Annotated in this window: 210 protein-coding genes, 2 tRNA genes and 1 pseudogene (2 of these 213 only partly in view); 144 read left to right on the top strand and 69 right to left on the bottom strand. The window is 62.8% G+C overall.

Annotated features, from left to right (window positions below):
* The 8 genes from mtnA to rpsA all read left to right on the top strand — a co-directional run.
* Window positions 1-163: the final stretch of an S-methyl-5-thioribose-1-phosphate isomerase gene (gene mtnA, locus ACSZPK_RS09890; protein ID WP_437881282.1), read on the top strand. Its footprint begins 905 nt before the window's first position; the window shows 163 of its 1,068 coding nt (coding positions 906-1,068); its start codon lies off the left edge, out of view; its stop codon occupies window positions 161-163.
* Between the two features lie 296 nt (window positions 164-459).
* Window positions 460-3,270 (top strand): DNA gyrase subunit A, encoded by a 2,811-nt coding sequence (gene gyrA, locus ACSZPK_RS09885; protein WP_437881281.1) that lies wholly within the window; start codon window positions 460-462, stop codon window positions 3,268-3,270.
* 4 nt (window positions 3,271-3,274) lie between these two features.
* On the top strand, window positions 3,275-4,360 hold the full coding sequence (gene serC / locus ACSZPK_RS09880; RefSeq protein WP_437881280.1) for a 3-phosphoserine/phosphohydroxythreonine transaminase: 1,086 nt from the start codon (window positions 3,275-3,277) through the stop codon (window positions 4,358-4,360).
* A complete protein-coding gene (gene pheA, locus ACSZPK_RS09875; protein WP_437881279.1) occupies window positions 4,360-5,457 on the top strand; it encodes a prephenate dehydratase in 1,098 nt (365 codons plus the stop codon). Before serC ends, pheA begins: the two co-directional genes overlap by 1 nt.
* Before the next feature lie 87 nt (window positions 5,458-5,544).
* Window positions 5,545-6,657, top strand: a complete 1,113-nt coding sequence (hisC, locus tag ACSZPK_RS09870; protein WP_437881278.1) for a histidinol-phosphate transaminase — start codon at window positions 5,545-5,547, stop codon at window positions 6,655-6,657.
* Window positions 6,650-8,881 carry a bifunctional prephenate dehydrogenase/3-phosphoshikimate 1-carboxyvinyltransferase gene (locus ACSZPK_RS09865; RefSeq protein WP_437881277.1) on the top strand — a complete coding sequence of 744 codons (2,232 nt, stop codon included), beginning with the start codon at window positions 6,650-6,652 and terminating at the stop codon, window positions 8,879-8,881. The genes hisC and ACSZPK_RS09865 overlap by 8 nt, the downstream gene beginning before the upstream one ends.
* Entirely contained in the window at window positions 8,878-9,567 is a 690-nt protein-coding gene (cmk, locus tag ACSZPK_RS09860; RefSeq protein ID WP_437881276.1) for a (d)CMP kinase, read from the top strand. The genes ACSZPK_RS09865 and cmk overlap by 4 nt, the downstream gene beginning before the upstream one ends.
* 135 nt (window positions 9,568-9,702) lie before the next feature.
* Window positions 9,703-11,382, top strand: a complete 1,680-nt coding sequence (gene rpsA, locus ACSZPK_RS09855; RefSeq protein ID WP_437881275.1) for a 30S ribosomal protein S1 — start codon at window positions 9,703-9,705, stop codon at window positions 11,380-11,382.
* A 107-nt stretch (window positions 11,383-11,489) separates the two neighbouring features.
* Here the strand turns inward: rpsA and ACSZPK_RS09850 are convergent, their stop codons facing one another.
* A complete protein-coding gene (locus tag ACSZPK_RS09850) occupies window positions 11,490-15,158 on the bottom strand; it encodes a PAS domain S-box protein (protein ID WP_437881274.1) in 3,669 nt (1,222 codons plus the stop codon).
* 91 nt (window positions 15,159-15,249) lie between these two features.
* The gene (locus tag ACSZPK_RS09845; RefSeq protein WP_437881273.1) at window positions 15,250-16,131 is read right to left on the bottom strand and encodes a LysR family transcriptional regulator; all 882 of its coding nucleotides are present in this window, start codon (window positions 16,129-16,131) and stop codon (window positions 15,250-15,252) included.
* A 133-nt stretch (window positions 16,132-16,264) separates the two neighbouring features.
* Between ACSZPK_RS09845 and leuC the strand changes: the two genes are divergently transcribed.
* The 15 genes from leuC to ACSZPK_RS09770 all read left to right on the top strand — a co-directional run bounded on the left by leuC (window position 16,265) and on the right by ACSZPK_RS09770 (window position 33,672).
* Window positions 16,265-17,692: a 3-isopropylmalate dehydratase large subunit gene (leuC, locus tag ACSZPK_RS09840; RefSeq protein WP_437881272.1), complete on the top strand. Its 1,428-nt coding sequence runs from the start codon at window positions 16,265-16,267 to the stop codon at window positions 17,690-17,692.
* Between the two features lie 11 nt (window positions 17,693-17,703).
* Window positions 17,704-18,351 (top strand): 3-isopropylmalate dehydratase small subunit, encoded by a 648-nt coding sequence (gene leuD / locus ACSZPK_RS09835; protein WP_437881271.1) that lies wholly within the window; start codon window positions 17,704-17,706, stop codon window positions 18,349-18,351.
* A gap of 19 nt (window positions 18,352-18,370) precedes the next feature.
* On the top strand, window positions 18,371-19,135 hold the full coding sequence (locus ACSZPK_RS09830) for a class I SAM-dependent methyltransferase (RefSeq protein ID WP_437881270.1): 765 nt from the start codon (window positions 18,371-18,373) through the stop codon (window positions 19,133-19,135).
* A gap of 55 nt (window positions 19,136-19,190) precedes the next feature.
* Entirely contained in the window at window positions 19,191-20,273 is a 1,083-nt protein-coding gene (gene leuB / locus ACSZPK_RS09825; RefSeq protein WP_437881269.1) for a 3-isopropylmalate dehydrogenase, read from the top strand.
* 207 nt (window positions 20,274-20,480) lie between these two features.
* On the top strand, window positions 20,481-21,593 hold the full coding sequence (gene asd / locus ACSZPK_RS09820; RefSeq protein ID WP_437881268.1) for an aspartate-semialdehyde dehydrogenase: 1,113 nt from the start codon (window positions 20,481-20,483) through the stop codon (window positions 21,591-21,593).
* A 103-nt stretch (window positions 21,594-21,696) separates the two neighbouring features.
* Complete coding sequence (locus tag ACSZPK_RS09815) at window positions 21,697-22,704, top strand: aspartate-semialdehyde dehydrogenase (RefSeq protein WP_437881267.1); 1,008 nt, start codon at window positions 21,697-21,699, stop codon at window positions 22,702-22,704.
* Between the two features lie 144 nt (window positions 22,705-22,848).
* Window positions 22,849-25,530 carry a FimV/HubP family polar landmark protein gene (locus ACSZPK_RS09810; protein WP_437881266.1) on the top strand — a complete coding sequence of 894 codons (2,682 nt, stop codon included), beginning with the start codon at window positions 22,849-22,851 and terminating at the stop codon, window positions 25,528-25,530.
* 153 nt (window positions 25,531-25,683) lie between these two features.
* Window positions 25,684-26,574, top strand: coding sequence for a tRNA pseudouridine(38-40) synthase TruA (gene truA / locus ACSZPK_RS09805; protein WP_437881265.1), 891 nt, complete (start codon window positions 25,684-25,686; stop codon window positions 26,572-26,574).
* 31 nt (window positions 26,575-26,605) lie between these two features.
* Window positions 26,606-27,268 (top strand): phosphoribosylanthranilate isomerase, encoded by a 663-nt coding sequence (locus ACSZPK_RS09800; protein ID WP_437881264.1) that lies wholly within the window; start codon window positions 26,606-26,608, stop codon window positions 27,266-27,268.
* Window positions 27,269-27,361: 93 nt separating this feature from the next.
* A complete protein-coding gene (accD, locus tag ACSZPK_RS09795) occupies window positions 27,362-28,252 on the top strand; it encodes an acetyl-CoA carboxylase, carboxyltransferase subunit beta (RefSeq protein ID WP_437881263.1) in 891 nt (296 codons plus the stop codon).
* On the top strand, window positions 28,249-29,550 hold the full coding sequence (gene folC / locus ACSZPK_RS09790) for a bifunctional tetrahydrofolate synthase/dihydrofolate synthase (RefSeq protein WP_437881262.1): 1,302 nt from the start codon (window positions 28,249-28,251) through the stop codon (window positions 29,548-29,550). The genes accD and folC overlap by 4 nt, the downstream gene beginning before the upstream one ends.
* Complete coding sequence (locus tag ACSZPK_RS09785; protein WP_437881261.1) at window positions 29,534-30,178, top strand: SPOR domain-containing protein; 645 nt, start codon at window positions 29,534-29,536, stop codon at window positions 30,176-30,178. Before folC ends, ACSZPK_RS09785 begins: the two co-directional genes overlap by 17 nt.
* A gap of 162 nt (window positions 30,179-30,340) precedes the next feature.
* Window positions 30,341-30,898 (top strand): CvpA family protein, encoded by a 558-nt coding sequence (locus ACSZPK_RS09780; protein ID WP_437881260.1) that lies wholly within the window; start codon window positions 30,341-30,343, stop codon window positions 30,896-30,898.
* Between the two features lie 46 nt (window positions 30,899-30,944).
* Entirely contained in the window at window positions 30,945-32,450 is a 1,506-nt protein-coding gene (gene purF / locus ACSZPK_RS09775) for an amidophosphoribosyltransferase (protein ID WP_437881259.1), read from the top strand.
* Between the two features lie 10 nt (window positions 32,451-32,460).
* Window positions 32,461-33,672, top strand: a complete 1,212-nt coding sequence (locus tag ACSZPK_RS09770) for an O-succinylhomoserine sulfhydrylase (protein WP_437881258.1) — start codon at window positions 32,461-32,463, stop codon at window positions 33,670-33,672.
* 81 nt (window positions 33,673-33,753) lie between these two features.
* On the opposite strand, the gene gspD is transcribed toward ACSZPK_RS09770, so the two are convergent.
* Together gspD and ACSZPK_RS09760 are read right to left on the bottom strand one after the other, a co-directional pair.
* Entirely contained in the window at window positions 33,754-35,715 is a 1,962-nt protein-coding gene (gene gspD / locus ACSZPK_RS09765) for a type II secretion system secretin GspD (RefSeq protein ID WP_437881257.1), read from the bottom strand.
* Window positions 35,716-35,729: 14 nt separating this feature from the next.
* Window positions 35,730-36,332 (bottom strand): type II secretion system protein N, encoded by a 603-nt coding sequence (locus tag ACSZPK_RS09760; protein ID WP_437881256.1) that lies wholly within the window; start codon window positions 36,330-36,332, stop codon window positions 35,730-35,732.
* Window positions 36,333-36,758: 426 nt separating this feature from the next.
* Between ACSZPK_RS09760 and gspE the strand changes: the two genes are divergently transcribed.
* The 17 genes from gspE (at window position 36,759) to argE (ending at window position 51,069) form a co-directional block, all read left to right on the top strand.
* Window positions 36,759-38,258 carry a type II secretion system ATPase GspE gene (gene gspE / locus ACSZPK_RS09755; RefSeq protein WP_437881255.1) on the top strand — a complete coding sequence of 500 codons (1,500 nt, stop codon included), beginning with the start codon at window positions 36,759-36,761 and terminating at the stop codon, window positions 38,256-38,258.
* A gap of 14 nt (window positions 38,259-38,272) precedes the next feature.
* Window positions 38,273-39,487 carry a GspF family T2SS innner membrane protein variant XcpS gene (gene xcpS / locus ACSZPK_RS09750; protein ID WP_437881254.1) on the top strand — a complete coding sequence of 405 codons (1,215 nt, stop codon included), beginning with the start codon at window positions 38,273-38,275 and terminating at the stop codon, window positions 39,485-39,487.
* A gap of 3 nt (window positions 39,488-39,490) precedes the next feature.
* Entirely contained in the window at window positions 39,491-39,925 is a 435-nt protein-coding gene (gspG, locus tag ACSZPK_RS09745) for a type II secretion system major pseudopilin GspG (protein ID WP_437881253.1), read from the top strand.
* A gap of 6 nt (window positions 39,926-39,931) precedes the next feature.
* The gene (gene gspH, locus ACSZPK_RS09740) at window positions 39,932-40,510 is read left to right on the top strand and encodes a type II secretion system minor pseudopilin GspH (RefSeq protein WP_437881252.1); all 579 of its coding nucleotides are present in this window, start codon (window positions 39,932-39,934) and stop codon (window positions 40,508-40,510) included.
* Window positions 40,507-40,899, top strand: coding sequence for a type II secretion system minor pseudopilin GspI (gene gspI, locus ACSZPK_RS09735; protein WP_437881251.1), 393 nt, complete (start codon window positions 40,507-40,509; stop codon window positions 40,897-40,899). The genes gspH and gspI overlap by 4 nt, the downstream gene beginning before the upstream one ends.
* A complete protein-coding gene (gene gspJ / locus ACSZPK_RS09730; protein WP_437881250.1) occupies window positions 40,896-41,576 on the top strand; it encodes a type II secretion system minor pseudopilin GspJ in 681 nt (226 codons plus the stop codon). Before gspI ends, gspJ begins: the two co-directional genes overlap by 4 nt.
* Entirely contained in the window at window positions 41,573-42,541 is a 969-nt protein-coding gene (gene gspK / locus ACSZPK_RS09725) for a type II secretion system minor pseudopilin GspK (RefSeq protein WP_437881249.1), read from the top strand. Before gspJ ends, gspK begins: the two co-directional genes overlap by 4 nt.
* Window positions 42,538-43,680, top strand: coding sequence for a type II secretion system protein GspL (gspL, locus tag ACSZPK_RS09720; RefSeq protein ID WP_437881248.1), 1,143 nt, complete (start codon window positions 42,538-42,540; stop codon window positions 43,678-43,680). The genes gspK and gspL overlap by 4 nt, the downstream gene beginning before the upstream one ends.
* Window positions 43,677-44,189, top strand: coding sequence for a type II secretion system protein M (locus tag ACSZPK_RS09715; protein ID WP_437881247.1), 513 nt, complete (start codon window positions 43,677-43,679; stop codon window positions 44,187-44,189). The genes gspL and ACSZPK_RS09715 overlap by 4 nt, the downstream gene beginning before the upstream one ends.
* Window positions 44,190-44,356: 167 nt before the next feature.
* A tRNA-Val gene (locus tag ACSZPK_RS09710) sits at window positions 44,357-44,432 on the top strand.
* A 33-nt stretch (window positions 44,433-44,465) separates the two neighbouring features.
* Window positions 44,466-44,542: transfer RNA gene (locus ACSZPK_RS09705), tRNA-Asp, on the top strand.
* Window positions 44,543-44,839: 297 nt separating this feature from the next.
* Entirely contained in the window at window positions 44,840-45,763 is a 924-nt protein-coding gene (locus ACSZPK_RS09700; protein ID WP_437881246.1) for a hypothetical protein, read from the top strand.
* Window positions 45,764-46,114: 351 nt separating this feature from the next.
* Entirely contained in the window at window positions 46,115-47,266 is a 1,152-nt protein-coding gene (locus ACSZPK_RS09695; RefSeq protein WP_437881245.1) for an acyl-CoA dehydrogenase family protein, read from the top strand.
* Between the two features lie 178 nt (window positions 47,267-47,444).
* A complete protein-coding gene (locus ACSZPK_RS09690; protein ID WP_437881244.1) occupies window positions 47,445-48,761 on the top strand; it encodes a flavin-containing monooxygenase in 1,317 nt (438 codons plus the stop codon).
* Between the two features lie 27 nt (window positions 48,762-48,788).
* A complete protein-coding gene (locus ACSZPK_RS09685) occupies window positions 48,789-49,223 on the top strand; it encodes a RidA family protein (protein ID WP_437881243.1) in 435 nt (144 codons plus the stop codon).
* Window positions 49,220-49,894 carry a DUF1028 domain-containing protein gene (locus ACSZPK_RS09680; RefSeq protein ID WP_437881242.1) on the top strand — a complete coding sequence of 225 codons (675 nt, stop codon included), beginning with the start codon at window positions 49,220-49,222 and terminating at the stop codon, window positions 49,892-49,894. Before ACSZPK_RS09685 ends, ACSZPK_RS09680 begins: the two co-directional genes overlap by 4 nt.
* A gap of 20 nt (window positions 49,895-49,914) precedes the next feature.
* Entirely contained in the window at window positions 49,915-51,069 is a 1,155-nt protein-coding gene (gene argE / locus ACSZPK_RS09675; protein ID WP_437881241.1) for an acetylornithine deacetylase, read from the top strand.
* A 153-nt stretch (window positions 51,070-51,222) separates the two neighbouring features.
* On the opposite strand, the gene ACSZPK_RS09670 is transcribed toward argE, so the two are convergent.
* Window positions 51,223-51,516 carry a GIY-YIG nuclease family protein gene (locus ACSZPK_RS09670; protein WP_437881240.1) on the bottom strand — a complete coding sequence of 98 codons (294 nt, stop codon included), beginning with the start codon at window positions 51,514-51,516 and terminating at the stop codon, window positions 51,223-51,225.
* A gap of 665 nt (window positions 51,517-52,181) precedes the next feature.
* Complete coding sequence (locus tag ACSZPK_RS09665) at window positions 52,182-53,099, bottom strand: LysR family transcriptional regulator (RefSeq protein WP_437881239.1); 918 nt, start codon at window positions 53,097-53,099, stop codon at window positions 52,182-52,184.
* A gap of 465 nt (window positions 53,100-53,564) precedes the next feature.
* On the opposite strand from ACSZPK_RS09665, the gene ACSZPK_RS09660 reads away from it, so the two are divergent.
* The 18 genes and pseudogenes from ACSZPK_RS09660 to ACSZPK_RS09575 all read left to right on the top strand — a co-directional run bounded on the left by ACSZPK_RS09660 (window position 53,565) and on the right by ACSZPK_RS09575 (window position 70,864).
* A complete protein-coding gene (locus tag ACSZPK_RS09660) occupies window positions 53,565-55,055 on the top strand; it encodes an aldehyde dehydrogenase (protein ID WP_437881238.1) in 1,491 nt (496 codons plus the stop codon).
* Window positions 55,056-55,094: 39 nt separating this feature from the next.
* Window positions 55,095-56,468 carry an aspartate aminotransferase family protein gene (locus ACSZPK_RS09655; protein WP_437881237.1) on the top strand — a complete coding sequence of 458 codons (1,374 nt, stop codon included), beginning with the start codon at window positions 55,095-55,097 and terminating at the stop codon, window positions 56,466-56,468.
* Between the two features lie 140 nt (window positions 56,469-56,608).
* Window positions 56,609-57,595, top strand: coding sequence for an ABC transporter substrate-binding protein (locus tag ACSZPK_RS09650; RefSeq protein WP_437881236.1), 987 nt, complete (start codon window positions 56,609-56,611; stop codon window positions 57,593-57,595).
* A 69-nt stretch (window positions 57,596-57,664) separates the two neighbouring features.
* Window positions 57,665-58,468 carry an ABC transporter permease gene (locus ACSZPK_RS09645; RefSeq protein WP_437881235.1) on the top strand — a complete coding sequence of 268 codons (804 nt, stop codon included), beginning with the start codon at window positions 57,665-57,667 and terminating at the stop codon, window positions 58,466-58,468.
* Window positions 58,456-59,289, top strand: a complete 834-nt coding sequence (locus tag ACSZPK_RS09640) for an ABC transporter ATP-binding protein (RefSeq protein ID WP_437881234.1) — start codon at window positions 58,456-58,458, stop codon at window positions 59,287-59,289. Before ACSZPK_RS09645 ends, ACSZPK_RS09640 begins: the two co-directional genes overlap by 13 nt.
* Window position 59,290: 1 nt before the next feature.
* Window positions 59,291-60,889, top strand: a complete 1,599-nt coding sequence (locus tag ACSZPK_RS09635) for a GMC family oxidoreductase (protein ID WP_437881233.1) — start codon at window positions 59,291-59,293, stop codon at window positions 60,887-60,889.
* Window positions 60,890-61,106: 217 nt separating this feature from the next.
* On the top strand, window positions 61,107-61,508 hold the full coding sequence (locus ACSZPK_RS09630; protein ID WP_437881232.1) for a transcriptional repressor: 402 nt from the start codon (window positions 61,107-61,109) through the stop codon (window positions 61,506-61,508).
* Window positions 61,509-61,553: 45 nt separating this feature from the next.
* Window positions 61,554-61,826 (top strand): GTP-binding protein, encoded by a 273-nt coding sequence (locus ACSZPK_RS09625; RefSeq protein WP_437881231.1) that lies wholly within the window; start codon window positions 61,554-61,556, stop codon window positions 61,824-61,826.
* Complete coding sequence (gene folE2 / locus ACSZPK_RS09620) at window positions 61,823-62,734, top strand: GTP cyclohydrolase FolE2 (protein ID WP_437881230.1); 912 nt, start codon at window positions 61,823-61,825, stop codon at window positions 62,732-62,734. Before ACSZPK_RS09625 ends, folE2 begins: the two co-directional genes overlap by 4 nt.
* 48 nt (window positions 62,735-62,782) lie before the next feature.
* Entirely contained in the window at window positions 62,783-63,955 is a 1,173-nt protein-coding gene (locus ACSZPK_RS09615; RefSeq protein ID WP_437881229.1) for an NAD(P)/FAD-dependent oxidoreductase, read from the top strand.
* Window positions 63,949-64,950, top strand: a complete 1,002-nt coding sequence (locus ACSZPK_RS09610; RefSeq protein ID WP_437881228.1) for an arsenic resistance protein — start codon at window positions 63,949-63,951, stop codon at window positions 64,948-64,950. Before ACSZPK_RS09615 ends, ACSZPK_RS09610 begins: the two co-directional genes overlap by 7 nt.
* Window positions 64,947-65,141: pseudogene (locus ACSZPK_RS09605) on the top strand (hypothetical protein); the annotation flags it as partial. The gene ACSZPK_RS09610 and the pseudogene ACSZPK_RS09605, both read left to right, overlap by 4 nt.
* A 14-nt stretch (window positions 65,142-65,155) precedes the next feature.
* Window positions 65,156-67,156: a threonine--tRNA ligase gene (gene thrS / locus ACSZPK_RS09600; RefSeq protein WP_437881570.1), complete on the top strand. Its 2,001-nt coding sequence runs from the start codon at window positions 65,156-65,158 to the stop codon at window positions 67,154-67,156.
* Window positions 67,153-68,499, top strand: coding sequence for a dihydroorotase (locus tag ACSZPK_RS09595; protein ID WP_437881227.1), 1,347 nt, complete (start codon window positions 67,153-67,155; stop codon window positions 68,497-68,499). The genes thrS and ACSZPK_RS09595 overlap by 4 nt, the downstream gene beginning before the upstream one ends.
* Before the next feature lie 21 nt (window positions 68,500-68,520).
* Window positions 68,521-69,024 carry a phosphoribosyl-AMP cyclohydrolase gene (gene hisI / locus ACSZPK_RS09590; RefSeq protein WP_437881226.1) on the top strand — a complete coding sequence of 168 codons (504 nt, stop codon included), beginning with the start codon at window positions 68,521-68,523 and terminating at the stop codon, window positions 69,022-69,024.
* Window positions 69,025-69,225: 201 nt separating this feature from the next.
* Entirely contained in the window at window positions 69,226-69,612 is a 387-nt protein-coding gene (locus tag ACSZPK_RS09585) for a DUF2946 domain-containing protein (protein ID WP_437881225.1), read from the top strand.
* A 249-nt stretch (window positions 69,613-69,861) separates the two neighbouring features.
* The gene (locus ACSZPK_RS09580; protein WP_437881224.1) at window positions 69,862-70,236 is read left to right on the top strand and encodes a DUF2946 domain-containing protein; all 375 of its coding nucleotides are present in this window, start codon (window positions 69,862-69,864) and stop codon (window positions 70,234-70,236) included.
* A gap of 37 nt (window positions 70,237-70,273) precedes the next feature.
* Window positions 70,274-70,864 (top strand): putative natural product biosynthesis protein, encoded by a 591-nt coding sequence (locus tag ACSZPK_RS09575; RefSeq protein WP_437881223.1) that lies wholly within the window; start codon window positions 70,274-70,276, stop codon window positions 70,862-70,864.
* A 38-nt stretch (window positions 70,865-70,902) separates the two neighbouring features.
* Here the strand turns inward: ACSZPK_RS09575 and ACSZPK_RS09570 are convergent, their stop codons facing one another.
* The 3 genes from ACSZPK_RS09570 to ACSZPK_RS09560 form a co-directional block, all read right to left on the bottom strand.
* Window positions 70,903-71,526 carry an SCO family protein gene (locus ACSZPK_RS09570; RefSeq protein ID WP_437881222.1) on the bottom strand — a complete coding sequence of 208 codons (624 nt, stop codon included), beginning with the start codon at window positions 71,524-71,526 and terminating at the stop codon, window positions 70,903-70,905.
* Window positions 71,526-71,825 carry a c-type cytochrome gene (locus tag ACSZPK_RS09565; RefSeq protein WP_437881569.1) on the bottom strand — a complete coding sequence of 100 codons (300 nt, stop codon included), beginning with the start codon at window positions 71,823-71,825 and terminating at the stop codon, window positions 71,526-71,528. Before ACSZPK_RS09565 ends, ACSZPK_RS09570 begins: the two co-directional genes overlap by 1 nt.
* A gap of 274 nt (window positions 71,826-72,099) precedes the next feature.
* Window positions 72,100-74,229 carry a TonB-dependent siderophore receptor gene (locus ACSZPK_RS09560; protein WP_437881221.1) on the bottom strand — a complete coding sequence of 710 codons (2,130 nt, stop codon included), beginning with the start codon at window positions 74,227-74,229 and terminating at the stop codon, window positions 72,100-72,102.
* Window positions 74,230-74,568: 339 nt separating this feature from the next.
* Between ACSZPK_RS09560 and ACSZPK_RS09555 the strand changes: the two genes are divergently transcribed.
* The 4 genes from ACSZPK_RS09555 to ACSZPK_RS09540 all read left to right on the top strand — a co-directional run bounded on the left by ACSZPK_RS09555 (window position 74,569) and on the right by ACSZPK_RS09540 (window position 79,907).
* The gene (locus ACSZPK_RS09555; protein ID WP_437881220.1) at window positions 74,569-75,450 is read left to right on the top strand and encodes an MbnP family copper-binding protein; all 882 of its coding nucleotides are present in this window, start codon (window positions 74,569-74,571) and stop codon (window positions 75,448-75,450) included.
* A gap of 35 nt (window positions 75,451-75,485) precedes the next feature.
* Window positions 75,486-76,595: an MbnH family di-heme enzyme gene (locus ACSZPK_RS09550; RefSeq protein ID WP_437881568.1), complete on the top strand. Its 1,110-nt coding sequence runs from the start codon at window positions 75,486-75,488 to the stop codon at window positions 76,593-76,595.
* Window positions 76,596-76,888: 293 nt separating this feature from the next.
* Complete coding sequence (locus ACSZPK_RS09545; protein ID WP_437881219.1) at window positions 76,889-79,066, top strand: TonB-dependent siderophore receptor; 2,178 nt, start codon at window positions 76,889-76,891, stop codon at window positions 79,064-79,066.
* Between the two features lie 10 nt (window positions 79,067-79,076).
* Window positions 79,077-79,907: a DJ-1/PfpI family protein gene (locus ACSZPK_RS09540; protein ID WP_437881218.1), complete on the top strand. Its 831-nt coding sequence runs from the start codon at window positions 79,077-79,079 to the stop codon at window positions 79,905-79,907.
* A 43-nt stretch (window positions 79,908-79,950) separates the two neighbouring features.
* Here ACSZPK_RS09540 and ACSZPK_RS09535 read toward each other — a convergent pair whose 3' ends face one another.
* Genes ACSZPK_RS09535 through ACSZPK_RS09525 form a run of 3 tightly spaced genes read right to left on the bottom strand, consistent with a single transcriptional unit; the run spans window position 79,951 to window position 82,219 of the window.
* The gene (locus ACSZPK_RS09535; protein ID WP_437881217.1) at window positions 79,951-80,706 is read right to left on the bottom strand and encodes an ABC transporter ATP-binding protein; all 756 of its coding nucleotides are present in this window, start codon (window positions 80,704-80,706) and stop codon (window positions 79,951-79,953) included.
* Window positions 80,703-81,677 (bottom strand): FecCD family ABC transporter permease, encoded by a 975-nt coding sequence (locus tag ACSZPK_RS09530; protein ID WP_437881216.1) that lies wholly within the window; start codon window positions 81,675-81,677, stop codon window positions 80,703-80,705. The genes ACSZPK_RS09535 and ACSZPK_RS09530 overlap by 4 nt, the downstream gene beginning before the upstream one ends.
* Complete coding sequence (locus ACSZPK_RS09525; RefSeq protein WP_437881567.1) at window positions 81,674-82,219, bottom strand: ABC transporter substrate-binding protein; 546 nt, start codon at window positions 82,217-82,219, stop codon at window positions 81,674-81,676. Before ACSZPK_RS09525 ends, ACSZPK_RS09530 begins: the two co-directional genes overlap by 4 nt.
* Window positions 82,220-82,574: 355 nt before the next feature.
* Between ACSZPK_RS09525 and ACSZPK_RS09520 the strand changes: the two genes are divergently transcribed.
* Window positions 82,575-83,390 carry a class I SAM-dependent methyltransferase gene (locus ACSZPK_RS09520; RefSeq protein WP_437881215.1) on the top strand — a complete coding sequence of 272 codons (816 nt, stop codon included), beginning with the start codon at window positions 82,575-82,577 and terminating at the stop codon, window positions 83,388-83,390.
* Between the two features lie 410 nt (window positions 83,391-83,800).
* On the opposite strand, the gene ACSZPK_RS09515 is transcribed toward ACSZPK_RS09520, so the two are convergent.
* Entirely contained in the window at window positions 83,801-84,538 is a 738-nt protein-coding gene (locus ACSZPK_RS09515) for a CHAD domain-containing protein (RefSeq protein WP_437881214.1), read from the bottom strand.
* 217 nt (window positions 84,539-84,755) lie between these two features.
* Here ACSZPK_RS09515 and ACSZPK_RS09510 point away from each other — a divergent pair, with 217 nt between their 5' ends.
* The 5 genes from ACSZPK_RS09510 (at window position 84,756) to ACSZPK_RS09490 (ending at window position 89,646) form a co-directional block, all read left to right on the top strand.
* Entirely contained in the window at window positions 84,756-85,670 is a 915-nt protein-coding gene (locus ACSZPK_RS09510; protein WP_437881213.1) for a hydroxymethylglutaryl-CoA lyase, read from the top strand.
* Window positions 85,671-85,852: 182 nt separating this feature from the next.
* Window positions 85,853-86,743: a TauD/TfdA dioxygenase family protein gene (locus ACSZPK_RS09505; RefSeq protein WP_437881212.1), complete on the top strand. Its 891-nt coding sequence runs from the start codon at window positions 85,853-85,855 to the stop codon at window positions 86,741-86,743.
* Between the two features lie 59 nt (window positions 86,744-86,802).
* On the top strand, window positions 86,803-87,657 hold the full coding sequence (locus ACSZPK_RS09500) for an ABC transporter ATP-binding protein (protein ID WP_437881211.1): 855 nt from the start codon (window positions 86,803-86,805) through the stop codon (window positions 87,655-87,657).
* Window positions 87,658-87,672: 15 nt separating this feature from the next.
* A complete protein-coding gene (locus ACSZPK_RS09495; RefSeq protein WP_437881210.1) occupies window positions 87,673-88,542 on the top strand; it encodes an ABC transporter permease in 870 nt (289 codons plus the stop codon).
* Window positions 88,543-88,650: 108 nt separating this feature from the next.
* On the top strand, window positions 88,651-89,646 hold the full coding sequence (locus ACSZPK_RS09490; protein ID WP_437881209.1) for an ABC transporter substrate-binding protein: 996 nt from the start codon (window positions 88,651-88,653) through the stop codon (window positions 89,644-89,646).
* A 57-nt stretch (window positions 89,647-89,703) separates the two neighbouring features.
* Here the strand turns inward: ACSZPK_RS09490 and ACSZPK_RS09485 are convergent, their stop codons facing one another.
* The 8 genes from ACSZPK_RS09485 to ribBA all read right to left on the bottom strand — a co-directional run bounded on the left by ACSZPK_RS09485 (window position 89,704) and on the right by ribBA (window position 98,244).
* Window positions 89,704-89,931 carry a hypothetical protein gene (locus ACSZPK_RS09485; protein ID WP_437881208.1) on the bottom strand — a complete coding sequence of 76 codons (228 nt, stop codon included), beginning with the start codon at window positions 89,929-89,931 and terminating at the stop codon, window positions 89,704-89,706.
* Window positions 89,932-90,113: 182 nt separating this feature from the next.
* The gene (locus ACSZPK_RS09480) at window positions 90,114-91,157 is read right to left on the bottom strand and encodes an LLM class flavin-dependent oxidoreductase (RefSeq protein ID WP_437881207.1); all 1,044 of its coding nucleotides are present in this window, start codon (window positions 91,155-91,157) and stop codon (window positions 90,114-90,116) included.
* Window positions 91,158-91,625: 468 nt separating this feature from the next.
* Window positions 91,626-92,639 carry an ABC transporter substrate-binding protein gene (locus ACSZPK_RS09475; protein ID WP_437881206.1) on the bottom strand — a complete coding sequence of 338 codons (1,014 nt, stop codon included), beginning with the start codon at window positions 92,637-92,639 and terminating at the stop codon, window positions 91,626-91,628.
* A gap of 287 nt (window positions 92,640-92,926) precedes the next feature.
* Window positions 92,927-94,066, bottom strand: a complete 1,140-nt coding sequence (locus ACSZPK_RS09470; RefSeq protein ID WP_437881205.1) for an ABC transporter ATP-binding protein — start codon at window positions 94,064-94,066, stop codon at window positions 92,927-92,929.
* Between the two features lie 19 nt (window positions 94,067-94,085).
* Window positions 94,086-94,895 carry an ABC transporter permease gene (locus ACSZPK_RS09465; protein WP_437881204.1) on the bottom strand — a complete coding sequence of 270 codons (810 nt, stop codon included), beginning with the start codon at window positions 94,893-94,895 and terminating at the stop codon, window positions 94,086-94,088.
* A gap of 6 nt (window positions 94,896-94,901) precedes the next feature.
* A complete protein-coding gene (locus ACSZPK_RS09460; RefSeq protein WP_437881203.1) occupies window positions 94,902-95,825 on the bottom strand; it encodes an ABC transporter permease in 924 nt (307 codons plus the stop codon).
* A complete protein-coding gene (locus ACSZPK_RS09455; protein WP_437881202.1) occupies window positions 95,825-96,850 on the bottom strand; it encodes an ABC transporter substrate-binding protein in 1,026 nt (341 codons plus the stop codon). The genes ACSZPK_RS09460 and ACSZPK_RS09455 overlap by 1 nt, the downstream gene beginning before the upstream one ends.
* 284 nt (window positions 96,851-97,134) lie before the next feature.
* Complete coding sequence (gene ribBA, locus ACSZPK_RS09450) at window positions 97,135-98,244, bottom strand: bifunctional 3,4-dihydroxy-2-butanone-4-phosphate synthase/GTP cyclohydrolase II (protein WP_437881201.1); 1,110 nt, start codon at window positions 98,242-98,244, stop codon at window positions 97,135-97,137.
* A 73-nt stretch (window positions 98,245-98,317) separates the two neighbouring features.
* On the opposite strand from ribBA, the gene ACSZPK_RS09445 reads away from it, so the two are divergent.
* Window positions 98,318-98,605, top strand: a complete 288-nt coding sequence (locus ACSZPK_RS09445; protein WP_437881200.1) for a DUF1330 domain-containing protein — start codon at window positions 98,318-98,320, stop codon at window positions 98,603-98,605.
* A 148-nt stretch (window positions 98,606-98,753) separates the two neighbouring features.
* Here ACSZPK_RS09445 and feaR read toward each other — a convergent pair whose 3' ends face one another.
* Window positions 98,754-99,695: a transcriptional regulator FeaR gene (gene feaR / locus ACSZPK_RS09440; RefSeq protein WP_437881199.1), complete on the bottom strand. Its 942-nt coding sequence runs from the start codon at window positions 99,693-99,695 to the stop codon at window positions 98,754-98,756.
* 300 nt (window positions 99,696-99,995) lie between these two features.
* Here feaR and ACSZPK_RS09435 point away from each other — a divergent pair, with 300 nt between their 5' ends.
* From ACSZPK_RS09435 to ACSZPK_RS09420, 4 genes are read left to right on the top strand one after another with little or no spacing between them, the layout of a single operon-like run.
* Window positions 99,996-101,414 (top strand): APC family permease, encoded by a 1,419-nt coding sequence (locus tag ACSZPK_RS09435; protein WP_437881198.1) that lies wholly within the window; start codon window positions 99,996-99,998, stop codon window positions 101,412-101,414.
* 33 nt (window positions 101,415-101,447) lie between these two features.
* A complete protein-coding gene (locus tag ACSZPK_RS09430) occupies window positions 101,448-102,749 on the top strand; it encodes an NAD(P)/FAD-dependent oxidoreductase (RefSeq protein WP_437881197.1) in 1,302 nt (433 codons plus the stop codon).
* A 51-nt stretch (window positions 102,750-102,800) separates the two neighbouring features.
* Window positions 102,801-103,190 (top strand): nuclear transport factor 2 family protein, encoded by a 390-nt coding sequence (locus ACSZPK_RS09425; protein WP_437881196.1) that lies wholly within the window; start codon window positions 102,801-102,803, stop codon window positions 103,188-103,190.
* A 34-nt stretch (window positions 103,191-103,224) separates the two neighbouring features.
* Window positions 103,225-104,544: a hypothetical protein gene (locus ACSZPK_RS09420; RefSeq protein ID WP_437881195.1), complete on the top strand. Its 1,320-nt coding sequence runs from the start codon at window positions 103,225-103,227 to the stop codon at window positions 104,542-104,544.
* A 41-nt stretch (window positions 104,545-104,585) separates the two neighbouring features.
* Here ACSZPK_RS09420 and ACSZPK_RS09415 read toward each other — a convergent pair whose 3' ends face one another.
* The 9 genes from ACSZPK_RS09415 to ACSZPK_RS09375 form a co-directional block, all read right to left on the bottom strand.
* The gene (locus ACSZPK_RS09415; protein WP_437881194.1) at window positions 104,586-105,527 is read right to left on the bottom strand and encodes a choline ABC transporter substrate-binding protein; all 942 of its coding nucleotides are present in this window, start codon (window positions 105,525-105,527) and stop codon (window positions 104,586-104,588) included.
* Between the two features lie 80 nt (window positions 105,528-105,607).
* Window positions 105,608-106,093, bottom strand: coding sequence for a thioesterase family protein (locus ACSZPK_RS09410; RefSeq protein ID WP_437881193.1), 486 nt, complete (start codon window positions 106,091-106,093; stop codon window positions 105,608-105,610).
* Window positions 106,093-107,043 carry a PDR/VanB family oxidoreductase gene (locus tag ACSZPK_RS09405; RefSeq protein ID WP_437881192.1) on the bottom strand — a complete coding sequence of 317 codons (951 nt, stop codon included), beginning with the start codon at window positions 107,041-107,043 and terminating at the stop codon, window positions 106,093-106,095. Before ACSZPK_RS09405 ends, ACSZPK_RS09410 begins: the two co-directional genes overlap by 1 nt.
* A 58-nt stretch (window positions 107,044-107,101) precedes the next feature.
* Window positions 107,102-108,037: a 3-hydroxyacyl-CoA dehydrogenase NAD-binding domain-containing protein gene (locus ACSZPK_RS09400; protein WP_437881191.1), complete on the bottom strand. Its 936-nt coding sequence runs from the start codon at window positions 108,035-108,037 to the stop codon at window positions 107,102-107,104.
* 112 nt (window positions 108,038-108,149) lie between these two features.
* Window positions 108,150-109,571: an aminobutyraldehyde dehydrogenase gene (locus ACSZPK_RS09395; protein WP_437881190.1), complete on the bottom strand. Its 1,422-nt coding sequence runs from the start codon at window positions 109,569-109,571 to the stop codon at window positions 108,150-108,152.
* Between the two features lie 14 nt (window positions 109,572-109,585).
* Window positions 109,586-110,515, bottom strand: a complete 930-nt coding sequence (locus ACSZPK_RS09390; protein WP_437881189.1) for a 3-keto-5-aminohexanoate cleavage protein — start codon at window positions 110,513-110,515, stop codon at window positions 109,586-109,588.
* A gap of 66 nt (window positions 110,516-110,581) precedes the next feature.
* Window positions 110,582-111,721, bottom strand: a complete 1,140-nt coding sequence (locus tag ACSZPK_RS09385; protein WP_437881188.1) for an aromatic ring-hydroxylating oxygenase subunit alpha — start codon at window positions 111,719-111,721, stop codon at window positions 110,582-110,584.
* 244 nt (window positions 111,722-111,965) lie between these two features.
* The gene (locus tag ACSZPK_RS09380) at window positions 111,966-112,214 is read right to left on the bottom strand and encodes a hypothetical protein (RefSeq protein WP_437881187.1); all 249 of its coding nucleotides are present in this window, start codon (window positions 112,212-112,214) and stop codon (window positions 111,966-111,968) included.
* A 63-nt stretch (window positions 112,215-112,277) separates the two neighbouring features.
* Window positions 112,278-114,206 carry a transglycosylase SLT domain-containing protein gene (locus ACSZPK_RS09375; protein ID WP_437881186.1) on the bottom strand — a complete coding sequence of 643 codons (1,929 nt, stop codon included), beginning with the start codon at window positions 114,204-114,206 and terminating at the stop codon, window positions 112,278-112,280.
* Between the two features lie 138 nt (window positions 114,207-114,344).
* Between ACSZPK_RS09375 and ACSZPK_RS09370 the strand changes: the two genes are divergently transcribed.
* Window positions 114,345-116,273 (top strand): ATP-binding cassette domain-containing protein, encoded by a 1,929-nt coding sequence (locus ACSZPK_RS09370; RefSeq protein ID WP_437881185.1) that lies wholly within the window; start codon window positions 114,345-114,347, stop codon window positions 116,271-116,273.
* A gap of 242 nt (window positions 116,274-116,515) precedes the next feature.
* A complete protein-coding gene (locus ACSZPK_RS09365; RefSeq protein ID WP_437881184.1) occupies window positions 116,516-117,205 on the top strand; it encodes a DUF6901 family protein in 690 nt (229 codons plus the stop codon).
* A 1-nt stretch (window position 117,206) separates the two neighbouring features.
* On the opposite strand, the gene ACSZPK_RS09360 is transcribed toward ACSZPK_RS09365, so the two are convergent.
* Window positions 117,207-117,647 carry a universal stress protein gene (locus ACSZPK_RS09360; protein ID WP_437881183.1) on the bottom strand — a complete coding sequence of 147 codons (441 nt, stop codon included), beginning with the start codon at window positions 117,645-117,647 and terminating at the stop codon, window positions 117,207-117,209.
* 116 nt (window positions 117,648-117,763) lie between these two features.
* Between ACSZPK_RS09360 and ACSZPK_RS09355 the strand changes: the two genes are divergently transcribed.
* The 7 genes from ACSZPK_RS09355 (at window position 117,764) to ACSZPK_RS09325 (ending at window position 125,757) form a co-directional block, all read left to right on the top strand.
* Complete coding sequence (locus tag ACSZPK_RS09355) at window positions 117,764-118,201, top strand: hypothetical protein (protein ID WP_437881182.1); 438 nt, start codon at window positions 117,764-117,766, stop codon at window positions 118,199-118,201.
* Window positions 118,202-118,568: 367 nt separating this feature from the next.
* The gene (fadB, locus tag ACSZPK_RS09350) at window positions 118,569-120,716 is read left to right on the top strand and encodes a fatty acid oxidation complex subunit alpha FadB (RefSeq protein ID WP_437881181.1); all 2,148 of its coding nucleotides are present in this window, start codon (window positions 118,569-118,571) and stop codon (window positions 120,714-120,716) included.
* Between the two features lie 30 nt (window positions 120,717-120,746).
* Window positions 120,747-121,922: an acetyl-CoA C-acyltransferase FadA gene (gene fadA, locus ACSZPK_RS09345; protein WP_437881180.1), complete on the top strand. Its 1,176-nt coding sequence runs from the start codon at window positions 120,747-120,749 to the stop codon at window positions 121,920-121,922.
* Window positions 121,923-121,985: 63 nt separating this feature from the next.
* On the top strand, window positions 121,986-122,222 hold the full coding sequence (locus tag ACSZPK_RS09340; protein ID WP_437881179.1) for a DUF1653 domain-containing protein: 237 nt from the start codon (window positions 121,986-121,988) through the stop codon (window positions 122,220-122,222).
* A 106-nt stretch (window positions 122,223-122,328) separates the two neighbouring features.
* Window positions 122,329-124,929, top strand: a complete 2,601-nt coding sequence (gene topA / locus ACSZPK_RS09335) for a type I DNA topoisomerase (protein WP_437881178.1) — start codon at window positions 122,329-122,331, stop codon at window positions 124,927-124,929.
* A gap of 21 nt (window positions 124,930-124,950) precedes the next feature.
* Window positions 124,951-125,451, top strand: a complete 501-nt coding sequence (locus ACSZPK_RS09330) for a DUF6586 family protein (RefSeq protein ID WP_437881177.1) — start codon at window positions 124,951-124,953, stop codon at window positions 125,449-125,451.
* A 69-nt stretch (window positions 125,452-125,520) separates the two neighbouring features.
* The gene (locus tag ACSZPK_RS09325; protein WP_437881176.1) at window positions 125,521-125,757 is read left to right on the top strand and encodes a hypothetical protein; all 237 of its coding nucleotides are present in this window, start codon (window positions 125,521-125,523) and stop codon (window positions 125,755-125,757) included.
* 137 nt (window positions 125,758-125,894) lie between these two features.
* Here ACSZPK_RS09325 and sulA read toward each other — a convergent pair whose 3' ends face one another.
* Window positions 125,895-126,365, bottom strand: a complete 471-nt coding sequence (sulA, locus tag ACSZPK_RS09320) for an SOS-induced cell division inhibitor SulA (RefSeq protein ID WP_437881175.1) — start codon at window positions 126,363-126,365, stop codon at window positions 125,895-125,897.
* A gap of 17 nt (window positions 126,366-126,382) precedes the next feature.
* A complete protein-coding gene (gene lexA, locus ACSZPK_RS09315) occupies window positions 126,383-126,994 on the bottom strand; it encodes a transcriptional repressor LexA (RefSeq protein WP_437881174.1) in 612 nt (203 codons plus the stop codon).
* Between the two features lie 202 nt (window positions 126,995-127,196).
* On the opposite strand from lexA, the gene ACSZPK_RS09310 reads away from it, so the two are divergent.
* Together ACSZPK_RS09310 and nagZ are read left to right on the top strand one after the other, a co-directional pair.
* A complete protein-coding gene (locus ACSZPK_RS09310; protein ID WP_437881566.1) occupies window positions 127,197-127,889 on the top strand; it encodes a TetR/AcrR family transcriptional regulator in 693 nt (230 codons plus the stop codon).
* Between the two features lie 147 nt (window positions 127,890-128,036).
* Window positions 128,037-129,047, top strand: coding sequence for a beta-N-acetylhexosaminidase (gene nagZ / locus ACSZPK_RS09305; RefSeq protein WP_437881173.1), 1,011 nt, complete (start codon window positions 128,037-128,039; stop codon window positions 129,045-129,047).
* Window positions 129,048-129,102: 55 nt separating this feature from the next.
* Here nagZ and mfd read toward each other — a convergent pair whose 3' ends face one another.
* Window positions 129,103-132,540, bottom strand: coding sequence for a transcription-repair coupling factor (gene mfd / locus ACSZPK_RS09300; RefSeq protein ID WP_437881172.1), 3,438 nt, complete (start codon window positions 132,538-132,540; stop codon window positions 129,103-129,105).
* 133 nt (window positions 132,541-132,673) lie between these two features.
* Here mfd and ACSZPK_RS09295 point away from each other — a divergent pair, with 133 nt between their 5' ends.
* On the top strand, window positions 132,674-134,140 hold the full coding sequence (locus ACSZPK_RS09295; protein ID WP_437881565.1) for a glyceraldehyde-3-phosphate dehydrogenase: 1,467 nt from the start codon (window positions 132,674-132,676) through the stop codon (window positions 134,138-134,140).
* 240 nt (window positions 134,141-134,380) lie between these two features.
* A complete protein-coding gene (sthA, locus tag ACSZPK_RS09290) occupies window positions 134,381-135,775 on the top strand; it encodes a Si-specific NAD(P)(+) transhydrogenase (RefSeq protein ID WP_437881171.1) in 1,395 nt (464 codons plus the stop codon).
* A gap of 198 nt (window positions 135,776-135,973) precedes the next feature.
* On the opposite strand, the gene ACSZPK_RS09285 is transcribed toward sthA, so the two are convergent.
* From ACSZPK_RS09285 to ACSZPK_RS09275, 3 genes are read right to left on the bottom strand one after another with little or no spacing between them, the layout of a single operon-like run.
* A complete protein-coding gene (locus ACSZPK_RS09285; RefSeq protein WP_437881170.1) occupies window positions 135,974-136,693 on the bottom strand; it encodes a glycerophosphodiester phosphodiesterase in 720 nt (239 codons plus the stop codon).
* Window positions 136,690-136,989, bottom strand: coding sequence for a phosphodiesterase (locus ACSZPK_RS09280; protein WP_437881169.1), 300 nt, complete (start codon window positions 136,987-136,989; stop codon window positions 136,690-136,692). Before ACSZPK_RS09280 ends, ACSZPK_RS09285 begins: the two co-directional genes overlap by 4 nt.
* Entirely contained in the window at window positions 136,986-137,561 is a 576-nt protein-coding gene (locus ACSZPK_RS09275) for a PilZ domain-containing protein (protein ID WP_437881168.1), read from the bottom strand. Before ACSZPK_RS09275 ends, ACSZPK_RS09280 begins: the two co-directional genes overlap by 4 nt.
* Window positions 137,562-137,657: 96 nt before the next feature.
* Here ACSZPK_RS09275 and ACSZPK_RS09270 point away from each other — a divergent pair, with 96 nt between their 5' ends.
* The 11 genes from ACSZPK_RS09270 (at window position 137,658) to murB (ending at window position 147,718) form a co-directional block, all read left to right on the top strand.
* On the top strand, window positions 137,658-138,920 hold the full coding sequence (locus ACSZPK_RS09270; protein ID WP_437881167.1) for a lipoprotein-releasing ABC transporter permease subunit: 1,263 nt from the start codon (window positions 137,658-137,660) through the stop codon (window positions 138,918-138,920).
* Window positions 138,913-139,602 (top strand): lipoprotein-releasing ABC transporter ATP-binding protein LolD, encoded by a 690-nt coding sequence (gene lolD / locus ACSZPK_RS09265; RefSeq protein ID WP_437881166.1) that lies wholly within the window; start codon window positions 138,913-138,915, stop codon window positions 139,600-139,602. Before ACSZPK_RS09270 ends, lolD begins: the two co-directional genes overlap by 8 nt.
* 1 nt (window position 139,603) lies before the next feature.
* The gene (locus tag ACSZPK_RS09260; RefSeq protein ID WP_437881165.1) at window positions 139,604-140,848 is read left to right on the top strand and encodes a lipoprotein-releasing ABC transporter permease subunit; all 1,245 of its coding nucleotides are present in this window, start codon (window positions 139,604-139,606) and stop codon (window positions 140,846-140,848) included.
* 43 nt (window positions 140,849-140,891) lie between these two features.
* On the top strand, window positions 140,892-143,117 hold the full coding sequence (locus ACSZPK_RS09255) for a DNA internalization-related competence protein ComEC/Rec2 (protein ID WP_437881164.1): 2,226 nt from the start codon (window positions 140,892-140,894) through the stop codon (window positions 143,115-143,117).
* A gap of 71 nt (window positions 143,118-143,188) precedes the next feature.
* A complete protein-coding gene (locus tag ACSZPK_RS09250; protein ID WP_437881163.1) occupies window positions 143,189-143,824 on the top strand; it encodes a MotA/TolQ/ExbB proton channel family protein in 636 nt (211 codons plus the stop codon).
* Complete coding sequence (locus ACSZPK_RS09245) at window positions 143,821-144,258, top strand: ExbD/TolR family protein (RefSeq protein WP_437881162.1); 438 nt, start codon at window positions 143,821-143,823, stop codon at window positions 144,256-144,258. The genes ACSZPK_RS09250 and ACSZPK_RS09245 overlap by 4 nt, the downstream gene beginning before the upstream one ends.
* On the top strand, window positions 144,258-145,262 hold the full coding sequence (gene lpxK, locus ACSZPK_RS09240) for a tetraacyldisaccharide 4'-kinase (RefSeq protein ID WP_437881161.1): 1,005 nt from the start codon (window positions 144,258-144,260) through the stop codon (window positions 145,260-145,262). Before ACSZPK_RS09245 ends, lpxK begins: the two co-directional genes overlap by 1 nt.
* 29 nt (window positions 145,263-145,291) lie before the next feature.
* The gene (locus ACSZPK_RS09235) at window positions 145,292-145,477 is read left to right on the top strand and encodes a Trm112 family protein (RefSeq protein ID WP_437881160.1); all 186 of its coding nucleotides are present in this window, start codon (window positions 145,292-145,294) and stop codon (window positions 145,475-145,477) included.
* Window positions 145,474-146,238, top strand: coding sequence for a 3-deoxy-manno-octulosonate cytidylyltransferase (gene kdsB, locus ACSZPK_RS09230; RefSeq protein ID WP_437881159.1), 765 nt, complete (start codon window positions 145,474-145,476; stop codon window positions 146,236-146,238). The genes ACSZPK_RS09235 and kdsB overlap by 4 nt, the downstream gene beginning before the upstream one ends.
* Window positions 146,238-146,702 carry a low molecular weight protein-tyrosine-phosphatase gene (locus tag ACSZPK_RS09225; RefSeq protein WP_437881158.1) on the top strand — a complete coding sequence of 155 codons (465 nt, stop codon included), beginning with the start codon at window positions 146,238-146,240 and terminating at the stop codon, window positions 146,700-146,702. The genes kdsB and ACSZPK_RS09225 overlap by 1 nt, the downstream gene beginning before the upstream one ends.
* Window positions 146,699-147,718 (top strand): UDP-N-acetylmuramate dehydrogenase, encoded by a 1,020-nt coding sequence (gene murB, locus ACSZPK_RS09220; protein WP_437881157.1) that lies wholly within the window; start codon window positions 146,699-146,701, stop codon window positions 147,716-147,718. The genes ACSZPK_RS09225 and murB overlap by 4 nt, the downstream gene beginning before the upstream one ends.
* Before the next feature lie 129 nt (window positions 147,719-147,847).
* Here murB and rne read toward each other — a convergent pair whose 3' ends face one another.
* A complete protein-coding gene (gene rne / locus ACSZPK_RS09215) occupies window positions 147,848-150,928 on the bottom strand; it encodes a ribonuclease E (RefSeq protein ID WP_437881156.1) in 3,081 nt (1,026 codons plus the stop codon).
* Between the two features lie 668 nt (window positions 150,929-151,596).
* Here rne and rluC point away from each other — a divergent pair.
* The 3 genes from rluC to ACSZPK_RS09200 are packed head-to-tail and all read left to right on the top strand — an operon-like array spanning window position 151,597 to window position 154,193.
* Window positions 151,597-152,556, top strand: coding sequence for a 23S rRNA pseudouridine(955/2504/2580) synthase RluC (gene rluC / locus ACSZPK_RS09210; RefSeq protein ID WP_437881155.1), 960 nt, complete (start codon window positions 151,597-151,599; stop codon window positions 152,554-152,556).
* The gene (locus ACSZPK_RS09205) at window positions 152,549-153,238 is read left to right on the top strand and encodes an HAD-IA family hydrolase (protein ID WP_437881154.1); all 690 of its coding nucleotides are present in this window, start codon (window positions 152,549-152,551) and stop codon (window positions 153,236-153,238) included. The genes rluC and ACSZPK_RS09205 overlap by 8 nt, the downstream gene beginning before the upstream one ends.
* The gene (locus ACSZPK_RS09200; RefSeq protein WP_437881153.1) at window positions 153,231-154,193 is read left to right on the top strand and encodes a S49 family peptidase; all 963 of its coding nucleotides are present in this window, start codon (window positions 153,231-153,233) and stop codon (window positions 154,191-154,193) included. The genes ACSZPK_RS09205 and ACSZPK_RS09200 overlap by 8 nt, the downstream gene beginning before the upstream one ends.
* 55 nt (window positions 154,194-154,248) lie before the next feature.
* Here ACSZPK_RS09200 and ACSZPK_RS09195 read toward each other — a convergent pair whose 3' ends face one another.
* Entirely contained in the window at window positions 154,249-154,827 is a 579-nt protein-coding gene (locus tag ACSZPK_RS09195) for a Maf family protein (RefSeq protein WP_437881152.1), read from the bottom strand.
* A 104-nt stretch (window positions 154,828-154,931) separates the two neighbouring features.
* Here ACSZPK_RS09195 and ACSZPK_RS09190 point away from each other — a divergent pair, with 104 nt between their 5' ends.
* From ACSZPK_RS09190 to ACSZPK_RS09130, 13 genes are all read left to right on the top strand, one after another.
* Window positions 154,932-155,459, top strand: a complete 528-nt coding sequence (locus ACSZPK_RS09190; RefSeq protein WP_437881151.1) for a YceD family protein — start codon at window positions 154,932-154,934, stop codon at window positions 155,457-155,459.
* A gap of 12 nt (window positions 155,460-155,471) precedes the next feature.
* Window positions 155,472-155,654: a 50S ribosomal protein L32 gene (gene rpmF / locus ACSZPK_RS09185; RefSeq protein WP_037048542.1), complete on the top strand. Its 183-nt coding sequence runs from the start codon at window positions 155,472-155,474 to the stop codon at window positions 155,652-155,654.
* A gap of 3 nt (window positions 155,655-155,657) precedes the next feature.
* Window positions 155,658-156,668, top strand: a complete 1,011-nt coding sequence (plsX, locus tag ACSZPK_RS09180; protein ID WP_437881150.1) for a phosphate acyltransferase PlsX — start codon at window positions 155,658-155,660, stop codon at window positions 156,666-156,668.
* Between the two features lie 121 nt (window positions 156,669-156,789).
* Window positions 156,790-157,728: an ACP S-malonyltransferase gene (gene fabD / locus ACSZPK_RS09175; RefSeq protein WP_437881149.1), complete on the top strand. Its 939-nt coding sequence runs from the start codon at window positions 156,790-156,792 to the stop codon at window positions 157,726-157,728.
* 18 nt (window positions 157,729-157,746) lie between these two features.
* On the top strand, window positions 157,747-158,487 hold the full coding sequence (fabG, locus tag ACSZPK_RS09170; protein ID WP_437881148.1) for a 3-oxoacyl-ACP reductase FabG: 741 nt from the start codon (window positions 157,747-157,749) through the stop codon (window positions 158,485-158,487).
* 226 nt (window positions 158,488-158,713) lie between these two features.
* Window positions 158,714-158,947 (top strand): acyl carrier protein, encoded by a 234-nt coding sequence (gene acpP, locus ACSZPK_RS09165; protein ID WP_437881147.1) that lies wholly within the window; start codon window positions 158,714-158,716, stop codon window positions 158,945-158,947.
* 155 nt (window positions 158,948-159,102) lie between these two features.
* Window positions 159,103-160,347, top strand: a complete 1,245-nt coding sequence (gene fabF / locus ACSZPK_RS09160) for a beta-ketoacyl-ACP synthase II (RefSeq protein ID WP_437881146.1) — start codon at window positions 159,103-159,105, stop codon at window positions 160,345-160,347.
* The gene (pabC, locus tag ACSZPK_RS09155) at window positions 160,347-161,159 is read left to right on the top strand and encodes an aminodeoxychorismate lyase (protein ID WP_437881145.1); all 813 of its coding nucleotides are present in this window, start codon (window positions 160,347-160,349) and stop codon (window positions 161,157-161,159) included. Before fabF ends, pabC begins: the two co-directional genes overlap by 1 nt.
* 3 nt (window positions 161,160-161,162) lie before the next feature.
* Window positions 161,163-162,224, top strand: a complete 1,062-nt coding sequence (mltG, locus tag ACSZPK_RS09150; RefSeq protein ID WP_437881144.1) for an endolytic transglycosylase MltG — start codon at window positions 161,163-161,165, stop codon at window positions 162,222-162,224.
* Window positions 162,221-162,853 carry a dTMP kinase gene (gene tmk, locus ACSZPK_RS09145; RefSeq protein ID WP_437881143.1) on the top strand — a complete coding sequence of 211 codons (633 nt, stop codon included), beginning with the start codon at window positions 162,221-162,223 and terminating at the stop codon, window positions 162,851-162,853. The genes mltG and tmk overlap by 4 nt, the downstream gene beginning before the upstream one ends.
* Window positions 162,846-163,835: a DNA polymerase III subunit delta' gene (locus ACSZPK_RS09140; protein WP_437881142.1), complete on the top strand. Its 990-nt coding sequence runs from the start codon at window positions 162,846-162,848 to the stop codon at window positions 163,833-163,835. Before tmk ends, ACSZPK_RS09140 begins: the two co-directional genes overlap by 8 nt.
* A 42-nt stretch (window positions 163,836-163,877) precedes the next feature.
* Window positions 163,878-164,234, top strand: coding sequence for a PilZ domain-containing protein (locus ACSZPK_RS09135; RefSeq protein ID WP_068826636.1), 357 nt, complete (start codon window positions 163,878-163,880; stop codon window positions 164,232-164,234).
* Window positions 164,235-164,291: 57 nt separating this feature from the next.
* Window positions 164,292-165,077, top strand: a complete 786-nt coding sequence (locus ACSZPK_RS09130) for a TatD family hydrolase (protein WP_437881141.1) — start codon at window positions 164,292-164,294, stop codon at window positions 165,075-165,077.
* Between the two features lie 268 nt (window positions 165,078-165,345).
* Here ACSZPK_RS09130 and ACSZPK_RS09125 read toward each other — a convergent pair whose 3' ends face one another.
* Window positions 165,346-166,479 carry an aminotransferase class V-fold PLP-dependent enzyme gene (locus tag ACSZPK_RS09125; protein ID WP_437881140.1) on the bottom strand — a complete coding sequence of 378 codons (1,134 nt, stop codon included), beginning with the start codon at window positions 166,477-166,479 and terminating at the stop codon, window positions 165,346-165,348.
* Window positions 166,480-166,556: 77 nt separating this feature from the next.
* On the opposite strand from ACSZPK_RS09125, the gene ACSZPK_RS09120 reads away from it, so the two are divergent.
* From ACSZPK_RS09120 to ACSZPK_RS09105, 4 genes are all read left to right on the top strand, one after another.
* The gene (locus tag ACSZPK_RS09120) at window positions 166,557-167,195 is read left to right on the top strand and encodes a TetR/AcrR family transcriptional regulator (protein ID WP_437881139.1); all 639 of its coding nucleotides are present in this window, start codon (window positions 166,557-166,559) and stop codon (window positions 167,193-167,195) included.
* A gap of 81 nt (window positions 167,196-167,276) precedes the next feature.
* Entirely contained in the window at window positions 167,277-168,245 is a 969-nt protein-coding gene (locus ACSZPK_RS09115; protein ID WP_437881138.1) for a GTP 3',8-cyclase MoaA, read from the top strand.
* Window positions 168,246-168,311: 66 nt separating this feature from the next.
* Window positions 168,312-168,923, top strand: a complete 612-nt coding sequence (locus tag ACSZPK_RS09110; RefSeq protein ID WP_437881137.1) for a DUF4823 domain-containing protein — start codon at window positions 168,312-168,314, stop codon at window positions 168,921-168,923.
* 40 nt (window positions 168,924-168,963) lie between these two features.
* Window positions 168,964-169,515, top strand: a complete 552-nt coding sequence (locus tag ACSZPK_RS09105) for a DUF1285 domain-containing protein (RefSeq protein ID WP_437881136.1) — start codon at window positions 168,964-168,966, stop codon at window positions 169,513-169,515.
* Between the two features lie 44 nt (window positions 169,516-169,559).
* Here the strand turns inward: ACSZPK_RS09105 and ACSZPK_RS09100 are convergent, their stop codons facing one another.
* A complete protein-coding gene (locus ACSZPK_RS09100; protein ID WP_437881135.1) occupies window positions 169,560-169,925 on the bottom strand; it encodes a VOC family protein in 366 nt (121 codons plus the stop codon).
* A 150-nt stretch (window positions 169,926-170,075) separates the two neighbouring features.
* Between ACSZPK_RS09100 and ACSZPK_RS09095 the strand changes: the two genes are divergently transcribed.
* From ACSZPK_RS09095 to ACSZPK_RS09085, 3 genes are all read left to right on the top strand, one after another.
* A complete protein-coding gene (locus ACSZPK_RS09095; RefSeq protein WP_437881134.1) occupies window positions 170,076-170,582 on the top strand; it encodes a sigma-70 family RNA polymerase sigma factor in 507 nt (168 codons plus the stop codon).
* Window positions 170,579-171,553 (top strand): FecR domain-containing protein, encoded by a 975-nt coding sequence (locus ACSZPK_RS09090; protein ID WP_437881133.1) that lies wholly within the window; start codon window positions 170,579-170,581, stop codon window positions 171,551-171,553. Before ACSZPK_RS09095 ends, ACSZPK_RS09090 begins: the two co-directional genes overlap by 4 nt.
* Before the next feature lie 64 nt (window positions 171,554-171,617).
* The gene (locus ACSZPK_RS09085; protein WP_437881132.1) at window positions 171,618-174,002 is read left to right on the top strand and encodes a TonB-dependent siderophore receptor; all 2,385 of its coding nucleotides are present in this window, start codon (window positions 171,618-171,620) and stop codon (window positions 174,000-174,002) included.
* A 280-nt stretch (window positions 174,003-174,282) separates the two neighbouring features.
* On the opposite strand, the gene ACSZPK_RS09080 is transcribed toward ACSZPK_RS09085, so the two are convergent.
* From ACSZPK_RS09080 to ACSZPK_RS09055, 6 genes are read right to left on the bottom strand one after another with little or no spacing between them, the layout of a single operon-like run.
* Entirely contained in the window at window positions 174,283-175,923 is a 1,641-nt protein-coding gene (locus ACSZPK_RS09080) for a BatD family protein (protein WP_437881131.1), read from the bottom strand.
* Window positions 175,920-177,701 carry a VWA domain-containing protein gene (locus tag ACSZPK_RS09075; RefSeq protein WP_437881130.1) on the bottom strand — a complete coding sequence of 594 codons (1,782 nt, stop codon included), beginning with the start codon at window positions 177,699-177,701 and terminating at the stop codon, window positions 175,920-175,922. The genes ACSZPK_RS09080 and ACSZPK_RS09075 overlap by 4 nt, the downstream gene beginning before the upstream one ends.
* Window positions 177,692-178,720: a vWA domain-containing protein gene (locus ACSZPK_RS09070; RefSeq protein WP_437881129.1), complete on the bottom strand. Its 1,029-nt coding sequence runs from the start codon at window positions 178,718-178,720 to the stop codon at window positions 177,692-177,694. Before ACSZPK_RS09070 ends, ACSZPK_RS09075 begins: the two co-directional genes overlap by 10 nt.
* Complete coding sequence (locus ACSZPK_RS09065) at window positions 178,713-179,207, bottom strand: DUF4381 domain-containing protein (protein WP_437881128.1); 495 nt, start codon at window positions 179,205-179,207, stop codon at window positions 178,713-178,715. The genes ACSZPK_RS09070 and ACSZPK_RS09065 overlap by 8 nt, the downstream gene beginning before the upstream one ends.
* Complete coding sequence (locus ACSZPK_RS09060) at window positions 179,204-180,136, bottom strand: DUF58 domain-containing protein (RefSeq protein WP_437881127.1); 933 nt, start codon at window positions 180,134-180,136, stop codon at window positions 179,204-179,206. Before ACSZPK_RS09060 ends, ACSZPK_RS09065 begins: the two co-directional genes overlap by 4 nt.
* 16 nt (window positions 180,137-180,152) lie before the next feature.
* Window positions 180,153-181,112 (bottom strand): AAA family ATPase, encoded by a 960-nt coding sequence (locus ACSZPK_RS09055; RefSeq protein WP_437881126.1) that lies wholly within the window; start codon window positions 181,110-181,112, stop codon window positions 180,153-180,155.
* Window positions 181,113-181,387: 275 nt separating this feature from the next.
* On the opposite strand from ACSZPK_RS09055, the gene ACSZPK_RS09050 reads away from it, so the two are divergent.
* A complete protein-coding gene (locus tag ACSZPK_RS09050) occupies window positions 181,388-182,161 on the top strand; it encodes a class I SAM-dependent methyltransferase (protein ID WP_437881125.1) in 774 nt (257 codons plus the stop codon).
* 229 nt (window positions 182,162-182,390) lie between these two features.
* On the opposite strand, the gene ACSZPK_RS09045 is transcribed toward ACSZPK_RS09050, so the two are convergent.
* Window positions 182,391-183,068 carry a DUF4197 domain-containing protein gene (locus ACSZPK_RS09045; protein WP_437881124.1) on the bottom strand — a complete coding sequence of 226 codons (678 nt, stop codon included), beginning with the start codon at window positions 183,066-183,068 and terminating at the stop codon, window positions 182,391-182,393.
* Between the two features lie 212 nt (window positions 183,069-183,280).
* On the opposite strand from ACSZPK_RS09045, the gene ACSZPK_RS09040 reads away from it, so the two are divergent.
* From ACSZPK_RS09040 to ACSZPK_RS09025, 4 genes are all read left to right on the top strand, one after another.
* Window positions 183,281-185,521: an ATP-binding protein gene (locus tag ACSZPK_RS09040; protein ID WP_437881564.1), complete on the top strand. Its 2,241-nt coding sequence runs from the start codon at window positions 183,281-183,283 to the stop codon at window positions 185,519-185,521.
* A 14-nt stretch (window positions 185,522-185,535) separates the two neighbouring features.
* A complete protein-coding gene (locus tag ACSZPK_RS09035; protein ID WP_437881123.1) occupies window positions 185,536-185,997 on the top strand; it encodes a response regulator in 462 nt (153 codons plus the stop codon).
* 48 nt (window positions 185,998-186,045) lie between these two features.
* Entirely contained in the window at window positions 186,046-188,439 is a 2,394-nt protein-coding gene (locus ACSZPK_RS09030) for a response regulator (protein ID WP_437881122.1), read from the top strand.
* 169 nt (window positions 188,440-188,608) lie between these two features.
* On the top strand, window positions 188,609-189,322 hold the full coding sequence (locus tag ACSZPK_RS09025) for a lipoate--protein ligase family protein (protein ID WP_437881121.1): 714 nt from the start codon (window positions 188,609-188,611) through the stop codon (window positions 189,320-189,322).
* Between the two features lie 3 nt (window positions 189,323-189,325).
* On the opposite strand, the gene plsB is transcribed toward ACSZPK_RS09025, so the two are convergent.
* Complete coding sequence (gene plsB, locus ACSZPK_RS09020) at window positions 189,326-191,809, bottom strand: glycerol-3-phosphate 1-O-acyltransferase PlsB (protein WP_437881120.1); 2,484 nt, start codon at window positions 191,807-191,809, stop codon at window positions 189,326-189,328.
* Window positions 191,810-192,130: 321 nt separating this feature from the next.
* On the opposite strand from plsB, the gene ACSZPK_RS09015 reads away from it, so the two are divergent.
* The gene (locus ACSZPK_RS09015; protein WP_437881119.1) at window positions 192,131-192,340 is read left to right on the top strand and encodes a cold-shock protein; all 210 of its coding nucleotides are present in this window, start codon (window positions 192,131-192,133) and stop codon (window positions 192,338-192,340) included.
* A 98-nt stretch (window positions 192,341-192,438) separates the two neighbouring features.
* Here ACSZPK_RS09015 and ahpF read toward each other — a convergent pair whose 3' ends face one another.
* The 3 genes from ahpF to ACSZPK_RS09000 form a co-directional block, all read right to left on the bottom strand.
* Window positions 192,439-193,995: an alkyl hydroperoxide reductase subunit F gene (ahpF, locus tag ACSZPK_RS09010; protein ID WP_437881118.1), complete on the bottom strand. Its 1,557-nt coding sequence runs from the start codon at window positions 193,993-193,995 to the stop codon at window positions 192,439-192,441.
* 128 nt (window positions 193,996-194,123) lie between these two features.
* Entirely contained in the window at window positions 194,124-194,687 is a 564-nt protein-coding gene (gene ahpC, locus ACSZPK_RS09005) for an alkyl hydroperoxide reductase subunit C (RefSeq protein ID WP_437881117.1), read from the bottom strand.
* 244 nt (window positions 194,688-194,931) lie between these two features.
* Window positions 194,932-195,537, bottom strand: a complete 606-nt coding sequence (locus ACSZPK_RS09000; protein WP_437881116.1) for a hypothetical protein — start codon at window positions 195,535-195,537, stop codon at window positions 194,932-194,934.
* A 241-nt stretch (window positions 195,538-195,778) separates the two neighbouring features.
* On the opposite strand from ACSZPK_RS09000, the gene ACSZPK_RS08995 reads away from it, so the two are divergent.
* A complete protein-coding gene (locus ACSZPK_RS08995; RefSeq protein WP_437881115.1) occupies window positions 195,779-196,237 on the top strand; it encodes a flavodoxin in 459 nt (152 codons plus the stop codon).
* Here ACSZPK_RS08995 and ACSZPK_RS08990 read toward each other — a convergent pair whose 3' ends face one another.
* Window positions 196,238-197,131 carry a LysR family transcriptional regulator gene (locus ACSZPK_RS08990; protein ID WP_437881114.1) on the bottom strand — a complete coding sequence of 298 codons (894 nt, stop codon included), beginning with the start codon at window positions 197,129-197,131 and terminating at the stop codon, window positions 196,238-196,240.
* An 86-nt stretch (window positions 197,132-197,217) separates the two neighbouring features.
* Here ACSZPK_RS08990 and ACSZPK_RS08985 point away from each other — a divergent pair, with 86 nt between their 5' ends.
* The 3 genes from ACSZPK_RS08985 (at window position 197,218) to ACSZPK_RS08975 (ending at window position 199,008) form a co-directional block, all read left to right on the top strand.
* Window positions 197,218-197,604: a CidA/LrgA family protein gene (locus ACSZPK_RS08985; protein ID WP_437881113.1), complete on the top strand. Its 387-nt coding sequence runs from the start codon at window positions 197,218-197,220 to the stop codon at window positions 197,602-197,604.
* The gene (locus ACSZPK_RS08980) at window positions 197,594-198,280 is read left to right on the top strand and encodes an LrgB family protein (RefSeq protein ID WP_437881112.1); all 687 of its coding nucleotides are present in this window, start codon (window positions 197,594-197,596) and stop codon (window positions 198,278-198,280) included. The genes ACSZPK_RS08985 and ACSZPK_RS08980 overlap by 11 nt, the downstream gene beginning before the upstream one ends.
* Window positions 198,281-198,387: 107 nt before the next feature.
* The gene (locus ACSZPK_RS08975; RefSeq protein WP_437881111.1) at window positions 198,388-199,008 is read left to right on the top strand and encodes a tyrosine-protein phosphatase; all 621 of its coding nucleotides are present in this window, start codon (window positions 198,388-198,390) and stop codon (window positions 199,006-199,008) included.
* Here the strand turns inward: ACSZPK_RS08975 and ACSZPK_RS08970 are convergent.
* On the bottom strand, window positions 198,994-199,803 hold the full coding sequence (locus tag ACSZPK_RS08970; protein WP_437881110.1) for a SirB1 family protein: 810 nt from the start codon (window positions 199,801-199,803) through the stop codon (window positions 198,994-198,996). The genes ACSZPK_RS08975 and ACSZPK_RS08970 overlap by 15 nt on opposite strands.
* 243 nt (window positions 199,804-200,046) lie before the next feature.
* Here ACSZPK_RS08970 and ACSZPK_RS08965 point away from each other — a divergent pair, with 243 nt between their 5' ends.
* A complete protein-coding gene (locus tag ACSZPK_RS08965) occupies window positions 200,047-200,874 on the top strand; it encodes an ATPase (RefSeq protein WP_437881109.1) in 828 nt (275 codons plus the stop codon).
* 304 nt (window positions 200,875-201,178) lie between these two features.
* Here ACSZPK_RS08965 and cysZ read toward each other — a convergent pair whose 3' ends face one another.
* From cysZ to ACSZPK_RS08935, 6 genes are all read right to left on the bottom strand, one after another.
* Entirely contained in the window at window positions 201,179-201,934 is a 756-nt protein-coding gene (gene cysZ, locus ACSZPK_RS08960; RefSeq protein ID WP_437881108.1) for a sulfate transporter CysZ, read from the bottom strand.
* Between the two features lie 204 nt (window positions 201,935-202,138).
* Window positions 202,139-202,477 (bottom strand): HopJ type III effector protein, encoded by a 339-nt coding sequence (locus ACSZPK_RS08955; RefSeq protein WP_437881107.1) that lies wholly within the window; start codon window positions 202,475-202,477, stop codon window positions 202,139-202,141.
* Window positions 202,477-202,767 carry a DUF1244 domain-containing protein gene (locus ACSZPK_RS08950; protein WP_437881106.1) on the bottom strand — a complete coding sequence of 97 codons (291 nt, stop codon included), beginning with the start codon at window positions 202,765-202,767 and terminating at the stop codon, window positions 202,477-202,479. The genes ACSZPK_RS08955 and ACSZPK_RS08950 overlap by 1 nt, the downstream gene beginning before the upstream one ends.
* A gap of 123 nt (window positions 202,768-202,890) precedes the next feature.
* Window positions 202,891-203,262, bottom strand: coding sequence for a dihydroneopterin triphosphate 2'-epimerase (gene folX, locus ACSZPK_RS08945; protein ID WP_437881105.1), 372 nt, complete (start codon window positions 203,260-203,262; stop codon window positions 202,891-202,893).
* Between the two features lie 63 nt (window positions 203,263-203,325).
* Window positions 203,326-204,030: a dihydromonapterin reductase gene (gene folM / locus ACSZPK_RS08940; protein ID WP_437881104.1), complete on the bottom strand. Its 705-nt coding sequence runs from the start codon at window positions 204,028-204,030 to the stop codon at window positions 203,326-203,328.
* 166 nt (window positions 204,031-204,196) lie between these two features.
* Entirely contained in the window at window positions 204,197-205,024 is an 828-nt protein-coding gene (locus tag ACSZPK_RS08935; RefSeq protein ID WP_437881103.1) for a cupin domain-containing protein, read from the bottom strand.
* Window positions 205,025-205,148: 124 nt separating this feature from the next.
* On the opposite strand from ACSZPK_RS08935, the gene ACSZPK_RS08930 reads away from it, so the two are divergent.
* Both ACSZPK_RS08930 and ACSZPK_RS08925 read left to right on the top strand, forming a co-directional pair.
* Window positions 205,149-205,577, top strand: a complete 429-nt coding sequence (locus ACSZPK_RS08930) for an organic hydroperoxide resistance protein (protein WP_437881102.1) — start codon at window positions 205,149-205,151, stop codon at window positions 205,575-205,577.
* Window positions 205,578-205,616: 39 nt separating this feature from the next.
* Window positions 205,617-206,570 carry an alpha/beta fold hydrolase gene (locus ACSZPK_RS08925; protein WP_437881101.1) on the top strand — a complete coding sequence of 318 codons (954 nt, stop codon included), beginning with the start codon at window positions 205,617-205,619 and terminating at the stop codon, window positions 206,568-206,570.
* A gap of 457 nt (window positions 206,571-207,027) precedes the next feature.
* Here the strand turns inward: ACSZPK_RS08925 and ACSZPK_RS08920 are convergent, their stop codons facing one another.
* Window positions 207,028-208,551, bottom strand: a complete 1,524-nt coding sequence (locus ACSZPK_RS08920) for a fumarate hydratase (RefSeq protein WP_437881100.1) — start codon at window positions 208,549-208,551, stop codon at window positions 207,028-207,030.
* A gap of 268 nt (window positions 208,552-208,819) precedes the next feature.
* Here ACSZPK_RS08920 and ACSZPK_RS08915 point away from each other — a divergent pair, with 268 nt between their 5' ends.
* Both ACSZPK_RS08915 and ACSZPK_RS08910 read left to right on the top strand, forming a co-directional pair.
* Window positions 208,820-209,947: a diguanylate cyclase domain-containing protein gene (locus ACSZPK_RS08915; protein ID WP_437881099.1), complete on the top strand. Its 1,128-nt coding sequence runs from the start codon at window positions 208,820-208,822 to the stop codon at window positions 209,945-209,947.
* Window positions 209,940-210,848 (top strand): iron-sulfur-binding ferredoxin reductase, encoded by a 909-nt coding sequence (locus ACSZPK_RS08910; protein WP_437881098.1) that lies wholly within the window; start codon window positions 209,940-209,942, stop codon window positions 210,846-210,848. The genes ACSZPK_RS08915 and ACSZPK_RS08910 overlap by 8 nt, the downstream gene beginning before the upstream one ends.
* 85 nt (window positions 210,849-210,933) lie before the next feature.
* On the opposite strand, the gene ACSZPK_RS08905 is transcribed toward ACSZPK_RS08910, so the two are convergent.
* On the bottom strand, window positions 210,934-212,214 hold the full coding sequence (locus ACSZPK_RS08905; protein ID WP_437881097.1) for an OprD family outer membrane porin: 1,281 nt from the start codon (window positions 212,212-212,214) through the stop codon (window positions 210,934-210,936).
* A gap of 607 nt (window positions 212,215-212,821) precedes the next feature.
* On the opposite strand from ACSZPK_RS08905, the gene ACSZPK_RS08900 reads away from it, so the two are divergent.
* Together ACSZPK_RS08900 and ACSZPK_RS08895 are read left to right on the top strand one after the other, a co-directional pair.
* Entirely contained in the window at window positions 212,822-213,253 is a 432-nt protein-coding gene (locus ACSZPK_RS08900; RefSeq protein WP_437881096.1) for an HIT family protein, read from the top strand.
* On the top strand, window positions 213,250-213,456 hold the full coding sequence (locus ACSZPK_RS08895) for a SlyX family protein (RefSeq protein ID WP_437881095.1): 207 nt from the start codon (window positions 213,250-213,252) through the stop codon (window positions 213,454-213,456). The genes ACSZPK_RS08900 and ACSZPK_RS08895 overlap by 4 nt, the downstream gene beginning before the upstream one ends.
* A gap of 65 nt (window positions 213,457-213,521) precedes the next feature.
* On the opposite strand, the gene ACSZPK_RS08890 is transcribed toward ACSZPK_RS08895, so the two are convergent.
* From ACSZPK_RS08890 to ACSZPK_RS08880, 3 genes are all read right to left on the bottom strand, one after another.
* Window positions 213,522-214,571, bottom strand: coding sequence for an alkene reductase (locus ACSZPK_RS08890; RefSeq protein ID WP_437881094.1), 1,050 nt, complete (start codon window positions 214,569-214,571; stop codon window positions 213,522-213,524).
* 21 nt (window positions 214,572-214,592) lie between these two features.
* On the bottom strand, window positions 214,593-215,762 hold the full coding sequence (locus tag ACSZPK_RS08885) for an MFS transporter (RefSeq protein WP_437881093.1): 1,170 nt from the start codon (window positions 215,760-215,762) through the stop codon (window positions 214,593-214,595).
* A gap of 125 nt (window positions 215,763-215,887) precedes the next feature.
* Window positions 215,888-216,187 (bottom strand): ArsR/SmtB family transcription factor, encoded by a 300-nt coding sequence (locus ACSZPK_RS08880; protein WP_437881092.1) that lies wholly within the window; start codon window positions 216,185-216,187, stop codon window positions 215,888-215,890.
* A 123-nt stretch (window positions 216,188-216,310) separates the two neighbouring features.
* Here ACSZPK_RS08880 and ACSZPK_RS08875 point away from each other — a divergent pair, with 123 nt between their 5' ends.
* Window positions 216,311-216,880 (top strand): ACP phosphodiesterase, encoded by a 570-nt coding sequence (locus tag ACSZPK_RS08875; protein WP_437881091.1) that lies wholly within the window; start codon window positions 216,311-216,313, stop codon window positions 216,878-216,880.
* A 19-nt stretch (window positions 216,881-216,899) separates the two neighbouring features.
* Here ACSZPK_RS08875 and ACSZPK_RS08870 read toward each other — a convergent pair whose 3' ends face one another.
* Window positions 216,900-217,676: a lysophospholipid acyltransferase family protein gene (locus ACSZPK_RS08870; protein ID WP_437881090.1), complete on the bottom strand. Its 777-nt coding sequence runs from the start codon at window positions 217,674-217,676 to the stop codon at window positions 216,900-216,902.
* Entirely contained in the window at window positions 217,676-218,431 is a 756-nt protein-coding gene (gene olsB / locus ACSZPK_RS08865; RefSeq protein WP_437881089.1) for an L-ornithine N(alpha)-acyltransferase, read from the bottom strand. Before olsB ends, ACSZPK_RS08870 begins: the two co-directional genes overlap by 1 nt.
* A 190-nt stretch (window positions 218,432-218,621) precedes the next feature.
* On the opposite strand from olsB, the gene ACSZPK_RS08860 reads away from it, so the two are divergent.
* The 4 genes from ACSZPK_RS08860 to ACSZPK_RS08845 all read left to right on the top strand — a co-directional run bounded on the left by ACSZPK_RS08860 (window position 218,622) and on the right by ACSZPK_RS08845 (window position 222,142).
* Window positions 218,622-219,407 carry an MBL fold metallo-hydrolase gene (locus ACSZPK_RS08860; RefSeq protein WP_437881088.1) on the top strand — a complete coding sequence of 262 codons (786 nt, stop codon included), beginning with the start codon at window positions 218,622-218,624 and terminating at the stop codon, window positions 219,405-219,407.
* Window positions 219,408-219,534: 127 nt separating this feature from the next.
* On the top strand, window positions 219,535-220,650 hold the full coding sequence (locus tag ACSZPK_RS08855) for a serine hydrolase domain-containing protein (protein ID WP_437881087.1): 1,116 nt from the start codon (window positions 219,535-219,537) through the stop codon (window positions 220,648-220,650).
* A complete protein-coding gene (locus ACSZPK_RS08850; RefSeq protein ID WP_437881086.1) occupies window positions 220,647-220,964 on the top strand; it encodes an amidase in 318 nt (105 codons plus the stop codon). The genes ACSZPK_RS08855 and ACSZPK_RS08850 overlap by 4 nt, the downstream gene beginning before the upstream one ends.
* A gap of 131 nt (window positions 220,965-221,095) precedes the next feature.
* Window positions 221,096-222,142, top strand: coding sequence for an alpha/beta fold hydrolase (locus tag ACSZPK_RS08845; RefSeq protein ID WP_437881085.1), 1,047 nt, complete (start codon window positions 221,096-221,098; stop codon window positions 222,140-222,142).
* A 10-nt stretch (window positions 222,143-222,152) separates the two neighbouring features.
* On the opposite strand, the gene glpD is transcribed toward ACSZPK_RS08845, so the two are convergent.
* Window positions 222,153-223,679: a glycerol-3-phosphate dehydrogenase gene (glpD, locus tag ACSZPK_RS08840; RefSeq protein ID WP_437881084.1), complete on the bottom strand. Its 1,527-nt coding sequence runs from the start codon at window positions 223,677-223,679 to the stop codon at window positions 222,153-222,155.
* 128 nt (window positions 223,680-223,807) lie between these two features.
* On the opposite strand from glpD, the gene ybaK reads away from it, so the two are divergent.
* Both ybaK and glpK read left to right on the top strand, forming a co-directional pair.
* The gene (gene ybaK, locus ACSZPK_RS08835; protein WP_437881083.1) at window positions 223,808-224,278 is read left to right on the top strand and encodes a Cys-tRNA(Pro) deacylase; all 471 of its coding nucleotides are present in this window, start codon (window positions 223,808-223,810) and stop codon (window positions 224,276-224,278) included.
* A gap of 33 nt (window positions 224,279-224,311) precedes the next feature.
* Window positions 224,312-225,667: the 5' portion of a glycerol kinase GlpK gene (gene glpK, locus ACSZPK_RS08830; RefSeq protein ID WP_437881082.1), read on the top strand. Its footprint extends 132 nt past the window's final position; only the first 1,356 of its 1,488 coding nucleotides appear in the window; the start codon lies at window positions 224,312-224,314; its stop codon lies beyond the right edge, outside the window.

The following is a 225,667-nucleotide window of genomic DNA, read 5'->3' as shown; positions in this document are numbered from 1 at the left end:
GGTCGTGGGGCATCGTGTCGCGGCGGGCGTGCCGGTGTTCAATCCGGCGTTTGACGTGACCCCGGCGGACCTGATCGACGTGATCGTCACCGAAAAGGGCGTAGTCGAGCGACCCGATGCGGCGAAGCTGGAGCAGCTCATGAGTCGCAAGCGCCTGCACTGAGCAAGCCCCAAGCCACAAGTGAAAGCATGGCCCGGGGCTGGGATCGTCCTGCCTTCAACCTGTGGCCTGGAGCTTGCGGCTTGCCGCTACTAAATTACAGCCCCTAGGTCCACGCGCCCGGTTGTGGTAATCTCCGGCAGTTTTCCAGGTGGCTCCGGAAGAGCTGCCGTCTGTCACGAATTACCAACATAACTCGTTGATTTGCATGCGTCGCCGCCGAGCAGGGGCGACCAGCAGACTCCGCGGCCGCAGGATGCAGGCGCGGGGTTTCACCAGAAAAAGGAACCAGGCTTCTCATGGGTGAACTGGCCAAAGAAATCCTCCCGGTCAATATCGAAGACGAGCTGAAGCAGTCCTACCTCGACTACGCCATGAGCGTAATCGTCGGTCGCGCGCTGCCCGATGCGCGTGATGGCCTAAAGCCGGTGCACCGTCGCGTGCTCTATGCGATGAGCGAGCTGGGCAACGACTGGAACAAGCCCTACAAGAAATCCGCCCGTGTGGTCGGTGACGTCATCGGTAAATACCACCCGCACGGCGATACGGCTGTCTATGACACCATCGTGCGCATGGCCCAGCCGTTCTCGCTGCGCTACATGCTGGTCGACGGCCAGGGCAACTTCGGTTCGGTGGACGGCGACAACGCCGCGGCCATGCGATACACCGAAGTGCGCATGGCCAAGCTGGCCCACGAGTTGCTGGCCGACCTGGAGAAGGAAACCGTCGACTGGGTGCCCAACTACGACGGCACCGAGCAGATCCCGGCGGTCATGCCGACCAAGATCCCCAACCTGCTGGTCAACGGCTCCAGCGGTATCGCCGTGGGCATGGCGACCAACATCCCGCCGCACAACCTGGGCGAGGTCATCGACGGCTGCCTGGCGCTGATCGAGAACCCGGAACTGACGGTCGACGACCTGATGCGCTACATCCCCGGTCCGGACTTCCCGACCGCGGGCATCATCAACGGTCGCGCGGGCATCATCGAGGCTTACCGCACCGGCCGTGGACGCATCTATATCCGCGCTCGAGCCGATGTCGAGGATATCGACAAGGTTGGCGGTCGCCAGCAGATCGTCATCACCGAGCTGCCGTACCAGTTGAACAAGGCGCGGCTGATCGAGAAGATCGCCGAGCTGGTCAAGGAGAAGAAGCTCGAAGGCATCACCGAACTGCGCGACGAGTCCGACAAGGACGGCATGCGCGTGGTCATCGAGTTGCGTCGCGGAGAAGTGCCAGAGGTCGTGCTCAACAACCTCTATGCCCAGACCCAGTTGCAGAGCGTATTCGGTATCAACGTCGTGGCCCTGGTCGATGGCCAGCCGCGTCTGCTGAACCTCAAGGACATGCTCGAAGTGTTCGTTCGTCACCGCCGCGAAGTGGTGACCCGGCGGACCGTCTACGAGCTGCGCAAGGCCCGCGAGCGCGGCCACATCCTCGAAGGCCAGGCGGTCGCGCTGTCGAACATCGACCCGGTGATCGAGCTGATCAAGACCTCGCCGACCCCGGCCGAGGCCAAGGAGCGCCTGATCGCGCAAGCCTGGGAGTCCTCCGCGGTGGAGGCGATGGTCGAACGTGCCGGCGCCGACTCCTGCCGCCCGGAAAACCTCGACCCGCAATATGGCCTGCGCGACGGCAAGTATTTCCTGTCGCCCGAGCAGGCCCAGGCCATCCTTGAGCTGCGCCTGCACCGCCTGACCGGCCTGGAACACGAGAAGCTGTTGTCCGAGTACCAGGAAATCCTGGTCCAGATCGGCGAGTTGCTGCGCATCCTCAACAGCCCCGAGCGCCTGATGGAAGTCATCCGCGAGGAGCTGGAGAAGGTCAAGGCCGAGTTCGGCGACGCCCGCCGTACCGAGATCGTCGCGTCCCAGGTCGACCTGACCATCGCCGACCTGATCACCGAAGAAGACCGCGTGGTGACCATCTCCCACGGCGGCTACGCCAAGTCGCAACCGCTGGCCGCGTACCAGGCCCAGCGCCGTGGTGGCCGTGGCAAGTCGGCGACGGGCGTGAAGGACGAGGACTACATCGAACACCTGCTGGTCGCCAACAGCCACGCCACGCTGCTGCTGTTCTCCAGCAAGGGCAAGGTCTACTGGTTGCGCACCTTCGAGATTCCGGAAGCCTCGCGTACCGCTCGCGGTCGTCCGCTGATCAACCTGCTGCCGTTGGACGAAGGCGAGCGCATCACCGCGATGCTGCAGATCGACCTGGAAGCCCTGCAACAGCAGAATGGCGGTGCCGACGAAGACCTGGATGACGCCGAGGATGGCGTGATCGAAGGCGAAGTGCTCGAGGCCGAAGAGGTTGTCGAGGCTGCCGAGGTCGAGGAAGTCGAAGGCGAGACCGCCGAACTGGTGGCCGAGCCGACTGGCGCCTACATTTTCATGGCCACCGCGCTTGGCACCGTGAAGAAGACTCCGCTGGTGCAGTTCAGCCGTCCCCGTTCCAACGGCCTGATCGCTCTGAAACTCAAGGAAGGCGACACCCTGATCGCCGCCGCGATCACCGACGGCGCCAAGGAGGTCATGCTGTTCTCCAGCGCCGGCAAGGTCATCCGCTTCGCCGAAAGCGTGGTGCGCGTGATGGGCCGTGGCGCCCGTGGTATCCGTGGCATGCGCCTGAGTAAGGAGCAGCAACTGATTTCCATGCTGATCCCCGAGTCGGGCGCGCAGATTCTCACCGCCTCCGAGCGTGGCTTCGGCAAGCGCACCGCGCTGAGCAAGTTCCCACGCCGTGGGCGTGGTGGCCAGGGGGTGATCGCCATGGTCACCAAGGAGCGTAATGGTCCGCTGATCGGTGCGATCCAGGTCCAGGATGGCGAAGAGATCATGTTGATCTCCGACCAGGGCACCCTGGTGCGTACCCGTGTCGACGAAGTTTCCAGCTCCGGACGTAATACCCAGGGCGTGACCCTGATCAAGCTGGCCAAGGATGAAACCCTGGTTGGCCTGGAGCGCGTCCAGGAGCCGTCCGTGGACGAGGAGTTGGACGCTGTCGAGGGATCGTTGGAAGAGGGCGTGGCCGAGAGCAATGACGAGCCTAATGCTGAAAACCTGGACGGTGCGGCAGCCGATGCCGGCCCGGCTGATGACGAAGAGTGAGTAAATGAGCAAGCGAGCCCATAACTTCTGCGCCGGCCCAGCCGCGCTGCCCACCGCCGTACTGGAGCGTGCCCAGGCGGAAATGCTCGACTGGAACGGCCTTGGCGTTTCCGTCATGGAAATGAGCCATCGTAGTGACGAGTATGTCGCTATTGCTGAAAAAGCCGAACGCGACTTCCGCGATTTGCTGAGCGTGCCATCCGATTACAAGGTGCTGTTCCTGCAGGGCGGGGCCAGCCAGCAGTTCGCCGAGGTCGCGCTGAACCTGCTGCCCGAAGACGGTGTTGCCGACTACATCGACACCGGTATCTGGTCGCGCAAGGCCATCGATGAGGCACGTCGCTATGGTGCGGTCAACGTCGCCGCCAGCGCCAAACCCTACGATTACTTCGCGATTCCGGGGCAGAACGAGTGGAAACTGTCGGCCAATGCCGCCTACGTCCACTACGCCAGCAACGAAACCATCGGCGGCCTGCAGTTCGACTGGGTGCCGCAGACGGGGGATGTGCCGCTGGTGGTGGACATGTCCTCGGACATCCTGTCGCGTCCGGTCGACGTGTCGCAGTACGGCCTGATCTATGCCGGCGCGCAGAAGAACATCGGCCCGAGCGGGCTGGTGGTCGTGGCGATCCGCGAAGACCTGCTCGGCCGTGCCCGCAGCGTTTGCCCGACCATGCTCAACTACAAGACCTCGGCCGATAACGGTTCGATGTACAACACCCCGGCGACCTATTCCTGGTACCTGTCCGGCCTGGTCTTCGAGTGGTTGAAGGAGCAGGGCGGCGTCGAGGCGATGGAAAAGCGCAACCGCGCGAAGAAGGACCTGCTGTACAAGGCCATCGACGCCAGCGACTTCTACACCAACCCGATCCAGCTGGCCAATCGTTCCTGGATGAACATCCCGTTCCGTCTTGCCGACGAGAAGCTGGACAAGGCCTTCCTGGCCGGTGCCGATGCGCGCGGCTTGCTCAACCTCAAAGGGCATCGTTCGGTTGGCGGCATGCGGGCGTCGATCTACAACGCCACCGGCCTGGATGCCGTCGAGGCATTGATCGCCTACATGGCTGAATTCGAGAAGGAACACGCCTGATGAGTGAAGCCGATCAGCTCAGGGCGCTGCGGGTCCGCATCGACAGCCTCGACGAGAAGATTCTCGAGCTGATCAGCGAGCGCGCACGCTGTGCCCAGGATGTGGCGCGGGTGAAGATGCAGTCCCTGCCGGCTGGCGAGACGCCGATCTTCTACCGTCCCGAGCGCGAAGCCTGGGTGCTCAAGCACATTATGGAGCTGAACAAGGGGCCGCTCGGTAACGAGGAAGTTGCCCGCTTGTTCCGCGAAATCATGTCGTCCTGCCTAGCCTTGGAGCAGCCGCTCAAGGTCGCCTACCTGGGCCCGGAAGGCACCTTTTCCCAGGCGGCGGCGATCAAGCACTTCGGTAACGCGGTGATCAGCGCGCCGATGGCGGCTATCGATGAGGTGTTCCGCGAGGTCGTGGCCGGCGCGGTGAATTTCGGCGTGGTGCCGGTGGAAAACTCCACCGAGGGTGCGGTCAACCACACCCTGGACAGTTTCCTCGAGCACGACCTGGTGATCTGTGGCGAAGTGGAGCTGCGTATCCACCACCATCTGCTGGTGGGCGATACCACCAAGACCGACAGGATTACCCGCATCTATTCCCATGCCCAATCGCTGGCCCAATGCCGCAAGTGGTTGGACGCGCACTACCCGAACGTCGAGCGCGTGCCGGTTTCGAGTAATGCCGAGGCGGCCCGGCGCGTCAAGAGTGAATGGAATTCCGCGGCTATCGCCGGGGACATGGCTGCCAGCTTGTACGGGCTGGAAAAGCTGTTCGACAAGATCGAGGACCGCCCGGACAACTCCACGCGTTTCCTCATCATCGGTAACCAGGAAGTGCCGCCGACCGGCGACGACAAGACATCGATCATCGTCTCCACGCGCAACAAGCCGGGTGCCTTGCACGAACTGCTGCTTCCGTTCCATACCAATGGCATCGACCTGACTCGGATCGAGACCCGGCCGTCGCGCAGTGGCAAGTGGACCTACGTGTTCTTCATCGACTTCGTCGGCCATCACCGCGACCCGCTGATCAGGGACGTGCTGGAGAAGATCCAGCACGATTCCGTGGCGGTGAAGGTGCTGGGGTCGTATCCGAAGGCGGTACTTTAAACGCTAGCGGCAAGCTGTAAGCCACAAGCTGCAAGTTGAGCGGCGTCTGGTTTCCGACTTGCGGCTTGTAGCTTGAGGCTTGTAACTATGTCTTGCGATTTCCTCGCCCAGGCGGTGCCGGGCGTTCAGAAGCTTTCCCCCTATGTGCCTGGCAAGCCGGTCGACGAACTGGCGCGTGAGCTCGGTCTCGATCCGGCCGGCATCGTCAAGCTGGCCAGTAATGAAAACCCGCTCGGCCCCAGCCCCAAGGCTTTGCAAGCCATCCGCGACGAACTGGCCGAGCTGACCCGTTATCCCGATGGCAATGGCTTCAACCTCAAGCAGAAGCTGGCCGAGCGCTGCGGCGTCGAGATCGCCCAGGTTACCCTGGGTAATGGCTCCAACGACATTCTCGACCTGGTGGCGCGGGCCTGGCTGGCGCCGGGCGTCAATGCCGTATTCAGCGAGCACGCCTTCGCCGTCTACCCTATCGCCACCCAGGCGGTCGGTGCCAAGGGCAAGGTGGTGCCGGCCAAGGACTATGGCCACGACCTCGATGCCATGCTGGCGGCCATCGATGCCGATACGCGCGTGGTGTTCATCGCCAACCCGAACAACCCCACGGGCACCTGGTTCGATGCCGAGGCACTGGAGCGTTTCCTGGCGGCAGTGCCGGAGCGCGTGCTGGTGGTGCTGGACGAAGCCTATATCGAATATGCGGAAGGCGATGATCTGCCCGATGGCCTGAGCTATCTGGCGCGCTATCCGAACCTGCTGGTTTCGCGCACCTTTTCCAAAGCCTATGGGCTGGCCTCGCTGCGCGTTGGTTATGCGCTGTCGTCGCCGCAGGTCGCCGATGTGCTCAACCGCGTGCGCCAGCCGTTCAACGTCAACAGCTTTGCCCTGGCGGCGGCCTGCGCCGCGCTGGATGACGCCGAGTACCTGGCCGAAAGCCGCCGCGCGAACCTGGCTGGCATGCGTCAGCTCGAAGAGGGTTTCGCCGCTCTGGGCCTGAAATGGATACCGTCGCGCTGCAACTTCATTGCCGTCGACTTCGCTCGCGATGCCGCGCCGATCAACCAGGCGCTACTGCGTGAGGGGGTGATCGTGCGTCCGGTCGGGGGCTACGGCATGCCGACTTTCCTGCGCGTGTCGATTGGCACCGAACAGGAGAACGCGCGCTTCTTGGCCGTGCTCGGCAAGGTGCTGGCGGGTGACTGAGGTGGTCAATAGCCAGCCGCTGGAGCGGCTGGTAGTGGTCGGCCTGGGCCTGATCGGCGGTTCGTTCGCCAAGGGTATTCGCGAGAAAGGCCTGTTTCGCGAAGTCGTCGGCGTCGACCTGGATGCCGAGTCGCGCCGTCAGGCCGTGGTCCTTGGCGTGGTCGACCGCTGCGAGACGGACCTGCGTGCCGCCTGCGAGGGGGCGACGGTGATCCAGCTCGCGGTGCCGATTCTGGCCATGGAAAAAGTGCTGGCACAATTGGCGAGCTTTTCCCTGGGCGATGCGGTGCTGACCGATGTCGGCAGCGCCAAGGGCAATGTGGTACGTGCCGCGCGCGCTGCTTTCGGCCTGGGCGCCGTGCGTTTCGTCCCGGGGCATCCGATTGCCGGCTCGGAGCAGAGTGGTGTCGAGGCTTCCAATGCCAAGCTGTTCCGCCGCCACAAGGTGATCCTGACGCCATCGCCAGACACCGACTCCCAGGCGCTGGAGTTGGTCGACCGCCTCTGGCGCGCCCTGGGGGCCGATGTCGAGCATATGCAGGTCGAGCATCACGATCAGGTGCTCGCGGCTACCAGCCATCTGCCGCACCTGCTGGCGTTCGGCCTGGTCGACTCATTGGCCAAGCGCAGCGAGAACCTGGAAATCTTCCGCTATGCGGCCGGTGGTTTCCGCGACTTCACGCGCATCGCCGGTAGCGATCCAGTGATGTGGCATGACATCTTCCTCGCCAATCGTGAGGCGGTGTTGCGTACGCTCGATGCGTTTCGTGATGATCTCGATGCGCTACGCGACGCCATCGATGGTAGCGATGGCCGTCAGTTGCTGGGCGTGTTCACCCGTGCGCGTATGGCGCGCGAGCATTTCGGCAAGATCCTGGCGCGGCGTGCCTACGTCGAGTCGGTGCAGGCGCGGGATAGGGTGTTCGAGGCTCGTCCCGGTGGTGTGCTGAGCGGTAGTATCCGCGTGCCGGGCGACAAATCCATTTCCCATCGCTCGATCATGCTCGGCTCGTTGGCTGAAGGCACCACCGAGGTCGAAGGCTTCCTCGAGGGCGAGGATGCCTTGGCGACATTGCAGGCGTTCCGTGACATGGGCGTGGTCATCGAAGGGCCGCACCATGGCCGCCTGACCATCCATGGGGTCGGTCTGCATGGGCTGAAAGCACCGCCAGGCCCGCTCTACCTGGGCAATTCCGGGACATCCATGCGCCTGCTCAGTGGCCTGCTCGCCGCCCAGCCTTTCGATACCACGCTGATAGGCGATGCCTCCTTGTCCAAGCGGCCAATGGAACGTGTCGCCAGGCCACTGCGTGCCATGGGCGCCAGTATCGAAACCAGTGCTGGGGGCTTGCCACCCATCTCGATCAAAGGCGGACAGCGCTTGCGCGGCAATCACTACGACATGCCGATGGCCAGTGCCCAGGTCAAGTCCAGCCTGCTGCTCGCCGGGCTTTATGCCAGTGGGGAAACCTCGGTCAGCGAGCCTGCTTCGACCCGTGACCATACCGAGCGGATGCTGCAGGGCTTCGGTTACCCGGTTGCCCTTGGCGACAAGCGCACGGCCCTGGTCGGTGGTGGCAAATTGAATGCGACGCACATCGAAGTGCCGGCAGATATATCCTCGGCGGCATTCTTTCTGGTTGCTGCCAGCATCGCCGAAGGCTCCGACCTGCTTCTCCAGCATGTAGGCGTCAACCCTACGCGCACGGGCGTTATCGATATCCTGAGTTTGATGGGGGCCGATATCGCCCTGGAAAACCCGCGTCATGCCGGCGGCGAGCCGGTGGCTGACATCCGTGTACGGGCAGCGCAATTGCAAGGCATCGACATTCCACTGGAACTGGTGCCTTTGGCCATCGACGAGTTCCCGGTGTTGTTCATTGCCGCCGCCTGTGCCAAGGGGCGCACCGTTCTGCATGGGGCCGAAGAGTTACGGCTCAAGGAGTCTGACCGCATCCAGGTCATGGCCGACGGTCTGGCTGCCCTGGGTATTCAGGCCGAGCCGACCCATGACGGCATCATCATCGAAGGTGGCGAGATCGGTGGTGGCGAAGTCTGGAGCCATGGCGACCACCGAATCGCCATGGCCTTCAGCGTGGCAGCACTCAGGGCCTCGGCGACGATTCGCGTGCATGACTGCGCCAGCGTTGCCACATCCTTCCCCAATTTTATCGACCTGGCGGCCCAGGCCGGCATGCAAGTAGTGCAAGAGGCGAAATCATGACCAGTTTGACTCCCGTCATCACCATCGACGGCCCGAGCGGTTCCGGAAAGGGGACTGTTGCAGGCCTGTTGGCTCAGCGCCTGGGCTGGAACCTGCTGGATTCCGGTGCGCTCTACCGCTTGCTGGCCTTTGCCGCCGGCAATCATGGCGTCGACCTGACCAACGAAGAAGCGCTCAAGGTTCTTGCCGCCCATCTCGACGTGCAGTTCATCGCAGCCACCGATGGCAAGGGCCAGCGGATCATCCTCGAAGGTGAGGAGGTGACCGATGCCATCCGCAACGAACAGATCGGCGCGGGGGCGTCCATGGTCGCGTCACTGTCGGCAGTACGCGACGCGCTGCTGCAGCGTCAGCGTGCGTTCCTTGACGCGCCAGGCTTGATTGCCGATGGGCGTGACATGGGGACCGTGGTCTTCCCGGCGGCGCCGCTGAAGATATTCCTTACGGCCAGTGCCGAGGAGCGTGCGCGTCGCCGTTATCTGCAGTTGAAAGGCAAGGTCGAAGGTGTTAGCCTGCCGAGTCTCCTAGACGAGATTCGCGCTCGTGACGAACGAGACATGCAGCGCGCAGTCGCTCCACTGAAACCGGCAGCCGATGCCATTCAACTGGATTCGACCGAACTCTCTATCGAGCAGGTGTTGGAAAAGATTCTCAGCGAGGTCGCCAGTCGCGATCTCGCGGGCTAAGACTGCAATAAGGCGGTCGACAAGGAGGCATACGGGATACCAGTCATCGCCCGTAGGCCTTCTTTTAATTGAACGAACCCGCATTGTCTGGAATGCGGAGCAGGGCGAATCCCCGCCCGATCTACAGGAATCAACATGAGCGAAAGCTTTGCAGAACTGTTTGAAGAAAGCCTGAAATCCCTCGACATGCAACCGGGTGCCATCATCACTGGCATCGTGGTCGACATCGATGGTGACTGGGTTACCGTCCACGCCGGCCTGAAATCCGAAGGCGTCATCCCGCTCGACCAGTTCTTCAACGAACAAGGCGAGCTGACCATCAAGGTCGGTGATGAAGTCCACGTTGCGCTGGACGCGGTTGAAGATGGCTTCGGTGAAACCAAGCTGTCCCGCGAGAAAGCCAAGCGCGCCGAGTGCTGGATCGTTCTGGAAGCTGCTTTCGCTGCAGAAGAAGTGGTCAAGGGCGTCATCAACGGCAAGGTCAAGGGCGGTTTCACCGTCGACGTCAACGGCATCCGCGCGTTCCTGCCGGGTTCGCTGGTCGACGTGCGTCCGGTTCGCGACACCACCCACCTCGAAGGCAAGGAACTCGAGTTCAAGGTCATCAAGCTGGACCAGAAGCGCAACAACGTTGTCGTTTCCCGCCGCAGCGTCCTGGAAGCCGAGAACAGCGCCGAGCGCGAAGCCCTGCTGGAATCCCTGCAGGAAGGCCAGCAAGTCAAAGGTATCGTCAAGAACCTCACCGACTACGGTGCGTTCGTTGACCTGGGCGGCGTAGATGGTCTGCTGCACATCACCGACATGGCCTGGAAGCGCATCAAGCATCCGTCCGAGATCGTCAACGTTGGCGACGAGATCGACGTCAAGGTCCTGAAATACGACCGCGAGCGCAACCGCGTATCCCTGGGCCTGAAGCAACTGGGCGAAGACCCATGGGTTGCCATCAAAGCCCGTTACCCGGAAGGCACCCGTGTTACCGCACGCGTCACCAACCTCACCGACTACGGCTGCTTCGCCGAGCTGGAAGAGGGTGTGGAAGGCCTGGTACACGTTTCCGAAATGGACTGGACCAACAAGAACATCCATCCGTCGAAAGTCGTTCAGGTTGGCGACGAAGTGGAAGTTCAGGTTCTGGACATCGACGAAGAGCGTCGTCGGATCTCCCTGGGCATCAAACAGTGCAAGTCCAACCCATGGGAAGACTTCTCTGGCCAGTTCAACAAGGGCGACAAGATCTCCGGCACCATCAAGTCGATCACCGATTTCGGGATCTTCATCGGTCTGGACGGCGGCATCGACGGTCTGGTTCACCTGTCGGACATCTCCTGGAACGAAGTCGGCGAAGAAGCCGTACGTCGCTTCAAGAAGGGCGACGAGCTGGAAACCGTCATCCTGTCGGTCGATCCGGAGCGCGAGCGTATCTCCCTGGGCATCAAGCAACTGGAAGACGATCCGTTCTCCAACTACGCCTCGCTCAACGAGAAGGGCACCATCGTTCGCGGCACCGTGAAAGAAGTTGACGCCAAAGGCGCCATCATCGATCTGGGCAACGAAATCGAAGCGACCCTGAAAGCCTCCGAAATCAGCCGTGACCGCGTTGAAGACGCGCGCAACGTCCTGAAGGAAGGCGACGAAGTCGAAGCCAAGATCATCAGCATCGACCGTAAGAGCCGCGTAATCAGCCTCTCCATCAAGTCCAAAGACGTCGAAGACGAAAAAGACGCGATGAAAGAGCTGCGTAGCAAGCAAGAAGCTGAAAGCACTGGTCCGACCACCATCGGTGATTTGATCCGCGCGCAGATGAACCAGAACTAAGTTCCGGTGATTCTGGAAAAGGGCGACTTCGGTCGCCCTTTTTCGTTTTTGTATCCTTTGAGCGATCAGCCCCACGCAGTCGAAAAAGGCCTGGCCTGGCGGCGGGCCTACAGGTGGGCGTGGTTCTCTTCCGCCAGCATCTGACGAAACTCTTCCAGCGCTACGGGTTTGCTGAACAGATAGCCCTGATAGATGTGGCAGCCCTGCTGTTGCAGGAACTCCAGTTGTTCAGTCTGCTCGACGCCTTCGGCGACCATGTTCAAATTGAGGCTGCGTGCCATGGCGACGATGGCGCGAATGATCTCGGCGTCGTTGGGGTCGCTGGTGGCATCGCGGACGAAGGACTGGTCGATTTTCAACACGTCCACTGGAAGTCGCTTGAGATAGGTCAGCGATGAGTAGCCGGTGCCGAAGTCGTCCATGGCGAAGGAGATGCCGCTTCTTTTCAGGCGCTGCATCTTGGCAATGGTGTCGTCCAGGTTATGGATGACGATGCTTTCGGTGATTTCCAGTTCCAGCAGGTTTGCCGGCAGATCGCTGTCCAGCACGCAGCGCTCGACGATGTCGACGAAGATGTTCTGCCGGAACTGCCGTGGGCTGATGTTCACGCATACGCGTAGGCCGCCTGGTGCGAGCCCGTCGCGAATCAATTGCGCAACGGCATGGCAGGCCTCGCCCAGTACCCAGGCGCCAACCTCCAGAATCAATCCGCTCTCTTCAAGGATGCTGATGAATTCGGCAGGCGACTGCATGCCCAGGGTCGGGTGGCGCCAGCGCAGTAATGCCTCGGTGCCGATGATGCGGTTGGTCCGGGCATCGACCTGCGGCTGGAAGAACAGTTCGAACTCGCCGCGAGCCATGGCCAGGCGCAGATCGCTTTCCAGGCGTAGCCGTTCACTGGCGGCGGCCTGCATGGTGGTCTGGAAGATCTGGATGGCGTTGCGCCCGGAGTCCTTGGCTCGATAGAGGGCAATGTCGGCACGCTTGAGCAGATCGGCCGGCGTTTCTCCGTGGTCGGGAATCAGGGCGATGCCGATACTGGGGGTGACCTGCAGGCGATGGCCGTTGTGTAGCATGGGTTCGGCCAGTAACTGACGCAGTTTTTCCGCGAGCTGGCGGACCTGGCGGGTGATCTCCGAGCGTTTGCCCGTCAGGCCGGTGACCAGTACCACGAATTCGTCGCCACCCAGGCGCGCTACCGTGTCTTCCTGGCGCACGCTGGCCTCCAGGCGAGCGGTGATCATCTTCAGCACGACGTCGCCTACCGGGTGGCCCAGGGAATCGTTGATGTGCTTGAAGTGGTCAAGATCGAGAAACAGCAGTGCGCCATGCAGGCCGTGACGCTTGAACAGGGTGATCTGCTGGGTCAGGCGATCCATCAACAGGGCACGGTTCGGCAGGTTGGTCAGAGGATCGTGGTAGGCCAGGTGCTGCACCTGTGCCTGGGCTTCTTTCAGTTCGCTGATGTCGCGGGCGGTGAGTAGCAGGCAGGGTTTTCCATCGAGGTCGATGGGCTCGATGGAAACCTCGAACGTGCGCAGGCTGCCATCCCGATGTCGACCTCTCATTTCCATGTGCACCACCCTGCCTTCGTGTTGCAGGTGCAGGCGCATGGCCATGAACTGGTCGGGGTCTGCCCAGATGTTGAATTCATCCGCGGTCCGGCCTATGACCTCATCGGCCGTGTAGCCGGTGAGTCGGGTGAAGCCTTCGTTGACTTCGATGTAGCGACCGCCCTTGGCGTCGTTGATGGTGATCGCGTCGGGGCTGGAGTGGAAGGCCTTGGCGAACTTCTCCTGGCTGGCCTTGAGCGCGGCTTCGGCGCGTTGGCGTTCGGTGATGTCGCGGATCGAGGTGACGATGCATAGCTGGCGGTCCAGATGGATGAAGCGCGCGGACAGTACGCAGGTGAGCTGTCGTCCGTCGGCGGTTCGCAAGTGGGCCATCTCGTTGTTGAGCGTGTGTTCGGCAACCATCTTCTCGACGACCCGGTCGAGCGGATCGCCATCCCAGACATCCAGTTCACGTGCGAACTTGCCGACGATTGCAGACGGCGGCCAGCCGAACAGTTCGGTGAAACTCGGATTGATCTCGATGATCACGCCGTCGCGAACGCGCACGACGCAGACCGGTTCGGGGATCGCCTGGAACAGGTTGACGAAGCGCTCTTCCGACGAGGCTAGTTTTTGCTCGCGCTGAATGCGCTCAGTGATGTCCTTCAGCGCGCCGGAAATGCGCAGCGGTGCCTTCAGGCTGTCGCGATACAGTTTGGCGGTGCTCTCCAGGTAGCGGCATTCGCCGCTGTCGAGCTGGACCCGGTAGGTGACCTGAATATCCTTGCGCTTGCCGTTGATCAAGTCGTCGTAGTGGCTGTAGAGCAACTGGCGGTCGATACGGGGAATGCGCCGGTTGAACTCCTGCGCGGTGCCAAGAAAGGGCTTGGCTGGGAGCTCGTGCAGGCTGGCGGCGCGTGGTGAGGTGTGCAGCACGCCGCTCGGGATATGCCAGTCCCACGTGCCAAGGTTGGCCGAATCCAGGGCCAGGCTCAGGCGTTCCCTGCTTTCGCGCAGGGCCAGTTCCTGGGCGCGCTGTTGGGAAATGTCGCGAATGGTCAGGACCATGGAGCGCAGGCCGTTGGTTTTTGTTTCGCCGCCGAACAGCAGGTTACTGCTGTGCCGACCGTCCCGGCTCGCCAGTTCTACTTCCAGGTTCTGGCACCTGCCTTCGCGTTTGATGGTTTCGATCAGGTGAGTGCGATCCCCGCTATTTACCCATATGCCAAGATCAAGGGATGAGCGGCCGAGGGCCTCTTGTTTGCTCCAGCCGAATTGCCGTTCGAAGGCCGGGTTCATCTCCAGGATGCGGCCGCTTTCCAGCTCGGAAATGACCATGGCGTCCGGGGTGTGGTTGAAGGCGTTGGAAAATTTTTCCTCGCTGGCTCGCAAGGTCGCCTCGGCACGTTGGCGCTCAGTGGTGTCGACAAAGGTGCAGAGCAGGAAGCGCTGGGCGTCGAAGTCCACGGACTGGCTGCTGAGAATGCCGTCGAGGATATCGCCGTCGCGTGTACGCAGCTTGACCTGCTGGATGACCGGGCCCTCCTGCTCGAGTGCTTGGCGCTTTATCGCATCCCGCTGGCTCGGATCGACCCAGAGCCCGAGTTCTTGGGCCTTGTGTTCGCGAATCTGATCCAGGCGCCAACCGAACTGGGTTTCGAAGTGTTGGTTGACTTCGATCACCACGTCGTCGGCGTAGCGCACCAGTACGACCACTGCCGGGCTCATGTGGAACAGGCTGGAAAACCGCCGCTCTGACTTGGCCAACTGTTCCTCGCGATCACGTTGGTTGGTGAGGTCGCGGATCACGCCGAACACGCGTGGCTTGCCGTCGACATCATGCTGCAGGCTGCCACTTATCTCCAGCCAGTGGAGACTGCCGTCAGGCCAGCGAATCCGGTGCTGCAAGGGGCGACCTGGCGGGTTTCCGGCCAGCACGTCGCGAAACAGCTTGAGTACTTGGGGGCGATCCTCTTCGGGAATCAGGTCGGCGTAATCGACCGGGTGTTCCAGTGGCTTGCTCGGGTCCAGGCCGAACAGTGCCTGCGCGCCTCGCGACCAACTCACCGCACCGCTTTCCACATCCCAGTACCAGGCGCCCAGTCGCGCGCCGTAGAGCGCGGCGATCAGGCGGGGGGCGTCTTGCCAGGTCTTTTCGAACTCGGCCGGATCGAGGACGGGAATGAAAGGAAAGGGCGGTTGCTTGTCGTCGGTTCTACTCATGGATTGACCGCCGATTGGTGCCGCGTGCGTTGGCGGCTATTGGGCATGTGGCACATTGTTACCACGGCTCGCGGGTCATTGTCTTGGCAGTCTAGACAAGGAGGCTGCGTTGCTCGTCCAGTAGGGCCATGAATGCGCGGGCGGCATTGGACAGGGTGCGCTCCCGGTGCAGGATGTAGCCCAGTTGGCGGCGCAGTTGAATGCCCGGCAGCGGCAGGCGCGTGACCTGCTCGTCGAGCATGGTGCGCGGCAGCACGCTCCAGGCCAGTCCGATGGAGACCATCATCTTGATCGTCTCCAGGTAGTTGGTGCTCATGCCGATGTTGGGGGTCAGCCCGGCGGCCTCGAACAGGCGCTGGACGATGTGGTGGGTGAAGGTGTTGTCGCCGGGAAAAACCGCCGGGTGGTGAGCGATGTCGGCAAGGCTGGCAATGCCATTGAGGATCAGCGGGTGCTCGGGGGCGGCGACGAAGTCCAGCGGATCGTCCCATACCGCTACGGCGCGTACCGGTTCGCGAGTCTCCGGCGCCAGGGTGATGACGGCCAGTTCGGCACGGCCGTGGAGGATCTCCTCGTAGGCCACTTCCGAGTCGAGGAACTGGATGTCCAGGGCCACCTGCGGGTGGGCGCGGGTGAAGGCGCGTAGGATCGGCGGCAGGCGATGCAGGCCGATGTGATGGCTGGTGGCCAGGGTCAGGCGACCGGTGATCTCGCCGTTCAGGTTGGACAGTGCGCGGCGCGTATCATCCAGCACGTTGAGGATCTGATAGGCCCGTGGCAGCAGGGCGCGACCGGCCTCGGTGAGGTTGATCTCACGGCCGAGGCGGTCGAACAGGCGCATGTCCAGTTGCTGCTCCAGCGAGGCGATGCGCTTGCTCACTGCGGGTTGGGTCAGGTGCAGGCGTTCCGCGGCTTCGGAGAAGCTGCCCGACTCGGCGATGGCGATAAAGGCGTTGAGATTGGCAAGGTCCATTGTGAATTCCAGTTGGTTATCCAATGGATGAAAAATATGAATTGGAGTTATTCATTGCAAGTTTTTATCATCGCCCCATAAGCAGAAGGGCTATTGACCCGGCTGCAGGTAACCCTGATGAGGACATAGCAAGATGGCCGGCAAGACTCTCTACGACAAACTGTGGGAGATGCATGAGGTTAAGCGGCGTGACGATGGTTCGTCGCTGATCTACATCGATCGTCACATCCTCCATGAAGTGACCTCGCCCCAGGCTTTCGAGGGCCTGCGTCTGGCCGGTCGCAAGCCATGGCGCATCGATGCCAACGTCGCGACCCCTGACCACAACGTGCCGACCACCAAGGTCGAGCGTGCGGGTGGCCTCGCTGCCATCGCCGATGAGGTCTCGCGGATCCAGGTCAAGACTCTGGATGAGAACTGTGACGATTTCGGCATCGTCGAATTCAAGATGAACGACGTGCGCCAGGGTATCGTCCACGTGGTCGGTCCGGAGCAGGGCGCGACCCTGCCGGGCATGACCGTGGTCTGCGGCGACTCGCACACCTCCACCCATGGCGCTTTCGGCGCGCTGGCCCATGGCATCGGCACCTCGGAAGTCGAGCACGTGCTCGCCACCCAATGCCTGGTCGCCAAGAAGATGAAGAACATGCAGGTGCGCGTCGAAGGCAAACTGCAATTCGGCGTCACTGCCAAGGACATCGTCCTCGCCGTGATCGGCAGGATCGGCACCGCCGGTGGCAACGGCCACGCCATGGAGTTCGCCGGCAGCGCGATCCGCGACCTGTCGCTGGAAGGCCGCATGACCATCTGCAACATGTCGATCGAAGCGGGCGCCCGCGTTGGCCTGGTCGCGGTGGACGAGAAGACCGTCGCCTATGTCGAAGGTCGCCCGTTCTCGCCGAAGGGCGAAGACTGGGCGCGCGCCGTGGAGGCCTGGAGCGATCTGGTGTCCGATGACGATGCGTTCTTCGACACGGTTGTCGAGCTCAAGGCCGAGGACATCAAGCCGCAGGTCAGTTGGGGCACCTCGCCGGAAATGGTGCTCGCCGTTGACCAGCTCGTGCCAGACCCTGCCGTCGAAAGCGACCCGGTCAAGCGCGACTCGATCACCCGTGCGCTCAAGTACATGGGCCTGACCGCCAACCAGCCGATTACCGACATCAAGCTGGATCGCGTGTTCATCGGCTCCTGCACCAATTCGCGTATCGAAGACCTGCGTGCCGCCGCCGAAGTGGCCAAGGGCCGCAAGGTCGCCAGCAGCGTCATCCAGGCGTTGGTGGTACCGGGCTCCGGCCTGGTCAAGGCGCAGGCGGAAGAGGAGGGGCTGGACAAGATCTTCATCGAAGCCGGTTTCGAGTGGCGTGAGCCAGGCTGCTCCATGTGCCTGGCGATGAATCCGGACAAACTGGGCAGCGGCGAGCATTGCGCCTCGACCTCCAACCGCAACTTCGAAGGCCGCCAGGGCGCCGGTGGTCGTACCCACCTGGTCAGCCCTGCGATGGCTGCCGCCGCAGCGGTGACCGGGCGTTTCATCGACGTGCGCGAACTGATCCAGGCCTGAGGAGATAGATGATGAAAGCCTTTACCCAGCATACCGGCCTGGTTTGCCCGCTCGACCGTGCCAACGTCGACACCGACCAGATCATTCCCAAGCAATTCCTCAAGTCGATCAAGCGCTCGGGCTTCGGTCCAAACCTGTTCGACGAGTGGCGCTACCTGGATGTCGGCCAGCCGAACCAGGACAACTCCAAGCGTCCGATCAACAAGGATTTCGTCCTCAATTTCCCGCGTTATCAGGGTGCCAGCGTGCTCCTGGCCCGTGAGAACTTCGGTTGTGGTTCGTCCCGCGAGCATGCGCCGTGGGCACTGGACGAGTACGGCTTCCGCACCATCATCGCACCGAGTTATGCCGACATCTTCTTCAACAACAGCTTCAAGAACGGCTTGCTGCCGATCATCCTGGCTGAAGAAGACGTCGATGCGCTGTTCGAGCAGGCCGAAGCGACCGAGGGCTATCAGCTGACCGTCGACCTCGCCGCGCAGACCGTCACTCGCCCGGATGGCGTGCAATACAGCTTCGAAGTCGATGCCTTCCGCAAGCACTGCCTGCTCAACGGCCTGGATGACATCGGCCTGACCCTGCAGGATGCCGAGGCGATCAATACCTTCGAAGCACGCCACAAGGCCAGCCAGCCCTGGCTGTTTGGCGCCATCAAATAAGCGTAGAGGAGAGAGCGAGATGACCGAGAGAACTCATGCCCAGGTGGTGACCGCACAGTTCGGCGAGCAGGCCAATGCTTACCTGAACAGCGCCGTGCATGCCCAGGGAACCGAGTTCGCGCTACTACAGGCCGAAGTGCAGGGGCGCAGTGATGCGCGGGTGCTCGATCTGGGGTGCGGTGCCGGCCATGTCGCTTTCAACGTGGCGCCTCACGTCGGCGAAGTGGTGGCTTACGATTTGTCCGAATCGATGCTTGAGGTGGTTCGAGATACGGCGCGACAGCGTGGCCTGGCCAACATCCGCGTCGAGTGCGGTGCCGCCGAGCGATTGCCGTTTGACGATGGCAGCTTCGACTTCGTCTTCAGTCGCTATTCGGCGCATCACTGGAGCGACTTGGGGCTGGCCCTGCGCGACGTGCGCCGGGTGTTGAAACCCGGTGGCACGGTCGCGTTCGTCGATGTCGTGTCGCCCGGAAGCCCGCTGCTCGACACCTACCTGCAGACCGTCGAGGTGCTGCGCGATACCAGCCATGTGCGCGACTACTCGGTTGCCGAATGGCTGCGCCAGGTCAGCGAGGCCGGTCTGCATGTGCGCAGTCATACCCGCCAGCGCCTGCGCCTGGAGTTCGCTTCGTGGATCAAGCGCATGCGCACGCCGGATGTGATGCGCGATGCCATCCTGGCCTTGCAGCAGTCGGTCGGCGCCGAAGTGCGTGAGTATTTCGAGATCAGTGCCGATGGCTCGTTCAGCAGCGATGTGCTGGTGCTCTGGGCTGGCAAATAGATAACTTTTCGGTGAGCCGCCGGCTTGCCGTTTTCGATTCTAAGGATGACCTTTTATGAGCAAGCAGATTCTGATTCTCCCCGGCGATGGCATCGGTCCGGAAATCGTCACCGAGGCGGTCAAGGTGCTGGAGTTGGCGAACGACAAGTTCCAGCTCGGTTTCGAACTGTCCCATGACGTCATCGGTGGTGCGGCGATCGACAAGCATGGCGTGCCGCTCGCCGACGAGACGCTGGCTCGTGCCAAGGCCGCCGATGCGATCCTGCTCGGCGCTGTCGGCGGGCCGAAGTGGGACAAGATCGAGCGGGATATCCGCCCGGAGCGCGGCCTGCTGAAGATCCGTTCGCAACTGGGCCTGTTCGGCAACCTGCGTCCGGCCATCCTCTATCCGCAACTGGCCGATGCTTCCAGTCTCAAGCGTGAAGTGGTCGCTGGCCTGGATATCCTCATCGTTCGTGAGCTGACTGGCGGCATCTACTTCGGCGCGCCGCGTGGCAGCCGCGAGCTGGAAAACGGCGAGCGCCAGGCCTACGACACCCTGCCATACAGCGAAAGCGAGATCCGTCGCATCGCGCGCGTTGGTTTCGACATGGCCCGCGTGCGTGGCAAGAAGCTATGTTCGGTGGACAAGGCCAACGTCCTGGCTTCCAGCCAGCTCTGGCGCGAAGTGGTCGAGGAAGTGGCTAAGGATTACCCGGACGTCGAGCTCAGCCACATGTACGTCGACAATGCGGCCATGCAACTGGTCCGCGCGCCCAAGCAGTTCGATGTGATGGTCACTGACAACATGTTCGGTGACATCCTGTCGGATGAGGCTTCCATGTTGACCGGTTCCATCGGCATGCTGCCGTCTGCCTCCCTGGATTCGCGGAACAAGGGCATGTACGAGCCGTGCCACGGCTCGGCGCCGGACATCGCTGGCCAGGGCGTCGCCAACCCGCTGGCGACCATTCTTTCGGTATCGATGATGCTGCGTTACACCTTCAACCAGGCCGAGGCGGCAAACGCCATCGAACTGGCAGTGAGCAAGGTGCTCGACCAGGGCCTGCGCACTGGCGATATCTGGTCCGAGGGCACGACCAAGGTCGGTACCGCCGCCATGGGCGACGCAGTGGTCGAAGCCTTGCGGAATCTGTAATCTGTTGCGCCCGCTAAGCGTCTAGCAAATTCAGGTTGTTGAAAAACGTAGGCGAGGCAGGATGGCCGAGGCAAAAACGACCGAAAAATCGCTGTAAATGAGCTTTTTGAGGTTGTTCTTAACGACGGCAAGCCAACGCTGGTAGTTTTTCAATAGCCTGCTAGTCAGCTTGGAACGGTCCACTTCTTTATTAGGGTGTAGTTGTCTATGAAACGCGTAGGTCTGATCGGTTGGCGCGGTATGGTTGGTTCCGTGCTTATGCAGCGCATGCTGGAAGAGCGTGACTTCGACCTGATCGAGCCGGTTTTCTTCACCACCTCCAACGTTGGCGGCCAGGGGCCGGCAGTGGGCAAGGATGTCGCGCCGCTGAAGGACGCCTACAGCATCGACGAGCTCAAAGGTCTCGATGTGATCCTGACCTGCCAGGGTGGCGACTACACCAGCGAAGTCTTCCCCAAGCTGCGCGAGGCGGGCTGGAACGGCTACTGGATCGACGCTGCGTCGAGCCTGCGCATGGCCGACGATTCGGTGATCGTGCTCGATCCGGTGAACCGCAAGGTCATCGACCAGTCGCTGGACAATGGCGTGCGCAACTATATCGGCGGCAACTGCACCGTCAGCCTGATGCTGATGGCCCTTGGCGGTCTGTACGAGGCCGGCCTGGTCGAGTGGATGAGCGCCATGACCTACCAGGCGGCATCCGGTGCCGGCGCGCAGAACATGCGCGAGCTGATCAAGCAGATGGGTGCCATTCATGGGGCTGTTGCCGATGACCTGGCCGATCCGGCCAGCGCGATCCTCGACATCGATCGCAAGGTCGCCGAAACCATGCGTGGCGAGTCCTTCCCGGTCGACAATTTCGGTGTGCCATTGGCCGGCAGCCTGATCCCCTATATCGACAAGGAGCTGCCGAACGGCCAGAGCCGCGAAGAATGGAAAGGGCAGGCGGAGACCAACAAGATCCTTGGCCGCTTCAAGAATCCGATTCCGGTCGACGGCCTGTGCGTGCGTATCGGCGCCATGCGTTGCCATAGCCAGGCGCTGACCATCAAGCTCAATAAAGATGTGCCGATGGGCGACATCGAAGGCCTGATCAGCCAGCACAACCCGTGGGTCAAGCTGGTGCCGAACCATCGCGAAGCCAGCATTCGCGAACTCGGCCCAACGGCGGTCACCGGTACCCTGAGCGTTCCGGTCGGTCGTCTGCGCAAGCTGAACATGGGCAGTCAGTACCTCGGTGCCTTCACCGTTGGCGACCAACTCCTGTGGGGGGCCGCCGAGCCGCTGCGGCGCATGCTGCGCATCCTGCTGGAGCGTTGATCCTCGAAAGGGCCGGTTCTACCGGCCCTTCTTCTTTTGCGAAATTGCCTGTGCGGTCCGTGGCGGTTAGAGTGCCGCGACTCCTTCAATACAGGCTTTTCTGATGTCCCAAGCGCTCGATGTCGCCGTGATCGGTGCAACTGGAACCGTTGGCGAGACTCTGGTCCAGTTGCTCGAAGAACGGGATTTTCCGTTGGCCAACCTGCATCTTCTGGCAGGTAGTGCCTCTGCGGGTCAGTCCGTGCCCTTCAAGGGCCGTAACCTGCGGGTGCGGGATGTGGCCGATTTCGACTTTTCCCGGGTGGGGCTGGCGTTCCTCGCTGTGGATGCGGCAGTGGCTGGGGCATGCGTCGACAAGGCGCTGGCGGCGGGTTGTCGCGTGGTGGATCTTTCCGCCAGCCAATCGTTGCAGCGCGCCCCGCGGATTGTGCCCGAGGTCAACGGTGCATCGATCGACGCATTGCAAACCCCGTTGGTTGGCAGTCCTGCTTCTGTCGTATGCGCGCTTGCCGTGGTGCTGAAGCCCTTGCAGGAGCGACTGGCGCTGCGCAAGGTCACGCTGACTGCCGCGCTGGCGGTATCGAACTTCGGTCGCGAGGGCGTTGCCGAGCTGGCCCGCCAGACCACCGAGTTACTGAACATGCGGCCGCTGGAACCCCGTGTCTTTGGTCAACAGGTGGCATTTAACTTGCTTGGGCAGTCTGGATCGATTGACTCGGCGGGATTCATGCCCATGGAGCGGCGGATCAGCGATGAGTTGAAACAGGTCCTGGGTATAGACGGGCTGCGGGTTTCCGTAACCTGCCTGGTGGCCCCGGTATTCTTCGGCGACAGTCTTTCGGTTTCCCTGCAATGCTCGCACGCGGTGGACCTGGAACAGATCGTTGGCGTACTGGAGGGGCAAGCAGGCATCGAGTTGGTCGAATCGCAGGATTGTCCGACAGTGGTTGGTGATGCGGTCGGCCAGGATGAGATTTATGTCGGGCGCCTGAGGGCGGGGATCGACGATCCGGCGGAACTCAATTTGTGGATTGCGTCTGATAATGTACGAAAAGGCGCCGCCCTGAATGCTGTGCAGATAGCTGAGTTGTTGATAAAACACCATCTGTAAAAGATACTTACCGCCAAATTTTAGAAATTTTCTAACTTGGCTCAATTCCGTTGAACAGTGCTGACGGGGACCGCGTCAGCGGAAAGGAGCGGTACTGTTCAATCATTTCTCGCAGTCGGGAAAGTTAAAACAAGGGATCACGCTATGGTTCGGGTTCGCAAACTGGTATTGGCAATAGCGGCTGCTTCGGCGTTTTCTTCCGGCACCGCCAACGCGCTGGGATTGGGGGAGGTGACCTTGAAGTCATCGCTCAGCCAGCCTCTCGTGGCGGAAATCGAACTGCTGGAGGTGCGTGATCTCAATGGTACGGAAGTCATTCCAGCCCTGGCCTCGGCTGACGAGTTCAGCAAGGCCGGCGTGGAGCGCGACTATTTCCTGACTGACCTGAAGTTCACGCCGGTCATCAATGCCAAGGGCAGGAGCGTTATCCGCGTTACTTCCAGCAAGCCTGTACGTGAGCCATACCTGAATTTCCTGGTGGAAGTGCTGTGGCCCAACGGAAGGCTGCTGCGTGAGTACACCCTGCTGCTCGATCCGCCAACCTATTCCCCGCAGACCGTCACTGCCGCCGCCCCGCAAGCCCCGGTCGCAGCGCCTCGGCGTACTCCCGCTCCGGCACCTCAGGCGGCGCGCCCTGCCGCCCCGGCACCCGCCGCCGCTCCGGTTGCTCCGCGTGCCACTCCAAGTGCCAAGCCGGCTGCCAGTGATCAATACCGCACCACCTCCCGCGACACCCTTTGGGAAATCGCTCAGCGCAATCGCCAGGGTGGTTCCGTGCATCAGGCCATGCTGGCCATTCAGGAGCTCAATCCGGATGCCTTCGTCGATGGCAACATCAATCGCCTGAAGAGTGGCCAGGTCCTGCGTCTGCCGACCGAACAACAGATCGCCAGCCGTAGCCAATCCGAGGCGCTGACCCAGGTTGCCGCGCAGAACAGCGCCTGGCGTCAGGGCCGCAACCCTGCTGCAGCGAGCGGTGCGCGCCAACTCGATGCCACCAAGCGTTCCAGCGCAGGCGATGCTCCCGCGCGAGCGGAGGTCAAGGACAATCTCAAGCTGGTTGCCCCGGGTAACGAGAAGGCTGGCAATACTTCCAACGCCGGTGACGTCAAGGCGCTCAACGATCAACTGGCCGTGACCAAGGAAAGTCTGGACTCGACCCGTCGCGAGAACGAAGAGCTGAAGAGCCGCATGGGCGACCTGCAGAGCCAGCTCGACAAGGTGCAGAAACTCATCGCCCTGAAGGATGGCCAGTTGGCCAAGCTGCAGGCAGACATGGCCGCACAAGGTAAGGCCGTTCCCGCCGCGCCAGAAGTTCCTGCCCAGCCGGTGGCTACGCCAGCTCCGGGCGATGCTGCGCCAGCGGCTGCTAAGCCGGCCCCGGCTCCTGTTGAGGGCGCTGTCGAGGCCGAACCCGCTGAGCCCGACGAGTCCAAGCCCGAGGCTGCGCTACCTGCTGCCAAGCCGGCGCCAGTCGAGAAGCCGGCCGACAAACCGGCTGCAGCCAAGCCGGCGTCCCCCAAGCCGGCTCCAGTGCAACCGGCCGAACCGGTTGCCGAGCCGAGCTTCCTCGACGACCTGTTGGCCAACCCCATGCTCCTGGCTGCGGGTGGCGGCGTTGTCCTGCTTGGCCTGATTGGCCTGCTGATCGGTTCCCGGCGCAAGGCCGCGAAGGAAGAGCGTCAGGCGTTTGCGCAGGATGGTGGCGACGATAGCGGCGACACCTTCAGCGTTGACCTGAGTGACCAGAGCGACAGTTTCTCCGGGCTGGACCTGGACAAGCATGAAGAAGAGTTCGTCGCGCCACGCACCGCCGACGCACTGGGTGAGGCCGATATATACATCGCCTATGGCAAGTTCAACCAGGCGGCCGAACTGCTGCACAATGCGATCAATGACGAGCCCCAGCGGACTGACCTGCGCCTCAAGCTGATGGAAGTTTATGCTGAGCTGGGTGACCGCGATGGTTTCACCCGTCAGGAGCAGGAGCTGCGTGAAATCGGCGGAGCCGCTGCCGAGGTGGAACAATTGAAATCGAGGTATCCGGCCATGGTTGCCGCGGCTTTGGTTGCTGGTGCCGCGACACTGGACGACCTCGACAGCTTCAGCCTGGATGACCTGACCTTGGACGATTCGGTTGCCGCAGCGCCTGCTGCGCCGGCAGCGATTGACGACCTGGACGACGCCTTCGACCTGAGCCTGGATGAGCTGGACAAGGAACTGGCGGAAAAGCCCGGCGACCTGGGTGATTTCACGCTTGATCCCCTGGTCCCGCAGGACAGCGCTGCCGACGATCTGGACTTCGACCTGGAGTTGGGTGAGGAAGAGGCATTGGCCGCGGGCGCCGAAAACCTGCCGGCTGCCGATCTGCCGACATTCAGCCTTGATTTGCCGGAGACTGAGTCGGATGCGCTACTGGCGGACGATGACTTCCTGCTGAGCCTGGACGAGCCGAAGGCCGAACCGGCTGCTGCCGATCTTGGCCTGCCGGATGACTTCGATCTTTCGCTGCCGGAAGAGCCTGCCGTGGCCGAGCCTCAGGCCGACAGTTTTGCTGCTCAATTGGATGAAGTCAGCGCCGAGCTGGATCAACTGGGCGGGGATTTCGCTGAGGCCTCGGCTCTCGATGATGGATTGGACGACCTTGATGAGGAGTTCGACTTCCTCTCCGGGACCGACGAGAGCGCGACCAAGCTGGATTTGGCGCGGGCATACATCGACATGGGCGATACCGAAGGCGCCCGCGACATTCTCGACGAGGTGGCGGCCGAAGGTAACGAGAGCCAGCAGCAGGAGGCACGTGAGCTGATCGCCAAGCTGGTCTGAGAATCGTAAACAGGTTCTGAGACTTGCTGCGCGTTGGCTAAGCGGCGTTGAAAATGGCTGCGGATGTTTGTTTTGCGCATGTAAACTTCGCCTCCTCAGTCATTCACTCCACCGTTTGCCTCTAGCTGGCTAGAGGCTGAACAGGTTCTGACAATGCCCCACGAAGTACCCAAGACGGCAGCCGAGGAGGCTGCCGTCGCCGTTTACAGGATCGCCCTTGGCGTCGAATACAAAGGTTCGCGCTATCGCGGCTTTCAGCGCCAGCGCGCGGGTGTGCCATCGATTCAGGAGCGTCTTGAGACTGCCCTGTCCAAGGTCGCCGGCGGCGCCCCGGTGACCCTGAGTTGTGCCGGACGTACCGATGCTCTGGTGCACGCCAGCGGTCAGATAGTGCATTTCGATACGACGGTCGAGCGCACCATGCATGCCTGGACCATGGGGGCGAATCTCAACCTGCCGCCGGATATCAGTGTGACCTGGGCCAGGAGTATGCCGCTCGCCTTCGATGCGCGCTTCAGTGCCAAGGCCAGGCGTTACCGTTATGTGATCTACAACGATCAGATCCGTCCGGCGCACATGGCCGAAGAGGTGACCTGGAACCATCGCCCGCTGGATATCCAGCGCATGCGCGAGGCGGCTCGGCATCTGGTCGGCACCCACGATTTCAGTGCATTCCGAGCGCGGCAGTGTCAGGCCAAGTCGCCGATCAAGACCGTGCATCATCTGGAGATCCTCGAATGGGGCCGTTTCCTGGTCCTGGATATCCGTGCCAATGCCTTCCTGCATCACATGGTGCGCAATTTCGCAGGTGTGCTGATGACCATTGCCAGTGGCGAGCGCCCGGTGGAGTGGGCCAGGGAAGTGCTGGAAAGCCGCGTGCGGCGCACCGGCGGCGTTACCGCGCACCCTTACGGGCTGTATCTGGTGCAGGTGGAGTACCCGGATGAGTTCGAGTTGCCGCAGCGCTACCTCGGCCCGCATTTTCTTTCCGGTTTGCCGGACGTCATGGCAAATGGTGCTGGTCCTGCTGGCGCCATTTGCTAATATCCGTGCTTTTCCCTCCGGGTAGTCGTACTTGACGATCGTTCGCAGCAAGATTTGCGGTATTACCCGCATCGAAGACGCCCTGGCCGCGGTGGCAGCTGGAGCCGATGCCATCGGCCTGGTGTTCTACGCCAAGAGCCCGCGTGCCGTGAGCCTGGAGCAGGCGCGCGCGATCGTTCGGGCGTTGCCTCCTTTCGTCACCAGCGTCGGCTTGTTCGTCAATGCCGGGCGAGAGGCGGTGGCGCAGACGCTCGCCCAGGTGCCGCTGGACCTTCTGCAGTTCCACGGCGACGAAACCGCTGCGGACTGCGAAGGCCATGGTCGCCCCTATATCAAGGCGCTGCGTGTCCGTTCCCAAGATGAGGTGATCGAACAGATCGCGGCTTACCCGAACGCTTCTGGGGTGCTGCTCGATACCTATGTCGAGGGTCTTCCCGGCGGCACCGGCGCGGCGTTCGACTGGTCGCTGGTGCCGGAAAACCCCGGGTTGCCAGTGATTCTCGCGGGAGGCCTGACGCCGGCCAATGTGCGCGAGGCCATCGAGCGCGTCCGGCCCTATGCGGTGGATGTCAGCGGCGGGGTCGAGATAGCCAAGGGCATCAAGGACGCTGGCAGGATCCGCGCGTTTATCGATCAGGTGCGCGCGGCATGTGACGGCCCGGCTGGAGCTGCCGTCCATAACCAGACTTTTTAACGTCGGCATGCGTAGCGGGCTACGCGGCGGGCTGTGGATACGAGTTTCTCCGGGCGGCTGCAGGCCGTGCCGGAACAGCGATGGAGAACAAGCATGAGCAACTGGTTACGAGACAAGCTGATCCCTTCGATCATGCGTTCCGAGGTCAAGAAGAGCTCGGTGCCGGAAGGGCTGTGGCACAAATGCCCGTCCTGCGATGCCGTGCTTTATCGCCCGGAGCTGCAAAAGACCCTGGACGTCTGCCCCAAGTGCAACCACCACATGCGCATCGGTGCGCGCACCCGCCTGGACATCTTCCTGGATGCCGATGGCCGTGAGGAAATCGGTGCCGAGCTGGAGCCGGTCGACCGCCTGAAGTTCCGCGACAGCAAGAAGTACAAGGACCGCATCACCGCCGCTCAGCGCGATACCGGTGAGAAAGACGCGCTGATCGCCATGAGTGGCAGCGTCGAAGGCCTGCCGGTAGCGGTCTGTGCCTTCGAGTTCAGTTTCATGGGCGGTTCCATGGGCGCCGTGGTCGGCGAGCGTTTCGTCCAGGCGGCCAACGTCGCCCTGGAAAAGCGTTGCCCGCTGATCTGCTTCGCCGCTTCGGGTGGCGCGCGCATGCAGGAAGCGCTGATTTCCCTGATGCAGATGGCCAAGACCTCCGCGGTGCTGGCGCGTTTGCGCGAAGAGGGCATTCCTTTTGTCTCCGTATTGACCGACCCGGTCTACGGTGGCGTTTCCGCCAGCCTGGCGATGCTGGGCGACGTGATCGTCGCCGAGCCGCGTGCGCTGATCGGTTTCGCCGGCCCACGCGTGATCGAGCAGACCGTACGCGAGAAACTGCCGGAAGGTTTCCAGCGCAGTGAGTTCCTGCTGGAGCACGGCGCCATCGACCTGATCATCTCGCGTCAGGAACTTCGTCCGCGTCTGGCGCGTCTGTTGGCTCAGTTCCAGCATCTTCCTTCCCCTGTATCCGTTCAGGTTCCGGCGACCGCATGACTCAACGATCCCTGGCCGACTGGCTGGCCTATCTCGAACAACTGCACCCGAGCGCCATCGACATGGGGCTCGACCGTAGTCGCGAGGTGGCCCGGCGCCTCGGCCTGGGACGACCGGCACCGCTGGTCATCACCGTTACCGGCACCAACGGCAAGGGCTCGACCTGCGCGTTCCTGGCTGCACTGCTGCGCGCCCAGGGCAAGCGCGTGGGCATCTACAGCTCGCCGCACCTGCTGCGCTACAACGAGCGCGTCCAGGTCGACGGTGTCGAAGCCGGCGACGCGGAGTTGTGCGAGGCCTTCGCGGCTGTCGAGGCGGCCCGCGGCGAGGTTTCCCTGACCTATTTCGAGATGGGCACCCTGGCGGCGTTCTGGCTGTTCGAGCGTGGCGGGCTGGATGCCGCAGTGCTGGAAGTCGGCCTGGGCGGACGGCTGGATGCGGTGAACCTGGTCGATGCCGATCTCTCGCTGGTGACCAGTATCGGTCTCGACCATGCCGACTGGCTGGGCGATAGCCGTGAGTCGGTGGCGTTCGAGAAGGCCGGTATCTTTCGCCAGGGACGTCCCGCGCTTTGTGGTGACTCCGACCCACCCCAGCCGCTGCTCGATCGTGTGGCCGAGCTGGATTGCCCGTTTTTTCTCAAGGGGCGGGACTACGACCTGCATCTGGGGGCGACCACCTGGAACTGGTCCGGACTGGATCGTCAGGGGCGGCCTCTGACGCTGGACGGCCTGCCGTTGCTTGATCTGCCGATGGAGAACGCGGCGCTGGCCCTGCAGGCCTACGCCTTGCTCGACCTGCCTCTGAATGCGGCGGCTATTGCCCGGGTGCTCAAGGAAACGACTGTCACCGGTCGACTGGATCGACGTAGCATCACCTGGCGAGGCAAGTCGCTGACCCTGCTCCTGGACGTTGGTCACAATCCGCAGGCCGCTGTGTATCTGGCGGGTCGACTGATCGCAAGACCTACGAGCAACCCGCGCCGGGCAGTATTCGGCCTGTTGGCCGACAAGGACCTGGCTGGCGTGATCCAGCCGCTGTTGCTGGAAATCGGCCAGTGGGCTGTCGCGGCATTGCCCAGTTCGCGCAGCCGCACGGCTGCCGAACTCGAAGCCGCCTTGTCCAATGTCAATGCGTTGGTGCAGGCTTATGCTGGCGTGAGCGAAGCGTTGGTGGCGCAGTGCGACGACGCGCAGGACGGGGATGAAATCCTCGTATTCGGATCTTTTTACTGTGTGGCCGAAGCCATCGAATGGCTGGAGTCGCTAGCGGAGGATGACAATGGCAGGGCTGGATAAGGGCTTGAAGCAGCGTATCGTCGGTGCGCTGGTGCTGCTGGCGCTGGCGATCATTTTCCTGCCGATGCTCTTCAGTCGCCAGGACGAGTCGCGTCATGTCGTGGTCGACGCGCCCGCGATGCCGCAAGCACCGGCCGCGCCCCAGGCCAATCTCGATCCGGTCGACGTGCCCGAGCCCCAGCCGGTGCCGGAAGATGAAGTGCCTCCTGTCGAGCCCGTCGAGTCGCCGGAAGTCGCCACGGCGCCGATTCAGCCGCCGGCGGACGCTGTCGCGCCGGTGAAACCCCCGGCCGAGCCCATCGCCGCGTTGCCCAAGCCCGCTACCGCGCAGCCTTCGAGCGTACCGCCCCCTGTGGCGCCAGAGACCAAGCGCCTGGATGCGAATAACCTGCCGGTCAGTTGGTCGATCCAGCTCGCCAGCCTGTCCAGCCGGCCAGGTGCCGAGGAGTTGCAGAAGAAGCTGCGCAGCCAGGGCTACAACGCCTACATTCGCAACGCCGAGGGCATGAACCGGGTCTTCGTCGGTCCGCTGATCGAGCGTGCCGAAGCGGACCGCCTGCGTGACCAGCTCAATCGCCAGCACAAGCTCAAGGGCTTCGTGGTGCGCTTCCAGCCGGAAAAGGGCTGACGGTAGCCTGTAGCCTGTAGCCTGTAGCCTCAAGCTGCAAGTCAGGGCAAAGGCGCTGCGTTGAGTGCTTTCACTTGAGGCTTGTCGCTTTAGAGCGCTTCCCATGACGGCCGCTCGCGGCTCTGCTAAAATCCGCCGCCTTTCCCTTTTCCAGGCAGCATCGTGGCATTCACTTGGGTCGACTGGGCGATCATCGCCGTCATCGTCATTTCCAGTTTGATCAGCCTCAAACGCGGCTTCTTCAAGGAAGCCCTGTCGTTGCTGACCTGGATCATCGCAGGCGTGGTCGCCTGGATGTTCGGTGGCGCCCTGGCGCAGCATCTCGAAGGTTTCATTGCCACGCCGTCGGTGCGCGTCATCGCGGCCTGTGCGTTGTTGTTCATCGCTACGCTGCTGGTCGGGGCGTTGGTCAATTTTCTTATCGGCGAGCTGATTCGGGTCACCGGCCTTTCCGGTACCGACCGCTTTCTCGGTATGGTCTTCGGCGCCGCGCGCGGCGCGCTGCTGGTGGTGGTGCTGGTCGGACTGGCCAGCCTGGCGCCGGTACAACAGGATGAGTGGTGGCAGCAGTCGAGCCTGATGCCGCATTTCCTCATGGTCGCGGATTGGTCGAAGAATCTGATTCTCAGCCTTTCCAGCCAATGGTTGGCCAGCGGTGTCAGCGATCCCGCTGCACAACTGCCGTTCAAGGAAGGTTTCCTGCAGCCCAAGCTGCCGTAGGATGCCCGAGTAATAGCCTGATTCACAAACGTAGGGGTTGCGTCACATGTGTGGCATCGTCGGTATTGTCGGTAAGTCGAACGTCAACCAGTCTCTGTATGACGCCTTGACCGTTCTCCAGCATCGCGGCCAGGACGCTGCCGGCATCGTCACCAGCCATGATGGCCGGTTGTACCTGCGCAAGGACAATGGCCTGGTGCGCGACGTGTTCCACCAGCGCCACATGCAGCGCCTGGTTGGCCACACCGGCATCGGCCACGTGCGTTACCCGACCGCGGGCAGTTCCAGCTCGGCCGAGGCGCAGCCGTTCTATGTCAACTCGCCTTATGGCATCACCCTGGCACACAACGGCAACCTGACCAACGTCGAGCAGTTGGCCAAGGAGATCTACGAGTCCGACCTGCGCCACGTCAACACCAACTCCGATTCCGAAGTGTTGCTCAACGTCTTCGCCCATGAGCTGGCGGTACGCGGCAAGCTGCAACCCACCGAAGAGGACGTATTCGCCGCCGTTGCCGGTGTGCATGAGCGCTGCCGTGGCGGTTATGCCGTCGTGGCGATGATCACCGGCTACGGCGTGGTCGGTTTCCGCGATCCCAATGCGATCCGTCCGATCGTCTTTGGCCAGCGCCATACCGACGACGGCGTGGAGTACATGATCGCCTCCGAGAGCGTCGCCCTCGACGTGCTCGGTTTCAGCCTGATCCGCGACCTGGCGCCGGGCGAGGCGGTGTACATCACCGAGGACGGCCGCCTGTTCACTCGCCAGTGCGCGAAGAACCCGCAGTACTCGCCGTGCATCTTCGAGCACGTCTACCTGGCGCGCCCGGACTCGCTGATGGACGGCATCTCGGTGTACAAGGCGCGCCTGCGCATGGGCGAGAAGCTGGCCGAGAAAATCGTACGCGAGCGCCCCGGGCACGACATCGATGTGGTCATCCCGATCCCGGATACCAGCCGTACCTCGGCGCTGGAGCTGGCCAAGCACCTGGGCGTCAAGTTCCGCGAGGGCTTCGTCAAGAACCGCTACATCGGCCGTACCTTCATCATGCCCGGCCAGGCCGCGCGCAAGAAGTCGGTACGCCAGAAGCTCAATGCCATCGAACTGGAGTTCCGTGGCAAGAACGTGATGCTGGTGGACGATTCCATCGTACGCGGCACCACTTGCAAGCAGATCATCCAGATGGCCCGCGATGCCGGTGCGAAGAAAGTGTATTTCTGCTCCGCCGCGCCGGCGGTGCGTTACCCGAACGTCTATGGCATCGACATGCCCAGCCCTCATGAGCTGATCGCTCATGGTCGCACCACCGAGGAAGTCGCCGAGCTGATCGGTGCCGACTGGCTGGTCTACCAGGACCTCGACGACCTCAAGGAGGCCGTGGGGGGCGGCAAGGTCAAGATCGAGCATTTCGATTGCGCGGTATTCGACGGCCAGTACGTCACCGGCGACGTCAACGAGGCCTACCTGAACCGCATCGAACAGGCCCGTAATGACTTGGCCAAGGCCAAGAGCAACGCGGTAAGCGCGATCATTGACCTGCATAACGATTGAGGAGTTTGCGATGAGCCAGGAATGGGATGCGGGGCGTCTGGACAGCGATCTGGAAGGCGTAGGCTTCGATACCCTCGCGGTACGCGCGGGACAGCACCGCTCGCCGGAAGGCGAGCATGGCGAGGCGATGTTCCTGACCTCCAGCTACGTGTTCCGCACCGCGGCCGATGCGGCGGCGCGTTTCGCCGGTGAAGTGCCGGGTAATGTCTACTCGCGCTATACCAACCCCACCGTGCGTGCCTTCGAGGAACGCATCGCCGCGCTGGAGGGCGCCGAGCAGGCCGTGGCCACTGCGTCCGGCATGTCGGCGATCCTGTCCATCGTCATGAGCCTGTGCAGCGCCGGCGACCATGTGCTGGTGTCGCGCAGCGTGTTCGGTTCGACCATCAGCCTGTTCGAGAAGTACCTCAAGCGTTTCGGCGTCGAGGTGGATTATCCGCCGCTGGCGGATCTGGGCGGCTGGGAAGCGGCGTTCAAGCCCACCACCAAGCTGCTGTTCGTCGAGTCGCCGTCCAACCCGCTGGCCGAACTGGTGGATATCGCCGCCCTGGCCGAGATCGCCCATGCCCATGGCGCGCTGCTGGCGGTGGACAACTGCTTCTGCACCCCGGCGTTGCAACAGCCGTTGAAGCTCGGTGCGGACATCGTCATGCACTCGGCGACCAAGTACATCGACGGCCAGGGCCGTGGCCTGGGCGGTGTCGTCGCCGGGCGCAAGGCGCAGATGGAGGCCGTGGTCGGCTTCCTGCGCACTGCCGGCCCGACCCTGAGCCCGTTCAACGCCTGGATGTTCCTCAAGGGCCTGGAAACCCTGCGCGTGCGCATGCAGGGGCATTGCGCCAGCGCCCTGGAACTGGCGACCTGGCTGGAACAACAGCCAGGCATCGAGCGTGTGTTCTACTCGGGCCTGCCGAGCCATCCCCAGCATGAACTGGCCAAGCGCCAGCAGAGCGCTTTCGGCGCGGTGGTGAGCTTCGAGGTAGCCGGTGGCAAAGAAGCGGCCTGGCGTTTCATCGATGCGACCCGGGTGATCTCGATTACCACCAACCTCGGCGATACCAAGTCGACCATCGCCCATCCGGCGACCACGTCCCACGGCCGCCTGTCACCACAGGAGCGAGCCAACGCGGGCATTCGCGACAACCTGATCCGGGTTGCCGTCGGCTTGGAAGACGTGGCTGACCTGAAGGCCGACCTGGCACGAGGGCTGGCAGCGCTCTGATTGGGCTGCGCAGTCACAAGCCTCAAGTTTGAAGCAGATGCCTTATTCGGTTCTGCTTCGAGTTTGAGGCTTTTTTCTATCTCAATGTTCGGGCCGCAGATCGATAGCGTTGCCGCGGCCATCGAACAGGCGCTTGGCTTCCCGCGGTAGCAGCGTCGAACCCTCGTCATCACCGCCAAGCACGCGTATATCGCTGTATTTCTTGCCCGACAACGCCGACATGCCGGCTTTGTCGCGTACCACCGTGGGCCGCAGGAACACCATCAGGTTGCGCTTGGTGTGGGTGTCGCTGGTGGAACGGAACAGCCTGCCCAGGAACGGAATGTCGCCCAGCAGCGGCACCTTGGAATTGGTGCTGGTGACGTCGTCCTGGATCAGCCCGCCGAGCACGATCACCTGGCCGTCGTCGGCGAGGATGGTGCTCTTGATCGAGCGCTTGTTGGTGACCAGGTCCACCGCCTGGGAGTTGAGCGTGGTACTGGGCGCGATGGAGGAGATTTCCTGTTCGACCTCCAGGCGCAGGGTCGCGCCGTCGTTGATGTGCGGCGTGACCTTGAGGGTCACGCCAATGTCTTCGCGCTCGATGGTGGTGAAGGGGTTGCTCGAACCTGACGAGTCGGTGGTGTAGGAACCGGTCTGGAACGGTACGTTCTGGCCGACGAGGATTTCCGCCTGCTGGTTGTCCAGGGTCAGCAGGCTCGGCGTGGACAGCAGGTTGCTCTTGCTGTTCGACGACAGTGCCGTGACCAGCGCGCCGAAGTTACTGCTGCCGATGCCGATGATCGCACCATCCGGCAGGGTGGTGCTGTCATCAAGCTCACCCGACTGGATCGCCTGCAGCACCGTGCCCACCGACAGGCCGGTATTGGAGAAGTTGACCCCGCCAGCGCCGCCGGTCCCGCCGCGGGCGTCCACCGCCCACTGCACGCCGAGGGCGTCGCTGATGTCGCCGGAGAATTCGACGATGGCGGCTTCCACCATCACCTGGGCACGCGGGGTGTCGAGACGGCGCACGATGTCTTCCAGGGTCGCCACGGTATCCGGATCGGCCAGCAGCACCAGGGCATTGAGGCTCTCGTCGGCGCGGATCAGGATGTTCTGTGGCTTGCCGCTCTGCTGGGTCTGGCCCTGGCTTTGGCCGCCGGTGGTTTCCGGGGTCTTCAAGCCTTCGGCGACGTCGCCAAGGGTTTCCGCCAGGGACTTGGCATCGTTGTAGCGCAGGCGGATCACCCGCGTGTTGGCCGAGCGCGAGGAGGGGATGTCCAGCGAGCGCGCCAGGTTGGCCAGGCGCGAGCGGGCCGCGGGTGGGCCAAGGATGATCAGGCGGTTGGTGCGCGCGTCGGCGATCACCCGCGTGCCGGCGCCTTCGCGTTTCTCGCTGCGCATGATCGAGTTGTTCAGCGCATCGGCTGCATCCATCACCCAGGCGTATTGCAGGGTGACCACGTTGTAGTCGCTGTTGCCCTCGGAATCGAGTTGGCTGATCAGCTCGCGCACGCGCTCGATGTTGGCGCTGCGGTCGCTGATGATCAGCGCGTTGGAGGCGGCCACCGCGGCCAGGTGGCCGTTCTGTGGCACCAGGGGGCGGATCAGCGGGATCAGCTCGTTGACCGGCGTGTGCTGGACCTGGATCAGCTCGGTCTGCATGTCGTCCGGCGCCGGCCGGCCCAGGTTGGCGTTGGTGCGCGCCTCGGTGATCGGTACCACGCGCGCCTGGTCGCCCTGGGTCAGGACGCTGAAACCATGGGTGCTCATCACCGACAGGAACAACTGGTAGACCTGATCGAGTTCCAGCGGCTGCTTGGAGATCACCGTCACCTGGCCTTTGACCCGGGGATCGACGACGAAGGTCTCGCCGGTGATTTCCGCCACCTGGTCGATGAAATCGCGGATGTCCACGTCCTTCAGGTTGATGGTCCAGCGTGCGTCGCCCTGGGGTGTGCTCTGCACCTGTTCCTGGGGCGCGGCCAGCGCTGGCGGCGTGAAGCACGCGCTACCGGCGGCGAGCAGGGCGAGAGTCAGGCGGGGGAGCAGATGTGGCATGAACGGGCTCGCTTTCATGGCGTGGGTTTCGGGGCATTGGGCTTGAGCAACCGCAGGCCTTCGGGGTCGATGTCGACATCGACGTCATCCTCGGCGCCGGTGCCGCCCGGATCTTCCTCGATCGAAGGTGGCTCCTCGACCGGGATTACCCGCTGGATGGCCTTGTTCTCGGGAAAGAACAGGTTTTCCAGGCGCGCGCCGCTCTGCAGCTCGACACGGTCGCGGTAGATGGCGTGCAGGGTGACGCTGTTGGTCAGGTTGTCGCCTGCCCGGTAACGCTTGGGCTGGCCGCTGCCGGACTGGATGATGGCGCTGGAACGTGACGGATCGACGTTGACGAAGCTGCCCAGCAGGCGAAGGCTCATGCTGGTCTTGCGTGGCGCGGAGGTGGCCTGCGCAGGAACGCCGAACAGGGATTCGATGGCCGCCAGGTTGGGCTCGCCGTGCCCGCTATCGTCCTGCTCGGCCGTATGGCCTGGTGCGGCCTGCTGGTTCAGGCGCCACCAGGCCAGCGCCTGCTTGCCCAGGCTGGCACTGGCGAGCGCCAGCAGCAACACGAGCAGCAGAGAAGGTGCCAGGCGTACCAGGCGACGTGAATGGATAACCGGCAAACGCATTCTCCCGCAATCGAACATCCTTGGTCATGACCGGCAGTATCGACACCACGATTTGCTATTTATCCCGCAGCGGACCGAATGCGCGACAGTCTCGTTGCACGGGCTGCCGCAAGGGCAGCTCAAGAGCATATACAGTTGCCGGAGCTTATGAGGCATGGCGCGTCTTTTCAATGGTGGCGCCTCGCTTGATGCAAAACGCATTGCAGATAGCAACTTGCGCTTCCCGATTGAACCCTTGGCGGTAAAAACGTCATATTCCTGGCGTAGATGGATGACCTTCGCCAGCGCTCTGGGCTAGGGTCTGTTAGGCGCAAGCTGGTATTCGCAGGTTAACGTCCGTTTCTGCCATGACGCGCCATATCGTGATTCGAGACCTGGCGTGAACGCACGCGGCAGTAGCCGCTACTTTTCGAAGGACCCACCGCCATGCCCACCGAATCGCTCCAGGCGCCAACCATACCGTTCCGCGCCTTGCCCTTCGCGTTCGCCAAGCGTCATGGCGTGTTGCTGCGCGAAACGCCGACAGGCGCGCGGTTGTACGTCCGCGAAGGGGCGGCGCTAGCGGCCGTGCATGAGGCCCAGCGCTTCGCCAGGCGACGGTTGCCCTTGAGCTGGCTGGCGCCCGAGTCGTTCGAGCGCGAGCTGGGCATGGCCTATCAGCGTGACTCGTCGGAGGTACGCCTGATGGCCGAAGGCCTGGGCGCCGAACTCGACCTGGCCAGCCTGGCCGAACTGACGCCCGAGGCCAGCGACCTGCTGGAGCAGGAGGACGATGCGCCGATCATCCGCCTGATCAACGCCATCCTCAGCGAGGCGATCAAGGCCGATGCCTCGGACATCCATCTGGAAACCTTCGAGAAACGCCTGGTGGTGCGCTTCCGCGTCGATGGCATCCTGCGCGAGGTGATCGAGCCACGCCGTGAGCTGGCGGCATTGCTGGTGTCGCGGGTCAAGGTCATGGCGCGCCTGGATATCGCCGAGAAGCGCATTCCCCAGGACGGGCGCATTTCCTTGAAGGTCGGTGGCCGCGAGGTGGACATCCGCGTCTCGACCCTGCCGTCGGCCAACGGTGAGCGCGTGGTCCTGCGCCTGCTCGACAAGCAGGCCGGGCGCCTGTCGCTGCAGCACCTGGGCATGAGCGAGCGCGACCGGCGCCAGCTCGACGAGAACCTGCGCAAGCCCCACGGCATCATCCTGGTCACCGGCCCCACTGGTTCGGGCAAGACCACCACGCTGTACGCCGGCCTGACCACGCTCAACGACCGCTCGCGCAATATCCTCACGGTGGAAGACCCGATCGAGTATTACCTCGAAGGCATCGGCCAGACCCAGGTCAATGCCCGCGTCGACATGACCTTCGCCCGTGGCCTGCGCGCCATCCTGCGCCAGGACCCGGATGTGGTGATGGTCGGCGAGATCCGCGACCAGGAAACCGCCGACATCGCGGTACAGGCTTCGCTGACCGGTCACCTGGTGCTGTCGACCCTGCACACCAACAGCGCGGTCGGCGCGGTCACCCGCCTGGTGGACATGGGCGTCGAGCCGTTCCTGCTGTCTTCCTCGCTGCTCGGCGTGTTGGCCCAGCGCCTGGTGCGCGTGCTGTGCCCGCACTGCCGCCAGGCCCGCACGGCGGACGAGGCCGAGTGCGCCGTGCTCGGCATGGGCGTGCAGGTGGCGCCGATCATCTACCACGCCGAGGGTTGCAGCGAATGCCACCAGCAGGGCTATCGCGGCCGTACCGGCATCTACGAGCTGGTGATCTTCGACGACATGCTGCGCACCCTGGTGCACAATCGCGCCTCCGAACAGGAATTGCTGCGCCATGCGCGCAGCCTCGGCCCAGGCATTCGCGAAGACGGCCGGCGCAAGGTGCTGGACGGCATCACCACGCTCGAAGAAGTGCTACGCGTGACCCGCGAAGAGTGACAAGGACGTAAGGCATGGCCGCTTTTCAATACATCGCCCTGGACGCCAGGGGCCGCCAGCAGAAGGGTGTGCTCGAGGCCGACAGTGCGCGTCAGGTGCGGCAGATGCTGCGCGAGCGCCAGTTGTCGCCGCTGCAGGTCGATGCCATGCGCAACCGCGAGATGCCGCAAGGCGCAGGCCTCAGCCTGCGTCGCGGCTTGTCGGCGCGCGACCTGGCGCTGGTGACCCGGCAACTGGCGACATTGATCAGCGCCGCATTGCCTATCGAAGAAGCGCTGCGTGCCGCCGCCGCGCAATCGCGCCAGGCACGTATCCAGTCCATGTTGCTGGCGGTGCGCGCGCGGGTGCTGGAAGGGCATGGCCTGGCCTCGAGCCTGGCAGCGTTTCCCGCTGCATTTCCCGAGTTGTACCGGGCCACGGTGGCGGCCGGCGAGCATGCCGGCCACTTGGGGCCGGTCCTGGAACAGCTCGCCGACTACACCGAGCAACGCCAGCAGTCACGGCAGAAGGTGCAACTGGCGCTGCTCTATCCGCTGATCCTGATGAGCGCGTCGTTGTTGATCGTCGGCTTTTTGCTTGGCTACGTGGTGCCTGACGTGGTGCGGGTGTTCATCGATTCCGGGCAGACCCTGCCGTTGCTGACGAGGGGGCTGATCGCCACCAGTGAGTTCGCCAAGTCCTGGGGCTGGCTGGTGATCCTGCTGATCGTGATGGGTGTGATCGCTTTTCGTCGAGGCTTGCGTGCTGAGGCCATGCGCTTGCGCTGGCACGCCTTTTTGTTGCGCGTGCCGTTGGTCGGCGGGCTGATCCGGTCAACCGAGACCGCGCGCTTCGCCTCGACCCTGGCGATCCTGGTGCGCAGCGGCGTGCCGTTGGTCGAGGCGCTGGCCATCGGCACCGCCGTGGTGTCCAACCGGGTGATCCGTGCCGACGTGGTCCAGGCCACCCAACGCGTACGCGAGGGCGGCAGCCTGTCGCGGGCACTGGAAGCCAGCGAGCAGTTCCCGCCGATGATGCTGCACATGATCGCCAGCGGCGAACGCTCCGGCGAACTCGACCAGATGCTGGCGCGCACCGCGCGCAATCAGGAAAACGACCTGGCGGCGACCATCGGTCTGCTGGTCGGGCTCTTCGAGCCGTTCATGCTGGTCTTCATGGGAGGGGTGGTGCTGGTGATCGTGCTGGCCATCCTCCTGCCGATTCTGTCCTTGAACCAACTGGTGGGTTGAACGATGAACAAGCAGTCGCAACAACAGGGCTTCACCCTGATCGAGATCATGGTGGTGGTGGTCATCCTCGGCATCCTCGCCGCGCTGGTGGTGCCGCAGGTCATGGGCCGCCCGGACCAGGCCAAGGTCACCGTGGCGCAGAACGACATCCGTGCCATCGGCGCGGCGCTGGACATGTACAAGCTGGACAACCAGAACTACCCCAGCACCCAGCAGGGCCTGGAGGCGCTGGTGAAGAAACCGAGCGGCAACCCGCCGCCGAAGAACTGGAACCAGGAAGGCTACCTGAAGAAGCTGCCGATCGACCCCTGGGGCAACGTCTACCTGTACCTGGCGCCGGGCACCCATGGCAACACGTTCGACCTGTATTCCCTGGGCGCCGATGGCCAGGAAGGCGGCGAGGGCAGCAACGCCGACATCGGCAACTGGAACCTCTGACCGTCCATGCGCCGCGCCCGTGGCTTCACCCTGATCGAACTGCTGGTGGTGCTGGTCATCCTCGGCGTGCTGGTCGGCGTGGCGGTGCTCGGCAGCGGCATTGCCGACAGCCCGGCGCGCAAGCTCGACGACGAGGCCGAGCGCCTTGGCGACCTGCTGCGGGTGCTGCTCGACGAGGCGGTGCTGGACAACCGCGAGTACGGCGTGCGTTTCGACCGGCAGACCTACCAGGTACTGCGTTATGACGCACCACGGTCGCGCTGGCGCACGTTGGACGACAAGGTGCATGTCCTGCCGGATTGGGTCGAAGTGCGCATCGAACTGGACGAGCAGGCCGTGACCTTGCCGGTCGACTCCGACAAGCAGCGCGCGGATGACAGCAAGCAACCTGGCAAGGATCGGGATACGGACAGCCGCGTGGTCACCAGTGCCCCGCAATTGCTGATCCTTTCCAGCGGCGAATACACGCCGTTCCGCCTGCGCCTGGCCAGTCGCGAGCGCGGCGGGCCGGCGCTGGTCCTGTCCAGCGATGGCTTCTCCGATCCGCTGATCGAGGCGGAACAGAAAAGCGGTGCCAGGCGATGAGGCGCGCGCGTGGCTTCACCTTGCTCGAAGTGCTGGTGGCGCTGGCCATTTTTGCCCTGGTCGCCGCCAGCGTGCTGGTGGCCAGTTCGCGTGCCCTGCAAACCGCCGCCCGCCTGGAGGACAAGACCTTCGCCGCCTGGGTCGCGGAAAACCACATGCAGGCGTTGCAATTGAGCAAGGAGGCGCCAGCCGCCGGCAAGCAACAAGGCGAGGAACGCTACGCCGGGCGCGACTGGCGCTGGCAGAGTCGTATCGAGACCACCAGCGAACCGCTGATGCTGAGGGTGACCATCTGGGTTGCACCGCGCTCTGAAGGGGGCGCCCGGGGCGACATCGAAGACAACGCCCTGGCCAGTCTCACCGGCTTCCTGCGGAGTGAGCCACTGTGAGGCGCGCGGCAGGTTTCACCTTGCTGGAGCTGCTGATCGCCATCGCCATCTTCGCCTTGCTCGGCCTGGCCACCTATCGCATGTTCGATGCGGTGATCCAGGCGGACAAGGCGCAACGTGCCCAGGAGCAGCGCCTGCGCGAGTTGACCCGCGCCATGGCCGCTTTCGAACGGGATATCACCCAGGTGTTGATGCGCCCGGTGCGCGACCCGCTGGGCGATAGCATGCCGGCCTTCCAGGGCGACAGCGGCAAGAACACCTACGTGGCCTTCACTCGCCGTGGCTGGCGTAATCCACTCGGGCTGCCGCGCGCGACGATGCAACGGGTGCGCTGGCAATTGCAGGGCGAGGATTGGCAGCGCCTGTACTGGAATGTGCTGGACCAGGCGCAGGACAGCCAGCCACGGGTACAGCGTGCCTTGCAGGGGGTGACGCGCTTCGAGTTGCGTTTCCTCGATGATGAGGAGCGCTGGTCCCAGGTCTGGCCGGCTGCCAACAGTGGCGAAAGCGAATCGATGGTGCTGCTGCCCAGGGCCGTCGAGTTGATCGTCGAGCAGCGCCAGTACGGCGAGTTGCGGCGCGTCTGGCGTCTGCAAGACCCGACCGAGCAAGAGCAGCAGACTGCCGCCGACGGGCAGGAAAGCGAAGCCACCGACGAGACGGAGGCGACGCCATGAAGCATCAGCGAGGCGTCGCCCTGATCATGGTCCTGCTGGTAGTGGCGCTGGTGACGGTGGTATGCGCGGGCCTTGTGGTTCGCCAGCAACTGGCCATTCGCAGCACCGGCAACCAGTTGCTGGTCCGCCAGGCCTTCTACTACGCCCAAGGCGGGGAGTCCCTGGCCCAGGCCATCCTCAAGCGCGATCTGCGCCAGGGCAATCGACAGGCAGCGGTCGATCACCTGCGCGAGGCCTGGGCGGTGCCGCTGCTGACTTTTCCGCTCGACAATGGCGGCGAGTTGCATGTGCGCATCGTCGACCTGACGGGCCGTTTCAACCTCAATACCCTGGCCGCCGAAGGGCAGGCCGGGCAAGTGGCGCTGCAACGCTTCCGGCGCCTGCTGCTGGTGCTTGAACTGAACCCGCTGTATGCCGACCGTCTACAGGATTGGGTCGACCAGGATCAGGACCCATTTGGTTCGGCAGGCGCCGAGGATGCCCAATACCTGCTGCTCAAGCCGCCCTATCGGACCGGACCGGGAGAAATCATGGACGTTTCCGAATTGCGCCTGCTGATGGGCATGAGCGAGTCCGACTATCGCCGTCTGCGCCCCTTCGTCACGGCCTTGCCGATGCAGGCCGGACTCAACGTCAACACTGCCAGCGCCCAGGTGCTGGCCAGCCTGGCCGATGGGCTCACGCCGAAGATGCTGGAGGGTGTCATCGCCGGTCGCGGCGAGAGCGGCTACCGTGATATCGGCACGTTTCTCCAGCAACTGGGTGGCGCGGCAGACGAAGAGGGATTGGCAGTGGGCAGCGAATATTTCCAGGCGACCACCGAGGTCGACCTGGGCGACCGGCATCAGGTGCTGGTCAGTTATCTGCAGCGCGGCACCAATGGCACGGTTCGTGTCCTCGGCCGCGACCTGGGACAGGACGAGCTGATGCCGCTACCCGATCCTGACAAGGAGTCCGAACGATGACGGGCTGTTGTGTGTTCCTGTCGCCGCAGGCGTGTTCAGGCGTCGATCCCGATCTGCCGGTACAGCGTGTCGCCGCTGGTGAATGCCAGACCCTGGCGTTCGCCGATGCGCTACCCACTGAGCACGGCTGGCGCCTGATCCTGCCGGTCGAAGCGGTCACGGTCTGCGCGGTGACGCTGCCGACCACCAAGGCGCGCCTGTTGCAGAAGGCTTTGCCGTTCGCGGTCGAGGAACTGCTCGCCGAGGATGTCGAAGCGTTTCACCTGGCCGTTGGCGAAGCCCTGGGCGATGGCCGCTATCGGGTCTATGCCGTGCATCGTGCCTGGCTGGAGGGTTGGCTGGCGCTATGCGACGGCAACCGGCCGCAACGTATCGAGGTCGATGCCGATCTGTTGGCGGGCGAGGGCAGCCAGGTGCTTTGCCTGGACCAGCGCTGGTTGCTGGGCGGCGATGGCGACGTGCGCATGGCCCTGGCGCCCGAGGACTGGCCGGCGCTACGCGCATACAGCCCCGCGCCGCATAGCCTGCATGCCGTAGCCGGCCTGGTGTTGGACGAGCAGGCGGGCGAGCGCCATGACATCGACCACCCGTTGCTGTGGTTGGCTGGCCTGCCGCCACGAGGCAACCTGGCCCAAGGCACGTTTGCCCGGTGTGACGACTCCAGCGGCCTTGAACGGTGGTATCCGGTGGCAGCCGTCCTGGGTGTCTGGCTGGTGCTGCAACTGGGCTTCAACCTGGTGCAGGGCTGGCAATTGCGCAAGGAGGCGGCCCGTTACGCGGCCTCCAGCGAGGCGCTGTATCGCGAGCTGTTTCCGGACGATGCACGGCTGATCAACCTGCGGGCCCAGTTCGACCAGCACCTGAGCGAAGCCCAGGGTAGCGCGGGCAATCGCTTGCTCGGCCTGCTCGACCAGGCGGCGACGGCGATCAGCGCCGAAGGGGTGCAAGTGCGCGTCGAGCAACTGGATTTCAATGCCCAGCGCGGCGACCTGGCGTTCAACCTGCATGCCGGAGATTTCGCCACCCTGGAGCGCCTGCGCACGCGCTTGCAGGACGCAGGCCTGGCGGTCGACATGGGCTCGGCGAGCCGTGAGGATTCAGGGGTGAGTACGCGCCTGGTGATTGGAGAAAACGGATGAATATTGTCACGCTACAAGCGCGTTTCGAGCGCAGTGCCGCCGGCCAGTACTGGAACCATCTATCGCCACGGGACCGCCTGGCGCTGGGCGGCCTGTCGCTGTTCCTGCTGGTGGTCGTGCTCTATCTATCGATCTGGCGACCCATTGCCGCTCAGGTCGATCAGGCCCGGGCCAGCTTGCAGCAGCAGCGCTCGCTGAATGCCTATCTGGAGGCGAATGCCGAGCGTGCCCGCGCGGCCGCCGGGCATTCGCCCTCCGCGGCGGTGGAACCCGCTCGCCTGCCTGGCGTGGTAACCGCCAGTGCGGCAGCCCAGGGGTTGAGCGTCGAACGGCTGGACAGCCAGGGCGACGGCGGTGTGCAGGTGACCTTGCAGGCCACTGAGTTCGCCCGCCTGTTGCGCTGGATCAGCGAACTGGACGGGCAGGGGGTGCGCGTCGACGAGGCGGGCATCGAGCGGGCCGACAAGGGCCTGGTGACCAGCAGGTTGTTATTGCGCAGTGGCGCTTGAACTGCCGACTCATGCTACGGACGAGGTTCTGCTTTATCGTGAGTTGCCGATTCAGGTTTCCTCATTTCATGCGACAGCCCATGGTTTTTAAAAAATAAAAAAACTTCAAGCAGGGTATTGACTTAGCATCCGACCCTGCGTAAATTTCGCGGTCTCGCAAGTCACTCGGGTGATTAGCTCAGCCGGGAGAGCATCTGCCTTACAAGCAGAGGGTCGGCGGTTCGATCCCGTCATCACCCACCAACTTGCGGGAATGGACGAAAGTCCAGCCGACGCGCAGCGGTAGTTCAGTCGGTTAGAATACCGGCCTGTCACGCCGGGGGTCGCGGGTTCGAGTCCCGTCCGCTGCGCCATATTCGCTTCATGGGTCACTGAACGCCCTGGAGCAACGAAAAAGCGACTTCCGGGTCGCTTTTTTGTTTTCTGGAGTCCGTTCAAACCTATTCCCCGCCGCGAATTTTCAGTACGTCTTTGATGTTCTTCTTATGATCGCACTGTTTTTCTTTGTCCGTTCGGCGCAGTCCTCCTGCGTTGGCTCAAGAAAAAACTCCGCAGTGCCCGGGATTAATTGACCACTACAGATTCAGGCTCCCCGGCACCCCATGACCAAGGAAAGCTCCGCGGTTCATAGCGGAAATTCTATAGGCTAGATGCTTGAGTTTGCCAAATGGCGTTTTGCTATCTACGTTGAGAAAACAGTGGGTGGCAAAACGCCATGGCCTCTGCCATTAGACATCTTCATCAATAGCGTAAGGGAGTTCGCTTACATGATAAAAGCCGTTTCAATAATGATATTTATCACTCTTCTTTCGGGGTGTGTGTCATGGGAAATACCAACGACCCCCGGTGATATGAAAAATGCGCAAAACTACGGCTATCACCCTATTGACCCAATCCCTATAGAGCTAAACATAAAAAATCCAACATTATCTGTGTCAAATACGCATTTGTTGAATGCGCTTCCTGATGAAACTATGAGATTGGCGATAGGGCAGTTTGACGGGAAAGCTGGATTGACTTTTGGTGTCGCGGCAACAGGAGTAAAAGGTAACCAATACGTAGTGATACTTGATTATATAAAATTCAACACGAACTCGCTTCCTGTTGTTCTTGAAAAAAATAACACAAATATAAAGGCGAGTATTATACCTAATGCTCCAGAGCCAGATGCTTTGGTTCCTACTTATATTGGTGTCGGGTTGCGCCTGACTGCTAATATACTAGTCACGGAAGGGAGTGTGGACTTAGGTAATCTTTTTGCTTTAGGAGCAGCGGCAGAGGCCAAGAAGATTTCAGGCTCGCTAGTAATCCAAACACTGGGAGTCAGTGGAGAAAATGTTACGTCTGTAATTCCCATGCCAAGCGAAATCAATACCTCGACAATCCAGAACGCAATATTGGCGCTTGGAACCATCAAGGCGAAAATTTATGCGAATGACACAAAAATCACTCCAAGAGTCGTAGGGGTCTACAACAATCTAGGAGGGGGTGCAGAAACGATAAATGGATTTATATCTTCAATGCTTCTAAAGCCTAGAAGCATTGCGATCGACAATACGGTCGTTGTTAACTAACTCTCTATAACAAAAAGCACCTCGTTTGGGGTGCTTTTTATATTGGTCCAAGTACAGGAAAATACGCATACAGGGCTACCTGTTCGATCTCGATGGCACTTTGACCCAGTCGCGCCCGGCCTCGATGTGGAGCAGGAAAGTGCACGGCTGGCCATTTGCTTTTCGAGCCTGCCGATGGCATCAGGTTGGCGGGTATGGAACCTGTTCGAGCGCATCCGGAACGAACGCCATGTACACGCCAACCGACTATCTTCATTCGGAGTGGTGGGTGTCTGGGCAATGTCGCGAATAAGGTCTTCAAGCGACTCTCGCGATGATGCTTGATTGCTTCCGACCGGGTGGAGAACGCTGATGCACGATATCGGGCTGAGTGACGAGCAGCGCATGATCCGCGACATGGCCCGCGATTTCGCCCGCAATGAAATCGCGCCCCACGCCCAGGCCTGGGAGAAAACCGGCTGGATCGACGATGCCCTGGTGGCCAAGATGGGCGAGCTGGGCCTGCTCGGCATGGTGGTGCCGGAAGAGTGGGGTGGCAGCTACATCGACTACGTCGCCTACGCCTTGGCCGTGGAGGAAATTTCCGTTGGCGATGGCGCCGCTGGTGCGCTGATGAGCATCCACAACTCGGTTGGCTGCGGGCCCTTGTTGCGTTACGGCAGCGAGCAGCAGAAGCAGACCTGGCTCACCGCACTGGCCCAGGGCGAGGTGATTGGCTGCTTCTGCCTGACCGAAGCGCATGCCGGCTCTGAAGCGCATAACCTGCGTACCCGTGCCGAGCTGCGCGACGGCCAGTGGGTGCTCAACGGGGCCAAGCAGTTCGTCAGCAATGGCAGGCGCGCCAGGTTGGCCATCGTGTTCGCCGTGAGCGATCCTGGACTCGGCAAGAAAGGCCTTTCCGCCTTTCTCGTGCCTACCGATACCGCTGGCTTCGTCGTCGACCGCAGCGAACACAAGATGGGGCTCAAGGCGTCGGATACCTGTGCCGTGACCCTGGCCGACTGCACGGTGCCGGAAAGCAGCCTGCTCGGTCCGCGCGGCAAGGGGCTGGCCATTGCCCTGGCCAACCTCGAAGGCGGGCGCATCGGCATCGCGGCCCAGGCGCTGGGTATCGCCCGGGCGGCATTCGAAGCGGCGCTGGCCTATGCCAGGGAACGCAAGCAGTTCGGCCAGGCCATCATCGAGCACCAGAGCATCGCCAACCTGCTGGCCGATATGCATACCCAACTGAACGCGGCGCGCTTGCTGATCCTGCATGCGGCGAGATTGAAGACAGCGGGCAATCCCTGCCTGTCGGAAGCCTCGCAAGCCAAGCTGTTCGCCTCGGAAATGGCCGAGCGTGTCTGCTCCAAGGCGATACAGATCCACGGTGGCTACGGCTATCTGGAGGACTATCCGGTGGAGAAATGCTACCGCGATGCGCGTATCACCCAGATCTACGAAGGCACCAGCGAGATCCAGCGTTTGTTGATCGCACGCGAGCTGTCGAACTATGTCCTGTGAGGCCACGGGCTTGGAAGCGGCCTTCTGTCCGCGCGGATTCGATCAGGCAGCTTTTTCCTAGCCTGCGACTACAAAAATCATAATTTCGCGATTGCCTCGCTCTGAACAGAATGCGGACAACACCCGCCCCATGGCCGCAACTGCGCAGCGCCATGATCAGAAGCAGAGCAGGCTAGCCATGACCGACCTGAATCAACGTGCTTTTCCAAGCAGCGAAAAGCCCCTCGCAACAACCGAGATCGACACCCTCATCGTTGGCGCTGGCCAGGCCGGCGTGGCGATGAGCGAACACTTGGGCAAACTCGGCGTGCCGCACCTGGTGCTGGAGCGCAAGCGCATCGCCGAAGCCTGGCGCACCGGGCGCTGGGACTCGCTGGTGGCCAACGGCCCGGCCTGGCACGACCGCTTCCCCGGCCTGGAATTCGAAGGCCTCGACCCGGACGCCTTCCCCTCGAAAGAGCGCATCGCCACCTACTTCGAGGACTACGCGCGCAAGTTCGACGCGCCGATCCGCACCGGCGTCGAAGTGAAGAAAGTCACGCGCAACGCCGATCGTCCCGGCTTCACCATCGAGACGTCCGAGGGCGTGATCCAGGCCAACCGTGTGGTGGCAGCCACCGGGCCGTTCCAGCAGCCGGTGATCCCGGCCATCGCGCCCAAGGACGAACGGCTGCTGCAGATTCACTCCGCCGCTTACCGCAACCCGCAGCAACTGCCGGAAGGCGCGGTACTGGTGGTCGGCGCCGGTTCCTCGGGCGTGCAGATCGCCGACGAGCTGCAACGTGCCGGACGCCAGGTCTACCTGTCGGTCGGTCCCCATGATCGCCCGCCACGCGCCTATCGCAACCGTGATTTCGTCTGGTGGCTGGGTGTGCTCGGCCTGTGGGACCTGGAAGCGGCGCAACCAGGCAAGGAACACGTGACCATCGCCGTCAGCGGTGCGCGTGGCGGCCATACCATCGACTTTCGCAACCTGGCGCACCAGGGCATCACCCTGGTGGGCCTGACCCGCTCGTTCAACGATGGCGTGGTCACCTTCCAGGACGACCTGGCGGAGAACATCGCCCGGGGCGATGAGAACTACCTGTCGCTGCTCGACGCCGCCGACGCCTATGTCGAGCGTAATCGTCTCGACCTGCCGGAGGAGCCGCAAGCGCGGGCCAAATCCCCTGATCCACGCTGCGTAACCGAGCCGATCCTCGAACTCGACCTGGCCAAGGCCGGCGTGACCACGATCATCTGGGCGACCGGCTACTCGGTGGATTTCAGCTGGCTGGACGTCAATGCCTTCGACGCCAAGGGCAAGCCGCAGCACCAGCGCGGCGTATCCCGCGAGCCGGGAGTCTATTTCGTCGGCCTGCCATGGCTGTCGCGCCGTGGGTCGACCTTCATCTGGGGCGTCTGGCATGACGCCAAGCACATCGCCGATCACATCGCCACGCAGCGCAAGTACAGCGCCTACCGCGATGCATCGCAGCGCCAGAACCACGACTGAACCGCCTTTCTACCGGAAGTGACCCCGATGCCCACGCATACCCGCATCCGCATGTTCAACACCAAGCAAACCTATCCCAACCAGAGCCTGGACAACGACCTGTGCCAGGCCGTGCGCGCCGGCAACACCGTGTATGTGCGCGGCCAGGTCGGCACCGACTTCGAGGGTAATCTGGTCGGTCTTGGCGACCCGCGCGCGCAGACCGAGCAGGCGATGAAGAACCTCAAGCAACTGCTGGAAGAGGCCGGCAGCGACCTGTCGCACATCGTCAAGACCACCACCTACATCATCGATCCGCGCTACCGCGAGCCGGTCTACCAGGAGGTCGGCAAGTGGCTGAAGGGCGTGTTTCCGATCTCCACCGGCCTGGTCGTGTCGGCCCTCGGCCAGCCGCAGTGGCTGATGGAGATCGATGTGATCGCGGTGATCCCGGATGACTGGCAGGCCGAGGCACGCCCATGACCTTTTCCATCGTTGGCCGCTGCCCCGACACGGGCATGCTCGGCACCGCCATCAGTTCATCGAGCATCGCCGTCGGTGCCCGCTGCCCCTGGCTGCGCGCCGGGGTGGGCGCGGTGTCGACACAGAACATCACGCTGCCGGCCCTGGGGCCGCAGATCCTCGCCTTGCTGGAAGCTGGCAGCGACCCGTCCACGGCCCTGCGCCAGGCCCTGGACAGCAATGGCTACGGTCAATATCGCCAGGTCACTGTGATCGACAGCCACGGCGTCAGCGCGTATTTCACCGGTAGCGAGGCGTTGGGGCTGAACCATGCCAAGGCCGGTGAACAGTGCGTGGCGGCGGGGAACCTGCTGGCCTCTACCGAGGTGATCGAGGCGATGGTCGCGGCATTCGAGGGGGCCGATGGCGGGCTGCCGGATCGACTGCTGGCGGCCATGCATGCCGCCATGGCGGCAGGCGGCGAGGCGGGGCCGGTGCACTCGGCAGCCTTGTCGGTGGTGGGCGACCTGGTCTGGCCGGTGGTCGACCTGCGGGTCGATTGGGCCGACGAGGACCCCATCGGCGAACTGGACAGACTCTGGCGCGCCTACGAGCCGCAGTTGCACGACTACATCACCCGTGCCCTCGATCCGACCAAGGCGCCGAGCTACGGCGTGCCGGGCGACGAGTGAGGCATTCCGACGAGGTCTCCATGCTCGACAGCCGCGCACTGCTGGAAAAACTGATCGCCTTCGACACCACCAGCCGTGAGTCGAACCTGGCGCTGATCGACTGCGTGCGTGACTACCTCGCGGGGCTCGGTATCGCCAGCGTGCTGATCTTCAACGACGAGCGAACCAAGGCCAACCTGCATGCGCGCGTGGGCCCGCCGGGGCCGGGTGGCGTGATGCTGTCCGGGCACAGCGACGTGGTGCCGGTGGATGGCCAGGCCTGGACGCTGCCGCCGTTCCAGTTGAGCGAGCGGGAAGGGCGCCTGTACGGGCGCGGCACGGCCGACATGAAAGGTTTCATCGCCTGCGTGCTGGCCAGCCTGCCACGCTTCCTCGAACAGCCCCTGCGCCTGCCGCTGCATATCGCCATTTCCTACGACGAGGAAGTCGGTTGCCTGGGTGTGCGCAGCCTGGTCGAGCAATTGCGTGCCAGCCCTGATCGACCCGCTATCTGCCTGATCGGCGAACCCACGGACATGCGCCCGGTACTTGGCCACAAGGGCAAGCTGGCGATGCGCTGCGACGTGCATGGCGCGGCTTGCCACTCGGCCTATGCGCCCCTGGGGGTGAACGCCATCGAGTACGCTGCGCGCCTGATCGGCCAGCTCGGCGAAATCGGCCAGCGCCTGGCCGATCCGGATCGGCATGACGAGCGCTTCGATCCACCGTATTCGACGGTACAGACCGGGCTGATCCAGGGTGGCCGCGCACTGAATATCGTCCCGGCCGAATGCCGTTTCGACTTCGAGGTACGGGCCTTGCCGGCGGACGATCCGCAGCAGGTGGCCAGCGAGTTGCGTGCCTATGCCGAGGCTGAACTGTTGCCGCGCATGCGGGCGGTCGACCCGCATAGCGCGATCCACTTCAGCGAGCTATCGAGCTATCCGGGCCTGCTCACGGAACCGGGCAGCGATGCTGCACGCCTGCTGGCGTTGCTCTGTGGCCACGAGGATTTCTCGACCGTGGCATTCGGCACCGAAGGTGGATTGTTCGATGAAGCCGGCATCGCCACGGTGATCTGCGGCCCCGGCAGCATGGACCAGGGCCACAAGCCGGACGAGTTCGTCAGTCTCGAGCAATTGGCCCAGTGCGATGCCTGGCTTGCGCGTCTCGCGGGGTGGATGCGGCTGGCGTGACTGCTGCGGGGCCTGGTGGTGGTTTCACTGGATTCCCGCCTGCGCGGGAATGACGGAGTGGCGGGTGTAGCACCACTTCATTTCCCACACCCCGTCATTCCCGCGCAGGCGGGAATCCAGAAGAGAGCTGCAACTGGCAAGACGCAGGCACCATTAACTCACTATCTCCTCCCACAAATCCTGCCAGTCGGGATTGCCGGCCTCGATCAGGCTCAGCTTCCACTCCCTTCGCCATTTCTTCAGCTGCTTCTCGCGCGCCACGGCAGCGAGCATGGATTCATGCATTTCGTAATGAACCAGCCGGTGCACGCCATAGCGCTGCGTGAACCCTTCGACGCAGTCGTTACGGTGTTCCCAGATACGTTTGCTGAGGTTGGAGGTGACGCCGACGTAGAGCGTGCCATTGCGCTGACTGGCGAGGATATAGACGGCGGATTGCTTGGGCATGGATTGTCCTTCCTGGACGGTATCGTTCCTTCGTCGGTGAGTCTAACGAGGGGATGGCTTGGCTGGGAATTCTGCTTTTTGAGGCGCCGTGCACGTTTATGGAAACAGGCTTGGTGGTGGTTTCACTGGATTCCCGCCTACGCGGGAATGACGGAGTGGCGGGTGTAGCACCACGTCATTTCCCCACACCGCGTCATTCCCGCGAAGGCGGGAATCCAATTAAATGCGAAGTGCATATGCCAGGGCGCAGGTCAGGTGCTGGTTTTGCTGGATTCCCGCCTACGCGGGAGTGACGGAGTGGCGGGTGTAGCACCGCGTCATTTCCCCACACCGCGTCATTCCCGCGAAGGCGGGAATCCAATTAAATGTGAAGTGCATATACCTGGGTTCAGGTCAGGTGCTGGTTTTGCTGGATTCCCGCCTACGCGGGAATGACGAAGTGGCGGGTGTAGCACCACTTTATTTCCCCACACCGCGTCATTCCCGCGCAGGCGGGAATCCATTAAATGCGAAGTGCATATGCCAGGGCGCAGGTCAGGTGCTGGTTTTGCTGGATTCCCGCCTATGCAGGAGTGACGGAGTAGAGGGTGTAGCACCACGTCATTTCCCCACACCACGTCATTCCCGCGCAGGCGGGAATCCAATAAACGCGCAGCACTGCGCTATCAGGCCTCGCCGGCCACCGGCCCCAGTTGCTCCTTGCAGTAATCGACGAACAGCTGCGCCGGTTTGGTCAGTTGCGCGCGCTTGAGCCAGGCCGCCACCAGGCCGGAGCCGGTGACGTTCTCGGCGATGTCCACGCAGACCACCTGCTTGCCGTCGTAGGTGGTGTTGCAGTACGGGCGGGTGACCAGCACCGAGAAGCCGAAGCCCTGGCCGACCATGCCGCGCACCATCTCGATGGAGGGTGAGCTGAAGGCGATATTGGGGGTCAGGCCCAGCTCTTCGAAGATGCTGACGAAGTAGGTACGGCTCGGCAGCACGTCGAGCAGGATCATCGGTTCCAGTACCAGGTCGCGCAGCGACACGCGCTCCTGCGCGGCGAAGCGATGGCCTTCCGGCAGCAGCGCATAGGGTCGCTGCGGTGGCATCAGCGGGTCGGTCTCGATGGTGCCGTCCAGGTCGTGCTCGTAGAAGATCGCCAGGTCGAAGCGCCCTCCGGTCAGGCCTTGCACCAGTTCCTGCTGCTCGCCGTCGTGCAGGCGGATTTCCACGCCTGGATAGAGATCGCGGAATCCGGCGATCAGGCGCGGCAGGTAGAGCGGGGCGACCGTCTCGAAGCAGCCGATGTCGATCTGCCCGGCCACCACGTCGTTGTCGGCCAGGGCGTTCTGCTCGAACTCGTGGGCCATGCGCAGCAGTTCCTGGGCCTTGCGGTAGAACCGCGCGCCGCTGGGGGTGAGCGAGACGCCCTGGGCGTGGTGGCGGATGAACAGTTGCACGCCGAAGCTTTCTTCCAGGCCCTTGATCGCCGTGGAAATCGACGGCTGGGCGATGTACAGCTTGCGCGACGCCTCGGCGACGCTACCGCACTCCACGGTGGTAACGAAATAGCGGATCTGGCGCAGGGTGTAGGAAGCCACGGAATACCTCGCTGTGACGAATGCGGCACTCACCATAGCGCGGGGGCAAGGTCGCGCCCGCACAGCATTTTGCTGGGCAGTGGGCAGGTTTTTCTTGGCCTGCCCGCACTGCTGGTGAACGGGGTGAAACGGTAACGATCCGGGGCCGTTGCAAGATACTGGCCGGGTCTTGCCGTCTGGCAATGCGGCTGGCGGGGAGCGGTCGCAGGCACCGAAACGGAGCGTCGCGCATCAGGCGGATTCATCCCATGCAACCAGGTGAGCTGGCGGATTGCCTTGGAGCGAACGATCCTGGCCCTGTCAGCGTGCAATTCGGTGCTTCGATCTGGTGCGCGATGCGCGTTGTTGGGGCGTGAGAAGCCAGTTTTTTCGTATGTCCCGATGACATATTTAATAATTTTCCTCTAACCGCCCTTGCGCCACCATCAGCTCGCAACAGCATTCAACCGGCGAGAGGAGAGGGCGGTGTACGAACTCAGCGATTGGCAACAGCGTGCCCAGCGACAGCGCTTCATCGAAGGCTCGATCATCGGCGGTCGTCAGGTCGCTGCGCAGTCCGGCGCCACCTTCGCCTCGCTCGATCCCGCCACCGGCAAGCTGCTGGCCCAGGTTGCCGCCTGCGATGCTGTCGATGTCGACCTGGCCGTGCGCGCCGCTCGCCAATCCTTCGAGGCTGGAGTGTGGTCGCGGCGCTCGCCGGTCGAACGCAAGCAGGTGCTGCTCAAGCTGGCTGAACTGATCCTCGCCAACCGTGATGAGCTCGCCCTGCTCGATTCGCTGAACATGGGCAAGCCGGTGATGGATGCCTGGAACATCGATGTGCCAGGCGCGGCCGGCGTGTTCCGCTGGTACGCGGAGAGCCTCGACAAGCTGTACGACGAAGTCGCGCCCAGTGCCGTCAACGTGCTCGCCACCGTCACCCGCGAAGCGCTGGGCGTGGTTGCCGCGGTGGTGCCATGGAATTTCCCGTTGGACATGGCCGCCTGGAAACTCGCACCGGCCCTCGCTGCCGGTAACTCGGTGATTCTCAAACCCGCCGAGCAATCGCCGTTCTCCGCGTTGCGGCTGGCCGAGCTGGCGCTGGAGGCGGGCATTCCGGAAGGCGTGTTCAACGTCATAACGGGCTTGGGAGAAAGCGCCGGCAAGGCCCTGGGCCTGCATATGGATGTCGATTGCCTGGCCTTCACTGGCTCCACCGAGGTGGGCAAGTTTTTCATGGGTTATTCGGCGCAATCCAACCTCAAGCAGGTGTGGCTGGAGTGCGGCGGCAAGAGCGCCAACCTGGTGTTCGCCGATTGCCAGGACCTGGACCTGGCCGCCGAGAAAGCCGCCTTCGGCATCTTCTTCAATCAGGGCGAGGTCTGCTCGGCCAATTCGCGCCTGCTGGTCGAGCGCTCGATCCACGATGAATTCGTCGAGCGGGTGATCGCCAAGGCCCGCGACTGGCAGCCCGGCGATCCGCTGAATCCCGCCAGCCGCGCGGGTGCCATCGTCGACTCGCGCCAGACCGCGCGGATCATGACGTTCATTGGCGACGCCCTGGCCGACGGCGCGCATCTTGCCTGTGGTGGCAAGCGCCTGAGTTTCAACGACTCGGACAACTTCGTCGAACCGACCCTGTTCACCGGCGTGACAGCGCACAGCCGCCTGGCCCGCGACGAAGTGTTCGGCCCGGTACTGGCGGTCATGCCGTTCGACAGCGAGGAGCAGGCCGTGCAATTGGCCAACGACAGCATTTACGGCCTGGCCGCTTCGCTGTGGAGCGACGACCTCAACCGCGCGCATCGCGTGGCAAAGCGCCTGAAGGTCGGCACCGTTTCGGTCAACACGGTCGATGCGCTGGATGTCAGCACGCCCTTCGGCGGTGGCAGGCAGTCTGGTTTCGGCCGCGACCTGTCGCTGCATTCGTTCGACAAATACACCCAGCTGAAAACCACCTGGTTTCAATTGCGTTGAGCCCTGGCCACTAGAGCCAGGCGGAAAAGGAGCACTGCGATGACTGCCCCGAAGCACACCACGAAGCAATACCAGGCACTGGATGCGGCGCACCACATCCATGCCTTCCTCGACCAGAAGGCGCTGAACGACAAGGGGGCGCTGGTGATCGCCAAGGGCCAGGGCCTGAACCTCTGGGACACGGATGGCAAGCGTTACCTGGACGGCATGTCAGGCCTGTGGTGCACCGCGCTGGGCTATGGCCGCGAGGACCTCAACGAAGCGGCCAGCCGGCAGTTGCAGGAGCTGCCGTACTACAACCTGTTTTTCCACACCACCCACCCGCGCGTGGTGGAGCTGTCGGAACTGCTGTTCAGCCTGCTGCCGGCGCACTACAGCCACGCCATCTACACCAACTCCGGCTCCGAGGCCAACGAGGTGTTGATCCGCAGCGTGCGCCGTTACTGGCAAATCCTCGGCCAGCCGCAGAAGAAGGTGATGATCGGCCGCTGGAACGGCTACCACGGCTCGACCCTGGGCAGCACCGCGCTGGGCGGCATGGGCTTCATGCACGAGATGGGCGGCATGCTGCCGGACTTCGCCCACATCGGCGAGCCGTACTACTTCGCCGAAGGTGGCGAACTGAGTGAAGAAGCGTTCGGCCTCAAGGCAGCCCGTGAGCTGGAAGCGAAGATTCTCGAACTGGGCGCGCAGAACGTTGCGGCGTTCGTCGCCGAACCCTTCCAGGGCGCGGGCGGCATGATCTTCCCGCCGGCCAGCTACTGGGCGGAGGTGCAGCGCATCTGCCGCCAGTACGACGTATTGCTGTGCGCCGACGAAGTGATCGGCGGCTTCGGCCGTACCGGCGAATGGTTCGCCCACCAGCACTTCGGCTTCGAGCCGGACACCCTGACCATCGCCAAGGGCCTGACCAGCGGCTACATCCCCATGGGCGGCCTGGTGCTCAGTGCGCGCATGGCCGAGGTGCTGGTGCAGCAGGGCGGCGTGTTCGCCCATGGCCTGACCTATGCCGGCCACCCGGTGGCGGCCGCCGTGGCCATCGCCAACCTCACCGCGCTGCGTGACGAGAAGATCGTCGAGACGGTGAAGAACGACACCGGCCCATACCTGCAGAAGCTGCTGCGCGAGACCTTCGCCGAACACCCGTTGATCGGGGAGGTGCAGGGCGCCGGCCTGGTCGCCGCCCTGCAGTTCTGCGCAGACAAGGCCACGCGCAAACGCTTCGCCAACGAGAACGACATCGCCTGGCATTGCCGCACCGTCGGCTTCGACGAAGGCCTGATCATTCGCTCGACCCTGGGCCGCATGATCATGGCCCCGGCGCTGGTCGCCAGCCATGCCGAGCTGGATGAGCTGGTGGAGAAAACCCGTCGCGCGGTGGACCGCACCGCCCGCGAGCTGAACCTGCTGTAACCCGAAACCGTTCCGCAGAGAACGGCGCAAGAACCAGGCGCCGGCCCGATGAGGCCGGCCCGCAAGAACGTGCTTCGGCCATTGGCCAATCCTGCCCCACGCAAAACCAAAAACGAGCCAACAGGCTGTGGGAGTATTGAATGAAAAAGTCCTTGTGCCACCGTATCGCCCGTTCCCTCACGTGCACCGCGCTGGCGGCTGGCATGGTCGCCACGGCCCAGGCCGGCAAGCTGTCCATCGGCCACACCACCTGGGTTGGCTACGGCACCCTGTACCTGGCCCGCGACCTGGGCTACTTCAAGGATGCCGGCCTGGACCTGGAGCTGACCACCATCGAGGAAGCGTCGATGTACATGGCCGCCCAGGCCTCGGGGAAACTCTCCGGCTCGGCCTCGACCATCGACGAAATCTTGAAGTACCGCTCCAAGGACTTCTGCTTCAAGGCGGTTGCCGCGCTGGATGAGTCCCACGGTGGCGACGGCCTGGTGGTGAGCAAGGACATCGCCGATATCAAGGGCCTGAAGGGCAAGGCCGTGGCAGTCAACGAAGGCTCGGTGTCGCAGTTCTGGCTGTCGTACCTGCTCAAGCAGCAGGGCATGAGCATGGCCGACATCGAGGTGCAGAACATGACGTCCGATGATGCTGCGTCGGCGTTCATTGCTGGCCGTGTACCGGTCGCGGTGACCTGGGAACCGAACCTGACCACCGTCAAGCAGAAGGGCACCGGCAAGGTACTGGTCGACAGCAGCACCACGCCGGGCGTGATCGTCGACGTGGTGGCCCTGGGCTGCGACGTGATCGAGAAGCAGCCGGAAGATGTCAAGGCGCTGGTCGCCGGCCTGTACAAGGCGGTCGAGTACACCAAGACCCATCCGAAAGAGGCCTACACCATCATGGCCAAGGGCGTCGGCGGCTACCTGTCGAAACCCGAAGACCTCGCCGAAGCGGCCAAGGGCGTGAAGTTCTACGACCAGGCCATGAGCGAGAAGCTGCTCGGCGTGCCCGGCAAGGCCGGTGACATCGCCGGCATCATCGACCTGGCCAACGAAACCTGGAGCAGCCTGCAAGGCAAGCCCTACGCGGTCAAATACGAAGACCTGGTCGATACCTCCTTCGTCAAGCCCTGATCGTCCCGCCAGCGGACCGCGCCTGGAGCGGCGGTCCGCGTTGCGTTCAATTCTCCAAGAGGTGGTGCAATGGCCACGCAAAAATCCTGGTTGCAGCGCTGCCTGACACCAAAGCTCGAACTGCCCGGCAGGCTGGTGCTCGGCGCTGGCGCCCTGTGCTGGCTGCTGGTGATCGGCCTGTGGGCCGGCCTGTCCTACGGCGGCGTGGTGCCGTCGATGTTCCTGCCGACGCCGGGCGACGTGCTCGCCGCCGGCTCCCGCCTGGCCGCCGACGGCACCCTGAGCAAGCACGTGCTGGCCAGCCTGGAAGTGGTGCTGATCGGCTTCCTCGTGTCGTCGCTGGTGTCGGTGCCGCTGGGCCTGCTGATGGGCAGCTTCCGTATCGTCCAGGCGTTCCTCGAACCCCTGGTCAACTTCATCCGCTACCTGCCGGTGACCTCCTTCGTACCGCTGTTCATCCTGTGGATCGGCATCGGCCTGGAGCAGCGCGTGGCGGTGATCATCTTCGGCGTGTTCTTCCAGCAACTGGTGATGATCGCCGACGTCTCCAAAGGCGTGCAGAAAGACCTGATCAATGCCAGCTACACCCTCGGCGCCAGCCGCCGCGACGTGGTCCTGCACGTACTCGGCCCCGCCTCGCTGCCGGGCATTCTCGACACCCTGCGGGTGACCATGGGCTGGGCCTGGACCTACCTGGTGGTGGCCGAGCTGGTCGCCGCATCGAGCGGCCTGGGTTACATCAGCCTCAAGGCCATGCGTGGCTTCCAGGTCGATGTGATCTTCCTCGCCATCGCCATCATCGGCCTGCTCGGGCTGATCACCGATCAACTGTTCCGTCTGCTTCGACTGAGGATTGCCGCATGGGCGCAGTAGCCAAGAAACCCTACATCATGCCGCCGCTCAGCGAGTACGCCGAGGTCGCCGCGCGGCTCAAGGTGGACAACGTCAGCCTGCGCTACCAGTCGCCCAAGGGCGACACCTTCACCGCCCTGGACCGGGTCTCCTTCGAGGTTCCGGACCAGCAGTTCGCGGTGATCGTCGGCCCGTCCGGTTGCGGCAAGTCGAGCCTGCTCTACCTCACCGCCGGGCTCAACGAGCCGAGCGAGGGGGATATCTATGTCGGCGGCAAGAAGGTCGAGGGCCCCGGCGCCGACCGTGGCATGGTGTTCCAGGGCTACACCCTGTTCCCCTGGCTGAGCGTGCGGCAGAACATCGAGTTCGGCCTCAAGCGTCGCGGCCTGCCGCAGGACGAGATCCGCACCATTGTCGAGTTCTACCTGGCCGAGGTTGGCCTGGCCAAGTTCGCCGAGCATTACCCCAAGCAACTGTCCGGCGGCATGATGCAGCGCGTGGCCATCGCCCGCGCCCTGGCCAACGACCCGCAGATCCTGCTGATGGACGAACCCTTCGGCGCCCTCGACAGCCAGACGCGCCTGCAAATGCAGCAACTGCTGTTGCAGGTGTGGGGCAACAGCAAGAAGACCGTGGTGTTCGTCACCCACGACATCGACGAAGCGATCCTGCTCGCCGACCGCATCTACGTGATGGGCGCGCGACCGGGGCGGATCAAGGAAATCCTCGACGTGCCGATCGAGCGCCCGCGCAACCTCGACGTGGTGATGGAGCCGGAATTCATTCGCATGAAACGGCACATCCTCGGCCTGTTGCATGACGACATGGAGGCCGTGCACTGAGATGACGGACACCTTCGACTACCTGATCGTCGGCGCCGGCTCGGCCGGCTGCGTGCTAGCCAACCGCCTGAGCGCCGACCCGAACGTCAACGTATGCCTGATCGAGGCGGGCGGCAGTGATGCCAGCCCACGGGTGCAGACCCCGGCCGGCACCATCACCCTGTACACGAGCAAGGTATTCAGCTGGAACTACTTCTCGGCGCCGCAGAAGCACCTCGCCGGACGCAGCCTGCATACCCCGCGCGGCAAGGCGCTGGGCGGCTCCAGCTCGATGAACAGCATGATCTACATCCGTGGCGACGCCAGCGACTACGAGCGCTGGCAAAGCGCCGGCTGCCCTGGCTGGGGCTGGCAGGACGTGCTGCCGTACTTCAAGCGTTCGGAAGGCAACCGCCTCGGCCAATCGCTGCTGTACCACGGCACCCAGGGCGAACTGCTGGTGGATCGGCCGCGCGATCCCAACCCGTTGTCGGAAATCTATGTTCGCGCAGGCGAGCACCTTGGCCTGCGACGCAACGACGACTTCAACGGCGGCACCCTGGAAGGCGTCGGTCTCTACAACGTCACGCAGAAGGACGCCAAGCGCCTGTCCAGCTACCGGGCCTTCGTTCACCCGGTGCGTGACCGTGCCAACCTGACCGTGCTTACCGGTTGCCAGGTCGGTCGCCTGGTGCTCGACGGCAGCCGCGTCAGCGGCCTCGAATTGCAGCAGAACGGCGCTTGGCGCACCTTGCGCTGCCGCCGTGAAACCATCCTCTGCGCTGGCGCCCTGGGCTCGCCGCACATCCTGCTCAACTCCGGCATCGGCTCCAAGGACGAACTGGAACAGGCGGGCGTGGCCTGCAAGGTCGACCTGCCCGGCGTCGGCAAGAACCTGCAGGACCATATCGATGGCCTGGTCACCGTGCGTTCGAAGAGCCCGCTGTCGCTCGGTTTCTCGCTCGGCTCGCTGCCCAAGGTGCTGGCTTCGCCGTTCAAGTACCTGGCGCAGAAGATGGGCTGGCTGACCACCAACTACGTCGAGGCCGGTGGCTTTGCCCGCACACCGCTGGCGGGCGAGCTGCCGGACGTGCAGATGCACTTCGTCCCCGGCTACCGCAGCCATCGCGGGCGCCTGTTCGAGTGGGGCCATGGCTATGCCATCCACACCTGCGTGCTGCGCCCGAAAAGCATCGGCGAGGTACGCCTGGGCGCCGGTCGTAGCCTGGAGATCGACTTCAACTTCCTCGACGACCCGGAAGACGCCAAGATCCTGGTCGAAGGCGTCAAGCTCGCCCGGCGTATCCTCGCCCAGCCCGAGTTCGACGCTCTGCGCGGCGCCGAAATGCTCCCCGGGCCTCAAGTGCAGAGCGACGAGCAACTGCTGGCCCATCTGCGCGACTACGCCGCCACCGTGTTCCACCCGGTCGGCACCTGCAAGATGGGCACTGACGACATGGCCGTGGTCGACCCGCAGTTGAAGGTGCGTGGCGTGGACAACCTGCGCGTCGCCGATGCCTCGATCATGCCGACGCTGATCAGCGGCAACACCAACGCGCCCTGCATCATGATCGGCGAGCGGGCCGCGGACATGATATTGCGTGGCCTGGCAAGCCAATAAGGCCTTTGCAGCTCCGCACCCCTGCCGGTGCGGAGCTGCAGAGCCGTAGGTGCGACTTTCACCCGAGCCTGCATTCGCCGACCTTGCAAGACCATGACCGCTACGGAAGGCGATTGCCTGCCTTCCAGGCTGGTCGACGGCGGAATCTGCGTCGAGGGCTTTTCTAATTTTATGTTATGTTATAACGTGTTTTTCGAGTGTCGAAATAGAGCAAGCCATGCAACTGACTGCCAACCAGAAATCCGTCTTTGCGGTTTTGAAGAGGGCTGAGGTCCCGCTCAGTGCATACGCGGTGCTCGATCGGTTGCGCAAGAAAGGCTTCAGCGCGCCGACGCAGGTCTACCGGGCATTGGATCGACTGCTTGAGCAGGGGCTCGTGCATCGCCTCGAAACCATAAACGCCTATGTGGCCTGTGCACACCGAGTCCGCTGCGAGCATGGCGTCAGGGCGTTTGCCATCTGTGATAACTGCGGTCATGTCGACGAGTTTACCGATCAAGACCTGGCGCGCTGTCTCAGCCGCTGGATCGATGGAAATGCGTTCGCTCTCAAGCATTCCACCGTTGAGTTGCATGGCCGCTGCGCGGTCTGCGCGGCGCTGGACGTTCAGAAAAGCTGAGCCGATCCGCGCGTTTTCTCCCACTTTCAAATAGATATTTCTGTGATGAACAGCATGCACAACGCGAGCGATTTACCCGTCACGGCCCTTGCGGGCTTTCTCGGCGCCGGCACGAGCACATGGCTTGGGCACCTCCTCAACCATCGCCAAGAGCGAAGGAGGGCGGCCATCGTCAACGCTATGCCTGAGCCGAGCATCGGCGTTGATTGCGTGGGCGAGGGCGGCCGGGTGGGAATGCACCTTGCGGGAAGAGCCATCGATCGAGGTGTGAGCGGCAAGAGAGCCTCGGGAAACCTCTACGGATACCGGCAGCCATGAATGCTGTACTGCCCGATGTATCAATTGCCGAGCATGCTGCCCAGTCGGGGCGACTGGAGTGGGTCGGCATGCAGGGCATTGACCTGCCGGTCACTCTGGACGAACCCGGCTACAGGCAAACAATCCATGCCCGTGCCGATGTCCAGGTCGACCTGCCGGCGCCCCATGTAAAGGGCATTCACATGTCTCGCCTATACCGCCTGCTCGATTCGCTGGGCGAGGGGCCGGCGCTGACGGCACAGGGTTTGAGGCGGCTGTTGCTGGCGATGGTCGAGAGTCACCAGGACTGTGCCAGTCGTAACGCCCGGTTGCGCCTGGATTTCGAGTTGTTGATCCGGCGTCCAGCGCTGGTGACCCAGGGGTTGACCGGTTGGAAGGCCTATCCGGTGCGCCTTGAGGCGAGCGTGATCGATGGCGTATTCAGGCCGCAGGCCAGGGTGTCGGTGGGCTATTCCTCAACCTGCCCGTGCTCGGCGGCGCTGTCCCGGCAGTTGGTGGAGCATGCTTTCATCAAGGAATTTGCTGGACAGGCGATGTTGTCGCCTGAGGCGGTTGCCCAATGGCTGCGGGTGAACGCGACCTTGGCTACGCCGCATAGCCAGCGCAGCGTCGCGGACGTCCAGGTTGAACTCGATAGCGGTGCAACCTCGCTGGCGTTGCTGCCGCTGATCGATAGCATCGAGCTGGCGTTAGGCACGCCGCTGCAAACAGCGGTCAAGCGTGCGGACGAGCAGGCCTTCGCTGCTCTCAACGGTAGCAACCTGATGTTCGTCGAAGATGCTGCACGGCGTATTCAGCATAAGCTGGCCGGTCGTTTCGCATGTCCTCACGTGCATGTTCGCCATCTGGAAAGCCTGCACCCGCATGATGCTGCGGCCTGGGCTGCACCGCTTCCGGAGCCCGTATGAATTCACCGGCTCAGTCATTGCTGCAGGGGGCCAATCCACTGCCGCTCGATGCGCCACCCGTTCGTATGCCGGCCAGTGATTTCCATTCCATCGGAGAGCCCAATGCGTAGCGTGGACGTAGTGATTGTAGGTGCGGGAGCCGCAGGTATCGGCATGGCCAGAGCCTTGCAAGACGTGCCTGGGCTGGAGTGCGAGATTCTGGAGAGTGGCCGGATTGGCGAGTCGTTTCGCCGCTGGCCGGTACAGACGCGTTTCATCACACCATCCTTCTACAGTAATCCATTCGGATTGGCTGACCTGAACGCGGTCGATGCCACCAGTTCGCCGGCAATCTTCGCTGGCGCCGAGCACCTGAGCGGCCCGCAGTACGCTGATTATCTGAGCTTCATTGTCGAGGCCGCCGAACTCTCGGTCACCTGTGACTGCAAGGTGCTGGACGTCACGCGTTGCGCGAATGGGCGCTTCGAGTTGGAGACCGAGCAGGGCGGCTACGAAACACGTTTCCTGATCTGGGCTTGTGGCGAGTACCAGTTTCCTGATCTGAAACCTTTTCCGGGTGGGCAGTGGTGCCTGCATTACGCCGACGTCGGCGATTGGCAGTCGCTGCAGCCTGGTCACTACACGGTGATTGGCGGTTATGAGAGCGGTGTCGACGCGGCTGCCAATCTAGTCGCGCGAGGTCATTCCGTGCGCCTCCTGGTCCGCCGCGCGACCTGGGACCTAGCCGATATCTATGACCCCAGCGTGGCGCTTTCGCCCTACAGCCAGGAGCGTTTGCGCGATTTGCAGCGCAGTGGCAGGTTGGAGATCGTGTACGGCGCGGACATCGTGCAGGTCAGTCGCGACGAGGCAGGCGCCCTGCGCGTGCACGCTGCCGATGGCCGCTACTGGGATAGCCAGACACCGCCTGTGCTGGGGACTGGATTTCTCAAGGGCGGTGGCGCGCGGCAGATTGCCGAACTCTGGTCCTGGGATGACCAAGGCCGTATTTGCCTGGGCAGTGCCGACGAGTCATTGCGTACGCCGGGCCTTTTTCTGGTCGGTCCCCAAGTCCGGCACCCGCCATTGATCTACTGCTTCATCTACAAATTCCGCCAGCGCTTCTCGCTGATCGCCAGAGAGATTGCCGAGCGCCTGTCGCTTGAATACCTGCCACACGAGCAGGCCGGTAGCTGGGGGCCATTCGGTAATGCGGAATGCTGCGAGGGCTGCGAATGTTAAGCCGGCATGCCCTCGGCGCCTCGTTCGCGTCCCTCATCCTGCTGGCTGGCATCGCCATCGGGTCTTTGCTGGGCTACTTGGCCCCGACGACCGCGCAGCGGGTCAGTGACTGGGTGGACCCCACACTGCTGGCCTTGGTCGCTCTGCTGTTCTTCGGCGTGCGCTTCGGTGCCTTGCTGCAAGCGCTGAGCGACCTGCGCGTACTGGGCTTGGCATTGCTGGCCAACTTCGTGCTCATCCCCCTGATCGGCTATACCGTGGCCTCGCTGTTTCTCAACGCCCATCCTTTGTTCATGGTGGGGTTGGTGATTTATTTCATGTCGCCGTGTACCGACTGGTTTCTTGGTTTTACCCGATTGGCCAACGGCAATGTCGCGCTGGGCGCTGCGCTTATTCCAATCAACATGCTCGTGCAACTGCTGCTCTATCCGTTGTACCTGCAACTGTTCGCCGGTAAGGCCGTGGAGGTCGAGGCGGAGGTGATCGGCGGTACGCTTCTGCAATGGTTTCTGCAGCCTTTGCTCGTGGCAGTGGTGGCTCATCTGCTGTCAAGGCTGCTACTTGGCGGCAAGCGTTTCGCCGCGTTGCTGGCACGCATCGATCAACTGGTGCCCTGGCTGATCGGGCTGCTGGTGCTGGAGATATTCGCCGGCAACATCGCGGTGATTTTCGAGCATCGTGGCGTATTCATCTGGGTGCTGTTGGCGGTATTCAGCTTTTTCGTGCTGACTTTTCTGCTCGGCGAGGGGCTCAGCCGTCTGGTCGGGCTGGATTACCCGGAGCATGCGCTGCTGAGCATGACCACCGCGGCGCGCAATGCGCCGTTGATGCTTGCCGTGACCATGGCCGCGCTGCCTGACCAGCCGCTGGTCTATGCCGCCCTGGTCATCGGCATGCTTGTCGAATTTCCTCACCTGACAGCCCTGCGCTGGGTGCTGTTGAGCGCCCAACGACGCCATGTGCCTGCCCGATGCCTGAGAACTGATAGACCATGATTCGCAAGAACCCACGCAGCGACCTACCGCTGATCCATCCCCGCGCCATCGTCGATCCGACCGCCATCCTCTGTGGCTTGGTGATCGTTGAGGAAAACGTTTTCATTGGCCCTTACGCGGTCATTCATTCCAAATCCGGCGCCATCGTCCACGGTCCCTGCACGGTGCGGCACGACGCGGTGGTTGACGGTGTGCAGGCATGAGCATGAAGTCGATTTCCCTGACCCTGCCCGACGGCTCGCAGCGTCGTTTCGAACCGCCGGTGAGCGTTGCCCAGGTCGCCGCCGCCATCGGCCCCAACCTGGCCAGGAATGCCTTGGCCGGGCGGCTGGAGGGGCGCCTGGTGGACGTCTGCGAAACCATCGATCACGACGCGCCATTGCACATCATCACTGCGCGTGACGAGGAGGGGCTGGAGATTATCCGCCACTCCTGCGCGCACCTGGTAGGCCATGCGGTCAAGCAGCTCTATCCCACGGCGAAGATGGTCATCGGACCGGTCATCGCCGAGGGCTTCTACTACGACATCGCCTACGAGCGGCCCTTCACGCCTGACGATATGGCTGCCATCGAACAGCGCATGCACGAGCTGATCGCGCGTGACTACGACGTGGTCAAGCGCATGCTGGCGCGTGACGACGCTATCGAGCTGTTTCGCCAGCGTGGCGAGGATTACAAGCTGCGACTGATCGATGACATGCCGGATGAGACCTGCGTGGGCTTGTACTTTCATGAGGAATACGTGGACATGTGCCGCGGCCCCCATGTGCCCAATACGCGTTTTCTCAAGCACTTCAAGTTGACCAGGTTGTCGGGTGCCTATTGGCGTGGCGATGCGAAGAACGAGCAGCTTCAGCGTATCTATGGCACCGCCTGGGCGGATAAAAAGGACCTGCAGGCCTATTTGCAACGCGTGGATGAGGCCGAAAAACGTGATCATCGAAAACTCGGCCGCGAGCTGGATCTGTTCCACTTCCAGGAGGATGCGCCCGGGGCGGTATTTTGGCATCCACGTGGCTGGACGGTGTTCCAGGCGTTGATCGGCTATATGCGTCGTCGCCAGCAAGGCGCCGGCTACATCGAGGTCAATACCCCGGATGTGATGGATCGCGGCCTTTGGCAGGTCTCCGGGCACTGGCAGAATTACCGCGACCACATGTTTACCACCGAGACCGAGGACGGCAGGGCCTTGGCGCTCAAGCCGATGAATTGCCCTGGCAGTGTGCTGCTCTACCGCCACGGCCTGAAGAGTTACCGCGACCTGCCGATCCGCATGGGCGAGTTCGGCAAGGTTCACCGTTACGAGCCATCGGGGTCGCTGCACGGCCTGCTACGCGTGCGTCACTTTACCCAGGATGATGCGCATATCTACTGCACGCCCGCGCAGATGGATGCCGAGTGCCGTGAAGTGGTGGCACTCACCCTTGATATTTATCGCCAGTTCGGTTTCGAGAATGTACGCATCAAGCTGTCCACGCGACCCCTGAATCGCATGGGCAGCGACAGCACGTGGGGCCTGCTCGAAGGCGCGCTTACCCAGGCGCTCACGTCCATGGGCCTGTCCTATCGGGTCAACCCCGGCGAAGGTGCGTTCTACGGCCCGAAGCTGGAGTTCGTGCTGCGCGATGCCATCGGCCGCGACTGGCAGTGCGGCACGCTGCAGGTCGACATGAACCTGCCTGAACGATTCGCTATCGATTATGTGGACGAGGAGGGGCACCGCCAGCGACCGGTCATGCTGCACCGTGCGCTGTTTGGCTCGCTGGAGCGCTTTACCGGCATTCTCATCGAGCATTACGCGGGTCGGCTGCCAGTGTGGCTGGCTCCGGTACAGGCAGTCATGTTGCCGATCACCGAGGCTCACGCTGGCTATGCCAGGGATGTGGCGCAGTGGCTGGTCGATGCCGGATTGCGGGTAGAGAGTGACCTGCGCAACGAGAAGATCGGCTACAAGATCCGCGAGCAAACGCTGCAACGCATTCCCTTCCTTTTGGTGGTTGGTGCCAAGGAAGCCGCTACTGGCCAGGTTGCCGTGCGCACGCGCGATGGCGAGGAGCGGGGGGGGATGAGCCTGCAAGCTGTGCGGCAATTCCTGCTTGAGCAGGCCCAGGCGCCGGATTGGATGACCCGCCACGCCGAGCAGCGTGTCCGCGATGAACGCCTGCTCGCCCTCGCCGAGCAGTCTTTGGCCACGGTGAGTGTATGAGCGACGCCCGGCAGCGACACGGCGATGTATTGCTGCTTGGTGGCATCGTGCTGACGCCAAACGGTGCCGAGCGAATCGATGTGGCCTGCCGGGATGGATGCATCGTTGCCCTGGGTGACCTGCGCGGGCGGTGGAGCGCTGAAAACGAGATGGATATCGCTGGCCTCCTCGTGTTGCCCGGGGTGATCGACAGCCAGGTGCATTTTCGCGAGCCGGGCCTGACTCATAAGGAGGACCTGGAGTCCGGTACCCGCGGCGCCGTACTCGGTGGCGTAACCAGCGTGTTCGAGATGCCCAATACCCATCCGCTCACCCTGTGGCAGGCCGACCTGGAGGCCAAGCTCGACGCCGCGCGGGACCGCGCCTGGTGCCACTACGCGTTCTACATCGGCGGCTCGGGCATTAATGCCGAGCAGTTGCAGGTACTGGAAAACCTGCCTGGCTGCGCTGGCGTCAAGGTGTTCATGGGCAGTTCTTTCGGCGACCTGCTGGCCGATGACGAAACAGTGCTGCGGCGTATCCTCGAGCATGGTCGCCGCCGTGTGGCGGTGCATGCAGAGGATGAGGCGCGGCTTCGTGAACGCAAGGCCCTGGTCGAGACCCACGGTGATGTGCGCCAACACCCGTTGTGGCGGGACGAGAGCAGCGCGCTGATGGCTACCGAGCGGATCGTACGCCTGGCGGCAGAGGTCAATCGCCGCCTGCACATCCTTCACGTATCCACTGCCGAGGAAATGGCCTTCCTTGCCCGGCACAAGCAGCGGGTGAGCGTGGAAGTGACCCCGCATCACCTGAGCCTGGTGGCACCGGAGTGCTATGAACGCCTGGGCAGTCTGGCACAGATGAACCCGCCGGTTCGCGAGCGCCGGCACCAGGAGGCATTGTGGAAAGCCATCCAGGACGGCGTGGTGGATGTGCTCGGTAGTGACCACGCGCCTCATACCCTGGAGGAGAAGGCCAGTGCCTACCCTCGGTCGCCCAGTGGCATGACGGGGGTACAAACCCTGCTGCCGCTGATGCTCGATCATTTCAATGCCGGGCGCCTGAGCCTGGCTCGCCTGGTCGACCTGACCAGTGCCGGGCCGGCCCGCATCTTTGGCCTGGAGGGCAAGGGACGCATCGCCGTGGGCTTTGATGCCGACCTGAGCGTTGTCGACCTGCGGGCGCGGCGCACTATCCGCAACGCCTGGATTGCCAGCCGCAGTGGTTGGACGCCCTATGACGGCCAGGCCGTGACGGGCTGGCCGATCCACACGCTGGTCAACGGGCGCATCGTGGTACGCGACGAGCACTTGTCGGGCGCTCCCCGAGGCCAGGCCCTGCGTTTCTTGGAGACGCAGTGAATCATTCAGCGAGGAGTCATCATGAACAATCCCCCTGCACAGACCGAGAAGGCCCCGCTGGAATTTGCCCAGCGGGTTTCCATCGAGCAAGTCGAGGAGGGGCATGAGCTTGCGCCCAAGTTCGACCGCGATGGGCTGATTGCCTGCGTCACCACCGATGCCGGGAGCGGCGAGGTGCTGATGCTGGGCTACATGAATCGCGAGGCCTTGGAAAAAACCATCCAGACCGGCGAGGCGCATTACTGGAGTCGATCGCGGCAAGTGCTCTGGCGCAAGGGTGAAACCAGCGGCCTGGTACAACGGGTCGAGGAGATGCGCATAGACGACGATCAGGATGCGATCTGGTTGCGGGTCGCACTTTCAGCGGGACACCAGAGCAAGCCCGCCAGTTGCCACGTTGGCTATCGCAGCTGTTTCTACCGCACCGTGGCGCTGGCCACTGGCAGGATTGGCTACGCGGAAACCGCAAAGACCTTCGATCCCAGGCAGGTTTATGGAAACGCGCCCAACCCCACGATTCTGTGAGGCTGGCAACACCGAGCGGCATTCTGCGATGGACGCGGAATCAGGCGCGACCCTGTGTTCGTCTTGAGTAACCGAGCCGATCTCGCTTACCGTACGGCAAACGCCGGGCCATGATGTGGCTCGCAGCCTGTTTCCATCGCCTGGCAATTCGTCGATAAGCCAGGCACAGACATTTCTGGCGCCGCCAGCAGAGCCTCGTTCATGAGACTGACCCGATACCCGCGCGAATTGACTGCCTGGACGCTGTACGCATGCGTCCTGTTCAGTCTGTTCGCCTGTGGTATCCATCATGGACAGATGAGCGCGCTGAGCATCAGTGGGTTGCAGGGCGGTTTCTGCAAGACTGTCGCCAACGAGCCTGCGCCGGTTCCCTATGAGGATACGCAGCGCCCCGGACACATGGCCCCTGGCAGCATTGATTGCCCGTTGTGTTCGTTCGGTCACGCCGGCGTACCTCTCAACAGCAGCGGTTGGCACTTGCTACTGCAGGCCGGCGGGACATCGCCCGATGCCTGGCCGTGGCTGAACCGCAAGCCACCGCGTGCCTTTCTTCTCGCTCATTCCCCACGAGCCCCGCCACTCGCCTGATCGGCCGCCTCGATTCGCGTTTGCGCGCCCCGCCCAGGTGGCGGTGCGTGCGTTCGCTCACACGACGTTATGACCCCTGTCGCGCCTGACCCGTCGGGCGTATGCCTGGGTTTGTGAACCGTCGCTGGTAAACCAAGGAGATGAATCAATGGAATGGATCAATCACCTGGCACTGCCGCTGCTTTTCGCAAGCGCCAATGCCTGGACAAGGGCCGTCGGGCGTTTGCCGCGCGAAGGTCTCCAGCACTGATGACAATGAGGGCTCGCTATCGTCTGCTCGGCGCCCGGCTGGGGCTGCTGGCGTTCGCCCTCATTATCCTGGCCCCGCTGTTCTCCCAGCTCCGCGCCGATACGAGCAACTGGTCATGGCTGGGTGAACTGGCGTGCCACGATGATACCGGCCAGCCTCGGCATACGACGCCGAACTCATTGCATGCGTCAGTCTTCGATGCCTGTGGTTACTGCTCGCTACTGATCAACAGCCCGGCATTGAGTAGCCAAGGGGCATGGCTACCGATCCCGGCGACCTGGGCAAGCCTGGCCGTGGCTCCGTTGCTGCCAGGCCCGCACTGCAACCCTCGCTACCCCGCCGCACACTCCAGGGCACCTCCGGCATTGGCCTGAAACAGCCGAATGAAGCCTGTTCAGGCTCGTCAATCACATGCCCTTCTCAATAGGGCAGTACGACACGGAGTGTGAAGCGATGAATGCTTTTCAAACCTACGTTGCGCAGAAAAGCAGGACGGCGGCTTATGAGTCGCTGTTTCCTGACTACCCCAGCAATGCCCGATCGTTCATTTCGTTGGATTCCAGGCTGTTGCCATACTGGCACCTGATATTCGATCTGTGCCCATCGCTGCTGAAGCTCGACCCGCCGGAAGGCCTGGAGTTGTTTCGCCGATTCATGACGTGGGCATATCGGCACCAGCCCGCCCAGGACTGGACCTTTCATATCAGCTTCTGCCGTTGGCTGCTGAAGTCCGAATATGCGCAACGGGTGACGGACGTGCACATCGACGACCTGCTTTGCGCCGCGGCTGCACGTTGGGCCAGCGGCGACAACAGCCTGGCCCAGGGCATCATGCTGAGTTGCCCGGCATTCGCCATGACAACCGTTGAGTGGAAGACCGGCAGGATGGATGAGGACGGCACGAGCCAGTGGGTGCCGCCCGCGCGTTTCGATTTCGCTTGGTCACCCTTGAGCCGAGGTGGAATTCGCGGCTTTCATCGCTGGCTACGCATACCCCAGTGAGTACCTTGCCGGAGGCCGCCAGCGCGCGCGGCCTCGCTTCAACCCGGCTGGCTCGCCATCAATGCCGGCAGGATGCGAATCAATTCCTCGACCTTGAATGGCCCGCGTACGAAACCACGTTGAACGCCGCTCGGGTCGATCAGCGCCAGGTTACCGCTATGGGTAACCGTGTAGTTCTCCTCTGCCATGTCCCCTGGTATGAACGGCAGCCCCATCGTGCCGGATGCTTTTTGAACCTCTGAAAGAGCACCACTCATGGCGGTGAAGGTCGGGTCGAAGTAGGTCACGTAACGCTGCAATATCTCTGGCGTGTCCCGGTGCGGGTCCACGCTGACCATGGTGACCCGCAGCGCCGATCTTGCTTCGGGAGGCAGGGCCGCATTGAGCTTGCGCAGATCGCTCAACGCTGTCGGGCAAACGTCCGGGCAGAAGGTGTAGCCGAACAGAACCAGCGTCCACTTGCCGGCGAAGAATTCACGGCCGAAAGGTTGGCCGTCAGGGCTGCTGAGATGAGCGTCGGGCAGCTCGCGGGGCTGGGGGAACAGGAAAACACCCGCTTGATACAGCGCCTTCTTGTCGAGAGTCGGCGGCCTGCCGTACCCGTAGATGAGGGCTGCACCAAGAGCCAAAAGAACAGTGACGAGCGTTACGGTACGGCGCATCAGTCCTCCTGCCTGCTGTTGGCCATCCAGCCGATGACTGCCTGGTAATCCTCCGCTGTGCAGTCCGTGCAGAAGCCGCGTGGCGGCATCGCATTGAAGCCATCGGTCACATGCTTGACCAACGCATCCATTCCCTGTGACAAGCGAGGCTTCCACGCCTCGGCATTACCTTTGCGTGGTGCGGCGGACTGCCCGTTGTGGCAGAGGCCGCATGATCGGTTGAACACCGTTTCCGGATCTTGCGCGGCCTCGCTGGAGCCGATTGCCAACCCCAGCAACAAGACGGCCAATTTCTTCATGTTCATGATTCGCTGATCCGATACCGGTCGATAGTGACCGTTGGAGAGCTTATGAAGCCCATACCGTGGGCCTCAATTGCGACAACTTGCCACGCTCGTGTCCAGGCTGCCTCGGCAGGTGGAAGCGTGCTCATGCCGTGGCGTGTTGTCGCAGTGCTTGAGGCGTTCTGCGCAGTGCTAGATTGACCCGCGACCCGACAGATTTCCTTGGCGGATACATCGGGTCGGGGGCGGGGCCGTACCTGGCAAGGGTCCCGGCTCCGCCCCATTCCTTTCAGTAGCTTGCGCTAAGCGTCAGCATGAAGTTCCGCGGTTCGCCGTAGAAGTTATAAATGTTCGGCGTGCCGACGCTGGCGTAATACTTGCGATCCAGCAGGTTGTTCGCCAGCAGGCTGAGTGAGTAGTGCTCATCGATGCGGTAACCGATGCGTCCGTTGAGCACCGCATAGCCACTGTTTACTACTTCGTCTCGCCAGCCGCGCGAGCTTTGCGCCGCACTGTTGGCCAGCAAGCCCAGGCCCAGGCTGAGGCCGTCGAGGCTGCCCTGGGAAAAACTGTAGTTGCTCCAGAGCTTGAACTGATGCCTGGGCGTCTGGATCGAGAAGGTCTTGCCGGCGTTGGAACGGTCTTTCAGGTAGCGCGTGGTCAGGCGGGTATAGCCTGCTATCAATTCGAGCCCGTCGATCGGGCTACCGCTGACTTCCATTTCCCAGCCTCGGCTCTGCACCTTGCCGGCGTTGAGGTAAAAGTTCTGGGTCGGATAGGCAGGGTCCGCATAGGCACGGTTTTCGTCCTGAAGATCGAACCAGGCCAGGGAAACGGCAAGGCGATCATTCAGCCAGGAGGTTTTGCCGCCGATCTCGTATTGCCGGCCCACCCGTGGATCAAGCACGCCGCCATCGGCCTTTAGCTGGGTTTGCGGGACGAAGATATCGCTGTAACTGGAATAGAGCGTGACGTTCGGCGTGGCTTCATAGACGAGGCCGGCATAAGGCGTGAATTCGCCAGCGGCTTCGGCGCCCTTGCTCCAGGCCGTTTGCGTGGAGGGGGAGACGCTTCGGCTCTTGTTCTCGAAATGGCTGGTGCGGCCACCAAGTACCAGTGTCAGTGGATCGGCCAGGCTCAGCCTGAGCTGCCCGTAGACGCCATGTTGGGTGGTTTCGCTTTCGCTGCCCGAGGTATAGGCGATGACCGGCTCTGACAATGACCCCGCATCGGCGAAGAGGATATTCGAATAGCTCGGCCCACGACCTGATCGGCCATCGCTGTTGTAGCGCTCGCTGTTGGCCCCCAGCGTCAGATGGTGCGTGCGCCCCCATAATGAAAATGGGCCGCTGGCGTAGAGGTCGATGCCGTTGCGCGTGTAGTCGTAGTCGCCGCGGAAGCTGCTGTAGCTGAGGCGCTGGGTAACGGGATCAAGACCTGAAGAGGTGTAGGCGTACTTGTAATACAGATTCTGTTTGCGACTGTTTAGGGCAAGTTTGGCAGTCCAGTCACTGGTGAAGCGGTGCTCTATGGATGCAGCCAGTTCACGGCTGTCATAGCCCATGACGCCCCAACTTGGGACGTTAAAGGTAGAACGGGATACATCCAACAATCGATAGTGACCACCAGCATCTGCAACTGAGGAGGCGGGCAGACCGGACCAGGGAGCATCGACATCCTGGTTTTGCTGGCTGTATGAGACGGACAGCAATGTACTGTCGGTGAGGTCGTAATCCAGTGCTGCCATCGCGACCCATTTTTCGCTGTCGGTGTGATCGTAGAAATAGCGTTGGTCTTGTCTGGCCATGACCAGTCGGCCACGCAAGCGGCCGTCTGGCGTCAGCGGCCCTCCGATATCGCCTTCTGCACGGTAGTTGTCCCAGGAGCCAGCACCGGTCTTCCACGAGAGGGCGAAATGATCCAGGGGTTTTTTCTTCACCAGATTGACTGTGCCTCCCGGTTCGCCGACACCCCGCATGAGCCCTGCCGGACCGCGCAGGACTTCTATTCGCTCGTACAGTGCCAGGTCGAATTGATGCGAAGGCGTCATGCCGTTGTAGGACGGGATACCGTCGTACATCACGCCGAGCGCATAACCGCGTGCGTAGTACTGATGGCTCAAGGTGTCGTTGGCGATGACGTTGACCCCGGTGATCTGCTGCAAGGCATCGCTCATGTTGACCAGACCCTGGTCATCCATCTGTCGACGTGTCAGGACCGAAATGGATTGCGGTATGTCCTTGGGGGATTGCTCGGTCTTGCCGGCCACGCTGGCTTTTTCTGCCTTGTAGCTCTTGTCGCTGGCCGTTTCGATCAAGGTGTCGGGAAGCTCGACATTCTCGGCGTGGCCGACCGAAGGCAGCAGGCAGATCGAGAGGGCGAGCGGGGAAAGTGAAGCAGCCTTGGGCAGGGCAGGCATATCGTCATTCTCTGGCACGTGGTTGTGAGAGGCGGCACGGTTCTCCACAGAGGGCGGATATGACTCCAGGGGGCATGAACCTGACGCGCCCGGTTTGATGGGGCGGCAATCTAGTGTTCGTGTGGCGGGGCGACCAAGTGCGACAAACCACCACGGGGCAGTCCGCTTTTTATTCGCAGTGGGTCTCTGGAGGCTTCTACTAAAGAGATGAGCGAGGCTGGGCTGAACTGCCTGTGGCGAGTTGTCGCGTTACGGGCAGCCTGTTCTGCGTTGCTAGGATCCGCGGCAGAGAAGTCGCCCACTCATCTCAGGGTGGGCATTTGCGTCCAAGGGGTAGCCATGGATCTATCTGCCAAATCAGGCGCTGTGATTATGCTGGCGCTGCTTTGTGCCTGCTCAACCATCGAGGAGTCTCAGCCGCGAAACGTCAACATCTCTTTTGACTTGCAAGCCAATGGTCAATCCTCACGGTGTGGCGTGCCACTTGGTCTGCTTGGACATGATCACAAACAAGCCTACCTGCATGACGCCCGTTTCTACATACAGGATGTTGCGTTGATTCGTCGTGACAGCGTACGAGTCCCTGTGGCTTTGCAACGCAGTGACTGGCAGAACGAGCAGGTCGCGCTTCTTGATTTTGAGGATGCAACTGGCGGTTGTTCAGGTGGGACGCCGGAAACCAACCAACAGATCGTGGGAAGTGTGCCTGGCGGTGATTACGTCGGATTGAGCTTCACCATGGGTGTCCCTCAGTCACTCAATCACACCAGCACCGAGCTGGAGGGCGCGCCGTTGGATGTAACGGCTATGGGCTGGAGCTGGCAGGTCGGCCGCAAGTTCGCAAAAATCGAGGTCGATCCGCAGGAGGGAGTTGAGCGGGTAGATGGTTCACGTGCTGCAACCTGGTATATCCACCTGGGATCTACAGGATGCAGCGGAAACCCTGTCACTGGCGAGACGGTAAGCTGTTTGCGTAGCAACCGTATTCCGCTTCATTTCGAGGTCTTCAATCCAAGTCACGATATTGTCGTGCTCGACCTGTCGTCACTATTAGCCGGCAGTGAAATTGGTCAGGATCAAGGAATGGCAGTCGGCTGCATGAGTGGACCTGATGACCCTGAATGTGGAGCCGTCTTCCAGAACCTCGGATTAGATTTGCACTCGGGTAAACCATCGCAATCAGGCTCGTCTGCATTTGTAGTGAGAAGCCGTATACCTTGAAGCCAAAGCATCTGGGGTGTGGCCTGCTCTGTGCAATGTTCAGCCTGTCAGCGCTTGCTGGTGATGAGTGGGATTGGAAGCTGCCTGGCTACGTTCCTGCGCCCCAAATACCTCCTGACAATGCGATGAGCGCTGCCAAGGTCGAGCTTGGCCGCAGGCTTTTCTATGACACGCGTCTATCGGCAAATGGCACGGTCGCGTGTTCGTCCTGCCATCAGCAGGCTCGTGCTTTTGCCGATGCAGCCGCTTTGTCTGTCGGCAGTACTGGTGAACGAACGTACCGTAACGCGCCGGGGCTGGCTAACTCAGCCTGGCATGCAACCTATAACTGGGCCAATCCTTCAATCGTTTCGCTAGAGCGACAAATGGAGGTTCCACTGTTTGGCGACGATCCGGTGGAGATGGGGATCAATGATCGCAACCGAGATGGAATTTTGCAGCGCCTGGAAAGCGAACCAATATATCTGCCGCTGTTTGCCAAGGCCTTTCCTGATCAGGAAAAGCCACTGAGCATGGCTTCGGTGATCAAGGCTATCTCCGCCTTTGAACGCAGCTTGGTATCGGCTAACAGTCCTTATGACCAGTATTTACAGGGGCAGCATCGTCTCAATGAGGCGCAGAGGCGAGGTATGGACTTGTTCTTCGGTGAGCGAGCTGAATGTCATCACTGTCATGGCAGCTTCAACTTTAACGATCAAGTCGTGCATGCACGTTCCCGCATCGTAGACATGCAGTTCCATAACACTGGACTGTATGACCTCGATGGCCATGGCACGTATCCATACCCCAACCGAGGTCTGTATGAGCTGACGGGGATGGCTAAAGACATGGGGGCATTCAGGGCTCCGGGTCTGCGCAACGTGGCGCTGACAGCGCCTTATTTCCATGATGGTAGTGCTGCGACACTGCGTGAGGTGCTGCAATTTTATTCACAAGGTGGGCGCAATTTGGATTCAGGGCCGCACAAGGGCGATGGTCGTTTGAATCCATACAAAAGTGGGCTGATCGCGCGCATCGATCTCAGCGAGCAAGACATTGACGATCTAATCGAATTTCTCGAAACCCTTACAGACGAATCCTTCGTTCGTGATCCTCGGCATGCTGATCCTTGGAAAAAGGACTTGGGTATGAAGGTTGCGCCATGAGAAGAGTGCTGCATTCTTCCGGGCTTCGAGCTGCTTGGGTGTGACAGTCTGACGCAGCTGCTTTGAGCCACGTCAACGCAGCTTCGCAAAGCCCACCATTCGCATCGCGTACCGCTCCGCTCTCAATCTGATCGCTGGTTCTGTGTGGTCGATTGTCGCAGTTGGGCCTCCTTGGCTCTCTCATTAGATTGCAGCTACCCAGCTAGCCCTTCGGGCTATCCAAGAGCGACTCACCTGCATCTTTCCCGAAAGCTTTAGCTGCCCGTAATTTCATTACTGAAAAGACAGCGATCATGAAAAAAGCAGCAAGCCCTTTTCATAGGCACCCCCTATGCAACGCTATCTGCCTGGCAGCAGGCCTTTGCTGCTATGGCAACGCTCATGCTGACAATACAGCAGATGCTTCATCCACCTCCGACGCATCGTCTGAAACAGTAAAACCTGCAAGCACACCGAGTTGGACGCTGGAGCCCGTTACCGTTCAGGGACAACGCACCCGTTACAGTGAAGCCAATTCGAGCGCGGCCACCCGCACCGATACGCCGGTGAAGGAAGTGCCGCAATCGGTGCAGACCATTACCCGTTCATTGATCGAGGAGCAGGCCAGCGCAACGCTGGGTGACGCGCTGCTCAACGTATCTGGTGTACGGCCTACGAAACCGGAAGAGACGCTGTTCACCCAGCCGATCGTTCGTGGTTTTCCTGCGGAAATCTACATGAATGGCATGCCCGCCTTTGGTGGTAGTGCGGCGTATATCGACCCTACCAGCATGGTCGGTGTGGAGCGTGTAGAGGTGCTCAAAGGGCCAACCTCGACCCTATATGGCGGTGGTCTGGGAGCTCCATTGGGTGGCTTGATCAATGTGGTGAACAAGCGCCCCGAGGCCGAGCCGAGCGCATTCGTCTCATTTCGTAGCGGAAGCTTCGATACGGTCAATCCTGCACTAGATGTGAACACGCCGATCAATGACAACATCGCCGCACGGCTCTCTGCCGAGTACCAGAAGAACGACAGCTGGATCGACGCCGTCAATGCCGAGCGTTGGTCGATAAACCCGAGTATCGCCTTTCAGCTCTCTGCGGATACCGAGCTGTTGCTGCGTGGCCAGTACGACAAGCGCAGCCAGCTCGAATATTCCGGCCTGCCAGCGGAGCAGGCACTGCATGGGCAGATCGACCGCGACGCTTTCCCCGGAGCTGCTCATGGCCAGCCAGACACAACCATCGAGAACCGCCTGACAACTGCCGAACTCACCCACCATTTCAGTGATGACACTCGCCTGACGGTTACCGGCCAGTACTATGAAATGGAAACGCAGGACTATGGCAGTTGGGCCACTGGGGTGACGGACTCTGCGGTCGCACCGACAACCTACTCGATCTTCAAACTCTATTTGCCGGGAAGTATTCGAGAAAGCACGTTGGACGCCAATCTGGCTTCGAGCATCGAAGCATTGGGCGGACGCCATGAGCTGTTGGTCGGCGCAACCTATGACACGACTCATTTCTGGTCCGCAATGTCTGGTGCGGAGTATGCCGGCGATATAGACCTTGCCAGCCCGGTCTACAACTTTGCTTATGGCTCCACGCCAGTGCTTGCGGCTGGCAGCGCTACTACCAATGAGTACCAAACCAGCGCAATTTATTTGCAAGACCAGGCCACCTATGGGCGTTGGCATTTACTGGGGTCGCTACGCTATACGCGTATTGACCTGCAGCAGGAGGGCGTCGTAGGTGACGTGGACACTCGATACCATCGAATCACTCCACGTTTGGGCGTTACCTTCGATCTGACTGATAGCGTGGCTCTTTACGCGGCGTACTCAACAGGGTTCAGAGGGGCATTCAACTTCACTGGAATGACCACGCCAAAGCCCGAGCTATCACGCAACTACGAAGCGGGATTCAAACTCGCGTTCAATGAATTGGGGCTTTCTGGCACCGTGGCGGCGTTCGAGCAGACCCGTCGCAATGTCGCTACAGATGATCCGGACAATCTGGGGTACAGCGTGCAAACCGGCGAGCAGCGGGCCCGTGGACTCGAAACCGATCTGGTATGGGAGCCGCTGCCTGCGATTTCGGTCTTGGCCAATTACGCCTATACCCAGGCCTCAGTCACTGAGGACAACTCGATCCCCGAGGGCGATGGCCTGCCCCGTGTGCCCAGGCACAGCGGGCGCCTGGCTGCGCGTTATCGGATCCTTGATGGTGCTGCGAAGGGCTTGTCGTTTGGTGCAGGCATAACCGCCCTAAGCGCCCGCGAGCTGACGTTGCCCAACACGGTCTCGGTGCCAGGCTACGCCCTGTTCGATGCCCAGGCTTCCTATGATTTCGACCGTTACAGCGTCGCGCTTTCGGCAGTCAACCTGACCGGGCGCAAGGTCTACGAGACCTACCAGTACCTCGGCTCTCCCGTGGTATTGCCCACGCAGCCGCGCTCCGCCTACGTCACTGTCAGCGCTCGTTTCTGAGGATTTCGCCATGCTTGATCACAACCGCCGCAATCTGCTGCTGGGTGCCATGCTCACTCCATTGCTCGCCAGCCTGCCGCGCCTGGCAGCCGCGAGCGAGGTGGCCATGCCGGAACATGCAATGCCAGGCATGGGCCGTGACATGGACAAGGTTCCATGGATGGGCGATGAGCAGATCGCGATGCTGGTCTATCCAGGCATGACCGTGATGGATCTGGTTGGGCCGCACTGCATGTTCGGTGCCCTGATGGGCGCCAAGATCCACATTGTCGCCAAGACCCTCGATCCGGTTACGAGCGATGCCGGCCTGACGATCGTTCCCGGCGCGACCTTTGAAACATGCCCGCGTGATGTGACCGTGTTGTTCACGCCCGGCGGCACGGATGGCACCCTCGCGGCGGCAACTGATCCACAGACCCTCGCGTTCATGGCGGATCGCGGGGCACGGGCCAAATACGTTACCAGCGTATGTTCCGGGTCATTGATTCTTGGCGCGGCAGGGCTGCTGAAAGGCTACAAGGCGACCTCCCACTGGTCATGCAGGGCGGCTCTCGCCGGCTTCGGCGCGCTGCCCACCGACGCTCGCGTCGTGCGAGACAGGAACCGGATCACCGGGGCGGGTGTGACGGCAGGCCTGGACTTTGGCCTGGCCATGATCGCGGAGCTGCGCGACCAGACCTATGCCGAGTGCACGCAGTTGATGAGCGAGTACGATCCCGAGCCGCCATTCAATGCCGGCTCGATGAAAACAGCTCCGGCTGCGGTGCAGGAGGCCATGAGGCAACTTGCCGCGGATTTCTCGAGGAAGGCCGAGGCGCTTTCCAGATCGATCCAAGGCTGACTATTCAGGCGCATGCGGCCTGGGTTGCCGCACGCGCCTCGCTTCAGCACGGTATGGGATATGGGCCGACGGCAGTCGTGACCCACTGGAAATCCGTAGCGAACGCCTGTTCCAGCGCCCCGGAAGAACGTACCTGCCCAGGAGTCCCGGCGGTCAGTATTTGCCCCTTGTCCAGTACGGCAACGCGGTCGGCGAAGCGCATCGCCAGCCCAAGATCGTGCAACACCAGCATGATCGAACAGGACGACAGGCGCTCTCTTAGATGATGCATGAGGCGCAACTGATGGCCGACATCGAGGGCCGCCGTGGGCTCGTCTGCCAGCAGGATGGGCGATCCAGCGACCAATGCCCACGCCAACGCCGCCCTGGCACGTTCGCCGCCGGAGAGCTGCGACAGCCGTCGCCGCAGGAGCGTACTGATATCCAGTGAGGCGAGCAGCTCGCGTGAGGGCATTGCCGAGGCGTGCAAGTTGCCCCGGCTGGCGCCGAGTGCGATCAGCTCCGCGACGTCGAGGTCCCATTGACTGCGAAAATCCTGTGGCAGGTAGGCGAGGAGCCTGGCACGTTGCAATGGATCAATGTCGTGTAGCGATTGTCCGTGCAACCGCACGTCACCTGCGCTGGGCTCTTGCAGGCCGGCGAGGCAGCGTAGGGCGGTGCTTTTGCCCGATCCGTTAGGGCCGACCAGCACGAGCAGTTCGCCAGTGTGCAGGTTCAGGTCGAGGCCTTCGAGCACGCGCTTGCCACCGAGTTCGACATGCAGCCCCTGTGCTGAAAGGCAGCTTGATTGTGGGGTCATGCCGAAGGCCTCGCGCGCACCAGGAGCAACAGGAAGAATGGCGCGCCGATCAAGGCCGTCAGCAGCCCCAGGGGAATTTCGGCGGGTGGTAGCAGGGCGCGGGCCAGGCCATCCATGACGGCCAGCAGCGCCCCCGAGGCCAGGGCGCTGGCCAGCGTCAACTGCTTGTGGCCAGGACCCAGCAGCCAGCGCACAGCGTGTGGCGCGACCAGGCCGACGAAACCCACCAGGCCGCCCCAGGATACGGCCAGTGCGGTGATCGCCGCGGCCAATAGCAGGGCCCGATTGACGAACCGGCGCGGGGCCAGGCCCATGCTCTGGGCGACCTGATCGCCGAGGCCAAGTATGTCCAGGCCATGGGCCAGCTTCCGGGTCAGGCACACCGCCAGTAGCGTCAGCAGCACCAGCAGGGCCAGGGAAGACCAATCTGGAGTGTGGATGCCGCCGAGTGTCCAGCTCAGTACCACCTGCAGGTTGACCGTCTCGTCTGCGAGAGCCAACAGCAGCAGGCTGCGCAATGCGGCGAGCAGCGCGGCGACGGCGATACCAGCCAACAGCAGGCCGCTGGTATCGGTGATGCGGGTCAGGCGGGTAATGCTCAATACCAGCAGTGTCGCGCCCCAGGCGCCGAGGAATGACAGCAGAGGCAGGGACAGGGCCTGTGCCACGGGCAGCGGTACCAGCAAGGCAATGGCTGCACCCACCGCCGCGCCTGGTGCGCTACCGAGCAGATAGGGCTCGGCTAGCGGGTTGCGAAACACGCCTTGGAAAATCACTCCCGCCAGGCCCAGGCAGGTGCCGACGCAGAAGGCCGCGAGCACGCGTGGCAGGCGCCATTGCAACAGCAACTGGTTGAAGGGGGGCTGGGTAACGTCCGTGGGGCTGATAAGTTCGGCTCCCAGCCATAGCCCCAGGAAAATGGCCGGGATGGGCAGCAGGCAGATCAGCCGATAACGGCTACGGCGACTCATGGATGTGGAGCCTCGTCGAGGTCTTTGGGAAACGCATCGGGATGCAGCAGGCGAGCGACCTGCTCGACACCATCGACCACGCGTGGTCCGGGAATCAGCAGCAGGGCGCTGGGAACGGCGGCGACCTTGCCTGTACGTACTGCGGAGATGCTTGACCATCCCGGCCGCTCGGGCAGTGAGCGTGCCCGTTGTTCAGGCCCCGCGACGATGATCTGTGCAGGCGCCGCGCGGTACACCGATTCACCGCCGACCTGGCTCAGGCGGGCGCCGGCCAGAACGTTCTCGCCACCAGCCAGGTGCAGGATGTCGGCGGTGTAAGTGCCCTCGCGCAAGGTCAGGTAGGTGCCACGGTCGCTGGCCGCGGTTTCCAGGTAGGTACGTACAGGCTGTCTACCGGCGAGACGGGCACGCACTGCATCCAGGCGGCTGTTCATCGAGTCGATCAGTTGCCCGGCCTGATGATCGTTGCCTGTGGCCCTGCCGAGCAGCCGGATGTTGGCCAGGCCCGTACTGTTTCGACTCGATGAGGTCGATAAAAGGATTGGCGGCTACGGCTGCCTGCATGTCGATCTCCACGATTGTTCGGAACTGCCGCCAGAGGACGCTAGGAGGTCTTGGATGAGCTGAATTGTAATTATATAACGTATCATTTGTCATTCTTTCTAGACGTATCGTTTGCCGACACGTGACCGCGCTTCGCCAAAACGGCATGCGACACAGCCAGCAGAACCAAGGACCTGCCCACAATTTCGCGAGCCAGAGATAAAGAGACTGAGGCGCGCATGCTCACGACCTCGCTGATGAGGCGCTACCATGGCGCCAGTAGCGGTCGCTTCCACGGAGCAGAGCGCAGGGTGATCGGACAAGCGATCCTGTACATGGAGAAGGGAGGGGGAAATGAATCAGCCAGCCAAGGTCTCGGTCGACCTGAGTGGTGTGCCGGAGACACTGCTCTGGCCGTTGTGGTTTCGTGCAAGCGAGTCGCTGAAGGCCGATTCGTTCTTTCACGACCCGATGGGCGTGGAGATCGCTCGACGGATCGACTACGACTTCAGGGTCTTCGGCAAGCCTAACCAGTGGCATGCGGTACGCGCACGGTTCGGCGACGATCTGATCAGCGATTTTCTCACGCGCCATCCGGGCGCAACGGTGGTCTGTCTTGGGGAAGGGCTGGAAACTCAGTTGTGGCGCGTCGATGATGGGCTGGTCAATTGGCTGACCGTCGATTTGCCCGAGTCCATCGAGGTACGACGCCGACTGTTGCCAGAACACCCGCGCAATCGGTTGCTGGCATGCTCGGCGCTCGAACCATCTTGGATGGATGAGGTGGATGGCGCACGGGGTGTGTTCATCTGTGCGGCCGGGTTGCTGATGTATTTCTCCGAGGCCGAGGTGCTCGAACTGATCAGGCAGATCAGCCAGCGTTTGCCGGGGGCCGAGCTGTTCTTCGATAGCATTCCTCCCTGGCTGTCACGCCGCAGCTTGCGTGGAATGCGCATGGGCGGCTCGTATCGGGTCCCCCCGATGCCGTTTGGCCTGGCCCTGGATCAGGTTCAGGCGCTGGTCGACCGGGTGCCTGGTCTGCAACTGCTGCGTACGACGGCTTACTTCGAGGCTTATCCCGAGCGCTCGCCCTGGTGGGCTGCCATCTGCAAGTTTCCACCGCTGCGCAATCTGGCGCCTGGTTTGATCCATGTCCGTGCTTCTCGTTAACGTAGCCGGCAAATCCGTTGGTGCTGGGCGAGGATCCGTCGACCCGAGCCGGGCGCTGAAGGGCCTGACCTTCGGCCAGGGCCGTCACCTCGACAGGTGGCTGGCATTAGGGTCTGTTGCCGTTTCGGCGCAAGCCGCGTTGTCGCGAGAAATACCCCCCCTGGTTAGGCGCAGGACGCAGGCAATGGTCATTCCCTTACCAAGTCCTGCAACGACAGCGGGGGGGGTATTTCTCGCACAACCTAGGCGGCCCCACCCGAAGGGCCGGGCCAGTTTTTACACGATGCAGCGTTACTCGATGGCTCATTTAGCCCACTAAACTTCGCATCTCGCGCCTCGCCTCGTGTAAAAACTGGCTCCGGCGCGGCCGCGACGAAACGGCAACAGACCCTAGCCGAAGGTGGCTTTATTCAGCCCAGTTGCGTATCCAGCACGATCAGTTCACGTTCGGCGCGGGCCAGGGCGGCCTGGGCCTGTTGTTGCCATTTGTCATGCAGTACCGCCAGGTCCGGCTCGGCTTCGGCTCGTAGTTTCCACTGGTAGAGATCATGCCATTTACCCAGGCAGGCCTGGGCGTTCTTCAGTGACGACAGGGTTTTCTTCGGCAAGGGCGAGAGGGCCGGGTAGGCGTCGATGGCGTAGCGCAGTTTCTTGACCAGCACACGCAATTCGTGGCGGTCGAAGCCCTTGTCGTCCAATGCCTGGCGCAGTTCCTCGGCCTGTTTCTTCAAGTATTTGGTTACCGTGCGCCTGGCGCCTTTCAGGGCGCCGCCACGTTCGCTCAGGCGCACGGCCTGGGGCCACTGGTCCAGGCGGGTGAGGAACAGCTGCAGCGGCTCGCTGGCAAGAATGATGGCGTATTGTTGCCGGACCCGCTCGATGCGGGGGGCGACCTGCTCGGTGAAGCCTTCCTTGCGCAGGACGGCGATCATCACTTCCAGGTCGCGGGCCGGGCTGGTGATCCGGGCGAGGGCGCTGGCGGCTTCGTCGAGCTGCTGCATCGGGTCGACGTCGCGAAACGGCCGGATCAGGCTGCGTAGCTTGCGCAGCGAGACCCGCAGGTCGTGCAGGGCTTCTGCGTCGGTCTGCCCTTGCAGGCGGATGACGCTGTGCTGAACCTTGATGTTCAGCTCGAAGAATTGGCTCATCAGCTTGTTCATCAACGACACGGGCAATCCTCACGGCTTGGTTTCTGGCCGGTCCGCGCGAGGCGATACCGGGGCTGGGTTGTGACAGTTTCCCGGATGAACCATTACGAACAGGTTAAACGAAACGCGATCCAGGCGATTGCGTTGTCGCCCGGTGTGTCCTTGGGCTGCCGTCCTGATGGACAATGGCAGCCTGATCCAGCTTGGGAGTGTGATGATGAGCCTGCCGCAACATGTTCGCCTGGTCGAAGTCGGCCCGCGCGATGGCCTGCAGAACGAGCAACGTCCCATCGGCGTGGCCGACAAGGTGCGTCTGGTGGACGATCTGTCCGCAACCGGGCTCGACTATATCGAGGTCGGCAGTTTCGTTTCGCCCAAGTGGGTGCCACAGATGGCGGGCAGCGCCGAGGTCTTCGCTGGCATCCAGCAGCGTGAGGGCGTGGTCTATGCGGCGCTGACGCCGAACATGCGTGGCCTGGAGGCCGCCGTCGAGGCGAAGGTCAGGGAAGTGGCGGTATTCGCCGCCGCGTCCGAGGCGTTTTCCCAGCGCAATATCAATTGTTCGATTGCCGAGAGCCTCGAACGCTTCGCGCCGGTCATGCAACTGGCCAGGGAGCAGGGGATTCGTGTGCGCGGCTACATTTCCTGTGTGCTTGGCTGCCCCTACGACGGTGAGGTCGCGCCCGAACAGGTCGCGGCAATTACCCGGGAACTGCTGGGCATGGGCTGCTACGAGGTTTCCCTGGGCGACACCATTGGCGTGGGCACCGCTGCCGGTACGCGCCGGATGATCGAGGCCGTTGGGCGCGATATTCCCCGGACCAGGCTGGCCGGGCACTTCCACGATACCTATGGCCAGGCCCTGACCAACATCTACGCCAGCCTGCAGGAGGGCGTCACGGTGTTCGACAGTTCCGTCGCCGGGCTCGGTGGCTGCCCGTACGCCAAAGGCGCGACGGGCAACGTGGCGACCGAGGATGTGCTGTACCTGCTCGAAGGCCTGGGGATCGATACGGGAATCGACCTGCTGGCGCTGGCGCGTGCTGGCCAACGTATCTGTGACGTGCTGGACAAGGCGAATGGCTCACGGGCAGCTCGGGCCATACTGTCCCGGCACGAAGCGACTGCGTGAATGCTGTTGCTCCAGCAGCATATGGATATTCTTAATTGATATTTAAATAACTATTTTTATATCTATATAGTCGCTTCCCATGCGTACCTGCCGACCAATCGGCGCGCCGCACAAAACGAACCCGGCAGCGTTCTGCCGCCTTCCAACGTTGCATGCCGTCGATGGCGTGCCATGGAGCCGTTATGTCCGTCGCATCTTCCGTACGTGACGATCGTCCGTCGCAATCTTTCGAAGTCCGCCCCTTTGCCGCTGCCGTCGGCGCCGAGATCGTCGGCCTCGACCTCGGCCATACCCTGAATGACGCCGACTTCGCCCGTGTCCACCGGGCTCACCTGGATCATGGGCTGCTGGTGTTTCGCGACCAGCACATCACGCCCCAGCAGCAGATCGATTTCAGCCGCCGCTTCGGCCCGTTGCAGATTCACGTGCTCAAGCAGTTCCTGCTGGCCAACCATCCGGAAATCTTCATCATCTCCAACATCAAGGAGAACGGTCAGCCCATCGGCCTGGGTGATGCGGGCAAGTTCTGGCATTCGGACCTGTCGTACAAGGAGTTCCCCAGCCTGGGTTCGATGCTCTATGCCCAGGAACTGCCGGAGGAGGGCGGCGACACCCTGTTCGCCAGCCAGCAGGCCGCCTATGACACCCTGCCGAGCGAGCTGCGCCAGGCCATCGATGGCAAGCGCGCGGCGCATTCCTACACCGCCCGCTATGCCGATGAGGTGTTCGCCGGCATCCGTCGGCCGACCCTGACCGAGGCGCAGCTTGCCGAGGTGGTGGCGGTGATCCATCCGGTGGTGCGCACCCATCCGGAAACCGGGCGCAAGGGGCTGTTCGTCAACGAGAACTTCACCACCCACATCCTCGACATTGCCGAGGACGAGAGCCGGCAGATCCTCGCCGAGCTCTATGCCCACAGCGCTCGCCCGGAATTCATCTACCGCCACCAGTGGCAGGACAACGACATGGTGTTCTGGGACAACCGCGCACTGATCCACCTCGCCACCGGTTGCCCGAGCCACCTGCGTCGGCGCATGCATCGCACCACCATCCAGGGCGATGTGCCTTTCTGAGTGCCTTTCTGTGATCCGGCCCGCTGGGCCGTGATAGCCGTCTGATCGAGGAATCTCTTATGAACGCCGTCCTGCAAGGCCACACGGCCAGCGCCTCGGCACTGGCAGCATTGCTGCACGTGGACAAGGTCAGCCTCGAATACCGCACGCCGCAGCGTGTGGTACGGGCGACCCATGAAGTGAGTTTCGATGTGCATCCGGGCGACCGCTTCGTGCTGCTCGGCCCGTCCGGTTGCGGCAAGTCGACGTTGCTCAAGTCGGTGGCCGGTTTCATCGCGCCGACCTCCGGGGAAATCCGCCTGGATGGCCAGCCGGTGCGTCAGCCCGGCCCGGACCGCATCGTCGTGTTCCAGGAGTTCGACCAGTTGCCGCCGTGGAAGACAGTGAAGCAGAACGTCATGTTCCCGCTGCTGGCCTCGCGCACCCTCAAGCGCGCCGAGGCAGAAGCGCGTGCGCTGCACTATCTGGACAAGGTCGGCCTGGCCGCCTTCGCCGATGCCTATCCGCATACCCTGTCCGGCGGCATGAAGGCCCGCGTGGCGATCGCCCGCGCCCTGGCCATGCAACCGAAGATCCTGCTGATGGACGAGCCGTTCGCCGCGCTGGATGCCCTGACCCGGCGCAAGATGCAGGAAGAGCTGCTGCAGCTGTGGGACGAGGTGCGTTTCACCCTGCTGTTCGTCACCCATTCCATCGAGGAAGCGCTGGTGGTCGGCAACCGCATCCTGCTGCTGTCGCCCCATCCGGGACGCGTGCGCGCGGAGATCAACAGTCACCAGTTCGATCTCGGCAGCCTCGGTGGCGTCGAGTTCCAGCACACCGCCCAGCGCATCCACCGCCTGTTGTTCGACGAAGAGGTCGAGCAGGGCTCGGTCGCCGAGTTGCGCTTCCAGGACATCCGCCTTTCCTACTGACACGGGACGCTCATCATGAAACTGACCCCGCCCGTGCGCGAGGAATACGAAATCACCCTGGCGCCGCTCACCGGCCTGCCGCTGGAGCGTGAGCTGCCATTGGCCCAGCGCCTCTGGCAACAGGGCTGGCTCCGCAAGAGCCTGATCCTGCTGGCGCTCGCCGTGCTCTGGGAGGTGGTGGCGCGCTACCAGGGCAACGACCTGATGCTGCCGAGCTTCCTGCAGACCGCCCGGGCGTTCTGCGAGGACCTGGCCAGCGGCGTGCTGCTCGAGCGCGTGGGAATTTCCCTGTCGATCCTGGCCAAGGGGTATCTGATCGGCATCGTCCTGGCCTTTGCCTTGACCACCCTGGCGGTGTCGACCCAGCTCGGCCGCGACCTGCTCAGCACCCTGACCTCGATGCTCAACCCACTGCCGCCCATCGCGCTGCTGCCGCTGGCGCTGCTGTGGTTCGGCCTGGGCCAGGCCAGCCTGGTGTTCGTCCTGGTGCACTCGGTGCTGTGGCCGCTGGCGCTGAATACCTATGCGGGCTTTCTTGGCGTCTCGGAAACCCAGCGCATGGCCGGGCGCAATTACGGCCTGCGTGGCATTCGTTTCGTCCTGCAGATCCTGGTGCCGGCGGCGCTGCCTTCGATTCTCGCCGGGTTGAAGATCGGCTGGGCCTTCGCCTGGCGCACGCTGATCGCCGCCGAACTGGTATTCGGCGCCTCCAGCGGCAAGGGTGGCCTGGGCTGGTACATCTTCCAGAACCGCAACGAACTGTACACCGATCGTGTGTTCGCTGGTCTGGTGGCGGTGATCATCATCGGCCTGGTGGTGGAAAACCTGGTGTTCTCCACGGTCGAGCGCCTGACCGTGAAGCGCTGGGGCATGCAGAGAGGGTAGGCATTCACGAGGGGGCCTTCTTTCCCTCTTTTTCACACGCTGGGCCGCCAAGCCATTCAACGGTGGATGGATGAAGCGCCATCCACCCTACATCGATAGGAAACGACCATGAATCATCGTATTCGCAAGACCCTGCTGGCAGCCGCGCTGCTGGTTCCCGCCCTGGCCCAGGCCGAGGGCAGCATCAGCATCGCCCAGCAGTTCGGCATCGGTTACCTGATCCTCGACGTGGTCAAGGAACAGAAGCTGATCGAGAAGCACGGCAAGGCCGAAGGCCTGGACATCGAAGTCGACTGGCGCACCATATCCGGTGCCACGGCGATGAACGAAGCGCTGTTGGCCAACGCCCTGGACGTGGTGTCTGCCGGCGTACCGCCGATGCTCACCGTGTGGGACCGCACCCGTGGCAAGCAGAACGTCAAGGCCATCGCCTCGTTGGGCTCGATGCCCAACTACCTGCTGAGCAACAAGGCCGAGGTGAAGACCCTCGACGATCTGTCCGACAAGGACCGCATCGCCGTGCCGGCCGCTGGCGTGGGCTTCCAATCGCGTACCCTGCAGATCGAAACCGCCAAGCGCTACGGCAAGGATGATTTCCAGCGCTTCGACAAGATCTCCGTGAGCCTGCCGCACCCGGATGCCACCGCCGCGCTGATCGCCGGCGGTTCGGAAATCACCGCGCACTTCTCCAGTCCGCCGTTCCAGTACCAGGCCCTGGAAAACCCCAAGGTGCACAAGCTGATCAGCTCCTACGACATCCTCGGTGGCCAGGCTACGTTCAACGTGCTGTACACCACGCAAAAATTCCACGACGAGAATCCGAAGACCTACAAAGCGTTCTATGACGCACTGGTCGAGGCCTCGCAGATCATCAAGGCGGACAAGGCCAAGGCGGCGCAGACCTACATCGACGTCGAGCAGTCCAAGCTGCCGCTGGCCTTCGTCAAGAAGATCGTCGAAGACCCGGAAATCGACTTCACCGTGTCGCCGGAGCGCACCTTCATCTACGCCGAGAAGCTGCATGAGCTGGGTGTGCTGAAGAACAAGGCGGATTCCTGGAAGGATTATTTCTTCGAAGAAGCCCACGCCAACCCGGGGAGCTGATTGCCACGGATGAGAAAACGCCCGGTCATGCCGGGCGTTTTTCATGGCGGGCCTGGCTCAGGCCCTGGTTATCCCACTGATGGTGATGCCATAGCGGGTCAACAGCAGGTGGGCCGGTTCGTTCGAACTGTCTTCCGCATCGCTGAAGTCTCCGGCTTCAAGGTTGCTTTCGGCCCATTGCAACAGATGGCTGGCCGCTGCCTCGATGCTCGGTTTGCTCGCGCTTGCCAGATCGAGTTGCTCGGTATTGTTGTCGCGTTGGTAGGCGATGACCCAGGTGCTCATGGGGCGCTCCTTCTCGTTGGTTCTCGTTCAGGAGACAGGCACCAGGCGCCGCAGTTGCAGCAAAGGGATGGGCGGTGCCGGCGTAGGCATGCAGGTCGGCACCGAAGCCGACGCCCCGGCGGCAACACCGCTCGCGGTGCCTGGAGAGGCGCCGCAAGACAGGTTCCTGGAAGGCGCGGGGATCAGCGGAAGGCTGGCACTACGTACTTGATGAACAGCTCCAGGGATTTCTTCTTCTCTGCGTAGGGCAGGCTGTTGTCGGCCCAGAAGCTGAACTCGTCGACACCCAGTTCCTGGTAGTGACGGATGCGCGCGATGACTTCTTCCGGCGTGCCGATCATGGTGTTCTTGCGGATGTTCTCCAGCTCGAACTCCGGACGCTCCTTGAATTTCTCCTCGGGGCTTGGGTCGAGCAGGCCGTCTACCGGGGTGATCTTGTTGCCGAACCAGGCATCGAAGGTGCGGTAGAAACGCGAGATCGCGGCGGCACCGACTTTCCAGCCCTGCGGATCGTCCGCCAGGTGTACGTGGGTATGGCGCAGCACCATCAGTTGCGGGCGCGGGATGCCGGGGTTGTTGGCCAGGGCGGTGTTGAACTTGTTGTTCAGGTCGACCACTTCCTCGTCGCCTTTCATCAGCGGCGTGACCATTACGTTGCAGCCATTGGCGACCGCGAAGTTGTGCGAGTCCGGGTCGCGCGCAGCGATCCACATCGGCGGGTTGGGCTGCTGGACCGGCTTCGGCGACGAGGTGCTGCTGGGGAATTTCCAGAGCTCGCCGTCATGGGCGTAGTTGCCTTTCCACAGCGCCTTGACCACCGGCACCATTTCGCGCAGGTATTTGCCGCCATCGCTGGCTGGCATGCCGCCAGCCATGCGATCGAATTCGTATTGATAAGCACCGCGCGCCAGGCCGACCTCCATGCGACCGTTGCTGATCACGTCGAGCAGGGCACATTCGCCCGCCACGCGGATCGGGTTCCAGAACGGCGCGATGATGGTGCCGGCACCGAGGCGGATGGTGCTGGTGCGTGCCGCCAGGTAGGCCAGGATCGGCATCGGGCTTGGCGAGATGGTGTATTCCATGGCGTGGTGTTCGCCAACCCATACGGTGCTGAAACCGCCTGCTTCGGCCATCAGCGTCAGTTCGGTGAGTTGCTCGAAGAGCTCGGTGTGACTCACCTCCTGGTCATAACGCTCCATGTGGACGAACAACGAGAATTTCATGGGTGCATTCCTCATTTCTTCTGCCCTGCTGGACTCGGCTGGTCAGTAGGGCGCGGTGACTGGCTGATGCCGCAGGCGACGCCGATTATTGTGTGGTTGATGGTATACCATAATATTCGTGCTTGCCATGGGGCATTTGGAGTCAAAGCGCTTTTCTGTGGGGAAGATCGAGGAAGGATAGCGGCGAGAGGTTGATGCGGTTTCAACTTGCATGGCTGGGGTGAGGTAAAGGCGGACGATCAAGATTATTAACCGTCACTCCCGCGAAGGCGGGAGCCCAAATAAAAAGACGTTTCTGGGTTCCCGCCTTCGCGGGAATGACGGCTAAACACACCGCGTAATAACGCTCATCGTTACAGTCCGTAGGGTGGACAACGCGAAGCTTGTCCACCGCTCTGCATGGCTAATTACAGACGTCCGCTCATGCCTCAACGCTGACAGTTAAGACTTAACTGCGTTGCAAGATCCCTAGCGCTTCTGCCACTCATCCCAGCGCTTGGCAATGACCTCGCCATTGATCGCCCAGTACTTGAAGTCGAGGGTGATCTGGCTATCGGCATGTGCGCTGGGAAGGCTCGCGGCTGCTGCGGCTGGCACCAGGGCCGGACTTTCCAGGTTGACCGGCGCGTAGCCGGTGCGCACCGAGAAATCGGCCTGTGCTTGCGGACTGGTGGCGTGGGCGAGGAAGCGCCGTGCGGCGTCCAGCCTGGGGGTGCCACGCGGAATGACCAGGAAATCGCCGGTCACCAGGTTCTGCTGCCAACTGATGCCCACTGGCTCGCCTTCGCTTTGCAGCGCATGGACACGGCCATTCCAGAACATGCCGAGGCTGGCCTCGCCGGACGAGAGCTGTTTCTGTGACTCATCGCCACTGCCCCACCAGATGATGTTCGGCTTGATGCTGTCCAGTTTGCGGAAGGCCCGATCCAGGTCGAGGGGATAAAGCTGCTTGGGGGCGACGCCATCGGCGAGCAGGGCCATCTCCAGCACGCCGGGACTGGACCATTTGTATAGCGAGCGCTTGCCTGGGAAGCGCTGCAGGTCGAACAGGTCTTTCCAACCGCTTGGCGCACTGCCGATTTGCTGGGTGTTGTAGCCGAGAATGAAGGAAAAGTAGAACGAGCCCACGCCATAGATGGTGACGAAGCGCGGGTCGATGGTGCGCTTGCCGAGCTGCTTCATGTCCATGGGTTCGAGCAGTCCTTCGCGGCCGGCGCGCAGGGCGAAGTCCGCCTCCACATCGACCACATCCCAGGTGACGTTGCCGCTTTCCACCATCTGGCGGAACGTCGCATAGTCGGTCGGTCCCGCCTGCTTGACCGTGATCCCCGTGGCCTGGGTGAAGGGCACGGCCCAGGCTTCGGTCTGGGCGGCCTGGGTGGTGCCGCCCCAACTGGTGAAGGTGATGGTTTCGTCGGCAGCCAGAGCTGCGGCGTTGAAGCAGAACTGCATGGCCAGGATGGCCAACAGGGTTTTGCGCATGGAACGTACTCCCTCGTATCCAGAAAACCGCAGACACGGCATGCCTGTCCAACAACGGTGCATCGCGACCACGGGCGTCCCTGACACGGTGCGATGTCTTCTGGATAAACGCTCCTTCGATGCGGCTGTTATGGTTTTTGGTATGCCGTCTTATCGTATTGCAATATCCGCTCCAGATCGAACGGATACGCGCTAGAGCGGTTCTTCTGGCGCGCGCTCGGGAGGCTGGGAAGCGCGGTAGCACGGGCGTTACCCGTGTTACCGGGCGTCGGTGGCAAGCCCAGACCCTAGTGATGAACCTTCAGGTCGCTTTCGTTCCAGGTGTCGTACAGGCAGGCATCGCTTGCCGCCCAGCGGACTCGCGCATGAGCGCCAGCTTGCAGCGGCTGTTGGCTGCCAGACAGCGACTTCAGGGTCAGGCGCGTGCCGCCCTTGGTGATCACGCTGCAGGTCAGGCTTTCACCGAGGAACACCACTTCGCTGACCTGCACCGAGATCTCGTTCCAACCCGCCGGCAGCGGTGTCTGCTGGGCCTGTTCCGGCAGCAGCACCTGGGCTTTTTCCGGGCGCAGCATCAGCAGCACATCCTGGCCGCTCTGCAGATTGCCCGTTGGCGTAATGGCCAGGCTCTGCTCCTCGAACTGCACGGCGGCGTGGCCTGCAGCCTTGGCGCGGAGGAAGTTGGAGTTGCCGAGGAACGAGGCGACGAAGGCGTTCGGCGGGTTCTGGTAGAGGTCGTAACCGGTGCCCAGGCCGACGATCTTGCCGTGACTGAAGATGGCGATGCGCTGGGACAGGCGCATGGCTTCTTCCTGGTCATGGGTGACGTAGACGATGGTGATGCCGAGGCGGCGATGCAGGTGGCGCAACTCGTCCTGCAGGTCTTCGCGCAGCTTCTTGTCCAGGGCGCCGAGCGGTTCGTCCATCAGCAGGATGCGTGGCTCGTAGACCAGGGCGCGGGCGATGGCCACGCGCTGTTGCTGGCCGCCGGACATCTGCGCCGGGCGGCGATGGGCGAACTGCTCTAGCTGCACCAGCTTGAGCATCGCATCGACCTTGCGCTTCTGCTCGTCGGCACTCTGCTTGCGAATACCCAGGGGGAAGGCGATGTTGTCGCGTACGTCGAGGTGCGGGAACAGCGAGTAGCGCTGGAATACCATGCCGATGTCGCGCTTGTGCGGCGGCACGTTGACCAGCGATTTGCCCGACACCAGGATTTCCCCGGAACTGGGCGTCTCGAAGCCGGCCAGCATCGACAGCGTGGTGCTCTTGCCCGAGCCGCTGGAGCCGAGGAAGGTGAGGAACTCGCCGTCCTGGATATCGAGGGAAATGTTGTCGACCGCGGTGAAGTCACCGTAGTGCTTGTTCAGGTTGCGCAGGCTGACCAGCGTCTGCGGCGCCAGGTTTTCGTTGATTACGGCACTCATGGATGATTCTCCTCGGCGCTCAGGCGCGAACTTCGTTGCGCCGGCGCAGGACGGCGGCGATGACCATGACCAGCAGGGACAGACCGATCAGCAGCGTCGAGGCGACGGCGATCACGGGGGTCAGGTCCTGGCGCAGGGTGGTCCACATTTTTACCGGCAGGGTCTGCAGGCCGGGGCTGGCCATCATTACGCTCAACACCACTTCGTCCCAGGACACCAGGAAGGCGAACAGGCCGCCGGCCACCAGGCCAGGGCGAATCGCCGGGAAGGTCACCTTGAAGATCGCCTGCAGGCGCGAGGCACCGCAGATCACCGCGGCATCCTCGATCGACTGGTCGAACAGCTTCAGCGAGTTGATGATCGAGATGATGGTGAAGGGCAGGGCGACGATCACGTGGCTGACCACGAAGGCGAACAGCGTGCCGGTGTAGCCGAGCTTGAGGAACAGTGCGTAGACCGCCACGGCGATGATCACCAGCGGCACGATCATCGGCATGGTGAACAGCGCGTAGAGGAATTCCCGACCCGGGAACTTGCCACGCACCAGGGCGAAGGCGCTGGGCATGCCGATGGCCACGGCGGCCACGGTAGTGAGCAACGCGACCTTGAGGCTGACCAAGGCGGAATCCATCCACTGGGCGTTGGAGAAGAACTGCCCGTACCACTTGAAGGTCCAGCCCGGCGGCGGGAAGACCAGCCACTGCGAGGAGCCGAACGACAGCAGCACGATGAACAGGATCGGCAGCAGCAGGAACACGGCGATCAGCGCGGTGGTGGCGAACAGGCCATAGCGCAGCGGACGGCCCATGGCATTGGGTGACAGCAGCATGGCGGCTTACCTCGCGGTGCTCGAAGCCACCGGCGATTCCGGCTGCAGCTTCAGGTAGACGTAGAACAACACCAGGGTGATCAGGATCAGCAACGCGGCGGCGGCGCTGGCCAGGCCCCAGTTGAGGAAGGATTGCACCTGCTGGATGATGAATTCCGGCAGCATCATGTTCTGCGCGCCACCGAGCAGGGCCGGGGTCACGTAGTAACCGAGCGACATGACGAACACCATCAGCCCGCCAGAGAAAATCCCCGGACGGCACAGCGGCAGGAATACCTTGAAGAAGTTACGTGCAGGGCTCGCACCACAGACGGAACCCGCCTGCAGCACCATCGGGTCGATGGCGTTCATGGTCGCCTGCAGGGGCAGGACGATGAACGGAATCATGATGTAGCTCATGCCGATCACCACGCCGGTCAGGTTGTGCACCATCTCCAGCGGCTGATCGATGAGGCCCAGGCCCATCAGGAACTTGTTGATGACCCCGGACGATTGCAGCAGTACCAGCCAGGAATAGGTGCGCGCCAACAGGCTCGTCCACATCGACAGCAGGACGATGTTCAGCAACCAGCGACCCCAGCCCTTGGGCGTCAGGGTGATGGCCCAGGCCAGGGGAAAGCCGAGCAACAGGCTGATCAGCGTCACCAGCGCGGCGACCCCGAAGGTGTTGAGCAACACCTTGGAGTAGGCCGAGTTGGCGAACAGTTGTGCGTAGTTGCCCAGGCCCGGCTCGGGCTCCAGCACGCCGCGCAGCAGCAGGCTTACCAGGGGAACGATAAAGAACAGCCCAAGGAACAGCAGCGCCGGCAGCAGGTAGTGAGCACCCCGCCAGCGCGCTGCGTGTTCGCCACTGCGGCCACCGGCCGAGGAGGCGCCCGAGGCGCCTCCTGCCTGCGGCGCTGCGGACGGGCGAAGCGCGCTACTTTTCATTATTTCACCAGCCACTCGTTCCAGCGTGTTGCGATCTCACCGCCGTGCTTGGCCCAGTAGGCGTAGTCGAGGGTGATCTGGTCGGCGGCATGGGCGGTTGGCAGGCTGTTGGCCAGGTCCTTGTCCAGCTTGCCGACGCTGTCGACGTTGACCGGCGCGTAAGCGGTGAGGTTGGCGAACTCGGCCTGGCCTTCGGCACTGCTGCTGTGGGCCAGGAACTTCATCGCCGCGTCCTTGTTCTTGGCGCCTTTCGGTACCACGAGGAAGTCGGCCATGACCAGGTTCTGTTTCCAACTCACGCCAACCGAGGCGCCTTCCTGCTGCAGGGCGAAGATGCGGCCGTTCCAGAACTGGCCGATGCTCGCTTCGCCGGAAGCCAGCAGTTGCTGCGACTGGGCGCCGCCGCCCCACCAGACGATGTCTTTCTTGATGGTGTCGAGTTTCTTGAACGCGCGATCCAGGTCCAGCGGGTAGAGCTTGTCGGCGGCGACGCCGTCAGCCAGCAGGGCCAGCTCGATCACGCCGGGACTCGGCCATTTGTACAGGGCGCGCTTGCCAGGGTAGGTGGCGGTGTCGAACAACGCGCTCCAGTCCTGCGGCTGGGCCTTGCCGAGGCGGTTCTGGTTGTAGCCCAGGACGAAGGAGAAGTAGAAGGAGCCGACGCCGTGGTCGGACACGAAGCGCGGGTCGATCTTGTCGCGCTTGATCTGGCTGAAGTCCAGCGGTTCGAGCAAGCCTTCGCTGGCGGCACGCAGGGCGAAGTCGGCTTCGACGTCGACCACGTCCCACTGTACGTTGCCGCTTTCGACCATGGCCTTGAGCTTGCCGTAGTCGGTTGGACCGTCCTGCACGACGGTGATGCCGCTGGCCTCGGTGAACGGATCGGCCCAGGCTTCTTTCTGCGCGTCCTGGGTGGTTCCTCCCCAACTTACGAAGTTCACGCTTTCGGCGGCCATTGCCGTGGTGACGGCGGTGGCCAGGATGCCGGCGGCGAGCACTGAAGTAACACGTTTGCTTAACACCATCTTGCTTGCCCTCATTGTTTTGGTTGTAGCAAGCGGGCCGGTTTGCCCGCCTACGGAGCAGTGGATCCAATGGATCGATAATGGTGGCCGTACCGGAGACTGTTATTGGCGCTATCCCTTGCGGGTTTCCGGTAAATTGTGCGGCCTAGGGATGTCATATTATGGTATTCCAAACTTTGTGCAAGGGGTCTCTTGTCTCTCCTTGGAAATGCGCGATCTAGAGGGTTTTTTCTTTTCAGGGGAGCAAGCCGACAGGCTTTTCCTGCCGGTTTTCTTCCCTGTTTTCAGCCTTCGAATGGCACGCTTTCCACCACTTCCAGGTCGTAACCCGTCAGGCCGGCGTATTTGAGTGGTGGACCGAGGTGACGCAATTTGCCTACGCCAATGTCCTGCAAGATCTGTGCGCCCGTCCCGACTTCGGAATAGACCCGTGATTGGGGGCGGGTAAATGGCTTTTTCGGTTGGGTCAATTGCGGCACCCGTTCGAGCAGCGCCTGGGATGACTCGTGGTTGGCCAGTACCACCACCACGCCTTCGCCCTCGGCGGCGATGCGTTCCAGCGCCGCCCACAGGGTCCAGCTGCGCGGACCGGTGTATTCCGCGCCAACCAGATCGCGCAGCGGGTCGATGGCATGCACGCGTGCCAGGGTAGGGCGTTCGCGGTCGATGTTGCCCATCACCATGGCCATGTGCACGCCGCCGGCGATACGGTCTTCATAGGTGATCAGGCGGAACTCGCCGTGCACGGTGGGCAGCTCGCGCTCGCCGATGCGGGTGATGGTGTGTTCGGTGCTGAGGCGGTACTGGATGAGGTCGGCGATGGTGCCGATCTTGATGCCGTGCCGCGCGGCGAAGGCTTCCAGATCCGGGCGGCGGGCCATGCTGCCGTCTTCGTTCATCACCTCGACGATCACCGCCGCCGGCGTCAGGCCGGCGAGGCGGGCCAGGTCGCAACCTGCTTCCGTGTGCCCGGCGCGGGTCAGCACGCCACCTTCCTTGGCCCGCAGCGGGAAAATATGGCCCGGTTGTACCAGGTCGGCGGCTGTCGCTCCGGGGGCTACCGCGGCCAGCACGGTATGCGAGCGGTCGGCGGCGGAAATGCCGGTGGTGATACCGCTCGCGGCCTCGATGGAGACGGTGAAGGCGGTGGAAAACACGCTGCCGTTGCTGGGCACCATCTGCTCCAGGCCCAGGCGCAGGCAATGCTCGTCGGTCAGGGTCAGGCAGATCAGGCCACGGGCTTCGCGGGCCATGAAATTGATCGCCTGGGGCGTGCAGAACTCTGCGGGCAGCAGCAGGTCGCCTTCGTTCTCGCGGTCCTCGTCATCGACCAGCAAGACCATCTTGCCTTGGCGGAAATCCTCGATGAGCTCGCTGACGGGATGGAATGGCATGGGAGTGTCTCGCTATCATCAGTAAGTGTTCTGGTATACCGTAATACGTAATTTAAGAAAAGGAGGCACACAGATGAAAGCTTATTGGATCGCCCATGTCGACGTGACCGACCCGCAGCAATACAGCGAATACACCAGCCGTGCGCCGGCCGCCTTCGTGGCATTCGGCGGTACGCTGCTTGCCCGGGGCGGAAAGTCGGAAGCGATGGAAGGACGCCCGACACCACAACGCAGCGTGGTGATCGAGTTTCCTTCCTATGAACAGGCTGTGGCCTGCTATCGCTCCGAGCAGTACCAGGAAGCCTGCAGCCATCGCCAGGGCGTGGCCCGGGCCGAGGTGATCATCGTCGAGGGGGTGTGAGGTTGCGACTGCGCGCGAGGCCAAGGCCGCTGGCTTTAGCGCTCGCTCCCGGCCCGGACAGATATTAGTGGCACGTCATTGGTGAGGCGCTGGACAAGTTTCGCCTCACCCTGGCTCCGGCGCGGTCGCGACGAAACGGCAACAGACCCTAGCGCTGGCGATACTCGCTTGGCGATCTGTCGAAGCGCTGTTTGAACGCTCGCGAGAAGTGGCTGAGGTCCTTGAAGCCCCAGCTCACGGCGATATGGCTGATCTTCAGGTCGCTGCGTTGAATGCTGTCGGCACAACGCTGCAGGCGTCGTTCGAGGATGTAGCGGCCGACGCTCATGTCGAACTGGGCGAACAGCCGGTGCAGGCTGCGTACCGAGGTGCCGGCCTCGCTGGCGATCTGCTCCGGGCACAGGTTTTCGTCAGCCAGGTGACGTTCGATGATGGCCTTGGCCTTGACCAGGATCACCGGTGGCGGGGTTTCTTGCTTGTCGTTGCCATGCGCAGCCAGGACCGGTTTGAGCAGGGCGAGGACCGCGTCCATCACGGCAATGGATTCGACCTTGGCGAGTGTGGTGTCGGTCACCAGCCGATTGACCAGCATCGCGCTCAGTGCGCCGATGGAGGTGCCCGCGTCGATGCGCTGATTGAGCCGCAGGCGTTGTGTTTGCAAGCGTTGCAGCAGCTCGCAGCGTGGCAGGATGACCGAGACCTGGTCGCTCAGTCCCTGGAAATAGAAGTCGCTTGGCTGCGCGACATCCAGTAGCACCAGGTCGCCAGCGTGCAATCGGGTCTGCATGCCTGACTGGCAACTGAGCGCTTCCCCGTTCAGTTGCAGCACCAGGTAGAAGAAGTCCTGGTCATCGCCCTGGATGTCGCGTTGCGAACGGTGGACGTGGGAGCAGTTGCTGGTGATGCGCGCGCCTTGTACCAGGCAGCGTTCGGCGTCCACCGAGGTCACCGCGCCCTGGAAGGCGTTGATGCTGACATCCATGGGCGGCTCGACATGGAAGGTGCCGCAGTTGGACGCGAGATTGCCGTGCCAGACTTCAAAACCTTCGCGGCCCTGAAACAGATACTCGTGATGCAGAGCGTGATTCATCGCTCACCTCGATCCGGCAGTCGCTGCTGATGTTTTTTTGTGGCCTGCCGTCCTTGGCGGCCCCCTTCGGGCCGTCGCAAGCGACGTCAAAAATTGCTCCCGGCCATTTTTTGTTGTTATCCGGGCTCGCTCGAATCCGGCTGTCGGCTATTTACTAATATGTTAATGGTTTTTTCAAGGGTATCGCTGCCAGTGGCCGGGCTGGCGCTACGATTCAAGCGATTGGCACGGTGAACAATGGTCGGGCGGGTGAGGAGGGCATTTAATCGAGGCTCACTTCCACTTCTGCGTAGTACCGCCATGGACAACAAGAACAGCAGTCAGCACCTGCAACAAACCCTGCGCTGGACCGATGCCTTCGCCATCTCGATGGCGGTATCCGGTTCGATCTTCGCTTCCTTCGGCTTCGCCCTCGGGGTGCTCGGGCCGGTTGGCGCACTGGCGCTGTGGGTGGGCTCGGCGGCCATCGGCGCCTGCCAGAACTGGATTTTTCTCGAAGTCACGGCGATGTTCCCGGACAAGCCTGGCGGCATCGCCATGATAGCCACCGAAGGCTGGCGCAGGCGCTGCACCCTGGTCGGCCCGCTGGCGTCCTTCGGTTATTGGCTGGGCTGGTCGGCGGTGCTGTCGATCGTCAGCGTCAGTGCCGGGGCGCTAATCCAGGCGCAATGGTTCGCCGGGCAGACCTGGAGCTACAGCGCTGGCCCTTTGAACGTCGGCCTGGCGCAACTGATCGGCGCGGGTCTGTTGCTGGTGTTCTGGCAGTTCAACCGCCTGGGCGTGCACATGGCGGCCTCCGTTTCCAAATACATGGGCGCGCTGTTGCTGGTGCCGATCCTGGTGCTGGCGGTGGCGCCACTGTTCGGCGATGGCTGGAGCGTCGAGCGCTTTCGCCATGCCCTGGCCGAGCCGCTGAGCCTGGACTGGAGCTTCTGGCGGACGGCGCTGGTCTGGCTGTTCCTGGTCAGCTGGAGTGCCTACGGTACCGAGATGTGCGCGGCCTTCGGCCCTGAATACCGCAGCCAGCGCGACATGCGCCTGGCCTTGCTGACCTCCGGCGGCTACACGGTGGCGGTGTTCGCCGCGGTCGCTTTCGGCCTCGGCGGCATGGTCGATAGCGAGACGGCGATGGCCAACCCCAGCGGTTTCTATATCGAGGCCTTCAATGCGGTGGTGGGCGACGGTTTCAGCGATTTCTTCGTCGCGGCGCTGCTGGTCGGTCTGTTCATGGGCCTCAATGCGGCGTTGGCCGACGGCTCGCGGGCATTGTATGGCATGGCCCTGGAAGGCCTGACCATCCGCCAGTTGGGCGTGCTCAACAAGCACCAGGTTCCGGGGCGCTGCATGACTGTCGCGGTGCTGTTGAACCTGGCGATGATCTTCCTCCTGTCTTCGCCGCTGGCCATGCTGGTGACGGCCAATATCGGTTACCTGGTGGCGATTTTCTTCGCCTTGTCCGGTTTCCTCCTGCTACGCCGCGATGTGCCCGACGCCGTGCGCCCGGTACGCCTGGGGCGAGGCTGGATTGTCGTCGCCTGGGCGCTGAGCGCATTCACCGCCCTGGTGGTGATCGTCGGCACCGCCTCGGCGGAACTGGCTGGCTATGGCGGCCTGAAAGAAGTGGCCACCGGCATCGGCATTCTCTTGCTCTCCCTGGTGCTCTATGCGATCCGCCGCCTGCAGGACAGGCCGTCTGGCCCGCGTACAGTTTCCCAGTGAGCCGTTCCATCCCGATAAAAACAAGGTGACCCCATGCTGTCCGTCGAAACCCCCACTACCTATTACACCGCCACGCGCAAGTACGACCTGAAATTCCCCGATCTGGAGCAGGATCTGGAGGCCGAAGTAGTGGTCATCGGCGGTGGTTTTTCCGGGGTCAACACGGCCCTCGAACTGGCCGAGCGCGGCGTGACCGATATCGTCCTGCTGGAGGCGCGCTACCTGGGCTTCGGCGGTTCCGGGCGTAACGGCGGCCATGTCATGGCGGGCATCGGCCACGACCTGGAGAAAATCCGCAAGAGCGTCGGTGACGCCGGCTTGCAGGCGATCTTCGAGATCAGCGACCTCGGTTCGTCGATCATCCAGTCGCGCATCGCCAAGTACGGTATCGATGCGGATTTCCGCCACGGTTACGGCTACCTGGGCTTCAATGCCCGCCAGGGCAAGTTGCTGCAGGCCTGGGAGAAAGAGTTCAAGCAACTCAACCCGGAGCACGAAGTGGCTTATCTGGAAGGCAGCGCGGTGCGCGACATCGTCGGCTCGGATGTCTACAGCTGTGCCCTCAAGCACATGGGCAACGGCCACATCCACTCGCTGAACATGCTGCTCGGTTCGGCCAAGGCCCTGGTCGGCCTGGGCGGGCGCATCTTCGAGAACACCCCGGTGCTGGAGGTGAGCTACGGCGAGACCATCGTCCTGCGTACCGCCAAGGGCTCGGTACGGGCGAAGAAGATCCTCTGGTCCTGCGGCGCCTTTCTCGACCGGCTCGAACCGGAGTTGCACAGGACCATGATCAGCACGTACGCCTTCCAGTTGGTCACCGAGCCGCTGCCGAATGCCCTGATCGAGCAGATCAGCCCGATCCGCGGCGCCTTCAGCGACATCCGCCCGGTGATCGAGTACTACCGGGTGACCAACGAGAACCGCCTGTTGTTCGGTTCGGCGACCCGCGCGCTGGAGTACATCCCCAATGACCTGAAGAGGTGGAACCGCGACCTGATGCTCAAGGTGTTCCCCTACCTGGCCGACGTGAAGATCGACCTGGCCTGGGGCGGTCCGATGGAGTGCACGGCGAACCTGTTCCCGCAGATTGGCACCTTGCCGGGCCGGCCCAATGCCTATTTCGTCCAGGGCTACTCCGGTTTCGGCGTGACGCCCAGCCATGTGGTCAGCCAGGTCGTGGCCGACGGCATGACCACGGGTTCACGCCACTGGGATGTGATGAGTGCGATTCCCCGCACGCGCATTCCGGCCAAGGACAGCTTGCGCAACCTGATCTGCACCCTGGGCAAGGTCAGCCACCAGCTCGCCGGCTATCGCAACGGCAGGCGCTGATTCATCCGTTTCACCCCGTCACTTTTCTCCATCGACCATGAGGATTCGATCATGCCTTCTGCTGCCTTGAAATCGGCGTTGCAAGCACGCCTGGACCTGCTGCAAGACCTGTGGCAACGCCGCGATGCCGACGCCATCGTGCGTGAGCTGTACACCGAGAACACGGAAATCACCGGCGCTGGTAGCGACGCGCTCTACAGCGGCGCCGAGCAACTGCGCGAGCTGATCGTGGCGCTGGTCGGCGACTCCCGTGGCGCGTCGATCCGCATCGATCGCTTGAGCGCGCTGGGTGATAGCGCGGCCTACACCTGGGTGACCTGGCGCGTGTTGCCGCTGCAAGGCGAGGCCTTCGCGATGAAGAGCCTGTTCGTCTGGGCGCTTGGCGACAGCGGTTGGCGCATCGTCGCCGACATGTATGCCGAGGGCGAGATTCCCGCCTGATCGACAACGCACCTTCAACCACTGAGAGATCGTCATGATGCGAAAACAACAAATCCAGGCGTCCCTTTGGCTATCGCTGGCCCTGTCACCCTGGGCCGGCGCCGTGACCTTGTACCAGGACAGCGACAGTGAGGTCAGCGCGAAGCTGCTGGGCGCCGCCGGCGTGTTCCATAGCCGCGAGAGCTATGCACAGACCGGCGCCCGCGAGGCCGGCAGTGTCGATTGGCAGGAGGCCACGCTGCAGTACGGTATCGAATTCAAGCATGGCCGTGCCGGGCTTGGTCAGGCCTATGGCGCCCTGGACTGGGTCAGCAGCGCGAGTTTCGGCGATGGCGATGCCGCCGGCTGGACCCTCGGCGACGAGCGCACCAGCAAGATCGAGAATGCCTACCTCGGCTGGCGTTCCGCCGGGCTGTTCCCGCTGCTGGGCGAGAACGGCATCGACCTGTCGTTCGGCCGCCAGAACGTGGTGGTCGGCGATGGCTTCCTGGTTTCCGGCGATGCGCTGAATATCGGCAAGGGTTTGCTCGATGGCGAAGTCAACCGAGGCGGCGCCTACTACCTGACCGGGCGCAAGGCGTTCGACCAGACGGCGATCCTGCGCCTGGGCGGCGAGCAGGGCTGGCGCGGCGACCTGATGTGGCTGAAGTCGGACAACCGGGTGCAGGCCGAGCCGGAAGTGGCGCTCGGCACCCTCGAGCACGTGGCCGATGCTGGCACTGTCGGTCTGACCTACCTGAAGGTGCTCGATACCGACAGCCGCCTCGCCGAGCTGCTCGCGCCCGAGCGCAAGGGCATGAAGCAGTACAGCGTACGGGCCCAGGGCAACGCCGGTGTGAGCGACCTGTTCCTGGCCGCCGAGCATGCCTGGGAAAGCAAGGACTCCGGCAAGGAAAGCGCCTGGTACCTGGAGGCGGGATGGACCTTCAGCGAACTGCCGGGCAAGCCGAGCGTCAACTATCGCTACAGCCGTTTCTCGGAAGGCTACGATCCGCTGTTCTACGGCAACGGAAGGGCGCTGGGCACCTGGTTCCAGGGCGAAGTCGCCGCCAACTACGCCGGGCCGTTCAACACCAATACGGTGGTCAACCATATCGGTCTCAAGGCTTCGTTGAGCGAACAGCTTGGCGTTGGCGCGCTGTTCTACACCTTCGCTACCCTCGACGAGAGCCTGGGCAATCGCGACGGCCGTGAACTGGATGTCTATGCCGAATGGGTGGTCGATGAGCACTGGAGCGTGCTGCCGCTGGTCGGCTACTACAAACCCCGGCGTAGCGTGGACGATGGCGGCAGCCAGCTCGGCAATGATCGCGGCAACCTGTACGCGCAGATGCTGCTGGTGTGGGCCTACTGAATAGAAGCAGTGGCGTGTCGGAAAACACGCCACCGCGCTTGTCAAAGCCCGACGTGTTTCCTGACCGCGGCCAGGCTATCTTCGCCGTCGAAGGTCTTGACCCCGGCCAGCCATTTCTCGAGGACCGCGGGGTTGGCCTTGAGCCAGGCCGTGGCGGTCTTGACCGGGTCTTCCTTGGCCAGGATTTTCTCCATCAACTGGCTTTCCATATCGACGTCGAACTGCAGGTTGTTCAGCAGTTTGGCCATGTTGCCGCAACGCTGTTCGTAGTCGGACGGCACCACGGTGTAGACCTTGGCCGCACCGAAGTCGGGGCCGAACACGTCGTCGCCGCCCGCCAGGTAGGTGAGGTCGAACTGGGTGTTCATCGGATGCGGCGCCCAGCCGAGGAACACCACCGGCTCCTTGCGTTTCACCGCGCGCTGGATTTGCACCAGCATGCCGGCCTCGGAGGACTCGACCAGTTTGAAATCCTTCAGGCCGAACTGGTTGTCCTTGATCATCTTGTCGACCATCACGTTGCCTTCGTTGCCGGGTTCGATGCCGAAGATCTTGCCGTGCAGCTGCTCCTTGAACCGGGCGATGTCGTCGAAGGATTTCAGCCCTGCCTCGGCGGCGTAGGTCGGTACCGCCAGGGTGTACTTGGCGCCGACCAGATTGGGCGTCGGCAGGACCTTCAGTCCGTCATTCTTGGTGAAGGGCTCGATGACGAAATCCATGGACGGCGACCAGTAGCCGAGGAACACGTCGATCTGCTTGTTCTTCACCCCGGTGAAGGCGATGGGCACCGAGGCCATCAGCTTGCTCGGCCGGTAGCCCAGGCCCTCCGCCAGCACCGTGGCGACCCCGGTGGTGGCGGCGATATCGGCCCAGCCGATCTCGGCGAAGCGCACCTGTCGGCAACTCTGATCATCCGCCCAGGCGGGGGCGACCGATACGCAAGCCAGCACGCAGGCTGCGATGAAACGCGTGGTTTGTTTCATGGGTGACTTCCTCTCATGGCACGTTGTTCTTATGTTGCGGTTGTGAAAGGCAGGGGAAGAGTTGGCAGGTTATGGCTCGTTCAGGTGACGGGCTTTCTGATGGCGATGGTGCGTCCGTGGTATTCGTGAGCCGGCGAGGCGTGCTGGTTGGCGAAGGTAGCGTCGATGAGTTGGCTCACGCTGGCCGCGAAGGGCGCGGACTTGCCGCGCTGGCTGTCGATGTTCATCAGCAGTTGTTCGCTCACCGCGAGCAGGCGGCCGCTGTCCTTGTGCAGCAGGCTGTACAGCAGGTGCAGGCGCTTGCCATCGCGTTCCAGCAGGTGGGTGTGTACCGCCAGTCGTTCGCCCCGTTTCGCTTCGGCGAGGTAGACGATGTGCGCCTCCAGGGTGAAGAGCGTGTGGCCGGTGGCGGCGCGGCCCTGTTCATCCAGGCCGATGAGGTCCATCAGGGCGTCGCTGGCGTAGCTGCAGACCAGCAGGTAGAAGGCGTCGCGCAGGTGGTCGTTGTAGTCGACCCATTCGGCTTTTATCGTGGTTTCGTAGGTCGGCAATGTGGGGGCATTCATCAGAGATCCAGTTCCAGTGTCGATGACCGCGCCCGTGAGACGCAGATCATCATGGTGGCGTTGTTTTGTCTTTCCGCTGCCGTCAGCACGCTGTCGCGGTGGTCGGGGATACCCGAGAGCACGCAGGTTTCGCATGAGGCACAGGTGCCTTCGCGGCACGAGTTCTCGACCTTTACGCCGTTGGCTTCCAGCACCTCGAGGATGCTCTTGTCGGGGGGCACTTCCAGGCTGAGGCCCGTCTTGGCCAGCTTCACCGTGAAGCGTTCCTCGTTGGCTGGCCTGTCGAACTGCCGGGGTGTGAACCATTCGAAGTGCACGTTCGCGTCCGGGCGCCCCTGGGCCGCCGCTTCGACCGCCAGCATCAGCGGCATCGGCCCGCAGGTATACAGGTGGTCGGACGCCGCCAGGGCGGCGACGGTGCCGGCGACGTCGAACAGTCCATTCGCCTCGTCGTCGGCATGCAGCGTCACCCGCTCGCCGTAGACCTTGAGTTGCTCAAGGAAGGCCGCGCGCTGGCGACTGCGGGCCAGGTAATAGAGGTGCCAGGGACGCCGGTTGGCTTCGCACCAGTGGATCATCGACAGGATCGGCGTGATGCCGATGCCGCCGGCGAAGAACACATGCCCGGGCGCATCCATCGCCAGCGGAAAGTTGTTGCGTGGCGCAGAGACCTGTATCAGGTCGCCGACACGCAATGACTGGTGCACGTAGCGCGAGCCGCCTCGGCTGCTGGGCGAGAGGCCAACGCCGACCTGATAACGATCCCGTTCCCGTGAGTCGTTGCACAGCGAAAACTGGCGCACACGATTCTCGGGCAAATGCAGCTCGATATGGGCGCCAGGCGTGAAGGCGGGCAGCTCGCCGCCCGCTGGATCGCGCAGTTCCACGACCATCGCCCCCTTGGCTTCGGCGACGAGATCGACGACCCGTAGTGTCAGATGATCGGACATGATGACCTCGTTCTTGTCATTCACCGGGGCAGGCGCGCCCCGGTCGTTCGCCCGTGGCTCAGGCGCGGCGCAGCGGCGTGGTGGTTTTCAGCATCGCCGTGATCAGCGCGTCGCGTTCCTGGGACAGATCGCCCTGGCTGCGATGGTGCGAGGCTTCGATGACGCCACTGACCAGTTGCGCGGCGGTTGGCGCATCCAGGCGCGGATCGCCGAGGTCGTCCCACCAGCCGTTGAAGCTGTCGGCGTATTTCTCGCAGAACGAAGCCAGGCCGCCAGGGCCGCCGCCGAGGTGGAACAACTGGGTCGGGCCCATGGCCGCCCAGCGCAGACCGGGGCCGGCCCAGACCGCCTTGTCGACATCTTCGACGCTGGCCACGCCTGACTTGACCAGATGGATCGCCTCGCGCCACAACGCCGCTTGCAGACGGTTGGCCACATGCCCGCGCACTTCGCGGTTGACCCGGATCGTGATCTTGCCGACCTGCGCGTAGAAACGTTCGGCCTGCTCGACCACGCCCGGCGCGGTGGCCTGGTTGCCCATGACCTCGACCAGCGGAATCAGGTGTGGCGGGTTGAAGGGATGACCAAGAATGAAGCGCGATGGGTCGATCCAACCGGCTTGCATTTCCCCCAGGCGCAGGCCCGAGGCGGAGGAGGCGACGATCGCGCCCGGCTTGAGCGCCGGCTCGATCTGCGCGTAGAGGGTGTGTTTGATGGCGACGCGTTCGGGCACGCTTTCCTGGATGAAATCGGCGTCGCGCACGGCATCGGCCGCCGAATGGTGGAAGCTCAGCTCGCCACGCCGGTCGCCCTGGGCCAGGCCGAGTTCGAGCAGGGTCGGCCAGGCCGTCTCGATGTAGTTCAGGACATCGGCGCGCATGTTCTCGGCGGGATCGTATACCGCCACATTGCGCCCGGAGGCGAGAAACAGGGCGGCCCAGCTGGCACCGATGACACCGGCACCCAATACGGCGACATTAGGAAAATCGTTCATCTGAATCATCTCGGTTGTAGTGAGAAAATCTGAAAAGTCATTCACCGTCATTCGCAGGAACCCAGGTTCTGCTGGATTCCTGCCTGCGCGGGAATGACGGCGGGTCGGCAGGTCATGAGTGGGCGAACATCACGTGGCGCACGCTGGTGTAGGCATCGAGGGCGAACACCGACATGTCGCAGCCGTGGCCCGAGCCTTTCATCGCCGCCCAGGGCATTTCCGGGGTCGCCACGCCGTGGCTGTTGACCCAGGTGAAGCCGTAGCGCAGGCGGCTGGTGGCCTCCATGGCGGTGGCGGTGTCGCGGGTCCACACCGAGGAGGCGAGGCCGTAGCGCCCGGCGTTGGCGATGGCGATGGGGTCTTGGTCGTCGTTGAAGCGCGATACGCTGATCACTGGCCCGAACAGTTCGTGGGTGGCGATCTCGGCGTGGTTGTCGACGTTGGCCACCACCGTGGGGCGGTAGAAGAAACCGGGGCGGTCTTCGCTGAAACCACCGGTGACCACTTCGGCATGGGCGCGGGCGCGCTCGACGAAATCGGCCACCCGTTGACGATGGGCGGCACTGACCAGCGGCCCCATTTCCGTCCCTGGCTCGCGCGGTGCGCCGGTGCGAATCCGCCCGACCGCGTCGGCCAGTTCGGCGACCACCCGCTCGTAGATACTGGCAGCGACGATCAGCCGGCAGGGCTGGGCGCAATCCTGGCCGGCATTGAAGAACGCCGTGCCGCGCAGGGTGGCGACCAGCTTGTCGATATCGGCATCGGCGTAGACGATCACCGGTGCCTTGCCGCCCAGCTCGACATGGACCTGGCGCAATTCCCTGGCCGCGGCCCGCATGGCGGCGCTGCCGGTGGCAGGCGAGCCGGTGATGCTGACGCCTTCGATCCCCGCGGCATTGATCAGCCGATCACCGACCGTTTGGCCGGGACCATGGATCACGTTGAGCACGCCCTTGGGCAGCCGATCCTTGAGCAGCTCCGCCAGGCGCAGGGTCGACAGCGGAGTGACTTCCGAGGGCTTGAGTGCCACGGTGCAACCGGCAGCGAGCGGGGCAGCCAGCTTCCAGGCGGCCATCATCAATGGGTAGTTCCACGGTGCGATGGCGGCCACCGGGCCGAGTGGATCACGGCGAATCATGCTGGTATGACCCTGCACGTATTCACCGGCGGCGACACCGGACAAGGTACGCGCCGCGCCGGCGAAGAAGCGGAAGGTGTCGATGGTCAGCGGTATCTCGTCGTCGAGCGCCGAAGGCCAGGGCTTGCCGACGTTGAGGCTCTCCAGTGCCGCCAGTTCTTCGGCGTTCTGCTCGATCACCTCGGCGATATCGAGCAGCAATGCGGCGCGGGCCGCTGGCGTGGTCTTGGCGAATTCGCTGAAGGCCTCCTGTGCGCCCCGGGCGGCAGCGTCGACCTGCTCGTCACTCGCCTGGGCAAGCTGCGCAATGCGCTCGCCCGTGGCGGGGTCGATGACGTCCAGGCGTTCGCCGTCGCCCTCGACCAGTTCGCCATCGATCAACAGTTTGCTCTGCATGATGAACTCCCGGATCAGAAGGTGACCTTGTCGCTGCCCTTGAGGCCCAGGCGTGCGCGCGCTTCCTCAGGGGTGGCGACCTGCAGGCCGAGGTTCTCGACGATGGAACGGATCTTCTGCACCTGTTCGGCATTGCTCTTGGCGATTTGCCCCGGGCCGATGTACAGGCTGTCCTCCAGGCCGACCCGCAGGTTGCCGCCGAGCAGCGCGGCCTGGGTGGCGAAGTGCATCTGGTTCTTGCCGGCGGCCAGCACCGACCATTCGTAGCTGTCACCGAACAGCTTCTGGGCGACGGTGTGCATGTGCATCAGGTTGTCCAGGTCGGCGCCGACGCCGCCGAGCACGCCGAACACCATCTGCACGAAGAACGGCGGCTTGATCCAGCCCTGGTCGATGACCCAGGCCAGGTTGTACAGATGGCCGAGGTCGTAGCATTCGAATTCGAACCTGGTGCCGTGGCCGTCGCCCAGTTCTTTGACGATGTACTCGATGTCGCTGAAGGTGTTGCGGAAGATGAAGTCGCGGGTGCTTTCCAGGAACGCGGGTTCCCAGTCGTGCTTCCAGGTGGTGTGCTTGGCCTTCATCGGGAAGATGCCGAAGTTCATCGAACCGACGTTCAGCGAGGCCATTTCCGGGCTCAGGGCGATGGCGGCACGCAGGCGCTCCTCACGGCTCATGCCCAGGCCACCGCCAGTGGAGACGTTGAGTACGGCATTGCTGTGCTGGCGAATCTGCTGCATCGATTCGCGGAACAGTTCGGGACGCGGATCAGGCTTGCCGGTCTCTGGATGACGGGCATGCAGGTGGATGATCGAGGCACCGGCCTGGGCGGCCTCGATGGAGGATTCGGCGATCTGCGACGGGGTGATCGGCAGGTACTGCGACATGGTCGGGGTATGCACCCCGCCGGTGGTGGCGCAGGTGATAATGACGGATTTCGGCATGCTGGCTACATCCTTTGCAGGGACGACAAGGGGGCTGGGCACATGGCGTGCCCAGGCTGGAAGCGGTCACGCCACGGCTTTGCGGTAGGCGTCGAGCACCAGGCCGTGGAAGTGGTGCAGGGCGTGCTCGGATTTGCCCGAGCCGTCGGGGTCGGTGACGATCCGGCCTTGTTCGAAGGCGGGCGTCTGCATGCCGCGCTGGACGTTTTCCACCAGGGAGATGTCCTCGACCTGCAGCACCTCGTCGAGGTAGCGGATGGCCTCGCGCTCCATGTCGTCCGGCTCGGGCGTCTCCAGGTAGAAGTCGTAGGTCTCGCGGGTCAGGTCCGGGCCGACCGGGATGATGTGCAGCACGATCATCGAGTTGCGTCCCGGGTAGCGCATCAGGCAGGTGTTGGGCCACAGCCACCAGACGGCGTGGGTGCGCACCTTGGCCTTGGAGGTGTCGTAGGCGGTGTTCTGGCCGTTGCCGGCCTCGGCCATGTGGCTGGAATAGATGCCGTGGGTGGTGACCTTGTAGGTGTCCATGTCGACCAGGGTGCAGAAGTCCTTGTGCGCGGTCGGGCAGTGGTAGCACTCGAGGAAGTTGTCGACGACGTTCTTCCAGTTCGACTTGATCTCGTAGGTCAGGCGGTGGCCGAAGGTCAGGCTGCCGATGTCCGGCGCCCAGTGGTCGATTTCCTGTTTCAGGTCGCCGGACAGCTCGGCGAGCGGTTTCGCCTCGGGGTCCAGGTTGACGTAGATGAAGCCGCAGAATTCCTCGACCTGAACCGGGCTCAGGTGGATGGCATCCTTGTCGAATTCCTTCAGCCCGCCGACATGCGGAGCACCGACGAGCTGGCCGTTCAGGCCATAGCACCAGGAGTGATAGGGGCAGACGATGCGCCGCACCTTGCCCTCGCCACTGAGCACGGGATGCGCGCGGTGCTTGCAGACGTTGTAGAAGGCGCGCAGCGAGCCGTCCTGGTCGCGCACCACGGCAATCGGGTGGCCGGCGATGTCGGCGGTGGTGTAGGTGCCGGGGTCGCGGACCTTTTCCACATGGCAGACCCACTGCCAGCTCTTGGCGATGATCTGCTGCTGGTCGAGCTTGAACCATTGCGGATCGGTATAGGCTTCGGCGCGCAGCGATTGCGAGACGAGGGGGTCGTGGTGATAACCCTTCTGGATAGCTTCGAACTGCTGGGGGAGGAGTAATTCAGACATGTCAGCGGCCTTTTTCTCGTTCTGGGGCTTGGGTGCCTCTGGCGAGATGATGGTGCTGGTGTCGATGGCCGAGTGTGCAGGATTGGACGCTGTTTGTTGTTTATTCGCCGCTGTCGTTTTTGGATAAATCGGTCGGTCGCAGGCTCGCTCCGCTGCCCGTGCAGGGGGCGCCTGGCGAGGGCTTATTGGCGTACCGTTGCCCTATGCGTAGCCGTTATGCGGTCCGCCTCGAAACGCCAGCGCATCAGCGCGCATGGGGCTTGGCGAGCACGCTGCCGCAGTGGCGGAGCTGTGCGTTAGCCTCGACGATGACTTTCGAGCTTCGCTCCAAGCGCATTTTCCGCAGTGAGTGCGACAGGTCATCGCAGCCACTCATCAGCAGGGCCACCAACGCCTTGGCCGAGTCGTGCGGATTTTCTTTCATGGCGAGCCCTTCCCTATGCGGTTTGCCCCGATGATCGGAGATCAGGGCTGCCCAGGTATTGATCTGCATCAGATGCGGCAGGGGCTGTAGCGGGGCGGACCGCGATGCGAGCCGCGCCCGGCCAGGAACGGATCACTGATCGTCGAAGAAGCGCTCGTGCCAGTCGACCAGCGGTTGCGGTGCGTTGAGTTTCTGGCCGTAGATCACCGCGTAGGACAGCACGTTTTGCACATACTGGCGGGTCTCGTCGAAGGGGATGTTCTCGACCCAGACGTCGAAGGCCAGGTGATTGGCGCCTTTCAGCCACTGGCGCACGCGCCCGGGGCCTGCGTTGTAGGCGGCGGAGGCGAGCACACGGTTACCGTTGAACTGGCCGTGGACCTGGCTCAGGTAGGCGGCGCCCAGCTCGATGTTCTTCGCCGGGTCCAATGCCTGCTGTGGCGAGGCCAGGGGAATGCTGAACTTGCGCGCGGTTTCCTTGGCCGTCGCCGGCATCAGTTGCATCAGGCCCATGGCGCCGACGCCGGAACGTGCATCGCTCATGAAGGCGCTTTCCTGGCGGGTGATGGCGAATACCCAGCTGGAGTGCAGGCCGCGCGTTTTGGCCTGGTTGACCAGGTTGTTGCGGTAAGCCATGGGAAAGCGGATGTTCAGGTCGTCCCAGTATTGCGCCTGGCTGATGGTGCGGATGGCCGGGAAATACCATTGCAAGTCGAAGGCGATCTTGGCCTGGGTGACCATCTCGTCGCGACTGAACAGGCGGCTGACGTGGTACCACTCGCGGCGACCGTCGACGATCTCGCCGCGATCATGAAACTCCAGCGCGCGGCGCACGCCGGGGGTGTTGCGCACCTTCTGCATCATCTGCGGGCTGATCGCCAGCGGCTTGTTGTTCAGGCTGTAGGGCGCTTCGATGCGATCGGCGGCGAGGAAACCGTAGAAGTCGCGCTCCTTGGCCAGCGCCTGGTACAGCGGCATGTCTTGCTTGCTCTGCGGCTGTGCCAGTTGCAGGCTGCGGGCGCGCCAATAACGCCAGCGACTGGTGCTGGCCAGGCTGTCGGGGAACGTGCTGATCAACTGGTACGCATCCGACCACCGTGCATGGCGCAGCAACAGGCGTGCGCGCCATTCGGAAACCGTGTCGTCGCGTAGTTGCGGGTCGTACTGCTCCATGATCGGCAGGGCGCGCAGGTCGAAGCTCTTGGCCAGGGTCAGGCCGATTTCCTTGGCGATGGAAACCTTTTCCTCGGTCGAGAAGGGCAGCTTGCGTGCGTATTGGTCGAGCAACGCCAGGGCCTGCTCCGGATTCTGCCTGGCCAGACGACGCAGGCCCAGGCCGACGACATCGGCCATGGCCTGGTCGGCAGGTACGAAACGTGCGGTCTGGGTGAGCTGTGCCGGTTTCTGCGCGATGTCGATCATCAGGTTGGCGCGCGCCTGCAGGGTCGGCAGCTTTTTCGCGACCGAGGTGGCGAGTGAGTAATTGCGTGCCTCGGTGGCCAGCTTCACCCGCTTCCAGCGTTTCTCTTCGGTCAACTGGCCGGCGGCGGCCCAGGCATCGAACAGGCGGTCACAGGCATCCGGCTGGGATTTGCCGACCAGCCAGAGCCTTTCGCTGGTGGCATAGGCCTCGGCGGTCAGGCCGTGGCTCATCTGGTACTGGCCATTGAGGCAGTCCAGCTCGGTGAAGTTGAGCTTGGGATCGTAGTAGCGGGTGAAGGTCGCCCAGTCGCCGCGCTCGGCCAGCCAGCGCAGCCAGCGCAGCTTCATCCAACTGGCCTGGGGCAGGTCGCCGTACTGGGCGAGAAACTGCTCGATTTCCGCATTGCTCGCCCATTTCAGGCGGGCGGTCAGTTCGTCGTAGGCCAGATAGGGCGTCAGTGGATAGTCGCGCAATTCATCGGCGTAGCGCTGGTAGGGGCCCTTGTCGCCCTTGGCCAGGGCGCGCTTGGCTTCATCGTACATCTGGCGTTGCTGGGCCAGTGGCGCGGCCTGGGCGGACGAAAAACTGACAGTACACAGGATCAGGCAGGAAAACAGGCTGTACAGAGAACGGCGCATGACACTTCCGGATAGATAGACGGTGCGGGACGTGACGCATGACAAGGTTGCTAGCTTAGCGGCTGGCCACACTTGACGAAAGCGCGGGGCGCAGCCTATTCGGGTAAACTGCGCCACCGTTTTTCTGGAAGTGCCGCCATGACCCTGCTCAAGTTCGCCGATGTATCCCTCGCCTACGGCGCCATGCCGCTGCTGGACAAGGTGTCCTGGCAGATCGCGCGGGGCGAGCGGGTGTGCATCATTGGCCGCAACGGCACCGGCAAGTCGAGCATGCTGAAACTGGTCAAGGACGATCAGAAGCCCGATGACGGTTCGATCTGGCGCGCACCCGGACTGAAAATTGGCGAGCTTCCCCAGGAACTGCCGGTCGCCGATGGTCGCAGCGTGTTCGACGTGGTTGCCCAGGGCCTGGATGGTGTTGGCGACCTGCTCGCTCAGTACCACCACCTGGCGCAGAACTGCGTCAGCGAAGACGACCTGAACAAACTGATGCACGTGCAGCAGGACCTCGAAGCCCGGGATGGCTGGCGCCTGCAGCAACTGGTCGAAAGTACCCTGAGCCGTTTGCAATTGCCGGCCGACAAGACCCTGGCCGAGTTGTCGGGTGGCTGGCGCCGTCGGGTGCTGCTGGCTCAGGCGCTGGTCAGCGAGCCGGACCTGCTGCTGCTCGACGAGCCGACCAACCACCTGGACATCGGCGCCATCGCCTGGCTGGAAGAGGCCTTGAAGGAGTTCCAGGGCGCGGTCCTGTTCATCACCCACGACCGCTCCTTCCTGCAGAACCTGGCGACACGCATTCTCGAGCTGGATCGCGGCGGCCTGATCGACTGGAACGGCGACTACGCCAGTTTCCTGGTGCACAAGGAAGCGGCGCTGGCTGCCGAAGAGACCGCCAATGCGCTGTTCGACAAGAAGCTGGCCCAGGAGGAAGTGTGGATTCGCCAGGGCATCAAGGCGCGCCGTACCCGTAACGAAGGGCGGGTGCGTGCCCTCAAGGCACTGCGTGTCGAGCGTAGCGAGCGGCGTGAACGCACCGGCAAGGCCAACATCCAGTTGGAAGCGGCGGAGAAGTCCGGCAAGCAGGTGATGGTGCTGGAGAACGTCAGCTTCGCGCATCCCGGCGGGCCGTTCCTGATCCGCGATTTCTCCCTGGTCCTGCAGCGTGGCGACCGCATTGGCCTGCTGGGCGCCAACGGCACCGGCAAGACCACGCTGCTGAAGTTGATGCTCAGTGGCCTGCAGCCGAGCAGCGGGACCGTCACTGAGGGCACCAGGATCGATGTCGCCTATTTCGACCAGTTGCGTCATCAGCTCGATCTGGAAAAGACCGTTATCGATAACCTGGCCGAAGGCCGTGACTTCATCGAGATCAACGGCCAGAACCGTCACGTGCTGAGTTACCTCGGCGATTTCCTGTTCAGCCCGCAGCGGGCGCGAACCCCGGTCAAGGCGCTGTCCGGCGGTGAGCGCGCGCGTCTGCTGCTGGCCAAGCTGTTCAGCAAGCCGGCCAACCTGCTGGTGCTCGACGAACCGACCAACGACCTCGATGTGGAAACCCTCGAATTGCTCGAAGAGGTCCTGCTGACCTTCCAGGGCACCGTGCTGATGGTCAGCCACGACCGTGCCTTCCTCGACAACGTAGTGACCAGCACCCTGGTGTTCGAAGGCGAGGGCAGGGTGCGTGAGTACGTCGGCGGTTATCAGGATTGGTTGCGTCAGGGCGGTTCGCCACGTTTGCTCGGCGTTGGCGAGAGCAAATCGGGCAAGGCCGAGATGGCCGCTCCCGCGCCGGTTGCAGAGCCGGTCGTTGCCCCGGCTGCGGTGCCAGTTGCCGACGCGGCGGGTAGCAAGAAGAAACTGAGCTACAAGCTGCAGCGTGAGCTGGAGGCTATCCCAGGGCAGATCGATACGCTGGAAACCCAACTGGCCGAACTGCAGGAGAAGATCGCCGATCCCGCTTTCTATCAGCAGCCTGCCGACATCACCGCGGCAGCGCTGGGCCGCCTGGATGCACTGCAGCAGGAGCTGGATCGGCTTCTGGAACGTTGGGCCGAACTGGAATCTTGAGTTTCAGAAGCGCCGGATAACTGGAGGAAGGTAGTTGCGGGATGGCTTGAACGAAGCGATACCTACGCGGCCCGAGCCATCCTGCGAACGGCCACGTTCGTTTCATTCCGAGCTATCGGCCTGCGTGTTCCCAGGTCTGCTCAATGTGATAAGCACGTACGCTTTCATTGACCGGAAACACCCTATGATTCAACTGCTTGCATAACATGGAACTTCCTTGAGACGCCTGTCGGAGCCGTTTAATGGCGATTGAGTACCGCATCGCGCTGGATGATCATCATCAGTTCAGTTATCGGGTGGAGTTGGAGCGAGAGTATGACCCGGCACAGGTTGGCGACGGGTTGCCGAAATGGACACGGCTTGACTACAACCAATGCAGCAATTGCCCGCTGGCCAAGGATCGCTATAGCCATTGTCCGGCGGCAGTGGATTTGCACCGGGTCGTCGAGGATTTCCATGGTTTGCCGGCGTTCCACAAGGCGCAAGTCTGGGTGCGTACGCCGGAGCGTGAGTACAGCAAGCAGCAGGTAGGGCTGGAGGAGGCGTTGCGCTCGTTGCTCGGTGTGATCATGGCGACCAGTGCCTGCCCGGACCTGGCGCAGATGAAACCCATGGCGCGTAATCACCTGCCGTTCGCCAGCAGCCACGAATTCGTGCTGCGCACCATCTCCCTCTACCTGACGCGCCAGTATTTTCTGCTGCGCGAAGGCGGCACGCCCGACTGGGAACTGAAAGGCCTGGTCGACCAGTTCAAGCGCCTGCAACTGGTCAACCAGGCATTCTGGCAGCGGATTCACGCCATCTGCGAGGGCGACTCCAATCTCAAGGCCTTCCTGGCCTTCTTTTCCCTGTCATCGAGCATGACGGTTTCGCTGGAGACGCAGTTGCAGAAGATCCGGCCGATGGTCATGAATACCGGCGCAGTATCCTGAGTCAGTTCTGTTTCTTCAGGCGAATGGCCAGTACATCGCAGGGCGCGCCATGCAGGACATCGTTGGCCGTGGAACCCAACAGCAGGGCCAGGCCGTGGCGGCCGTGGCTGCCGACCACGATCAGGTCGCTGCCCAGTTCGGTTGCCAGGCGGTGTAGTTCCTGGCGCGGTTGGCCGTAGGCCAGTTGCTGTTGTTCGCTGGCCAGTTGCGGGTACTGCGCGGCGATCTTCTGCAAGCGCTCGCGGGCCTGGTCGAACTGTTGCTGTTGCAGCAGCGACAGGTCCATTGGAACATCGCCGCCGAAGGCCATGGCCATTGGCTCGATGATGTGAACCAGGGCGGCCTTGGCGCCTGTACTGTCGGCCAGCGCCAGGGCACGCTGGACGACCGGGTGGCATTCCTCGGTCAGATCGATGGCGATCAGAATGTGCTGATAGGACATGGTTCTTCCTCCTGAAGGGCTGTGATTCAGTATGGCTTTCCTGGCGGCCGGGGTCTGCTGACGTTTCGTCGCAGGGCGGACCCCGTGCGCTTCGTTTTTCGCGCAGAGTGACACATATGACCTGGTGGATCGTGATTTTATTCGTTGGCGTGGCACTTAGCCCACTGGTCTGGCTGCGCCCGTCCGCACGCCAGAGCGGCCAGATGGCGTTGCGTCTGGAGGCGCGGCGCATGGGGCTCGGTATGCAACTGGTGCAGGAGCAATGGCCGCACTGGCTCGAAACGCCCCCGCCACATAGCTGTGCGCAGTATCACCGTGCTCGCCGTACCGGCAGGGAAGAGCCCTGGTGTTACTGGCAGTCGACGCCTGGCCAGTGGCTCAACCAATGGCGCGAGCCTTGCCCCGACGTGGCGTTGCTCGAAAGGCTGTCGAGCTTGCCAGGCGATGTCTACAAGGTAGAGGCGGGGCGGCAGATGATCGCGCTCTATTGGGGCGAGCGGGGCGACAAGGACACGTTGCAGAGGGTGGCGAGGTTTCTGGATGAGGTGGCGTGAGTCGGGGCAGCGACAGCCTGCTCGAGGCAAGACCGGCAGTCGCACCGTGCCGATGGCCTTCAGGTTATTGCCGAGCTGCCCATCATTTCCCTGAATTGTCCCTTATCGCGCCTGTCCCATGGCGCAGGCACGCGGCGGATTTCGTCATCTATGCCGGGTTAATCTGCCAGGTAATTGACAACCGTGCGCTTTTAAAAGAAGGTGTGTCACCCAATCAAACGGGCGTATGAATTGAGCGTTTGCTCCTGCTCGATTGCCCCAGGCTCGCATCGGCGGGTGTGCCGTGCTGATCGAGGCTAAGCTCATAGCTTCAAGCCTCCTTGGCTCCGATGTGTACGTTCAGCTTCCATACCGTGGAGATCAGTTGATGATTTACGAAGGTAAAGCCATCACGGTTACGGCTCTTGAGAGTGGCATCGTCGAACTGAAGTTCGACCTCAAGGGTGAGTCCGTCAACAAGTTCAACCGCCTTACCCTGACCGAGTTGCGCCAGGCCGTGGATGCCATCAAGGCGGACGCCTCGGTCAAAGGCGTTATCGTCACCAGTGGCAAGGACGTGTTCATCGTCGGCGCGGACATCACCGAATTCGTCGACAACTTCAAGCTGCCCGACGAGGAACTGCTGGCCGGCAACCTCGAAGTCAACCGCATCTTCAGTGACTTCGAAGACCTGAATGTACCGACCGTCGTGGCCATCAATGGCATCGCGCTCGGCGGCGGTCTGGAAATTTCCCTGGCCGCTGATTACCGGGTCATGAGCGAGACCGCGAAAATCGGCCTGCCGGAAGTCAAGCTGGGTATCTATCCAGGCTTTGGCGGCACCGTACGCCTGCCACGGGTGATCGGCACCGACAATGCCGTCGAGTGGATTGCCTCGGGCAAGGAAAACAGCGCGGCCGACGCACTCAAGGTCGGCGCGGTCGATGCGGTGGTCAAGCCCGAAAAACTCAAGGAAGCCGTTCTGGACCTGGTCCAGCGGGCCATTTCCGGCGAGCTGGACTACAAGGCCAAGCGTCAGCCGAAGCTGGACAAGCTCAAGCTCAACGCCATCGAGCAGATGATGGCCTTCGAGACCGCCAAGGGCTTCGTCGCCGGCCAGGCGGGGCCGAACTACCCGGCCCCGGTCGAGGCGATCAAGACCATCCAGAAGGCTGCCAACTTCGGTCGCGACAAGGCGCTGGAGGTCGAGGCGGCTGGCTTCGTCAAATTGGCCAAGACCTCGGTCGCGGAAAGCCTGATCGGCCTGTTCCTCAACGACCAGGAGCTGAAGAAGAAAGCCAAGCAATACGACAAGATCGCCCACGAGGTGAAGCTCGCCGCCGTGCTGGGCGCGGGTATCATGGGCGGCGGCATCGCCTACCAGTCCGCCTCGAAAGGCACGCCGATCCTGATGAAGGATATTCGCGAAGACGGCATCCAGACCGGCTTGAACGAAGCGGCCAAACTGCTGGGCAAGCGCGTCGAGAAGGGTCGTTCCACTCCTGAGCAGATGGCCCAGGCGCTGAATGCCATTCGCCCGACCATGTCCTATGGCGACTTCGGTAACGTCGACATCGTCGTCGAGGCGGTGGTCGAGAACCCGAAGGTCAAGCAAGCGGTACTCGCCGAGGTGGAGGGCGCGGTGAAAGAGGATGCGATCCTGGCGTCCAACACCTCGACCATCTCCATCAGCCTCTTGGCCCAGGCGCTCAAGCGCCCGCAGAACTTCGTCGGCATGCACTTCTTCAACCCGGTGCACATGATGCCGCTGGTCGAAGTCATCCGTGGCGAGAAGTCGTCCGAAACAGCCGTGGCCACCACTGTCGCCTACGCCAAGAAGATGGGCAAGAGCCCGATCGTGGTCAACGATTGCCCGGGTTTCCTGGTCAACCGCGTGCTGTTCCCGTACTTCGGCGGTTTCGCCAAGCTGCTGGAGTTCGGCGTCGACTTCGTGCGTATCGACAAGGTGATGGAGAAGTTCGGCTGGCCCATGGGCCCGGCCTATCTGTCCGACGTGGTCGGTATCGACACCGGCCACCATGGCCGCGACGTGATGGCCGAAGGTTTCCCGGACCGCATGGCGGTGCAGGGCAAGACTGCCGTCGACGTGATGTACGAGGCCAATCGCCTCGGCCAGAAGAACGGCAAGGGCTTCTATGCCTATGAAGTCGACAAGCGCGGCAAGCCGAAGAAGGTCCAGGACCCGGAGGCCTACGAGATCCTCAAGCCGATCGTGCGTGAGCAGCGCGAACTGAGCGATGACGACATCATCAACTTCATGATGCTTCCGCTGTGCCTGGAAACCGTGCGTTGCCTGGAAGACGGCATCGTCGAGACCCCGGCCGAGGCCGACATGGGCCTGGTCTACGGGATTGGTTTCCCTCCCTTCCGCGGTGGCGCGCTGCGCTACATCGATTCTGTCGGCGTGAGCGAATTCGTCGCCCTGGCCGACAAGTACGCCGAACTGGGAGCGCTTTACCAGCCGACCGCCAAACTTCGCGAAATGGCCAAGAACGGCCAGAAGTTTTTCGGTTGATCGCGGAACGAACAGAGCGAGTATAGAAAGATGAGTCTGAATCCGAGAGACGCCGTCATTGTCGACTTCGGCCGTACGCCGATGGGCCGCTCCAAGGGCGGCATGCACCGCAACACCCGCGCCGAGAACATGTCGGCGCACCTGATCAGCAAGCTGCTGGAGCGTAACGACAAGGTCAACCCGGCCGAAGTCGAGGACGTGATCTGGGGTTGCGTCAACCAGACCCTGGAGCAGGGCTGGAACGTCGCCCGCATGGCGTCGCTGATGACCCAGATCCCGCACACCAGCGCGGCGCAGACCGTCAGCCGCCTGTGCGGTTCGTCGATGAGCGCATTGCACACCGCCGTGCAGGCGATCCAGACCGGCAACGGCGACGTGTTCGTGGTCGGCGGCGTCGAGCACATGGGCCACGTCGGCATGATGCACGGCGTCGACCCGAACCCGCACCTGTCGCTGTACGCGGCCAAGGCCTCGGGCATGATGGGCCTGACCGCCGAGATGCTCGGCAAGATGCACGGCATCACCCGTGAAGCCCAAGACGCCTTCGGCGAACGCTCCCACCGCCTGGCCCACAAGGCCACGCTAGAGGGCAAGTTCAAGGACGAGATCATCCCGATGGAAGGCTACGACGAGAATGGCTTCCTCAAGGTCTTCGACTATGACGAAACCATCCGTCCGGACACCACCATCGAAAGCCTGGCGGCCCTGAAGCCCGCGTTCAACCCGAAGGGCGGTACCGTGACGGCGGGGACTTCTTCGCAGATCACCGATGGCGCGTCATGCCTGATCGTCATGTCCGCCCAGCGTGCCCAGGACCTGGGTATCCAGCCCCTGGCGGTAGTGCGGGCCATGGCGGTGCACGGCGTGGACCCGGCGATCATGGGCTACGGCCCGGTCCCCGCGACCCAGAAAGCACTCAAGCGCGCCGGCCTGAGCATCGATGACATCGACTTCTTCGAACTCAACGAAGCCTTTGCCGCCCAGGCGCTGCCCGTGTTGAAAGACCTCAAGCTGCTCGACAAGATGGAGCAGAAGGTCAACCTGCACGGCGGCGCGATTGCCCTAGGCCATCCGTTCGGTTGCTCCGGCGCACGTATTTCCGGCACCCTGTTGAACGTGATGAAACAGAATGGCGGCACTCTAGGCGTGTCGACCATGTGCATCGGCCTCGGTCAGGGTATCACCACGGTTTTCGAACGAGTCTGAGTTTTCGCGCTTGGAGAACCGGGGCCCCGTGCCCCGGTTTTCGTTTTTATAAGGAGTCGAACCATGCGGGTACAACCCGGTCTGTATCGCCACTACAAAGGCCCCGAGTATCGCGTTTTCGGTGTGGCCAGGCATTCCGAGACAGAAGAAACCCTGGTCGTCTACCAGGCCTTGTACGGCGAGTATGGCCTGTGGGTCAGGCCGCTGGAGATGTTCTGCGAAACGGTCGAGGTCGATGGGGAAGAGCTGCCGCGCTTCGCCCTGATCCAGGCCGAGCCCGAGCTTTTCAACAAGGGCTGATTGGCGTCCGTGCTTGACCTCACCTCGACGGCCACTATATATAGCGGTGCCTTAACGGCTACTCCCGCCGCTCTTACTTCAAAGCATTCAGGAATTTTCCAATCCCATGGGCAAATCGCTGGTCATCGTGGAATCCCCGGCCAAGGCCAAGACCATCAACAAGTACCTGGGCAACCAGTACGTGGTGAAGTCGAGCATCGGCCATATCCGTGACCTGCCTACCAGCGGTTCGTCGAGCGCCAAGGAACCGGTGAAGCGCACCAAGGCCGCTGCCGAGGCACCTGCGCTGTCACCCAAGGAAAAGGCCAAGCGCCAGTTGTTCACCCGTATGGGCGTCGATCCCGAGCATGGCTGGAAGGCCAAGTACGAGATCCTTCCCGGCAAGGAGAAGGTGATCGAGGAACTGCGCCGCCTGGCCAAGGATGCCGACACCATCTATCTCGCAACCGACTTGGATAGAGAAGGGGAGGCCATCGCCTGGCACCTGCGCGAAGCCATCGGTGGCGATGACAGTCGCTACAAGCGCGTGGTGTTCAACGAGATCACCAAGAAGGCCATTCAGGAGGCCTTCTCCAGGCCGGGCGACCTCGACATCAACCGCGTCAATGCCCAGCAGGCGCGCCGCTTCCTCGATCGCGTGGTCGGCTACATGGTCTCGCCGCTGCTCTGGCAGAAGATCGCCCGTGGTTTGTCGGCCGGGCGCGTGCAGTCCGTTGCGGTGAAGCTGGTGGTCGAACGCGAGCGCGAAATCCGTGCTTTCGTTCCCGAAGAGTACTGGGAACTGCATGCCGACCTCGGCACTGCGAAGAATGCCAAGGCGCGTTTCGAGGTCGTTCGCGAGAACGGCGCGGCGTTCAAGCCGGTCAACGAAGCCCAGGCGATGGCTGCTCTGGAGAAACTGAAGTCCTCCAGCTACAGCGTCGCCAAGCGCGAAGACAAGCCGACCAGCAGCCGTCCGTCGGCCCCCTTCATCACCTCGACCCTGCAGCAGGCGGCGAGCAATCGCCTGGGCTTCGGTGTGAAGAAGACCATGATGATGGCCCAGCGTCTCTATGAAGCTGGCTACATCACCTATATGCGTACCGACTCGACCAACCTGTCGGCCGATGCCATCGATATGGTGCGCGGCTTCATCGACGGCGAGTTCGGCAAGAAATACCTGCCGGAAAAACCGAATTTCTATTCGAGCAAGGAAGGCGCCCAGGAGGCGCACGAAGCGATTCGTCCTTCCGACGTCAACCTGCGCCCGACCCAGCTTGCCGGCATGGAACGCGATGCCGAGCGCCTGTACGACCTGATCTGGCGCCAGTTCGTGGCGTGCCAGATGCCGCCTGCCGAATACTTGTCCACCAGCGTGACGGTCGCAGCCGGCGCATTCGAACTACGGGCCAAGGGGCGCATCCTCAAGTTCGACGGTTACACCAAGGTATTGCCGCAGCAAAGCAAGCCGGGCGAGGACGACGTGCTGCCGGACATGCGCCAGGGCGAGTCGCTGAAACTGATCAAGCTCGACCCGAGCCAGCACTTCACCAAGCCGCCGGCACGCTTCTCCGAAGCCAGCCTGGTCAAGGAGCTGGAGAAGCGTGGCATCGGCCGTCCGTCCACCTATGCGGCGATCATCTCGACCATCCAGGAGCGTGGCTACGTCACGGTGCAGAACCGTCGTTTCTATGCCGAGAAGATGGGCGATATCGTCACCGAGCGCCTCAACGAGAGCTTCTCCAACCTCATGGACTACGGCTTCACCGCCGGGATGGAGGAGAACCTCGACGACGTGGCGCAGGGGGGGCGCAACTGGAAAAACGTGCTCGATGAGTTCTATGGCGATTTCAAGAAGAAGCTCGAGGTCGCCGAGATTGCCGACAACGGCATGCGCGCCAATCAGCCGACGCCGACCGACATTCCCTGCCGCGAATGTGGTCGCCACATGATGATCCGTACCGCATCCACTGGCGTGTTCCTCGGTTGCTCGGGCTACGCATTGCCCCCCAAGGAGCGCTGCAAGGCGACCATCAACCTGATCCCTGGCGACGAAATCGCGGCGGATGACGAGGGCGAGTCCGAGTCCCGCGTGCTGCGCAACAAGCATCGGTGCCCGATCTGCAGTACGGCGATGGATGCCTACCTGCTGGATGAAACTCGCAAGCTGCATATCTGCGGCAACAACCCGGATTGCGCCGGCTACGAGATCGAGCAGGGCCAGTATCGGATCAAGGGCTACGAAGGCCCGAGCCTTGAATGCGACAAATGCGGTAGCGAGATGCAGCTCAAGACAGGCCGCTTCGGCAAGTTCTTCGGTTGCACCAACTCAAGCTGCAAGAACACCCGCAAGCTGCTCAAGAGCGGTGAGGCCGCGCCGCCGAAGATGGATGCGGTACCGATGCCCGAACTCAAGTGCGAGAAGGTCGATGACACCTATGTCTTGCGCGACGGCGCTTCTGGATTGTTCCTCGCCGCCAGCCAGTTCCCCAAGAATCGCGAAACCCGTGCACCATTGGTCAAGGAACTGATCTCTCATCGTGACCAGATCGATCCGAAGTACCACTATCTGTTGGACGCACCGCAGAAGGATGGCGAAGGCCGGCCAACGGTAATTCGTTATAGCCGCAAGACCAAGGAGCAATACGTCCAGAGTGAGGTCGACGGCAAGCCTAGCGGTTGGCGCGCGTTCTACGATGGCGGCAAGTGGAAGGTAGAGAGCAAGTGACGTCTGCGCGAGGGCATGACCATGGCCAATGAGCTGTACACCCGCACCAACCAGAAGATCTATTTCTCCGGGCTGGCACTTGAGCGCCTGCGCAAGGCTGAAGCGGGCGAAGGTACTCCGGGTCAGGCCGAGGCCGAGCGCGAAGCGGTGTTGTTCCATCTCTATGGCGGTTTGCTAGGGCTCTGTCATGAGGTAGCCGGTTATTACCGCATGCCTCAGGCAAGAGCGCCTCGGGTCGAGGCGCTGGTCAACCAGGCCGTCATTGCCGAATCGCCGAGTCCTGAACTGGCTGAGCTTGTGGAAATCGCCGGTCAGCCGGAATCCTGGCTGGCGCGTTTGCTTGGTGCATATGCAGCCTTGTTCTTACCGCCCAGTGAGGTGAAGGAGGCCAAGGCTGATATCATCCGCACCTGGGACGTCGATGCGCAGCCTGCACCCTTGTCGCACGCGCTACTCGAAGAATGGCGCCAGAACATCAAAGGACTCGCACTGCGTTTTCGCGAGTCGCTCAGCGAGTGCTGAGCATCACCCCGGTCATGTAGCGCGGGCATCCGGCCGCTCAACTTAGCCGTACGATTGGAGAGCCCTGTAATGTCCACATCCTTTCTTGAAATCGTCGAGCTGCCTGACGGTCGCATCGTATTGCGCCGGGCAGAAGATGAAGAAATGCTGGTGACACTGAATTTTTCCGACGATGCGAAAGCGTTCCTGCAGGGACATCATGTCGAAGTGGCCAAGGCCATGTTGAATATCGGTGTGCAGATGGCCGGGCGTCTGGCCGATGGCGAGATCGATCACGAAGATCAGCAGCCGCACACGTTGCATTGAAATAGGGCGGGCGTTGCTTCGAGGTAAAGGGGGCTGTGCGTCCCGACCCATTCCCCGCAAAGCCCCAATCGGCAGTCTCCTAGGTGGCCATCCAGGCCAATGCATGGGCAGTGGATGGTGCCGATGGCTTTCGCCAGTCAAATCAACTTGATGTTCAAGCTTTGCGTATCACCGGTACGGGCTGCGTTGCTCAACTGGGTGCGCTGCCTGTCGCTGAGTTCGATCCAGCTCACCACTGTATGGCTGCGGCCCAGGCGCAGGGCTTCGCAAGCGATGTCGACGGCACTCTGACTGGCGCGTGGCTGTAGGACCACCAGGCGATCCAGGTTCAGGCCGGTGTTGCGCAGCCAGCCATGGGTCAGGGCGCTCGGCGGGGCCACCAAGGTCAGCCAGCGAGCGTCCTGTTCCTCGCTCAGTTCGCGTAGTAGCGGCGCGAGCAGTCGACGGTAGCGTTCGAGCGAACCGGAGAGCGTCAGTTCGCTGAATGTCTCGGGTTCATCGAGCCAGCCTGACGAGCTTGGCTCGATGAAGGTTGGCGGCGAGGGCAGGTTGAGGAAAGCCTCGAACAGAGGGAGTTGAGTACGGTTCAGCGACTGCGGGAACTGCATGAGGCTCTCCTTATCTTTCAGCGGCGAATGACGCCGACGCTCAGGCCTTCGATAACCAGGTCCTGTTCTTCCAGATTGACTTCGATGGGATTGAATTCGGGGTTTTCCGCAATCAGCAGCACCTTGTTGCCTTCGCGCTGGAAGCGCTTGACCGTGACCTCGTCGCCGATACGGGCAACGACGATCTGGCCGTTGCGCGCTTCGCGGGTGGTGTGGACGGCCAGCAGATCGCCATCGAAGATGCCGATGTCTTTCATGCTCATCCCGCGGACCCGCAATAGATAGTCGGCTCTCGGGTGGAAGAAGGCCGGGTTTATCTGGCAGGACTCCTCGACGTTCTGCTGGGCGAGGATCGGAGCGCCAGCGGCCACGCGCCCGATGACCGGAAGCCCTTCGTCTTCGTTGCTCTCTGGTTCGTATCCGGGGATGCGGATGCCGCGCGATGCGCCTGGCGTCATCTCGATAGCGCCTTTGCGAGCCAGGGCCTTCAGGTGTTCTTCGGCGGCGTTGGGTGACTTGAACCCCAGTTTCTGCGCGATTTCCGCTCGGGTCGGTGGGTATCCGTTCTCTTCCAGGCATTGCTTGATGAATGCGAGGATTTCCGCTTGGCGTGGCGTGAGCTTGATCATCGTGGTGTCTGTCTTTTTATACAGTTGCTGGGATTATATACAGTAAATCGGCAATGGCAAATTTTTGCCTGTGCTGCCGGCCGGGGCGCTCGACCCGTTGGTCATGCGATGTGCTTTAATGAGCCGGATCGTCGCGTTCGTCTTGACATATCCCTGGTGTGAAACGTATGTTTCAAACGTTTGTTCGCCAGGTGAGGGTGTCATGGCTCAGTCGGAAACTGTCGAGCGCATATTGGATGCTGCAGAGCAGTTGTTTGCAGAAAAAGGCTTCGCCGAGACCTCGTTGCGACTCATCACGAGCAAGGCCGGGGTCAATCTTGCCGCGGTCAATTACCATTTCGGTTCGAAGAAGGCGCTGATCCAGGCGGTGTTCTCCCGCTTTCTCGGCCCTTTCTGCCTGAGCCTGGAGCGTGAGCTCGATGTTCGCCAGGGGCAAAAGCCCAGCCTTGAAGAGTTGCTGGAAATGCTGGTCGACCAGGCCTTGGCGGTCAAGCCGCGCAATGGCGACGACCTGTCCATTTTCATGCGCTTGCTGGGGCTGGCGTTCAGTCAGAGCCAAGGGCATCTGCGTCGTTATCTGGAGGATATGTACGGCAAGGTTTTCCGCCGTTACCTGATCCTGTTGCATGACGCGGCGCCTGGCATACCGCCGCTCGAACTGTTCTGGCGCGTGCATTTCATGCTGGGGGCCGCAGCGTTCAGCATGTCCGGGATCAAGGCCCTGCGGGCCATTTCCGAAAATGATTTCGGCGTCGATACCTCGATTGAGCAGGTCATGCGCCTGATGGTGCCGTTCCTCGCCGCCGCCATGCGCTCGGAAAGTGCGGTCAAGGATGAAGCGCTTGCCTCTGCCCGGTTGCGCCCGCGGCAGAAGAATGGTGCGGGCAAGGCCTGACCAGGATGCATCACGCAAACGGGTCGGCTAAGCTGGCGACCCTATGCGATACCTCCCGAAACTCCTCGATTCGTCGAAGGTGCCCGTCGTTCCGACAGGATCAATGCCGCGCTTCGCACGTCCACGCACTTGCCCAAGGAAACCCTCATGAGTGATCCCGTCTATGGCTCGTTGATGCTCGATATCCAGGGCGCTTGGCTGACTGCCGAGGACCGCCGGATATTGCGCCAGCCGGAAGTGGGGGGGCTGATCATCTTCGCCCGCAATATCGAGGAGCCGCGCCAGGTGCGCGAGCTGTGCGCCGCTATCCGCGCGATTCGTCCCGACCTGCTGCTGGCCGTGGATCAGGAGGGCGGTCGGGTGCAGCGCTTGCGCCGTGGTTTCGTGCGGTTGCCGGCGATGCTGGCGCTGGCTGGCAACGATAATGCGGAGTACCTGTCGCGCCAGTGCGGTTGGCTGATGGCGAGCGAAGTGCTGGCCGTCGGCCTGGACCTCAGCTTCGCTCCGGTGCTGGATCTCGAGCACCAGCGCAGTGCCGTGATCGGCAGTCGCAGTTTTTCTGGCGATGCCGAGCGTGCGGCTACATTGGCCGGCGCGTTCATCGCTGGCATGGCGGAAGCAGGTATGGCTGCTACCGGCAAGCATTTCCCCGGCCATGGCTGGGCTGAGGCCGACTCGCATGTGGCGATCCCGGTGGACGAGCGCAGCCTGGAGCAGATCCGCAGCGTCGACATGCTGCCGTTCCAGCGCCTGATCGGCCAGTTGGCGGCGATCATGCCGGCCCATGTCATCTATTCGGCGGTGGACGATCAGCCTGCCGGTTTCTCCAGGCGTTGGCTGCAGGACATCCTGCGTGGCGAGCTGGGATTCACCGGGGTGATTTTCAGCGATGATCTGTCGATGGCTGGCGCTCATGTGGTGGGCGATGCCGCCCAGCGCATCAGGGCCGCACTGAATGCCGGCTGCGACATGGGCCTGGTATGCAACGACCGTGGTTCGGCAGAACTGGCGCTCAGTGCCTTGCAGACACTCAAGGTGCAACCGCCCAAAGGGCTGGCACGCATGCGTGGACGCGGCGTTCGCTCGACCGATTACAAGCAGGACCCGCGTTGGCTAGAGGCCGTGAGCGCGTTGCGGGCGGCGCAGTTGATCGAGTGATTTTCAAGAGCCTTCGCGGGCATGGCCTGGGCGCCCCGCCCGCGATGCTTGTCGGCTACGGCAGAAGCCGCTCGAATAGCGCTTCCAGAGTATTGAAGCGTTCTTCCGCCCGTTCCATCGGTACCTGGAGTTTGAACATCGTCGCGCCCTCGAACTTGTAGCGCTTGGGTTGGCTCTGGATCAGCTTGATCAATGTGAGTGGGTCGACCGGCGTTTCCGTGGCGAACTCGATGCGTCCGCCTTGCGGGCCGGCGTCGACCTTCTTGATCCCGAGCTTTTCCGCCTGCAGCTTGAGCAGGGTGATGCGTACCAGGTTCTTGGTCGGCTCGGGCAGCAGGCCGAAGCGGTCGATCATCTCGACCTGCAATTCCTTCAGGCCGTCTTCGTCGATGGCGTTGGCGATGCGCTTGTACAGGATCAGCCGCGCATGCACATCCGGCAGGTAGTCTTCGGGGATCAGCGCCGGCAGGCGCAGGTTTATTTCCGGACCGCCGCCCAGCGGTTGTTCCAGGTTCGGCTGCTCGCCTTTCTGGATCGCCTTGACCGCACGCTCGAGCATTTCCATATAAAGGGTGAAACCGACCGCCTGGATCTGCCCGCTCTGGCCGTCGCCGAGCAACTCGCCGGCGCCACGGATTTCCAGGTCGTGGGTCGCCAGGACGAAACCGGCGCCGAGGTCCTGGGCATTGGCGATGGCTTCCAGGCGTTTTTCCGCATCCTGGGTCATCTGCTTGCGCGGTGGTGTCAGCAGGTAGGCATAGGCCTGGTGGTGGCTGCGGCCGACGCGACCGCGAAGCTGGTGCAACTGGGCCAGGCCGAATTTGTCGGCGCGCTCGATGATGATGGTGTTGGCACTTGGCACGTCGATGCCGGTTTCGATGATGGTCGAGGCCACCAGCACGTTGAAGCGCTTGTGGTAGAAGTCGCTCATCACCTGTTCGAGATCGCGCTCGCGCATTTGCCCATGACCGATGCCGATGCGTGCCTCGGGCACCAGCTCGGCGAGGTCGGCGGCGCATTTCTCGATAGTCTTGACGTCGTTGTGCAGGTAGTACACCTGGCCGCCGCGCAGCAGTTCACGCAGCAGTGCTTCCTTGATCGTCGGGTTGTTCTGTTCCATGACGAAGGTGCGCACGGACAGGCGCCGAGCTGGCGGTGTGGCGATGATCGACAGGTCGCGCATGCCGGCCACGGCCATGTTCAGGGTGCGCGGTATTGGCGTTGCGGTGAGGGTGAGGATATCCACTTCACTGCGCAGTGCCTTGAGCTGTTCCTTCTGGCGTACGCCGAAACGGTGCTCTTCGTCGATGATCGCCAGGCCGAGGTTGTGGAACTTGACGTCGTCCTGCAGCAGCTTGTGGGTGCCGATGACGATGTCGATCTTGCCTTCGGCCAGCTTCTGCACGGCGGCGTCGACTTCCTTGGCGCTCTTGAAGCGGCTCATCACCTCGACCTTCACCGGCCAGTCGGCGAAGCGGTCGCGGAAGCTGTTGTAGTGCTGCTGGGCGAGCAGGGTGGTCGGCACCAGCACGGCGACCTGGCGTCCGCTGTGCACGGCGATGAATGCCGCGCGCATGGCCACTTCGGTCTTGCCGAAACCGACATCGCCGCACACCAGTCGATCCATTGGCTTGCCGGCGAGCATATCGACGCGCACCGCCTCGATTGCGCTTTGCTGGTCTGGGGTTTCCTCGAAGGGGAAGCCGGCACTGAAGGTTTCGTAGTCGGCCTTCGGGTCGGCGAAGGCATGCCCCTCGCGAGCGGCGCGTCGCGCATAGATGTCGAGCAGCTCAGCGGCGACATCGCGCACCTGTTCGGCGGCTTTGCGCTTGGCTTTCTGCCAGGTTTCCGAGCCAAGTCGGTGCAAAGGCGCCAGGGCGTCATCGCTACCGGTGTAGCGGGCGATCAGGTGCAGGTTGGCCACCGGCACGTAGAGCTTGGCTTCCTCGGCATACATCAGGGCGAGGAATTCGGCGCTCTGGCCTTCGATTTCCAGGGTAATCAGGCCCAGGTAGCGACCGACACCGTGATCGATGTGAACCACCGGCGAACCTTCACGCAGTTCGGTGAGGTTCTTGATCACGTTGTCGCCGCCATCGCGGGATTTTTCCCGGCGCCGGCGCTGCATCACGCGCTGACCGAACAGCGGGCTTTCGGCGATCAGGGCGATTTCGTCGAGCAGCAGGCCTTCGTCGAGCGGGGCGATGGTGATGCCCAGGCGTTCTCCGCCCGCAGTGAACTGCGGCCAGCCGGCTACTTCCTGGGGCTTGAGCTTGAGCCGGGCGAGCAGCTCCAGCAGCACCTCGCGGCGCCCGGCCGATTCGGCGCAGAACAGCACGCGACCGGGGTATTCCTCGATGAAGCGGCGTAGCGCCGCCAGTGGTTCGCTGGCCTTGGCCTGGATCGCCAGGTCCGGCAGCGCGCGGGCGTCGAAGCGCTCGCGGCCGACGCCGGTCTCGATGTCTTCCTGGCTGGCGATCACGCGTGGCCAGTTCTTCAGGCGGGCGAAGCAGTCCTCGACCGGCAGGAAGATATCGATTGGCGCCAGCAGTGGGCGCTCGGGGTCGTAGCGGCGGTCCTCGTAGCGGTTGCGCGCATCGCTCCAGAACTGTTCGGCGGCCTTCTCGATGCCCGGCAACGAGAATACCTGGGTGTCCTGCGGCAGGTAGTCGAACAGGGTGGCGGTTTCTTCGAAGAACAGCGGCAGGTAGTACTCGATACCGGCGGGCGTGATGCCGGTGCTGAGGTCCTGGTAGATCGGACAGCGGCGGAAGTCGACGTCGAAACGCTCGCGAAAGCGCCCGCGGAAATCGCTGACGGCTTTCTTGTCCAGCGGAAACTCACGGGCCGGCAACAGGCGAACCGATTCGACCTTGTCGATGGAGCGCTGGTTCTCCGGGTCGAAGGTGCGCAGGGTTTCGATTTCGTCGTCGAACAGGTCGATGCGATAGGGCAGTGCGCTGCCCATGGGGAACAGGTCGAGCAAGGCGCCGCGCACGGCGAATTCGCCGTGTTCGTAGACCGTATCGACGCAACGGTAGCCGGCTGCCTCCAGGCGCAGGCGCATTTCCTCGACGTCGAGTTTCTGGCCGATATCCAGGACCAGGCCGCTACCGAGCAGGAAGCGCGTCGGCGCCAGGCGATGCAGGGCGGTGCTGATCGGCACCACCAACACGCCGTGCTTCAGTCGCGGCAGTTGATAGAGCGAGGAAATGCGCTGGGAAATGATGTCCTGGTGGGGCGAGAACAGGTCATACGGCAGGGTTTCCCAGTCGGGAAAATGCAGCACTGGCAGCTCGGGCGCGAAGAAGCGCAGTTCTTCCTGCAGGCGTTCAGCGCTCTGGCTGTCGGCGGTCAGCAGCAGGGTGAAGCGCTTGGCGGCGTTGGCTGCTTCGGCGATGACCAGGCTCAGGGCGGCGCCGGGCAGATTGCCCCAGTGCTGTTTGCCGGCTTCGGCGGGAAGAGGGGGGAGGCGCAGGGTGGACGCGGGCAAAAGAAGGCTCCGGTCTGAGAATTTAGGCGGCGATTGTAACTATCTGGATGGCAGGATGTCAGTCTTCCGACCGCTGCAGATTGCCGCCGCTGGCGCGCGCCGTCATAATGTAGCCCTTTTTTTCATCCCCTACATGTGGAAGGTAATGCCCGTGACCCAGAAGCCCGACCAGTGTCTCGGTGAGTGGATCGATCGTGAAGCCCTCGCAGAAGCGATGATTCCTCTGATTGGCCAGCTCTACCGCAACAACAATGTAGTGCTCTCCATCCATGGGCGCAGCCTGATCAACCGTTCGGTGATCGAGATTCTCAAGGCGCACCGTTTTGCCCGTCATCGCCAGGCGGACGAGAGCAGCCTCTCGGTGCATGACTCCTACGCGGCGCTCAAAGCGCTGAGCGAGCTCAAGCTGGGCGCGGCTTCCGTCGACCTCGGCAAGCTGGTTGGCAAATTCAAGGCAGAAGGCAAGGGCCGCAGCATCGAGCAGTTCGTCCGTGACGAGCTGGCCGACGTGGTCGACAAGCAGAACGCCACGCCGCGCAAGGGCACCGACGTCGTGCTCTACGGTTTCGGCCGCATCGGCCGCCTGCTGGCGCGTATCCTGATCGATCACACCGGTGGTGGCGACGGCCTGCGCCTACGCGCGATCGTCGTGCGCAAGGGCGCCGAGAACGACCTGGTCAAGCGTGCCAGCCTGCTGCGCCGCGATTCGGTACATGGCAAGTTCAACGGCACCATCACCATCGATGAGGAAAACAACACCCTCACCGCCAACGGCAACCTGATCCAGGTGATCTACGCCAAGGACCCGTCGGCCATCGACTACACCCAGTACGGCATCAAGGATGCCCTGCTGGTCGACAACACCGGCGTGTGGCGTGATGCCGAAGGCCTGGGCCAGCACCTGAAGTGTCCGGGCGTCGATCGCGTGGTGCTGACCGCACCGGGCAAAGGCGCGCTGAAGAACATCGTACATGGCATCAACCATGGCGATATCACGGCCGACGACAAGATCATCTCGGCGGCATCCTGCACCACCAACGCCATCGTGCCGGTGCTCAAGGCGGTCAACGACAAGTTCGGCATCGTCAACGGTCACGTTGAAACCGTTCACTCGTACACCAACGACCAGAACCTGATCGACAACTTCCACAAGGGCAGCCGTCGTGGTCGCAGTGCTGCGCTGAACATGGTCATCACCGAAACCGGTGCCGCCACCGCGGCCGCCAAGGCCCTGCCGGTGCTGAAGGGCAAGCTGACCGGCAACGCGATCCGCGTGCCGACGCCGAACGTGTCGATGGCCATCCTCAACCTGAACCTGGAAAAGGCCACCACCCGCGACGAGATCAACGAGTACCTGCGCCAGATGGCCATGCACTCCGAGCTGCAGAAGCAGATCGACTTCGTCAGCTCCCAGGAAGTGGTCTCCACCGACTTCGTCGGTTCGCGCCATGCCGGTGTGGTCGATGCCGAGGCGACCATCGCCAACGACAACCGTGTCGTGCTCTACGTCTGGTACGACAACGAGTTTGGCTACAGTTGCCAGGTTGTGCGCGTGATGGAAGACATGGCCGGGGTCAACCCGCCAGCGTTCCCGAAGTAAGCCTCGGGTGACAGGGCAACGGGAGCTTCGGCTCCCGTTTTGCTTTTCAGCGGCCCAGGAAATGTTGTGTGCAATGCGCATGTAGTGAACACAGCGCTCGCTTACCTCGCGACCAATCGCTAATGTTCTGTGCGCAATGGTCCGGTTAATCTGTACCAAGGTTTTACGGTCGCCGCACGATCTGCGCGACCCAAGTCGGGGATGCCGCCGTGGCGTTCCCGCCTGTAATGAGGAGTAAGCATGGCGGTCTACAACTATGACGTAGTGGTGCTGGGTTCCGGCCCGGCGGGTGAAGGTGCGGCGATGAATGCGGCGAAAGCCGGGCGCAAGGTCGCGGTGGTCGACAGCCGAGCCGAGGTCGGCGGCAACTGTACCCACCTGGGCACCATTCCTTCCAAGGCGCTGCGTCATTCGGTGCGTCAGATCATGCAATACAACACCAACCCGCTGTTTCGCCAGATTGGCGAGCCACGCTGGTTTTCCTTCCCGGATGTGCTGAAGAGCGCGGAGAACGTCATCGACAAGCAGGTCGCCTCGCGCACCAGCTATTACGCGCGCAACCGCGTCGACGTGTTCTTCGGCACCGCCAGTTTCGCTGACGATCAGACCGTCCAGGTGGTGTGCCAGAACGGCATGCTCGATACCCTGCTCGGCAAACAGATCATCATCGCCACCGGCTCGCGTCCGTATCGTCCGGCCGATGTCGATTTCAATCACCCGCGAGTCTATGACAGCGACACCATCCTCAGCCTGACCCATACGCCTCGTCGGCTGATCATCTATGGCGCTGGCGTGATCGGTTCGGAATACGCCTCGATCTTCAGTGGCCTGGGGGTGCTGGTCGACCTGATCGACAACCGCGACCAGTTGCTCAGTTTCCTCGACGATGAAATCTCCGATGCGCTGGGCTACCACCTGTGCACCAACAACGTGCTGATTCGTCACAATGAAGAGTACGAGCGCATCGAGGGGGTGGATAACGGCGTAATCCTGCACCTCAAGTCGGGCAAGAAGATCAAGGCTGACGCCTTGCTCTGGTGCAACGGTCGTACCGGCAACACCGACAGGCTGGGCCTGGAAAACATCGGCATCAAGGTCAACAGCCGTGGCCAGATCGATGTCGATCAGTATTACCGCACCTCGGTTTCCAACATCTATGCCGCTGGTGACGTGATCGGCTGGCCAAGCCTGGCCAGCGCCGCTTCCGACCAGGGCCGCTCGGCTGCCGGCAGTGCGGTGGAGAACGATAGCTGGCGTTTCGTCGATGACGTGCCGACCGGGATCTACACCATTCCCGAGATCAGCTCGATTGGCAAAACCGAACGCGAACTGACCCAGGCCAAGGTGCCGTACGAGGTGGGCAAGGCCTTCTTCAAGAGCATGGCGCGGGCGCAGATTTCCTTCGAACCGGTGGGCATGCTGAAGATCCTGTTCCACCGCGAGACTCTGCAGGTACTCGGCGTGCATTGCTTCGGCTACCAGGCTTCGGAGATCGTGCACATTGGCCAGGCGATCATGAACCAGGAAGGCGAAGCGAATACGATCAAGTATTTCATCAACACCACCTTCAACTACCCGACCATGGCGGAAGCCTATCGGGTGGCGGCGTTCGATGGCCTGAACCGGCTTTTTTGAGCGGCTCCGACCGGTGGCCTGAGCCGGTCGGGGATGACCCGCTGAGCGACTCCCAAGGATGGCGTTGGCCGAATCGGGAGAGCCTCTGATCAGGAACTGGAAGCAGAAACGCCAGTCAGGTAGCTGACTGGCGTTTTTGTTGGCATCTCTGGCGGCCATGGTGCCGATGGCATGCGCGCGTCTACCTTGGTATGGGCTTCAGCGCTTCAGCGTGGCGACCGCCGTCCCCGGGAAATCGGTGATGATGCTGTCCACGCCGAAATCCGCCAGGCGTCGCATCAGGGCTGGCTCGTTGACCGTCCAGACCGATACGTGCAAGCCCGCTTTCTGTGCTTTCAGCAAACGCTCTGGCGTGCACAGCGTCCAGTTCAATGCCAGCAGGTTGCAGCCATGGTTCAAGGCAACCTTGATCGGGTCGAGCCAGGCATATTCCGCCACTAGGCCGCGCGACAGTTCGGGCGTCAGGCGATTAAGTGCTCGCAATACTTCACGGGAGCTACTGGTCACCGTGACCTTGTCCTTGAGGCCGAAGCGCTCGGCCAGCGCCTGGATCGCCTGCACGGTACGGGCCGCGCGCACCCGCGAGGCACTCTTCACCTCAAGCTGCCAGTGCTCGAAATCGCACTGCTCGAACAGGGTTTCCAGCCTGGGGATGGGGCAGGGGACTTTCCAGCCTGGACCGCCCTGGCGCGCATCGTAGGTCACCAGCTCTTCGGCGGCATGCTCGACGACCTTGCCACGCCGACCGGTAGTGCGCTTGAGCGTCGGGTCATGGATGACTATCAGCTCGCCATCGCTGGACAGATGCAGGTCCAGTTCGCAACGGCGCACGCCACGTTCGAGGCAGCGCTGGAAGCTGGTCAGGGTATTTTCCGGGGCTTCGCCCTTGGCGCCACGATGGCCGTAGATGACGGTCACGGTTGTTCCTTGTGCGGTTGGTGGTTGAGCACGCTGTCGACCACGTGGTCGTACTCGAAGTACACGCTGAACTCACGGTAGTCCCAGCGCGTGATCGGCGGTTTGCCGACGGCGGGATGTTCTTCGTCCGGCAGGCCGAAGCGTTCGAGCACCGCGCTTTTCAGTTGCCCGCGCTGGGGCATGGCGATGCCCGTGTGACCTTGCTGGCCGAGTGGGATTTCAATGGTCTCGGCCAGGCTGGCCAGGGGCAGGGAAAGCACCAGCAGGGCGGCGCAGTTCAGGAGGTTTTTGTTCATCGTTGTTGCTCGCGGGCCTGACGACGCTGTTGCGCCTGTTTCTGCAGGATATGCCGGGCGAGCAGTTGGCGCTGTGCGTCGGTCAACGCTTCGAACTCGGTGCCGATCTCGAATGCCCCGTCGTCACGGGCCTGGCAATGCACCACCCGTGCGCGCAGCAGCAGGCCGAGGGCCTGGGGCATCAACACCATCTTGATCGCCAGGTGACTGCCGTTGGCGACCGCCTGGCCATTGCTGAAGCTCAGCCCGCCCTCGGAAAGCGACACCTTGCGTGGCACGCCGATATCGCGCAACAGGCTTTGTGCCAGTGCCTGGCCCAGCAGGTCGATACGCTTGTTGATGACCTTGAGGTAGCCCGCCACGGTGCGATCACGCTCGCTGATATGGCGCAGCATATGTTGCGATTCGAAGTCCATCACATGCAGATCGCTGAGCAGGTTGAACAGCGGCGAAGCGTCGTGCAACACATCACTGGCCAGCGCCTCGGGGCCCGAGAGCAGGCTGAAATCCAGTGCGATCGCGTCATCGATACGGTAGTATTCGCGGCGATCATCAGCGTCTTGATACGGCATGGCGAACCCATGGCAGTAGTGAAGGTCTGAGTTTAAAGCCGCTCGCCAGGCCCCGCCACAAGGACGTCTCTCTTCCGCTAGCGAACTTCATTATCGATGCTCAGACCACTGCCGCTGTTCCTCGGCTTGCGTTACACGCGCGCCAAACGTCGTAGCCACTTCGTTTCCTTCATTTCCCTGACCTCCATCATTGGCCTCGCCCTTGGCGTGCTGGTGATGATCGTCGTGCTGTCGGTGATGAACGGCTTCGATCATGAAATGCGCAGCCGCGTGCTCGGCATGGTGCCCCATGCCACTCTGGAGGGCGGCCAGCCACTGAAGGACTGGCATGAGCTGGCCGGGCGCGTGCAGCAAAGCTCGCAGATCGCTGCCGTGGCGCCGTTCACCCAGATGCAGGGCCTGCTGACCAATAATGGCCAGGTGCAGAAGGTGTTGATCAATGCCATCGACCCGGCCGAGGAAAGCAAGGTCTCGATCATCGGCGACTATTTCGTCCAGCCCGCGGGCTCGAATGGCCTCAAGGAGTTGGAGCCCGGCGCCTTCGGCATCCTGATCGGCGACCTGGCGGCGAAGAATCTCGGGGTCGGTATCGGCGACAAGGTGACTTTCGTCGCGCCGGAGGTCGCGCTGACGCCGGCTGGCATGTTCCCGCGCATGAAGCGCTTCACCGTGGTCGGTATCTTCCATGTCGGTGCCGGCGAGATCGACGGTCATGTGGCCATGGCGCACATCGAGGACGCCGGTCGCCTGCTGCGCCTCAAGCCGGGCGAGGTCCAGGGGCTGCGGCTGAAATTGCACGACCTGTTCCAGGCGCCGCAGGTGTCCTGGCAACTGGCACAATCGTTCAAGGACCTGGACCTCTACGCCCGCGACTGGACGCGCAGCCACGGCAGCCTGTACCAGGCCATCCGCATGGAGAAGACCATGATCGGCCTGCTGTTGCTGCTGATCGTCGCGGTGGCGGCGTTCAACATCATTTCCACCCTGGTGATGGTGGTCACCGACAAGAAGGGCGACATCGCCATCCTCCGTACGCTCGGTGCCACGCCCCGGCAGATCATGCTGACCTTCATGGTCCAGGGCACGGTGATCGGCGTGGTCGGCACCCTGATTGGCGGCGTGCTCGGCGTTCTCGCGGCATTGAATGTCAGTGCCGCGATCAAGTGGCTGGAAGGCGTGCTGGGTATCCAGTTCCTCAATGCCGAGGTGTATTTCATCGATTACCTGCCCTCCCAGGTGCAGGTGCAGGACGTGGTGCTGGTGTGCGGCGCCGCGTTGCTCCTGAGTTTCCTCGCCACCCTATATCCGGCCTGGCGTGCGGCGCGCACCCAGCCAGCGGAGGCTTTGCGTTATGAGTGATAAGGCTGTCCTGAGTTGCCGCAACCTGGGCAAGAGTTACGAGGAAGGCCCACAGACGGTCGAGGTGCTGTCTGGTGTCGAGCTGGAACTGTTGCCTGGCGAGCGTGTGGCCATCATTGGCAGCTCCGGTTCCGGCAAGAGCACCCTGTTGAACATGCTCGGCGGCCTGGATACGCCTTCGCGCGGCAGCGTCTGGCTGGCTGGCGAGGAACTGTCGGCGCTCAGCGAGAAGCAGCGCGGCCTGTTGCGTAATCGGGCCCTGGGCTTCGTCTACCAGTTTCACCATCTGTTGCCCGAGTTCACCGCCCTGGAGAACGTGTGCATGCCGTTGCTGATCGGCAAGACGCCGATTGCCGAAGCCCGGGAGCGGGCCAGCGCGCTGCTCAAGCGGGTCGGCCTGGGCCATCGGTTGCCGCACAAGCCGGCTGAATTGTCCGGTGGTGAGCGTCAGCGCGTGGCCATCGCCCGCGCGCTGGTCAACCAGCCGGCGCTGGTGTTGCTCGACGAACCGACCGGCAACCTCGACCAGCACACCGGCCAGGGCATCCAGGAACTGATGCTCGAACTCAGTGTTTCGTCGCAAACGGCATTCCTCGTGGTGACCCACGATGTGCAACTGGCGCGGCAGATGGATCGCGTGCTGCGTCTCGAAGAGGGACGCCTGATCGAGGACCACGCCTGACATGTTCCGGCCACTCTCGATCTTCATCGGCACCCGCTATACGCGGGCCAAGCGGCGCAATCACTACATCTCGTTCATTTCCCTGACCTCCCTGATCGGCCTGGCCCTGGGGGTGCTGGCGATGATCGTGGTGTTGTCGGTGATGAATGGCTTCCAGAAGGAAATGAGCCAGCGCATCCTCGGCATGGTGCCTCATGCCACCTTGAGCGCCGGCAAGGCGCTGGCTGACTGGCGCCCGGTGGCTGAGGCGGCAATGCGTGACAAGCGCGTGACCGGTGCCGCACCGTTCGCCGAGCTGGAGGGCATGTTGTCGTTCAAGGGCTCGATGCAACCGGTGCAGATCAACGGCATCGACCCCGAACGCGAGAAGCAGGTGTCCATCGTCGGCGAGCACATCGTCCAGGGCAGCCTCGGTGACCTGCGTTCCGGCGAGTTCGGTGTGGTGATCGGCGAGATCACGGCACGGCGCTTTCGCCTCAAAATCGGCGACAAGCTGACCCTGATCGTGCCCGAGGTGAGTGCCACCGCGTCGGGCATCACGCCGCGCCTGCAGCGCCTGAACGTGGTGGGGGTGTTCAAGGTCGGTGCCGAGCTGGACAGCAGCCTGGCGCTGATTCATATCGACGACGCGTCGAGCATCTTGCGCCTGGAGCCAGGGCAGGTGCAGAGCGTGCGCATCGCCCTGAAGGACCTGTACCAGGCGCCACAGGTATCCAAGGCGATTGCCGCGCAGTTGGGCGATGGTTACCAGGCCAGCGACTGGACGCGCACCCAGGGCAGCCTGTTCAGTGCGATGAAGATGGAAAAGACCATGATCGGTCTGCTGCTGATGCTGATCATCGCGGTGGCGGCGTTCAACATCATCGCCACGCTGATCATGGTAGTCGCCGACAAGCGCGCCGACATCGCCATCCTGCGCACCCTCGGCGCCACGCCGGCGCGGATCATGCGCGTGTTCATGGTCCAGGGCACGGTGATCGGCAGCGTCGGAACGCTGATCGGTGGCGTGCTCGGAGTGATTGCCGCGCTGAACATCAGCAGTTGGGTGGCGCTGTTCGAACGGCTGACGGGCACGCATGTCTTCAGTTCGGACGTGTATTTCGTCAGCAACCTGCCATCCGACCTGCAGTGGGCGGATGTGGCGCTGGTTTGTGGCGCCGCGCTGCTGATGAGTTTCCTCGCGACCCTTTATCCTGCCTGGCGTGCCGCGCGTACCCAGCCGGCCGAGGCGTTGCGTTACGAGTGACTGGTTGAACCGTCGCGCTCAAGGATGAGCGCAGGGAGATGTGATGCGTACAGGGATGTTGGCGCTGGCCCTCGGGTTGGCGTGTCTGCCGTTGCTACCTGCCTTGCTGCCCGCCTGGGCGCTGATCCTGCTGCTGGTGCTCGCTGTCTGTTGCCTGCCATTTCGCACCTATCCCATCGCTTTTTTCCTTGTCAGCCTTTGCTGGGCCAGCGTTTCGGCGCAATGGGCGCTGGATGATCGCCTGATTGCGCGGCTGGATGGGCAGACACTCTGGATCGAAGGCGAAGTGGTTGGCCTGCCGGATGTCAGCGAGCAAGTGCTGCGCTTTCAACTGCAAGACGCCGTATCTCGACGTTATTCGTTACCACGGCGCATGCGCCTGTCCTGGCATGGCGGCCCGCCGATACTGGCGGGCGAGCGCTGGCGCCTGGCGGTCAAGCTCAAGCGCCCGCGTGGCCTGGTCAATCCCCAGGGCTTCGATTACGAGGCCTGGTTGACCGCGCAGCGCATCGGCGCCACCGGCACGGTGAAGGCCGGTGAGCGGGTACGCGAAGCGGGTGGGCTCGCCAGTTGGCGCGATGCGCTGCGCCAACGCATGCTGGCCGTCGAGGCGCATGGGCGAGCCGGTGGCCTGGCAGCCTTGGTGCTGGGCGATGCTTCCGGTCTGACGACTGCTGACTGGCGCGTGCTGCAGGATACCGGCACCGTGCACTTGATGGTCATATCGGGGCAGCACGTGACGCTGTTTTCTGCGCTGCTGTATGGGCTGATCGCCGGGCTCGCGCGCCTGGGTGCTTGGCCGTCACGTCTGCCCTGGCTGCCATGCGCTTGCGTCATGGCTTTCACCGGTGCGCTTGGTTATGGGCTGATGGCCGGCTTCGAAGTGCCGGTGCGGCGCTCCTGCGTGATGATTGCCGTGGTTCTGTTGTGGCGTTTGCGCTTTCGCCATCTGGGGGTGGGGATGCCACTGCTGATGGCCTGGAACCTGGTGCTGCTGGCTGAGCCGCTGGCGACCTTGCAGGCAGGGTTCTGGCTGTCGTTCGGTGCAGTGGCGATTCTGGCGCTGGTGTTCAGCGCGCGGCTGGGTGTCTCGCCCTGGTGGGACATCTGGTGGCGAGCCCAGTGGACCGTGACCATCGGTCTTCTGCCACCTTTTCTGCTGCTGGGGTTGCCGATCAGTCTTACTGGCCCATTGACCAATTTGGTCGCCGTGCCCTGGGTCAGCTTTCTGGTGGTGCCGCTGGCGTTGCTGGGGGCGATGCTGTTGCCCGTGCCATGGCTGGGGGAGGGCATGTTGTGGCTGGCCGGGCTCTTGCTGGACTGGCTGCTGCGCGGGCTGGGCTGGGCGGCGGCGCTATACCCGGCATGGCTGCCGATGAGCTTGCCTTTATGGGCCTGGTGCCTGATCAGCCTTGGTTGCCTGCTCGCACTATTACCGCCTGGCGTGCCCGTGCGCCTGCTGAGCCTGCCGCTGCTGGCCCTGCTGTTTTTCACGCCGCAACAATTGCCCGTGCCCGGCCGTGCCGATGTCTGGCAGTTCGACGTAGGCCAGGGCCTGTCGCTGCTGGTGCGCACGCAGAATCATGCGTTGCTCTACGACGCCGGTCCGCGCACCGGTGATTTCGATATCGGTGAGCGCGTGGTGGTGCCTTCTTTGCGTGCGCTGGGCGTTAGCCGTCTGGATGTGCTGCTGCTCAGCCATGCGGACAGTGATCATGCTGGCGGCGCCCCGGCGGTTCAGACGGGGCTGGCAGTGGAGCGTGTCCTGAGCGGAGAAGTCGCGCGGCTGCCTGGGTCGCTCGGCGCCGAAACCTGCCGCGACGACGAAAGCTGGACCTGGGATGGCGTGCGTTTCACGACCTGGCACTGGGCCGAGGGTGGCTCGGGCAATGCGTTGTCCTGCGTGCTGCGGGTCGAGGCCAACGGCGAGAGCATCCTGCTGACCGGCGACATCGACGTACAGGCCGAAGCGGTGCTGCTGGCCCGTGGGCGCCAGGTCAGGGCGGATTGGCTGCAGGTGCCGCACCATGGCAGTCGCAGTTCATCGTCCGTGCGCTTTCTCAACCAGGCCACGCCTGGGGCTGCGCTGATCTCCCGTGGCCAGCACAATGCCTTCGGCCATCCCCATCCGCGGGTGGTTGCACGCTATCGCTCCCGTGGTATCGAACTGTATGACAGCGTTGTCCACGGTGCCATTTTGATCCGTCTGGGCGAGCATCGACTTGCACGAGGATTGCGACAACCTGACCGTTTCTGGCGGGAAAAATGAGAACCGCAAAGGCTTCGTGGCCTCGACCCTATGCTAGAGTGTCGCCACTTTTTTCTGGGGGATGCCCAACCGTGTGGGAAATGGTCAAAGCGGGCGGCTGGCTGATGCTGCCGATCATTCTGTGTTCCATCGCTGCCATGGCGATCATCGCCGAACGCCTGTGGGCGCTGCGTCGCAGCCGGGTAGCGCCACCCCATCTGCTGGGCCAGGTGTGGCGCGGGGTCAAGGGCAAGCAGGTCAACGCACAGACGCTCAAGGAACTGCAGGCGTCCTCGCCGCTGGGCGAGATCCTTGCCGCAGGTCTGGCCAACTCCAAGCATGGCCGCGAGATCATGAAGGAGTGCATCGAGGAAGCGGCCAGCCGGGTCATCCACGAGTTGGAGCGCTACCTCAACGCCCTCGGCACCATCGCGGCCATGGCGCCGCTGCTCGGTCTGCTGGGCACCGTGTTCGGCATGATCGAGATATTCGGTGGTTTCATGAACAACGGCATGGCCAATGCGCCGGTCCTGGCGGGCGGTATCGCCAAAGCGTTGGTGACTACCGCCGCAGGCCTGATCGTGGCCATCCCGGCGGTGTTCTTCCACCGTTACCTGTTGCGCCGGGTCGATGAACTGGTCGTGTCCATGGAGCAGGAGGCCATCAAGCTCGTCGAGGTGGTACAGGGCGACCGTGAAGTCGATTTCGTCGAGGAAGGCAAGGCGTGAAGTTCCGGCGCAGAGCGGGCAACGTCGCCCGGGAAGAGGTGTTCCTCAACCTGACCTCGATGATCGACGTGATCTTCGTGTTGCTGCTGTTCTTCGTGGTGACCACTACCTTCAGCCGTCCTACACAGTTGAAGATCGACCTGCCCGAGGCCGCCAGCGGCGAACCCAATGAAGCCCAGGCCAACCCGTTGGAACTGAGTATCGATGAGACGGGCCAGTACGCGGTCAATGGCAAGGTGTTGGTGAAGAACGACCTGGAAAGCCTGACCAACGTGCTGCAGCAGGAGTCCAACGGTGACACCAGCATGCCGCTGATCATCAGTGCGGATGCCAAGACTACCCACCAATCCGTGGTCACTGCCATGGATGCTGCCGGCAAGCTTGGCTTCAGCCATCTACGCATGACCACCGTCGAGTCCAGCGCGGGCAAGTGATGGCGCTCTCCGATCGCCTGCTGGCCGCCTGGTACGGCGGTCATCCTGCCCTGGCGCTGTTGCGGCCGCTCGAATGGCTCTATCGCGGCGTGGTGCGGCGCAAGCGTGCCGCTTTCCTCGCCGGCGATGGTGACATCTACCGCGCCCCGGTGCCGGTACTGGTAGTGGGCAACATCACGGTTGGCGGAACCGGCAAGACGCCGCTGATTCTCTGGCTCATCGAGCATTGCCGTGCCCGTGGTCTGCGCGTTGGCGTGGTGAGTCGTGGCTACGGCGCCAAACCTGAGCGTTTTCCCTGGCGTGTGCGGGCCGAAGATTCTGCGTCGGTGGCGGGCGATGAGCCGCTGTTGATCGTGCGACGCAGCGCTGTACCGCTGGTAATCGACCCGCGCCGTTCCCAGGCCGTGCAAGCGCTACTGGAACAAGAACCGCTGGACCTGATCCTCTGCGATGACGGCCTGCAGCATTACCGCCTGGCCCGCGATTTGGAACTGGTGCTGATCGATGCTGCGCGGGGCCTGGGCAACGGCCACTGCCTGCCCGCCGGGCCGTTGCGCGAGCCGGCCGAGCGCCTGGCCGAGGTCGATGCGCTGCTCTACAACGGTGCCCAGGCCGATACCCCCGACGGCTATGCGTTTCGTCTCGAACCGACGGCCCTGGTGCATGTCGCCAGCGGCAGGCGAGCAGGGCTGGAGCATTTCCCCGCCGGCCAGCAGATGCACGCGGTCGCCGGTATCGGCAACCCGCAGCGTTTCTTCGCCACCCTGCAAGGGTTAAACTGGCGACCTATTGTTCACGCCTTCGCCGACCACGCGGTCTACAGCCCGCAGGCATTGCATTTCAGCCCGGCCCTGCCGTTGCTGATGACCGAAAAGGATGCGGTCAAGTGCCGCGGATTCGCTGGCGATGACTGGTGGTACCTGGCGGTGGATGCCAGGCCTTCGGTTGCCTTCGTCGCCTGGTTCGACGCGCAACTGGAGCGACTGCTGGCCGGGCGTGACTGACCTATCACTTCGTCCAAGGACCGTTGCTCATGGATTCCAAACTGCTCGACATTCTCGCCTGCCCGGTGTGCAAGGGCCCGCTGCAACTGAGCGAAGACAAGACGGAGCTGATCAGCAAGGGCGCCGGCCTGGCGTACCCGATCCGCGATGGCATTCCGGTCATGCTGGAAACCGAAGCGCGCACCCTGAACACCGACGAGCGCCTGGACAAATGAGTACGGCCTTCACCGTGGTGATCCCGGCGCGTTATGCGTCCAGTCGCTTGCCCGGCAAGCCGTTGCAGGACATCGCCGGCAAGCCGATGATCCAGCACGTCTGGGAGCGGGCGCGGGAAAGTGCGGCGGCCCGGGTGGTCGTGGCCACCGATGATGCGCGTATCGTCAGCGCCTGTCAGGCGTTCGGTGCCGAAGTGCTGCTGACCCGTGCCGATCACAACTCCGGAACCGACCGCCTGGCCGAAGTCGCGACCCAGCTCGGCCTGGTGGCGGATGCCATCGTGGTCAACGTGCAGGGCGACGAACCGCTGATTCCGCCGCGCATCATCGATCAGGTCGCGGCCAATCTGGCGGCCAATCCTCAGGCAGGTATCGCCACCCTGGCGGAACCGATCCACGATGTGCAGGCACTGTTCAACCCCAACGTGGTCAAGGTGGTCAGCGACAAGACCGGCCTGGCCCTGACCTTCAGCCGTGCGCCGCTGGCCTGGGCGCGCGATGCCTTCGCCAAGTCCCGGGATGAATTGCCGCCAGGCGTACCGTATCGCCGCCATATCGGTATCTACGCCTATCGTGCCGGCTTCCTGCACGACTTCGTCGCGTGGGGCCCCTGCTGGCTGGAAGACACCGAGTGCCTGGAGCAACTGCGGGCGCTCTGGCATGGCGTGCGCATCCATGTGGCCGACGCCCTGGAGGCGCCTGCCGCTGGCGTCGATACGGCGGAAGACCTGGATCGCGTACGACGGTTGCTGGGGGGCTGATGCGCATCCTATTCGTCTGTCTGGGCAATATCTGTCGCTCGCCAACCGCCGAAGGCGTGTTTCGCCAACGGCTGGCGGTTGCCGGACTGGAGTCGCAGGTACGGGTGGACTCGGCGGGCACTGGCGACTGGCACGTGGGCAAGGCGCCGGACCGGCGTACCCAGCTTGCGGCCGGTCGGCGCAACTATGATCTGTCCGGGCTGCGTGCCCGGCAGTTTCGTCCTCGGGACTTCGAGGATTTCGACCTGATCCTGGCCATGGATGCCAACAACCTGCGTGATGTGCAGGGGCAGCGACATGGGCAGGGCGGGGCGGAGCTGGACTTGTTCCTGCGTCGCTATGGCCTTGTTGTGGACGAGGTGCCCGATCCCTATTACGGCGGCGCAGATGGCTTCGAACGGGTGCTCGACCTGATCGAGCAGGCCAGCGACGCGCTGCTCGACGAAGTGCGGAGGCGCCTGTGAGCCTCGAACTGCATGAGAACGTCTCGCTGCAACCCTTCAACACCTTCGGTATCCATGTCAGTGCCAGGCTGTTCGCCCAGGCCGGAAACGAACAGGATGTGCGTGAGGCCCTTGCGTTGGCTGCCGAGCGGGGTTTGCCACTGCTGGTCATCGGCGGCGGCAGCAACCTGTTGCTGACCCGCGACGTCGAGGCTTTGGTGCTGCGCATGGCCAGCCGTGGTTTGCGTATTGTCGAAGACGACGGCGAATCCGTGGTGGTCGAGGCGGAAGCGGGCGAGCCCTGGCATCCGTTCGTGCAATGGAGCATTGCCCAGGGGCTGGCCGGTCTTGAGAACCTCAGCCTGATTCCTGGTACTGTCGGTGCTGCACCGATACAGAACATCGGTGCCTACGGCGTGGAAATCAAGGATGTGTTCGCCGGGTTGACTGCGCTCGACCAGCAGACCGGCGAGTTGCGCGAATTCACGCTGGGTGAATGTGCCTTTGGTTACCGCGACAGCCTGTTCAAGCGCCAGGCCGGTCGTTGGATCATCCTGCGTGTGCGTTTCCGCCTGTTGCGCAATGCACAATTGCACCTCGAATACGGGCCGGTACGCCAGCGCCTGCAAGAGATGGGCATCGAGTCCGCCACGTCCGCCGATGTCAGTCGGGCGATCTGTGCGATCCGTTCCGAGAAGCTGCCTGATCCAGCGGTGCTGGGTAATGCCGGCAGTTTCTTCAAGAACCCGGTGGTGAGCGCCGCGCTGGCCGAGCGTATCCGTGCCGAGCACCCCGACCTGGTGGCTTATCCGGTGGGCGAGGGCGAGATGAAGCTGGCGGCCGGCTGGCTGATCGAGCGTGCAGGATGGAAAGGCTATCAGGATGGCGATGCAGGCGTGCACCGCTTGCAGGCCCTGGTCCTGGTCAACTACGGCGACGCGCAAGGCCAGCAACTGCTCGATCTGGCGCGGCGCATCCAAGCGGATATTCTCCAGCGCTTTGGCGTCACCCTGGAGATCGAGCCGAACGTGCTCTGACAGGAGCTGCCGCCCCATCCTGCATCGAAACCCGTGTATCCAAGGCACAAGGGCATCGGGTTCTTCATGTTTTCCTGGGCATAAAAAAGGGGATGCAATTGCATCCCCTTTTTCGTCAGCCTTCTCGCATCACTGCGGTTTGGCTTCTTCTTCCTTGGGCTCTTGCTCCGCCTCGGCGGTCGGCTGCGCCTCAGTAGCTTCTGGCTCGGCTGGGGCTGGCTCGGCTGCTGCCGGGGTGGGTGCGGCTTCGCTGGCGATCGGTGCGGGTTGAGTTTCCTCTACCTGCGGAGCTGGCTCGGCGGGTGCCTCGACAACTACCGGTGTCGGCTCGGCGGCGACCGGCTGCTCGATTTCCGGTGCTGCAGCAACTGGCGCCTGTTGAGCGGCGGCGGCAGCTTCGGCGGCGAGACGCTCGGCTTCACGTTTGCGGCGACGAACTTCGCGAGGGTCGTTAGGTGCGCGACCGTTGCTGGAGGTTGTCGGGGCTACCGTTTCGACCACTGCCTCGGCTTCTGGCTGCTGCTCGACCAGTGTTTCCACGGAGACAGGCGCTTCTACCGGAACCTCGACAGGAGCCGGTTCGACTTCGACGATCGGAGCCGGAGCCGGAGCCGGAGCCGGAGCCGGAGCCGGAGCCGGAGCCGGAGCAGATGCTTCGACTTCTGCTTCTACCGGAGCGCTGGCCTGGACTTGTTCGACCACCGCAGCAGGCTGCTCGACGACTGGCTCGCCGGTAACCTGAGGCGCTGCTTCGATCTTGGTTTCTTCGGCCACGATTTCAGTGGTAGTGGCTATCACGGCGGCGGCGACAACAGGAGCGACGGCATCGGCTTCGTTCTCGCTGGCTTCGCCTTCTTCGTTTTCGCCTTCGATCAGGTTGCCTTCGGCATCACGTTGGCGCTCGCGACGGTTGCTGCGGCGGCGCTGACCACGGGAGCGACGACGCGGGCGATCACCGCCCTCGCTGTTTTCCTGCTCGTCATCGGCCTGCTCGTTGTTCAGCAGCACTTCTTCTTCGCTGGCTGCCGCCTGCTCGACGCGTTGCTGGCGCTCTTCACGCGGCGGGCGCGGTTGGCGTTCTTCGCGTGGCTTGCGCTCGGTGCGCTGTTCTTCGCTACGGCCTTCCGGCGCGTCCAGGGGCTCGCGCAGTTCGCGTGGGCGGCGCTCCTCGCGAGGCTGACGCTCACGACGACCTTCCTGGCCTTCACTACGAGCTTCACGAGGTTGACGTTCTTCGCGTGGCTCGCGGGCTTCACGAGCTGGGCGTTCCTCGCGGGCTTGACGCTCTTCACGCGGCTGGCGTTCTTCGCGAGGTTGACGCTCTTCGCGTGGCTCGCGGGCCTCACGCGGTTGACGCTCTTCACGTGGTTTGCGCTCTTCGTCACGCTGGCCACGACTGCCACGGTTCTCGCGGCGATTCTGCGAGCGGCCGTTGCGGCGTTCGTCATTGCGCGGCTTACGCTCGGCGGGCTTTTCTTCGGTGACCGGCTGGGTTTCTTCCTTGCCGGCGAAGAGGCTGACCAGGGACTTGACCAGGCCCTTGAACAGGCTTGGCTCGGGTGTCGCCACGGTCGGTGCCAGCGGAGCGGCCGGCGTCGATGCCGGCGCCGCGGCGCGTTGCGGCGTGGTCTTCAGTGCGGCTTCCTGGCGTACCAGGGTACGCGTGGCCGCTGCTGGCGTCGCTTCCTCGACCTCGGCTGCGGTCATTTCGTAGCTGGACTGGCCGTTTGCCACTTCCGGGCTGTCGTCGCGCAGGCGCTGGACTTCGAAGTGCGGGGTTTCCAGATGGTCGTTCGGCAGGATGATGATGCGCGCACGGGTGCGTAGCTCGATCTTGGTGATGCTGTTGCGCTTCTCGTTGAGCAGGAAGGCGGCAACCGGGATCGGCACCTGGGCACGGACCTCGGCGGTACGGTCCTTCAGGGCTTCCTCTTCGATCAGGCGCAGGATCGCCAGCGACAGGGATTCTACGTCGCGGATGATGCCTTGGCCGTTGCAGCGCGGGCAGACGATGCCGCTGCTTTCGCCGAGGGACGGGCGCAGGCGCTGGCGGGACATTTCCAGCAGGCCGAAGCGCGAGATGCGGCCGACCTGGACGCGGGCGCGGTCGGCTTCGAGGGCTTCGCGCACTTTCTCTTCGACGGCGCGCTGGTTTTTCGCCGGGGTCATGTCGATGAAGTCGATGACGATCAGGCCGCCGATGTCGCGCAGGCGCAGTTGGCGGGCGATTTCTTCGGCCGCTTCGAGGTTGGTCTGCAGCGCGGTTTCTTCGATATCGCCGCCCTTGGTGGCACGCGCGGAGTTGATGTCGATGGACACCAGGGCTTCGGTCGGGTCGATGACGATGGAGCCGCCGGATGGCAGCTTCACTTCGCGCTGGAAAGCGGTTTCGATCTGGCTTTCGATCTGGAAGCGGTTGAACAGCGGCACGCTGTCCTCATACAGCTTGATCTTGCTGGCGTACTGCGGCATGACCTGCTGGATGAAGGACAGGGCTTCGTCCTGGGCTTCGACGCTGTCGACCAGCACTTCGCCGATGTCCTGGCGCAGGTAGTCGCGAATCGCGCGGATGATGACGTTGGATTCCTGGTAGATCAGGAACGGCGCGGCGCGGTCGCGGGAAGCGTCCTTGATCGCGGTCCACAACTGGATCAGGTAGTCGAGGTCGAGTTGCAGTTCGTCACTGGAGCGGCCAAGGCCGGCGGTGCGCACGATCAGGCCCATGTCGCCCGGGGCGTTGAGGCCGTTCAGGGCTTCGCGCAGTTCATTGCGCTCTTCGCCTTCGATACGGCGGGAGATGCCGCCGGCGCGCGGGTTGTTCGGCATCAGGACCAGATAACGACCGGCGAGGCTGATGAAGGTGGTCAGGGCTGCGCCCTTGTTGCCACGCTCTTCTTTCTCGACCTGGACGATGACTTCCTGACCTTCCTTCAATACTTCCTTGATGTTGACGCGGCCGCCTTCGGGCGACTTGCTGAAGTATTCGCGGGAGATTTCCTTGAGCGGCAGGAAGCCGTGGCGTTCGGCGCCGAAGTCGACGAAGGCGGCTTCGAGGCTGGGTTCGACGCGGGTGATGCGGCCTTTGTAGATGTTGGCTTTTTTCTGCTCGCGAGCGCCGGATTCGATATCCAGGTCATAGAGCTTCTGGCCATCTACCAGAGCGACACGCAACTCTTCGGGTTGAGTTGCGTTGATTAGCATTCTTTTCATGTTGTACCAATGGTTTCCGGGCTGCCGGAAACGGCGTTTGGCACACACGACTTCTCACGGTCGGTGTCAGGGTGCGTCAGAAATGGTCGTAAATCATTCCCTTGCCGTCATTCATCGGCCAATTGGGCCGGGTCTGCGACGACGCTCCTGCTTGCTGTAGGTAACAGAAGCACTTCAAGTCAGGGGAGGAATCAACCAGTCGCTGCGGACGATAGTGACGCGTCTCGATGAAACTACGCAGTCCGACGGTTGTGCATCTCCACCCTACACGTATCGTTAAAATCGGGTGCCGCTCGCAGAATCCTGCAGCGGGTTGGCTTTTAGTGAGCGCTTCCTTGAAAGCCCTCATGTCTGTGGCTAAGGCTTTGTTTCCGGAAGCCTCGCGCGCTCGCGCTGCTAGGTTTCCGTCGGGCGGCCTCGCGCCCTGAATGGGTTGCTCTCGACTGTAGCGTTGATGTTTTTCCGTACTTTACAGTCGGGCCGCTTTTGGCGGCGTTCCCGAATATATCAGTAATGATTAAGTGCTTCAATTGCATAAAAAATTGCTATGATCAGCGGCCTTCACTCATCGGTCCGGCCGTGCCGGCGCTGGCCGGGAGGGCATGTGTGACCCTGTTTCATTCTCGTTGCGTTGGCACTGCCAGCTCGTATGTCGTGGTAATTCATCGATGACAGATTCATCTGCGGCCGCTCCAGGCGCCGCTGTCCAGTTTCTCGAAGTAACGCCGGAATACGCCGGGCAGCGTATCGACAATTTTCTTCGTGCCCAGTTGAAGGGGGTGCCCAAGACGCTCATCTACCGAATCCTGCGCAAGGGTGAGGTACGTGTTAACAAGGGGCGCATCAAGCCGGAATACAAGCTCCAGGCTGGCGATGTGGTGCGAGTGCCGCCGCTGCGCCTGGCCGAGCGCGATGAGCCGGCGCCGCTGGCGCAGAGCCTGCTCGAGCGCCTGGAGGCGGCGATCGTCTTCGAAGACAAGGCGCTGATCGTGTTGAACAAGCCGGCCGGCATCGCCGTGCATGGCGGTAGCGGGCTGAATTACGGGGTGATCGAGGCTTTCCGTCAGATGCGTCCGGACGCCAAGGACATCGAGTTGGTGCACCGTCTCGACCGTGACACCTCCGGCCTGCTGATGATCGCCAAGAAGCGCAGCATGCTGCGCCACCTGCACGAGGCGCTGCGGGGTGATGGCGTCGATAAACGCTACATGGCGTTGGTGCGTGGCAACTGGCCAACAGCCAAGAAGAAAGTCTCTGCGCCGCTGTTGAAGAACAATCTGCGCTCGGGTGAGCGCATGGTGGAGGTCAATCCCGAGGGCAAGGAGGCGCTGACCGAGTTCCGTGTGCTGCGCCGCTTCGGTGAGTTCGCCACCCTGGTCGAAGCCTGCCCGATCACCGGACGTACCCATCAGATTCGTGTGCATACCAAGCATGCCGGCCACTCGATCGCCGGTGACGCCAAGTACGGTGATGAAGACTTCACCCGTGAAATTCGCGAACTGGGCGGCAAGCGCCTGTTCCTGCATGCCTATGCACTGAGTGTCGCCTTGCCCGATGGCCAGACCTTGAGCCTCGAGGCGCCGGTCGACGACATCTGGGCGGCGACCCTGGAGCGTCTGGGTGCCTGATTACCGGCTGCTGATCTTCGATTGGGACGGCACGCTGGTCGATTCGATCGGGCGCATCGTCAGTTGCATGGCCCATGCGGCCAGTGTCTGCGATGTGGAGGCGCGTGGCGACGAGGCGATCAAGGGCATCATCGGTCTCGGGCTTCCTGAAGCCATTGCCACGCTGCATCCCGAGCTGACAGGCGCGTCAGCGCTTGAGGCATTCCGCCAGGCCTACGCCGAGCGCTACATCCTGCTGGATAGCGAGCCTTCGGCCTTGTTCGCTGGCGTCGAAGAGGGGCTGGATGCTTTTCGTGAGGCGGGATACCTGCTGGCGGTGGCGACTGGCAAGAGTCGCGCTGGGCTTGACCGTCTGTTGCGGGCGAGGGGCTGGCAGGATCGCTTCGATATCACGCGTTGCGCTGACGAAACGGCAAGCAAGCCCGATCCATTGATGTTGCGGGAAATCCTGGCGCATTGTTCGGTGCCGGTCGAGCGGGCGTTGATGATTGGCGATTCGGTGTTCGATCTGCAGATGGCGCGCAATGCCGGGATGGATTCGGTTGCCGTCGGGTTCGGTGCGCAGCCGCTGGAAATCCTGAATTTGCATGGGCCGCGCTTGTCGATTGGGGCGTTTGGCGAATTGCGTACCTGGTTGGGTGCGTCTACGGGTAAGACCTTCGAGGTGGTGGAGCATGTCTGAAGATAAAGGCAGTGGCGAAAAGAGCTGGGCATTGCTGGAAAAAACCCTGTTGGCGACCGTTGGCGAGCAGCGCCGCGCTCGTCGCTGGGGGATTTTTTTCAAGCTGCTGACGTTCATCTATCTGTTCGTCGCGCTGTTGCTGGTGGTGCCGATTCTGGACTTGAAGAAAGTGGCGGCGCGTGGTGAGAACCATACGGCGCTGATCGAGATTCGCGGCATGATCATGGCTGATGAGTCGGCCAGTGCCGACAATATCGTCGGCAGTTTGCGTGCCGCATTCGATGACCCCAAGACGCGTGGCATCATCCTGCGCATCAACAGTCCGGGCGGCAGCCCGGTGCAATCCGGTTACGTCTATGACGAGATCAAGCGTCAGCGGGCCGAGCATCCGGATGTCAAGGTTTATGCGGTCATCACTGATCTCGGTGCTTCCGGTGCCTACTACATTGCCAGTGCCGCGGATGAAATCTATGCGGACAAGGCCAGCCTGGTCGGTTCGATTGGTGTGACGGCAACCACGTTCGGCTTCGTCGGGGTTATGGAAAAGCTGGGGGTTGATCGCCGTGTGTATACCTCGGGCGAGCACAAGGCGTTCCTCGATCCGTTCCAGCCGCAAAAGGCCGATGAAACTGCGTTCTGGCAGGGGGTTCTGCAGACTACTCACAAGCAGTTCATCGACAGCGTCAGGAAGGGGCGTGGCGATCGCCTCAAGGCTGATCAGCACCCTGAGCTGTTTTCCGGCTTGATCTGGTCGGGCGAGCAGGCGCTGGAGCTGGGTTTGATCGACGGTCTGGGCAGCAGCAGTTATGTGGCTCGCGAAGTGATCAAGGCCAAGGACATCGTCAACTACACGCGTGAGGAGACGCCGCTCGATCGCTTTGCCAAGAAGCTTGGAGCCAGTGTCGCCGAGGATCTCTCCATGCGTCTCGGTTTCGGTGGGCCAAGCCTGCGCTGAGTGTCTTGATCGAGGAGCCCGGCACGCCGGGCTTCTTCCTTTTATATGGGGGTGTTCAGGGAATCTCGATGCCCTGGCTGTTCAGCATGTGCACCAGGCGAATCAGGGGCAGGCCGACCAGGCTGGTGGCGTCTTCGCCTTCCGTCGCGCGAAACAGGCTCACGCCAAGGCCTTCGGCTTTGAAGCTGCCGGCGCAGTCATAGGGGCGCTCGCTCTCCAGGTAGCGGCTGATCTGGGCTTCGTCGAGTTCGCGAAAGTGCACGGTGAACGGAACGCAGTCGACCTGGCAATTTCCAGTGGCGGTGTTCAGCAGGGCAAGGCCGGTGAGAAAGGTTACGCTGCCGCCGCTGGCGGCCAGCAGTTGGCTCTTGGCGCGAGCGAATCCGCCAGGTTTGCCAAGAATCTGGTTGCCGAGTAGGGCGACCTGGTCCGAACCGATGATCAGGTGGTCGGGGTAGCGTTGTGCTAGTGCGCGCGCCTTGGCTTCGGCCAGTCGACGAACCAGCGAGTCGGCGTCCTCGTGGGGGTGTGGCGTTTCATCGACTGCTGGCGCGCTCCAGGTGAACGGGTGGCGCAGGCGCTGCAGCAGTTCGCGGCGATAGGGCGAGCTGGAGGCGAGTACAAGAGCTGGCATGGGGTGTCCCTTGGAAAACGGCGATTCTATCGGCAGTGGCCTTGAGCGTGCAGGCCTGAATTTCCTTTGACAGGGTGGTAGGCCGTCCCTAGAATACCGCGCCTATGTCGAATGGACCGCTTCCACCTCACGTTGATCCCCGTAAGCTCGCTGATCGTGGCGCTACCCTTGAAGGGGAGATGCCCGTAGCGGGTTTCGAACGCTTGTGCGATGCACTCGCCGATAATTCCGGCACGGTGCAAGCCAGGCTGATCTTCGAACGAGACGAGCGCCGGGCTGCAGTTTTGCACAGCCTGCTCGAGGTCGAGGTCAAGATGATTTGCCAGCGTTGTCTGGAACTGGTGGCTCTGCCAATCCAAAGCGAATGTCACTACGCATTCGTGAAGGAAGGCAAGGAGCCTCAGTCGTTGCCCAAGGGCTATGACGTGCTGGAAATGGGCGAAGATCCCCTGGATCTGTCGGCGCTGGTCGAGGAAGAGCTGTTGCTTGCGCTTCCGATCGTCCCGCTCCATGCCCCCGAAGATTGCCAGCAACCGGCCGGTCTCGATGAGCCTGAGCCGGTCGAGGACGAGGTTACGCGGTCCAACCCGTTCAGTGTTTTGGCGCAGTTAAAGCGTGACCCAAACGTTTAGGAGTTATTAGTTATGGCTGTTCAGCAGAACAAAAAATCCCGCTCCGCTCGCGACATGCGCCGTTCCCACGACGCTCTCGAGGCCAGTGCTCTGTCCGTTGAGAAGAGCACCGGTGAAGTGCACCTGCGTCACCACGTTTCGCCGGAAGGCGTTTACCGTGGTCGCAAAGTGATCGACAAGGGCGCTGACGAGTAATCCTTGTCCGCTCCGCTGATCGCGATCGATGCAATGGGTGGGGACTTCGGTCCCCACTGCATTGTTCCAGCCAGCGTCGCCTGTCTGGCTGAATTCCCCTCGCTTCATCTGGTCCTCGTCGGCCATTCCTCTCTGATCGAAGAAATCCTTGCCCGGCACCCTGCCGTGGATTGCGCGCGCCTGCATGTCGAGCATGCCAGCGAGGTGATCGGCATGGATGAGCGGCCCTCGCAGGCCTTGCGTGGCAAACCCGATGCTTCCATGCGCGTGGCGCTCGATCTGGTGCGTACGGGGCGCGCTGCTGCCTGTGTCAGTGCCGGTAATACCGGGGCCTTGATGGCCTTGTCGCGTTACCTGCTAAAGACCCTGCCAGGCATTGATCGGCCGGCGATGGTCAGTGCGGTGCCGACCGCCAAGGGCATTTGTCATCTGCTTGACCTCGGGGCCAATGTAGATTGCAGCGCCGAGCACCTCTACCAGTTCGCGGTAATGGGCGCTGTCGCGGCGGAGTCTCTTGGTGTGAGTCGCCCGCGTGTGGCTTTGCTGAATGTCGGTACCGAAGAGATAAAGGGCAACCAGCAGGTCAAGCTGGCCGCCAACCTGCTGCAGCAGGCGCGGGGGCTGAACTACATAGGGTTTGTCGAAGGCGATGGCCTTTATCGCGGCGAGGCGGATGTGGTGGTGTGCGACGGTTTTGTCGGCAATATTCTGCTCAAGTCCAGCGAGGGGTTGGCTTCGATGATTTCGGCGCGGATCCAGGCGCTGTTCGATGAGAATCTGTTCTCGCGAATCCTCGGGGCGGCGACGCTGCCGTTGCTGCGTCGTCTGCGCGGCGAATTGTCGCCGGCGCGCCACAATGGCGCCAGTTTTCTCGGCCTGCAGGGCATCGTGGTGAAGAGCCATGGCGCTGCCGGCGTGGAGGGCTTTCAGAGTGCGATCAGGCTGGCGCACATGGAGATTCGTGAGAATCTTCCGCAGCGTCTGCATAGCCGTTTGGAACACTTGCTCCTGTAAGGAGTTGTTTTCCTTGAAATTCACACTGTGACCCTGGGCCGTGTCGGGTCATCAAATGACAATTCCGCAGTCCGGCAGCGTGCCGGGCTTCTATCAAATGAACACCATAGGGAACGTCCCGATGCCTAACTCCCTCGCTTTCGTTTTCCCCGGCCAGGGGTCGCAATCGCTGGGCATGCTTGCCGATCACGGTGCGCAACAGTCGCTGGTGCTCGACACGTTCGCCGAAGCATCCGACGCGCTGGGCTACGACCTTTGGGCGCTGACCCAGGGCGGCCCGGAAGAGCAGCTCAATCAGACCGACAAGACCCAGCCGGCGATCCTGACCGCATCCATCGCCCTGTGGCGCTTGTGGCAGGCCGAGGGGGGGATTGCGCCAGCTTTCGTCGCCGGCCATAGCCTGGGCGAGTATTCGGCCCTGGTCGCGGCGGGTAGCGTTGGTTTCGCCGAGGCAGTGAAGCTGGTCGAGCTGCGTGGTCGGTTGATGCAGCAGGCTGTCCCGGCGGGGCAGGGCGGCATGGCTGCCATCCTCGGCCTGGAAGATGCCGATGTGCTGGCGGCCTGCGCCGAGGCGGCCAATGGCGAAGTGGTCAGTGCGGTGAATTTCAACGCACCGGGCCAGGTCGTCATCGCCGGTGCCGCCGCTGCTGTCGAGCGTGCCATCGAGGCCTGCAAGGCACGTGGCGCCAAGCGCGCCATGCCGCTGCCGGTCAGCGTGCCGTCCCATTGCGCGTTGATGCGCCCGGCTGCGGAAAAGTTCGCCGAGGCGGTTGCCGCCCTGGACTGGCAGATGCCGGGCATTGCCCTGGTGCAGAACGTCAGCGCGGCCGTGCCTGCGAATCTGGAAACCCTTAAGAATGACCTGCTGGCGCAGCTCTACAGTCCGGTTCGCTGGGTCGAGAGCATGGTCAGCCTGGCTGATAAAGGTGTCACCGAGCTGGTCGAGTGCGGTCCGGGCAAGGTCCTGTCCGGCCTCAACAAGCGCTGCGTCAAAGGCATCAACACCCATAACCTGGACACGCCGGAAGCCTTCGCGGCTGTTCGTGCGGCGCTGGCCTGATCGAGCAAGGAGAATTCTATGAGTCTGCAAGGCAAAGTCGCACTGGTAACCGGCGCCAGCCGTGGCATCGGCCAGGCCATCGCGTTCGAACTGGGGCGCCAGGGCGCCACCGTGATCGGCACCGCCACCACTGAAGCCGGTGCCGAGCGCATCAGCGAGGCCCTCAAGGCCAATGGCGTGCAGGGTATCGGCCTGGCGCTGGACGTCTCCGATGCGCAGTCGGTCGACAGCGTGATCGAAAAGATCCAGGCCGATTTCGGCGCGATCACCATTCTGGTCAACAACGCCGGCATCACTCGCGACAACCTGATGCTGCGGATGAAGGACGAAGAGTGGTTCGACGTCATCAATACCAACCTCAACAGCCTGTTCCGCCTGTCCAAGGCCGTGCTGCGCGGCATGACCAAGGCGCGCTGGGGGCGTATCATCAGCATCGGTTCGGTGGTGGGTGCCATGGGCAACGCCGGCCAGGCCAACTACGCGGCGGCCAAGGCGGGACTGGAGGGTTTCAGTCGTGCCCTGGCGCGTGAGGTGGGGTCGCGGGCAATTACGGTAAACTCGGTAGCGCCTGGTTTCATCGATACGGACATGACGCGCGAGCTGCCGGAAGCGCAGCGCGAGGCATTGTTGACACAGATTCCGCTCGGCCGCCTCGGTCAGGCCGAAGAGATCGCTAAAGTCGTGGGCTTCCTGGCCTCCGAGGGCGCGGCTTACGTGACAGGGGCGACCGTACCGGTCAACGGCGGCATGTACATGTGACCTGATTCATCAGGAATCTGTCATACAGCCGGTTTAAAGGAGGGCTGTCAGCGTTTTCGGCGTGTTGGCAGCCCCTACAGTCGGGCACAAAAGTGCAACCGACAAACAAAAAGTTATGAAAGGCGAACTCTGCTCGCCAGGCGACTGGCTTGAAAGTTAGAAAACCCTTTCTATACACTGCGGCACTCAGCTGCAGCGGATTTTTCCATAGGAGTGAAAACGAGACATGAGCACCATCGAAGAACGCGTCAAGAAAATCGTCGCCGAGCAACTGGGCGTTAAAGAAGAGGAAGTCACCAACAGCGCTTCCTTCGTAGAAGACCTGGGCGCCGACTCCCTTGACACCGTCGAGCTGGTGATGGCTCTGGAAGAGGAATTCGAGACCGAGATCCCGGACGAGCAGGCTGAGAAGATCACCACCGTTCAGGAAGCCATCGACTACATCAACGCCCACGGCTGATTGATCTAGTCCGGTTTTCGGACCCGGAAAAGCCGCACTGCCTCTCGGGGCGTGCGGCTTTTCTTTAAGGGCTGTTGCCGTTTCGCCACGACTCGTGCCGAAACGGCAGAAGACTCTGCCGGGTCTGCTGTTTCACAGAAGAAGAGGAATTCGCAGTGTCGCGTAGACGCGTCGTGGTTACAGGCCTGGGCATGCTTTCGCCGCTGGGCACCGATGTTGCCAGCAGCTGGCAGGGAATCCTGGCGGGCCGCAGTGGTATCGCTCTGGTCGAACACATGGACCTTTCCGCGTTCTCCACCCGTTTTGGCGGCTCGGTGCGTGGTTTCAACGTCGAGGAATACCTCGGTGCCAAAGAGGCCCGCAAACTCGACCTGTTCATCCAGTACGGTCTGGCGGCCAGCTTCCAGGCCATGCGCGATTCCGGTCTCGAAGTCACCGATGCCAACCGTGAGCGCATCGGCGTCGCCCTGGGTTCCGGCATCGGCGGCCTGACCAACATCGAGAACAACTGCCGTTCTCTGATCGAACAAGGCCCACGGCGTATCTCGCCGTTCTTCGTGCCAGGTTCGATCATCAACATGATTTCCGGCTTCCTGTCGATCCACCTGGGGCTTCAGGGACCGAACTACGCCGTGGCGACCGCCTGTACCACAGGTACCCACTGCATCGGCATGGCGGCGCGCAACATCGCTTATGGCGAGGCTGACGTGATGGTTGCCGGGGGCGCCGAGATGGCCACCTGCGGACTCGGTATCGGTGGTTTCGGTGCTGCCCGGGCATTGTCCACGCGTAACGACGATCCCGCCGCGGCCAGCCGCCCATGGGACAAGGGCCGCGATGGCTTTGTCCTGTCCGATGGTGCCGGTGCCCTGGTTCTCGAAGAGCTGGAACATGCCAAGGCGCGTGGTGCGACCATCTATGCCGAGCTGGTCGGTTTCGGCATGAGCGGCGATGCGTTCCACATGACTTCGCCTCCCGAAGATGGCGCCGGTGCCGCTCGCTGCATGGCCAACGCCATGCGTGATGCCGGCCTCAACACTGATCAGGTGCAGTACGTGAATGCCCATGGTACCTCGACCTCGGCTGGCGACATGGCCGAGGCATCGGCGCTGAAGAAAGTGTTCGGCGGCGATGCCTACAAGCTGGCGGTCAGCTCGACCAAGTCGATGACCGGCCACCTGCTTGGCGCTGCCGGGGCGGTCGAGGCGATCTTCAGCATCCTGGCCATCCGCGACCAGGTTGCTCCGCCGACCATCAACCTGCACGAGCCGGATGAAGGCTGTGACCTCGATTTCGTTCCCCACGAGGCGCGTTCCGTGGCAATCGAGTCGGTGCTGTCCAACTCCTTCGGTTTCGGTGGCACCAACGGCTCGCTGATCTTCAGCCGGTTCAAGGGTTGATGCCGAGCTGGATCAACGGTGAGCCGGCCAGCCAGCTGCCCCTGGTGGATCGTGGCCTGGCTTACGGCGATGGACTGTTCGAGACCATCGCTGTGCGCGGTGGGCGTTCGCGCCTGCTGGACCGTCATCTGGCACGCCTTGCCGAGGGCAGCTCACGCTTGCGCATCGCCCTCGACCTTGCCGTTGTCGAAGCGGAACTGCTGCGTTTCGCCGAGCTGCTGGGCGATGGCGTCGCCAAATTGATCGTCACCCGTGGTGATGGGCAGCGTGGCTATGCGGCATCGAACAATCCGCCACGGCGCATTCTGCAGGGGAGCCCCGCACCAGCCTATCCGGCCGGGCACGCGAGCGACGGCGTCGAGCTCTTTCCCTGTGCCACGCGCCTGGCTCACCAGCCGCTGCTGGCCGGTCTCAAGCACCTTAATCGCCTCGAACAGGTACTGGCCCGCAGTGAGTGGCAGGAGGCACGCTATGCCGAAGGCTTGGTGTGCGATCTGCACGGCCATGTGGTCGAGGGTGTGTTCAGCAACCTGTTCATCGTCCGCAATGGCGAGTTGCTGACGCCCGACCTCAGCCGTTGTGGCGTGGCGGGGGTAATGCGCGCCGAACTGATCGAGCGCGCACGGGCGATGGCCATTCCTGTGACCATCCGTGACCTGCCCATCGATGAGTTGCTGGTTGCCGAAGAGGTCTTCCTGTGCAATAGCCTCTACGGCATCTGGCCGGTTCGTGCCTTGGCCGAACAGCGCTGGCCGGTGGGGACGCTGACCCGTAAACTGCAGGCCAGTCTTCGCAGTCTTCTGGATTCCTGATTCGTGATTCGCAAAGTATTGCTGGCCTTGGCCAGTTGCGTGCTATTGGTGGCCCTGTCGCTCGGCTTCGCTGCGTGGCGTCTGCATGCTGCGCTGGAGCAGCCGCTGCAACTGGATCAGGAGCAGGTAATCAACGTGGCGCCTGGCTCCACGCCTGGTGGCGCGCTCAAGCGCCTGGAGGCCGATGGTGTAATCGACGGCGCCTTCTGGCTGCGCCAGTACTGGCGCATGGAGTTGAACCGTCAGGCCCTGCATAGTGGCGAATACCGTCTCAAGCCTGGCCAGACTGCACGCGATCTGCTGGGTATGTGGGTGCGTGGCGAAGTGGTGCAATACAGCATCACCCTGGTCGAGGGCTGGAGCTTCCGTCAGGTACGCGTAGCACTGGCCAAACAGGAGGCGCTCAAGCAGGAACTCGCCGAACTCGATGACAAGGCCCTGATGGAGCGCCTTGGCTACCCGGGGCTCAGCCCGGAAGGGCGTTTCTTCCCGGACACTTATCGGTATATCCGTGGCATGAGCGACCTCGAGCTGCTCAGGCAGGCCAAGGAGCATCTCGATCGCGTGCTTGATGAGGAATGGCAGAAACGTGCTGCCGACCTGCCTTACAAGGAAGCCGACGAGGCTTTGATCATGGCCTCGATGGTGGAGAAGGAAACCGGCGTGCCCGAAGAGCGTGCACAGATCGCCGGGGTTTTCATCCGGCGCCTGGCCTCCAGCATGCGCTTGCAGACCGACCCCACGGTCATCTTCGGCCTGGGCGAGCGTTACCAAGGCAAGTTGAGCCGTGCCCATCTGAAGGAAGTGAACCCCTACAACACCTACCAGATCGACGGCATGCCGCCGACGCCGATTTCCCTGGTGGGGCGTGAGGCCATCCACGCTGCGCTCAACCCACAGGACGGCAAGAGCCTGTATTTCGTTGCCCGTGGGGATGGTAGCCACGTCTTCTCCGATACCCTCGAAGCACATAATCGTGCGGTTGCGCAGTACCAGTTGAAGCGACGTGCCGACTACCGATCGAGCCCGGCCCCGCAGCCCAAGGACAAGAAGGAAACCCCGTGAGCGGTTTGTTCATCACCCTCGAAGGCCCGGAAGGCGCCGGTAAAAGCACCAACCGCGAGTACCTGGCCGAGCGCCTGCGTGAGCAAGGCCTCAATGTCGTGTTGACCCGTGAGCCAGGCGGTACGCCGCTGGCCGAGCGTATTCGCGAGCTGCTCCTGGCTCCGAGCGAAGAGAACATGGCCAGCGATACCGAGTTGCTGCTGGTGTTCGCCGCTCGGGCCCAGCATCTGGCCCAGGTGATCCGGCCTGCCCTGGCCCGCGGCGATGTGGTGCTGTGTGATCGATTTACAGATGCCACCTACGCCTACCAAGGCGGCGGCCGTGGCCTGGACGAGTCGCGGATCGCGTTGCTGGAGTCCTTTGTCCAGGGCGCGTTGCGCCCATCCCTGACCCTGGTCTTCGATCTGCCGGTCGAGGTCGGCCTTGCCCGCGCGGCGGCACGGGGCAAACTGGATCGTTTCGAGCAGGAGGGGCGAGCTTTCTTCGAAGCTGTCCGGGCGACCTACCTGCGTCATGCGGCGGCGGAGGCCGAGCGTTATCGTGTGCTGGATGCGGCCCAGACGTTGAGCGACGTACAACACGCTATCGATGGTCTGTTGCCGGAGATTCTGGAGCGCATCCGTGGCTGAGGCCTATCCCTGGCAGGAAAACCTCTGGCAGCAGTTGGCGAGCCGCCAGCAGTACGCTCACGCCTATCTGCTGCACGGGCCGGCCGGGATCGGCAAGCGCGACCTGGCCGAGCGCCTGATGGCGCGCCTGCTGTGCCATAAACCGGGGCTCGATGCCTGTGGTGATTGCAAGGGGTGCCACTTGCTGGCTGCCGGCACTCATCCGGACCGTTATGAGCTCAAGCCGGCGGAAGACAAGAAAACCGTCGGTGTGGACGATATCCGCGAGTTGATCTCATTCGTCAGCAAGACTGCCCAACTGGGAGGGCGCAAGGTCGTTCTGGTTGCCGAGCCGCCCGCTGAAGACATGACCCTGGCTGCCTCTAACGCATTGCTGAAAAGCCTGGAGGAGCCGGCAGGGGAAACCATCCTGTTGCTGCTCAGTCATCAGCCGAGCCGTTTGTTGCCGACGATCAAGAGCCGCTGCGTGTTGCAGGCCTGTCCGTTGCCGAGCAGGTCGCAAAGCGAGGCTTTCCTCAAGAGTCGTTTGCCGGAACTGGGCGAGGCCGAGTGCAGTGAGCTGCTGGCATTGTCGGCAGGCTCGCCATTGACGGCATTGCGTCTGCATGTGGCTGGCGTGCGTGATCAGCGTGCTGCGGTAGTCGACGGGGTGAAGAAGCTGCTCAAACAGCAGGCCGGCGCCAGCCAACTCGCGGAAGGCTGGAAGGCGCTGCCGTTGCCGATGCTGTTCGACTGGTTCTGCGACTGGGCGCAACTGATGCTGCGTTATCAACTGACCCGCGACGAAAATGGCCTCGGCTTGGAAGACATGCGCAAGGTGGTCCAGTATCTGGCGGACAAGACACCTCAGCCCAAACTACTGGCGATGCAGGACTGGTTGCTCCAACAGCGCCAGAAAGTCCTGGGAAAAGCCAACCTGAACAGTGTCTTGCTTCTCGAAGCGCTACTCGTGCAGTGGGCAAGCCTGCCAACTGCGAGATAGAATCCCGGCTCGGAGCGTCGTAAACAGACTTTAGGAAGATCCATGAGCTTGCCACCCAATCTCGGCCCGCGTAACGGAATCCTGTCCCTGACCATCAAGGACAAGTCCGTCCTGTATGCCGCATACATGCCGTTCATCCGCAATGGTGGCCTGTTCATTCCGACCAGCAAGAGCTACAAGCTCGGTGACGAAGTGTTCATGCTGCTCAATCTGATGGACGAGCCGGAGAAGATCCCGGTTGCCGGTAAGGTCGTCTGGATCACCCCGAAAGGTGCCCAGGGCAACCGCGCCGCAGGAGTCGGCGTACAGTTCAACGATGGCGACAATACCGCGCGCAACAAGATCGAAACCTACCTGGCCGGCGCGCTGAAGTCGGACAGGCCGACGCATACCATGTAAGGGCAAGCTGGAAGCCGTGCCCACAGACTTGATTCTCTTCCAGCCTAAGACATTCCCATGCTCATCGATTCCCATTGCCACCTCGACCGCCTCGATCTCGACCTGCATGGCGGCTCGCTCGATGCTGCGCTGGACGCCGCGCGTAACCAGGGTGTCGGCCATTTCCTGTGCATTGGCGTAAGTGCCGAGAACGCTGCGACGGTCAAGGGCATCGCGGCGCGTTATGCCGATGTGGATTGTTCGGTGGGTATTCATCCGCTGGATCTTGAGCCCGGCGCTGAACCCGCGCTGGACTGGTTGCTTGGCGAACTGAACGATCCCCATGTGGTGGCGATTGGCGAGACTGGCCTGGATTATCACTACGAGCCCGAGGCGGCTGAGTTGCAGCAGGCGTCGTTTCGACTGCACCTGCAAGCTGCCCGGCACACTGGCCTGCCAGTGATCGTGCATACCCGCGCGGCTCGTGCCGACACACTGGCGTTACTGCGTGAGGCGGCCTTGCCGCAGGCCGGCGTGCTGCACTGTTTCACCGAGGACTGGGCGATGGCCAAGGCCGCGCTGGACCTGGGTTTCTATATCTCGTTGTCCGGTATCGTCACCTTCCGCAATGCCGATGCCTTGCGCGAGGTGGCCCGGCAAGTGCCTGCCGATCGCCTGCTGGTCGAGACGGATTCCCCCTATCTGGCGCCGATTCCCTATCGAGGCAAGCCAAACCTGCCGCAGTACGTACGCGAGGTCGCAGAGTTCCTGGCCCGCTTGCGCGGCGAGGACTTCGACGTGTTTGCCGAGCAGACCAGTGCGAACTTCAAGCGCCTGTTCCCCCTGGCCCGCGTGGCGGGTTGAAGCAGGCGCAAGCACGGTTCCCTCTTGTAGCTTCAAGCCGAAACGGTGACAGATCCCAAGTCCATGCCCAAAAAAAGCCCGGATCCTCGGGGGATGAATCCGGGCCAAGACCATTAGGAGTAATCGGGCATACGGTACGCGTAGCCCATGCCGGCGCGGCACTTAGGGGGGGCATGCGGCACGCCGACATTCTGAGTATGGCCAGTGCCTGTCAGTCTGTTGTTCACTTCTTAAACAATTTTGGAATACTGGCGAGCCTGCTGAGCACTCAGGCGCCTGCGAACTGTTGTATGACGGCCAGGGCTTCATCCAGCACGGCAAATGGCGTGTAGAAGTGTGGCGAGAAGCGCACGCCGGGACCGCGTTGGGCGCAGACCACCTGCCGTTCCTTCAGCGCTGCGAACAGCTCCTGATTGCTCCTGCCATCGAGGCTGAAAGTGATGATGCCGGCACGGCGTTCGGCTTGCAGTGGGCTGTGCAGACGAATGTTGGCGATACGTTGCAGGCCCTGTTGCAGATACTCGATACGGGCCTCGATGGCGCTTTCCACCTGGGGCATGCCGACTTCTTCGAGCAGCGACAGGCTGGCCTCCAGGGCCATGGCCCCGAGCATGTTGGGGCTGCCGCACTCGAAGCGTCTGGCGCTGCGCGCGGGCTGCCAGGCCTGGCTGTCGTAGTTGCCGGCGTTCTCCAGCATGTGCCAGCCGTATTCATGCAGTTTCAATCGTGCGCGCAGATCGGCGCGGCAATAGAACACACCGAGTCCTTCCGGGCCGAGCATCCATTTGTGCCCGTCGGCCATGGCGAATGCACAGCCGTTGGCCTGCACGTCGAAAACCTGGGCACCGAGTTGCTGGATGGCATCGATACAGAACAGCACATCGTGCTGGCGACAGCCTTCGCCGAGGCGCTGCAGGTCCAGGCGCAGGCCACTGGCGTACTGCACGGCACTGATCGCCAGCAGGCGCGTTCGTGGGGTAAAGGCGGCCAACAGGTTTGCCTCGGGATCGTCGCCGCGCAGGCTGACCTGAATGACTTCGACGCCGAGCGGGGCTAGGGCCTCCCAAACGACGCGATTGGAAGGAAACTCCTCGTCGCTGATGACGATCTGCTCACCGGCTTGCCAGTCCAGGCCGAAGGCCACGAAGGACAAGGCCTCCGAGGTATTCTTGACCAGGGCGATATCGGCCTTGCTCGGGGCGTTGAGCAGTTGTCTGAGACGCTCACGCAGGCGATTTTCCAGCACCAGCCAGTCCGGATAATCGCGTGCGCCGATCAGTACATTCTGCTCGGCGAAGGCCTTGACCGCGTCTGCCGTGCGCTTTGGCCAGGGCGCCACGGCTGCGTGATTGAGATAGCGCAGGCCGGGAACCTGCGGAAATTCGTGGGCAAATTCCGACATAAGGGCTAATGATCCGTGCAATTTGATGCCGAGTAGGCATAATTGGAAACTTCAAAGTTACTTCTCGCAGTCACTTTATGAATAAAGAACCACGCAAAGTCCGTGAATTCCGCCGCCGTGAGCAAGAGATCCTCGATACCGCGTTGAAGCTGTTCCTTGAGGAGGGCGAAGACAGCGTTACGGTCGAGATGATTGCCGATACCGTCGGCATTGGCAAAGGCACCATCTACAAGCACTTCAAGTCCAAGGCGGAAATCTACCTGCGCCTGATGCTCGACTACGAACAGGACCTGAACACGCTGCTGCATTCCGCCGATGTCGACCGTGACAAGGAGGCGTTGTCGCGCGCCTACTTCGAGTTCCGCATGCGCGACCCGCAGCGTTACCGTCTGTTCGACCGCCTCGAAGAGAAAGTGGTCAAGGGTAATCAGGTGCCGGAGATGGTCGAGCAGCTTCATTCGATCCGCGCCTCCAACTTCGAGCGGCTGACCCTGCTGATCAAGGGGCGCATCGCCGAGGGCAAGCTCGAAGACGTGCCGCCGTACTTCCATTACTGCGCGGCCTGGGCGCTGGTGCACGGGGCCGTGGCCCTGTATCACTCGCCGTTCTGGAGCAATGTATTGGAGGATCAGGAAGGTTTCTTCCAGTTCCTCATGGACATCGGCGTGCGCATGGGCAACAAGCGCAAGCGCGACCCGGAAACACCGGCCATCTGAGTTCGTTCCAGGCGTCTAGCGTCGATTCTGCGCGGCCTGCAACAGCGATATACTGCGCCACATATATCGCTGGAGCATGCCATGATCGTTGATCGCCAAGGCCGACGTTTTCGCAATTTGCGTGTCAGCCTGACCGCCGCCTGCAACTACGCCTGTACCTACTGCGTGCCCAACGGCAAGCGGCTGGTGGCGGCGCAGGACGAGCTGTCGGCCGATGCCCTAGTGCGCGGTGTCGCCTACCTGATCGAGGCGGCGGGTATCGAACGCCTGCGTATCACCGGCGGCGAGCCGCTGATCAGCCCTAAGTTCGACGACTTTCTCTCCCAGGTCGCTCGCCTGGACCTGGACGACATCAGCCTGACCAGCAACGGCCAATTGTTGTCGCGCAAGCTGCCGGTGTTGCTGGATAACGGCTTGCGCCGTCTGAACGTGTCCCTCGATACCCTCGACGCCGAGCGCTTTCGCGGCATTGCCCGAGGCGGCGACCTTGCCACTGTGCTGCGCGGGCTGGACGAAGCCGCGGCAGCGGGAATGAAGATCAAGGTCAACATGGTGCCGCTGCATGGACATAACCATGACCAGGTGCTGCCGTTGCTCGACTACTGCCTGGAAAGGGGCTTCGAACTGCGTTTCATCGAACTGATGCGCATGGGCCATCTGGCGCGCGATGCCAATGGTTTCCAGCAACAGTTCTTCGGCCTCGACGACCTGCTGGCGCTGATCGCCGAGCGCCATACCTACGTCCAGGCATCCGCACCGCTGGATGCCACGGCGCAGCGCTATGAAATCCCCGGTCGAGGCTTCTTCGGTGTCATCGCCAATGAGAGCGTACCGTTCTGCCGGACCTGCTCGCGCCTGCGCCTGTCTTCGACCGGCTGGCTGCATGGTTGCCTGTCGTCGAGTAACCGCCACTACATCGGCGACCTGCTGGACAAGCCGCGTCATGAGGCCTTCCCGGCCTTGCAGCGCCTGCTGGTTCGAGCGCTTGGCGACAAGCAGGAGGTGGCATTTTCAGGCGGTGCAACGATCATGAAGATCATCGGCGGCTGATTGGCGCGGAAGCTGCATTGAGGTGCTATCTGCCGGTTTTCCGTCGCCGGCCCTGGAGGACCTTCGATGCGTAGCTTTTTCCTGACCCTGGCGCTGACCGCATTGAGTGGCTGCATGAACGTCAGCGACATGGCCTCGAGTGCCGAGTATCACCTGCGTGATGCCGGCGTGCTGGACCACAGCGATACGCGCCGCTCGAATAACTTGAGATTGCAGCCTGACTCCTTCGTGTTCATCGCCCAGAGCCCGTTCGTTCCGCCGGGCAAGAGCTACCCCAGGCCCAACGTCGTCGCGGAGGAAGCGTTCAAGGCCTTCGTCGAATACTTCCCGCTGGTGCGTCGTGCGGCCGGGCCCGAAGGCCTGGACGCGGCAATGAACGAGGCGCGTACAGTCGGCGCCCACTACTTGCTCTACACCCGCTTCGCCGCAGCCGATGACCGCATCGGCAATATGGAGGAATGGGAGGACGAAGAGGCGCTGGACCGTCTTGGCGTCGACACCAGCGTCATCCAGTTGATGCTGATCGAGACCAACACCCGCTATATGGTCGATAACGCGCGTATCCGCAATCGCGGTGGGATTCTGACGATGTACGACAATGCGCCCCAGGATTTGCTGCACCAGCCATTCGATCAATATGCCCAGAGGCTGCTCGGCGTTGGCCAGCCTTCGCGTTGATTGGGCATACTGGCCGTCGATACTTTCCCTGGAGTAGACGATGAGCCAGGCCAACGACCTGCTGGCGCAGATTCCCAAGACGGAAAAGGGCCTGCCGCCGGTGCACCTGTGGAATCCGGATTTCTGTGGCGATATCGACATGCGCATCGCCCGCGATGGCACCTGGTATTACCTGGGGACGCCCATCGGGCGCAAGCCGATGGTCAAGCTGTTTTCCAGCATCATTCGCCGTGATGGCGACGATTACTTCCTGGTTACGCCAGTGGAAAAGGTCGGCATCAAGGTCGACGACGCGCCTTTCGTCGCGGTGCTGCTCGAGGTCGAAGGGCAGGGCGAGCGGCAGGTGCTGCGCTTCACCAGCAATGTCGACGAGTTTATCGAGGCGAGCGCCGAACATCCGTTGCGGGTCGAGATAGATCCCGACACCGAGGAACCTTCGCCCTACCTGCTGGTGCGCAGCAACCTCGAAGCGCTGGTGCATCGCAACGTGTTCTATCAACTGGTCGAATTGGCCGTGCCCCGTGAAATAGACGGGCAGCAATGGCTGGGCGTCTGGAGCAAGGGTGTGTTTTTCAGGATCGGTCTCGTTTAGCGATCCTGCACGTCTCGTTCCGCCATCGACGAATTGCTACCGGATCAAATGTTCTGCCCAATCCGCCAGAGCACACCCGCTGGATCGTCGATCACGAAATCACGCATGCCCCACGGGCGATCTTCCGGTGGCAACAGGCGCACCTCGAAACGCTCGGCGATATTTTCAGTGGTGACGTGGCGCCACCAGGCCTCCACATCCTCGACCAGCAAATGCATCATGAAGTTCTTTGCCAGTTCTTCGACGTAGTAGTTCTGTAGCAGGAAGCTGCAACTGCCGTGGTGAAAGTAGGCCAGTTGCTCATCGCTCCAGGGCATCTGGAAACCGAGGGCCTGGTAGAAGGCTTTGGAGCGCTCGAAATCCCTAGCCGGAACGAATGCCTTGAGTTCGACGGTGGTGAGGTTTTCCATGCCTGCTCCGGTGAATCGAAGAAGCTGGGAGTCTATCGAAACGCAGTAGCGAATGCCCACGGCGATGTCGCGTAGCGGCTATCCGGGATTGTGCGTCTGGTGCTGCCGTGTAGATAATGAGAGTAATTACCATTGGTGCATGGTGCCGTCTTGTCCGACTCCGCCGATTCACGCTCGAACCTCGCCGAACTCTACAGCGCCAATCATCGCTGGCTGCGGAGTTGGATCTATCGCCGTGTGCAATGCCCGGACGATGCTGCCGACTTGGCCCAGGACACCTTTCTCAGGGCGCTTGGCGCACCGCAGTTGCCCAGCCTCAAGGAGCCGCGTGCCTTTCTCGCTACTGTCGCCCGGCGTCTGTTGATCAACCTGTTTCGTCGTCGTGCACTGGAGCGGGCCTATCTCGAAGAGCTGGCGCAGCAGGTCGATGGTTGTGTGCTCGGCGAAGAAGAGCGCCTGCTGGTACGTGAAGCGCTCGAACAGATCGACCGGCTTCTGGATGGGCTCCCCGTTCGTGCCCGCCACGTATTTATCCTGCATCGCCTGGAAGGTCTTTCCCAGTCTGTTATCGCTGCACAATTGAACCTGTCTTTGGCCACCGTGGAGCGTGATCTGCGCCGTGCCTACTTGCACTGTTTGAGCGAGCGCCCCGAATGAGCGACAAAACGGATGACCGCTTCAACGCTGAAGCGGTGGATTGGTTGCTGCGCCTTGAGAATGCGACGGACAAGCAAGCGATCCAGCAGGCATTCGAGCAATGGTTGGCGAGTGGTGTGCAGCAGCAGGCTGCCTGGCAGCGAGTCAACGGTCTGTTGAGTGCGCCCTTGGCAGACCTGCAAGGCATCGAGCAACTGCAACCAGGCCACACCCGTATGGCGAGCCGGGCCTTGATCGCAGGGCCGCAATTGTCGCGCCGTAGCATGATGGGGAAGGGGTTGGCGCTGGTGCTGCTCGGAGCGGGGGGGCTTGCTTTGGCCAATCGTGCGGCTCCCCTGGGGGACCTGCTTGCCGATAGGCGCACCTCTACCGGTGAGCGTCGCCGATTCACGTTGGCTGACGGTAGCCAGTTGAGCCTGAATGCACGCAGTGCTGTCGATCTGCGCTTCGATGGACAGCAGCGTGTCGTCGTATTACGCGCGGGCGAGTTGCAGGTCGACGTCGCCGCTGACGTGAATCGGCCGTTCATCGTCATGACCCGCGAGGGGCAAGTGCGTGCGCTGGGCACGCGTTTCACGGTGATCCAAGAGGCGGGTTCGAGCCTGGTCGTGGTGCAGCAACACAGTGTGTTGATGACGCCTGAAATGGGGGCTGCGCTGCGTGTCGAAAGTGGCCAGGCACTGCGTTTCGACCGTCAGGGCGGAACGTTCGTCGAACCTTCGCTGCGCACGTGTGTGGATTGGCTGGAAGGGCGTATCGAAATGCGCGATGAGCCGCTGGGCGACCTGATCGCCGCCCTGCGTCCTTACCGCACCGGCCTGTTGCGTGTCAGTCCTGAGGCGGCGCGGATTCGTGTCTATGGCACCTTCCCGCTGGATGACGTGGACAGGACCTTGCGCTCATTGGCCGAGACCTTGCCGATCCGTGTCGAAACCATGGGTTTCTGGCTGACCCGTATCGATGTGCAATAACGCATGAGGGTGTTTCGCATTTCGGGTGTCCTCGTTGTGAAGTAACCATAACGAGCCAACCTTCATGTCATTCACATCGCTTCGTCCCAACCTGCTTGCCCTGGCCATCGCACTCGGCAGCAGCCTGTCTCCCTATGCCCTGGCCGAGGGCGCGCGCCAGGTCTTCGACATTCCCGCCGCGCCCCTGGGCGAAACCCTGAGCCGCATCGCCCGGGAAACCGGCCATGTGCTGTCGGTAACGCCCGAACTGCTGCGTGGTAAACAAGCGCCTGCCATCCAGGGCGAAATGACCGAGCAACAGGCTGTCGAGCAGGCCTTGCAGGGCAGCGGCTTGCGCCTGGGCGTCACGCCAGGCGGCACCTGGAATCTGTACCCGGCCGCTGAACAGGGCGCGCTGGAACTGGGCGCTACCACCGTGGGTGGAACGCTGCTGGGCGCGACCACCGAAGATACCGGTTCCTACACCACCGGCCTGACCAGCACGGCGACCAAGCTCGGCCTGTCGCTGCGGGAAACGCCGCAATCGGTCAGCGTAGTGACGCGCCAGCAGATGGACGACCAGAACATGCAATCCCTGGAGGACGTGGTCAAAGCGGCGACGGGGGTGAACACCGTCAAAGGCTACGGCACCGAGCGGCCTTTGTATTACTCACGGGGCTTCCAGGTCAGCGACCTGCAGTTCGACGGTGTGCCGAGCAGTATCTCCGAAGACTTCTCCATGGACGTGCTGTCCGGCAACAACATGGCCATCTACGACCGGGTGGAAGTCGTTCGTGGCGCCAATGGCCTGTTACAGGGCGCTGGCAATCCGTCAGCGGCGATCAACCTGGTGCGCAAGCGGCCGACCGACAGCTACAAGCTGAAGGCTGAGGTGAGCGCCGGTTCCTGGGACAACTACCGTGCCCAGGTCGATGTGGGCGGGCCGTTGAACGAGCAGGGCACGCTACGCGGACGTACCGTAGTGCTCTACAACACCGGTAACAGCTACGTCGATCGTGCCGAGAAGGACAATCAACTGTTCTATGCCATCGGTGAGGCTGATCTGAGCGACTCGACCACCGTCAGCCTGGGCACTGTGTTGCAGAGGGACTATCACGATGGTTATGACTGGGGCGGCTTGCCAACACGCAGTGATGGCAGCTTTTATCCGTTCTCGCGCTCGACCTCCATGGCGGCCGACTGGAACCATCTGAACAAGCTGAATCGCACACTCTTCGCGGACGTGAAGCATCAGTTCAATGACGACTGGAAGCTGACCGTGAACGCCAGCACGACCTGGTCCAATGCCGACTTCCTGGCGTTCTACGGCTACCATCAGGCCGGTGATAACACACTGCTCTACACCAACGACACCAAGTACGATCAGGCACAGACCAGCATCGACGCCACGCTCAATGGCCGTTTCGAGTTGCTCGGGCGCAAGCATGAGCTGGTGTTCGGTGCCAGCGCCCGGCGTGACCGGCTGATCAACGAATCGCGCTACAACGCCAACTCGATCACCGTCGATATTCCGACCTACGATCCCGCAACGGTGCCCGCGCCGGTCTATGCCTATGAGCGCATGGCCTACCGCAACACGCGCAAAGACGAGGGGCTTTATGGCGCCGTACGCCTGAACCCGCTCGACGACCTGCACCTGATTGCCGGTAGCCGCATGAGCTGGGTGGATTACGAGTCCAAAGGGCCGGATGAGAGTGACCGTTTCACCGAGAACGCCAAGCTGATTCCCTACGCCGGTGTGGTCTACGACCTCGATGAGGCCACTTCGCTGTATGCCAGCTACACCGAAATCTACAAGCTGCAAGACAACTACGACGTAGCCAACAAACTGCTCCAACCGATGACTGGCAGCAACTACGAAGTGGGCTTGAAGAATGAGTTCCTCGACGGTCGCCTGAATACTGCTATCGCCCTGTTCCAGGTCGACCTCGCCCATATGCCGGATGAAGTGGTGGGCTCGCCGAGAGTCTGTGGCCCTGGCCGATCCTCGCGTTGCTACGAGGAGGGCGGCAAAGTGCGCAACCGTGGCTTCGATGTGGAGGTCAGTGGCGAGATCCTGTCGGGCTGGAATGGTGTGCTCGGTTACACCTACAGCCACCCGGAATATGTCACCGGGACCAAGAAGGGCACCCTCTACGCCACCGAAACCGGCCCGCAACGCCTGTTCAAGCTGGCGAGTACCTATCAGCTACGCGGACCGCTGCAGGATTGGCGCGTGGGCGGCAACGTCTACCACCAGAGCCGCATCTATCGTGGCGCGGTCGAGCAGGGCGCCTACAACCTCGTGGACTTCAATGCTCACTACAGGGTCAGCGACAGTGTCAGTGTGCAGCTCAACCTGAACAATGCCTTCGACAAGAAGTACTACTCGTCGGTGTACGACAGCAGTGGTGGCAACTACTTCGGCGCGCCGCGCAACTTCGCGATTACCTTGCGCTACGAGAACTGAGGCTCTGGGGGGCTGTTTCCGTTTTGGCAGAAGTGCCTGCTATGAGGCAACTGCGGACATTCGTTATTCCCCCGTCATTCCCGCGAAGGCGGGAATCCAGAAGCGCTTTTTTGGGTTCCCGCCTGCGCGGGAATGACGGCTAAACACACCGCGTGGTCATCGCACGAGCATCCGCTCTTGCCTCAAAACTGCCAGTGCAAAATACCGAAGACTGGACGAGAGGACTTGGTGATTTTTCTGTCGCTCGGCCTTTCAGCTCCTGGCGTTTCTATCGACGTGTTTAACGCGGATACAGCGGCGGCAGCGGGCTCGGCTCGCTCTGGTGCTGCGGTGTTTCCAGCGGTGGCAGGGTGCGGATCGCTTCCCAGAGTTGCGTGCCTTGCCAGTGCTGGCCGGTTTCGCTGTAGAGCGAGCCGTTGAGGCCGTCCAGCGCCTCGGAGAGCGGGGCGAAGCGGGCGGCCATGTCGGCCAGGGTTTCCGGCTGCTGGCGCGCCCAGGCATCGAGGGCCTGACGGGTGGCCTGGGTGTCGTTGGCCTGGCAGGCGCGCTTGAGGTCGTCGAGCAGGGTGCGTGGGCTGGGGCCGCTTTGTGCCGTGGGCAGGATCGCTGGCTGGCGGCGCGCGTGCCACCACAGGCCGAAGCCGAGCAGCGTGGTCAGGGTCAGCACCAGGCAAGCCAGTTGCCAGGGCCAGAGTGGCGGGCCTTCGACTACCGTGGCAGGCGCCGTTTCGACCGGTGCCTCGGCAACCAGGGCCGGGTTCTCGGCAACTTCCAGGGTGCGCGCGGGCAGGCTGGTACGTTCCAGCTTGTCCTGCTGGGTGTTCCACCACACCACCTGCAACTCGGGCAGCTCGATACGACCACTGCGGCTGGGCACCAGCGCTTCGCGGTCCTCGCGGATGCCGATGATGCTGCGTTCCTTGCTTTCGTTGCTCAGTTTGGGCTGGTCGGGATAACGCCGCAAGCCATCGGCCTGGCTGGTGGGCAGCGGCGGCAACTGGGCGCTGGACAGGCCCTCGGCGCGCAGGGTCACGCTGCGGGTCAACGAGTCGCCGGTACGGACTTTGTCCGGCTCCGGGCTCCAGCTTTCCGACAGGCTCAGGGAACTGGCCGGCAGCCACGGCGCGTCGGCCGGATAGTCGGCTGGCTTGGCTTTGACCGTCAACGGGATTTCCGGTGACTTGACCTGATGCATGCGCCCGTAGCGCGGGCTGAACGGATTGTAGAGGTCGTTCGCTGGGGCGCTCTGCATCACGTTGGCGCTGAAGGTCTGTGACGGAATGGTCAACCGGCCGCTCTTCTGCGGGAAGATCGAATAATGCAGTTCGATGACGTCGTAGGGCGTGCCGTTGAGGGTCTTGCGGTAGTTGTCGGGTTCGCCGAGCTGTTCGATGCGGGCGTCTGGCATCAGGAGCTGGGTCAGGCTGCGGTCGCTGATCGTCAGGTCCGGCGAGGAGTAGATGCGCAGGGTCAGTTGCGCCTGGGCCTGGACGTAGACACTCTCGGCATCGAGGCTGGCGTCGATGAAGATCGGCGCCAGTTTGTCGCTGCCGCGCTGGGCATTGGCCTGGGTGATTTCCAGTTTGATCGGCTGGCTGCTGGCCTCGCCGAGCTTGAGTGGCGGGATGATCACGAAGCCGCTCTGCTTGGGCATCAGGGTGATGATCCAGCGCGTGGTCGCCTGGCTGCGTCCGCCATAGGTGGACAGGTTGTTTTCCTGGCGCGTGCTGAGGATGTCGAATTGTGGCTGCAGGGGCGCGAGGTCGGGCTTGCCGAACACCGTGGCGTCATCCGATTGCAGGGTCAGTTCGAGGCTTTCACCTTCGCCGAGATGTTCGCGATCCACCGAGGCGGTCAGGGTCTGCGCGCTGGCATGCAGGGCCAGCAGGCTGAGGAGTAGTGCGCAAAACAGGCGAGTCATCGGTTCTGTTCCTGGCGGCGTTGCTGTTCGTAGAGAAACTTGCGCCGCAGCAATTCGCCCGGCTCGTCGGGGATTTGCCGCAACCATTGTTCCAGGGCGTCGCGGCGTTCGTCGCTGAGGGCTTCGCCAGCTTCGGCCCGAGCGGGTTTCGGGGCGTCCTGAGATTGCTCGCCGCTCTGGGCAGGCTGTTGCTGGGCTTCGTTGTTCTCAGGTTTTGCCTGGGGCTGCTGGGGCGTCTGCTGGCCCTGGCGGTCCTGATCCTGAGGCTGCTTCTGCCCGGTCTGGCCTTCGTCGTTTGGTTGCGACTGATCGCTTTTGGGCTGCTGCGATGGCTGCGGCTTATCGTTCTGCTGTTGTTGCGGCGCTGAAGACTGCTGTTGGTCCTGCTGCTGTGAATTCTGCTTCTGCTGCTGTTTCTGCTGTTGCAGGAGCTGTTCGACCAGGGCCTTGTTCTGTCGTGCGGGCAGCAGGTCGGGTTGTTGTTCCAAGGCCTGGTCGTAAGCGTCGATGGCTGCTTCCAGCTCGTTGCTCTTGGCCAGGGCGTTGCCGCGATTGTAGTGGGCGGCAGCACTGTCGCCCTGGGCGAAGCGCGCGGCCGCCGCCGGGTAATCGCCGGCGCGGTAGAGGGCTTCGCCTTGCCATTGCGGGTCTTCGAAGCGGCTGGCGGCCTCCTTGGGCTTTTCTGCCTGGAGCAGGCGCTGCCCCTGCTGATCGGGGCGCAGCCACAGGTCGTCGAACTCGAAGGCATAAGAAGGGCGAGGGGCCAGCAGCACCAGCAGTGGCAGGCAGAACAGCCAGCCCCGCCGGCCAGCGCAGGCGGCCAGCAACAGCAGGGGCAGGAGTAGCCAGTAGCCCTGGTCGGCCCAGGCGCTCAGGCGCGTCGGTTCGCCATCTTCGCGCAGGCTGCGGGGGCCATCGAGCAGGCCCAGGCTTTTCAGGTCGCGGTCGTCGAAGGCGATGGTGCGATAGCGCCCTCCGACTTCGTCGGCGAAACGGCGCAAGCCTTGTTCGTCCAGGCGTGGCAGGAGGATGTTGCCGCTGGCGTCTTTCATCAGGCTGCCGTCGTCGCTTTCGATGGGCGCGCCCTGGGCCGTGCCGATACCGAGGATGTTCAGTTTGTTCGAGTGACCGGCGAGGGCCTGGCGAATGCCCTGGCGTTCTTCGTCGCTGAGTTCGCTGCCGATCAGCAGCAGACGCCCACGGCCTTGGGCGCCCTGCTTGAGCAGTTCGATGGCGCGGGTTACGCCAAGGTCGGCGCGGCGCCCGGGGGAGGGCATGATCGAGGGCCTGATCGCTTCCAGCAGGTTATTGGTGGTGGCCAGGTCGTCGGACAATGGAATCAGGGTGTGGGCGCTGCCGGCGAAGACGACGATGGCGGTCTGCGCCTCGGCGCGTGCCTGGATCAGGTCGAGCAGCTTGCGCTTGGCCTGTTCCAGGCGATTGGGCGGCACGTCCTTGGCCAGCATGGTCGAGGACAGGTCGAGAATGATCACCAGCGGATCGGCGCGTTTCTGGCTCGGTTGTTCGATGCGCTGCCAGCTCGGGCCGAGCAGGGCCAGCAGGGCCAGCAGCCAGGCCAGGCCGAGGGCGATCCAGGGCAGGCGGCTCTGGCGCTGGTTGCCGCCACTGAGCAGGACCGCCTGGAAGGCCGCAGGCAGCAACAGTTGCCAACTGCCGCTGCGCCGCTCGCGATGCCAGATGCGCCAGAACAGCCAGACCAGCAAGGGCAGTAGTAACAGCCAGAGCGGGCGCAACCAGTGTGGCCAGATCACGTCCATCGGCTACGCCTCCTGATCCGGCCGAGCAGGTCTTGCCAGCCGTGCGGCCAGACCTGCCGGGCCACCAGCAGCAGGCTGAGCAGCAGCGCCACGGCCAGCGGCCAACTGTAGAGGGCCTGGGCTGGCCGGCTGTTGGTCGGGTTCTGCAGGGCCGGTTCGAGTTGGTCCAGGGTGCTTTCGATATCTTTCAGCTCGTCGCCGCTGCGGGCGCGGAAGTAGCTGCCGCCGGTCTGTTCGGCGATGGCGGTCAGGGTCGGCTCGTCCAGGTCGACGCCGGGGTTGAGGCCGAGCATACCCATCACGCCGCTCTTCTGCGGGTCGGCACCGATGCCGATGGTGTAGATCCTCACGTGCTCCTCGGCGGCCAGGCGGGCGGCGGTAAGCGGGTCGATCTCCCCCGCATTGTTGGCACCGTCGGTGATCAGCACCAGCACGCGACTGTCGGCGGGGCGTTCACGCAGGCGCTTGACCGCCAGGCCAATCGCATCGCCGATGGCGGTCTGCGGGCCGGCGATGTTGATCACCGCTTCGTCGAGCCAGGCGCGTACGGTGCGCCGGTCGAAGGTCAGCGGTGACTGCAGGTAGGCGCGGCTGCCGAACAGGATCAGGCCGACGCGATCGCCGTGGCGTCCTTCGACGAAGTCGCCGAACAGGTTGCGCACCAGTTCCAGGCGCGAGGTCGGTTTGTCGTTCCAGCGCATGTCGGCGTAGGACATCGAGCCGGACACGTCCACCGCCAGCAGCAGGTCGCGACCGCTGGTCGGCAGCGGCAACGGTTCGCCGACCCATTGTGGCCGCGCGGCGGCTGTCAGCAGCAGCAACCAGAGCAGCAGGAATGGAACCTGCTGGCGCCAGGCCGACAGGTTGGCGCGGGCGCGCCGGCCGCTGAGCCCTTCGAGTTCATTGAGGAAGCTGACCTTGAGCGCCGCCTCGCCGCTGTCCGCGCTTGGCAGGATCTGGCGCAGCAGCCACGGCAGTGGCGCGAGCAGGAAAATCCAGGGCCAGGCGAACTCAAACATGTTTGCGAATCCAGGTTTCGACGGACTGCTGCAAGCCATCGATGGCCTTGTCGTCGAGGATGCAGTTGCCGCGATAGGTGCCTTCGACCAGCACCATCCAGCGGGTCAGGCCCGCGGCGGTGCAGCGTGTGTCGAGGAACGCCAGCCAGGCCCGGCCACTGAGGGTATGGCTGTTGTACTGCGGGTAATGGGCGCGGCACAGGCGCTTGAGCAACGCGTTGAGTTGCTGCAGCCAGGGCCCGGCCTGCTGACCGTCATAAGGTCGCTGCAAGGTTTTCAGTTCATCCAGCGCCGCCAGGCGCAGCGCGTCGAGTGGTTGTTCCGCAGGGGCATGGCGACGGCGTCGCGGCAGGCGTCGGCGCAGCAGCCACAGCCCCCAGAGCAGCAGCGCCAGGAGGATCGGCAGCAGCCACCAGCCCGGTGCTGGCGGCCAGGCGCTGATCGCGGGCGGGGCAATGGTCGGTTGCAACTGGTCGAGTGGGCTCACGAGCGGCGCCCCGGGTTGAGGTGTTCGCGCAATTGCTCGACCAGTTCGGCAGTGGTCGATAGCGGCATCAGCGGCACACCGAGTTTCTGGGCCAGGCGCTGCCAGCGGGCCTGGCGCTGTTCGGCCTGGCCCTGATAACTGCTGCGCAGGTCGGCGTTGTGGGTGTCCAGCTCCAGTTGTGCGCCACGTTCGGCGAAGCGCAGCAGGCCCGCGGCGGGCAGGGCATGGTCCAGAGGGTCGGACAGCGGCAGCAGCAACAGGTCGGTATGCCGGGCGAGCAGGCTGAGCTGTTGCTCGGCGGCATCGTTCAGGGCGCGTTCGTCGCACAGGATGATCGCCAGGCTGCCGGGACGCAGCACTTCACGGGCGCGACGCAGAGCCAGGCCGAAGGTATCGCGCTCACCAGGCGATTCGCTGTGCAGCGCCTGGTTCGCCCGTGCCAGGCGGTTGAGCAGTTGCAGCAGGCTCTGCTTGCTGCGCCGTGGCTTTATTTCGTGATGCTCGGCGTCGCCGAAGACCAGGCCGCCGATGCGGTCGTTGTGGGCGAGGGCGGCCCAGCCGATCAGTGCGGCGGCCTGGGCCGCGAGCACGGATTTGAATTGCAGGGCGGAGCCGAAGAACAGCCGTCGGCTTTGCTCGACCATGATGAAGATCGGCCGCTCGCGCTCCTCATGGAACATCTTGGTGTGCGGTTCCTGGGTGCGCGCGGTGACCCGCCAGTCGATGGTGCGCACGTCGTCGCCAGCCTGGTAGACGCGCACCTGGTCGAAGTCGACGCCACGGCCGCGCAGCTTCGAATGGTGCAGGCCGATCAGCGGGCTGCGCCGCGCCGGGGTCGAAAACAGATGGACTTCGTGCACGCGATGACGCATCTCGATCAGCTCGGCGAGACTGACCCGGATACCGGGCGGCGTGGGCTGGACGTTCATGCTGCTGGCGCCTGCCTCAGGCGACCGCGACCACATCGAGGATGCGCTGGATCACCCGGTCCTGGTCGATGCCGGCGGCTTCGGCCTCGAACGACAGGATGATGCGATGGCGCAGGGTGTCGAACAGCATCGCCTGGATGTCTTCCGGGCTGACGAAATCACGCCCGGCCAGCCAGGCGTGGGCGCGGGCGCAGCGGTCCAGGGCGATGGAGCCACGCGGGCTGGCGCCGTAGGCGATCCACTCGGCCAGCTCGGCGTCGAACTTGGCCGGGGTGCGCGTGGCCATGACCAGCTGCACCAGGTATTCCTCCACCGCATCGGCCATATAGAGGCCGAGGATTTCCTTGCGCGCGGCGAAGATCGCCTGCTGGGTCACCCGGTGCTCGGGCTTGGCTTCACCGTTGAGCGCATCGCCGCGAGCCTGGGCGAGGATCTTGCGCTCCACGCTGGCGTCGGGGAAACCGATCTTCACGTGCATCAGGAAACGATCGAGCTGGGCCTCGGGCAGCGGGTAGGTGCCTTCCTGCTCGATGGGGTTCTGCGTGGCCATGACCAGGAACAGCGGCGACAGGTCATAGGTGCTGCGTCCGACCGAGACCTGGCGTTCGGCCATGGCTTCGAGCAAGGCGGACTGGACCTTGGCTGGCGCGCGGTTGATCTCGTCGGCCAGCACCAGGTTATGGAAGATCGGCCCCTGCTGGAACACGAAGCTGCCGGTTTCCGGGCGGTAGATCTCGGTGCCGGTGATGTCGGCCGGCAGCAGGTCGGGGGTGAACTGGATGCGGTGGAATTCGGCCTCGATACCTTCGGCCAGTTCCTTGATCGCCTTGGTCTTGGCCAGGCCCGGTGCGCCCTCGACCAGCATGTGGCCGTCGGCGAGAAGGGCGATGAGCAGGCGGTCGAGGAGTTTTTCCTGGCCGAGAATCTGGCTGGCGAGAAAATGCCTCAGGGCGAGCAGCGCCTCACGATGTTCCATCGACTTGCTTCCTGGAAGGGGACTGACGGGTCGCCTGGGCGGCGAACGGGCGCCTACTTTAATCCATTGCCTGGTGCCGGTGCACGCTTCCATCCAGGCGGCAGCGCGCCAGTGTGCACGGTGCCGCAAAGCGTGGGAAAGGCCGCATGTGACAGCCGTTGTGGGCGGTTGTTTCAGGCCCGGCCTGAAAAATTCCACAGGCAAACGGCGACAGCGGCCAATGCGTGGCTCTGGCACAATGCGCGCCGTTTCCCGTTGCTGCCGAGCGCGCGCCCATGACCGACCAGTCCGTTGCCATCCGTATCCAAGCCCTGGCTCCAGCCTTTGCCGAGGCTGCGCAGGCGTGGGCGTCGCGCCTGGCGTTGCCGCTCGACGGTGAGGCGGAGTTCGCCTTGCAGGTCGGTGACCATGGGTTGCAGATGGTCGATCTGGGGCCTCAGGCACCGGGGCCGGTGAGGGTCGACTTCGTCGAGGGGGCGGTGGCGCATCGGCGCCAGTTCGGCGGCGGCAGTGGGCAGATGATCGCCAAGGCTGTTGGCATCCAGCCGGGCGTGCGCCCCACGGTACTGGATGCCACGGCGGGCCTGGGGCGCGATGCCTTCGTACTCGCCAGCCTCGGCTGCGAGATGAAGCTGATCGAACGTCAGCCAATCATTGCTGCGCTGCTTGAGGATGGCTTGGGCCGCGCGCTGCGGGATGCCGAGGTCGCTCCCATCGCCGCGCGGATGACGCTGCATTGCGGTAACGCCATCGAGCTGATGGCCGCCTGGCAGGGCGAGGCGCCCCAGGTGATCTATCTCGACCCGATGTTCCCCCATCGTGACAAGAGCGCCCTGGTGAAGAAGGAAATGCGCCTGTTCCGCCCTTTGGTCGGCGACGATCTCGACGCCCCGGCGCTGCTCGCCGCCGCCCTGGCCCTGGCCAGCCACCGGGTAGTGGTCAAGCGCCCGCGCAAGGCGCCGATCATCGAAGGTGCCAAGCCGAGCCATGCGCTGGAAGGTAAATCGAGCCGTTATGACGTGTATGCGAAGAAGGCGCTCAAGGGCTAGCAGGCTGTTGAAAAACTACCTGCGTTGGCAATCCTGCGTTAAAAACGGCCTCAAAATGCTCATTTACAGCTTGTAAACTCCGCTTTTTCGGCCGTTTTTGCCTTGTCTTTCCTGCCTCACCTACGTTTTTCAACGGCCTGCTAGCTGACCATGGCTGCTAACAGGCCTGGAAATGAAAAAGCGAAGGCGCGCACGGGGCCCGCTTTCGCTTTTCGTGGTTGCTCGAAGCTTACAGTGCCCCGAACACCTTCTTGGCGATGCTGGTCGCGGCGGCGGTGGGGTTGTCGCGAATGCTGGCTTCCTGGTCGGCGATCATCTTGAACAGGCCGTCGAGGGCTTTTTCGGTGACGTAGCCTTCCACGGTCGAGCTCTTGGCGTCGAGGGCGCCGAAAGCAGAGGCCTTGCCGGCTAGGCTGTTGTACTGCTGGGCCAGGCCGATCTGGTCGGTGGCGCTCTTGACGATGGGCAGGAACTTGGCGCGGATCTGCTCGCGGCTGCTGGTGTTCAGGTATTGGGTGGCCGAGTCCTTGCCGCCGGAGAGAATGCCCTTGGCGTCGCTCACGGTCATTTTCTTCACCGCGTCGACCAGGATCGCCTGGGCCTGCGGTACGGCGGCCTCGGCGGCCTTGTTCATGCCGGTTTCGAGCTGATCGACCTGATCACCCATGCCCATCATCTTCATGGTCTTGGCCGCTTTGCCGAGCTTGCCTGGCAATTTGATGCGCACCTGCTGGTTGTTGCTGAAGCCGCCGGGCTTGCCCAATTGCTGCACGGCGATCTGCGCGCCCTGGGTCAGCGCGTCCTTGAGGCCGCTGCTGGCGTCGGTCTGGCTGAGATCGGAGAGCGACAGGGCGAAGGCACTGGCGGACAGGGCCAGGCCGGCGAACAGGGCAGTGAGTCGAAGCATGGTTACGGACCTTTGCAGCGGGATAGGTGGGGGTCGAGCTTAGCGGAGCCAGGCGGGTACGCCAAATGAGAATGTTTGATCGCTGTTGCGATGGAGAATGCCCGGCTGAGGATATTTTGCTAGGGTGGAAGCTCATTTAAGCCGCCAGTGGATCTTTCCGTACGGCATGGACGGATGCAGGGCACCGCTATGGGAGGCACCTTTTGTCATCCATCGAGACCGCCGGCGCCCTGGCGAAAGCCATCGACAATTGCGCCAGGGAACCGATCCACATACCCGGCAGTATCCAGCCTCAGGGGTTCATGCTGGTGTTCGCCAATGACCTGCGCGTGCAGCAGGTCAGCGAGAATGTCTGCCAGTGGATTGGCCTTGAACCTTCGGCATTGATCGGCGCGAGCCTGTCCAGCCTGGTCGAGGGCCATGCGGCACTGCTGGCCAGCCTTGACGCGCTACCGGGTAACGAGCAGACGCCATACCACCTGGCCAACGTACAGTTCCGTGCGCCGGCCCGAGAGGTATCCCTGGCCATGCTGGTGCACCGCCATGATGGCGTGCTGATCGCCGAGTTCGAGCCGAGCGAGCGCTCGACCACCTATGGCGAACTCTACCCATTGATCCGCACCTTCATCGGCCAGTTGCAGGATGCCGAAAGCGTCGAGCAGCTCTGCCGCCTGGCGGTGGACGAGGTCAAGCGCATCACCGGTTTCGGTCGGGTCAAGGCCTATCGATTCGATGCCGAGGGCAATGGCCTGGTCCTGGCGGAGCAGGCCGATGCCGATTACACCCGTTACCTGGGCCTGTGTTTTCCCGCCTCGGACATCCCGGCCCAGGCTCGCGCGCTGTACTGTGCCAATCGTATCCGCGTGATCGAGGATGCCAACTATCGGGCGGTGGCCATCGTTCCGGCCAACAACCCGCAGACTGGCAAGCCGCTGGATCTGAGCTTCGCCATCCTGCGCAGCGTGTCGCCGGTGCACCTGCAATACATGCGCAACATGCGGACCCTGGGTTCGATGTCGATCTCCATCGTCGTGCGCGGCAAGCTCTGGGGCCTGGTCTCCTGCCATGAGCACGAGCCACGGCGGGTCGGTTTCCAGAATCGTGCGGCCTGCGAATTGCTCGGGCGCATGCTGTCGCTGCAGATCGAGTCGCGCGAGGCGCATGCCGAGACCCAGCGCCTGCTCGGTCTGCGCCAGCGCATCGTGCAGTTGCTTTCCTCGATGGCCGATCGCGACAGCGTCAGCGACGGGCTGCTGGCGTTGCCGCAGACCTTTCTCGATTTCGCCCGGGCGAAAGGCGCCGCCATCGTCATTGGCAGCACCTGCCACCTGTTGGGCCTGACTCCGCCCAAGGAAGCGGTGGGCGACCTGGTCGACTGGCTCGCCGAACGCGGTTGCCACGATGTCTACCATAGCGACAACGTCGGCCGGGACCTGCCCCATCTCCCCAGGTTGGCCGATTCGATCGGCGGGGTGATGGTGATCGCCATCTCGGAAATCCACTCCCACTACCTGATCTGGTTCAAGCCCGAGCACGTTCGCACCGTGGAGTGGGCGGGCAGGCCGCAGAAGCAGGTCTCGCCCAGCGGGGCACTCGACCCGCGCAGCAGCTTCGAGGGCTGGAAGGAGATCGTGCGTGGCTTCTCCAGCCCCTGGGATGCCATCGAGGTGGACGGCGCCCGTGAACTGCGGGCTGCCGTACTCGGCATCGTGTTGCGCAAGGCCGAGGAAATAGCGCAACTGGCGGGCGAGCTGAAGAAGTCCAACAAGGAACTGGAGTCCTTCTCCTACAGCGTTTCCCACGATCTGCGCGCGCCATTGCGGCACATCGCCGGTTACGCCGAGCTGCTTGGCGACTTCGACGGCGAAAAGTTGTCCGAGCGTGGCCATCGTTTTCTCGAGCACATCGGCGAGTCCGCGCGGTTCGCCGGCACCCTGGTCGACAACCTGCTGAGCTTTTCGCAGATGGGCCGCGCGGCCCTGCGTTTTTCCGAGGTCGAATTGGACACCCTGGTCGAATCGATTCGCGAGGAAATGCGCCCCGACTACGAGACCCGCGCGGTCGACTGGCAGATCCAGCCGATGCCCCGCGTGATCGCCGATGCGGCCTTCATCCACCTGGCGCTGCGCAACCTGATCGCCAATGCCATCAAATACAGCCGTGACCGTGAACCGGCGGTGATCGAGATCGGCGCACGTCAGGAGACCGGCGAGGTGGTGGTGTACGTGCGCGATAACGGCGTGGGTTTCGACATGGAGTACGCCAACAAGCTGTTCGGCGTGTTCCAGCGCCTGCACCGGGTCGAGGAATTCGAAGGGACGGGGATCGGCCTGGCCAGCGTCCGTCGCATCATCGAGCGCCATGATGGCCGGGTCTGGGCCGAAGGCTCGGTCGGCCAGGGCGCTACCTTTTATTTCGCTTTGCCCAAGCGCGATCGCCGTACGATCGCCTGACCACGAGGATTGCCATGCTCAAACCCATCCTGCTGATCGAGGATAATCCTCACGACCTGGAGCTGACTCTGGTCGCCCTTGAGCGCAGTCAGTTGGCCAACGAGGTGATCGTGCTGCGCGACGGTGTCGAGGCCCTCGATTATCTGTTCCGTCGCAATGCCCATGCCGGGCGCGACGAAGGCAACCCGGCGGTCATGCTGCTCGACCTGAAGTTGCCACGGGTCGATGGCCTCGAAGTCCTGCAGGCCGTGCGCGAGTCCGCCGAGCTGCGCAGCATCCCGGTGGTCATGCTGACCTCCTCGCGTGAAGAACCGGATCTGCAACGCGCCTACGAATTAGGGGTGAACGCCTACGTGGTCAAGCCGGTCGAATTCAAGGAATTCGTATCAGCCATCTCCGACCTGGGAGTCTTCTGGGCGGTGCTGAACGAGCCTCCACCTGGGTCGCTGCGTCTACAGAGACGTCCGCAGTCCTGATAGGCGGGCCTTTCCGGCCTGATCCGTGGTAAACGATGGCGAGCCTCCATGCCGGATAGTCCACTCAAACTGTTGCTTATCGAAGACTGCTCCCATGATGTCGAGCTGAGCGTGCTGACGCTCGAACGCAGCGGCATGCTCGTCGAGCCCGTGGTGGCCTATGACGCGCCCGGTGTCGAGAGGGCATTGACCGAGCAGGCCTTCGACCTGGTCCTTTCCGATTTCCTGCTGCCGGGGTTCTCCGGTGCCCAGGCCTTGCAGATCGCCCAGCGCCTGGCGCCAACCACGCCGTTCATCTTCCTCTCTGGCATGTTCGGCGAGCAGCATGCGGTCGATATGATGCGCCAGGGCGCCATCGACTACGTACTCAAGCAGAACCTCGACATGCTGCCCAAGGCGGTCAATCGGGCGATGGCCGAAGTGCGCGAGCGCCGACGCCGACAGAAGGCCGAGGCTGCGTTGCGCGATGTCGAAGTCCGCGCCGGCCTGGCGGTGGACGCCGCGCGCCTCGGCACCTGGGATCTGGACCCGCGCACCCAGCGCCTGGTCTGGGACGAGCGTTGCCGGGAGTTGTACGGCGTAGGGCCGGAAGTCGAGCTGGACCTGGACTACTTCCTGGCGCGCTGCCACCCACAGGACCGCTCGTTGGTGCTGGAGCGCGTCGAGCAGGCCATGTCGTTCGACGGCGATCACCTGTATCACGTCGAATACCGCATGCCGCGCGCCGATGGCAGTGAACGCTGGTTGTCCACGCGAGGCCGGGCGTTTTTCGAGGGGAGCGAGTGCGTGCGGTTCATCGGCGTGGTGCAGGACATCACCGAGCAGCGCCAGGCTACCGAGTCCCTGCAGCGGATGAACGAGCGCCTGGGGCAGCGCGTCGAGCGGCGCACCCGTGAGCGTGACCGGGTGTGGGACGTGTCCCGCGACATGCTGGCGATCCTGCGTTTCGACCTGACCCCGACCGAACTCAATCCGGCCTGGGAAGAGCTGCTCGGCTGGCCGCGCGAGCGCCTGACCCGCGAGTTGCTGATCGACCTGGTGCACCCCGACGACCGCGAGGCGACCTTGCGCGAAGCGCTGGCAATACGCCGAGGCAAGGTCTCGACGCGGTTCATCATTCGGCTGCGCCATGTCGATGGCGACTATCGCTGGTTCTCCTGGACCCTGGTGCCCGAGGGTGAGCTGATGTATGCCTCGGCGCGTGACATCACCGCCGAGCGCCAGGCCGCCAACGAGCTGGAAGCGATCAACCAGCGCCTGCGCGTGCAGATCCAGGAGCGTGAGCGGGTCGAGGCCACGCTGCAGCAGATGCAGCGCCTGGAAGCCGTCGGTCAGCTCACGGCAGGTGTCGCCCACGACTTCAACAACCTGCTCACCGTGGTGTTGACCAGCGCGCGCCTGTTGTCCCGCGACCTGGAGCGCGAGTCAGTGAGCAAGGCCCAGGCGCGCTTGCAGAACATCACCGACGCCGGCGAACGCGGCGCGCGCCTTACCGCCCAACTGCTGGCCTTTTCCCGGCGCCAGCGCCTGGAGCCGGAAGCGGTCAACCTCAATGAGATGGTGCAGGGCATGGGCGATCTGCTGCAAAGCACCATGGGCGGACGCATCCGTATCGAGACCTCGACGGCGGAGGACTTGTGGCACGCCATGGTCGACCCGACGCAGATCGAGATGATCATGCTCAACCTAGCGATCAACGCTCGCGACGCCATGCCCGAAGGCGGCGTGCTGCGGTTGGTCACCCGTAACGAGCGGGTCGCCTTGCCTGCCCAACGGCCAGAAGATCCAGAGCCGGGCGATTATGTGACCCTGTCCGTCGAGGACAACGGCGTGGGCATGGACGAGGAGGTGCTGGCCAAGGTCTTCGAGCCATTCTTCACCACCAAGGCCGTGGGCAAGGGCTCGGGGCTGGGGCTTGCCCAGGTGTTCGGTTTCGCCAAGCAGTCGGGAGGCGGGGTCAGCATCGTTACCGCGCCGGACCAGGGAACCCAGGTCAAGGTGCTGTTGCCGGCAGTGGTACAGCCGCTGCGCGAGGCGCGGGAGGCGGTCGAGGCGCCGCCGAGCAGCCAGGCCGCACCAGCCAGGACCATCCTGCTGGTCGACGACGACGCCTCGGTGCGGATGGTGACCGGCATGCTGCTCGGCGACATGGGCTACGTCGTGATCGAGGCCGACAGCGGCGACGCGGCCTTGCGCGCACTCGATGGCCGGGTGGAGATGCTCGTCACGGACTACGCCATGCCTGGCATGACCGGTGCCGAACTGGCCGAAGCCGTGCGTCTCCGCCGGCCTGGGTTGCCGATCCTGTTCATCACGGGCTATGCCGAACTGGGTGGGCTGGAGATGGACGACACGCTGATTCTGCAGAAACCCTACCGCGAAGATGAGCTGGCCGCGAAGCTGCGCCAGGCCTTGCATGAGGATGCCGATAGTGCGGCTTGATGGGCCCATGAAAAGGCGAAAAAGCGGACGCAAATGAGCATGTTGAATCGATTCGCACACCTGCCTGTTTTTAATGCCGTGATGGCAACGCGGGTGGTTTTCAACGACTGGGTGGTAATCCCTTCGGTGAAGGCATGGAGGCGTGTCGACGGATTATGGCGAGGTATCCATGAGTGAGCTGTTGTATTGCACGGTAGACGCGGGGCTGGAGGCGGAGCGCCAGTTGCTCGATCGTGTGCATGGCGGCGAGATCGACAGCGGCTTGCTGTTGTGGTCGCCGTGTGATCAGGCCCTGGTGATGCCACGCAAGTTCAGTCGCGAAAGCGCATTTGCCAGCGCCACCTCCGCAGTCGAGCATCTTGGCTGGCCGGTATTGCTGCGTGACACCGGCGGCGAGCCGGTTCCGCAATCCCCGGCCGTGCTCAATGTCGCCCTGGTTTATGCGATGCCGGCAAGCGACGACGAACAGGCACGCATCGAAACCGCCTACCAGCGCTTGTGTCAGCCAATCTGCGACTGGTTGCGCTCGTTCGAACTGGACAGTGGCACGGGCGAAGTCCCCGGCGCCTTCTGCGACGGTCGCTTCAACGTCACCCTGGAGCGCCGCAAGCTGGCCGGCACCGCCCAACGCTGGCGCCGCCGCGCCAATGGCGGCGCGCCCATCGCCCTGGCCCACGCGGCCATGCTGATGGACGACCAGCGCGGGGTGATGGTCGAGGTGGTCAACACCTTCTACAGCGCCTGCGGGCTGCCGATGCGCTGTTTGGCTGAGAGCCATATCGCGTTGCGGGAGCGCCTTGGTGAGCCGTGGCAACGCCTGGCTGAGTTGCGGGAGCGCTATCGCCGTGCCCTGAGCAATGCTGGCATCGGCACAGAAGGGTAAGGCCTACAGCGCCGTCTGCAGGCTGTCTTCCCGCTCCAGGGCGACCTGGCGTATCGACAGGCGGATTTCCGCTGGCAGCACGCGCTTGGCCGCACCCTCTGCCAGTTCGGCGAGCTGTGGGTGGTGGCTGAGCTTGCCGGCTTCGTCCTTGCGCACCACGCCCTGGTCGAGCAGGGTCTGGATGAAGTGGCGGAACAGGCTCTTGTCGAAGAACTCCGGGGCGTTGAGGCCATGCAGGATCGACAGGCGCTGGGCCATGATCACACAGCGGTTTTCCAGTTCCTCGGCGCTCAGGTTGTACTGGCCGGCATCGAGCAGCAGCGCGGTGGCCATGTAGAACCGCTGCAGGGTCTGGACGATGGCGCGGGCCAGCAGGGTCAGCAGCACGAATTGCCGCGAGCTGGGCGCAGGGCGCAGGTAGACGTCGTGCTCGACGCGCAGCAGGCCCTGTTCGACGAACGCGGCCAGCCATTGATCGACCACCGCTTCCAGTTCATCGATGCTCCAGCGGATGAACAGCTCCGCCTGCAGGTACGGGTAGAGCGCACGGGTATAGAGCAGGACCTGTTCGCGGCTCATCCTGGAACTGCTCTGGAAGAAGCTCGCCAGCAGGGCGGGCAGGGCGAAGATGTGCAGGACGTTGTTGCGGTAATAGGTCATGAGGACGGCGTTCTGCTCGTCCAGATAAAGAATGCGACCCAGGGCGTCATTCTGCTCGGCCAGCAGCTTCATGCTCTGCACATAGGCGATCAGCTCCGCGCCATCGCCCTCCGGCAAGGTTGCATGGGGGGAGTAAGGCACTCGGCGCAGCAGCGCCAGGTAAAGGTCGAGCACACGGGTCAGGGCTTTTTCGTCCAGGGCCAGGCGTGATGTGGAAAGCAGGGCCAGGGCGACGAGGTTGACCGGGTTGACCGCTGCGGCCTCGTTGAGGCGCTGGGCGACGTGCTCACCCAGGCGGCTGGTGGTTTCGTTCAGCCAGGCGGGGCGCAGGCTTTCGTCGTAATCCTCGGTGCGCCAGCCCGGCCGTTGCCCATCGAGAAATTCGGCGAGCTTTATCGGTTCGCCGAAGTTGACCCAGACACTGCCGAAACGCTGCTTGCGGATCGCGCTGATGACCTTGAACAGGTCGAAGATCGACTCCTTCTTCTTTTCCGCGCCACGCAGCTCGCCGAGGTAGGTGCGGCCCTCCAGTACGCGTTCGTAGCCGATGTACACCGGTACGAACACCACTGGCAGGCGATGCGAGCGCAGGAAGCTGCGCAGGGTGATGGCAAGCATGCCCGTCTTCGGCTGCAGCATGCGCCCGGTACGCGAACGGCCGCCTTCGACGAAGTATTCGACCGGGAAACCGTGGCTGAACAGCGTGTGCAGGTATTCGTTGAACACCGCGCTGTATAGCGGATTGCCCTTGAAGGTGCGGCGCATGAAGAAGGCGCCGCCACGGCGCAGCAGGCTACCGATGAGCGGCATGTTGAGGTTGATGCCGGCGGCGATGTGCGGGGGGGTAAGGCCGTTGCGAAACAGCAGGTAGGACAGCAGCAGGTAGTCGATGTGGCTGCGGTGGCAGGGTACGTAGATCACTTCGTTGCCGTGGGCGACCTCGCGCACCGACTCCAGGTGGTTGACCTGGATGCCTTCGTACAGCTTGTTCCAGAACCAGGACAGCACCAGTTCCAGAAAACGGATGGCGGTGTAGGTGTAGTCCGAGGCGATTTCGTTGCCGTAGCGCAGCGCCTGCTGGCGTGCTCTTGCCAGCGGGATCTTCTCGCGCTCGGCTTCCTCGGCGATGGCCTGGCGTACTTGTGGTGCATGCACCAGGCCCTTGACCAGATTGCGTCGGTGCGACACGTCGGGGCCGATCACCGCGCTCTTCAGGTTGCGAAAGTGTACGCGCAGGATGCGTTGGACCATGCGCAGCGTGCGTTCCTGGCCTTTGCCCTGGGCTTGCAGTTCACGCAGGTGAATGGGGGCGGAGAACTGCACGCGGGTCTTGCGTCCGAGGATCAGGATACTGACCAGTTTGCGCAGCCGCCCGGTTACCGCCCAACTGTCGGCGAACAGCAATTTCCATGGGCTGGTTTCGCGATCGGGCGATTGGCCCCAGAACACGCTGACCGGGACGATCTGCGCATCGTCCGGCGCGTGTCGCTGCAGTTCTTCAAGGATGCGGATCAGCGCCGGTGGCGAGCTGCGCCTGTGCCCGCCGAGCCAGCCAGGTTCCGGGGTCAGGTAGAAGAACGCCGCCGGTTCCATGTGCTCGCCGACTTGCACCGGCAGTACCGGACGCGGCAGGCCGACCTTGCTGCACTCATGGTCGAGCACCGCCAGGTCGCTGGCCGAAGGCCGCTGCAGCACGTAGAACACTGGCTTGCCACGATCGAGCCGCAAGTCGAGGGAAGACTGGCTGATGGTTTCGGAGCGCACCCATAGATAGAGCAGGCGGCGCAGGGTGCTGAAGGCGAGGCGGCGGAGCGGGGATCGGGTCATGGAGGTTCGACAGCGAAACGAGCGTTTTGCTCGGGAACATTAGTATCACCGCTTCGCTACTGTGCAGGGAAATATCACGGAAAAACCTGACCGTTTGGCTGGCCATGGAATTGCGGAATATCGCTGCATCCCTAGTCCTTCATGGTTCGTGTGCGATCTTTCGGACGTATTGGCAGAGTGTTTGCTTGTTTTATTCCCGCGAAACGGTTGTATCCGTACCCGTGCTCCAGTCGTTCGTCAGTGGACGAGTCAGGAGCGCGTCGCCAAACCGATCAGTGCCCGCCAGGGCAATAATAAAAAGCGATGTAGAGGGAAGTGGTAATGAGTCAACGTGAGCAGGGAACCGTCAAGTGGTTCAACGATGCCAAGGGCTATGGCTTTATCCAGCGTTCCAGCGGGGCGGACGTATTCGTCCACTACCGTGCGATTCGCGGGGAGGGCCACCGTTCGCTGGTCGAAGGCGAGCAGGTCGAATTTGCGGTGGTCGATGGCCAGAAGGGGTTGCAGGCCGAAGACGTTGCCAAACTCTGATGCGCTGAAAATGCAAAAGGCCCGTCATGGCGACGGGCCTTTTTCATGCAGATTGAACCGCGCCGCACCAGAGCGAAGCGTTCTGGTGCGGCTCTCCGTCAGCTATGGCGGATCAGGTAATCGAAGGCGGACAACGATGCCTTCGAGCCTTCGCCCATGGCGATGACGATCTGCTTGTACGGCACGGTGGTCACGTCGCCGGCGGCAAAGATACCGGGCAGCGAGGTTTCGCCGCGGGCATCGACGATGATCTCGCCGCGATCCGACAGCTCGACGGTGCCTTTCAACCACTCCGAGTTCGGCAGCAGGCCGATTTGCACGAAGATGCCTTCCAGCTCCAGCGCGATGAACTCGTCGCTGCTGCGATCCTTGTAGACCAGGCCGGTGACCTTCTGGCCGTCGCCTTTCACTTCGCTGGTCAGGGCGCTGGTGATCACCTTGACGTTGGGCAGGCTGTGCAGCTTTTTCTGCAGCACGGCGTCGGCGCGCAGCTTGCTGTCGAACTCCAGCAGGGTCACATGGGCAACGATGCCGGCCAGGTCGATGGCCGCTTCCACGCCGGAGTTACCGCCACCGATCACCGCCACGCGCTTGCCCTTGAACAGCGGGCCGTCGCAATGCGGGCAGTAGGCCACGCCCTTGTTGCGGTATTCCTTCTCGCCCGGCACGTTCATTTCTCTCCAGCGTGCGCCGGTGGAAAGGATCACGGTCTTGGCCTTGAGGCTGGCGCCGCTCTCGAACTTCACTTCGTGCAGCTCGCCGGCGGCGCTGGCAGGGATCAGCGCACTGGCGCGTTGCAGGTTCATGATGTCGACGTCGTAGTGCTTGACGTGTTCTTCCAAGGCGCGGGCCAGTTTCGGGCCCTCGGTTTCCTGCACGGAAATGAAGTTCTCGATGGCCATGGTGTCGAGCACCTGGCCGCCGAAGCGCTCGGCCGCGACGCCGGTGCGGATGCCTTTGCGCGCGGCATAGATTGCCGCCGCCGCGCCGGCCGGACCGCCGCCGATGACCAGCACGTCGAACGCGTCCTTGGCCTTGAGCTTCTCGGCGTCGCGGGCGGCGGCGCCGGTGTCGATCTTGGCGAGGATCTGCTCGGCTTCCATACGGCCCTGGCCGAACAGTTCACCGTTGAGGTAGATGCTCGGCACCGACATGATCTGGCGCGACTCGACTTCATCCTGGAACAGCGCGCCGTCGATGGCGACGTGGCGGATGTTCGGGTTGAGCACGGCCATCAGGTTCAGCGCCTGGACCACGTCCGGGCAGTTCTGGCAGGACAGCGAGAAGTAGGTCTCGAAGTTGAATTCGCCTTCGAGGTTCTGGATCTGCTCGATGACCTCGGGCGCCAGCTTCGACGGGTGACCGCCGACCTGCAGCAGGGCGAGGACCAGCGAGGTGAACTCATGGCCCATGGGCAGGCCGGCGAAACGCAGGCTGATGTTGCCGTTCGGGCGGTTGAGGGCGAACGACGGCTTGCGTGCATCGTTGCCATCGGTCTTCAGGGTGATCTTGTCGGTCAGGCTGACGATGTCGTCGAGCAGGCCTTTCAGCTCCTGGGATTTGTCGCTGTCATCGAGGGACGCGACGATCTCGAACGGCTGGGTGACCTTTTCGAGGTAGGCCTTCAACTGAGTTTTAAGCGTGGCGTCCAACATGTGCATCTCCTCGTTGACGAATTTCGGGCAATAAAACGCCCGGACGGGTTGCGCCCGGGCGCCGAGTCGCAGGGGATGGATTGCATCCCCGGCGCTGACCTTCGGGAAGCGTAGCTTCCGGGTCGTATTTAGATCTTACCGACCAGGTCCAGGGATGGAGCCAGGGTCTTCTCGCCTTCTTTCCACTTGGCCGGGCAGACTTCGCCCGGGTGAGCGGCGGTGTACTGGGCGGCTTTCAGCTTGCGCAGGGTTTCCGACACGTCGCGCGCGATTTCGTTGGAGTGGATCTCAACGGTCTTGATGGTGCCTTCCGGGTTGATGATGAAGGTGCCGCGCAGCGCCAGGCCTTCTTCCGGGATGTGCACGCCAAAGGCGTTGGTCAGTTGGTGAGTCGGGTCACCGATCAGCGGGAACTGGGCCTTGCCGACTGCCGGCGAGGTTTCGTGCCAGACCTTGTGCGAGAAGTGGGTGTCGGTGGTGACGATGTACACTTCGGTGCCAGCCTTCTGGAACTCGGCGTAGCTGTTGGCAGCGTCTTCGATCTCGGTCGGGCAGTTGAACGTGAAGGCTGCCGGCATGAAGATCAGGACCGACCACTTGCCTTTCAGGCTTTCTTCAGTGACTTCGATGAACTTGCCATTGTGGAACGCGTTGACCTTGAACGGCTGTACTTGAGTGTTAATCAAAGACATCAGTGGAACTCCTTCAGGGGTTGGTTAGTTTCGATGGGGGACATCCTAACCGCGTTGTCCCGATTCTCTTAATTGATTGAGGGCATCGTTATGATTGCCTGCGCCTATGTTGAGGCCGATCCTCGCAGGAACATTCCTATTTGAGGGTGACAGAGGCGTTTTACAAGCTGTCGATGGCAGGCGTTCGATTAGCGGCGAAGCCGGCCGGCCGAACGCCAGTATCGTTGGATCGAAACGCATGGCGTCAGGCGGGCAGGCACAGTTGCGGATTGTTCTGCCGGTGTTGATCGAAGATGAACTGGCGCAGGCGCTCGGTATGTTCGCTGTGCGTCAACTTCAGGGAGTAGGCCGCACGTTGCTTGCCAACCGAGCGGATGAGCCGGGCGCTCAGCGGAATCGGATCGTGCCCGGGCAGTGGCAACCACAGGTGAAACTCTTCTGGCAGGAACCCGCGGCCGGACACCATCAGGCCGTCGGGTGAGAGCTGGCGAACTTTAAGCTCGGTTTCCCGGCCATGTTTGTCGAGCAGGGGAATGGGCGCTGCCAGGTGGATGCGCAGCGAGCGAGGCACTTCGCCTTCCTCGAAGATGCTGGGGGCAGCCAGTTCCAGATGCAGGTTGTGCATCTCGTCTTCGACCAGATTCAGTGGGAAGGTCATCCAGTAGCCGTCGAATCGGGCATCCAGGCTGAGTTGCGAAGATTGCCCGAGCCTGGACAGCATGGTGTTTACCCGCTGCCCGCCATCGACCTTGAAACTCGGACTCTGCAGTGGGTTGCTGGCAATCGGGCTGTCGAACAGACGCTGGATGAAGTCCAGTTCTTCACTGGATAGACTGCTGTGCTCGGACATATGACCTCCCGTACGAGGACTGCCTTGTCGCAAGCGCTAGAGTGCGCCTTTCTGTATGCGCACTGGCGGATACGCGAGTGACGACCTCAAAAGTTGCGATTTCGGACTGTTAGACGAGGGTGTTGCGCACAAGTTCCCCGAGTGGGTCCCGGTGATACGAAGTCGCTTCGGTATTTCGTCCCGCCAGCCCTGCCGCTTGCGGCATAATGCGAGCCATTATCAGCTTGCTGGAGCGTTCTGCATGAAAGTGGCCATCATCTCGGGGTCTGTCTATGGCGCGGCTGAGGAGGTCGCACGGCGTGCCGCGACCCTGCTCGAAGCTGCCGGATTCGAGGCGTGGCATGGCCCCGGCGCCAAGTTGGCAGAGGTGCTCGATAGTGCTCCCGACGCGATCCTGGCGGTAATCTCGACCACTGGCATGGGCGAGTTGCCGTACAACATCGAAGGTTTCTACCATGAGGTGCGCGACAGCTTGCCCCAGGCGCTGGCAGGCCGCCCGTTCGCGGTTCTGGCGCTGGGCGATTCCAGCTACGAGATTTTCTGTGGTGCCGGTGAGCAGATTCGCGAAGTGCTGCTTGAGGTCGGCATGCGCGAAATCCAGCCAATGCTGCGTCTGGACGCGAGCGAGTCGGTCAATCCGGAAGAGGACGCACTGCCCTGGGGCGAGGCGTTCGTGCAGGCGCTCAGGAGCGAGGCCTGATCAAGCGCTTGGGGTCTGCACCGGAAACTCGCGGGCCACTTCCAGCCACGCCTGGGCGGCACGCGACAGGTAGGCGTCACGCCGCCAGATGAAGGCGATATCCCAGCGCAGATCCGAATTCAGCAGAGACAGACGCCGCACCCCGGGGCGCTCCAGCGTCCTGGCGACCAGGCGTGGCAGGAGTACGGTGCCCTGTCCGGCCGCGACCAGGGCCGCGAGAAAGTCCGCCTGGCCGCTGCGCCCACTCTCGCGCGGCGTGAAGCCGGCGCGCTGGCACGCCTGGAGCAGGCGGTCGTTGAGGGTGAAGCTCTGCTGGTAGAGCAGGAAAGGGGTATCGGCCAACTGCTCCAACTCCAGGCTGCCGGCCCGAGCCAGCGGATGATCTTCCGGCAGCAAGACATCCAGCGGGTCGTTGCAGAACGGCTGGGAGTCGAAGAGCGGATCGTCGGGCTGCAGGCCCGCGCCCAATTCCAGCTCGCCGCCCAGGATCAGTTTTTCCACCATCTTGCTGCCGCCTTCCTGCAACTGCACGGCGATATTCGGGTAGCGCTTGCGATACTCCACCAGCGGCCTGGCGAACAATTGGTCACTGCCCAGCATCGGCAGGCCCAGGCGCAGTTCGCCCCGTTGCAGGTGGCTGAGGTCATCCAGCTCACTGAGCAATTCACTGCGTAGCCGCAGCATTTCTTCGGCGCGTCGCAGCACGATCTGGCCTGCGCTGGTCAGGCGCGTCTGCGGACCGTTGCGTTCCAGCAGTTGCACGCCGAGTTGTTGCTCCAGTTGCGCCACCTGTTTGCTGACGGCGGATTGGCTGGCATGCAAGGTGCTGGCGGCCTGGGTGAAGCCGCCTTGCCGAACGACCTCAAGAAAACTGCGCAATTGCTTGAATTCCATTTTGGAATGCTCTCAAGTCCAATAATTCGCTTTGGCGATGATAGGGCTGCATTTAAGCTGAGGGCCAGTCCTGGGGGCTCATTTCCGTGAATCGTTCCCGCGTTATCCACCTTTCCCGTCTCTGCGCCGAACTCCTGGTTCTGCTCGGCTTGTATCTGCTCGGCACGCAGTTGGCTCAGTGGTTGAACTGGCCGGTTCCCGGTGGGGTGATCGGCCTGGCGCTATTGCTCGGCGCATTTGCCACGGGCTGGGTGCGGCCGGCCTCGTTGCAACTCGGGGCTGGCTTGTTGATCGCGGAGATGTTGCTGTTCTTCATTCCGGCGTTGATGAGCCTGCTCGACTACGGTGCGCTGCTGCGCCAGGAGGGTCTGCGCATCCTGCTGGTGATCGGCTGCAGTACCTTGCTGGTGATGATCGCCACGGCATTGACCGTCGAATTTGTATGCCGCTGGAGGATGCGTCGTGACGCTTGAACCGATGCCGCTGTTCTGGCTGCTGGTGACCCTGGCCGCTTATCTGTTCAGTCGCTGGATGTACAAGCGCAGTGGTCGCTACCTGCTCTCGCCCCTGATTTTCGTGCCTGCCTTGTTGCTGGCGCTGGCTGTCCCCAGGCACACGGCCTATGCCGAATATTCCAGCAACACTCATGTGTTGATGCTGTTGCTCGGCCCGGCGACCGTGGCCTTCGCGGTGCCGATCTGGCAGCAGCGCGTGCTGCTGGCGCGGCACTGGCCAGCCCTGTTGCTGGGTATGCTGGCAGGCAGTGCGGTGGCAATCAGCAGTTCCTGGTGGCTGGCCAATTCGCTGGCGCTCGATGGCGAGGTCAGTCGCTCCCTGGTGCCGCGTTCGATCTCCACGCCGTTCGCCATGCCGCTCGCGCAAAACCTAGGCGGCGTGCCGGAACTGACAGCGATCTTCGTGATGATCACCGGCGTGTTCGGCGCCCTGGCCGGTGGTTTGCTGCTCAAATGGCTACCGTTGAAAACCGCCTTGGCGCGGGGCGCGCTGTTTGGTGTCGGGGCCCATGGCGCGGGTACTGCAAGAGCCCAGGAGGTCGGTCAGGAAGAGGGGACCGTTGCCGGACTGGTCATGGTGCTGATGGGCTTGCTCAACCTGTTCGCTGCGCCCTTGCTCGTTTGGCTGATCTGACGAGGCGCCATCTTCTTGCGCGACATTTTTTTCACAGGCTTTTGATGAGCGCTGAACGCAGCGCCACGTAACGTCGCGAGCATTCCTCCCGTATGGATTGCGCCGCGATGTTCCGCCTGATCATGCTCCTGTCTTCGCTGTACCTGTTGCTCCTGCAAGCCGCCTCGGCAACCGAACCCCTGAATGCCGGGGAGTGGGCCCAGCCGGTGGACAAGTCGTTCAACCTCTATCGTATGACCCCGCTGCTTTATCGCAGTGCCTTGCCGGGCAGTGACAATCTCGATCTGCTCAATCACTTGCAAGTGCGCACCGTGGTCAGCCTGATCAAGGACGACGACAGCCAGTGGGCCGGCTCGACGCTGATGCGCCTGGTCAGTTATCCGGTGCATGCCGACCGGGTTGACGATGCCGATGTGATTCATGTGCTCGGCCAGATTCAGGAGGCGCAGCGCCTCGGCCCTGTATTGTTGCATTGCAAGCATGGCCGTGATCGCACGGGCCTGTTCGCCGCCATGTATCGCACGGCCATCGAGGGCTGGGATAAAGAGGCGGCGTTGGATGAGATGCGTAACAACGGCTTCGGCGACGATGCGTCCATGGCGGATGCCATCGATTACGTCACCCATGCGGATGTGCCGGCGATTCGCAAGGCGTTGGCCGAGGGCGACTGCGGTCCCGGCTGTCAATGGCGCGAGCGTGTAATCGCCCAGCTTTCAGTGCAACGATAGAGTGCCTGCCTTTTCCAGCTTGGCGAGGTGCTGGGCAATCCTGACCCGCTCCCGAGGATCATCACTGAGCATCAGGGCGTGTTCGAGGTCGAAGCGTTCGGCCTGGGGGCAGTCGAGCTCGTGATACAGCGCCGCGCGAGTCAGGTGGTCGGCGGCATTCGGTGGCGCCAGCAGCAGGATACGTTCGGCGTCCTTGAGAGCCGCCAGCGGATCGTCATTACTGGTGTGCAACTGACACAGGTTGCGTGATAGGCGCAGGAGCAAGGCGCGTGCGTTGCAGGCCTGCATGTGACTGGCTTGCAGGGGGGTATCGGGCCCGGCGACGCGAGCCAGCAGTTCGCGACAGTCACGCGGATAGAGACGGCGTCCGGTGCATGAGTCGAGCAGATGGTCGGCCCCTGGCGAGCGTAACAACAGGCGACCCGGGAAGTTCACCGCCTCCAGAGGGATGTTCAACTGCCTGGCCAGTTCCAGGGCGATCAAGGCCAGGGACAGCGGTTGTCCCCGACGTCGTTGCATCACCCGGTGCAGCAGTGCGGCCTGAGGGCGCAGGGGCATTTCGTCATCTTCATGGAAGCCCAGGTCGCCGAGCCGGCGTATCAGCGGTTGCGCCAGTTCCCCGGCCGGCAGGCAGGGAAGACCGACCAGGACCTGCTGGCGCAGGTTGGCCAACTCATCCACTAGCAGCCCGGGCTTGAGCAGAATGTCGTGCTCGGCGGCGATCCATAGGGCCGCTTCGAAAAGCTGCTCCGGCGAATGTTCCAGACAGGTGAGCCAGGTGGGGCGTGACGTCATCGAAAGCTCCTGTAACGACGAACTGTCTGCCTGGTCTTTTAGCCCTCCGCTGCAAGGGCGTCCAGTGCAGACGCTATTCATCTAACGAAGCGGCAGCCCCTGACTCCATGCCTGCAACTCGTCCTGCGCGGGAACGTGCTCGGGATTGACCGGTCAATGGCTCGTGGCCCGCGCTGAAGGCGTGGCATTTCCCGGTATACTGCGCCGCACTTTTTCGAATTGCCGTCCTTTCGAAGGTTTTCCATGCGCAACGATGCCAACGATGAACTGGATCACATCCCCAGCCTGAGCGCCGACGAACGCAGGCGTGACGATTTCGCCGCGTCTCGCGATAGCGACTACCCGCCTCATGGAGCGTCGCGACACGCGCCCCTAGCCGCCCCGGCGCGCTCGGGCTCCGGTGCCCTGTGGGCGCTGGTGGGGGCCATGGCGATTGCCCTGGGCGGGGTGAGCTGGTGGAGTTTCCAGCAGATATCCCTGATGGAACAGCAACTGGTGGCGACCCAGGAAAGCTTCGCGCGGATCAGCGAGGAAGCGGCGGGCCGCATCCAGGATATTTCCGGCAAGGTGGTGGCCACCGAGTCGAATGTCACCAGCGGCAGCGAAGAGCTCAAGCTGCGTGTGCGCCAGCTGGAAAACAAACTGGCCGAGCTGACCAAGCAGCAACAGGGCGCGTCCAGCCAGCAGGGCTCGCAGGATAAACGCCTGGAACAACTGGTCGTCGATCTCAAGGGCCAGCAGGATGCCGCCGTCCAGGTCGATGCGAAGTTCGATGCACTGACCAAACAGTTGGCTGAACAGCAGGCCGCGCTGGCCGGTGTCGATAAGCTCGATGGCCAGATCAAGAACCTGGCGGGGGATATCGCCGCGCTGAAGAAGCAAGGCAACGCTAACGATGCGGTCAAGAGCCTGGAGCAGGACCTGCTGATCCTGCGCAGCGAGGTGGAGAACCGTCCGGCAGGCGGGCAGGACACCGCCGAGTTCGATGCCTTCCGCCTGCAGGTCACGCGTAATATCAGCGCGCTGCAGGCCCAGGTGCAGAACCTTCAGCAGCAGATCAACGCACGCTGAAACAGCTTCGAGCCTCAAGTCACTTGGGCTGTCTTGAGGCTCGCTGCTTGGCGCTGCTTTTCCAGGGCTGTGCTGCAGCTCAAATGACTGCATCGAGGCAAGAGCGGACACTTGTCCGATGATCGGTTTATATCCTCGTCATTCCCGCGAAGGCGGGAACCCAGAAGCGCCTTTGTATTTGGATTCCCGCCTTCGCGGGAATGACGGTTACACACATACCGTGTAAGAACGGTCATCGCACGATGTCCGCTCCTGCCTCAAAGTTGCCAGTTTGAAATACCAGATGTGGAGCAGCACGCAGCAGTCAGCGGCTGACCGCCACGGGAGCGTCGCCACCGCCTTCACGCACCCAGAACAGCGTCGCCCCGGCCACCGCCGCCGGCATCATCAGGATGTTCAGGCCGGGGACCAGCAGCGCCAGGTAGACGATGCCGCCGAAGCTCAGGCTCTGCCAGCGCTTCTCGCGCAGCCAGGCGAGCATGTCTTGCCAGCTCATCTTGTTGTTGTCGGCCGGGTAGTCGATGTATTGCACCGCCATCATCCAGATACCGAACAGAATCCACAGTGGCGCTGCCACCAGGTTCAGCACCGGGATAAAGGTCAGGATCAACAGTGGAATGGCGCGCGGCAGGAAATAGCCCAGCTTGCGCAGCTCGCGGCCGACGGTGCGCGGAATCATGGCCATCAGTTCGCCCCAACTGAATGGCGGGAAATGGTCGTGTCCACGCACGACCACCTCGACCTTTTCCGCCAGGAAGCCGTTGAACGGTGCGGCGATCAGGTTGGCCAGCAGGGTAAAGGTGAAGAACAGGATCACCAGCACCAGCAGGACGAACAGCGGCCAGATGATGTATTCGAGAAAGCTCAGCCAATTGGGCAGGCTTGGCATGAAGCCATCGACCCAGCCGCCGAATTGCTGGACTGCAACGCCGATCAGGCCGATGAACAGGATCAGGTTGATCCCCAATGGCAGCAGGACGAACAGGCGCAAGCCCGGGCTGAGCACCAGCTTGAGGCCTTCGCTCAGGTAACCGGGACCGGACAGGGCGGGAGAAGACATGCGGAGGCTCCAGGCTCGACTGACAGAGCGGCGACCTTACCGGCTTTGCCTGGCTGAATAAAGCAGTGGTCTGCTGCACGATGATGCAGGACGAGCGGGCCAGGGCGGTTTTGGCTGGCGGGTTCGAGCGAGACCGTTACGGAAAAAGGATTGGTGGACTTCAGCCCACCAATTGGCGATTCATGAACGAAGACGTTTGTTCGTTCAGATCTTGCGGGTCAGCGGCTGGCGCTCGAAGTCGACACCGGCCAGGCCGGTTTTCTGCAGGGCGCGGATGTTGGAGTGGTCATTGCCTTCGGGAGTGTCCAGCACCGAACGGTAGTGTTCGCCGAATGCGCGCAGGGTTTCTTCGTTGCTGAAGCCTTCCAGCACCGCCAGGCCCAGGGTCTTGCAGGAGCCTTCGTTCTGGCCGGCGGCATTTTCCACGTCGCCGTTGCGGAAGGCACTCTGCTGGTACAGATAATGTTCGGTGATGAAGGCCAGTGTTTCGGCGAACTGGAACTGGTCGTCGTTGAGGCGTGTGCGGAACGCTTGCAAGGTCATCAATGTTTTCTCTTTTCGAAGGCTGCCCGTTGTTCGGCGCTGGCCTCTTTCTGGTGTTTGGCTTTCCATTCGGCATAAGGCATGCCGTAGATCTCTTCGCGCGCCTGGTCCGGCGTCACGTCCACCCCCAGGTCGTCCGCGGCCGACTTGTACCATTTGGACAGGCAGTTGCGGCAGAAACCGGCCAGGTTCATCAGGTCGATGTTCTGCACATCGGAGCGCGAGCGCAGATGCTGGACCAGGGTGCGAAAGGCAGCGGCTTCGAGCTCGAGACGTTCTTGATCGGTCATGGCGGACTCCGGGCGGCGTGTGGGGCTGGCGAATGATAGAAGGGCCATGCGTGCTCGGGCAATGCCCGAGAACCCGTTCACGGTCTCGCGAGCCAGAGATTGTGAACAGGTTCTGGGCGAGCCTCAGCGGCTGGCCGTCAGGGTGATCGACACCGACTCGGCGAAGCGCAGGGCGTGCAGCTTGTCCACTTCGACCTCCGCGTAGCGCACGCTCGGGTTGCCCATTACCAGGTCGAGGATCTCCTGGGTCAGGCGCTCGAGCAGGGCGAAGCGATTCTCTTCGACGTGGCGGATCACCGCCTTGGTGATGGTACGGTAGTTCAAGGCGTGCTCGATATCGTTGTCGCGCACGGCCTCTTCGGCCGGGTAGAGGATGGTGAGGTTGATCAGCACATCCTGCTTGTTGAGGATTTCTTCCTCTTTGATGCCGATGAAGGTGCGCAGGCGCAGGTCCTTGACCCGGATGCGCGCCATGCCTGGTTCCAGTCTTGGCATTGCGAGGGTTCCTCCGTTTGAATTCGTCCGGCAGTTTAGCCGGATACGCCCCCTCAGTGTTCGTCAGAGCAGATGCCGTCCGCCATTGAGCGTCAGGGTGGTGCCGGTGACATAGGGGTTGTCCAGCAGATAACGCAGGCTCTGGTAGAGCACCTCGGCACCAGGCTCGATGCCCATGGCGCTTTGCGCCAGGCGTTTGGCCCGGTAGTCGGCGTCATCATCTTGGTTGAACATGATCAGCGCGGGCGCGATGCCGTTGACTTTTATCGCCGGAGCGAAGCGCGCGGCGAAGGATTGGGTCAGGCTGTCCAGTCCGGCCTTGCTGGCGCAGTAGGCTGGCCGCTTGGCGCTACCGCTACGGGTCACGTCGTCGCTGATATGGACGATATCGGCGGGGGTGCTGCGTTGCAGCAGTTCGGCGCAGTGCAGGTTGATCAGGTAGGGTGCGAGCATGTGCACGCTGACCATCTGCTGGAACACCGCCGCTTCGTGGCCAGGGGTTTCGCTCAGCCAGTCGGAGGCATTGTGGACCACCGCACGCAGACGGTCGGTGTGTGCCTTGAGTGTGTCGATGAACGCGAGAATGCCGGTTTCACTGGAGAAATCGGCGGCGATGGCCGTCACGCCGCGCTCACGCAGCTGTTGCACGCCCGGTCTTTCGCTGCGGTAGCTGATGATCACCGCCTGGCCTTCGTCGAGCAGGCGATTGGCGCAGTGCAGGCCCACGCGCTGACCAGCACCGGTGATGAGGATGGGAGCGGAGCTCATGAGGGCCTCGATTGATCCAGGAAGAGGCGGGCCACGTTAGCCCAGCGGCGCAGGGCTCACAAGCGTCGGCTCGCCGCCGCTTTATGCCGGAATGTCTACGTCCCCCCCGATCACGCCATCCTGCTGCTCGACTTCGATTACTGTTCAAGGTCCCAATCCATGGGCATCAGTCGCTATGTAGGCTGCCTTTCCACTCCCGAGGCGATTGCCCGGATTGCGCCTTGAAGGCACGCGAGAGCGCGGCTTCGCTACCGTATCCGACCTCTGCCGCAATCATCTTCAAAGGACGTCCGCGCCGCAGCGCTTTCTGTACGATCCGCACGCGCCAACCCTGGAGATACTGCCCTGGCGTGATGCCGACCGTCGTGCGGAAGCTCGTAGCGAACACGCTGCGCGACATCCCTGCAACGCCAGCAAGCTCCTCAAGCGTCCATTCCTTCTCCGGTGCCTCGTGCATCGCCACCAGCGCATTGCGCAGGCGTGGATGCGACAGCCCCGACAGCATCCCGCCCTTCACTTCGCCGCTTTCCATCAACTGGCGAAGGATCTGGATCATCACCACCTCGAACAGCCGTTCGACCAATGCGATGCGTCCGCAACGTTGCTCGAACGCTTCCTCGAACAGCAGCGTCAGTACTGGCTCCGCACCATTGATGTCTGCCAGTGGCAAGCAGATGACGTCCGGCAAGGCTGAGGCAATCGGGTTGGTCGCGCCACCATCGAACGACAGGTTCGCGCAGACCATATCCGCGCCGCGCTTGGCATCGGTGACGAAGCGGTGCGTCAGTGGCCGCGGGAAAAGCAGCAGGCTGGGTCGCTCAATGAGCAGTGACGATCTGCCATACCCGACCTCCACTGTGCCGCTACGCACAAGGTGCAACTGGCCGTGGTCGCCATCGCTTTCCAGGGTGCTGATTCCGCACAGTGCCCCGGCGTTGAATACTTTCGCCGACACCGGGAAATGTTCCATCAGTGCCGCCAGTCGATCAGTCATAAAATACTCCAGATCAATTTTCCAGGATTATAGGTAACCATTAGTCCTGATTTCAGGTGCACAGTACGCATCACCGGACGACAGCAGTTCGGCCCATCCAGCCCTCAGATCAGGAACTACCAGCATGTCCATCGAAAAGATCCTTTATACCGCCACGGCCACCGCCACGGGAGGCCGCGAAGGCCGCGCAACCTCGTCCGACAACGTGCTCGACGTGCAGTTGGCCACGCCGCGCGAACTCGGTGGCGCTGGCGGCACCGGCACCAATCCGGAGCAACTGTTCGCAGCCGGCTACTCGGCCTGCTTCCTCGGGGCACTGAAGTTCGTCGCCGGCAAGCAGAAGGTCGCGCTGCCTTCGGCCACCACCGTAACCGGCAAAGTCGGCATCGGCCAGATTCCCACTGGTTTCGGTATCCAGGCCGAACTGACCATCGTCGCTCCAGGCATCGACCGCGATGCGTTGCAGGCGCTGGTCGACCAGGCCCACATCGTGTGCCCGTACTCCAACGCCACACGCGGAAACATCGACGTGACGCTCGTCATCGCCGACTAACCAAAACCACACCGCACATCACAACAGGAAACGAACGCCATGAAAGTCTCCCCCCGCATCTTCGCCATCCCAATGCTGGCTATCGCCCTGCAAGCCGGTTTCGCAGCGCAAGCCGCTCAGCCGGAAACCCCGACGCAAGCGGCCGCCACAGCCACCGTCGACGGCAACTACATCGTCACCCACGACAACGTCCGCCTGTACTACAAAGACTGGGGGCCGAAGGACGGCCCGGTCGTGACCTTCAGCCACGGCTGGCCGCTCAACTCGGACAGCTGGGAATCGCAGATGATCTTCCTCGCCTCCCAGGGCTATCGCGTGGTCGCGCATGATCGCCGTGGTCATGGCCGCTCCAGCCAGCCGTGGGACGGCAATGACATGGACCACTACGCCGATGATCTGGCGGCCGTTATCGAAGCGCTCGACCTCAAGGACATCACCGCTGTCGGCTTCTCGACCGGTGGCGGCGAAGTGGCGCGCTACATCGGGCGCCACGGCACCGGACGGATCAAGAAGGTCGTGCTGATCAGCGCCGTGCCGCCGCTGATGCTGCGAACTGACAACAATCCTGGCGGCCTTCCGATCGAGGTTTTCGATGGCATCCGCAAGGCCTCGCTGGAGAACCGCTCGCAGCTGTACCTCGACCTCGCCTCCGGCCCGTTCTATGGCTTCAATCGTCCCGGTGCCAAGGTGTCGCAAGGCCTGATCGACAACTGGTGGGCGCAGGGCATGCAGGCCGGGCACAAGAATACGTACGACTCCATTGCCGCGTTCTCGGCCACCGATTTCCGCGAGGACCTGAAGAAATTCGATGTCCCCACGCTGGTGATCCACGGCGACGCCGATCAGATCGTACCGCTCGACATCTCCGGCAAGGCATCCGCCGCGCAGATCAAAGGCGCGAAGCTGATCGTCTACCCCGGCGCGCCGCATGGCCTGACCGACACGCACAAGGATCGCGTCAATAAGGATCTGCTGGCGTTCCTCAAGCAATGATCCGAATGCTCGCCGAGCCGAGCATGGATTGCTCGGCAAGCGACTCACTAGCCAGAAAGCAGGCCAGACAGGCATCCCTCGGTTTCACTCGTGGGCTGCCTGTTTTGGCATTCGGGGGCTGATTCTGGTTTGGCCGACATGAAGTGACTCCACGCGGCAGGCTTGTATGTGCTTACTTCTACCGCTATTGGCCCGGTTGTCGGGATTGCTCTTGATCTTGTTGCCTGCCAACGGTCGCTGAACGGTCTTCTGCAGCGCAGACTCTTGGACTATCGAAGCGGTACGGCTACCCGGTTCTAAGGACGCTGACGAAGAATCCTCCGCAACGCGAGGATCGCCATCGGATTCTCTTGCGCGCGATGGCCTTCGAAAATAAAACACCCTGTCAAAGCCTAGCCCTGACAGGGTGTGGGGGTGGCCCGGCACGAGGCCGGGCTTGTTCCGAGGCGGGCGGTGCTTACTTCACTTCCACTGCCAGGCTTTCGGCGATCTTCTTGTTCCAGATCGCCGGGCCGGTGATGTGCACCGACTCGCCGCTGGTGTCGACCGCGACGGTCACCGGCATGTCTTTCACTTCGAACTCGTAGATCGCTTCCATGCCCAGTTCGGCGAAGGCCAGGACCCTGGACTTCTTGATCGCCTGGGCCACCAGGTAGGCGGCGCCGCCGACGGCCATCAGGTAGACGGCCTTGTTGTCCTTGATCGCGTCGATGGCGATCGGGCCGCGCTCGGACTTGCCGATCATGCCCAGCAGGCCAGTCTGTTCGAGGATCTGGCGGGTGAACTTGTCCATCCGCGTGGCCGTTGTCGGGCCAGCCGGGCCCACCACCTCGTCGCCGACCGGATCGACCGGGCCGACGTAATAGATGAAGCGACCCTTGAGGTCCACCGGCAGTTGCTCGCCCTTGTTCAGCATGTCGACCATGCGCTTGTGCGCAGCGTCGCGGCCGGTGAGCATCTTGCCGTTGAGCAGCACGGTCTCGCCCGGCTTCCAGCTCTGCACGTCTTCCGGCGTCAGGGTGTCGAGGTTGACACGGCGTGCGCTCGGACCGGCTTCCCAGACGATTTCCGGGTAGGCGTCCAGGTCCGGCGCTTGCAGTTCGGCCGGGCCGGAGCCGTCGAGCACGAAGTGGGCGTGGCGGGTGGCGGCGCAGTTGGGGATCATGCACACCGGCAGCGAGGCGGCGTGGGTCGGGTAGTCCATGATCTTGACGTCGAGCACGGTGGTCAGGCCTCCGAGCCCCTGGGCGCCGATGCCCAGCTGGTTGACCTTGTCGAACAGTTCGAGACGCAGCTCCTCGATACGGTTCTGCGGGCCACGGGCTTTCAGCTCATGGATGTCGATCTCGTCCATCAGCACTTCCTTGGCCATCACCGCGGCCTTCTCGGCGGTGCCGCCGATGCCGATGCCGAGCATGCCCGGCGGGCACCAGCCGGCGCCCATGGTCGGAACGGTCTTGAGTACCCAGTCGACGATCGAGTCGGATGGGTTGAGCATGGCCATCTTCGACTTGTTCTCGGAGCCGCCGCCCTTGGCCGCCACATCCACTTCCACGGTGTTGCCGGGAACGATGGAGTAGTGGATGACCGCCGGGGTGTTGTCCTTGGTGTTCTTGCGGGCACCGGCCGGGTCGGCCAGGATCGAGGCGCGCAGGACGTTCTCCGGCAGGTTGTAGGCACGGCGGACGCCTTCGTTGATCATGTCGTCGAGGCTCAGGGTGGCGCCGTCCCAGCGCACGTCCATGCCTACGCGTACGAATACGGTGACGATGCCGGTGTCCTGGCAGATCGGCCGGTGGCCGGTGGCGCACATGCGCGAGTTGATCAGGATCTGGGCGATGGAGTCCTTGGCCGCTGGCGACTCTTCGCGCAGGTAGGCTTCGTGCATCGCCTTGATGAAGTCGACGGGGTGGTAATAGGAGATGAACTGCAGGGCGTCGGCGACGCTCTGAATCAGGTCATCCTGCTTGATCACGGTCATGCAAGCGCTCCTCTAAGGCGGGAACATCAGCTTATGGGACGCGCCGGACCTTAGGGTCTGTTCCCGTTTCGTCGCGGTGGTGACGAAACGGGAACAGACCCTTGCCCCCGACGCAATACAGGCCAATCAAAAGGCGCCGGATTATAGCGCGGTAGAGGGGCTGGGCACAGCGGCGAGCTCGCGGCTCGAACGGCTGCCCGAGTGGTGCTAGGTTTTTTGTGATCACAAGGGTAGAGTGCGGCATGGTGCCACTACGGGACGGAGCCCAATGAGCCCATCCAATCCACAAGGCGCACAGCACAGGTTTCAGAGCGTGCTGATCAAGCGCTTCGGCATGGCCGTCGCGACATACGCCCTGGTCGCCCTGGTGATCTGGGTGGCTGTTTATGCCGGTCTGTACCGTGGCAGCATGGCCAGCATCCAGATCTGCACCGCGTTGGTGGTGATCTCGCAACTGACGTTCCTCGGTATCTTTCACAGCGGCCTCAACCTGCGCCTGCGCGACCCCAGCCTGACCGAGGTGCAGATACTGGTTGCCCTGGCCTTGCACACATACCTGCTGGCCAATTTCAGCAGTGGCCGTGGCGCTTTGCTGACCTTCTATGTGGTGATCATGATCTTCGGCGTATTCCAGCTCAGGCCACGGGTTTTCATCCGCTGTGCCTTCCTGGCCTTTTTCGCCTTCGTTGGCGTGCTGCTCTGGGAAGCCTACCGTTTTCTCATGGACGAGCCGGCCATGGCGCTGTTGCAGAGCTTCATCCTGTTCATCGCCCTGGCCTGGTTGTGCCTGTTCAGCGGCTACGTGCATGCGTTGCGCCAACGTATGCGCCAACGTCGCTTCGCCCTGCAAGCGCACCAGGACACCATGCGCGGGATGATGCGTCAGTTGGAAGACCTGGCGGCCACCGACGAACTCACCGGGTTGTTCAACCGCCGGCATTTCCTGAAACTGGCCACATGTGAGCTGGAGGCATTGTGCCCAGGTGTCCAGCATGGCCTGGCGCTGATCGACCTGGATCATTTCAAGCACATCAATGACCAGCACGGCCACGCGGCGGGGGATCGGGTGCTGCAGACCTTCGCCAGCGTCGCCCAGGCCTGCCTGCGCGATGGCGACATTCTGGCGCGCTACGGGGGCGAGGAGTTCGTGCTGTTGTTGCCCGGTTGCGACGGCGATCGCCTGACCAGTTGCTGCGAGCGCTTGCGCGAGGCTTTCGCCAACTCCGAGCCACTGAGTTTGAAGAGCGTCAGCCTGAGCCTGTCTGTGGGGATGACCCTGTTGTGTCCGGGCGATGAGTTGAATGCGGCCCTGCAGCGTGCCGACCAGGCGCTCTACCGGGCCAAGCGCGGCGGTCGCAACCGCTGCGATGCGGCGTGGGAAGCCGCCGATGCCTGAATTGCGTGTCGGTGAGCGACGCTGGCCGGTGGCGATAGGCCGCAATCTGCTCGATGCCTTGCTCGCGGCCCAGGTCCAGGTGCCCCATGGATGTCGTGCTGGCAGTTGCCATGCCTGCCTGGTGCGTTGTATCGAGGGCGATGTTCTGGACGATCTACCCGGGGCGCTGGCGCAACACAAGCATGCCGATGGCTGGCGTCTGGCCTGCCAGTGCCGCATTGCCGGTGATCTGCAATTACAAGTGTTCGATCCATCGCTCGACGGTATTCCCGCGCGCGTACAGGCCTGCGACTGGTTGACGGACAGCGTGCTGCGCCTGCGCCTGTTGCCACTGCGATCGATGCGTTACCTGGCGGGCCAGCATGTAGTGCTGTGGGCGGTGGATGGCACTGCGCGCCCCTATTCATTGGCCAGCGTGCCGGGGGAGGACGAGTTTCTCGAGTTTCATATCGAATGCCGCCATGGCGGGCGCTTCGCCAGCGCTGCGCGAGGCCTGGTGGTGGGGGATGAGCTGCGTATCGGCGAATTGCATGGCGGCGCCTTGCACTATGACCCGCAGTGGCAGGAGCGGCCACTCTGGTTGATAGCCGTCGGTACGGGGCTGGCGCCGCTTTGGGGGCTGCTGCGTGAAGCGCGGCGGCAGGGGCATGTGGGGCCTGTTCGGCTGGTGCATGTTGCCGGCGAGCACTACCTCGAGCGTGAATTGCGGCAGATGCAGGCCGACTGGCCAGGGTTGGTCGTGGACCTGTGGCCTGATGCCGAGGCGGTCGACCTGAGGCTGGTGCCGCGCCGTACCGTGGCACTGCTGTGCGGAGCACAGTCGTCGGTGGAGCTGTTCGCCAAGCGCTTGTATCTGGCTGGCGTGCCGCGCAACCAGGTGTTCGCCGACGTGTTCATCTGACGATGGTTATCGTCATCCTGCGCAGATAAAAAGAAGCCCGGCCTGATAGGCCGGGCTCTTTTATCGCGTGTCGATGAGACCTGGATTACAGGATGCTCAGCGGGTACTCGACGAACACGCGCCACTCGTTCAGGTCTTCGCTGTAGGCCGCGTCGTTGTTGCTGTTGCGATAGATCGAGTTACGCAGCTTGAACGACAGGTCCTTGGCCGGGCCATTCTGGATCACGTATTTGGCCTGGTTGAAGAACTCGCGCTCTTTACCTTCGCTACCGCCGCCCACGTCGATGTCGTAACCATAGATGTAGGCAGTCTTGTAAGTCAGCCCTGGAACGCCGAAGGCGCCGAAGTCGACTTCGTAGCTGGCCTGGATCGATTTCTCGTCTTTCTGGTTGAAGTCAGAGTAGAAGGAGTTGGCGACGTAGATCGCATAGCCACCGTCACCGGAACCGTATTCATAGCCACGGTCGCCGCTGTTTTGCTGGTAGGCCAGGATGAATGCGTGCGGGCCTGTGCTGAACTTGCCGGCCAGGCTCCAGATGGTGTTGTCTTGGCTGCTGGCGGTCGCGGTGTAAGCACGGTCGTACTTGGTGCGGTAGATGTTGAAGTCGAAGTTCAGGGCCTGCTCTTCGGACAGTGGGATGGTGTAGTTGGCGTTGGCATATTTCTTCTTGTACGTGTCTTCGACGTCGGACGCGTACAGGGCAACGCTCAGCGTGTCGGTGATGGCGTAGCTGCCGCCGAGCAGGTCGATGCTCTTCAGGCGCACATTGTCGCTGGCAGCCGAGTACATCGAGCTGTTCTGGGTGAAGTGGCCGGCGTTCAGTTCCAGGCCTTCGATTTCCTTGCTGTTGACCAGGAAACCAGTGAAGGACTCCGGCAGCAGGCGGCTGTCATCATAGGCCAGGACCGGCAGGGACGGCATTTGGTTACCGTATTTCAGCACGGTGTTGGAAACACGTACCTTCACCGCGCCACCCGCTTGCGACCAGTCGTCGTTGGCAGGTTTGACGCCTTTGCCATTCGCCGTGTTGGAGTAAGAGAGCAGGCCGCCCATGTTGTTGCTGCCGTTGGCGGTACCGGCGCCACCATCGAGTTTCAGGCCCAGCAGGCCGAATGCATCGACGCCGAAACCCACGGTGCCTTCGGTGAAACCGGACTCGAACTTGCCGATGAAGCCCAGGCCCCAGCCTTTGCCGTCGGCGGTGCCACGATTGTAGTCACGGTTGAAATAGGCACTGCGAGTCAGGACGCTCAGGCTGGCGTCTTCGACGAAGCCTTTGGACTCGGATTGTGCGCTGGCGAAAGCCAGTTGGGTCGAACCTGCGGTCACGGCTAGAGCCAGTGCGCTCCACTTCATCACTTGCATTGGAAATGCTCCTTGGTATGGAAGAGTTGTGCTGCCCACCGGTATACGCAGTCGTGGGAAGCTCTTTCTTTTTGTGCCGGCGTAACTTATCTCACACCGACATGCTTGGCGACATTCGTGCCGGTTCTCCGGCGCTTTATTGAAGCGCGCGTCGCAAAACGATAATCCGCGTGTCGCACTTCTGTAGTAATCGAGGGTCGCCTCGTTTACAGCGCTGCATACTGCTTTCCCCAACCTCGTCTATCGAATGAAAAACGTTGTAAATCATTGTCTTGTCGAGGTGTTCGACGCTCATTCCGAACAACCGATCGCACCTGGTCATGGGCCGATAGGGGTGTCGTGAATAGCGCATTGAAGGCTAAGCAACATTCGTGCACAAAAAGTCGGACCTCGATTTCTCATGACTTTCGTGCGTTTTTCTTGCCGCTTCGACGATGTCGTTTTCAGGCAACGAAAAAACAGGTGCACCATCATGATGCAGGCCTGGAGCGCCATTTAACGAGGCTAGCACTAAAATGGTGCCGTGCAGGCGAAGCCACCCTGGATGAAGTGATCACTGCATGCAGGTATCCTGCTCGCTTCCGAAATTATGCGGCGGGTGGCTTCGATGTTCGTTCTTGATTCGCGATTGCAGCAGGACACTTACTGGATTGGTGACTTTCCGTTGTGTCGCTTGCTGTTGATGAATGACAGCGCCTATCCCTGGTTCATTCTTGTGCCACGGCGTGACGACGTGAGCGAGCTGTTCCAGCTTGGCCATGCCGACCAGGCTGCGTTGTGGCGCGAAAGCACCGATCTGGCCGAGACGCTCAAGGACTTGTTCGCAGCGGACAAGATGAACGTCGCGACCCTGGGCAACGTGGTGGCTCAACTGCACATGCACGTGATCGTCCGCCGCCGCAGCGATGCGGCCTGGCCGGCACCGGTGTGGGCGCGCCAGCCGGCTACGGCCTACGCAGCGGATGAGTTGGCCGCAGTGATCAAACGCCTGCGTGGGGCACTAGGTGACGATTTTCGTTTTGCGGAGTCATGTTCGTGACGCTGGAGGATCGCCTGGTCGAACTGGAAACGCGCCAGGCATTTCAGGATGACACCATCGCCGCCCTCAACGATGCCCTGGTCGAGCAGCAACGGTTGATCGAGCGCCTGCAGTTGCAAGTGCTCGCGCTCACCCGGCGCCAGGAGGAAATGCAGGTGGCACTGCCCAATAGCGACAACGAGCCGCCGCCTCCACACTATTGAAAGAAAGGCCCCACCGCCGGCAGGCGAGTGGGGCCTTTCTTCATCGCGCCGAGAGCGGCTATGAGTTACAGGCGCGGGTAGTCGATATAGCCCACCGGGCCCGGCGCATAGAACAGCTCCGGGCGCGGTTCGTTGAGTGGCGCGTCCGCCGCCAGGCGTTGCGGCAGGTCCGGGTTGGCGATGAAGGGCACGCCGAACGCCACGGCATCGGCCTTGCCTTCGGCCAGCCAGGCATTGCCCTGCTCTTTGGTGAAGCGCTCGTTGGCGATGAACACGCCGCCGAACTCCTGCTTCAGGTAGGGCGTCAGGCTATCGTCGGCGGCTTTCTCGCGGGCGCAGAGGAAGGCGATCTTGCGCTTGCCCAGTTCGCGGGCGACGTAGCCGAAGGTTTCGCGGCGGTTGGAGTCGCCCATGTCATGGGAGTCGGCACGGGGTGCCAGGTGTACGCCGACGCGCCCGGCGTCCCATACGCTGAGCACCGCATCGGTGACTTCCAGCAGCAGGCGGGCGCGGTTTTCCAGCGAGCCGCCGTATTGGTCGCTGCGTTTATTGGTGCTGTCCTGCAGGAACTGGTCGAGCAGGTAGCCGTTGGCGGCATGAATCTCTACGCCGTCGAAGCCGGCACGCTTGGCGTTCTCGGCACCTTTGCGGTAGGCCTCGACCACGCCGGCGATTTCGGCGGTTTCCAGCGCGCGCGGGGTTTCGAAATCCTTGAGCGGGCGTACCAGGCTGACGTGGCCGGCCGGCTTGATCGCGCTCGGCGCCACCGGCAGCTCACCGTCCAGGTAGCTCGGGTCGGAAATGCGTCCGACGTGCCACAGTTGCAGGAAGATGCGGCCGTCATTGGCGTGAATGGCGCGGGTGACGTTGAGCCAGCCTGCGACCTGCTCCTCGGACCAGATACCGGGGGTGTCCGGGTAGCCGACGCCCATCGGCGTCACCGACGTGGCTTCGCTGAGAATCAGGCCGGCCGAGGCGCGCTGGGTGTAGTACTCGGCCATCAGTGCGTTGGGCACGCGGCCGGCGTCGGCGCGGCAGCGGGTCAGCGGTGCCATGATGATGCGGTTCGGCAGTTGCAGGTCGCCGATCTGGATGGGATCGAAAAGCGTTGGCATGGGTGAACCTCCGAGGGTGGGTCAGTCGAGTGCGGCGCGGGTCTTGCTCGCGCCGCTGGCAAGGGAAAAGGTCAGTGCGGTGGTGATCAGTGCCAGCACGGCCAGGCCGCCGGCCGCCAGCGGCACGCTGGTCAGGCCCAGGCCCTGGGCGATGACGGCGCCGCCGACCCAGGCCCCGAGGGCATTGCCGACGTTGAAGGCGCCGATATTCAGGGTCGAGACCAGGTTGGGCGCGGCCTTGCCGAAGGTCATCACGTTGATCTGCAGCGCCGGTACGGCGGCGAAGGCGGCCACGGCCCAGAAGAACAGGGTTACCTCGGCCGGGACCAGGTTGCGGCTGGTCCAGGCGAACAGGGCGGAGAGCGCGGCCAGGGCGATGAACACGCCGATCATGGTGCTGCCCAGGCGCCAGTCGGCCAGCTTGCCGCCGAGGATGTTGCCCACCGTCAGGCCGAGGCCGATCAACAGCAGGGTGTAGGTCACGCCGCGTGGCGATACGCCGGTGACTTCGCCGAGTAGCGGTGCGATGTAGGTGAACAGGGCGAACATCGACGCGGCGAACAGCACCGTGGTGCTCAGGGCCAGCCAGAAGCCGGCGCCACTGAGGGCTTCGAGTTCGCTGCGCAGGTTGACCTTGGCCTCGGCGCTGCGACCGGGCAGCACGCGCCAGAGGCCGATCAGGGCGAGCACGCCGATCAGGGTCACCGCCCAGAAGGTCGAGCGCCAGCCGGCTGCCTGGCCCAGGGCCGTGCCCAGTGGTACGCCGAGCACGTTGGCCAGGGTCAGGCCGGTGAACATCAGGGCGACGGCGGAGGCCCTGCGGTTCTCCGGGACCAGGCTGGCCGCGACCACCGAGCCGATGCCGAAGAAGGCGCCGTGGCACAGGGCCGTGACCACGCGCGCGATCATCAACAGTTCATAGTTGCCAGCGATTGCGCACAGCAGGTTGCCGAGAATGAAAATCCCCATCAGCAGGAGCAGGGCGCGTTTGCGCGGCCAGCTGGAGGTGGCCATGGCCATGAATGGCGCGCCGATGGCCACGCCCAGCGCATAACCGGTGACCAGCCAGCCGGCGCCGGGAATGCTCACGCCCAGGTCGGTGGCGACCTCGGGCAGCAGGCCCATGATGACGAATTCCGTGGTGCCGATGGCAAACGCGGACAAAGCGAGGACGAGAAGCGAAAGAGGCATGCGCCTGCTCCTTGAGAAAACGGTCTTCTGTTACGGCCCCATGGTTGATATGAGGCCCTGTGTGGCAGTGAGTTCTCAGAACCTGTCGCCAGTGGCCGATGCGTCAGGCGGCTACTGGCCGCTCGTTAGAGTTGTTCGCTGAACTGCTGGAGGAAATCCTGGATGACGGCCTCGTTACGGCTGAAAAAACTCCATTGGCCGACTTTCTTGCTGGTGATCAGCCCGGCTCTCTGCAGCGTGGCAAGGTGGGCCGAGACGGTCGACTGCGACAGGCCGCAGCGCTCGAACTGGCCGGCACAGACACCATGCTCCAGGGAGTGTTCCTGATGAGGGAAGTGCGTGTCCGGGTCCTTCAGCCAGGTGAGTATTTCGCGGCGGACCGGATGGGCCAGCGCCTTGACGATTTCATCTATGTCTACAGACATGCTGTGCTCGGTGTAACGTTGATCGCGATGACAGGCATCGTATATCGTTAAAACGCGATATTCAAATATGATTTCGTCATGAGCCGCTTTTTTCTTCTTCTAAAACACTGTCGAGACGTCTTCGTGAACTATCTGGCCCACCTGCACCTGGGCGGTGATCAGCCCCAGCAATTGCTCGGCAGCCTGTACGGCGACTTCGTCAAAGGGCCTTTGCAGGGGCGTTTCGCGCCGCTGGTCGAGCAGGGTATTCATCTGCATCGGCGGATCGATGCGTTCACCGACCGCCATCCTGTCGTGGAGGCTGCGCGTGCACGTTTCCCGCAGGCGCGGCGGCGCACTTCGGGCATTCTGCTGGACCTGTTCTTCGACCATTGCCTGGCGTTGCATTGGCCGCAGTATGCCGACGAGTCGCTGGACCGCTTCACCTCGCGGGTCTACCGGGCGCTGGCGGCAGAGGACGAGCTGCCTGGTCGCCTGGCGAGCATGGCGCCCTACATGATTCGCCAGGACTGGCTGGGCAGCTACCGCGAATTCGAGGTGCTCGGCCAGGTTCTGCGCGGCATGGCCCGGCGCCTGTCGAGGCCATGGATGCTCGATGGGGCGATGGACGAACTGGAACGCCTGTACCAGCCGCTGACCGAGGATTTCCATCGCTTCTATCCGCAGTTGCGGGCATTCGCGGCGCAGGCATGAGGATGGCGTTGAGCAGCCTTCAGGCTGCCTCGGCCAGCGCTTCGCCGACTTCGCCGAACAACGCACCCTGCACCGCACGCTGAGCCTTGCGAGCGAGGGCGTTGCGCTCCAGGCCGGCGCTGGCGATGGGCGGCAGCAGGTCGATACGTACCGTGGCGCGTTCGCTGGCGAACAGGCGCTTGAGGTGCGAGACCAGGTCGTCGTCGCCAATGAACGGCGCGATCGGATCGATCCCGCCGTTACGCAGATAGCGGATCGCTACGGGTTGCAGGTCGACACCCGCTTCCAGCGCCCCCGTCAGCAGGCGCCCATGGAAGGTGCGTAGCAGGGTGCCGTCGGTGGTGGTGCCTTCCGGGAAGATCGCCACTGGCCGCCCCGCGAGCAGGCTCTCGCGCAGCTTCAGCGCCAGTTGGGCGCCATCGCCCGAGCCACGGCGGATGAACAGCGTGCCGGCCTTGTGCGCCAGCCAGCCGGCAAGCGGCCAGTCGCGGACCTCGGCCTTGGACAGGAAGGACAGCGGCAGCAACCCGCCGATCAGCGGGATGTCGGTCCATGACACATGGTTGCTGAGCCACAGCATCGGCCGCGTCGGCAGCTCGCCATGCACCTCGACATCGAAGGGCAGGGCATTGGCCAGGGCACGCAGGAACCAGCGGGTCATGCGCTGGCGGCGTGCCTCGAGGTGGCGCCGGGCGACGCGCTCGAGGATGGCGACGCAGGTGGCCAGCAGCACGCCGAACAGCAGCACGGCGAACAGTCGCAGGACGCGCACCGCCGTGCGCAAGCGAACCCGCATCAGACCGCCGCCTTGAAGTGGCGGGCGTAACGCGGGCAGAGCTCGTCGCGCTTGAGCAGGATGAACACGTCGGCGACCTGGAAATCCTGGTCCCAGCAGGGCTCGCCACAGATCTTCGCGCCCAGGCGCATGTAGGCCTTGAGCAACGGCGGCAGTTCCGCGATGACGTTGCCCGGTACGTCCAGCGTCGGCAGTGGTGTCTTCGGTTCGGCGCGCAGGTGTTCGGTACACAGGTAGCGTTCGCGCAGGCGCTGCATGACCGCCTGGGCCTGGATGCCGCCGTCCTGCATGGGGATGCTGGCACAGCCCATCAGGTAGCTGTAGCCGCCCTCGTTGAGCACTTCGGCCAGTTCGCTCCAGAGCACGGCGATGGTGCCGCCGTTGCGGTATTCCGGGGCGACGCAGGTACGGCCGATCTCCAGCACCGGGCCATCGAGATGGGCCAGGCCGTGGAGGCTGAATTCTTCTTCGCTGTAGAACCGGCCGAGGCTGGCGGCGGCACGATGGTCGAGCAGGCGGGTGGTGGCGACCAGGCGACCGCTGTTGAGGTCGCGTACGCCGATGTGCTGGCAGTGGGGGTCGTAGTCATCCATGTCCAGGCCCAGTTCGGCGCCCTTGAGCTTGGCGTCGAACTCTCTGCTGAATACGCTGAAACGCAGGGCCTGGGCTTCCTGCAAAGCGCGGGGACCGACCAGGCGTTCGGCCTGCAGGCGGCGTGCGGTGGCGGGGTCGCTGTTACGGGCGATCGTGGTCATCGTGAGCCTCCAAGAGCCGGCCAGCGTGCGGTGCGGCCGTTGGAGCCAAAACTAGGAGGCGGCAATGTCACCACCATGAATCTTTGGTGATGCTTGTGTGACAGGGCCCGGCGGCGCCATTGATCCAGGTCAGTGAGGGCGCAGGCGTGGCTGGTTACCCTCGCTCCCGCGTTTTTCCTGCGAGGTAGTCATGCGCCGCGAGCCCATCGTGCTGTTCGATAACGGCAGTCACCAATGCCTGATGTTCGATGACCTGGTCAGCGGCGAGGGTGTGCAGTCCAACCAGTTCCTGATCACCGACCACGATCAGTACCTGCTGCTCGATCCCGGTGGCGACCTGACCTATACGCCGTTGTCGCTGGAGCTGTCCAAGCACATTCCGTTGCAGTCGCTGACCTATATCTTCGCTTCGCACCAGGACCCGGACATCATCGCGTCCCTGGACAAGTGGCTGCTGCATACCAAGGCACGGGTGATCTGTTCCAAGCTGTGGGCGCGCTTTCTACCGCACCTGACCGCCAGCTACCTGTCGCTCAGCCATGGCATCAATACCTACGACCGCATCATCGCCTTGCCCGATGGCGGCCAGACCATCGTCCTGGGCAAATGCAGGCTCAAGGCGGTGCCGGCGCATTTCCTGCACTCGGTGGGCAATTTCCAGATCTATGACCCGGTCAGCCGGATTCTTTTTTCCGGCGACATGGGCGCCTCGATGGTCGACGATGCCAGTCCGGTCGTCGATTTCGCCAGCCACGTGCCGCACATGGCGGCCTTCCATCGCCGCTACATGGCCAGCAACCGTGCCGCGCGGCTGTGGGTGAACATGGTGCGCGAGATGGACCTAGCGATGATCGTGCCGCAGCATGGCCGGCCGTTCGTTGGCCCGGAGATGATCAAGGCCTTCCTCGACTGGATCGAGAACCTCGAATGCGGCCTCGACCTGATGACCCAGCAGCACTACGCGCTGCCGGATTGAAGACGTAGCAGCACGCTTCACGTAACACCGACTCCGCGGCGGCCTTTGCTTTTTCTTGAAGCTTGTCGCTTGAGGCCGCTCTCGTGCTAGGGTTGCGCGCCCGAACGACTGCGCGAGATAGCCCGCGATGCTGCCAACCTTTCTACGTCGCCTGAGCCTTGGCCTGGCGCTCTGCCTGAGTGGCTCCCCGCTGCTGGCGCAAACCTGGCCCGGCGATGAGTGGGCCAGCCAGCCCGCCGCCGAGACGCCCGCATTGAAAGCCCTCGAGTCCTACGCCTTTGCGCCGCGCGATGAGAGTGGCGAGCGCAAGGGCATACGCACCGATGCGCTGCTGGTGATTCGTGACGGTGTGGTGGTCTACGAGCGTTACGCCGGCCCGACCACCGCGCAGACGCCGCATTTGCTCTGGTCGATCAGCAAGAGTGTGTTCTCCACGGCGCTCGGTGTGGCTTTCGGCGAGGGACGCTTTCGCCTGGACGATCCGGTGGCCAAATACTACCCGGCCTTCGCCGCCCATCCCTCGGTGAAGATGGGCCATCTGCTCAACTGGGCCTCGGGCCTTGCCTGGGAAGAGGATTACGAATACGCACCGCTGAAGTCCTCGGTGGTGGCGATGCTCTACACCCGTGGGCGCGAGGACATGGCCGCATTCACCGCGGCGCAGCCACTGGCCGAGCTTCCCGGCGCGCACTTCCACTATTCCAGCGGCGACAGCATGGTCCTGGCTGCCGCCTTGCGTGGGATGGTCGATGAGCAGGCGTATGCCGACTATCCCTGGCATGCCTTGTTCGAGCCATTGGGGATTCGCTCGGCGGTATTCGAACGCGATGCGGCCGGCAACTTCATCGCGGCCTCCTACGCCTACCTGAGCGCTCGCGATCTGGCGCGGATCGGGCTGTTGATGCAGCGTGACGGGCGCTGGGGCGAGCGCCAGGTGCTGCCGGCGGCCTGGGTGCAGTTCGTGCGCACGCCGTTCGCCAACTACCAGCCTGGCGTGCAGGAGCGCGGCGCCGTTCCTGGCGCGCAGTGGTGGTTGAACGCCAGCCTTCCCGGCGCGCAGAAACCCTGGAAAGACGTTCCCGAGGATACCTTCGCGGCCCTTGGCCATTGGGGCCAGGCGCTGTATGTGCTGCCCAGCGAGAAGCTGGTGGTGGTGCGTTTCGCCGACGACCGCGACGGCAGCTACAGCCACAACGAACTGCTCAAGCGGGTGCAGGCCGCTTTCGCTGGAGAACAGCCATGATCCGTCGCCGTCCCGTACTCAGTGTGTTGCTCCTGCTGCTGGCAGCCTTGGCGGTCTGGATCTGGCAGAACCGTGTCGACCTGGCGTCCTTCCCGCCCATCGTCGGTGCTTATTCGGCCAAGGAGTACTGCTCCTGCCGCTACGTGGTCGGCAACCCCGCCGATTACTGCGCGACCTACGTCAGGCAGTGGCTGCCGCTCAGCGATTTTCACGACGACGAGGCAAACAAGCGGGTGACCGCCCGTGGCCTGCTCAGCACGCAGAGCGCGGCCTGGATTTCGCCGCGCGAGGGTTGTCGTTTGCAAGCCGAGTGAGTGGCTGATGGCTTCTCGCTTGCCGACCGTTCAGCGGCGTTCATCAAATTGTCACCGGAATGTGGCAGCGCCGCGCAGCGGATGTCAGGAGAATTCGCTCGCAATGGGATCGTGCGTGCCGGGTGTCTTGAATGCGTGGGTTGTTCTTCTGGGTTGCTTTGCTGGCGACCATGCCGTGTTTCGCGGCCTCTCGATGTGATGTGAATACGCCGGTCGAAATGGCCGAGGTGGGCGAGGTGCGCCTGGCGTATCAGAGTGTCGGCCAGGCCGGCGATCCGGCGCTGTTGCTGGTGATGGGTCTGGGCGGGCAATTGATCGACTGGCCGGACGCAGTGGTCGCGCAGCTCTGCCAGCAAGGATTTCGCGTCATCCGCTTCGACAATCGCGATGCCGGCCTGTCCGCCTGGGTGAGCGCGCCGCCGGCCGCCGACCTGACCTACGAAGCCTTGCGCTATCGCCTTGGTTTGCCGATGAGCGTGCCCTACGGCTTGCGCGACATGGCCCGGGACAGCCTGGCATTGATGGACGCCTTGCACGTCGAGCGTTTCCACCTGCTGGGCGTCAGCATGGGCGGCATGATCGCTCAGCACATTGCCGATATCGCGCCACAGCGCCTGGAAAGCCTGACCTTGCTGATGAGCAGCTCGGGCGCGCCAGGGCTGCCGGCGCCCCAGGCGGCGCTGGTGGAACTGCTGACCCGTCGCGAGGCGAACGACCGTGCCGAGGCCGTCGAGCAGCAGGTCGACCTGCTCGCTGCCCTGGGCAACCCCAGCTTGAGCGTCGACCGGCCGCGACTGCTGCACGACGCCGAGCGTGCCTACGACCGTGCATTCAACCCGCAAGGCGTGCAACGGCAGATCATGGCCATCCTGGCTGAGCCCAGCCGCGTGGAACTGCTCAATCGCCTGCGGGTGCCGACCCTGGTGGTGCATGGCACCGCCGATCCGCTGCTGCCGGTGATGCATGGCGTGCACCTGGCGGCGCATATCAAGGGCAGCCAACTGAAGCTGATCCCGGGCCTGGCCCATCGTTTCCAGTCTGAGTTCGAAGCGCCGCTGATGGGCGCGGTGGTGCCTTATCTGCAAACCCATCGGCTGGATGCTGGTGAGCGAATCGCCCAGGAGGACGGCTGGAAGGTCGAGGCTGCGCGACTCAAGGCGCGGCAGCCCGGGGCATGAGCTTTTGGCTTCAGGCCTGCAACTTGCCTACCTGCGGCGGCTCTTGCAGATAAGCGCGCAGCCGCGCTTGCTGCACGGCACTCATGAACAAGCCGAGCTTGGTCCGGCGCCAGAGAATGTCGTCGCTGTCACAGGCCCATTCTTCCCGGACCAGGTAATCCACTTCCCGTGCGTAGAGGTTGGCACCGAGCGGTTCGCCCAGGTCGTCCAGCCCTGCCGCGCCCTCCAGCAGTTTCCAGGTGCGGCTGCCATAGGCTGCGGCCCAGCGAGCGGCGAGGGCGGCGGGTAGCCAGCCATGGCGCTGGCAGAGGGTTTCGACCAGGGCTTCGCGGTTGCTCATGTTCTCGCCTCCGGGTAACGGGGCGTCATGCGTCCAGTTGCCGCCCATGTTCGGGAAGGTGCCGGCGAGCAGGGCCAAGGCGGACTCGGCCAGTTTGCGGTAGGTGGTCAGCTTGCCGCCGAACACCGACAGCAAGGGCGCTTCACCGGGCTGGCCGCTGATTGCCAGGGTGTAGTCACGGGTGATCGCGGCCGGATCGGCGGACTCGTCATCGCACAATGGCCTGACGCCCGAATAGGTGTGCACGATATCGGCGCGGCCGATCTGGCGTTTGAAGTGGGCATTGACCACCCGCAGCAGGTAGTCGGTTTCCTCCTCGCTGATCGTCGCCTGGGCAGGGTCGCCTCGGTACTCACGGTCGGTGGTGCCGATCAGGCTGAAGCGCTCCAGCCAGGGAATGACGAAGACGATGCGCTGGTCGCTGTTCTGCAGGATGTAGGCCTGCGGTTGGTCGTGCAGGCGCGGCACCACCAGGTGGCTGCCCTGGATCAGGCGGATTGAGTAGGGCGTTTGTTGCTTCAGGCCATCCTGGATGAACTGTGCGGCCCAGGGGCCGGCTGCGTTGACCAGGGCGCGGGCACGAATCGAGTACAGCGTGCCATCGCGGCGTTCCAGATGCAGGTGCCACAGACCCTTGCTGCGCCGTGCGCTGACGCAGCGGGTACGCGGGTGAATGTGCGCGCGGCGCTCACGCGCTGCCATGGCGTTGAGCACCACGAGGCGGGCGTCGTCGACCCAGCAGTCGGAATATTCGAAGCCTTGTTCGATCTCCGCCAGCAACGGGCTGCCGGCGCCGAAGCGCAGGCGGCGCGATGCAGGCAACTGCTTGCGCGCCCCCAGGTGATCGTAGAGAAACAGGCCGGCGCGAATCAGCCAGGCCGGCCGCAGGTGCGGGCGGTGCGGCAGGATGAAACGCAGCGGCTGGACGATATGCGGCGCCTTGGCCAGCAACACTTCGCGCTCGGCGAGGGCTTCGCGCACCAGGCGGAATTCGCGGTGCTCCAGATAGCGCAGGCCGCCATGGATCAGCTTGCTGCTGGTCGACGAGGTGTGGCTGGCCAGGTCGTCGCGTTCGCAGAGGAACACCGACAAGCCCCGGCCGGCCGCATCGGCGGCGATGCCGGCGCCATTGATGCCGCCGCCGACCACGGCCAGGTCATAGATTTCGGCGAGCGGGGGCGTCTGGGAACTGCGCATGGCGGACTTCCGGCAAAGAGGTCAAGGGGCGGGGCCAGGGCGACGTTTAGCAGGCCAGTGCTACAAGCCTAGCCGAGCGCTTTTCGGCTATGTTACGCGCATCGATTTTCTTGCCACCGAATTTATCCATGACACCCGCCATCGATCTGTTGAAGAAGGCCAAGGCCGAACATCACGTGCACAGTTATCAGCATGACCCCAAGGCGCCGTCCTATGGCCTGGAGGCGGCAGAGAAACTTGGCCTCGAACCGGCGCGGGTGTTCAAGACGCTGCTGGCCGCCACCGAGAAAGGCGAGTTGCTGGTGGCCGTGGTGCCGGTGGCCGGCAGCCTCGATCTCAAGGCCCTGGCCCTGGCCGCCGGAGCGAAGAAAGCCGAGATGGCCGACCCGCAGGTTGCGCAGCGCGCCACTGGCTATCTTGTAGGGGGAATCAGCCCGCTGGGTCAGAAGAAGCGCTTGCGCACCTTTATCGATGAATCGGCGCGAAGGCATCCGACCATCCACGTTAGTGCCGGTCGACGCGGCCTGGAAGTGGAACTGGCAGCCGAGACGCTGGCGCGGCATACCCAGGGCGTCTTCGCCGCCATCGGTCGCGAGTGAGCATGCCGACGTAACAGCAAGCAAGGAGTTGCCATGACCCAGTACCTGCTGGCCATCGACCAGGGCACCACCAGTTCCCGGGCGATCCTGTTCAGCGCCCAGGGCCGGCCGCTGGCCATCGCCCAGCAAGAGTTGAAGCAGTATTTCCCCCATGATGGCTGGGTCGAGCATGATCCCCAGGAAATCTGGCTGAGCACGTTGCAGACCTGTCGCGATGCGTTGGCGCAAAGGGGCTTGGCGGCGAGGGACATCCGCGCCATCGGCATCACCAACCAGCGTGAAACGACCCTGCTCTGGGACGCGGCGAACGGCGAGCCGATTCATCCAGCCATCGTCTGGCAGGATCGTCGTACCGCCGATTACTGCGCCGAATTGAAAGAGCAGGGCCACGAAGCGATGGTCAGCGAGCGTAGCGGCCTGCTGATCGATCCGTACTTTTCGGCGACCAAGCTGCGCTGGCTGCTGGACAATGTGCCGGGGGCACGGGAGCGCGCCGCGCGCGGCGAACTGCGTTTTGGCACCGTCGACAGTTTCCTGCTCTGGCGCCTGAGCGGTGGCCAGGTGCACCGCACCGATGCCAGCAACGCCTCGCGCACCTTGCTGTTCAACATTCATCAGCAGTGCTGGGACGATGACCTGCTGGCGCTGTTCGACATTCCGCGCAGCCTGCTGCCGGAGGTGCTGGACTGTGCGGCTGAGTTTGGCGTTACCCAGGCCGAATTACTCGGCGGCGAGATCCCGATCCTGGCCATGGCCGGCGACCAGCAGGCGGCACTGATCGGCCAGGCCTGCTTCGAGCCGGGCATGATCAAGAGCACCTACGGCACCGGCTGTTTCATGATCCAGAACTGTGGCGACCAGCCGGTGCTGTCGCGCAATCGCCTGCTGACCACCGTGGCCTACCGCCTGGATGGCAAGGTCACCTACGCGGTGGAGGGCAGCATCTTCGTCGCTGGCGCGGCGATCCAGTGGCTGCGCGATGGCGTCAAGCTGATCGGCGATGCCCGCGACAGCGAATCCCTGGCCGAGCAGACCGGCGATGCCTGCGGCGTGTATCTGGTGCCAGCCTTTACCGGCCTCGGCGCGCCCTATTGGGACCCGAAGGCGCGTGGTGCGATCTTCGGCCTGACCCGCGATACCGGGATCAAGGAAATCGTCACTGCTGGCCTGCAATCGGTGTGCTACCAGACCCGCGACCTGCTCGAAGCGATGCGCCAGGACGGCACCGCGGAGCCCGGCGCGTTGCGGGTCGACGGCGGCATGGTGGTGAACAACTGGGTCATGCAGTTCCTGGCCGATATCCTCGGCGTACCCGTCGAGCGGCCCGAGGTCAGCGAGACCACGGCGCTGGGCGTCGCTTACCTGGCCGGATTGCAGGCTGGGCTGTTC

The organism is Pseudomonas sp. LRF_L74 (genome assembly GCF_965644255.1).
Lineage (GTDB): Bacteria > Pseudomonadota > Gammaproteobacteria > Pseudomonadales > Pseudomonadaceae > Aquipseudomonas.
This window is presented reverse-complemented; position numbering and strand designations above follow the sequence as displayed.

Bases quoted from the DNA above. Each gene is read 5' to 3' on its own strand.
- gyrA (WP_437881281.1), top strand. From the start codon at position 460: ATGGGTGAACTGGCCAAAGAAATCCTCCCGGTCAATATCGAAGACGAG.
- serC (WP_437881280.1), top strand. From the start codon at position 3,275: ATGAGCAAGCGAGCCCATAACTTCTGCGCCGGCCCAGCCGCGCTGCCC.
- pheA (WP_437881279.1), top strand. From the start codon at position 4,360: ATGAGTGAAGCCGATCAGCTCAGGGCGCTGCGGGTCCGCATCGACAGC.
- hisC (WP_437881278.1), top strand. From the start codon at position 5,545: ATGTCTTGCGATTTCCTCGCCCAGGCGGTGCCGGGCGTTCAGAAGCTT.
- cmk (WP_437881276.1), top strand. From the start codon at position 8,878: ATGACCAGTTTGACTCCCGTCATCACCATCGACGGCCCGAGCGGTTCC.
- rpsA (WP_437881275.1), top strand. From the start codon at position 9,703: ATGAGCGAAAGCTTTGCAGAACTGTTTGAAGAAAGCCTGAAATCCCTC.
- ACSZPK_RS09850 (WP_437881274.1), bottom strand. From the start codon at position 15,158: ATGAGTAGAACCGACGACAAGCAACCGCCCTTTCCTTTCATTCCCGTC.
- ACSZPK_RS09845 (WP_437881273.1), bottom strand. From the start codon at position 16,131: ATGGACCTTGCCAATCTCAACGCCTTTATCGCCATCGCCGAGTCGGGC.
- leuC (WP_437881272.1), top strand. From the start codon at position 16,265: ATGGCCGGCAAGACTCTCTACGACAAACTGTGGGAGATGCATGAGGTT.
- leuD (WP_437881271.1), top strand. From the start codon at position 17,704: ATGAAAGCCTTTACCCAGCATACCGGCCTGGTTTGCCCGCTCGACCGT.
- ACSZPK_RS09830 (WP_437881270.1), top strand. From the start codon at position 18,371: ATGACCGAGAGAACTCATGCCCAGGTGGTGACCGCACAGTTCGGCGAG.
- leuB (WP_437881269.1), top strand. From the start codon at position 19,191: ATGAGCAAGCAGATTCTGATTCTCCCCGGCGATGGCATCGGTCCGGAA.
- asd (WP_437881268.1), top strand. From the start codon at position 20,481: ATGAAACGCGTAGGTCTGATCGGTTGGCGCGGTATGGTTGGTTCCGTG.
- ACSZPK_RS09815 (WP_437881267.1), top strand. From the start codon at position 21,697: ATGTCCCAAGCGCTCGATGTCGCCGTGATCGGTGCAACTGGAACCGTT.
- ACSZPK_RS09810 (WP_437881266.1), top strand. From the start codon at position 22,849: ATGGTTCGGGTTCGCAAACTGGTATTGGCAATAGCGGCTGCTTCGGCG.
- truA (WP_437881265.1), top strand. From the start codon at position 25,684: ATGCCCCACGAAGTACCCAAGACGGCAGCCGAGGAGGCTGCCGTCGCC.
- accD (WP_437881263.1), top strand. From the start codon at position 27,362: ATGAGCAACTGGTTACGAGACAAGCTGATCCCTTCGATCATGCGTTCC.
- folC (WP_437881262.1), top strand. From the start codon at position 28,249: ATGACTCAACGATCCCTGGCCGACTGGCTGGCCTATCTCGAACAACTG.
- ACSZPK_RS09785 (WP_437881261.1), top strand. From the start codon at position 29,534: ATGGCAGGGCTGGATAAGGGCTTGAAGCAGCGTATCGTCGGTGCGCTG.
- purF (WP_437881259.1), top strand. From the start codon at position 30,945: ATGTGTGGCATCGTCGGTATTGTCGGTAAGTCGAACGTCAACCAGTCT.
- ACSZPK_RS09770 (WP_437881258.1), top strand. From the start codon at position 32,461: ATGAGCCAGGAATGGGATGCGGGGCGTCTGGACAGCGATCTGGAAGGC.
- gspD (WP_437881257.1), bottom strand. From the start codon at position 35,715: ATGCCACATCTGCTCCCCCGCCTGACTCTCGCCCTGCTCGCCGCCGGT.
- ACSZPK_RS09760 (WP_437881256.1), bottom strand. From the start codon at position 36,332: ATGCGTTTGCCGGTTATCCATTCACGTCGCCTGGTACGCCTGGCACCT.
- gspE (WP_437881255.1), top strand. From the start codon at position 36,759: ATGCCCACCGAATCGCTCCAGGCGCCAACCATACCGTTCCGCGCCTTG.
- xcpS (WP_437881254.1), top strand. From the start codon at position 38,273: ATGGCCGCTTTTCAATACATCGCCCTGGACGCCAGGGGCCGCCAGCAG.
- gspG (WP_437881253.1), top strand. From the start codon at position 39,491: ATGAACAAGCAGTCGCAACAACAGGGCTTCACCCTGATCGAGATCATG.
- gspH (WP_437881252.1), top strand. From the start codon at position 39,932: ATGCGCCGCGCCCGTGGCTTCACCCTGATCGAACTGCTGGTGGTGCTG.
- gspI (WP_437881251.1), top strand. From the start codon at position 40,507: ATGAGGCGCGCGCGTGGCTTCACCTTGCTCGAAGTGCTGGTGGCGCTG.
- gspK (WP_437881249.1), top strand. From the start codon at position 41,573: ATGAAGCATCAGCGAGGCGTCGCCCTGATCATGGTCCTGCTGGTAGTG.
- gspL (WP_437881248.1), top strand. From the start codon at position 42,538: ATGACGGGCTGTTGTGTGTTCCTGTCGCCGCAGGCGTGTTCAGGCGTC.
- ACSZPK_RS09715 (WP_437881247.1), top strand. From the start codon at position 43,677: ATGAATATTGTCACGCTACAAGCGCGTTTCGAGCGCAGTGCCGCCGGC.
- ACSZPK_RS09700 (WP_437881246.1), top strand. From the start codon at position 44,840: ATGCTTGAGTTTGCCAAATGGCGTTTTGCTATCTACGTTGAGAAAACA.
- ACSZPK_RS09695 (WP_437881245.1), top strand. From the start codon at position 46,115: ATGCACGATATCGGGCTGAGTGACGAGCAGCGCATGATCCGCGACATG.
- ACSZPK_RS09690 (WP_437881244.1), top strand. From the start codon at position 47,445: ATGACCGACCTGAATCAACGTGCTTTTCCAAGCAGCGAAAAGCCCCTC.
- ACSZPK_RS09685 (WP_437881243.1), top strand. From the start codon at position 48,789: ATGCCCACGCATACCCGCATCCGCATGTTCAACACCAAGCAAACCTAT.
- ACSZPK_RS09680 (WP_437881242.1), top strand. From the start codon at position 49,220: ATGACCTTTTCCATCGTTGGCCGCTGCCCCGACACGGGCATGCTCGGC.
- argE (WP_437881241.1), top strand. From the start codon at position 49,915: ATGCTCGACAGCCGCGCACTGCTGGAAAAACTGATCGCCTTCGACACC.
- ACSZPK_RS09670 (WP_437881240.1), bottom strand. From the start codon at position 51,516: ATGCCCAAGCAATCCGCCGTCTATATCCTCGCCAGTCAGCGCAATGGC.
- ACSZPK_RS09655 (WP_437881237.1), top strand. From the start codon at position 55,095: ATGACTGCCCCGAAGCACACCACGAAGCAATACCAGGCACTGGATGCG.
- ACSZPK_RS09650 (WP_437881236.1), top strand. From the start codon at position 56,609: ATGAAAAAGTCCTTGTGCCACCGTATCGCCCGTTCCCTCACGTGCACC.
- ACSZPK_RS09645 (WP_437881235.1), top strand. From the start codon at position 57,665: ATGGCCACGCAAAAATCCTGGTTGCAGCGCTGCCTGACACCAAAGCTC.
- ACSZPK_RS09640 (WP_437881234.1), top strand. From the start codon at position 58,456: ATGGGCGCAGTAGCCAAGAAACCCTACATCATGCCGCCGCTCAGCGAG.
- ACSZPK_RS09635 (WP_437881233.1), top strand. From the start codon at position 59,291: ATGACGGACACCTTCGACTACCTGATCGTCGGCGCCGGCTCGGCCGGC.
- ACSZPK_RS09630 (WP_437881232.1), top strand. From the start codon at position 61,107: ATGCAACTGACTGCCAACCAGAAATCCGTCTTTGCGGTTTTGAAGAGG.
- ACSZPK_RS09625 (WP_437881231.1), top strand. From the start codon at position 61,554: ATGAACAGCATGCACAACGCGAGCGATTTACCCGTCACGGCCCTTGCG.
- folE2 (WP_437881230.1), top strand. From the start codon at position 61,823: ATGAATGCTGTACTGCCCGATGTATCAATTGCCGAGCATGCTGCCCAG.
- ACSZPK_RS09615 (WP_437881229.1), top strand. From the start codon at position 62,783: ATGCGCCACCCGTTCGTATGCCGGCCAGTGATTTCCATTCCATCGGAG.
- ACSZPK_RS09610 (WP_437881228.1), top strand. From the start codon at position 63,949: ATGTTAAGCCGGCATGCCCTCGGCGCCTCGTTCGCGTCCCTCATCCTG.
- thrS (WP_437881570.1), top strand. From the start codon at position 65,156: ATGAAGTCGATTTCCCTGACCCTGCCCGACGGCTCGCAGCGTCGTTTC.
- ACSZPK_RS09595 (WP_437881227.1), top strand. From the start codon at position 67,153: ATGAGCGACGCCCGGCAGCGACACGGCGATGTATTGCTGCTTGGTGGC.
- hisI (WP_437881226.1), top strand. From the start codon at position 68,521: ATGAACAATCCCCCTGCACAGACCGAGAAGGCCCCGCTGGAATTTGCC.
- ACSZPK_RS09585 (WP_437881225.1), top strand. From the start codon at position 69,226: ATGAGACTGACCCGATACCCGCGCGAATTGACTGCCTGGACGCTGTAC.
- ACSZPK_RS09580 (WP_437881224.1), top strand. From the start codon at position 69,862: ATGACAATGAGGGCTCGCTATCGTCTGCTCGGCGCCCGGCTGGGGCTG.
- ACSZPK_RS09575 (WP_437881223.1), top strand. From the start codon at position 70,274: ATGCCCTTCTCAATAGGGCAGTACGACACGGAGTGTGAAGCGATGAAT.
- ACSZPK_RS09570 (WP_437881222.1), bottom strand. From the start codon at position 71,526: ATGCGCCGTACCGTAACGCTCGTCACTGTTCTTTTGGCTCTTGGTGCA.
- ACSZPK_RS09565 (WP_437881569.1), bottom strand. From the start codon at position 71,825: ATGAAGAAATTGGCCGTCTTGTTGCTGGGGTTGGCAATCGGCTCCAGC.
- ACSZPK_RS09560 (WP_437881221.1), bottom strand. From the start codon at position 74,229: ATGCCTGCCCTGCCCAAGGCTGCTTCACTTTCCCCGCTCGCCCTCTCG.
- ACSZPK_RS09555 (WP_437881220.1), top strand. From the start codon at position 74,569: ATGGATCTATCTGCCAAATCAGGCGCTGTGATTATGCTGGCGCTGCTT.
- ACSZPK_RS09550 (WP_437881568.1), top strand. From the start codon at position 75,486: ATGTTCAGCCTGTCAGCGCTTGCTGGTGATGAGTGGGATTGGAAGCTG.
- ACSZPK_RS09545 (WP_437881219.1), top strand. From the start codon at position 76,889: ATGAAAAAAGCAGCAAGCCCTTTTCATAGGCACCCCCTATGCAACGCT.
- ACSZPK_RS09540 (WP_437881218.1), top strand. From the start codon at position 79,077: ATGCTTGATCACAACCGCCGCAATCTGCTGCTGGGTGCCATGCTCACT.
- ACSZPK_RS09535 (WP_437881217.1), bottom strand. From the start codon at position 80,706: ATGACCCCACAATCAAGCTGCCTTTCAGCACAGGGGCTGCATGTCGAA.
- ACSZPK_RS09530 (WP_437881216.1), bottom strand. From the start codon at position 81,677: ATGAGTCGCCGTAGCCGTTATCGGCTGATCTGCCTGCTGCCCATCCCG.
- ACSZPK_RS09520 (WP_437881215.1), top strand. From the start codon at position 82,575: ATGAATCAGCCAGCCAAGGTCTCGGTCGACCTGAGTGGTGTGCCGGAG.
- ACSZPK_RS09515 (WP_437881214.1), bottom strand. From the start codon at position 84,538: ATGAGCCAATTCTTCGAGCTGAACATCAAGGTTCAGCACAGCGTCATC.
- ACSZPK_RS09510 (WP_437881213.1), top strand. From the start codon at position 84,756: ATGAGCCTGCCGCAACATGTTCGCCTGGTCGAAGTCGGCCCGCGCGAT.
- ACSZPK_RS09505 (WP_437881212.1), top strand. From the start codon at position 85,853: ATGTCCGTCGCATCTTCCGTACGTGACGATCGTCCGTCGCAATCTTTC.
- ACSZPK_RS09500 (WP_437881211.1), top strand. From the start codon at position 86,803: ATGAACGCCGTCCTGCAAGGCCACACGGCCAGCGCCTCGGCACTGGCA.
- ACSZPK_RS09495 (WP_437881210.1), top strand. From the start codon at position 87,673: ATGAAACTGACCCCGCCCGTGCGCGAGGAATACGAAATCACCCTGGCG.
- ACSZPK_RS09490 (WP_437881209.1), top strand. From the start codon at position 88,651: ATGAATCATCGTATTCGCAAGACCCTGCTGGCAGCCGCGCTGCTGGTT.
- ACSZPK_RS09485 (WP_437881208.1), bottom strand. From the start codon at position 89,931: ATGAGCACCTGGGTCATCGCCTACCAACGCGACAACAATACCGAGCAA.
- ACSZPK_RS09480 (WP_437881207.1), bottom strand. From the start codon at position 91,157: ATGAAATTCTCGTTGTTCGTCCACATGGAGCGTTATGACCAGGAGGTG.
- ACSZPK_RS09475 (WP_437881206.1), bottom strand. From the start codon at position 92,639: ATGCGCAAAACCCTGTTGGCCATCCTGGCCATGCAGTTCTGCTTCAAC.
- ACSZPK_RS09470 (WP_437881205.1), bottom strand. From the start codon at position 94,066: ATGAGTGCCGTAATCAACGAAAACCTGGCGCCGCAGACGCTGGTCAGC.
- ACSZPK_RS09465 (WP_437881204.1), bottom strand. From the start codon at position 94,895: ATGCTGCTGTCACCCAATGCCATGGGCCGTCCGCTGCGCTATGGCCTG.
- ACSZPK_RS09460 (WP_437881203.1), bottom strand. From the start codon at position 95,825: ATGAAAAGTAGCGCGCTTCGCCCGTCCGCAGCGCCGCAGGCAGGAGGC.
- ACSZPK_RS09455 (WP_437881202.1), bottom strand. From the start codon at position 96,850: ATGGTGTTAAGCAAACGTGTTACTTCAGTGCTCGCCGCCGGCATCCTG.
- ribBA (WP_437881201.1), bottom strand. From the start codon at position 98,244: ATGCCATTCCATCCCGTCAGCGAGCTCATCGAGGATTTCCGCCAAGGC.
- ACSZPK_RS09445 (WP_437881200.1), top strand. From the start codon at position 98,318: ATGAAAGCTTATTGGATCGCCCATGTCGACGTGACCGACCCGCAGCAA.
- feaR (WP_437881199.1), bottom strand. From the start codon at position 99,695: ATGAATCACGCTCTGCATCACGAGTATCTGTTTCAGGGCCGCGAAGGT.
- ACSZPK_RS09435 (WP_437881198.1), top strand. From the start codon at position 99,996: ATGGACAACAAGAACAGCAGTCAGCACCTGCAACAAACCCTGCGCTGG.
- ACSZPK_RS09430 (WP_437881197.1), top strand. From the start codon at position 101,448: ATGCTGTCCGTCGAAACCCCCACTACCTATTACACCGCCACGCGCAAG.
- ACSZPK_RS09425 (WP_437881196.1), top strand. From the start codon at position 102,801: ATGCCTTCTGCTGCCTTGAAATCGGCGTTGCAAGCACGCCTGGACCTG.
- ACSZPK_RS09420 (WP_437881195.1), top strand. From the start codon at position 103,225: ATGATGCGAAAACAACAAATCCAGGCGTCCCTTTGGCTATCGCTGGCC.
- ACSZPK_RS09415 (WP_437881194.1), bottom strand. From the start codon at position 105,527: ATGAAACAAACCACGCGTTTCATCGCAGCCTGCGTGCTGGCTTGCGTA.
- ACSZPK_RS09410 (WP_437881193.1), bottom strand. From the start codon at position 106,093: ATGAATGCCCCCACATTGCCGACCTACGAAACCACGATAAAAGCCGAA.
- ACSZPK_RS09405 (WP_437881192.1), bottom strand. From the start codon at position 107,043: ATGTCCGATCATCTGACACTACGGGTCGTCGATCTCGTCGCCGAAGCC.
- ACSZPK_RS09400 (WP_437881191.1), bottom strand. From the start codon at position 108,037: ATGAACGATTTTCCTAATGTCGCCGTATTGGGTGCCGGTGTCATCGGT.
- ACSZPK_RS09395 (WP_437881190.1), bottom strand. From the start codon at position 109,571: ATGCAGAGCAAACTGTTGATCGATGGCGAACTGGTCGAGGGCGACGGC.
- ACSZPK_RS09390 (WP_437881189.1), bottom strand. From the start codon at position 110,515: ATGCCGAAATCCGTCATTATCACCTGCGCCACCACCGGCGGGGTGCAT.
- ACSZPK_RS09385 (WP_437881188.1), bottom strand. From the start codon at position 111,721: ATGTCTGAATTACTCCTCCCCCAGCAGTTCGAAGCTATCCAGAAGGGT.
- ACSZPK_RS09380 (WP_437881187.1), bottom strand. From the start codon at position 112,214: ATGCAGATCAATACCTGGGCAGCCCTGATCTCCGATCATCGGGGCAAA.
- ACSZPK_RS09375 (WP_437881186.1), bottom strand. From the start codon at position 114,206: ATGCGCCGTTCTCTGTACAGCCTGTTTTCCTGCCTGATCCTGTGTACT.
- ACSZPK_RS09370 (WP_437881185.1), top strand. From the start codon at position 114,345: ATGACCCTGCTCAAGTTCGCCGATGTATCCCTCGCCTACGGCGCCATG.
- ACSZPK_RS09365 (WP_437881184.1), top strand. From the start codon at position 116,516: ATGGCGATTGAGTACCGCATCGCGCTGGATGATCATCATCAGTTCAGT.
- ACSZPK_RS09360 (WP_437881183.1), bottom strand. From the start codon at position 117,647: ATGTCCTATCAGCACATTCTGATCGCCATCGATCTGACCGAGGAATGC.
- ACSZPK_RS09355 (WP_437881182.1), top strand. From the start codon at position 117,764: ATGACCTGGTGGATCGTGATTTTATTCGTTGGCGTGGCACTTAGCCCA.
- fadB (WP_437881181.1), top strand. From the start codon at position 118,569: ATGATTTACGAAGGTAAAGCCATCACGGTTACGGCTCTTGAGAGTGGC.
- fadA (WP_437881180.1), top strand. From the start codon at position 120,747: ATGAGTCTGAATCCGAGAGACGCCGTCATTGTCGACTTCGGCCGTACG.
- ACSZPK_RS09340 (WP_437881179.1), top strand. From the start codon at position 121,986: ATGCGGGTACAACCCGGTCTGTATCGCCACTACAAAGGCCCCGAGTAT.
- topA (WP_437881178.1), top strand. From the start codon at position 122,329: ATGGGCAAATCGCTGGTCATCGTGGAATCCCCGGCCAAGGCCAAGACC.
- ACSZPK_RS09330 (WP_437881177.1), top strand. From the start codon at position 124,951: ATGGCCAATGAGCTGTACACCCGCACCAACCAGAAGATCTATTTCTCC.
- ACSZPK_RS09325 (WP_437881176.1), top strand. From the start codon at position 125,521: ATGTCCACATCCTTTCTTGAAATCGTCGAGCTGCCTGACGGTCGCATC.
- sulA (WP_437881175.1), bottom strand. From the start codon at position 126,365: ATGCAGTTCCCGCAGTCGCTGAACCGTACTCAACTCCCTCTGTTCGAG.
- lexA (WP_437881174.1), bottom strand. From the start codon at position 126,994: ATGATCAAGCTCACGCCACGCCAAGCGGAAATCCTCGCATTCATCAAG.
- ACSZPK_RS09310 (WP_437881566.1), top strand. From the start codon at position 127,197: ATGGCTCAGTCGGAAACTGTCGAGCGCATATTGGATGCTGCAGAGCAG.
- nagZ (WP_437881173.1), top strand. From the start codon at position 128,037: ATGAGTGATCCCGTCTATGGCTCGTTGATGCTCGATATCCAGGGCGCT.
- ACSZPK_RS09295 (WP_437881565.1), top strand. From the start codon at position 132,674: ATGTGGAAGGTAATGCCCGTGACCCAGAAGCCCGACCAGTGTCTCGGT.
- sthA (WP_437881171.1), top strand. From the start codon at position 134,381: ATGGCGGTCTACAACTATGACGTAGTGGTGCTGGGTTCCGGCCCGGCG.
- ACSZPK_RS09280 (WP_437881169.1), bottom strand. From the start codon at position 136,989: ATGAACAAAAACCTCCTGAACTGCGCCGCCCTGCTGGTGCTTTCCCTG.
- ACSZPK_RS09275 (WP_437881168.1), bottom strand. From the start codon at position 137,561: ATGCCGTATCAAGACGCTGATGATCGCCGCGAATACTACCGTATCGAT.
- ACSZPK_RS09270 (WP_437881167.1), top strand. From the start codon at position 137,658: ATGCTCAGACCACTGCCGCTGTTCCTCGGCTTGCGTTACACGCGCGCC.
- lolD (WP_437881166.1), top strand. From the start codon at position 138,913: ATGAGTGATAAGGCTGTCCTGAGTTGCCGCAACCTGGGCAAGAGTTAC.
- ACSZPK_RS09260 (WP_437881165.1), top strand. From the start codon at position 139,604: ATGTTCCGGCCACTCTCGATCTTCATCGGCACCCGCTATACGCGGGCC.
- ACSZPK_RS09255 (WP_437881164.1), top strand. From the start codon at position 140,892: ATGCGTACAGGGATGTTGGCGCTGGCCCTCGGGTTGGCGTGTCTGCCG.
- lpxK (WP_437881161.1), top strand. From the start codon at position 144,258: ATGGCGCTCTCCGATCGCCTGCTGGCCGCCTGGTACGGCGGTCATCCT.
- ACSZPK_RS09235 (WP_437881160.1), top strand. From the start codon at position 145,292: ATGGATTCCAAACTGCTCGACATTCTCGCCTGCCCGGTGTGCAAGGGC.
- kdsB (WP_437881159.1), top strand. From the start codon at position 145,474: ATGAGTACGGCCTTCACCGTGGTGATCCCGGCGCGTTATGCGTCCAGT.
- ACSZPK_RS09225 (WP_437881158.1), top strand. From the start codon at position 146,238: ATGCGCATCCTATTCGTCTGTCTGGGCAATATCTGTCGCTCGCCAACC.
- rne (WP_437881156.1), bottom strand. From the start codon at position 150,928: ATGAAAAGAATGCTAATCAACGCAACTCAACCCGAAGAGTTGCGTGTC.
- rluC (WP_437881155.1), top strand. From the start codon at position 151,597: ATGACAGATTCATCTGCGGCCGCTCCAGGCGCCGCTGTCCAGTTTCTC.
- ACSZPK_RS09200 (WP_437881153.1), top strand. From the start codon at position 153,231: ATGTCTGAAGATAAAGGCAGTGGCGAAAAGAGCTGGGCATTGCTGGAA.
- ACSZPK_RS09195 (WP_437881152.1), bottom strand. From the start codon at position 154,827: ATGCCAGCTCTTGTACTCGCCTCCAGCTCGCCCTATCGCCGCGAACTG.
- ACSZPK_RS09190 (WP_437881151.1), top strand. From the start codon at position 154,932: ATGTCGAATGGACCGCTTCCACCTCACGTTGATCCCCGTAAGCTCGCT.
- rpmF (WP_037048542.1), top strand. From the start codon at position 155,472: ATGGCTGTTCAGCAGAACAAAAAATCCCGCTCCGCTCGCGACATGCGC.
- fabD (WP_437881149.1), top strand. From the start codon at position 156,790: ATGCCTAACTCCCTCGCTTTCGTTTTCCCCGGCCAGGGGTCGCAATCG.
- fabG (WP_437881148.1), top strand. From the start codon at position 157,747: ATGAGTCTGCAAGGCAAAGTCGCACTGGTAACCGGCGCCAGCCGTGGC.
- acpP (WP_437881147.1), top strand. From the start codon at position 158,714: ATGAGCACCATCGAAGAACGCGTCAAGAAAATCGTCGCCGAGCAACTG.
- pabC (WP_437881145.1), top strand. From the start codon at position 160,347: ATGCCGAGCTGGATCAACGGTGAGCCGGCCAGCCAGCTGCCCCTGGTG.
- ACSZPK_RS09135 (WP_068826636.1), top strand. From the start codon at position 163,878: ATGAGCTTGCCACCCAATCTCGGCCCGCGTAACGGAATCCTGTCCCTG.
- ACSZPK_RS09130 (WP_437881141.1), top strand. From the start codon at position 164,292: ATGCTCATCGATTCCCATTGCCACCTCGACCGCCTCGATCTCGACCTG.
- ACSZPK_RS09125 (WP_437881140.1), bottom strand. From the start codon at position 166,479: ATGTCGGAATTTGCCCACGAATTTCCGCAGGTTCCCGGCCTGCGCTAT.
- ACSZPK_RS09120 (WP_437881139.1), top strand. From the start codon at position 166,557: ATGAATAAAGAACCACGCAAAGTCCGTGAATTCCGCCGCCGTGAGCAA.
- ACSZPK_RS09115 (WP_437881138.1), top strand. From the start codon at position 167,277: ATGATCGTTGATCGCCAAGGCCGACGTTTTCGCAATTTGCGTGTCAGC.
- ACSZPK_RS09110 (WP_437881137.1), top strand. From the start codon at position 168,312: ATGCGTAGCTTTTTCCTGACCCTGGCGCTGACCGCATTGAGTGGCTGC.
- ACSZPK_RS09105 (WP_437881136.1), top strand. From the start codon at position 168,964: ATGAGCCAGGCCAACGACCTGCTGGCGCAGATTCCCAAGACGGAAAAG.
- ACSZPK_RS09100 (WP_437881135.1), bottom strand. From the start codon at position 169,925: ATGGAAAACCTCACCACCGTCGAACTCAAGGCATTCGTTCCGGCTAGG.
- ACSZPK_RS09090 (WP_437881133.1), top strand. From the start codon at position 170,579: ATGAGCGACAAAACGGATGACCGCTTCAACGCTGAAGCGGTGGATTGG.
- ACSZPK_RS09085 (WP_437881132.1), top strand. From the start codon at position 171,618: ATGTCATTCACATCGCTTCGTCCCAACCTGCTTGCCCTGGCCATCGCA.
- ACSZPK_RS09080 (WP_437881131.1), bottom strand. From the start codon at position 175,923: ATGACTCGCCTGTTTTGCGCACTACTCCTCAGCCTGCTGGCCCTGCAT.
- ACSZPK_RS09075 (WP_437881130.1), bottom strand. From the start codon at position 177,701: ATGGACGTGATCTGGCCACACTGGTTGCGCCCGCTCTGGCTGTTACTA.
- ACSZPK_RS09070 (WP_437881129.1), bottom strand. From the start codon at position 178,720: ATGTTTGAGTTCGCCTGGCCCTGGATTTTCCTGCTCGCGCCACTGCCG.
- ACSZPK_RS09060 (WP_437881127.1), bottom strand. From the start codon at position 180,136: ATGAACGTCCAGCCCACGCCGCCCGGTATCCGGGTCAGTCTCGCCGAG.
- ACSZPK_RS09055 (WP_437881126.1), bottom strand. From the start codon at position 181,112: ATGGAACATCGTGAGGCGCTGCTCGCCCTGAGGCATTTTCTCGCCAGC.
- ACSZPK_RS09050 (WP_437881125.1), top strand. From the start codon at position 181,388: ATGACCGACCAGTCCGTTGCCATCCGTATCCAAGCCCTGGCTCCAGCC.
- ACSZPK_RS09045 (WP_437881124.1), bottom strand. From the start codon at position 183,068: ATGCTTCGACTCACTGCCCTGTTCGCCGGCCTGGCCCTGTCCGCCAGT.
- ACSZPK_RS09035 (WP_437881123.1), top strand. From the start codon at position 185,536: ATGCTCAAACCCATCCTGCTGATCGAGGATAATCCTCACGACCTGGAG.
- ACSZPK_RS09030 (WP_437881122.1), top strand. From the start codon at position 186,046: ATGCCGGATAGTCCACTCAAACTGTTGCTTATCGAAGACTGCTCCCAT.
- ACSZPK_RS09025 (WP_437881121.1), top strand. From the start codon at position 188,609: ATGAGTGAGCTGTTGTATTGCACGGTAGACGCGGGGCTGGAGGCGGAG.
- plsB (WP_437881120.1), bottom strand. From the start codon at position 191,809: ATGACCCGATCCCCGCTCCGCCGCCTCGCCTTCAGCACCCTGCGCCGC.
- ACSZPK_RS09015 (WP_437881119.1), top strand. From the start codon at position 192,131: ATGAGTCAACGTGAGCAGGGAACCGTCAAGTGGTTCAACGATGCCAAG.
- ahpF (WP_437881118.1), bottom strand. From the start codon at position 193,995: ATGTTGGACGCCACGCTTAAAACTCAGTTGAAGGCCTACCTCGAAAAG.
- ahpC (WP_437881117.1), bottom strand. From the start codon at position 194,687: ATGTCTTTGATTAACACTCAAGTACAGCCGTTCAAGGTCAACGCGTTC.
- ACSZPK_RS09000 (WP_437881116.1), bottom strand. From the start codon at position 195,537: ATGTCCGAGCACAGCAGTCTATCCAGTGAAGAACTGGACTTCATCCAG.
- ACSZPK_RS08995 (WP_437881115.1), top strand. From the start codon at position 195,779: ATGAAAGTGGCCATCATCTCGGGGTCTGTCTATGGCGCGGCTGAGGAG.
- ACSZPK_RS08990 (WP_437881114.1), bottom strand. From the start codon at position 197,131: ATGGAATTCAAGCAATTGCGCAGTTTTCTTGAGGTCGTTCGGCAAGGC.
- ACSZPK_RS08975 (WP_437881111.1), top strand. From the start codon at position 198,388: ATGTTCCGCCTGATCATGCTCCTGTCTTCGCTGTACCTGTTGCTCCTG.
- ACSZPK_RS08970 (WP_437881110.1), bottom strand. From the start codon at position 199,803: ATGACGTCACGCCCCACCTGGCTCACCTGTCTGGAACATTCGCCGGAG.
- ACSZPK_RS08965 (WP_437881109.1), top strand. From the start codon at position 200,047: ATGCGCAACGATGCCAACGATGAACTGGATCACATCCCCAGCCTGAGC.
- cysZ (WP_437881108.1), bottom strand. From the start codon at position 201,934: ATGTCTTCTCCCGCCCTGTCCGGTCCCGGTTACCTGAGCGAAGGCCTC.
- ACSZPK_RS08955 (WP_437881107.1), bottom strand. From the start codon at position 202,477: ATGACCTTGCAAGCGTTCCGCACACGCCTCAACGACGACCAGTTCCAG.
- ACSZPK_RS08950 (WP_437881106.1), bottom strand. From the start codon at position 202,767: ATGACCGATCAAGAACGTCTCGAGCTCGAAGCCGCTGCCTTTCGCACC.
- folX (WP_437881105.1), bottom strand. From the start codon at position 203,262: ATGCCAAGACTGGAACCAGGCATGGCGCGCATCCGGGTCAAGGACCTG.
- folM (WP_437881104.1), bottom strand. From the start codon at position 204,030: ATGAGCTCCGCTCCCATCCTCATCACCGGTGCTGGTCAGCGCGTGGGC.
- ACSZPK_RS08935 (WP_437881103.1), bottom strand. From the start codon at position 205,024: ATGACTGATCGACTGGCGGCACTGATGGAACATTTCCCGGTGTCGGCG.
- ACSZPK_RS08930 (WP_437881102.1), top strand. From the start codon at position 205,149: ATGTCCATCGAAAAGATCCTTTATACCGCCACGGCCACCGCCACGGGA.
- ACSZPK_RS08925 (WP_437881101.1), top strand. From the start codon at position 205,617: ATGAAAGTCTCCCCCCGCATCTTCGCCATCCCAATGCTGGCTATCGCC.
- ACSZPK_RS08920 (WP_437881100.1), bottom strand. From the start codon at position 208,551: ATGACCGTGATCAAGCAGGATGACCTGATTCAGAGCGTCGCCGACGCC.
- ACSZPK_RS08915 (WP_437881099.1), top strand. From the start codon at position 208,820: ATGAGCCCATCCAATCCACAAGGCGCACAGCACAGGTTTCAGAGCGTG.
- ACSZPK_RS08910 (WP_437881098.1), top strand. From the start codon at position 209,940: ATGCCTGAATTGCGTGTCGGTGAGCGACGCTGGCCGGTGGCGATAGGC.
- ACSZPK_RS08905 (WP_437881097.1), bottom strand. From the start codon at position 212,214: ATGCAAGTGATGAAGTGGAGCGCACTGGCTCTAGCCGTGACCGCAGGT.
- ACSZPK_RS08900 (WP_437881096.1), top strand. From the start codon at position 212,822: ATGTTCGTTCTTGATTCGCGATTGCAGCAGGACACTTACTGGATTGGT.
- ACSZPK_RS08890 (WP_437881094.1), bottom strand. From the start codon at position 214,571: ATGCCAACGCTTTTCGATCCCATCCAGATCGGCGACCTGCAACTGCCG.
- ACSZPK_RS08885 (WP_437881093.1), bottom strand. From the start codon at position 215,762: ATGCCTCTTTCGCTTCTCGTCCTCGCTTTGTCCGCGTTTGCCATCGGC.
- ACSZPK_RS08880 (WP_437881092.1), bottom strand. From the start codon at position 216,187: ATGTCTGTAGACATAGATGAAATCGTCAAGGCGCTGGCCCATCCGGTC.
- ACSZPK_RS08870 (WP_437881090.1), bottom strand. From the start codon at position 217,676: ATGCGGGTTCGCTTGCGCACGGCGGTGCGCGTCCTGCGACTGTTCGCC.
- olsB (WP_437881089.1), bottom strand. From the start codon at position 218,431: ATGACCACGATCGCCCGTAACAGCGACCCCGCCACCGCACGCCGCCTG.
- ACSZPK_RS08860 (WP_437881088.1), top strand. From the start codon at position 218,622: ATGCGCCGCGAGCCCATCGTGCTGTTCGATAACGGCAGTCACCAATGC.
- ACSZPK_RS08855 (WP_437881087.1), top strand. From the start codon at position 219,535: ATGCTGCCAACCTTTCTACGTCGCCTGAGCCTTGGCCTGGCGCTCTGC.
- ACSZPK_RS08850 (WP_437881086.1), top strand. From the start codon at position 220,647: ATGATCCGTCGCCGTCCCGTACTCAGTGTGTTGCTCCTGCTGCTGGCA.
- ACSZPK_RS08845 (WP_437881085.1), top strand. From the start codon at position 221,096: ATGCGTGGGTTGTTCTTCTGGGTTGCTTTGCTGGCGACCATGCCGTGT.
- glpD (WP_437881084.1), bottom strand. From the start codon at position 223,679: ATGCGCAGTTCCCAGACGCCCCCGCTCGCCGAAATCTATGACCTGGCC.
- ybaK (WP_437881083.1), top strand. From the start codon at position 223,808: ATGACACCCGCCATCGATCTGTTGAAGAAGGCCAAGGCCGAACATCAC.